The following is a 230,686-nucleotide window of genomic DNA, read 5'->3' as shown; positions in this document are numbered from 1 at the left end:
CTATCAGGATATTATGGACGAATTCGGAACGATCGCCGATTGGGAAATGCTGCTTCAAGGCCTGCACGACCGGGGGATGAAGCTGATTATGGACCTTGTCGTGAACCATTCCTCCGACGAGCATGCCTGGTTCGCAGAATCCCGCAAATCGAAGGACAATCCGTACCGCGATTATTACATCTGGCGTCCGGGCAGCGATGGCCGGGAGCCCAACAACTGGGGCTCTTTCTTCAGCGGCTCGGCCTGGCAGTATGATGAAGCGACTGACGAATACTTCCTCCACCTGTTCTCCAAGAAACAGCCCGACCTGAACTGGGAGAACGAGAAGGTGCGCCGGGAAGTCTATGACATGATGACCTGGTGGCTGGATAAAGGCATCGACGGCTTCCGGATGGATGTCATCAATCTGATTTCCAAAGTTCCCGGGCTTCCAAGCGTGCCGGTTGAAGACGGCGAGAGCCGGCCGTATCACTTCGGCGGCGACTATTTCGTTAACGGTCCGCGCGTGCACGAATATTTGCAGGAGATGAACCGTGAGGTTTTGTCCAAGTACGACATTATGACCGTCGGAGAAGCGGTCGACGTTACGCCGGAGGACGCGGCTTTATATGTCGGCGAAGACCGGGACGAGCTGAGCATGGTTTTCCATTTCGAGCTGATGGGCGTCGATTCCGGCCCGGGCGGCAAATGGGACTGCAAGCCATGGGTGTTGAAAGACATTAAAGACATCATCACCAAATGGCAGACCTTGCTCAGCGGCAAGGGCTGGAACAGCCTCTATTTGAACAATCACGACCAGCCGCGGATGCTCTCCAGATTCGGCAATGATACGGACTATCATAAAGAATCGGGCAAAATGCTCGCCACCCTGCTCCATACGCTTCAAGGTACGCCTTACATTTATCAGGGTGAAGAAATCGGCATGACGAACGTGAAGTTCGATTCGATCAGCCATTATAAAGATATTGAAATCATCAATATGCATAAGGAATACCTGGAAGCGGGCCATAAGGAAGAAGACATCATGAACTCGATATACATCAAGGGCCGCGACAACGGCCGCACGCCGATGCAGTGGAGCAGCGAGCCGCAGGCCGGGTTCACCACCAGCACGCCTTGGCTGGCGGTAAATCCGAACTATACGGAAATTAATGTAGAGAACGCTCTGGCCGATCCGGACTCCATCTTCCATTATTACAAGCGACTCATTGAGCTGCGCAAAGAGCATGACATTATCGTGTACGGAGACTACAAGATTGTGGCGGAAGAGAATGAGCGGGTATATGCCTACCAGCGCGCACTCGGCAGCGAAAGGCTGCTCGTGATCCTGAATTTCTTCGGCGAGTCCGCAAGCTTCGAGCTTCCGGCGGAGGTCGGCATCAGCGAACCGGAGTTGCTCATCGGCAACTATGATGTGGGCCAGGCTGAGGATGTCCGCAGTCTGGAGCTTCGCCCCTATGAAGCCAGAGTTTATAAATTTTCGGTTTAAGCCGCTGCAAGCGGAAGGGGGCTGTCCCTGGAGTCAAACATGACTCGGGACAGCCCCCTTTTTATTCAATCCATTGTTCATTCAGCCGTTTCGAAATCAAAGCTGCGGTCTTTCGAAAGAAAAATCCCCTGCCGGCTGCTTAGTTGCTGCTCCAGGCTACCGGCTCAATAAAGCCGTCATACTTGTCCTGGGATTTGATGTAATCCTCGAATTCCTTCGATTCATAGGCCGCTTTCAGATCCTTCGCCCACTGCGCATTCTCATCCGCTTTATTAATCGATACGATAATGCGGTGCTGCTCCGGCGTATCCTCGATTTTGAGCGCCTCGGTAATTTTGCGTTTGGCATTGGCGATATAATTGCCGTTGACCACACCGAAGTCCACATCCTTCAAGGATACGAGAATCTGCGCCGAATCCAGCGCCTCCAACTTAAGCGTGAATTTGCCCGGTTCCACACTTTCGAGGTTAAAATCGGTCGTCCCGGCATTCGGTTTAACTTTTACCCATCCCAGACCTTCAAGAATACGGACGGCGCGCTCCTGATTGACCGGATCATTGGGCACGGCGATAACGGAACCGTCTTTCACTTCGTCCAGCGAAGTATGCTTCACCGAATACAGACCTTGCGGAGCGCTCGGCGCGAAGGTAAGAGCAGTCATTTCCGTGCTCAGCTCCTTGTTGATTCCTTCCATGTAAGCCGTGCTTTGGAACACGCTGGCATCAATAGAGCCTTCCTTCATCGCCGGGTTGACCTGCATGTTCTGGGAGAACGTCTTGATGTCCACCTTATAGCCCTTCTTTTCCAGAATCGGCAGAACGCCATTGCGGAACTGATCTTCATAGGTGCCTACGCCGAAACCCACGACAATATCCTTCTTGTCCGCATCGGACGCCGTTTTGTTTCCGCAAGCTCCCAGTGTCAAAGACATCCCGATTAATACCACAGCCGCGATTTTTTTAAGTTTCATGTTCCAATAATCCCCTTTTCTCTGTGTAAAATAAATTGAATTACGCAATGCCTACAGTGGCCGAGATTGCCCTCGGCATATGTATCCCAGCTGATGCCTTCAACCGGAAATCGGTTTCTCCCCCTTCTCTCTCTGCTGCATCCATCAATAATCATTAACGAGCTAAATAAAAGTTAACTCATCGGATTAATGCATTATCGACTCGAGTTGTATGATAGCATGGGCAAATTTGATTGGTCAATGAAAAAAACATTAAATTTCAAACATAGATTAGCTATTGACATTGCCTCCCCATATGCCTTAACATCCATTTATTATTTCAAATCGGAAAACTATGATTTAATATTAAAAGATTCTATATACGATGAACTTTAAAAAATGACATCAGGGTAGGAGTAACGAAGAGGAAGTTTGGAACTGTAGGAGCGATAGCGATCGCCTTTGTCTTCGGATTTCATCCGCGAAGAGCGGGTTAAATCGAGAAATCTGAAGACAACAGCGGCCGGAAGTCCAAACGTTCCTCGTAGTTACGACTGATATCTGATGAGAAGATCTTAAGTTCAGCTTATATAGCCCAAGGGAGAGATAACAATGACAGAACCATTTGCCATAGAATCGAATAAGGAGCTCACCGAGAAGCTGGTACAGGCCAGAAGGGAGCTTCATCGTCATCCCGAGTTGGCAGAGGAAGAATATGAAACAACCGGAAAGCTCAGACAATGGCTGACCGGGGCCGGGATCTCCATTCTGGATCTTCCGCTTAAGACCGGGCTGATTGCCGAGATCGGCTCCGGCGAGCCGAAGGTGGCGCTTCGCGCGGATATCGACGCTCTGCCGATCGCGGAAGAGACCGGACTGCCCTTCTCCTCCGCCATTCCCGGTAAAATGCACGCCTGCGGACATGATTTCCATACGGCGGTCATTCTGGGGGCGGCTTACTTGCTTAAATCCCGTGAGCGGGAACTGCAAGGCACCGTCCGCATCCTGTTCCAGCCGGCGGAGGAGACCGGCGCAGGCGCTCCAGCCGTTCTGGCGTCCGGCGGCCTGTCCGGCGTGTCCGCCATCTTCGGGCTTCATAGCAATCCCGATTTGCCGTCAGGCTCATTCGGCACTAGAACCGGCGCGCTGACCGCAGGAGTCGACTGCTTTGTCATTGCCATCCGCGGGACCGGGGCGCACGCCGCCCAGCCCGAACGCGGAGAAGACTCGATTCTCGCTGCGGCCCATATCGTCACCGCTTTGCAATCGATAGCCAGCCGGCTGACGCCCGCCGGAGAATCGGTCGTTGTCAGCGTAACGCAGATTAACGGCGGAACGACCTGGAACGTCCTTCCTGAGCTCGTAGAGCTGAAAGGTACGGTAAGAACACACAACGAACAAATCCGCAGCCGGATTCCCGGGCAAATCCGGCAAATTATCAACGGCATCGCGGCAGCTTCGGGCACCTCTGCAGAGCTGAAGTGGATTCCGGGACCTCCGGCGACAGTCAATAGCGGGCGCTGGGCGGATTTCGCCAAGCAGCAGGCGGCGGAGTTCGGCTATAGCGTTCACGATCTTGCTCCGCAAATGATCGGAGAGGATTTCGCCTACTACTTGCGGGAGATTTCCGGCGCTTTCGTAAATATCGGCACGGGAGGAACGTATAGCCAACATCACCCGAAGTTCGATACCGACGAATCCGCCCTGCTTCCAGCCGCGCAGTATTTCGCCGGGCTCGCCGAGGCCGCGCTGAAGGAATTGGTCCATTTCCCCGGCATAACGCCGCTGCGGCCGAGAGCATGAAATGAAATTTTTTACTTTCCGCTTATTCTCCCGAATCAAAGTTGATCTATAATATAAGGCAGATATCAGGAGACGGAGGAATGAGCGGTGGCAAAAATACTGAATTTCGCGCACCGGGGCGCTTCGGCGGTATGCCCGGAAAATACAATGTCGGCCTTTCGGCGCAGCCTTGAGCTTGGCGCGACGGGCATCGAAACGGATGTGCAGATGTCCCGGGACGGGCAGCTGGTGCTAATTCACGATGAGACTCTCAACCGGACGACTGACGGCAGCGGTTATGTGAAGGACAAGACGCTGGAAGAGCTGCGGTCGCTCGACGCAGGCGCCTGGTTCGGCAGCGGCAGCTTCGCCGGAGAGAAAATTCCGCGGCTGGAGGAACTGCTCGACCTGCTGCATGACAGGGATACGGTGCTCAACATCGAGCTTAAGAACGGGATTTTTCCGTATACTGGAATGGAGGAAAAGGTCATTGCAGCCGTCCGGGCATACGGCATGAGCAGCCGGGTCATCATCTCGAGCTTCAATCATTATTCGCTCGCTTACTTCAAGACGCTGGCTCCGGACATCAAGACAGGCATTCTGTATATGGAAGGCCTGTACCGCCCCTGGGATTACGCCGCTACCGTGAAGGCGGAAGCGCTGCACGCGTATCATCTGGCAGTGCTGCCGGAATTCGTGCGGGACGCCGAACGTAACGGCGTCGTCTATCATCCGTTCACGGTGAATGATCCGAAGCGGATGGAATTTCTGATCGACGCAGGCGTGGCCGGCATCATCACGGACGTCCCCGATGTCCTTGCCGGGCTGCTTGCTTTCAAAGGCAAATAACTTGGAAAGAAGGTCCGGTTCCCGAAATGGGCACTCGGACTTTTTGCATATTTACGGCCTCTTCCAGAGCCAGAATAAGGAATCTCCTTCCGGGCATAATACAGCAGAATAGTCAAAAGCTGCGCCCAAGGAGGGAAGAGTTGCCATGAAACTGAAATTCCTGTCAAATCATAAAGTAGCCGCAGCTGGGCCGGAAACCGCTACAGCTTCATCCCGGCCGCTGGATTCCTCACTGGATGCCAATGTAGCGGAAATTAAACGGCGGATCGGGAACAGCTCTGACGTGGTATTCCGCTCGTTATCTAACCCGGCCTCCACCTCCCCCTCCCTGACTTTCATCTATATCGACGGACTGGTTAACGCCGATCTGATCACCCAAGCCGTCATTCAGCCCCTAACGGATAGCAAAGATTTACAGGAACCGGGCCTGGATAACGAGAAAGCCCTTCTTCTGATCAAAGAGCATATCCTGACCGTCAGCGGAATCAAAGAATGCAAAACGGTGGAAAGCCTGCTTCGCATGCTGTTTGAAGGAAATACGATTATCCTGCTTGACGGAGCCAAGACGGCGCTGGCTGCCGGTACCTCCGGCTGGGAGACGCGGAGCATCAATGAACCGACCTCGCAGGGCGTTATCCGTGGTCCCAAGGAAGGCTTTACCGAAAGCCTGCGGATCGGCACCTCCATGATACGCCGGAGACTCAAGAACGCCGATCTGCGGGTCGAAGAATATAAAATCGGCCGTCGGACCCAAACTGGCATCGCCCTGGTCTACCTTCACGGCATCGCGAGTGAGCAGGTGCTTGCGGAAATTCGAAAAAGGCTGGATGCCATCGACACGGACAGTATTCTGGAGAGCAATTACATCGAGGAACTGATTGAGGACGGCGGAATGACACCATTTCCGACCATTCAGAATACGGAGCGTCCTGATGCCATGGCTGGAGGCATTCTGGAGGGACAGGTCGGCATCCTTATCGACGGAACCCCTTTCGCCCTTCTCGCTCCGGCGACTTTCTTCAGTTTTTTTCAATCCAGCGAGGACTATTACCAGCGGTTTGATATTTCCTCTTTCCTGCGGATCATTCGCTTTACCGCCTTTTTCGTGTCCCTGCTGCTTCCCGCGCTCTATATCGCCGTCACCACCTTCCATCAGGAGATGCTGCCGACGACGCTGCTGATCAGCTTGGCCGCCCAGCGTGAAGGGATTCCCTTTCCCGCGCTCATTGAGGCGCTGATCATGGAGCTGACTTTCGACGTTCTGCGCGAAGCCGGGGTGCGGATGCCGCGGGCGATCGGACCGGCGATCTCCATTGTGGGTGCGCTCGTGCTGGGACAGGCCGCCGTTCAGGCGGGCCTTGTATCCGCCGCCATGGTTATCGTAGTGTCCTTCACGGCCATTTCCAATTTCGTCATCCCGTCACTGGCCATCGCCAACTCCATCCGGCTCATCCGGTTTCTGATGATGCTGATCGCCGGCTCCATGGGCCTGTTCGGCATTATGTCCTTTTTAATGGTGCTTCTCATCCACATGGCAGGGCTAGAGTCGTTCGGCATTCCGTATTTATCTCCTGTGGCTCCGATGAAGCCGTCTTATCTGAAAGATATTTTTCTTCGCATGCCGATGTGGAAAATGAAGATGCGACCAAGCACGTACGGAAGCCAGGAAGCGCCGAGACAGAACCTGCCTGCGGAGCAGCCGCAGGCTTCCGGCAACCCATTCGAACCCCAGGGAAGTGAGAACTCTTGAAAGGAACAATCGGCACCTTCCAGGCAGTCCTACTCGTTGTCAGCGCCATTTTCCCCACGGCTATCGTGGTACTTCCAATCATTATAGGGAAATACCTCGAACAGGATTCGCCGCTTGCGGTTATATTTTCGGGGTTGATTGGACTTGGCATAGCCTGGCTTATCGGAACCATAATCAAGGCCACGGGCGGTGAGCCTTTTTTGGGATGGGCAGGCCGTAAAATCTCGCCCATCTTCGCTGTCGTGATCGGCATCCTTCTGCTTCAGTATTATATGGACCTGACGACGAATGTCTTGCGCGTATATGTAAACTTCATCAAGGATAACATGCTGCTGAACACACCTACAGCTATAACGGCCGTTATTATTATGCTTGTCACTCTGTATATGATCAACCGGGGCATTGAAGCTATTTCCCGGATAAACAGCATTGTCAACCTTATGCTTCTCATGGTCATTCCGCTATATCTCTGGGGATTAACGAAGCATATCGACCTGCACCGGCTGCTGCCTATATTCGATCATTCGGCGGCTTCTTTAACGCTTGCCTCCCTTACGCCGATCGGATGGATGTCGGAAGTCTCCGTGCTGCTTTTTATCGCCCCTTATTTTAAGTTTCCGCAAAAAGGCACATTTATCGGCGTCATCGGCATAGGCCTCGTGACGCTGGGTATGTTTGTGGAGATTTTGATGACTTTGGCAGTTTTTGGGCCCCAGTACATGAAGAACATCGCTTATCCGATATTTTCAACGATCAGTATCATTCAGGTCGGCCGGTTTATCGAGAATCTGGATGTTTTGTTCATTTCTTACTGGACGATGTCCGTCTATATGAAGCTCGCCATTTTTATGTTTGCTACCGTTCAGTGCTTTAAGCAGACCTTCCACATCCGGAACGACAGACCGTATATCGTGGCGCTTTCGATAGTTATCATCACGGAATGCCTGTACACCTGGCGGGAACCGGAGAAGCTGAATATTTTTAACGAAGAAGGCCGAATCATCATTTTTCTACTCTTCAATATTCTGCTGCCGCTGGGAATTCTGATATGGACCCGGATTAAAGAACCCGTCATCAAAAGAAAGGAGTATAAGACATGAGCGAGAAGAAACGAATACGTTGTAAAATGCGCCATAACGGGCGAAGCCTTCTGCTGGTTCTTTCCCTCTTGTCGCTCCTGGCCGGCGGCTGCTGGGATGACAGGGAGCTGAATGAGCTGGGTATCGTTTCGGGTTCCGCCTATGACTGGGAAGATAACGAGTGGAAAGGGACCTATCAGGTAATCAACCCTTCGTCCGGTTCCAGCAGCATGGGGGGCAGCGGCGGAGGCAGTACAAGTTCCCCTCCCTTTTTAACCTATACGGTAAAGGGGAATACCATTATGCAAGCCATCGAGCGTACCAATCTCACCAGCACGCGCGAGATGTTCTTCTCCCACTCCCGGATTACAGTCATCGGCGAATCGCTGGCGAAACGAGGAATCAGTCAGCTCATCGATCTGTTTCTGCGAAAACCCGACGCCCGTGAGACGGTCTACGTATTCTTAGCCGAAGGAGAAGCGGGCCGGATTCTGGATCAGCTGATGCAGCTTACCAAGAATCAGGGCGCGGGCATCCAGCTTATGATTGAACAGGAAGCCAGATTGACCTCCTATTTTCCCGGAATACGGTTGTTTGAGATGGCAATGCAGCTGAGCTCCGACTCGGAAAGTTCGACGGTACCAGAAATCAAGCTGACCGGCAATCGGGTGATGGACCGGACGGACGACACAGCCCAAACCGATCTTCCTTCCCGGATCGCCTTCGGGAGACTGGGCGTGCTCAAAGTAGACCGTTTCGTCGGATGGCTGTCCCAGCGGGAAGCGTTCGGATTATCGTTCTTGACGGACAAGGTTAAGAAAGCGAACATTTCTTTTCCCTCCACCCCCGGAAAAAGCGACAGGGACGATGCTTCCGTAACGCTGCTTCATTCATCGACCTCCGTCCATCCGATCTGGGAGAAGGATCATTTCGTCATGGATATCGACATTAAAGCAGGCGGTATATTAACCGAAATCGGCAGCGAACTGGATTTGGAGAAAGCATCCTCCATGCGTCAAATGGAGCACGCTATCGAAAATAATATTGCAGAAACCATAGATACTTCCTGGCATGCAGTCAAAAAACTGAATGCCGATGTGACCGGCTTTGCCGTCTCCATTCACCGCAATCATCCGAAGCGGTGGAAGCGGATTAAGCAGGAAGACAGCTGGGATACCGTATTTCAGAATATTGAAATACGACCGCATGTGAAAATGAAAATCGAGCGGATCGGCCTTATCGGCAGCGCCTATAAATCACTCGAACCGAAATGAGGCTGATATGATGCAAATGGCTGCGGCCACTGCGTTCTACGCCGCCGTCTTCATCTGGGGATGGCGGCAGTTGAAGGGAAAAGGAAGCGTTCTGCACCGGCTGCTATTCGTCGGGATACTCGGATGGGCCGCTTACGTGGGCCTTGCGGGTTTAGCCATGGTCCCCCATCTCAGCATATCTTCGGCATACATTGTGTTTTTTCAGCCAATCGGAAAAGCGTTTATCGGATGGTTAGGAGGTTAGAGCATTGTCACGGATAAAAAAGCGGATCACGGGCCTGCAAATCTCGTTCATGGTGATCCTGTTTGAAATCGGCAGCACCCCCCTGTTTCTTCTGGGGGCCGACGCCAGGCAGGATTCCTGGCTAGCGATGAGCGTCGGTGCGGTTGCCGGGTTTGCGCTTCTCTCCCTCTTCCTGTGGATTCAGCGGCTCATGCCTGAAATGGAGCTGGCCGAAATGCTCCATTTCGGCTTTGGCCGTATCACCGGAACCTTCTTCGGCGGGATATATGCCTGCTATTTTGCCTACCAATCCATGCGTAATTTGCGCGACTTCGGCGAGCTGACCTCACTAACTTTGCTCGAATCAACACCTATGTCCATCACGATGCTGGTATTCATTCTTGTTGCGGTTTATGCGATTTGGAAGGGAGGAGAGATCATCTTTCGTCTTCCGGAGATTTTGCTTCCGGGCCTGCTGTTGTGTTACTTCCTGCTGATCATCTTGTTCATTCTGATGCGGCATGTCAGTTTCGCGCGGCTGGCACCTGTCGCCGAGAACGGATTCCGTCCGATTCTGCAGGCGGCGCTGCCGGAAATTCTCTCTTTTCCCTTCGGTCAGATGATCGTCTTTCTGCTGCTGTGGCGGCTCTGGGAGAAGCCCGGCGTTCCCGTAAAACAGACTGTCTGGGCGTACATCGGGGTCAGTGTGTTTCTAATTTTCATGAATGCGCTGAACATCGCCATTCTGGGTCCGGTTCTGGCCGGCAGTTTCTATCTCCCTTTTCTCCAATCGGTCCGTATACTGTCCAGCTTGCGGTTTATCGAACGGCTCGATATCCTCGTCACCATCATGATTTATATCGGGTTGTTTATCAAAATGCTGATTTGGTATTTCTGTGCGGTGGAGACTGCGGCCAGCCTGACCGGCACCTCCTCAAAACGGTGGGTTTTACCGATTGGGGCACTTATTTATGGGGCATCCTTTATCGAAAGAAACTTTACTCAGCACATGGCCATCGGCCTTGGGCCCAGCACCCAGATCGACACCGTCTTTCAAATATTCATTCCGCTGCTCCTTGGTTTGGCAGCCGCAATAAGAGGGCGTTCTCGAAGTGCCCCGAAGTAAAGCCGGCTGCTGTTAGGGAATGAGCTGAAGGTTCTCGTTAATCTGTGAACTTTCCGGAGGACTACAAACCGTTTTGTCGATGAGCTATGATAAAAGCGGTGAGCCTCCCACAAGCAGATTAGACGAAGGAGAATGTCATGGAAACCATTTTGATCATAGAGGATGATGCCAAGCTGGCTGGGCTGCTCGAAGCCTATCTCTCGAAATACGGCTTCCGCACAGTTACTGTGGAGGATTTTAGTTCGGTGCTGGATGCCTTTCTGGACAGTGGAGCGGATCTCGTTCTGCTGGATGTAAACCTCCCGAAATACGACGGATATTACTGGTGCCGCCAAATTCGCAGCCGGTCGCTCTGCCCGATCCTCTTCATCTCTGCCAGAGACAGCGGAATGGATCAGGTGATGGCGCTGGAGAACGGAGCCGACGATTACATTACGAAGCCGTTTCATTATGAAGTCGTTCTCGCCAAGATCCGCAGTCAGCTCCGCAGGGTCTACGGTTCTTACGCGCAGCAGCCGGAAGAACGGACGGTACGCTTGGGCCCGCTGACTCTCTATCCCGAACGCTTCGCCATTCAGCACGGAGAGCGGACGTCGGAACTGACTCAGAAAGAGTCCGTCCTGCTGGAAGCCCTGATGCTGAAGGAAGGCCGCGTCGTCAGCCGCGAGCGGCTGCTCGACCTCATGTGGGAGGACCAGCATTTCATCGATGACAACACACTGAATGTCTACATAACGAGGGTACGCAAAAAGCTTAAGGAACTGGGAGCACAGGATGCCGTGGAAACGGTAAGGGGAGCGGGGTACCGGCTGAACATTGCCGGAGCATCATGAAGCTGTTCCTTAAGGTGCAGATTCCGCTGCTGCTGTTCTATGCGGTCCAGATGCTGCTTGTCCCGCTCCTTTACTGGCTCACAGGCGAAGGGCGCCCCTTCTCCATTATGCTGTACGGCGCAGCGATCAGCGGGTCGGTGCTCGCCGTCTATCTCGCATTCCGCTACCTCAGCCACCGCCGCCTCTATGCCAAGCTTTCCGAGCCAGAAGCTTACATCGACAGCGCCTTCGAGCCGCTGGGCGACGCTCCCCTTCCGGAAGCTTTCGAGAAGCTTCTGGAATCGTACGGCCGCCGTTACCGGGATCGCCTTGGCGAGGAGGCCAGCCGCGTGGACAGCCAGATCACGTTCATGAACCGCTGGGTTCATCAAATGAAGACGCCCCTATCCATTATTCAGCTTACCGCCGAGGAAATGGACGATGCGGCGGCGGACAGTATCCGGGAGGAAGTCGACCGGCTGCGCAAAGGGCTGGAAATGGTGCTGTACACTTCCCGGCTGGACCGGTTCGAGGATGATTTCAGCATCGTGCCCGTCTCTTTGCGGAAGGCGGTCAGCGAGACGGTGGCCGAGAACCGGCGGCTCTTTATCCGCCGGGGCGTGCAGGCGGAAATCCGGGTTGCCGAGGAGCTTCAGGTCTATACCGACGCCAAATGGCTGAGGTTTATGCTGACCCAGATTCTGACCAACGCCGTGAATTATTCGGGCGGCTCCGGGAAAACCGTCACCGCCGCAGCTTTCCAGCGAGGCCGTGAGGCCATTCTGGAAATTCGCGACGAAGGCATCGGAATCGCCCCTGAGGATCTGAAACGGGTCTTTAATCCTTATTTCACGGGCGAACGCGGGCGGGAGTACCGTGAATCGACCGGTATGGGTCTGTATCTTGTCCGCGAAATATGCAAGCGGCTCGGACACCGGGTGGAGCTTTCCTCGCAGCCCGGCGAAGGCACGACAATCCGGCTAATTTTTGATTCGGGGATATTATGACTCGGGGATTTTTCGACTCGGGGATTCCTGCAGATACGAACATAACCTTAACTGGACTGTAAGGAAACCGTAAGGTAAATCCATAGCAGCCATCGGGCGCTGTACGGTACATTGGGAGTGTAACAGGATACTCTGCGGGCATCATGCAAAAGCCCCAAACCTGGAAAGGAAGGTCTCTCATGAATGTATTGGAAGTCACCGCCCTCAGCAAAGTCTACCCGGGCAAAATCAGCACCCGCGCCCTTACCGATATCCATCTCGGCATCGAGAGCGGAGAATTTGTCGGCATAATGGGCCCGTCGGGCAGCGGCAAAACGACACTGCTCAACATGGTCTCCACGATTGACAGACCCAGCTCGGGCGAAGTGAAGATCAACGGCAGCAACCCTTTTCTCATGAACAAAAAGGAGCTGGCCCTGTTCCGCCGCAGGCAGCTTGGCTTCGTCTTTCAGGATTTCAATCTGCTCGAAACGCTCACCGTCGGCGAGAATATCGTGCTTCCGCTGACACTGGACAAGCGCAGGCTCTCCGAGATGCAGACACTGCTGAAGCAGGCTGCGGACCGTCTTGGCATCACGGATATTCTGGACAAGCGAATCTATGAAATTTCCGGCGGACAGCGTCAACGAACGGCGATCGCGAGGGCGATTATTTCATCGCCTTCCCTGATCCTGGCCGACGAGCCGACGGGTTCCCTGGACTCCAATTCCTCCCGGCTCGTGATGGAATCGCTGGAGAGTATCAACCGCAGTACGGGAGCCACATTGATGCTAGTCACGCATGATCCGCTGGCCGCCAGCTACTGCAGCCGGATTATTTTTATCAAGGACGGCAAGCTCGCGGCCGAGATCCGCCGGGGCGAGAGCCGCCAGGCTTTTTTCCAAAAAATCATCGACACGCTGTCGTTCTGGGGAGGGAACACGCATGAGCTTTCCTCAGTTCGCGTTTAACAACATCCGCCGGAACGCCCGGTCTTATATCGCATTTTTTCTAAGCAGCGCCTTTATGGTCATGGTCTTCTTCGCTTACGCCGTATTCATGTTCCATCCCGATGTGACCTCAATTGAGCTCGGAAGGAACTCCGCAGCGGGTATGAAGATCGCCTCTTACATCGTGTTCATCTTCGCCTTCTTCTTCGTGCTGTACTCCATAAGCGCTTTTCTGAAATCCCGTAATCTCGAGTTCGGTATCCTGACAATTCTCGGGGCGCGGCCGGGACAGATCAACAGGCTCATTTTCATGGAAAATATGCTCATCGGGCTGTTCTCCATCGTGACGGGTATGGCAGGCGGCCTGCTACTGTCCAAGATGTTCCTGCTGCTCAGCACCAAGATGATCGGCATCAGCGATCTCCCTTTTTACTGGCCATTAAAGGCAATATTGGTAACGGCAGCCGCGTTCCTCGCCCTGTTCATCGTCATCTCGGCGTTCACCCTGCTGTTTATCCGGAAAAACCGGGTGCTGGAGCTGCTGAAGGGCACGAGCAAACCGAAAAAGGAACCGAAGGCCTCCCTGCTACTGTCCGTGCTGTGCATCGCGCTGCTTGCCGCCGGATATTGGGCGATCCGCCAGCCGCTGGACCCTAAATGGCTGCTTGTCGCGGCGGTAACAGGCATTGCCGGCACTTACTTTTTCTACACCCAGCTGTCCGTGCTTACGGTCCGCCTCCTTAAGCTCAGCCGCAGACGGCTGTGGCGGGGAACCAACCTGCTGTGGATCTCGGAGATGGCATACAAGCTGAAGGACAATGCCCGCATGCTGTTTCTTGTGACTGTGGTTACGTCGCTCGCCTGTATGGCTTCGAGCTTTCTGCTCTCGATAAACAATGCGAATGAGGACGCGTATTTGAGCAGTCCGTTCGCTCTGGATTACATCTCTTATCATTCGGCAACCGAGCAGAAAGATACTCAAATGATCCGTAGCCGTCTTCAGGCGGAAGGACTGGAGTTTAAGGAGTATAAAGTAGATCAGCTGAGCGGTTCCGTCCGAGATGGCGTCCGATCGCAAATGCTTGAACTCCTGCCTTTGAGCCGGTACAACGAACTGGCGCCGCAAATGGGAAGTGAAACTGAAGCAGCACTTTCCGCGGGCGAAGCGGTTCTGGTGATTTCAGGCCAGCTTGACAGCGAGAAATACGTAAAGAACAACCGTTTGATTGCGGAATTCCCGGACCGGACATTTAGCGTAAGAAGAACGCTGAAACCTGTAATTCCTCCCTTCGGACAGTACGCCTCCCCTTTGCTGGTTGTCGGAGACGATATCTATAACCTGCTGGATAAGAATCCAGATAAGCGTAACCGGCCCAAGCCATTTACAAGATATTTGTACAAAATACCCGCTTGGGATGGTCAGCTCCCGGCCTCAGACAGCCGAAATGTTACCTTGTCATCCGAACTGGCCGATTCGATTAATAAGCAGCAGTCGGCTAACTTCTTGGGAGCTAGATCCAACAATTATATAAGGACGAAACAGGGAATGTCGATGCTCGGCTTTATCGGAATATTCATCGCCCTGATTTTCTCCGTCTCGTCGGCGAGCTTTCTCTACTTCCGCCTGCACTCCGAACTGGCCGCCGACCAAAGAATGTACCGTGCGCTGTCGAAGATCGGACTCAGTCCCGGCGAGATGTCAGGCTCAGCCACGAAGCAGATTGCCCTGCTCTTTTACATTCCGATTCTGGTCGCCTGGATTCAGACCCTGGTTGTCATCCGGCCCGTTCTGAACCAGATTCAGGTCTACGAAATCACAGTCCCGGTTCTTATGACGATCGGCGCTTTCCTGGCGGTGCAGACGCTGTATTTCGCCGTTGTAAGATCACGTTATGTTCACAGTCTGAAGAGAACGATGGTTTAGAACCAGGGTACCCCCGTGCTGAAGAAGCTTTTTCTTTATCGCGGGGGATTTTATTAAAATTTAAGTTTCCTTAGGGAAACTTTTTTGTTGCTGGGACAAATTTGTTCGCGTATACTAATATCATGGAACAGCTCAACAGTCGGATGTTTTGACATAAAAAGAAAGGGTGACCGTTATGGCCGTAACCGGTATTCCGTTATCCGAAGCCGCCAAAGGCAGTGTCCTTGAAATCAGCGGCATGAATGTACAGGGCGTTATGAGAAGAAGACTGCTGGACCTGGGTTTTGTTCCCGGCAATACGGTTGAAGTGCTCCGGAGCAGCCCTCTCGGGGACCCGACCGCTTTTCGTGTAAGCAATACGACGATTGCACTGCGCAGAGAAGAAAGTTCGCTTATTTTTGGAAATCCGATTGGAGGGAATGCGCGATGAAGACTTACACCGTGGCCTTTGCAGGCAACCCGAATACGGGAAAAAGCACGCTGTTCAATCTGCTGACCGGCATGCGGCAGCACACCGGCAACTGGGCAGGTAAGACGGTCGTAACCGCCGAGGGAACGTTCACGCATAATGGCAAGGAATACCGTGCCGTCGATCTTCCGGGCACCTATTCCCTGTACTCCAACTCGGCCGACGAAGAGGCGGCGCGCGATTATATCATTTTTGAGAAGCCGGATGTGACGTTAGTCGTACTGGACGCAACCTCGCTGGAGCGGAACCTGAACCTCGCTCTGCAGGTGCTGGAAATTACCGGACGGACCGTAATCTGCATCAATCTGATGGACGAAGCGCGGAGGCTGGGCATCGATATCGACCTGAAGGCCATGTCGAAGCGCCTTGGCGTACCGGTCATCGCCATCTCAGCCCGAAACCGAACCGGAATCAAGGAGCTGCTGAATCAGGTGGAGCGGGTTGCGGACGGAACCTTCGCCGCAGAGCCCCTGCGGATTCCGTACAGCGAGGAAATCGAGCGCGGCATCGCTGAGCTCCTCCCGCTCGTGGAGCAGTCCCTTGGAGCCGATTACCCGGCCCGCTGGATCGCGCTGCGGCTGCTGGACGGCGACGAAAGCCTGCTCGCCTCCCTGCGCAGGGAGAGCCTGGGGATCAAGAGCACGATATCGAAGGAGGTGTCCGGCCATGGAGCAACAGCCTGCCATTAAAGCAAGCAGCGCGCTGGATTCGCTGATTGCCTCCGCCGAGAAGCTGACCAGCGGCGGCATCCGCGACGATATTGTCGGCGGCATCTATGGCGTCACCGCAAGCATCTGCCGCGAGGCGGTCGCCTACCGCGACCGCGGCAAGCTGAAGAGCACGCATAAGCTAGACCGGATCGTAACCTCCAAAATCTGGGGATTCCCGATCATGCTATCCATCCTTGGCGCCGTCTTCTGGATTACGATCGCCGGAGCGAACTACCCTTCGGGCTGGCTGGCCTCCCTCTTCGGCTACATCGAGGGCTATCTGACCGCCGGCTTCCAGGCGGTGGGCGCTCCCGAATGGCTGCATGGCGTGCTCGTGCTCGGCTTATACCGGGGGACGTCCTGGGTCATCAGCGTCATGCTGCCGCCGATGGCCATCTTCTTCCCCGTCTTCGCCCTGCTCGAGAACTTCGGCTATCTCCCGCGCGTCGCCTTCAATATGGACCGCCTGTTCAAGAAATCGGGCGGGCACGGCAAGCAGGCCCTGACCATGTCGATGGGCTTCGGGTGCAATGCCGCCGCCATCCTCTCCACGCGGATCATCGAGTCGCCGCGCGAGCGGATGCTGGCGATTCTGACGAATAACTTCGTCCCCTGCAACGGCCGGTGGCCGACGCTCATCCTGCTGGCCTCCCTGTTCATGGCGGGAGCCGCGACGACCGGAGTGCTGAAATCGCTGACCACCGCAGGCATCCTGATGGGCCTCGTGCTTCTGGGGATCGTCGTCACCCTGACCGTCTCCTGGGTCATGTCCAAGACGGCGCTGCGCGGCGTGCCGACGCATTATACTTTGGAGCTGCCGCCGTACCGGAGACCGCAGATCTGGAAGACCATCCTGGTTTCTTCCAAGGAGAAGTCCCTGAACGTGCTGACGCGGGCCATCGTCATCGCAGCCCCGGCCGGAATCGCCACCTGGGTGCTGGGCAATATTGTCGTCGGTGGAGACAGCGTTTTGAACCATATGGCGGCTTTCTTCGATCCTTTCGCGCATCTCATCGGACTGGACGGCTACATCATCATGGCGTTCCTCCTCGGCCTGCCCGCGAACGAGATTGTGCTGCCGATCCTGATGATGGGCTACCTGTCTTCGGGAGCGATGGTCGATGTCGACAGCCTTGGCAATATCAAGGATATCTTTCTCCAGCACGGCTGGACGTGGCTGACGGCGCTGAACATGATGCTATTCTCGCTGCTGCATTATCCGTGCGGCACGACGCTGGTCAACATCTACAAGGAAACGAAAAGCGTAAAATGGGCCGTCCTGTCGGCCGTTATCCCGCTCGGCATCGCCATCGCCGTTACCTTTCTGGTAGCGCAGGCGGCATATGCCTTCGGCTGGGTGTAGGAATCGAAGGAAGAACGGAATCCCGTGTTCGAGAAAAAAGCACTTCAAAAGTCTCCATACGCCAAGGGCCGTCTCCCCTGCGCATCATCCGCAGCCGGGAAACGGCCCTTGGTCCGTTGTTATTCGTTATTATTCGTTGCTATTCGTTCTATCGTATGAAGTCGATAATCAAACCCGCGGTCTCCTCGATGGATTTATCGGACACGTCGATCACCTTGCAGCCGATCCGCCTCATCAGTTCCTCGGCGTAAGTGAACTCCTCCACTACGCGGTGGGCCGCAGCGTAGTCCGCGTCCGCCTGCAGCCCAAGCGATCTCAGCCGTTCGGTACGGATCTTGAGAATGGACTCAAGCTCCATCGTCAGCCCGAAAATGCGGCGGCTCGGAATCTGAAACAGCTCCGGCGGGGCCTGAACCTCGGGCGTCAAGGGATAGTTCGCCACCTTGTAGCCCTTATGGGCCAAGTAAATGCTGAGCGGGGTCTTCGAGGTGCGGGAGACACCGATCAGCACGATCTCGGCCAGGCCGATCCCCCGCGAATCCCGGCCGTCGTCATATTTGACGGCAAACTCCATGGCCTCGACCCGGCGGAAATACGCTTCATTCAATCGGCCTTCCAGCCCGGACCGCGCAAGGGGCGGGTTGTGGAAGGTACCCGAGATCGCCGAAATGACGGGCCCCATGATGTCCACGGCACTCACGCCGTGAGCGGCGGCTTCGCCGATCATCATTTCGGTCAGCTCCGGCTGCGCAAAGGTATAGGCAACAAACGTCCGCCGCTCGGCAGCTTCCCGCACCGCCTCGCGGATTTCCCTCCCGCCGGCAATATGGCTAAAGCGTTTGATCCGGGCAGGCCGCGCCTCAAACTGCCGCAAGGCCGCGCTCACAACGGCTTCGGCCGTTTCCCCTACGGCGTCCGAGCAGATGACGATCCAGCGGCCGTGTTCCGCCTCTTCCCATTCGGTATCTGTCATGCTCCTGCTGCTTCGATTGTCCATTGTGATCCCCCTCTACGAACGCCTCTTCACCTCGCTTAGACGACCTGCTTCTCGGCCGGACTGTGCGGGCTCTCCGATCTGTCAAGGAGCGCGGCCTGCGCCGCCGCTATGCGGGCGAACGGAATGCGGTACGGGGAGCAGCTGACGTATTCGAGCCCCGTACGGTGGCAGAAAGAAATCGACTCCCGGTCGCCGCCATGCTCGCCGCATATTCCCGTCTTCAGGAACGACTTCACTGCCTTGCCCCGGGTAACGGCCCACTCTATCAGCTGGCCGACGCCGTCCTGGTCCAGAACCTGGAACGGATTGGCCTTGAGGATATTCCCGTCCAGATAGGAATTCAGGAATTTCCCTTCCGCATCGTCGCGGCTGTATCCGAAGGTCATCTGGGTCAAATCGTTCGTGCCGAAGGAGAAGAAATCGGCATGCTGCGCAATGGTATCCGCCAGAAGCGCGGCTCTGGGCACTTCAATCATCGTCCCCACCCGGTATTTGAGCCCTCTGAACTCCTCGCTGAGCACCTGGCCCCCGATGTCGTCGACCAGCGCTCTCATGCGTTTCAGCTCATCCGGATGCCCGACAAGCGGAATCATTATTTCCGGGTGCACATCCACTCCCCGGCGGAGCGCCGATTGAGCGGCCTTAAAGATCGCCTCGATCTGCATTTCGTAAATTTCCGGAAACAAAATGCCCAGTCTAACGCCTCTAAGGCCGAGCATCGGATTGACCTCCCGCAGTTCATTCACTTTGGAGATCATAGCTTTCAGCTTCCGGACTTCTTCACCGGTCTCCCCGGCCTCCTCAAGCTTGCGGCACTCTTCCCGAAGCTGATCCGGGTTCGGCAAGAACTCATGCAGCGGCGGGTCCAGCAGCCGGATCGTCACCGGGAGACCGTCCATCGCCCCGAACATCTCTTCAAAGTCAGCCTGCTGCATCGGCAGCAGCCGGTCCAGATAGAGCATCCGCTCCTCTCTGCCGCCTGCAAGAATCATCGACTGGACGATAGGAAGGCGGCTGCCCGAGAAAAACATATGCTCCGTCCGGCACAGCCCGATCCCCTCCGCGCCGAAATCCCGCGCCTTTCGGGCATCATTCGGTGTATCTGCGTTCGCATAGATGCGAAGCTTGCGGATCCCGTCCGCGTAGTCCAAGAGCGCAAGCAGCTCAGGCGTAATTTCCGGATCGCTGAGCGACAGACCTCCCCGGAACACCAGCCCACCGGAAGCGTCCAGCGATATTTCCTCGCCTTCCGCCAGGGTAAGCTCTCCAATGCGTACGCTGCGGCCCGCATGGTCGATGCTCAGCGCTTCGCAGCCGCACACGCATGGCTTGCCCATGCCTCTCGCCACAACCGCCGCATGGCTGGTCATGCCGCCCCGGCTCGTCAGCACGCCTTCCGCGGCCAATATGCCGTGAATATCGTCCGGAGAGGTCTCCGTGCTGACCAGCACAACCTTGCGTCCGTCCTTGGCCCACTGCTCGGCGGTATCTGCATCCAGCGCGATCAAGCCGACAGCCGCTCCTGGGGAGGCCGGCAGACCTTTGGCAATCGGCGCAAGCTCCGGCGGGATGGCGATGGAGCGATGCAGGAGCTGATCCAGATGTCCCGGCTCAATCCGGCTGACAGCTTCCTCTTTCGAGAGGATTCCCTCCTTCGTCAAATCCACGGCGATCTTGATCGAGGCCTGGGCCGTCCGTTTGCCGCTCCGGGTCTGCAGCAGGTACAGGCTGCCGTTCTCGACGGTGAACTCGATATCCTGCATATCCCGGTAATGAATTTCCAGAAGCCCGGCGGCAGCCGAGAGCTGTTCATACACGAGCGGCAGTTCCTCACGCAGCTCGCTGACAGGCCTTGGCGTGCGCACTCCGGCTACCACGTCTTCGCCTTGAGCATCCGCCAAATATTCACCGTACAGTTCCCGTTCTCCCGTAGAGGGATTGCGGGTAAACAACACGCCGGTTCCGCTGCCGGTTCCAAGATTGCCGAATACCATCGCCTGGATATTGACCGCCGTTCCCTGCTCATCCGGGATGCCATACGCTTTCCGGTATACCTTGGCTCGCATATTGTTCCAGCTTCGGAAGACGGCTTCCACCGCCAGCTTCAGTTGAACGCGCACATCCTGCGGAAACGGCTGCCCGGTCCGGTCCTCGACAATCCATTTGTATTTCCCGATGAGCTCCTTCCACTCACCTGCGCTGATCTCCTGATCGCAGGATCGCCCATTTTCCTTCCTGGCTTGTTCAATCAGCCGTTCGAAATAAATCGAGTGAATGCCAAGCACCACATCTCCGAACATCTGGATAAATCTCCGGTAGCAATCATAGGCGAATCTTTCGTTGCCCGTCTGCTCCGCAAGTCCCTTGACCGTTTCGTCATTGAGACCGAGATTCAGAATCGTGTCCATCATGCCCGGCATGGATGTTACCGATCCTGAACGCACGGATACGAGCAGCGGCCGGTTCACACCTCCGAATTCGGCAGATTTTGCCGTTTCCAGACCGCGCAGCGCCTCATGAATCTCCTGCATCAGCCCTTCCGGCATCATTCCTCCAGCCGCGTAATAGGCCTGGCAAGCTTCCGTAGTTACCGTAAATCCCGGGGGAATCGGAAGGCCGAGAGCCGTCATTTCCGCGAGATTCGCTCCTTTTCCACCCAGCAGATTCTTCATCTCCGCATTTCCTTCTTCAAACCGGTACACGCGTTTCAGCATTTGATCAATCCCTCCGTAATTGAAAGTAGGATACAAAACTGCCCGCCAGACTGTGAAATAGGAGTAGCGCTTACTTAAGGTTGTAGCATGAATACCGCTATTTGGCAATATATATGACGTACTATTTAATGATTTTATTTATATATGTCTCATTTATTTTTCCTTAATAAAATAAAAACAGGCATCCCGCGAGAAAAATATCTCCGGAATGCCTGCCGTATACGAGGGCATACATATATGGCCTATGATTGCTCAAAGGCTCCGCATCAATTCCGCAAGCTTGCCCATCCCTTCCCGCAGGACGTCTTCGGCGGCGAACGAGTAGCTGAGGCGAATCCAAGACTTCATAACTCCGTGCGGATCGCAGATTTCACCGGGCACGAACGAGATGGACTGCTCCTTGCTTTTGCGGAACAGCGTTTCTGGCGGTATATGCTCCGGCAGCTTCACCCACAGGTTCAGCCCTCCCTCCGGAGGGGTCCAGACGCATCCGGTTCCCGCGAGCTCCCGTTCCGCGATTTCCTTGTGCACCTGCAGCGCGATGCGGAGCTTGGCCAGATGTCCCTGCAGGCGCGGCGACGTAAAGTAGTGCAGGAAGATCTTCTGATTCAGCAGCGGCGTTCCGTTATCCGCCATGAACTTCGCCGCGATCAGCTTATGCATGAGCGGATACCGGCAGATGACGGCGCAAATGCGCAGACCCGGCGCCACATATTTGCTGAAGCTGCCGAGATAAACAACCCATCCCTCCGTATCATAGGAAAAAATCGGCGGCGGCGGCTCGGCGGCAAAATACATATCGCGAAATGGATCGTCCTCGACGATCAGGCAGCGGTAACGCTCGGCCAGCTCGACAAGCCGCTTGCGCTGCCACACCGGAACGGTATACCCGGTCGGATTATGGTGCGTGGGATTGATATAGAACAGCCGGGGCCGGTACTGCTCCATCAGCCGCCGGATTTCGTCCAGATCATAGCCTCCTGGCGTAATGTCGATAGAAAGCAGACGCGCCCCCCGCTGGCGAAAAATATCCAGCGACGCACCGTAGGTCGGCCGCTCCACCATTACGCAGTCCATCGGCATGAGCATGATGGTGGCGATCAGATTGATCGCCTGCTGGGCGCCCGAAGTAATCAACAGTTCCTCCGGTTCGGCCTGAAGCAGTCTGCTCACGCGGAAATGTCCGCTTAAGAACTCACGCAGCTCGTTATCGCCCTCCACACTGGAATAGGTGCCCATCACCTTTGGGTACCGGTCGAACACCTCTTTGACATAATCGGACAAATAGAGATTCGGCAGCAGATTGGGATCGATCAGCGCCTGAGAGAACTGGTATTTGACCGGCATGCGCTGAATGTCCGAGAGAGCCGGCGCAGGCCCTAGGCAGCCGCTTGCAGGCTCTGCTTTCAAGCTCGCCTCGAGTAATGGCGCCTCCTCGGACGCAGCCCCGGGCGCCACATAATAGCCGGATTTATCCTTCACGTACACCCGGCCGTCCTCTTTCAGCCGGCAGTAGGCTTTAAACACGGTCAGCCGGTGAAGCCGCAGCTCCTCCGCCAGCAGCCGGACCGACGGCAGCTTGTCATGCGCCCGCCACTCGCCCCTGTCGATCCGGACGGCTAAATATTCATATACCTGCCGGAACAGCGGATGCCGCCCGTTGCCGGATAACTCTTTCATTACGAAGCCCCTTTTTACGCACGTTATTGCCATCTATTGTACCTTATTTTAAGCCCATCTGTTCTGTTCATTTTCATCTGTTCTATTCCGGGGCGGATATGATGGATTGAAAAGAAAACGCACATACGCAAAGGAGCAATGAACATGATTATTTTGGCTTATAGCCTCGTCTGCCTGATCTTCGGCACCACCTTTTTGGCGATTAAAATCGGCGTTGACGCCGGAGCCCCTCCCTTTTTCACCGCCGGACTGCGGTTTTTCACTGCCGGAGCGCTGCTGCTGCTGTGGATGTGCCTGAGACGCAAAGCTTCCTTCTCTCTGCTGCTGCGGAAGGAGACTCTGCTTACCGGACTTGGGCTGACCTTCGGCACATTCGCCGCGCTGTATTGGTCGGAGCAGTACGTTTCCTCGGGCCTTGCCGCTGTCCTCTCCGCAACCGGACCGATGATGATCCTGCTGCTGCAGACGTTCCTGCTTCGGCAAAAAGCCTCTTCCCTGTCTCTGGCCGGCTGTCTCATCGGCTTTACGGGCGTGCTGCTGCTTGTCCTGCCCAATCTGTCGCTTCAGGTTTCCCCGCTCTGGTTCGCCGGCTGCGCCGTCGTACTGATCGGGGAATGCGCCTACGCCTCCGGCACGCTGTATACCCGGACCGTAATCGCCCGCCTTCCGGACGTTCATCCCATCGCGCTGAATGCGGCGCAAATGATTTACGGCGGAGCGCTGATGCTCCTTCTCTCCGTCTTTACGGAGCGTCCGAGCGCCGGCTTCATGCTCTCCTGGCCGGTTGCAGGCTCCTTTCTTTATCTCACCGTCGTCGGCTCCATGATCGGCCACAGCCTGTATTACTGGCTGGTCGCCAAGACGGACCCGATCTTCCCGTCTACCTGGCTCTACATTTCGCCGCCAATCGCGGTTGGCGCGGGCATCCTTTTTTACGGAGAGATGGTTTCATGGCTGACGCTGCTGGGTGTAATAACAATTATCTTCGGAACGATGCTGGTCAATGCGGGAGCCTTGAAGCAGCTATTAGCGAAGCTCGCGGCCGGTAAGGCAGCGGAGAGACATTTTGCCGGGGCTGCCTCTTGGAGACAAGGTTTCAGGCTGCACCAAAAGGCCAATAATGAGGATTAATGAGCGCTATATCAATCATTTTTCAAAAAAATCATAAATAGTACGTACTAATTGTTGCATTAATGATGAATATTGCGTATTATATAAGCAACGAAAGGGATTATTCCTCCAAGCATGTTGCATTAAAGGAAGGGGGAGTCAATTATGGCGGCCCCGTTCTAATGGAGGATCGCTTTCTTGCATCAGGAAAGTGGAGGGATTTGCAATCGAACTTACGTCCCGGCAACTACAAATTATCGACATTGTAAAAAAGAACGCTCCAATCACAGGCGAACAGATTGCCGAAACCCTGCGGCTTACCCGCCCGACCATTCGGGCCGACCTCTCGCTGCTGGTTATGCTCGACTATATCGACGCCAAGCCGAAGGTTGGATATTTCCCCGGCGGGAAATCCTCCCGGAACCTTGGCAGCGGCTATCTGCTTCAGGAGACGAAGGTTAAGGACATTCAAAGCGTGCCCATCATTATCCGGGAGACAACGACGATCCACGATGCGGTTGTGACGCTGTTCCTTCAGGATGTAGGCACACTCATCATTTGCGACGAGGAAGGCAAACTGACCGGAGTCGCCTCGCGCAAAGACTTCTTGAAAGTCACTCTCGGCAATCCCGGTGCCGCATCCATGCCGGTCAGCATGGTCATGACGCGCCAGCCCAAGGTGATTACGATCGGGCCTGACGACCCGGTGCTTGACGCCGCGCATAAAATGATTTTTCACGAGGTAGACAGTTTGCCGGTGGTTGTCCCCTGCGAAGGAGAAGGGGCCGTCGGAAAGCTGGACGTTGTAGGGCGGCTGACCAAAACTTCCATCGTAAAACTTCTCCTCGATACCGAAGCCAATGGATAAGGGGAGGAATCGAGAGAGCATGGATGAGCCTTCACATTTCATTACGATATGCTCGGATTCTTTAGGGGATACGGCGGAAGCAGTCGTTCAGGCCGTCTTACACCAATTCGAGAATCAGCGTGTCACGATCAAACGGTACGGCAATGTAAGGCATGAGGACGAGCTGCGCAAAGTGATGGAGGAAGCCGCGAAGAATAACGGCTTTGTCGCCTATACACTGGTACAGCCCGAGCTGAGGGAGACGATCCGCGAGGAAGCCGTCCGGTTGGATTTGCGGATCGTGGACATTATGGGGCCGATGATGCAGGCGTTCATCGATACGTTCGACGATGCGCCACGGCAAAGACCCGGCCTGCTGCATCAGTTGGACGAAAATTATTTCCGGCGGATCGAGGCGATCGAATTCACCGTCGCCTGCGACGATGGACGAGATCTCGGGGCCATGCTGAAAGCGGACATCGTGCTGCTGGGTATGTCGCGCACGTCGAAGACGCCGCTCAGCATCTTTCTTGCCCACCGCGGCAAGAAGGTCGTCAATTATCCGATCGTGCCGGAGATCAGCCCGCCGGGCCAGCTGTTCAAGCTGCCGCCCCAGCGGATGATCGGACTCACGATGGAGCCGGAGCATATGCTGAAGATCCGTTCGGAGCGCCTGAAAGTGCTGGGACTTCCCGTCGATTCCCAGTATTCGAGCCTCGAACGGATCAATGAAGAGATCCGGTACGCCGAAGCGCTGTTCAAGCGGCTGGGCTGCCCGGTGATCGACATTACCGACAAGGCGATTGAAGAGACAGCCGGACTTATTATGGGCTACATCTAAAATTACCCCATAAAGTGAAGCTTAGGCTTCGGTGTCAATTCCGAGTACTTTATGGGGGCCCCGGAGCTTATACGCCCCACAAAGTGAAGCTTTGGCTTCGATGTGAATTCCGATATACAGATATTCAAAAAAAGGACTGGAGGGAATTAACTATGGAACGCGAATTGGCTCTTGAGATTGTACGGGTGACGGAATTGGGTGCATTGGCTTCGGCTAGCTGGATCGGCCGGGGTGATAAGGACGCTGCGGATGATGCGGCGACCACAGCCATTCGTTCCATGTTCGATTCTGTCTCCATCGACGGGACCGTCGTAATTGGCGAAGGCGAAATGGACGACGCCCCCATGCTGTATATCGGCGAGAAAGTCGGCAACAAAAGCGGCCCGCTCGTTGATGTGGCTGTCGATCCGCTGGAGGGAACAGAGGTCGTCGCCGCCGGGCTGCAGAACGCCCAATCGGTCATTGCCATCGCCGAGAAAGGCAGCCTGCTGCACGCGCCGGACATCTACATGCAGAAGCTCGCCTGCGGTCCCGAGCTTGCCGGCAAGCTCAGCCTGGAGGACCCGGTAGAAATCACGCTGACCAAAGCTTCCCACCATCTTGGCAAACCGCTGTCCGAGTTGACTGTTATGGTACTGGACCGCGACCGGCACAAGGACCTGATCCAAACCCTCCGCCAGGCGGGAGTACGCATCAAGCTGCTCAGCCACGGCGACGTGGCCGGAGCGATCGCGGCCGCTCTGCCGGACAGCGAGGTGGACCTGTACCTCGGCTCCGGAGGCGCTCCGGAGGGCGTGCTGGCTGCAGCGGCGCTGAAATGCCTCGGCGGCGAAATGCAGGGTCAACTGCTGCCGCAAGGGCCGTTCGAGCTGCAGCGCTGCATGCGGATGGGCATTGCCAATCCGACGCGTGTGCTGTACATGGACGATATGGTCGGCACGGGCGACGTTATTTTTGCCGCCACCGGCGTAACCTCCGGCGAATTTTTGAACGGCGTCCGCTTAATCGGGAAAGAACGCGCCGAGACGCATTCCGTCATCATGCGGGCGCAAAGCCGGACAATCCGCTATATCCGAAGCATCCATTTTCTTCCGGGCAAGGATATTCCGCAAGTTTCGCCGGGAAGAAAAGTTGCTTCATTATAAACGCTTTTCCGCATCCACCAAGACCGCCCGCCGGCATGAGGGGCAGGTCTTGTTGGATTTTTTTGCATGCACCAATCCCTCCGTCAGTCTTCCTACCCGCACCATAGCCAAAGGACGGAAATCCCAAGGCTACACGTTTAAATCGTATTTGTAGCCATACGGCGGATTCGACCTACTCGAACCCCTCCTGGAGGAACAAGGCCTTCGCCCGTTCCTTTTCCGTATTACATAGCGGAGCGCGATTGAAAAATTCGCCAGCCGCAGCAAAGAGCGGCCTCCGAGCCCTTTCGGGCTTGAGAGGCCGCTCTTCGCTTGTAAATGCCTATCTATCTCCGCTCTTATTGCCGCATACGTTTATTTAACGCTTGTTATACATGGATTCGTCTTCTTCCATCCGGCTCTTCACATCGGCGGTTTTGTTGCCGGTGACCTTCGCTTCGCCTGTCTTATCCACCCGGGCTTCCTCCCGGCGGACCGTGTCCTGAACCCGCTCGGTTCCTTGAACTTCCCGCTTGCCGATCCCTACTTCGCCGGTGACAACCGTGTTCTTGTTCACTTCCACACGCTCTTCGCTGACCGGGATGCGGATCGTTTCATCCTTGCCGATCGGTTCGGTTGTCGAGCCGTCATGCACGGCGCGCCGTTCAATCACGACTTCCTCATGCGTTACCGGCACATTGATTGTTTTTTGCTCCTCGACGACTTCTTTATGAATCGAAACTTCGCCGGTCTGCACCTTATCCTTGGAGACATTGAGCTGCTCCTCGCGCAGACGCAGCTTGCGGTCCTCTTCCATATCGCTATCGGCCGATAGCGTATCGGAAACATCCTGCGTATAGTCCGGCGTAGTCACGTTGTCAGGATCGGAAAGCGTGCCCGGCGAATTGTAAGCCATATCGGCCGAAGTCGGGCTCACCGGATTCGAATTGATCGTATCCAGTCCGGTGTCATGCTTGCCTTTCAGGCCAGAACCATTGAATACAGCATCCACCGAATCCCCGACCGATCTGTCGGCTCTGTCGTCCGTCGGATCAACGGCTGACGGATCATCGCTCATTGAGGCGTCAGTCACCGTTTCGCCGGGCAGCGTATCATTCGCCCCATAATAGTGGCTGCTCAGCGAATTGTGCGTCCGGAACGTTTCATACACATCACTTACCTGCGATGTGTCCGCATCGACCATGACCAGAATACGGCCTTGATCGACATAACGGTCATACGTTTCCGCTTCGTCTTCCGGTATGCCGAGGCCGATCAGACCTCCGACAAGACCTCCGGTTCCGGCGCCCACCGCCGCTCCGGCCAATGTCGCCGCAATAGGACCGGCCGCAATGATCGGCCCAATACCCGGGATCGCCAGCGCTCCAATGCCGGCAAGCAGTCCGGTTACTCCGCCGAGCAGGCCGCCCGTCGCCGCTCCGGAAGCCATTCCTTCGGGAGCCTTCGTCCCCGTCTCGTCACTGATTGCATTCATATCGTCTTTATTTCTCGCAATAACGGAGATATCCTCTGTCCGAAAACCATGACTCTTTAAATCGCCGATCGCTTGAGATGCCTCGTGCTCGTTCGTAAAGACGCCCACAATCCTCTTATTCATATCGATTACCTCCTAATTTAATTTAAAAATTTAGGTTCTGTGTTCATTGCATACTTAACCAATTCAATCCGGCATAAACTGAGAATTGCAGTTCCGGACAGCGAATCCTCAGATAAAAATCTCAAACAGGAAATACACGGTGATTCCAATAAAAAATTGTCACAAAATCTGCCGCGAGTCATAGTCATGTCGCTATATCTGACGCGAAAAGTTATGTAATTTATGATTTATTAAATCTTTCGGAACACTCCTCTCTTTCTCCTTACAAACGCGAGCAAAAGGACTATACTTCATGCTAAAGATGTTAATATAAGCAACGCAAACCAAGGAGGAAGTACAAATATGAACATGCGGCTCAAGGTTCTGAAGAAGCATTTGCTGTTTTGCTGCAGCGAGCACTGCAATAACCAGGATGTAGAAGAAGTTATGCAGGCTTTCAAGGAAGAGCTTGTCGAACAAGGGATCAATAAGACGGTCAAGATCAACAAGACCAGCTGTCTCGGCCTTTGCGGCAACGGCCCGTTCCTCATTGTCTATCCGGACGGAGTATGGTACTACAACGTGACCACTGATGATGTTCAGCGTATCGTCAAGGAGCATCTGGTTGAAGGCAATCCTGTGGACGAGCTGGTTATGCTGAAAATGGAAGCCTAAGCTTCCCGCACCCGAATACAAGAATAGGCTTCATCAATGGTTCGCCGGCTCCTTCTTGGAATGCCGGTTTTATTTTTGCGTGTGCAGATCTGCGGGTTCTCTTGAAGTATAATAAAAAAGCGCTTGGCGCTATTTCTTCAACCTTTGGAAAAGGGGGCCGGAGAACTTGGCTGTTTTTCATTACAACGCGGAGCCGCCATTCGGGGTCTCACCGGACCTGCATCTCCTCTTTTGGGGCCGGGAGCAATGCGCTCCCGGACATACCTTCGGTCCCGGCTTCCGGGACTACTATAAAATCCATTTCGTCCATAAAGGCACCGGCAAGGTGGTCGTGGGCGGACAAACCCATATCCTGCACCCGGGACAGGCCTTTTTGACTTATCCCCGGGTTGTTGTCTCCTACGCCGCAGATGAGAACGATCCGTGGAACTATTCCTGGATCGCTTTTACGGGAGAACGGGTGAAGCCGCTGTTGTCCAGAACCACGCTGTCGCCCGAATATCCCGTTTTTCCCATGGAAGGCGAGGCAATGAACGGACTCTATGACAGGCTGACCGAAGCCGCTTCGGCCAGCGGCGCACTCGACCTGCCGCTAACGGCGATCCTGTACGAATTCATGGCCGCTCTTCTTCGTACCGTTCCTGAGGCTGCTTCGGATTCCGCTTGGCAAGGACGCAAGAATGAGCATGTCGAGAAGTGCCTGCATTTTATAGAGTCTCATTACTGCGAGAATATTACGATGGAAATGCTGTCCGAAATGCTGCAGCTTAACCGGAAATATGTATCCGCGCTCTTCAAACAGGTTGTCGGCATGCCTCCCAGTCAGTACCTGCTCGGGTACCGCATGGCCAAAGCCTGCGAGCTGCTCACCCGAACCGGCTGCACCATCGGAGAAATCGCCCGCTCCATCGGTTATGAGGATGCGCTCCTGTTCTCCCGGATGTTCAAGAAGGTTCATGGCTGCTCTCCCCGTACGTACCGGGAAAGACATGTATCAATCTGACATTATGACATAAATTCCTCCCTTGCTGACATTCGTTCGGCCCTTTCTTTCCGCTACAATGAAATCGCAGCCAACTCGCTCGTCCGCTAGGGACGGACGCCAATTTCATTGCAGGAGGATCGATTATTATGTACACCGCACAAACGGACAGATACGACAGCATGGTTTACAATCGCTGCGGACGCAGCGGCCTGCGCCTGCCGGCGATTTCGCTCGGTCTTTGGCATAACTTCGGGGGAATCAACGTGCTGGAGAACGGCAGGGCCATGATCCGCAAAGCGTTCGATCTGGGCATTACGCATTTTGATCTCGCCAATAATTACGGCCCGCCCCCAGGCTCCGCAGAGGAGAATTTCGGAACAATTTTGAAAAAGGACTTTCTCCCTTACCGGGATGAGCTGATCATCTCAAGCAAGGCCGGATTCTACATGTGGCCGGGACCTTACGGAGAATGGGGCTCGAAGAAATATCTCGTCGCAAGTCTCGATCAGAGCCTGAAGCGGATGGGTCTGGATTATGTCGATATTTTCTATCACCACCGTCCTGATCCCGGTACACCGTTTGAAGAAACGATGGGCGCGCTGGACCTGATCGTCCGCCAAGGCAAGGCGCTCTACGTCGGCATTTCCAATTACCGCGCCGAAGAGGCCAGGGAAGCGATCCGCATTCTTCGGCAGCTCGGCACCCCTTGCCTGATTCACCAGCCGAACTACTCCATGCTGTCCCGCTGGATCGAGGATGGGCTTCAGGATGTGCTCGAAGAAGAAGGCGTGGGCACGATCGCGTTCTCGCCGCTTCAGAAGGGCATCCTGACGGACCGTTACCTAAGCGGCATCGCTGCGGATTCCCGCGCAGCCGGACCGAGCGCATTCCTGTCCGAGAATGATCTGACGGAAGAGGTGCTTGGCAAGGTCCGCCGCCTGAACGAATTAGCCGCGGCTCGCGGACAGAAGATGTCCCAGCTTGCCCTATCCTGGGTGCTGCGCGGCGGCAGGGTAACGTCCGCGCTGATCGGCGCAAGCAAGGTCAGCCAGATTGAGGACGCCGTCGCCGCCGTGCAGGCGCCTGAGCTCAGCGCGGAAGAGCTGGCGAAGATCGAGGATATCCTGCGCGGATAGCTTGCCCCAAGCAGCGGGCAGCAGCAGAACGGCCATGCACCTGCGGCAGCCTTCGGGCTATCGGGTACATGGCCGTAAGATTATTTTTCACCAATCATGAAAAATCGCTGGACTTGTTGATTCTCTGTAGAAAAAGGCTGTCCCTCGTAATCGACAAATCGGATATTTGTAAACCCGGCCGCCTCCAGAATTTGAATGCTGCAATGGCTGTTTATATTTTTGGCCGCCAATCCTGTTTTATGGATCATCGTGTCATTGGGAACATCAAATATAATTTCTTCATGTTCGGAAACACAGGTTGCTCTATTATATTTGTGCCGAACGAGGCGGTAAACTCCATCTTTACATGTCCAGGTTTGACAATCATTATGCCGGTCATCCGCGTGATATTTGTAATAGTTGTCATTCCACATTTCATAGATGAATACGCCGCCTGGCTTCAGCGCTTTGAAAATCCTGTTCGCCGACAACCCGGTTAATTCAACCGGATCGGTCCAAACCGCAATATCATACTGATGATCCAAATCCAAATGATTGCAATCGCATACAAAATAATGGGACTTCTCAAAAGACCGGTTATAGTCTCGGGAGTATTCTATGAAAGTTTCGGACAGATCGATCCCCGTCACCGCATAACCCGATTTCAGCCAGACTTGATGATATCTTGAGATTCCGCAAGCGATATCCAGGATGGCCCTGGCGCCGGAAGGAAACAGCTTCTGCATTTTCTCTGCCATCATGGTTTGAGTTTGGAGATCATCAAATCCCCAATCGATATAGCTGGTATCGTAATCCTTCTCACCATAGCGGTTGTATTTTTCCTCAATTATTTTCATCAAAATCCCCCTTCCGGTATTCCCGCGGCGTCAGTCCCGTTGCTTTCTTGAACACGCGGCTGAAATACTTCTCGTCTTCGTAACCGATCAGCTCGGAAATCCGCGACAGACGCATATCGGAATTTTGCAGCAGCTCCTTGGCTTTATCGATCCGTAAATTCGTCAAATAATCAGACAGATTCTCGCCTGTAACCTGCTTGAACTTGCGCGAGACGTTCTCCCGGCTGAGGAAGAAGCGGTCCGCAATGTGCTGAAGTGTAATCTCCTGCTGATAATTCCGGTCGAGGTAATCCCTGATTTCACGCACAATCCGGCTGTCCGAGGAACGGGAAAGCTTGCTTTCGCCAAACATTCCCATAATATAGGATTTCAGACTATCTTTCCAGCGTTCAAAAGAGAAATCTCCGCCAGCCTCAATTGCGGACGGGAAAGGGGCTTCCGCCTTTGAGACTTCCTCGGCGCCGACCCATTCCAGTCTCCACTTGGTCAGCACATTCCGCAGCCGATCCTCCCACTCCCTAAGCCCGCTAATAGTCAGCACGCCCGTCCCGGCGAGAAAATCGGCCCAATCATCAAAGCTGCGGACGATTTTGTCACTATCGCAGGACAACAGCGAAAGCCCGAGCTTCTCCAGCAGATCATCGGCCATCGTACCGCCTGCCCGTCCTGCTTCCGAAGAGCCTTCCAGGTATTCATGTATACGTTTACCCTTTAGCAGCAGATTGCGCTCCGCAAGGCTTTGCCTTGCCTGTATGAACGCATCGCTGATCCCCCCCGGAAAAGGGAGAATCCGGCTCAGCCCGATATCAAGTGATATGCCGTACGCCTGCTTTAGCGATTCATTAATTTCCAGCAGCCGCTCTTCCGCCTCTTCCGCTCTGTTCCAGAACAGAACGGCCACATCCGCGCCTTCCTGCCAGTAACGAAAGGCAAAGCCCTGTTTCCGCAAGCTGACCATTTCATTGCAGACATTAACGAGAACGAAAGAAGTAAGCTGGATATCGCCTCGGAACTTCTTCAGCAGCAGGCCGCCCGAAGACTGGAGGGAAAGGACGGCCATCCGGCAGTGCTTCGCGTTCCTCGGAAGCCCCAGCTCCTCGACCAGCGCTTCCTCCAGCTCCTGAAAGGAAACCGTGCCGCCCACCAGCTCCGACAGCTTCTTGTCCCAATACAGCGGACGCAGCACGTTTAATTGAATATTTTGCCGGAAGGCCCGTTCCCGTTCCCGCTTCTCCTCCTCCCACTTCTGAAAAGCGCGTTCGGCGGCGGAAATCAGCTGCTTACTGTTCAGCGGCTTAAGCAGATAGTCGATCCCCCCGTATACGATTGCGGGCTTCACATAGCTGAAATCCTGGTAACCGCTGATGACGATCGTCTTGGTATATGGGGAGTACCGGTGAATCCATTCCAGCAGCTCAGCCCCGTCCATGAGCGGCATGCGCATATCCGTAAACACGACCGCCGGCTGCTGCTCCAGAATGATCTCCATCGCTTCCTGGCCATTCGTGGCTTCGAATATCTCGGCAACGTCATATTTTTCCCAAGGAACAAAATAGCGGATGGCTTCTCGCACATGTTTTTCATCGTCTACAATTAGTACTTTCATTCCGTTCCTTTCTCCTTCCTGCTGCCTTCATCTTCTAGTGGAATAATCAGAACAACCTCCGCTCCGCCTTCTCCGCCTTGCAGCAGAAGCTGCGACCTCTCGCTGATCTGCAGCCGGAGCCTTGACAGCACATTGCGGAGTCCAATGCCGTCGTACTCGCCGGGCTCCATCCGTTCCAGGCTGCTTCTTACTTCGTTCAAGCGTTCGCCCGTAATACCCCTGCCGTTATCCCGGACCGTGATGACCAGACACTCTTCCTCCAGCTTGCCGGTGATGGAAATGACGCCGTCCTTGATGCCGTCCTGGAAGCCGTGCTTAAAGATGTTCTCGACGAGCGGCTGCAGGATCATTTTAGGCACGATTACGGCGCGGGCGCATTCATCGACATCGACATCCATCCGCAAATTCTCCTCGCCGAAGCGTTCCCTTTGCAGAATGACATAATTCTCCATATGCTCGATCTCGCTCTGAAGCGTCGCCTGAGTCTCGCCCATCGTCATGGAATAGCGCATCATACTGCCCAGGGAATAAATGAGATCGTAGATTTTGGGAGCGTTGTACCGCAGGGACAGGGTGGCGATGGACTGCAGCGCGTTATACAAAAAATGCGGGTTGACCTGGGCCTGCAGCACCTTTAATTGATTGGTCTTGTTGGCAATTTCCAGCCGGTACTCCTGCAAGATCAAGTCGTTGATCGTCCGGGTCATATCGGTAATTTTGCGGGCCAGGAGCCCGAACTCATCCTCGCTCACCGAATCGACGGAAGCGTCCAGCTGTCCGATTTGCACCTTCTGCGTGTAGGAAATCAGCTGCTTAATCGGTCTTGTAAATCCGATGGAAATCAACACGCCGGCAATGCCCGCGATAATCAGAAACAGCACGCCGATGCCGGTATTGATGCGGCTGATCGTCCTTGCGTCACTGTACAGGTCTTCATAAGGTACCAGCTTGATAATATTACCTTTAAAAATCTTCGAGTCCATATGTTTATACATAATAATACCCTTAAACTCCTTATTATTCCATGAAAAGTGGCCTCTCTCCTTGCCCTGCGGAAGCTTGCTCCAGCCCGCTTCAATCGGCTTGCCGATCCAGTCGCCACCCGAAGCGTATAGAACATTTCCCCGCTCATCCGCAATATAGAGCCGCTCAATGTCGGAATTGTACATGGATTTAGCAATATCCTCCAGTTCGGTCAGCCTGAAGTCAATCGACAGATCGGCGATGACTTCGTCGCTGGGCGTCCGGAAGATGGGATAATGGGCGCTGAACACCGGCGTCGCTCCCGCTTTGTAGTTCGGAAAACCCGACTTTATACCGTATTGATGATCCATGTGCGTCGCTTCCACAAAAGGCCGGACCGAGCCGCTTGGATTAGGAAGAGGCGTATACCGGGGATTGTACTCCCTGCGGAACTGCCCCTGCAGCAGCGTGTTGGACTGTTTGTTAGCCCTTACATAAAGATGGATCTGAAAAATATTCCGGTCTGCCAGAAAAAGATTGTACAGCTGCGTGGACACGATATTCCGGTTGTCCGGCTGAACAGTCCCTTTTGGAAGCGTATTCGGATTCTTGACTGACAGAATGGAGGTATAGAACGAGCTCTGTACATTAATCCCGCTGTATACGCTAAGCGCCCGTTGGTTGATTCCCTGAAAATAATTGTCCAGATTGGCCGCTCCCAGCGTCAATAGCTTGCGGTTCTGTTCCACGGCCTGCTCGGTTACCGATTGCTTCGTATACAGGTACGAGAACATGACCGAGACTCCAGCCGGAATAACGGCAGCCAGCAGAATAAGAGCCATTAGCCGATTGCGGATACTGTGTTTGAACAAGAGTCTATTCCTCCTTGGCTCTTTGTGCGACCTTTAGCAGCAGCAATATAATCCACCTTAAATGTCATCAAATTGAGTGTTGACCGCTCTCCGGCCTCCCTATAATGAGAGTATAAAGCAATGATACTACGTACAAAGGAGATCCGCCATGAGAAAAGCGCTCGGCATTCAAGAGGGCTGGGAACAGTCCGTAAATAGGAGATCAGCTGTGAAAAGAGCTCTCGTCGCACGCAAAGGCTGGAGCCAGCAAATCGTATTTTTGGGACCCTGCCTGCTGTTTTTTCTGACCATTGTGATAACCCCTTTTATTCTAGGCTTCTATTATTCTTCCACCGATTGGAACGGACTGGATCTGAATAAAGCGGTATGGACAGGCTCGGCCAACTGGAGCCGCATACTGCATGACGACAATTTCTGGCATTCGCTTAATTTTACACTTAGATTCACTGTCATTTCCGTAGTGATCGCCAATATTTTGGCGCTGGTGCTGGCTTTCCTGCTGATGGGTGCGCTCAAGACCAAGAATGTGCTCCGGACCGTCTTCTTCATGCCCAATGTTATCGGCGGCATTCTGCTCGGCTACATTTGGCAGTTCATCTTCACTAAAGGCTTCGCCACCATCGGCGACCTGACGCATATTTCTTTCTTCGAGCTTCCGTGGCTTGGAACGCCGAACACCGGCTTCTGGGGCCTCGTCATCGTATTTGTCTGGCAGACCGCGGGTTATATGATGATTATCTATATCGCTTCGCTCGCCGGCATCCCGAAGGATCTGATCGAAGCCGCCAAAATTGACGGTGCGCGACCCCATCAGCTTTTTACAAGCGTTTACGTGCCGCTGATCATGCCAGCCATTACAATCTGCCTGTTCCTGACGATCTCCAACGCGTTCAAAATGTTCGACCTCAACCTGTCGCTGACAAAGGGCGGACCGGGAACCTCGACGCAGTCGCTGGCGTATAACATCTACTCCGAGGCCCTGATCAACAACCGCTACGGTCTGGGCACTGCCAAGGCACTGCTCTTCTTCGCCGCCGTATCGATCATTACGATTACCCAGGTACTGATTACGAAGCGCAAGGAGGTATCCGCATAATGAACGTCAGCCAGTACAAGACCAAAACCTTTGTTCTCGAAGTCTTTGCCATCCTGCTTGCCTTGCTGTTTCTGGCGCCCTTCTACCTGGTACTGTCGAACTCGGTTAAGACGTTAAAGGAAATTCTGCTCGACGCCGCCTCGTTTCCCCAGATTTTTCATTGGAGCAACTACAGCAGCGTTTGGAAAATGATCGATTTCCCGCAGGCGTTCTGGAACTCTCTGCAAATTACTCTGCTTAGCGTCCTACTCATTGTACTGTTCAGCTCAATGGCGGCTTACCAGATTGTTCGCAGACCTACGAAATTCAACTCTTTTGTGTTCCTGCTGCTCGTCTCGGCCATGATCATTCCTTTTCAATCGCTGATGCTTCAGCTTGTAAGGGTTACCAGTCTGCTGGAGCTGCGCGGTGAGCTGTACGGAATCGTCGCCTGCTATCTCGGCTTCGGCATGCCGCTGTCAGTCTTCCTGTTCCACGGCTTCATCAAGACCGTTCCGTTAGAGCTCGAAGAAGCGGCCCGGGTGGACGGCTCCAATCCGTACGGCGTCTTTTTCCGGATTGTCTTTCCGCTGCTGATGCCGATCATGGTCACGGTTGTCATTCTGAACACCCTCTGGATCTGGAACGACTACCTTCTGCCAGTTCTGATTATCGGGGGCAACAAGGATTTGACGACGCTGCCGCTTGCGGTCACCAAGTTTTTCGGGCAATATACTAAGAAGTGGGACCTCGCCCTGGCAGGTCTGGTTATGGCCATCGTTCCGATCCTGTTGTTCTTCCTTAGTCTGCAAAGGTATATCGTCGAGGGAGTTACCGCCGGTTCCGTTAAAGGCTGACATGCCGACAACAATATCCACCTTTTCGGACAAAATATTAAGTGTTGAATACGGTTACATTGATTTACGATCATAATGTAAACACTTACAAAACACAGGGAGGCAGTAAAATGAAGAGACGATTCGCATTTCTGATCGCAATCGTTTGCATCCTGATTATTGCAGGCTGCGGCAACGGCGGAAATAACAATTCTGCTCAGAGCACCAACAGCGGCACCTCAGAGACCGCGGCTCCGGCTGCATCGGAAGCACCCAAAAAAGACGTAACGATTAAAGTCTTCCAGTTCAAGGTTGAAATTGCCGAACAGCTCAATGCGCTTGCTGAAGAGTATGAGAAAGAAACCGGAGTGAAAGTCCAGGTTGAAACTCACGGCGGCGGCGAAGACTACGGCGCGCTGCTGAAAGCTGAAATCGCTTCCGGTTCTGAACCCGAAATCTTCAATAACGGCGGTTTCGCCGCTCTCGTCCCTTATATGGACCGTGCAACCGATCTGTCGGATCAGCCTTGGGTCAGCAACCTGATCCCTACCTCCAAAATCCCGACAACAGTGGATGGCAAGCTGTACGGCCTTCCGATGAACGTTGAAGGCTATGGCCTGATCTACAACAAGGACCTGTTCGCCAAAGCCGGCATTACCGAAGAGCCGAAGACACTGCCTCAGCTGAAAGATGCGGTAGCCAAGCTGAAAGCCGCAGGCATCACGCCTTTTGAAGCAACCAATGAATGGTGGTCCATGGGTATTCACATGGTGAATGTGGCCATGGCCAACCAACCCGATCCTGCTCAATACATCGAGGACCTGAAAGCAGGCAAACAAACGATCAAAGACAATGCTATTTTCAAACAATGGCTCGATTTCGTGGACGTTGTCTTCAATAACGCACAGGACAATAAAGTAACCACCGACTATGCTACACAAGTCGCTGACTTCGCTTCCGGCAAGGCTGCCATGATGCAGCAGGGCAACTGGACGCAAGGCGACATCGACAAGATTGATCCGAACCTGAAGCTCGGCCTGCTGCCGATTCCGATTAACGACAAGGAAGGTCATATCTTCGTCGGCGTGCCGAACAACTGGATCGTGAACAGCAAATCAGCTCATCCGGAAGAAGCCAAAGCGTTCCTTAACTGGATGGTCAGCTCGGAAACCGGCAAGAAATTCCTGACAAAAGATTTTAAATTCATCCCGGCTCTGTCCAACATCTCCACCACTGCCGAAGACATCGGCCAAGTCGCTGTAGCCGTTCAAGAGCAATCTTCAACAGCTCTGAGCTGGAACTGGGACAGATTCCCGGATGGCGTAACACAAGGCTTCGGCGCAGCTATGCAGGAATACCTGGGCGGCCAAGTCAACCGCGACCAGCTGCTTGAGAAGCTGGATAAAGCCGTACAGGATATCGTGAAACAATAAGAAAAGCACCGATTGGTGCCCGAAATAGCCCCATAACATGGCGAGCCTCCAAAGCAGCTGTTCAGGTCAATTCCCTGAACAGCCGGCTAAGGAGGCTCGCTTTAGGTTATGATGGCTTATCCGGTTACGCTTGCGGCGCAGCCCATTTTCCTTCAATGATGCTATCACTTAAGCTGCGGCGGGCATTGGGTTTCTCAAGCTCGCGATAGTTCTCATGCACGCTGCCTGCATCTCCCTTATAACCGAGCGCAATAATCAAGTGCACCTCATAATCATCCGGGACGTTCAGAGCAGTGCGGGCTTTCTCTTGATCGAAGCTGGCAATTGCCCGTGTGGACAGGCCCAGCAGAGAAGCCTGAAGGGCAAGCGCCTGCCAAGCCGCTGCGGTATCGAACGCATGGAATCGGTTGGGCTGGCCATCATCCCACAACTTGTAGGAAGCAAGGGCAATAAGGACGGGAGCCTGATCCGCCCACAGCCGGTTGCTCGGCAACACCAGCTCGCGGAAGGTCTGCAGCTGCTCCTCCGTCTTGGCCAGGACAAAACGCCAAGGCTGTCCGTTTCTCGCCGACGGTGCCCAGCGCGCAGCTTCCAGTACGGTGAGCAAATCCTCTTCACTAACGACACGGTCAGCGTACGAGCGCGGCGACCACCGGTTCAAAAATAAAGGGTTAATCGGATGATCGGCTTTGCGATTGGCTTCTACTTCTTCAGAAAGCTCCTGGGTCGGATTAAACGTTTGTTGACTCATTTGGGCATCCACCTCTCCAATATAATAGCCGGTCAAACAGAAAGAGACATTCTCCAAGGAAAATGCCTCCATCTGCATGGTCGGTCGTTCTTTAGAACATACTTTAAACCTACAAAACCTACTAGTCAACTGCGATTTTGAGTTTTCTATATATATTAAGCACGTTAATGCATACCTTTCACAAATGTTTAACTTTTGGCAGGGTTATAACCATTCCTCCTCAATTTTCGGAAGTTCCGGCGGCAGTTTGTTAAGAATCGCTCTATATCTTCCGTAGGAAATCGTGCAGTACTTGGTATCCGTCTTCAGCGGGTAATCGAAGTACGCAACCTTCAAGGAGGTATTAATGCATCTGATCTTATCCAGATTGGTCAGTACGCCGCGATCCAACCGGAAAAAATTCAGCTCCGTCTGTTCAAACGCGCTCTCCCAAAATTTTAGTGATCCCACAACGTAATACTGTTTGTTTTTGGTATGGACATCAATAAAAGCGTTAGCATTAGATTGCAGAAACAAAATCTCATTGATAGGCAGTTGCTGCATGCCCGCCCCTTGCTCGTCCTCAGTAACTGTCAGGTTAAGCATCCAATCCCTCACCTTTTATTTATGTATTGTTCGGCCAATACTACGTTCTTGATCTTTTGGGATAGTTTAACATTATTTCTTCCAAATAACTTGTCGAAAAAAATCGGAAATTTATCTGATTTCCTAGTATAGATTTTCCTTGACTTTTTATCCAAAATATGACAATGACCCTCACTCGCAAGGAGTAGAGGGTCATTGTTCAATAATAGATTTAAGATACTTCACTTTACTTCGGGCAATGCCTGTCTTGTGTTCGGAATCTTTAAACAGGAGGGTGTCTCCATACATTTTTTCTTCGATACGATCGATCCAGTCAATGTTAACCAGGCTTCCGTTATACGCGGGGAAAAAGTGAGGAAAGGCTTCCTTGCAGCTCTGGAAGGTCAATCCGGCCGTAAAGCAGCCCTCTTCCGTGTAAAACCGGGGAACGTGATAATTACGTTTAGGCTCCCAAGTGTCGATATAGAAGATGTCACTGGCCTTGATGAATTGGCCTTGATCCAGCCTGCCGGAACACTCGATCCGGCTAACCAGAATCTCTCTGTCATCCTTCTCCGCCTCTTTCGCCTTGGAAACGAGATCGCTCCACATCCCAATGCTCTTGAGATTCACTCCAGTATAGATCGATGAATTTTGAAAATAGAGTCTTCCCCCGTAGCTACCAGTCTCTAGGCGCTCCCCTTTTTTCAAATTCACAAGATTCCATGTGTCCAAAAGAACGAAAGCCGAAAAAACGCTGCTGCACTCCTCCAGAGTCGTCAACACGGTAAAGCTGCCGCTTCTGGTGTGAAAAATCGGAATACTGTAATTTTTTTTCGGCTTCCACATTTCAATGCTCATTATCTCGTTCTCGCGGAACTCCGTTTTCAAAGTCCCGTATCCCGAATTTGAGACTTGAACACCGACGATGCTTCGCTGATCTGCATCCATGAAACTATTTTACCTTTTTTAATTCTTGGGGAACTGGCAGGGAACCAGCAATCATCTTACGGCTTCTGGCAGATTTAGCTGCAGATTTCACGATTCTTTCAGCCATATAACGAGCAAGAGTCTTTTTCATGTGTTAACACCTCCTTTTCTGGGGTATATGGGCAGCAATAACAGGGATTGAATGATGAACGAAACCGCCACAACCGCTGATTGAAAATAAAGATTAGACAGGATGATCAGGACGGAGATCCCTTTGGACCAGGAATCAAACTCGACATTATATAACTCTTCATAGTTGTTAGGTGCAAATATAAGCGTGATCATTAGCGAAATCATCGTGAGATAGGCTGTTGTCTGTTGGTCTATTTGAACTAACGGAATTAAGGAAGCCACCAGTCCTGTAACAAAGGAACATATGGTAATGGGCAAATGGAATCCGCCAGAAAATTTTCGCAAAACCATAAAAGATACAAGCGCTAATATCGAGTGAAGCACACTGCTAAATAGTAAGCCGAACAGGACCGTCAGAAGGATCCCGGAGAACAGATTCAGCTTGAGTCCGATGCCATAGCTCAATACTTCCAGCGAACCGGGGCCCTCCGGGTCATGCTCTTTTATCTTTATTGCGATATGCCTCGATAGCCTTTCTAATATCATCCCGATCACTCCAGCCCGAAAAATAAAAAGATAATCCAAAAGCTATAGCTGCGGCCAACAACAAGCCAAATGGATTTGCGCTATATAGGAACAGGATCGTCACGGAAGCTGTCGCCAGCGAAGCCAGACTGCCGATAACAAGAAGCAGATTTCGGTTAGTGAAGTAGTTCTCTTTAATCAAAAAATCATGCGGAGGCAGAATGATAAAGGAGAATCCAAGATTAAATCTGTTTAGCACCCAAGATAATCCAAAGGCAGCAAAAATGGTCGAAACTTGAAGCAGACTAATATGGAATCCGCTATTTTCTTTTAAAACACTGACATTCATCAAGCTAGTCCAAGAATAAAAATAGTAGAAGCCTATTTGAATCAAAGCATATGCGCAAATACCCGCTCCGGCTATAAAAGATGCCAAATGCACCTTAATCTTTAACCCCAATCTCAAAAAAAAGATAAAAAGTAAATATTGAAAGGGAATATCCAATTCAGGTGCCTTAAGAACAATACGCATCATATACGAAAATATAGCGATAAATAAAGCAAATAGAAAAATTCTACCAAAATACTCCCTTACAGGGAGCATATAAAGCTTAAGGATTATAGTTAAGGTGGCGCTTGCTTCACACAGACCCAACAATATAAAAATCAAATCATGCAAATCTCCCAACACCGCCTCCAAAAAGTTAGGGCCGACAGACTAAAATCCATTTCTTAACCGCAAACTCATTCTACCATCAACAGAACAGAAATTTTGTCGAATTATGGTAGTAAATAGATTTTTATTCCTAAAAAATTAAAAAGAAAGAGGCTTCCCAAAGGTTCATTGACCTTATGGAAAGCCTCTAATAATCAAATATTAAGCGAAGACATATTCTCCTTCACCAATCCGAAGGGTTTCCCCTTTCAGCTTTACAGAATCCGTTTCAAAAATCACTTGTTTGAACTGATTCTCGTCCCCTTTTACGAAGTCAAAAAATTGATTGCCAATCTTAAGGCTGACGGATTTATCATCTGACTCCAAGGCGGTCAGGTCAAACAATCTTCCCCAATGCTCGGCGGCGGCTGCCGGATCGGAGACATGAAATACCGCTCTTTTCATTTCGGCATGACCGGCGGGATGAGGCTGAATAATGCCGGATGCCGTTAAGCGCTCCAATCTCTCCGCGTCCGTCCCCTTCCATTGAATGATAAACGGATAGACCAGTCCTTCAAAATCGCCGTCGATGGTCATCATCCGCCACTCGATTAATCTGCCCTTGTTATCCAGACGCTTGCCATCCATTATGGGAGAAAGCTTTAAGCCTGCCGCTCCCAAAGAAGCGGCCATTTCTTCAATATCATCGGTCCGAATAACGACTCTGCTCAAAGCTTCATGCTCTGGCAATGTGTCAACCGCATCTTTCACCACACGGTTATGCTCCGTCGACTTCGCCAATTCAAGATTTTCAATACCCAGAAACTCGATGTAGGTTAACCCGAAATAGCTTAAGCTGTTATAGGTTCCCCACTCCGTATGCGATCCTCCCTTGAAGGCGACCAAACCATGATCCAGGAAGAGCTTAACCGGCTGGTCCAAATCATTGACATAATGAACAAGATGATCCCAATTTTTCGATGCCATTGTTATTTCTCCCCTAACTCGGTCGTCCGCTTTACAGCCGCCAAAACGCTTCTTTGCAGGCCGGCCGCGAAATCGCTGTTGTTCAGCTCATATAAGCCATGAATGCCTACACCGCCGGGGGAGTTATTAATGTCAAGCAGTTGTCTTGGATGTAGTCCGGTGTGCTTCAGCATGGCAACAGCTCCAACGCAATTTTCCAGCGCAACGTTCCACGCTTGTTCCCGCGGCAATCCGGCGAGCACACCAGCATCCGCAAGCGATTCAATGAAATAATAAATGTAATTCGGTCCGGCAACACCATATCCGGTAAAGATATCAATCAACGCCTCGTCCAAATATTGGACTTTTCCGAATCCGTGCAGGAAGCCGTCTACCTGATCCTTATTGGCGTAGGCGTTTAAGGCAACCCCGCTATAGCCGTAACCCGTATCGGTCAACGTATTAGGAATAACCCGGATAATGGGGCGTTCGGCTCCAAAAAATCCGGCCAGCTTCTCCATCGTTACACCCGCCACAATCGAAACGATTGCGGTGGTAGGTGTTGCGAACTTCTGTACAGCTTGTCCTAATGCAGCCAAATTGTCCTGCGGCCGGACAGCAATCACAATCAAGTCTGCTTCGCCCAGATATTTCTCCTGAGAGCTGTCCGTGTTCACTCCGTAAGTCTTATTAAGGAACTGAAGACGCGCCTCATTGATATCCGTTACGCTCATTCGATCCGCAGATATGGTTTGATTGTTTATAACGGCGCGGATAATGGCCTCAGCCATTTGTCCGCCGCCGATAAAGTGAATCTGTTTTCCGATCAACTCGTCCACTTCCTTGCTTAATTGTTTTTCCACGCTTCAGGCAGGATGAACCCGTCGTATTTCTCTATCCCCTTGATATACGCTTCAAACTCCGGAGACTCATAGGCGGCCTTCAGGTCTTTGGCCCATTGGGTATTTTCATCCTTCTTGTTGATGGATACGATGATTCTGTGCTGCATTGGCGTATTTTCGATTTTCAATGCGTCTGTAATTTTTTGGCCGGCGTTCGCAATGTAGTTTCCGTTGACGACTCCATAATCGACATCTTTGAGCGATACCAGAATTTGCGCAGGGTCCAGAATTTTAATATCAATTTTATACTTGTCCGGCTCCATGCTGTTAATGTTAAAGTCCTCTACACCTGCTCCTTCTTTAATCTTAACCCATCCAAGCTCCTCCAGAATGCGAAGAGCGCGTTCCTGGTTAACCGGATCATTGGGGACAGCAACGGTAGTGCCGTCTTTTACATCATCGAGTGTGGTGTGCTTGACGGAGTACAGACCTTGCGGCGCTCCCGGCACATAGGCGATACCAACCATGTCCGCGCCAATTTCTTTATTGATCGCTTCCATGTACGCCGTACTTTGGAAGATGCTTGCGTCAATGGAGCCTTCCTTCATGGCCGGGTTTACCTGCATGTTTTGAGAGAAGGTCTTGATGTTAACCTTGTAGCCCTTTTTCTCCAGAATCGGCAGAATCGACTGGCGGAATTGTTCTTCATAGGTACCAACGCCAAATCCAACGGTAATCTCTTTCTTTTCTTCCGGCGCAGCTCCTGAATTCGAGCCCTTATTCGAGCCGCAAGCCGACAACAATGCTACAACCCCAACTAAAAGAACGAGCAATAACTTTTTCATACTCTTGTCTCCTTTTCAAAAACGGATTTTTTTAGCTGCTTTAATGCTTCATCGGTTACGTTAAGCGGGATTGCGCAATTGGGAGCGAGAATAAAAGGCTGGTCACTCATCTTGTTCAAGGCTTCCTCGGCCTGCTGCTGAATTTGAGCAATGTCATTTGCCGCAAACAAAGCATGGTCGACGCCGCCTACCTTGGTAGCCGTTAAAGCCGCATCCAGGTCCGGATTTCCTTCTGCCTTCGTGTCCCAGCTGATGCCGTCGATCCGGTAGTCGTTAAACCTTTCAGGCTGGGAGTAGGTTCCGCAAGTATGCAGAACATTTTTCCCGTAGCTCGCCGCCTCGAGTACAATCGAATCATAAGGTCTGGAAAACTCATTAAACCTCGCTTCATCGAACATGCCCGGATGAGCTGTACCCGTCACCGCATAGAACAGTCCGTCCGACCCCGCTTGCTTCAGCTCTGTTACATAATCGGCCAAGGTTAACGAAATCACATGCAGCGCATGATGCGCCGCGGCCCGGTGCTCGGTAAACAACGATTCCAGGGTAACGGGATTCTCAATGCCAAACACCGTTTTGGTTACATAAGCAGACCGGCCTACAATAAAGAGCAGTACGGTAAGTGGCGAAAAAACGGTTTGAATCAGAGGGGTATCCGGCAGTCCTTGGCGAATCTTCCGCACCGCGTCCAATTGCTCCAATAACGGGGCTGATTCCGCGGCTTTCTTCACCTCAAGATCCCAAAGATTGGCTGCTGCCGGAACGGCGGTCGTTTCCTGTCTCGGAAATACGGTTTGATAGTCCTGAAAATCATACTTGTTTCCCCAGGATTCAGCCAGATAAGTAGCTCTCGGATTAATTTTGACCCAATCCCAATCATATTTTTTGGTAAACGAAATCGTTGTTTCCGCCAAATCATCCGCATTTTGTTCCTTGTCGATGAAATGACGCCAGCCGCTGACAATCGGGCGATCCGCTCTTTCACCGGATAAAATGGCGTTAAACCGGTCTTGTTTGCTCCATTCACTCACCTGTCGTTTTCCTCCCCTTAAAGTTATTCTTTAGTAACGGCGAATCTTTCTCGCCAAAATGTTGCCAAATGACTGAATTCCTTGAACGAAAATAATAAGGACAACAACAGTGGCAATTACGACAACGGTGTCAAATCGCTGGTATCCATATACGATCGCCAAGTCTCCGACTCCGCCGCCGCCAACCGTTCCCGCCATCGCGGTCGCGCCAATCAAGCCGATCGTCGCCGTCGTCAGGGACAGAATTAACGATCCGAAAGCCTCGGGTAGTAAAAAATGCCAGATGACTTGAAAAGGTGTAGCCCCCATCGCCTCTGCCGCTTCCATAATTCCCGGATTGACTTCAAGCAGAGAATTCTCTACCAAGCGTCCGATGTAGGGCGCGATATAAATGATCAGGGGTACGATCGCTGCGCTTGTCCCAATTGAAGTCTGAACAATCAACCGGGTAAACGGAATAATGGCAACGAGCAGTATAATAAAAGGCAGGGAGCGGACAATGTTGATCACCGGATTTATCATGGTGTACAGGATTTTGTTCTCCAAAATCCCGCCCGGACGGGTAATCACAAGTAAAATCCCGATAGGTATTCCAATTAAAGACCCTACAAACAGGGACATCCCCACCATATAAATGGTATCAACAATCGCCTGCATAAACTGATCAGTTGTAACTGTAGTTGACATCATGCTTTTCCACCTCCTCTACACCGACTCCACTGCTTTTTATGAAAGACAAGGCTTTATCCACCTCGGCAGTCTCCCCTTTTAACTGAACAATCACTTTCCCAAGTGTCGTTTCTTCAATCTCGGTCATATTGGCAAACAGAATATTGACCTGCACATCATAGGAACGAATCATTTTATACAGGATGGGCTCCGAAGCGCATTGTCCGATAAATTCCAATTTGTAAATGCCGCTGCCCGGTTCCCTTTTTATGGATTTCTGCACGCTGTCTGTGATGCTGTTCTGAATGACGGTCTTCACAAAATTTTGCGTGGTCGGATGCTGCGGATGTCCGAATACCTCCAGAACGCTTCCCTGCTCGATAATCCGTCCTTGTTCCATGACCGCCACCTTGTTGCAAATCTCCTGAATGACTGACATTTCGTGGGTGATGATCATAACCGTGATGTTGTATTCCGCATTGATTTTCTTCAAAAGCTGTAAAATGGAGCGTGTCGTCTGCGGGTCGAGCGCTGATGTCGCTTCATCGCAAAGGAGAATGGAGGGGTTTGAGGCAAGCGCTCTGGCAATCCCGACGCGCTGCTTCTGTCCGCCTGACAATTCGCTCGGATAGCTGCCCGCTTTGTCGGCTAATCCAACAAACTCCAGCAGCTCCAGCACCCGCTGGCGAATTTCGTCTTTATTCTTTTTCAATAAAATGAGGGGAATGGCCACGTTATCATATACCTTTTTCGATTCGAGCAGGTTGAAATGCTGAAAGATCATGCCGATGTTTTTTTTGGCGGCACGCAGCTCTTTAACGCTGTATTTACCTAAATCATGCCCGTCCACAAAAACCTGGCCTTTCGTCGGTCTTTCCAAATAATTGACCAAACGAATCAATGTGCTCTTTCCCGCGCCGCTATAGCCGATCACCCCAAAAATATCGCCTTTTTCCACCTTTAAATTGATTTCCTTCAAGGCTTCGATCGATATCCCTTTGCGGGTGTACGTCTTATAAACATTCTTTAATTCAATCATAAACTTTCCTCCTTCAGCCTCAGGAGCGCTTGCTCCGCCAATAAAGCAAAATACTCAGAAGCCGGCAATAATGCAGTCTCGTCTACATCAAAACGCGGATGATGAAGCGCATAAGCGGGACCGGTTCCGATATTTACAAACGCGCCCGGGATCTTCTGCAAGTACAAGGAGAAGTCTTCACCTCCCATTTGCGGCGGGATATCATGTACCTCATACCCTGCCTGTTCGGCGATCTCTTTGGTAAAATCTGCCCAGTATCCGTCATTTATCGTTGCCGGCGGCCCCGAATACCAATGGAGCTTGGCCTCCGCCCCGGCTGCCGCAGCAATTCCTTCGATGATTTGCGTCATTTTCACCGGGATTATGCGGCGAATCTCTTCATTATGCGTTCGAACGGTGCCTTCCAGTTCAACCATCTCCGGCAGCACATTCCAGGTATACCCTCCCTGGATTCGGGTAACGCTCAGCACAACCGGCTCGCTTGCGCTGTTCTGGCGGCTGACAATCGTCTGAAGCGCCGTAATGATTTGAGCCGCCGTTACGATGGAATCCACACCATTCTCCGGAGTTGCGGCGTGAGCCCCGATGCCTTTTACCGTAATTTCAAACCGGTCAACACCCGCGGTTAAAGCTCCGGTTCTCGTTCCGAATGATCCTGTGGGCAGTTCTGGAGAGTTATGAAGACCAAATATGGCAGCTACACCTTCAAGCCCTCCCGATGCCAAGACGCTTTCAGCCCCATGACCGGTTTCCTCAGCCGGCTGAAACAATACTCTAACCCTTCCGGGCAGCTCGTCTTCACGGGCTTTTAACAAGTATGCGGCCCCTAAAATGACAGCTGTATGAAAATCATGACCGCATGCATGCATTTTCCCCGGAATCTCGGACGCGAAGGGCAATCCGGTCTGCTCTTCAATCGGGAGTGCGTCGATATCACAGCGAATGGCTACGATTGGCCCATCTCCGCTTCCGATTTCTGCGATGAGTCCCGTCTCTAAAGGGAGGTTCAATATGCGAATATTGGCGTCCGTCAGCCAATTCCGCAGTTTCTCTGTCGTTTTAAATTCTTCATACGATAATTCAGGCTCACGGTGAAGATTTCTGCGAACTTCAATCAATTGACTGCCTAAAGCTTGTTCAATCTGATCCGGCTGTTTAGTAGACATGGACTTCCCCCTTTTATTTCGTTATGATTTTGGTTTCAGAAGCAGAAAACAGGGCACTCAGAGCTTGATCGAAATCGCCTATAATATCATCAGCATCCTCGAGCCCAACCGACACGCGGATTAATCCATCCGTAATCCCAAATTTCATTCGCTCCTCCTGTGGAATGGATGCATGCGTCATTGAAGCCGGATGTTGAACCAGGGTTTCCGGATCTCCCAAGCTGAATGAAATCATCGCTAATTGCAGCGAGTTTATTAATTTTTTTCCTTCAATTAAGCCGCCTTTTACTTCGAAAGAAACAATCCCACCCATACCCTTCATTTGCGTTTTAGCCAGCTCGTGTTGAGGATGAGACTTTAAGCCTGGATAAAACACTTTATCAATAAAAGGATGAGACTCCAGGTACTCGGCAATTTTCTGGGCGTTGCTGCAATGTCTTTCTACCCTCAAGGCCATGGTCTTCATTCCCCTTAAGATCAGGAATGCGTCCCAGGCATTTAAATTTTGCCCCAAATCGCCCATCAGTTTCTTTCTCATGAACTGGATGGTGTCTTTTTTTCCTACAATAAATCCTGCCAGGACATCCCCGTGACCATTAATATATTTAGTAGCGCTGTGTACCACAACATCGGCCCCCAGCTCCAAAGGCTTCTGCAAGCAAGGACTCATAAAGGTGTTATCGACAATAACGGGGAGCTGGTAGGCTTTGCAGGCTTCCGAGATTTGTCCGATATCCAGAATGGTCAATCTGGGATTAGAGGGAGTTTCGATGTAGACGGCTCTGGTATTCGGCCTGATCGCCTTAATCATTGAATCGATATCCGTACAATCGACAAAATCAAATTCTATGCCGAACCTTGGCGCCAGAGAAGTCAGAAAGCTGTAGGTGCCTCCATATACATCCTTGGTCACCAGGACATGATCGCCATGCTTCAAGAAGCCGAGAAGAGCAATGGAGATGGCCGCCATTCCGCTGGATACGCCTAAAGCGTCTTCCCCGCCTTCCAGTGCGGCTATCTTTTTCTCCAGTGTGCGGGATGTAGGGTTTCCGTATCTGCCGTAATAAACGCCTTCTTCCTCTCCAGCAACAACTGCGGCCGCTGTTTCCGCATCAGGGAACGCATAAGCGACTGCAGGTACGAGCGTTTGAGAGATGGCGCCCGTTTGCGGGTCCGGAAACTGGCTCTCATGAATAATCTTCGTGTCCATACTCCATTCTGTCTTCATATCAAACTCAATCCTCTCTGTTTGCTTGAATGCCTTGTATTCTCTCCAATGCGGCGGACAGACTGCTTAATATATGATCTTGCATCGCTTTTTCAGCTCCGTCTTCGTTTCTGTCAGCAATCATTTGCAAGATATAGCTATGTTCTTCATCCGCCTGTGTGTTCCAATCGCCATGAAGAGAAACAAACCGGCAATAGCGAAGCGCGTGATCTCTCAGATGATTCAAGATTTTCACAAAGGTCTTAAGATCACTCATTTCAGATAAATAATCATGGAATTCAAAGCCGTAGGAAACAAAATCCTGACTCTGTCCTGCCTGAAAGGACTGCTTCATATTTTCAATCATGACTGTTAAATTTTGAATATCTTTATCCGTGGCGTTTTTGGCGGCACTCTTGGCGATATAACCCTCCAGCATGCTGCGGATCAGAAAGATTTGTTTAACCTCTTCGACGGTTACTGGTGCTACTCTAAGCCTTCCATTCGGCTGCCGGACGAGAAACTCCTCATTCTCCAACCTTTGAATAGCCTCTCTTAAAGGAGTGCGGCTTACACCAAGCAAAGCGGCCAAACTTTCTTCATGTACATTTTCGTCAGGCTTGAGCTCGCTATCGATAATTTTTTGTTTTAACGCAAAATAAGTATTATCTTTGGATAACCTGCGCGTTCGCATAACAGAACTGTTCATATATCCATCTCCTAGTCAAAAATCAGCTAATTCCGGCTCTAAAAGTATAACTGTATAATTGTATACAATTATTATAATTAGTTTCCCCCGGTCCACTTTCTTTCAGCTTGCGACTAAAATTGAAACCTTACATCTGTCTGCTCATCTCGTAGAAGTTAGCCTTATAATACATACGGAAAACAAAATTGTCTACAATTTTATGTTATTTTTAATCACATTTTTATATAAAAACTCGAAGAAAGTCGAAATAATGAGGTGTTTTGTTATAAACATTCCCTATTCGCGTTATATTAAATGACATGTAATTTACATGCAAACTTCATCACAGATGTGATTAATTGAGTGGCTTATCTATATTAAACCATAACACTCGGAATAGTTCAATTTTATTATCAAAATAAAGAGGCCTCCCAGGGTAACCTGGAAGGCCTCGAAAATATACATATGGTGTCAAACGGTGTTTCTGTTACAAAAACCCTTGATGCATAAGGGCTTAGAGCCCTATTACATCATGCCGCCCATACCGCCCATGCCGCCCATGTCAGGCGCGCCGCCTTTTTCAGGCTCCGGCTTGTCGGCGATAACAGCTTCGGTGGTCAGGAACAGGCCGGCTACGGATGCAGCGTGCTGCAGCGCGGAGCGGGTTACCTTCGCAGGGTCGACGATACCGGCTTCGATCATGTTGACCCACTCGTCGGTAGCGGCGTTGTAACCTACGCCGATTTCTTCCTTCTTCAGGCGCTCAACGATAACGGAGCCTTCCTGGCCAGCGTTCGCAGCGATCGTGCGGATCGGCTCTTCCAGGGAGCGGAGCACGATGTTCACGCCGGTCTTCTCGTCGCCTGTCGCTTCAACAGCGGCTACGGCGCCATATACATTAACCAGCGCGGTGCCGCCGCCGGATACGATACCTTCTTCTACCGCAGCGCGGGTAGCGTTCAGGGCGTCTTCAATGCGCAGTTTGCGCTCTTTCAGTTCGGTTTCGGTAGCAGCGCCGACTTTGACAACGGCTACGCCACCGGACAGCTTCGCCAGACGCTCTTGCAGCTTCTCCTTGTCGAACTCGGAAGTTGTTTCTTCCAGTTGGGCACGGATTTGGCTGACGCGTGCTTGAATGTCTTCTTTCGCGCCGCTTCCGTCAACAATGGTTGTGTTCTCTTTCGTTACGCGCACTTGACGGGCGTTACCGAGCTGATCGACAGTCGCGCTCTTCAGGTCAAGACCGAGCTTCTCGGTGATGACTTGGCCGCCGGTCAGAGCGGCAATGTCCTGCAGCATCGCTTCGCGGCGGTCGCCAAAGCCAGGAGCTTTAACGGCAACAGCGTTGAATGTTCCGCGCAGTTTGTTCACGATCAGCATCGCTTGAGCTTCGCCTTCGATGTCTTCGGCGATGATAACAAGCGGTCTGGCTTGTTGTACGATTTTTTCAAGCAGCGGCAGGATTTCTTGCGTGCTGCTGATTTTTTTATCGGTGATCAGGATGTAAGGGTTATCCAGCACAGCTTCCATTTTGTCCGTATCGGTAATCATGTACGGGGAGATGTAGCCGCGGTCGAACTGCATACCTTCCACCACTTCAAGCTCGGTCAGGAAGCCGCGGGATTCTTCAACGGTGATTACGCCGTCTTTGCCCACTTTTTCCATAGCTTCGGCGATCAGTTGACCTACTTCTTCGTCGGCTGCGGAGATAGCCGCAACTTGAGCGATGGATTGTTTGTTTTCGATCGGTTTGGAGATCTTTTGCAGTTCGGCTACAGCCGCTTTAACCGCTTTGTCGATACCTTTGCGCAGACCGATTGGGCTGGCGCCGGCCGTTACGTTCTTCAGACCTTCACGGATCAGCGCTTGAGCGAGAACAGTTGCAGTCGTCGTACCGTCACCGGCTACGTCGTTTGTCTTGGTAGCAACTTCTTTAACCAGTTGAGCGCCCATGTTCTCGAAGGCGTCTTCCAGTTCGATTTCTTTGGCGATGGTAACGCCGTCGTTCGTGATCAGCGGGCTGCCGAATTTCTTCTCCAGTACCACGTTGCGGCCTTTTGGTCCGAGCGTTACTTTAACCGCGTTTGCCAAAGCGTCTACCCCACGCAGCATTGCGCGGCGGGCGTCTTCACTGAACTTGATATCTTTTGCCATTATCAAAATACCTCCCTATGAATTGTAAGTATCGGTATTAAAGTCTTATGAACGCCTTCGGGAATTAACCCAGAATAGCGTGAATGTCGCTTTCTTTCATAATCAAATATTCTTTGCCTTCATACTTGATCTCGGTTCCGGCATACTTCGAGAAAATGACGCGGTCGCCTTCCTTCACTTCCAGCGGTACGCGAACTCCGTCTTTCAGAGCGCCGCTGCCTACGGCAATGATTTTGCCTTCCTGCGGCTTCTCCTTCGCCGAGTCCGGAAGCACGATTCCGAACGAAGTCGTTTCCTCCTGCTCGATCGGTTCCACCAATACGCGTTCACCTAAAGGTTTGATCATGAAAAATAGCCTCCTTTGAAAATTATGTTGTTATGCTTGAACACAGGGTTAGAAAGAATGATGCTCCGGAAAAAGCATGCTCCGGGTCATTCATGAGATATGAGAGTCGGCAGTCCGGCTGGCATATCTTTCGGGCCTGTTAGCACTCGACAGTCAGTAGTGCTAACAACAATTTTTATATTACTCAACTTGACTGCGGATTTCAAGTCCTTTTGCTCTTTTTTTCTACTCGAATTTGGAAAAAAAGATACGGCAGGTTGTCCAAGCCGCACTCTCTTTCATTCTATCCATAGCCCGTCAAAATATGCCTGCCGCTTTCGGGAATCCGTAGGGCCCAGCCTTCGTTCAAGCATGGTCTCCCGCGGCGTATCTTGCCTCCAGCGCCGCGTCGGCGATCAGCTGCTTGCGGTAAACAGCCGCGGACAGAAATACGCTGAATTCATAAAGAACAATCAGAGGAACAGTGACCAGAAAATCCGAGATGAAATCCGGCGGCGTAATGACGACGGCGATAAAGACCAGCGCAAAATAGGCATAGCGGCGCATTTTACGCAGACGGAGCGGGTTCAGCAGCCGAATCTTGGTGAGAAACATGACGATCAGCGGCAGCTCGAACAGCAGCGCCATCGGCAGCACCAGGCTGAACATAAAATTGAAATACTGCGCGATGCCGTACGTCTCCTCCAGTCCCAGATCGCGCGTCACCGAGACGGTGAAGGAGAGTGCCATCGGAAACACGATGTAATAAGCGAAGAGAAGACCGGCCACAAACAAAATTAGCGCATACGGCACATACCGCAGGGCTGCGCTCCGTTCCTCCGGCCGCAGAGCGGGACTGACGAAGGCCCAAAGCTGAAAGACGATGAAAGGGATGGATACCATCAGCGACACGGCCATGGCAATCTTCATATACATGCCGATGCCGTCCCAGAAGGCGAAAGCATGCAGCACGAAGCCCTGAGCCAGGTCGGCATGGATCAGATATTCATAGACCGGCTTCGCGCAGAACAGCCCGCCCGCCAGACCGATGGTAAAGACGACCAGCACGGCTATGATTCTTCTGCGCAGCTCCGTGAGATGCTCGACAATCGTCATTTTTCCGGGTTCCAAGCGATTAGCCCCTCTTCTTCCGGCCGCCAGCCTTATTTTATTTCAAAAAAATAGAGGCACCCCGTAAAGTCCGGGGACTTAGAGGGCGCCTCCGCATTGGTTCTACCTATAAAAATTCCGGACCTGCTTATTCCGGCAAACGCTTCTCAAGGGAGGCGGGCGCATTCTGCGCCTGATCCGGCGCGGGCGGCTCGCTCTTGACCGCCGGCTCGGAGTCGGCCATTATATCGCGGGTTCCTTCCTTGAACTCACGGAAGGTCCTTCCGACTGCGCGGCCCAGTTCGGGCAGCTTGTTAGGACCAAAGAGCAGCAGCGCCAGAATGACAAGCAGTATGATGCCCGGAGCCCCAATACCGTTAAACATGTTCATTCCTCCTTGTTCCCTGTTCCGTTCGTGACACCGTTTTCGACAACTATATCATACCATAACTTAAATCACACTTGCATCTGTAATGTATGTCGAAATCCAAACGGAAGCAGTTGTTTGGAGAATTGGAGCCGCAAGCTCCCGATGAACGCAGTTCCTACTGCCGATATTGGCCGGTTACCATCAGCAGCGCCTCCGGCAGCTGATCCATAATGGCGGCCAAATGCTCATGCACGCCCTTGGGAGTGCCCGGCAGATTGACGATCAGCGTCCGGCCGCGGATGCCGCAGATCCCCCGGAACAGCATGGCGGCGCGGTTCTTCTGCATTACCGTACTCCGCATCGCCTCAGACATGCCCGGCACTTCCCGTTCGATCACCCGGCGCGTCGCTTCCGGCGTCACATCCCGGATGGCAAGCTCGGTACCGCCTGTGGTCAGAACCAGATCGGCCTGAAAGTAATCGGTCAATTCGATGAGCGCCGCAATAATTTCATCCGGCTCGTCGGGGACAATCCGGTACTCTACGATCTCCCCTCCAAGCTCCTCCTCCACCAGCTCGCGGATCACTTGAGCGCTCGTATCCTCCCTCTCGCCCCGAGCCCCCTTGTCGCTGGCCGTCAGGATTGCTGTCTTCCACGCCATAGGTTCTCCTTCCTCTCTGTTTTCATTATGTACTGATAGGACTACACTTCTTCCCGTGCATAATCGCCGTTCTTGCCGCCCGTCTTGGACGCAAGCAGCGTCGGCCCGATGACCATGTCTTTCTGCAGCGCCTTGCACATGTCGTATACCGTCAGCGCTGCGGCGGAGACGGCTGTCAGGGCTTCCATTTCAACGCCCGTTCTGCCGGTGGTCTTGACAGTCGCTTCTATATATAGTTCATCTTTGGTGTTGTCTGAGAAACGGATATCGATGCCCGTCAAAGGCAGCGGATGGCACATCGGTATCCAGTCGGCCGTTTTCTTGGCGGCCATAATGCCGGCGACTTGGGCGACGGCAAGCACATCGCCTTTGCCTATGGCTCCGGCTTTGATGGCGTCAAGCGTTTCCGGCGCCATCGTTACCCTGCTCTTCGCAGTAGCTTCGCGCTTGGTCACTTCCTTATCGCTGACATCAACCATGCGCGCTCTGCCCTGACCGTTGAAATGCGTTAACTTCATCTTGCGTCAATCCCCTTTCCTTCGGCAGTGCAATGCAGTATTCCTTTCTCGGTAATCAGCATGTCCATAAAAGCGTCATGGGCTTCCATGGGCACCTCATTCAAGATCTGCGCGCCGTAAGCGAGACCGACCCACACCGATTTCCACTCCGCACCTGATGCGGAGGCTCCGTACAGACGGGCCCGCAGCCGGTCGTAGTAGCCCCGGCCGTAGCCAAGCCGGCCTCCCCTGGCATCAAAGGCCAGGCCCGGAACGAAAACGACGGGCGGCTCGCTTCCCTTCTCAACTGCAGAAAGGCTCTCCGCAGGCTCTGGAATGCCGTACGTTCCCGGCTCAAGCTCGCTCCATGATTCTACGGCGTGCAGGGTCATCTCCCCGGAACTGGCATGGACGCGGGGCAGAACGACCCTGCGGCCCGCCTTCCAGCACCGCTCAATCAGTGGGCGCGTATCCAGCTCTGAACGGAAGGGAACGTACACCATAACCGAGTCCGCACCGGTCTCCTCCAGCCACTGCCATGCATGATGGCATACAAGCGAGGATAACTCCTCCCTCCGTACCGGAGGGATTCCGTCACGGACGGAGACGGCGCTTCGGCGCAGCTCGCGCTTGTAGGCGGCAAGCTGCAAGTCCGCGTGTGTCACCCTTTTGCCTCCTTACATTCGCCCAAGCCTTTATCCTTGGTTCACCATAATATTATAGATTCCCGCTTCAAGTGTAACTCATAGCTCACAGCCGGCAGCGGAATAATGTCTTACATTTCAGGGTAAATCCTTATCTCCAGTTTACCACTGTTATTCCGAATTCGCCAAGACGCCCCCGGAACCCTTTGACCTCGCGCAAAAAAGTCTTTTCATGTACACTATGATTAGGAATAAAGGTCCATGAGCGATACAGCGGCGTTGATCGCTGCCGCAAGCGAAGTCTTATAAGGTGGAGGTTTCATTTGTCATGCTTCTTCAAGCGACAGGTATCACGAAATTATACGGCATCCAGCCCGTGCTGGAAGGCATCAACCTGCAGGTAAATGAGAAAGAGCGGGTCGGACTCGTCGGCGTCAACGGAGCCGGAAAGTCGACCCTGCTTAAGATATTGGCCGGTGAGCTGTCCTATGATTCCGGTCAAATTTATAAATCCAAGGAAACAACCGTCGGTTATTTAGCGCAGAACAGCGGTCTGCAGTCTGACCGCACCATTCAGGAGGAAATACTCGCCGTGTTCGCCCCCTTGATCGAGGCGGAGGCCGAGCTGCGGCAGTTGGAGGAGCAAATTGCCGACCCGGCTGCGGCTGAGAACGAGAAGCGGTATGAAGAGCTGCTGGAACGGTATTCCACCCGTTCGGACTGGTTCAAGGACAACGGCGGCTACGAAATGAATACGCGCATCCGCAGCGTACTCCACGGAATGGGCTTCGGGGATTTCCCTCCCGACACGCCGATTTCGACCTTGAGCGGCGGGCAGAAGACCCGCCTCGCGCTCGCCCGCATTCTGCTTCAGGCTCCTGACCTGCTGATGCTGGACGAACCGACCAACCATCTGGACATCGAAACGCTGACCTGGCTGGAGGACTATCTGCGCGGGTATTCCGGCGGCATCCTCGTCGTATCCCATGACCGCTATTTTCTTGACCGGCTGGTGACGGCCATTGTGGAAATCGAACGCCATGAGTCCCGCCGGTATACAGGCAATTACAGCCGCTATGTGGATCTCAAGGCCGCGGAGTATGAGAGCAGGCTCAAACAGTACGAGAAGCAGCAGGACGAGATCGCCAAGATGGAGGAATTCGTGCAGCGCAACATCGTGCGGGCCTCCACAACCAAACGGGCGCAGAGCCGGCGCAAGGCGCTGGAGAAGATGGATCGGATCGAACGGCCGCTCGGCGATCTGAAAAAAGCGAACTTCTCCTTCGAGCCCTCGTTCCATTCCGGCAAGGAAGTGCTGCAGGTCAGGGAAGTCGCCGTAGCCTTCGCAGAGGGCGATCCTCTGTTCAAAAACGCATCCTTCGAGCTTCGCCGGGGCGAGACGGCCGCTCTGGTCGGTCCGAACGGTATCGGCAAGTCGACGCTGCTGCAATGCCTGATCGGCTCCCGCGAGCCTTCCGCCGGAAGCGTGACCTGGGGAACCAAGGTCAAAATCGGCTATTACGACCAGGAACAGACCCGGCTGAACCCGAAAAATACGGTGCTGGAGGAACTCTGGAGCGAATATCCGATGCTGGAGGAGGCGCGAATCCGGACGATACTCGGCAACTTCCTGTTCAGCGGCGAGGATGTTCAGAAGAGAATAGCCGCCCTCAGCGGCGGTGAAAAAGCCCGGGTTGCGCTCTCGAAGCTGATGCTGCGGGGCGCCAATATGCTCATTCTCGACGAACCGACCAACCATCTCGACCTTGTCAGCCGCGAGGTGCTCGAATCGGCGCTGATCGACTTTGAAGGAACCCTGCTCTTTATATCACATGACCGTTACTTCCTGAACAAAATGGCTGAGCGCGTGCTCGAGCTTCATCCGGGCGGAATCGACCCGTATCTCGGAAATTACGACGACTATGTTGCCAAAAAAGGAGAGCTGGAGGATCTCGCCAGCGAGGATGCCGTCAGTGTTGCAACCACTCCTGTGGGCGGCACCGATAAAGGTCCGGCCCCCGCTTCCGACAAAGGAGGCGCCGCTTCATATGAAACGGATAAGCAGGCCAAACGTGAGGAGCGGAACCGTCAGCGCCGGCTGGCCGAACTGGAGGAATCCATCGCCAAGCTGGAGGAAGAGATCGCGGTTGTCGAAACAGAGATGACCAAGCCGGAAATCTATCAGGATTACGTGGCGCTGCAGGAGCATGAACGGGATTTGAATGAAAAAAAACAGCGGCTCGCTGAGTTTTTTGGCGAATGGGAAATTCTCGCGGACGCTACAAATTAGGATCAGATCCTAATAGATTGTCCACAGGGTTGTCCCCAAATATCGTGTATAACTATTACCAAAAAAAGGGCCTTTGGGCCCTTTTTTTTGCGTCAAATCGCTGTTCGCGCTGTCAAGGACTTTTTTATCCACCGCATTATCCACATTATCCACATTTTTTATATCTTTCTGTTGAAAACTTATGCCCTGTTCCGGGGATTAAAAAAAGATGCTTGATTGCTGATCTTACACAGTTTTTACACAGATTCGGCGGAATATGTGGATAACCTTGTCCACAGCTTGACAAATTACATCCCTCTTGAACTATAACTCGATTTATGCCAAAAAAAGAACCCGCCGACCTGTGAAGGGCAGCGGGTCGAAACACTTGCGGCGGCTTTGCCCCAATCGCTTCCCTCCCAGCGAACGCAGCTCCAGCCACGCAAAACATCGGCTTTATTGTTCATTCCCTGGGAAATAGCCACGGTCATTTCTTCAGCTGGCCGCCACCTCCCTTGTACAGCACGTGTGCGCTTCGCTTCAAGCCGATCCCCTGCAAGATAACCTTGCCTGATCGGAGCCTGGCGCCGATCCCCTTTGCTAACGCCTTGAACCTCGCCCCGATTATACCTCTTGGCCCTGGTGTCCGGTGGTCTGTTTGACCAGCTCCAGCAGCTCTTCATCACTGACCGTCTTTTGGCGGTCTGCCGCCGCCTTGAACAATTCGTACACCTTCTCCAGTTCGGCCGGCTCCAGGGTGATGCCGTATTGAGCAGCCCGGTCCTTGAGCGCGTGCCGTCCCGAATGCTTGCCAAGGACGATCATGCTGCGGGGGATGCCGAGGCGTTCCGGGTCCATGATCTCATAGGTGCTGCGGTCTTTGAGCAGCCCGTCCTGATGAATGCCCGATTCATGCTGGAAGGCGTTCCGGCCGATAACCGGCTTGTTGTAGGCAACTGGAAAATGCATCGTCTCGCTGACCAGGCGCGAAGTTTCGTACAGCTTGTTCAAGGCCAGCCCCGAAGCTGCGTTCAGCGCCTCTCCCCGGGTTTCCAGCGCCATCGCCAGCTCTTCCAGTGCGCAGTTTCCCGTCCGCTCGCCGATCCCATTTACGGTGACTTCAATCTGCGTCGCGCCTCCGGCAATCGCAGCAAGGCTGTTGGCGACGGCCAGGCCTAGATCGTTATGGCAGTGGGCGCTGTAGCTGACCTTATCGCCGCCTCTGGCTCCCAGCCGCACCCGGCGGAACATCTCGCCGTATTCCTGCGGCAGCGCGTAGCCGACGGTATCCGGCAGATTGATAATGGTCGCGCCTTCCTCAATGACAGCCTCGACCATTTCAATCAGGTCGTCGATACCTGTCCGCGCGGCGTCCATGGCCGTAAACTCCACGGTATCGCAGAACTGCCGGGCGTAGGCTGTCATTTCCCTCGCCGTCGCCACGACTTCTCCCCGGCTCTTGCGCAGCTGGTGGCGCAGATGAATGTCGGACGACGAGATAAACAGATGGATGCGCCGTCTCTCCGCGTCCTGCGTCGCCTTGACGGCGGCATCAATATCGCCTCTGACGGCCCTGGCAAAGCCGCAAATCTCGACGTTCCGGATTTGGCGGGAAATCTCCTGCACCGCCGCAAAATCACCTGGGCTGGATACCGGAAATCCCGGCTCCATTACATCTACCCCAAGCTCGGCGAGCTTGCCTGCGAGCATGATTTTTTGCTCCGGGGTCAAGCTTGCTCCCGGCGCCTGCTCTCCGTCTCTGAGCGTCGTATCAAAGATGTGAATCTTCTTTCGGTTCTGTATGGTCATTATAAATTCCTCCCGATTGTTAGATTAAAACGCAAAAACCCGCCGTCTCCTCCAAAGAGACGGCGGGTTTCCCCTCCGCGGTACCACTCTTCTTGACGCGCCTGTACGGGAATCTGTTCAGTCCCCGGCTGCGTCCAGCTCATCTTCTCTTATAGCGCCCTCCATTGGAGAGCGCGTCTTATCAGAGAAGGTCCGGTAACGGGGACGATCCGTAAGCTGCGTACGCGCCGCCGCCTGGCCTGCCTCCCGGATATCCGGATGGCCAATCCGGGATTCCAATGGGCAGGGCTGCAAGCCGCGGTTTCCGCCGCTCCGCTCCCGGGCGAGATTCAAAGGAGATGGCCGCTGCGTCGCACCGACCCGCAGCTCTCTGCCTGCCATCTTCCTTCTACTGCTCCCGTTCATCGCGTTATACACTTTCAGCTATTATTTAAAACAAAAAAAGCCCGCCGTCTCTTCAAGAGACGACAGGCTGTGCCTTCGCGGTACCACTCTTGTTGATATTTCGGCTCGGCGCGCTTAAGGCGGCTTCATCGAAATATCCCCTTTGCCGTCATCCGAGGTCCGGTTAAGCCTGAGGGCTTACCCCATTCGAATGACCGTTCTATCACGGGAACGCCCCGTAACGGCGTACTGCCCACCGGCCGTGCACTGCCGGTTAACGTAAGTCAGCTGATCAGCTTAAGCCTGACATACGTGATTCCGCCGCTCCGCTCCCGGACGAGTTCAGGTCTCCTTCGGCTGCGTCGCACCTACCCGCAGCTCTCTTCATCCCCGGAATTAACCTTACTGTTTCCGATCATCGCGTTTATCGTTATGATTGCCAAAATTATACGCGCCGGACTTCCCTGCTGTCAAGAGGTTTGTACCGACCAATGTTCGAGAGAGAAGCCGGGATCGGCTACCATATCCAGCGGCGTTCCTCCGTCATGCAGCCACTTCGTATAGGCCGCGGCGCCGATCATGGCGGCGTTATCGGTGCAGAAGACGGCGGGAGGAATAATCAGCTCGATGCCCTCTTTCCCGCAGCGTGCGGTCAGCGCTTCGCGGAGGCCCCGGTTCGCAGCGACGCCGCCGCAGAGCAGCAGCTGCCGGGCGCCCGTGGCACGGACGGCACGAACCGCTTTTTCGACCAGCACTTCAACGACGGACTCCTGAAACCCCCGGGCGATAGCCGCCGCATCGGGCTCCTGCCCCTTCATCCGGCTCTGGTTCACCAGATTCAGCACGGCCGACTTCAGGCCGCTGAGGCTGAAATCATAGGAGTCCGGCTCGAGCCACACCCGGGGAAGCGCAGCCGCTTCCGCCGCTTCATGGGCCAGCTTGTCCACATGCGGACCACCGGGATAAGGGAACCCGAGCGCACGGGCCACCTTGTCGTAAGCCTCGCCGACGGCGTCATCCCGTGTGCGGCCGATGATCTTGAATCGCCCTTCCGATTCCAGGCTGACCAGCTCCGTATGCCCTCCGGAAGCGACCAGCGCCAGCGCCGGATATTCCAGCTCCTTCACCAGACGCGCCGCGTAAATATGCCCGGCGATATGATGCGTTCCGATCAGCGGCTTGTTCCAGGCCAGCGCCAGCGCCTTGGCCGCCACTACCCCGACCAGCAGCGCGCCGACCAGTCCCGGCCCCTGTGTGACCGCCACCGCGTCAAGCTTATCCGGCGTTATTTCCGCCTGGGCAAGCGCCTCTTCAACGATAAGGGTAATAACTTCCACATGCTTGCGGGAGGCCACTTCGGGCACTACCCCGCCGAACGCGCGGTGGGTCTCGATCTGGCTGGAGATGATGTTCGACAGCACCTCCCAGCCGTCTTTTACAACAGCCGCCGACGTCTCGTCGCAGCTCGTCTCGATCGCCAATATATAGACAGGCTTCTGAGCGCCCGTTTCGTCCTTCATTTTAATTCCACTCTTCCTTCCATGAACCTGTTCACTCTTATATCTCCAGGTAAGACGGCAGATCCGCCCACATGATCATTGCATCCTCGCGGTTGTCGGAGTAATATCCTTTGCGGAGTCCGGCAGGGCGAAAGCCCTTTTTGCGGTACAAATTCTGGGCGATGTCGTTTGATACCCGCACTTCCAGCGTGATTGACTTCATCCCGAGATAGGAGGCGGTTCTCATCAGCTCATCCAGCAGCCTTTCGCCCCATTTGCGACCCCGGTATTCCTCAAGCAGGGCAATGTTCGTCACATGCGCTTCGTCCACAATCGCCCACATTCCCGCGTAACCGATAATGCGTCCTTCATATTCCATCACCATATATTTGGCAAAATGATTATGCGTCAGCTCATTGCGGAAGGCTTCCTCCGTCCAGGGCATTGTAAAGGCTTCCCGTTCGATCACCAGAATATCGGGGATATCCTCCACTTTCATGAGCCGAAAAACAAGGCCTTCTTCCCGCCCTTTTGCCGGTTCAGCTTCCATCATCTCGATTTCACGCCCCCTTTGCCGGCTTTAAGCAAATTCGCTTCCGCTTCCGCAAGCTGCGTATAATTCGGGATCAGGCTGTGCACGTCGTCGGTGTCCCCCGACGCATGCCGAGCTTCCCCGAGAAATCCGATCCAGCGCCCTTCCAGCTCATAAGGCTGAGCGTGCAGCTCGGCGGCTCCCTCCAGCGGCTTCAGTGATTCCTCGCCGCCATGTACCGCCGTCTCGCCGACAAACCACAGGCGGCGGGGAGACTCCCCCTGCGCCTTGGCAGCCTCCAGACGCTCGGCAAGTGACCGCACCCAATCCGCCATGAGGCGGATCGAGTCCGGCGCCAGACGCCGAGGCGCGTCTCCGCCTTGCGCGGCGAACAGCGCCGTATAAGCCTGTCCGCGCCGGGCGTCGAGCAGCGGAACAATCCAGTCCGGCCCGAAGCCCTCTCCGGGCCGGACGCCTGAGGCGGCGTCCTCCGGGCTTCCCGTACCGGCATTCCAGCCGCCCCAGGCCAGCGCCTGAAGGGTGGACACGCCGGCGACGGGAAGCTTCCAGCTCCACGCCAGCGACTTGGCCGCCGTCACGGCAATCCGGGTTCCCGTATAGGAGCCCGGGCCTACGCCGACAGTGATGCCTTGCAGCATTTCGGCGCCGCCCGAGGCTCGCAATGCCTCCCCGATGATCGGCAGAAGATGCACGGAATGGTTGCGTTCTCCCGACGCATTGATTTCATGCACCACGCTGCCGCTTTCTGTTACCGCTACGCCGAGCGTTGCCGTCGCCGTATCCAACGCCAAAAACCGCTTGCGCGGCTGTTCTTTTGCACTCGTCATTCTTTCTTAACCCCACTTCTGTATCAGTCCGCGGCAGACGCCCGCATAAGGCTCTCCGGTTCCGGCTACTGTAATCACGCGTTCCTCCGGCCCGGTCGTCTCCAGGCGGATATGCATATGCCGCTCAGGCATAATCTCCGCGATAATGCTGCTCCATTCCACCAAACAAATTCCTTGTCCGAAAAAATATTCGTCCAGACCCAGCTCATCCGCTTCCTCAAGCGAGAGCCGGTACACATCCATATGATACAGCGGGACTCGGCCCGCATATTCCTTGATAATCGTAAACGTAGGACTGCTGACAATGCCCTGAACGCCCAAATGCCGGGCAAAGCTCTGCGAGAACGCCGTCTTGCCCGCACCCAAATCGCCGTCGAGGCCGATGACCCAGCCCGGCTCGGCTGCGGAGGCCAGCTCCTGCGCCAGCGCTTCCGTCTCCCGCAGGCTGCGGGAGCGAAAGGTAAATACCGCTTCCGGATTATTTTCCAACTGCAACAACCATCCTTTGACAGAGCGGCGTATCCGCAGCTATCGTCCGAAATTTTGAATACTTTTAATTATATCGGTCCCACAGCCTTCCCGCAACACGCCCCCAGGACACCAGGTTGTCACTGCGCCGCGGAAATGCTCTCCACTTCGCCCCGCTTCCCCTTGCGTTCCTTCTTCGGCTTGGAGTGGGAGAATAAGCTGTGCAAGACCATGCCAATAATAATAACGGCAATTCCGGCCCAGGAAATAGCAGCCGGAGCGGGAGCGGACAGGATGACCATCTCCCCAAGCAGGGCAAACAGCACCTCAAGCGACTGCGTGGCCTCAACCGCAGCCAGTCCCGTCATGCTGTGTCTGACCATATCAGTGGCCCGGAAGAACAGAACCGTCGCCACAACGCCCGATGAAAGCGCGACAATCGCAGACTGAACGAGCTGTCCTTCCGAAGGAAGGCCCGCCTCCTTCCAGCCGAGCAGCGCGACCAGCGCCCAGAAAGGCATGCTGGCCAGCGTCATTCCAAGAATGCGCTGGAAGACGTCCAGCCGGCCGCCGCACAGCTCCATCGTCTTGCGGTTGCCGAGCGGATAGGCGAAGGAAGCGATGAGAACGGGTACGATGCCAAGCAGCACCTGTGAGGCCGACAGCCTCTGCGCATGTTCCAGCTGAAGCAGCGCAACGCCAGCGAGAATAATCAGGGAGAGGCCAAGTCCGCGAAGCGGGATTTTGCCCCTTGTGACCATCAATCCTTGAGATCCTTGTATCCGGGTAACGAACAGCGGCGCCAGCAGGGAGCCGGAAATAATCGTAATTTGCCATGTTCCGGCCGTAAGCCAGCCGGGGGCGTATGCTGCCGCGAAGGTAATCGGGGCGTAGAACAGCCCGAAGCCAACTGTTCCCCACAGCAGCCAGTGCCAAGGCTTGTCCGCCATTTCCCTAAGGAGCGGCTTCAATCTCCGGCGTCCGGCTACAAGGGCCAGCAGAAAGGGCAGCGTGAAAAAATACCGCAGCGAGGAGCTCCACGCCCAGCTTCCCCCGGACAGCTCCATACGGCGGTTCAGAACGAAAGTGATGGCAAAGAACAGCGCCGAGCAGACGCCGTAAAGCAGAGGCTTCAAGTTCAAGTGAATCAGCTCATTTCTATGTGTAATCCGGTTTTTCAGTTCCGTCAAAACGGTTAACAAGATTATAACAGCATTTGAGTAAGGAGAATGAAATTTTTCAATATTCGTTTCAAAGATAATGCTGAATACTGCTGAAAAGGAGATGAGCATTTGAGCCAACTGGCGATTACTGTAAAGAAACTCGATGCTCCCCCTGTCTATCGCTGGTACGTATTATTCGTCCATGTCATTGTTTTTGCCCATTTTTTTATGAGCCTGCAATTGATTTCCGTATTCGGAATTACCATTCAAAGGGGATGGAAAATTTCGGCGACGGAGGTTACCCTTCTGATCACCTCGTCCATGATCGCGTATACCCTCTTTCCCCTCATCGGAGGGGCTTGGGGAGCCAAATGGGGCCCACGTAGAACCGTCACAGCCGGTATTCTGATCGATACGGTCGCTACTCTGCTATTTCCGGTTGCGGGAGACAGCTACTTCGGCATACTGGCGCTGCGCTTCATTCAGGGCATCTCGGGCGGGCTGATCATCGGCGCGATCGTCGGCGGGACTTCCGTATGGTTCCCTACCCGGCAAAGAGGGATCGCTTCAGGCATTTTGTTCGGCTTTCAAGGCGTGGGGTTTGCCGTTCCCTCCATTGTTGGCCCGATGTTGACGGACTCAGGAATATCCTGGCAGACGGCCAGCGCGATTATGGTCTGCGTGCCTGGAGTGATCCTTGCGGCCGTGGTGTTCTTCACGGTAAAAGGCTTGAATGAGGTCTATCCCGGCGTGTCCTCGATTGACCAGCTGCTGGGGGGCAGCGGCGCCTCCGGGCAGAATCCCGGAACGGCCACAGGAAATTCAAAGTATATCAAGCCCAAAACAATGAAAGAAGCGCTGCGCCGGTCAAGAGTCTGGGCCGCCGCTGTCTATGTATTTGTCAACGGCTGGCTGATTTACGGCCTGAGCTCCTTCCTGCCGCGCCTGCTGTCCATCGATCTGAACATTCCGGATAAGACAGCGGCCGCGATCCTTGGAGCCACTTTTTTCGTCTCGTTCGTAACCGCACCTCTTGGCGGGATTGTTTCGGACTTTGTATTTAAAGGACGGCGGTATCCTGTCCTGCTAATCGGCGCTTTGCTCTCGGTAATCACGATTGCCGCCGTGCCGTATACTTCCATCAAATGGCTCGGTTTCATGCTGATTCTGGCGTACGCTTCAACATCCATTGTCAGCGGTCCGTTCTGGTCGCTGCCTTCCGAACTGGTCGATTCCAAAGCGGCGATCCGGTCCAGCTCCATGTATACGATTTTCGGCAACGGCGGCGGCGCTGTCGCAGCCCCTATCCTTGCCTATTTCAGCGAAGCCGCCGGCAGCGGTATCGCAGCGCTCTATATCTGTGTGGGCATGGCGGCGGCAGGGGTTGTCAGCGCCTGGTTCATCAGGCAGTAACATGGCAGAACATTTCGGCAAGCAAAAAGCCCGCGCGTTCTCGGCGCGGGCTTTTTGCTTGAACCGCCAAGGTTACATAGACGGCTAACGCTTCTGCTCTTCCAGCCGGTCGACGCCGACCGTCTGTACATCGGTTGGACGCGAACCGACCTGGACGGTCGCCATGCCATTGGCCGCATCCACACGCTCGATCCATACCGGTTCTCCGTCCAGATGTACGGCAATGTTGTCCTTAGAAGCAAAAATATCCTGCGCACGCTGTATATCCATCGTCATCTTCCTCCCTTTTGTCAGAATGCTGAATGCCTAGCCCTATTGTCCGCTATCATTACAGTGTTTTTATTCAGAGCCTTATTTCAGCTCATCCCGCTCTTCCGGCGCCAGACCGCCAATCGTCCGGTCAGCATCCAGATTATCCGTTCCGGGAACAATCTCGTCCTCGGAGCGCGGCGCGGTAAGCTCTTCCCAGTTCACGGCCGTCCCGCTGATCTCGGGATCCCCTTCCTGATCCTGCCATCCGCTTTCAGGAAACATCGATTTTCCCGCCTCCATTCCCCTTCGCGCCATGCCATCCATTTGCGTAAACCATGGCAGGGTTATTTTCCCCGGCAGCGATTCGATCTATTCCAGCCAAGACGGGCGGCATAACCGAATTTCTTCAAGGTGTAAAAAGACGGCTGGCGTTCATACTAAGCCAAAGCAGAATTTTTCAGATCATTCATACCGAGGGAACTTCATCTTCAAAGCGTGGCAGGGCTTCCCGAAAGAGCCCGAATACTACACAAAATGAGGTGTTATGCGATGCATACCGTTTGGAAAGGCGCCATCAGCTTCGGACTTGTGCATGTGCCGGTCAAAATGTTCTCGGCCACCGAGGATAAGGATGTCTCCCTGCGTTACATTCATAAAGCTTGCGGCAGCCCTCTGTCCTATGTGCGCAAATGCCCGGTGTGCGACAAGGAGGTCGCCTGGGAGGAAATCGGCAAAGGCTATGAGTATGAGAAGGGCAAATTCGTTATTTTCGAGAAAGACGAGCTGGACGCGCTCACGGAAGAGAGCACCAAGAATATTACGATCCTCGACTTTGTAGATTTGAAGGAAATTGACCCGATTTATTTTCAAAAAACGTATTATTTGTCACCCGATCAGGCCGGGGCGGGCGCTTACCGGCTGTTGATGGAGGCGATGCGCCAAACCGGGAAAATCGGCGTCGCCAAAATATCGATCCGCTCCAAAAGCAGCCTGGCCGCGATCCGCGTTCTGGAGAACTGCTTATCGATCGAGACGATGTTCTACCCGGATGAGATCCGGCCGGTATCCCAGGTGCCGAGTCTGCCGGAAGCCGGCGCGGTGAACGATAAGGAGCTGGATATGGCCAAGCTGCTCATCTCTCAGCTGTCGACGCCGTTTGAGCCGGGTAAATACACGGATGATTACCGCAAGCGGATGCTTGACCTGATCTCCAGCAAAGTGGCCGGCGAGGAAATCCGCATTGCTCCGGCTAGGCAGGAGACGAATGTCATCGATCTGATGGCCGCGCTCCAAGCGAGCATTGAGGCCGTTCAGCACATTCCGTCCGATCCGGGCAGCCCGGCGACCACCCCTGCCGCCAAACCCCGTAAAGCGGCGGGCGGGCGGAAGAAATCCGCTGGGAAAGCTGCCGGGGCCACGGCCGCAGACAAAAGCGGAGCCGGCGCGGGAGAACCAGCTGCGGGAATCGCCGGGCCTGCGGCGAAGGCCGCCGGAGCTAAGGACGCTCCGGCAGCCGGAAGCGCTGTGCCGGCAGGCGGAGCAGCTGAGGCTTCTTCCCCGGCGCCTGTCATTGCGCCCAAGCCGAAGCGCCGCAGCGCGAAGAACAAGCAAACGGTATCCTAGGGCGGGGCGGCGATGAAACTGACGCCCATCGTTCCGTTTGAGCCGGTCATCGCAGACCGGCCGCCTGCCGGAGACCAGTGGATCGCCCAGATTAAATGGGACGGCGTCCGCATGCTTTCCTATTACGACGGAAGCTCCACCGAGCTGATTAACCGGCGCCAAAATTATCGGACCAAGCAATACCCGGAAATCGCCGCAGCGGAGAGCTACTGTAAAGCGGGTTCCGCCATCCTGGACGGCGAGGTTATCGCGCTTTGCGAAGGAAAGCCCTCTTTTCACGAAGTGATGCGCCGCGACAGCCTAAGGAAAGAATCGGCCATCGCTGCGACGGTCCGGCAAATTCCCATTTTGTATATGGTATTTGATATTTTATACTGCAACGGGGTGTGGACACTGGATCGGCCGTTCTTGGAGCGCCGGAACCTACTTGAGGAAATGCTTCGGCCCCATCCGCATGTGCAGGCCGTGCCGAGCTACAACGATCCCACCGCGCTGCTCGCGGCCGCTCGCGCACAAGGGCTTGAAGGCATTGTTTGCAAGGATGTGAACAGCGTCTACTCGCCGGGCGGGAAAGACAAGCGCTGGCTCAAATGCAAAATCATTTCCGATCTCAATGCCGTCGCGGGAGGCGTCACCTTCCGGGACGGCACGGTCAATGCCGTGCTGCTTGGGCTATATGGCGATGACGGGCGTCTGCATTATATCGGACATGCAGGCACAGGGAAAATGACGGTAAGGGACTGGCGGGAGTTAACCGCACTGTCACACCGTCTCGCTGCAGAGGACATGCCGTTCGCTTCGCTTCCGCAGCGGGTCAAAGGAGCCTTCTGGATTCGTCCGGAGCTGGTATTCAAGATCCATTTTCTGGAGTGGACCGATTCCGGCACGCTGCGCCACCCCAGCATTCAAGCCAGGCTTAATCTCTCTCCATCGGAGTGCCGGCTCCCGAAGCGCTAATTATTCATTTTTGGAGGAATGCCGAATGCCAGCCGCCATCAAAGGCTCCATTACGATCGAAGGACAATCGGTCACCATTACCAATCCCGACAAGCCGCTGTGGCCGGAACAGAGTATCACCAAGCGCATCTATTTGGAGAAGCTTGCCGCCCTTTCGCCCTATCTGCTCCGCTATTTGAGGAACCGGCTCCTGACAGTGATCCGCTACCCTCATGGAGTGGAGGGCAAGTCCTTTTATCAAAAGAACGCGCCTGAACCGCTGCCGCCCTTTATCCGCACCGTTATACACGAAGACATTAACTATATTTCACTGGACGGGCTTCCGGGGCTGCTCTGGCTCGGCAATCTGGCCGCGCTGGAGTTCCATCCTTCGCTTCATTACGCCGGAAGCAGCCTTCCTTGCGAATGGATGATCGACCTTGATCCATCCCGCGAGGTGGAGCCCCGGATTATGGAAGCGACGGCGATTGTCGGTGAGGTGCTGAAATCCCTCGGGCTCTCCTCGGTTCCGAAGACGTCGGGAGCGACCGGAGTGCAGATTATTGTGCCGATCAAGCAGGGAGTTACGTTTGACGAGCTTCGGAAGGTCGGGCATCTGGTCGGCCGTTATGTTACCGAGAAGCATCCCGGGCTGTTCACACTGGAGCGGCTGAAGAAACAGCGTGGCGACAAAATCTACTTCGATTACCTCCAGCATTACCGCGGCAAAACGCTGGCCGCCCCCTATACCCCCCGTGCCCGCCCGCTGGCGACCGTATCGACGCCGCTTACTTGGGACGAGGTTATCAGGAACGTCTCCCCTGAGGAATTCCATCTACTGAATATTGAAGAACGTCTGCGCGTCATGGGGGATCTGATCGAGCAATTGCCCCCGCAGCCGATTGAGCTTGTCATCGCCGGCCTTCGGTAGCGAATCGTTGTTCAGGGCCGTTAAAGGCAAAACCTCCGTCTTTCGCAGCTGCGAAGCGGAGGTTTTGGAATGTGGTTTTTGTTATATTAAAAGTTCTAGTGGATGGATTTCTTTTTAAAGCGTCCGCCCTTGACATCATGGATATTGCCGACCGCGACAAACGCATCGGAATCCCAATCTTCAACGATTGCCTTCATTTTGGCCTCTTCAAGCCGGGTAATCACGACGAATATCACTTTCTTGTCCTCGCCCGAAAATCCGCCCTCTCCCTGCAGGTAAGTGACACCCCGGCCTAGCCGCTCCGTCAGCGCTTCGCCGATATCGCGGTACTTGTCGCTTATAATCCAGACCGACTTCGATTGGTCCAGACCTTCGAGGGTAACATCGATCATTTTGAAAGCAATGTAGTAGGCAATCAGCGAGAACATGGCGTTATTCCAACCGAATACAAAGCCCGCTCCCGTCAAAATAAACAGATTAAAGAACATCACGACTTCGCCTACGGAAAAAGGCAGCTTCTTGGCAACCAGAATCGCCACAATTTCCGTACCGTCCAGCGATCCGCCGTAACGTACCACAAGACCAACGCCGACCCCGAGAATCACGCCGCCAAATACCGCCGCAAGCAGCGGCTCGACCGTAATCGGCTGCACGGGATGCAGCAGCTGTGTACCAATCGACATTACGACGACCGCAAACAATGTGGACAACGCGAATGTCTTGCCGATTTGCTTATAGCCGACGATAAGAAAAGGAAGGTTGAGAAGGGTTAGCAAAATGCCGAGGGGAATATCAAAAATATGCGACAGCATAATCGAAATGCCGGTTATGCCGCCATCGACCATCTGATTCGGAACGAGGAAAATTTCAAGCGCTACGGCCATCATGCCTGCTCCGATCACCATCATCACGGTACGCTGAGCCAGTCTGGCTGTCTTGGCTGTCCCGGATTTCTGGGGCTTATTCGGTTCCTCTTTAACTAGAATTTGTGGACTCGTGCCCATAGAACTCCCCCTGTCTTTGCCGTATTTTTTAGGTAGTCCTTATATTATATCACATTGGGATACCCGATAATGAATGGACAGGCCAAATAACCCCCGTTATCAGGGATCTCCTGTCAGTTTTTCTTTCACAGAAGCGGAGAAAGCAGGCGGCAAACTTCTTCCTTGGCCCGGGCGGCTTTTCCCCTTTTGCCAAAGCCATTCATATCCATCGCTTCGCTCTCTTCCAGATCGCGCTGAAACTGGCCAGCCAGCTCTTCGATTCGTTTCGGATGAAGCAGCACGGCGGACAGCTCGAAATTGGAATAGAAGCTCCGCATATCCTGATTAACGCTCCCGACCGAGGCCATCAGGCCATCGGCGATCCATATCTTCGCATGCATGAAACCCTTGTGGTAGCGGTAAAACTTCACGCCCGCATCCAGCAAATCCTCCACATACGAAAGAGAGGCGTTGTAAACAAACGGGTGGTCGGGTTTATCCGGAATGATAATCCGCACATCCGCCCCCCTTAGAACAGCTGTTTTTAACGCCCGCAAAATGGCCGGGTCCGGGATAAAATAAGGGGTCTCGATCCAAATCCGCTTCTCTGCGGCGCTTAGTGCTCCAAAAATCATAGCCTCTGAGGCGTCAATAGCTGCGCCCGGACTGCTGCCGATGATTTGAACCGCCTCCTTGCCTTCGCAGGCATGGACAGGGAACAGGCGCGGATGGCTCAAACGCTCACCGGAGGCGAGCCGCCAGTCTTTCAGGAAAATATGCTGAATAAAGTAGACGGCGTCGCCCTCCAGCCTCAGATGGGTGTCACGCCAAAATCCCATTTTCGGGTCTTTGCCCAGATATTCATCGCCGATATTGATTCCGCCGGTAAAGCCAACCAGACCATCGACGATAAGGATTTTACGGTGGTTACGGTAATTGAAGCGTCCGGCGGGCAGCGACGCGAGCGGCGGCAGAAACCGGTGCACCTCGACCCCGGCTGCAGATAACGACCGCACAAAGCGGCGGCTCAGCTTGCGGCAGCCCAGTCCATCGAGCAGCAAGCGCACTTTTACGCCCTGCCGGGCTTTGCGGATCATGACATCTTGGAATTTCTCCCCGGTTTCGTCATCTTGATAAATATAAACCTCCAGATGGATGTGCTCGGACGCGGCCTCCATCGCTTCAAGCATCGAATCGTACGTTTCATCCGCGTTAACCAGAATCCGGGTCATGTTTCTGCCGGTAACCGGACTTTCAGTCAGTCCCGACAGCAGACGCAGCAGCTCCGAGCGCCCGGTCAGCTCCGGGTTTCCTGTATCCTCCGCGCTGGTTACGGCCTGGCTCCGATCTTCAGCGTGCCTGTGGAGTCCGCGGCGTGTTTCGGCTTCCCGGCCTTTAAGCTTCCGGTTCATTCTATAGTCCCGGCCCATAGCCCAATAAATCAGCAGCCCGAGCGGCGGACAGCAAAAGAGCAGAGCAAGCCAGGCGACTGCTCTCTGGGGACGGCGATATTCAAGTAACAGAATCCCAATGATTTGGACAATAAACAAGCACAGCAGTGCAGCGAATATTTTCATACCGTCCAAGCCTCCTTTGCTGTCGTTCGCGACAGAGCGTTTGAGCTGCATCAGTACAGGTTTTGCCAAAAATCCCCGCATTATTCAATCATTCGCATGTCATGAACCCGTCCAGACCGGAATACATAGAGTTATATGGACAACTTGAACAGCCAAGCTTCCGGATGCAAGCGTTATTCGTCCGGGCGCAGGAAGGAGATGTTATGAAAAGCCGATCGGATAAGATTACCCTTCTCGTCGTCCGGGATGCCGGGCGTCCGGTCAGACAGCTTCAGCTATCCAGGCCGATGGCGATGGCCTTGCCGGCCGCCGCCGTTCTGTCTCTGTCCAGTCTGATCAGTTCCATGCATTACCATGCCTCCCGCTCCGTACAGGAGCTTGAAGCGGAAGCCGCCGCCCTGTCCTCGCAAAATGTTCGTCTGGAAGCCAAGATCGCGGATAAGGATCAAACGCTGCGACAAGTTCAAAGCGAAGCCGCCGCTCTCTCGAAAGAAGCCCAAGCAATCAAGGAGCAGCTCAAAAGCGTAGATGCGCTGGAACAGGAGCTGCAGGACCTCATAGACCGGCAAAAGGAAGGAGCTTCAGACAAAGAACCGGCCGCGAAGAAAACGGGGGCTAAAGCGGTTCCTGATCCGGACAAACGCGAAGCGGCCCTGGATACGGCTGCCTTATCGGCTGATGGCGCCGTATCCGGAATGAAAACCGGTTTTGACGTCATTTCGGACAGCTCTGATAAACGAATCGCGCTCGCTACTGACGGAGGTACCGTAAAAAAGCCTCCATTCGCGGCGTCTGTTAGCTCTGCTTCTCCTTCGGCGATCACCATCCGAATTGGAGCTTTTACAGCCGCCATCCTGGATACCCCCTCCTTACGGGTTGGCGGAGAATATGTAGCTTCCTACGGGCAGATCGGTACCATCCGGGAGACCAAAGACGAGCTTACGGAGATCGGCGGCATGCTCGAAGAGATGATCCACAGCCTTTCCCAAACGGTTCTGGACGCCCAGCAAGCGGAGGCCGATCTCCAGCGTCAGACGCTTCGTGATAGCGCGAACCTGACGAAGGCTTTCCTGTGGCCCACCTCCTCCCGGGTCGTCTCCTCCAGCTTTGGCTACCGCTCCGATCCCTTTAAAGGAAGTTCTTCTTTTCATGCCGGGATCGACATTGCGGCCGAGACCGGCGATTTCGTGTTTGCCGCTCAGGGCGGAACCGTGATGGCCGCCGAACGGTCTCCTGCCCGCGGCAATTACATCGTGATTGACCATGAGAACGGGCTAAAGACCTCTTACATGCATCTCAGCAGCTTGGCGGTATCCGCCGGAGACAAGGTCGTCAAAGGCCAACGAATCGGACAGGTCGGCAGCACCGGAAGAAGCACCGGCCCGCATCTGCATTTCCAAGTCAGCAAGCAGAACAAGACCGTGAACCCTTTGTCCTATGTCCATCCGAAATGAACATCAACCGCAAAGAGGAAATGGAGGAATGAAGCATGTGGAATAAAAAAGGAAAAGGACGGCCAGCCCTGCAGACAGATTCGCTGTTTGGCCATGGAGGAAACCTGGAAGGAAAGGTTCAATGCGACACCAATCTGCGCATCGACGGCGGGTTTACGGGAGAAATCCGCTGCGGGGGCACCTTGACGATCGGCGAGCAGGGACGTGTCCATGCTAGCATTACGGCCGCTGAGGTGATTATCGCCGGCAAAGTATTCGGGGATGTCACTGCGAAGCACGGTTTGACTCTGACCTCGACAGGCAGTCTGCACGGCAGCGCGGCCGCCGGCAAGCTGTCCATTATGGAAGGCGGCGTCCTGAACGGGCTGGTCGAAATGGAAGAACCGCCCGCTCCCGAAGGAGCGAACGGTTCGATATGGACCTCAGAATGCGCCGCGAATGCGGAACATGATTATGAACAGGACGGGCACGCATCCTAGCCATACCTCAAAGGTGGCGGGGCAGGCCTGTGGTTTCTTGTTTATTTTTCCGGTCACCCGGCGACGTCTCTGCGGCTGAACACGACCCAGGACAACAGCAGAAATACGGCATAATAAATAGCTAGCACCGCAATGGAGAAGCCAAGGGTCACGCCTCCAGGTCCTTGGTCGGAAACCAGATATGAGCTCAGGTTCATGTGGGTAAACAGCAGGTACTTCGCCCATTCATAACGCTCGGGACTGAAAATGGCGGTAAATACATCCTTGGCGAACATAATAAACAGCGACAAGCCGATCGCCAGCCCGCTTGCGCGGAACACGCTGGAAACCATGAAGGCAATCGCCGCGGTCAGGAACAACTCGATATACCGGCAGCCGATATCCAGCAAACTGTAGGTTCCCTGACTCCAGCTGCCGACCAGCGTGGACGCTCCTTCAGTCGGGAACAGGATGCGGGATGCACCGAACGCACAAACCGCTAGCAGTACCGTCGTGAGAATGCTGAACAGCACCATCGCCACATATTTTGACAGCAGGATCTTCGATCTGCTCCAGGGCCGGATCAGCAGCAGCTTGATCGTCCCCCATGAGAATTCGCCCGCGACGGCATCCGAAGCGATAACAACGGTAAAAATCGTATTCAAGAAAAACATGGCGCTGAGCGTCATTTGAAAGCTGTTCCACATGCCCGGCCGGTACTGCGGTTCGCTGGTAACGTATATGAGCACCGGCATCAGGATGCTCAAGACAACGAGCAGAAACAGCATGATCCAGGTACGGATGCGTCTGTATATTTTAATATTCTCGTTATGTACAAGCGACGAAAAACTACTCAATGCCTTCACCTCCCGTCATCTTCAGGAATTGGTCTTCAAGCGAAACGACCACTTCTTTTATGCCGAATACTTGAATTCCACCGCCAACCAGTCGCTCGTTCAATCCGGGGATATCGCTCCGGAGAGCTCTTACGACAAGGCCTTCAGCCTCCACGGTTCCGCCGATAAGCGCATGTGCCGCTCCCGGGTCGTTCACTTCGAACAAAATCTCCCTGCTCAGCGGCCCTGCTTCAGCTTCTCCCACAGATTTGAGCTGACGCACATCCACCAGTTTGCCGTTCTGAATGACCGCCACGCTGTCGCACATCAGTTCCATTTCGGAGAGCAAGTGACTGGAGACAAAGACGCTGGTCCCTTCTTCCCGGCACAGTCTTCGCAGGTAGTCGCGCAGCTCGCGGATACCTTGCGGATCAAGCCCGTTGGTCGGTTCGTCCAGAATCAGCAGTTTGGGGCGGTGAAGCAAGGCCTGGGCCACTCCAAGACGCTGGCGCATGCCAAGCGAATAGCTCTTCACTTTGTCATGAATCCGATTGTTCAGTCCAACAAGCCGTACGACCTCATCAATGCGCTGCTTGGTAACTCCGCTGACCATACGCGCATACTGGCGTAAATTCTGGTACCCGGTCAAAAATTTGTACATTTCCGGATTTTCCACAATCGCGCCGACCTGCGCTACCGCCTCTTCAAAATTCGTCCTTATGCTTCTTCCGCCAATCGTAATGTCTCCCTTGCTGATCGAGATCAGCCCGACCATCATTCGGATCGTCGTTGTCTTGCCCGCGCCGTTCGGACCGAGAAAGCCGAAGATCTGTCCCGCCGGGATATCGAGCGTCAAATCGTTGACCAGCGTTTTGCTGCCGATCTGTTTGGTTACACCGAGAAGCCGGGCGACCGGCTGCTGAACCGCTCTATTTTCCGTCATTCGATTGCACACATCCTTTCCTTATGATTTTGCAAAAATTCCCTATATTAGGTTAGACGACGCAGGACGCAAAAATACTGCAATTTTTTTTGAACCTCTTATTGGTAAACAAAAAGCGGCAGCTCGGAGACTCGCTCCGAACTGCCGCCTGCAATGCGTTATTTCAAAAATATTAGCTTTATTATTAACCGCCAACCCGTGCCAATTCTCGCATGTTCGCTTCAAAAGCGGCCATCATTGCGGCTTCGCCGGTAAGGCCGGTTTCCTCAACCTTGCGGATTTGGTCCATCATCCGTTTGTAATCCTTCGGAATAACGCGGGCGAATTTCGGCAGGTTATCCTGCCAATTGTCCAGCACACGCTGGCCGAGCGCACTGCCCGTCAGCTCCGTATGGCGGACGATCATGCCGTGCAGATCTTCGATCTCTTCGCTCTCCTCCACGCGCTCCAGCAGAACCATTTCCAGGTTGCAGCGGTTGATGAACGAATTATCGGGATCGAATACATAGGCGATACCGCCCGACATCCCCGCCGCGAAGTTGCGTCCGGTTTCGCCAAGGACAACGACGCGTCCGCCGGTCATGTATTCACAGCCGTGGTCGCCCACGCCTTCAACGACAACCTTGGCACCGGAGTTGCGGACTGCGAAGCGTTCGCCGGCAATACCGCTGATGTAAGCTTCACCGCTTGTCGCTCCGTAGAATCCCGTGTTGCCGACAATGATGTTCTCCTCGGCGACAAACGTCGCTTTCGGAGACGGCTTGACGATCAGCTTGCCTCCGGAGAGGCCTTTACCGATGTAGTCGTTCGTGTCGCCCTCAACCGTAATGGTGATACCCTTCGGCATGAATGCCCCAAGGCTTTGTCCGGCAGATCCTGTGAAGTGCAGGCGAATCGTGTCATCCGGCAAGCCGGCTGCGCCGTATTTGCGCGTCAATTCGCTGCCGAGAATCGTACCGACGGCGCGGTTAACGTTCGTAATCGGCAGGGATGCCTCCACAACCGTTCCGTTCTCGAGCGCCGGAGCTGCAAGAGAGAGCAGCTTGGATACGTCCAGCGTCTCTTCCAGGCCATGGTTCTGCTTCTTGGTGTTGTAACGCGTGCTGCCTTCAGGCAGCTCTGGCGTATGCAGCAATCCGCTGAGGTCGACGCCCTTCTTCTTCCAATGATACGAAGCCTGAACCGCATCCAGGCAGTCCGTGCGTCCGACCATTTCTTCAATGGTGCGGAAGCCGAGGCTCGCCATAATTTCGCGCAGATCCTGGGCGACGAATGTCATAAAGTTAACGACATGCTGCGGATCGCCTGCAAAGTTCTTGCGCAGATCCGGATTCTGCGTTGCGACGCCGACCGGACAAGTGTCCATTTGGCAGACACGCATCATAATGCAGCCCACAGCCACCAGCGGAGCGGTGGCAAATCCGAACTCTTCGGCGCCCAGCAGCGCAGCCACCGCCAAGTCGCGGCCGCTTAGCATTTTGCCGTCGGCTTCCAGCACGATCCGGTCGCGCAGATTGTTCAGCATCAGCGTCTGATGCGTCTCGGCAAGACCCAGTTCCCACGGAAGACCCGCATGGCGGATGGAGTTCATCGGCGACGCGCCGGTGCCTCCGTCGTAACCGCTGATCAGGATGACGTCGGCGCGGCCTTTCGCTACACCAGCAGCGATCGTTCCGACACCAACCTCGGATACGAGCTTCACGTTGATGCTTGCGCGCGGATTGGCGTTCTTCAGGTCGTAAATCAGCTCCGCCAAATCCTCGATCGAGTAAATATCATGGTGAGGAGGCGGAGAGATCAGACCCACGCCCGCCGTGGAACCGCGAACCTCGGCAACCCAAGGATACACCTTGCGTCCCGGAAGCTGTCCGCCTTCGCCCGGCTTCGCGCCCTGCGCCATCTTGATTTGAATCTCGTCGGCGTTCACCAGGTAGTTCGACGTTACGCCGAACCGGCCGGATGCGACCTGCTTGATCGCACTGCGGCGGGAATCGCCATTGGCGTCCGGAGTAAAGCGCGCCGGATCTTCCCCGCCTTCGCCGGTATTACTCTTGCCGCCGATGCGGTTCATCGCAATCGCCAGCGTCTCGTGCGCTTCCTTACTGATCGAGCCGAAGGACATGGCGCCGGTCTTGAAGCGTTTCATGATCGATTCGATCGGTTCCACTTCTTCCAGCGGAATAGCCTCTCCTACCGGCTTGAATTCAAGCAGGGAACGAAGCGTCTGATGCTTCTTGCTCTCGCCCTGAACCAGAGCGGAGTATTTCTTGTACATATCGTAATCGCCGCTGCGGACGGAATGCTGAAGCAGATGAATCGTCTGCGGGTTGAACAGATGATCCTCTCCGTCGCTGCGCCATTGGTATTCGCCGCCGGAATCCAGCACTTTATCCGTGCCATCCTTATCGGAGAAGGCGCGGTTATGATGCACCAGCGCTTCCGCGGCCACTTCTTCCAGACCGATGCCGCCGATGCGGGACGGCGTCCAGGTGAAGTAGCGGTCCACGAACTCGGAATTCAGGCCGACCGCCTCGAAGATTTGGGCGCCACGGTAGGACTGAATTGTGGAAATCCCCATCTTGGATAGGATTTTGACCACGCTCTTAGTCGCGGCTTTAATGTAGTTCTTCACGGCTTTTTCATGCGAAACGCCTCTCAGCAGACCTTGGGCGATCATGTCGTCCAGGCTCTCGAACGCCAGGTACGGATTGACCGCGCTCACGCCGTAGCCAAGCAGAAGCGCATAGTGATGCACTTCGCGCGGCTCGCCGGATTCAAGCAGAATCGTTACTTTGGTCCGCGTGCCTTGACGGATCAGATGGTGATGCAGGCTCGATACGGCCAACAGAGCCGGAATAGCCGCATTCTCGCGGTCTACGCCGCGGTCGGACAGAATAAGAATATTGTGCCCCTTGTCGATTACCCGGTCGGCGGCTTCGCTCAGACGGTCAAGCGCGGTGCGCAGTCCTTCGGCTCCCAGCTCGGCCGGGAACAGAATCGGAATGGTCATCGACTTGAAGCCGGCGCGGCGCACGTGACGGATCTTGGCAAAGTCTTCATTGGACAGGATCGGTGTATCCAGCGCGATCTGTCTACAGCTTTCCGGTTCTGGATTAAGCAGATTGCGCTCCGGTCCGATTGTCGTTGTCGTCGAAGTAACCAGCTCTTCGCGAATCGCGTCGATCGGCGGGTTGGTTACCTGGGCGAACATTTGTTTAAAGTAGTTATACAGCCGCTGCGGACGGTCGGACAGCACCGCCAGCGGAGCGTCGTAGCCCATGGAGCCGACCGCTTCGGCGCCGCTTGACGCCATCGGCTCAAGCACCTTGCGCAGATCCTCGAACGTGTAGCCGAAAGACTGCTGCAGCTGCTGGACGTTGTCATGCTTCGGATTCGGCAGCTCCGGAGCGTCCGGAAGCTCGCTCAGGCCGATCAGATGCTCGTCAAGCCATTCACGGTACGGACGCTCGGAAGCGATCGCCGCCTTCACTTCTTCGTCGGAAATAATCCGGCCTTCCTTCGTGTCGACCAGCAGCATCCGGCCCGGTCTCAGGCGGTCCTTGTACAGCACGTTCTCCGGAGCGATATCCAGTACGCCCGCTTCGGAGGACAGAATAATCAAATCGTCCTTCGTTACATAGTAGCGTGAAGGCCGCAGCCCGTTGCGGTCAAGAATGGCGCCGATTTGCACACCGTCGGTGAAGCCCATGGCGGCCGGACCGTCCCACGGCTCCATCAGGGTGCTGTGGTATTCGTAGAATGCCTTCTTCTTCTCGTCCATGCTGTCGTGGTTGCTCCACGGCTCCGGAACCATCATCATGGCCACATGAGGCAGGGAACGTCCGCTCAGGTACAGGAACTCGAACGTGTTGTCGAACATCGCGGTGTCGGAACCGTCCGGGTTGATAACCGGCTTGATCTTCTCCAGATCGCCGCCGAACACTTCGCTCTTGAACAGGGATTGCCGTGCATGCATCCAGTTCACGTTGCCGCGCAGCGTGTTGATTTCGCCGTTGTGGATCATGAAGCGGTACGGATGCGCGCGCTCCCAGCTTGGGAACGTATTCGTGCTGAAACGCGAGTGGACAAGCGCGATCGCCGATTCCAGCTTTTCGTTCTGAAGATCAAGATAGAACTGCCCCACCTGCTCGGTGGTCAGCATTCCTTTATAAACGATTTTGCGGCAGGACAAGCTCGGAATATAGAAGGAGTCTCCTTCTTCCAATCCGCCGTAGCGGATTGTGAGCTCCGCCCGTTTGCGGATTACGTACAGTTTGCGTTCAAAGGCAAGATCGTCCTGAATATCAGCGGACCGGCCGATAAATACTTGACGGACATAAGGCTTGGCGGCCTTGGCCGTCTTGCCCAGCATGTCGTCGCGTGTCGGAACTTCACGGAAGCCGAGCACGGTCTGCCCTTCTTCGGCGATAATGTTGCTCAGGATGCGCTCATGCTCGGTGCGGATGCTTTCGTTATGAGACACAAAAAGCATACCGACACCGTAACGGCCCGCCTCCGGCAGTTCAAACCCGAGCGCTTTCGCTTCTTCGGAGAAGAACCGGTGCGGAATTTGCAGCATAATGCCCGCGCCGTCGCCGGAATTCGGCTCGCTTCCCTGGCCTCCGCGATGCTCCATATTGGCGAGCATGGTTAAGGCGTTGCTGACAATCTCATGAGAGGGCTTTCCTTTAATATGGGCAACAAAGCCCATACCGCAGGCATCTTTCTCGAACTGGGGATCGTAAAGGCCCTGTTTAGGGGGCAGTTCTGTGTGTCTCATCTTACGCAACCTTTCTATAATAAAGTGGGGCATTATTAATAATTATTCAACGCAGATTGGTTATATTATTTTATCATCGACCTTACATGAGCGCAATTTAAACTTTTTTATTATACCGATTAAGATTAGCTTTTGCGTCACAGCTTTAGAGAAATAAAGCTTAAATAATCTGCTGCATGAATAATTATACATTAAGAATGAATAAGTGCTTATAAAATGAAAACGTTTTACTCATGTAATCCTTTTGTAACATAAGGTGGAAAGCGTTTTCTTTTCCTGTATGCACCAAAAAGCGCCCCAAAAGGGCGCTCCGGTGAAAACCGCCGGCGGCGATTTCATTAAATGTTATACAGACAAAACTTGTTCACTATTTAATTCGGTTTGCGAGTCGCGTCCGCGGGTTATAAAGTAGAAAAATGTCAGAATGAGGAAGATGACGCCATAAACGGCCAGCGTACCCGCATCGCTCCACATTTTGCCGAAATCGCCCGTAGAGATGACCGATCTGAAGCCTTGCACGCTGTAGCTCATCGGGAGCAGCGGATGAATCGACTGCATCCATTTCGGAATCACCTCAAGCGGGAATGTGCCGGCGCTTGTCGTGAGCTGGAAGATCAGCAGCACGATGACAACGAATCGGCCCGGCTGATCCAGCCAGGTAACGAGAGCCTGGATCACCCACATGAACGAAAGGCTCGCGATGAACGTAAATGCGTAAAATCTCGGCACACTCTGCACTTCGAGTCCTATACCGTAGAGCAGGATCGAAGCGGCCACCAGAGACTGCAGCAGGCTCATGGCGGAGAAAATCAGCGTGCGGCTGACAAACCGGTTAAACCCGGTCGCCTCCTCCACGGTAACATTGCGGAGAGAGATGATGATCGTACAGATCAGCGCACCCACGAACAGGCCCAGGGACAGGAAGTAGGGAGCAAGCCCGGTACCGTAGTTCGGCACTTTGCTCAAGGTTTCCTGATTCAGCTCGACCGGCTCCGCGAACATGCTTGCGGTCCCGTCTGTCCGATTGACGTCCGTCTTAACCGCTGCATCGCCGAGCTTGCCCGCAAGCTCCGCTGATCCGGACTTCAGGCCCTCTGTGCCGTCCTTCAGGTCTCCGGCGCCATCAGCCAGTTTCTGCGATCCTTCCGCTACGGAGCCGATGCCGCCGCCAAGCTTGGCGACTCCGGCCGCAAACGCCGACGCGCCCGATTCCAGCTTGGCGCTGCCTTCCGCAAGCTTACTGCCGCCTTGCGCCGCCTCGCCGAGCTTCGCCCCGAACTGCTGCATGCCGGCCGACAGCTTGCTTCCGCCGTCGGCAAGCGCCGACGCGCCCCCCGCAAGCTTCTGCTGCCCCGCAGCCAGCTGCTGCGCACCGGCGTTCAGCTGCTGCGCTCCGCCGTTCAGCTCGCCAGCGCCGGCCGCGACCCGCTGCGCTCCGTCATGCACCTGCGCAGCGCCCGCCGCCAGCTGCTCCTGGCCGCTGTGCAAGTCGCTTGCGCCCTGGGCGAGCTGCGCCTGGCTCTGCTGAAGCTGCGCGCTGCCGTCGGCCACCGCCTTGCTTGCGGCGATCAGCTTCTGCACATCGGCGCTCGCCGCAAGCGTAGGATTGGCGGCCGCCAGCTGCTGGAGGCCATCCGAGACGCTCTTGGCCCCGGCGCTAACCTTCGCACTGCCGTCGGCCGAGGCCTTCAGTCCGTCCGCCAGCTTCGCGCTGCCGTCGACGGAAGCAGCCAGCCCGGCTTGCAGCTTGCCGCTGCCGTCCGCGACGGACATCGCTCCGCTCTTAAGCTTCGCTCCGCCGTCCGCAACAGCTTCCGCTCCGGTCTGAAGCTTCGCCGCCCCCTGGGCTGCCTGCTGCAGCCCGCCGCTCAATTGCTTGGCGCCCGCCGCCGACTTCGCCGCGCCGTCCGCAAGCTGCTTATGGGCGGCGGACAGCCGGTTCAGCCCGCTGGCCAGAGAGCTCCCGCCCGCCTGAAGCTGGGCGGCGCCGGTCTTGAGCGCGGCGGCCCCCTGCTTCAGCGGCTGTACGCCGCTTAGCAGCTTGCCCGCGCCATCGCTGAGGACAACCAGATTATCCTTCAGCTTGGACGCGCCGTCGTCCAGCTTGACGGCCCCGTCGGCGATTTTGGTGGCGCCGTCGCTGGCTTCGCCAAGCCCGCTGGAGATGTCGGCGATTTTGTCAAAGACGGAATTCGCATACGCCTCCGTAATCTTCGCGGATACTTTGGCTTTAAGCTCCTTGGCCGCCGAATTCGCAATGGTGCTTGCCGTGAAATTCTCGCCCTGCTTCGGCTCGTAAATGAGCTGCGCAGGCGTCGGGTGGTCATCCAGCAGTGTCGTCGCATTGGCCGAGAAGTTCTCCGGCACAATGATCGCCACATAATACTCGTCTTTCTCCAGTCCCGCCGCCGCCTGCTCGCGGCTCACAAAGCTCCAGTCGAAGTCTTTGCTCTTCTTGAGCTCCTCCACCAGATCATGCCCGGCATTCAGCCGGGTTCCCTCGTAATCGGCGCCCTTATCTTCATTAACGATAGCAATGGGCATCTTATCCAGATTGCCGTACGGGTCCCAGAACGCCTTCAGATACACTCCGCTGTACAGTATCGGAATGAACAGGACGACCAGAACGGTAATCAGCGTCATCGGCTTCTTGAATACCGCGCCCACGTCTTTGGTAAAGACAGATAATGATTTCAATCCGGTCCTCTCCTTATGCATTTTCTTTATACTCTGTTGTGTTGCTGAAATAACAACTGACTATTTTCCCCGATTGGTCAATCAAAGGGATAAGAAAAACTCCTATCGGAGCCTCTCGAAGATGTTGCCGAATCCCTCTTTAGCTGTTGTTTTTCCTATCTTCTTCCCTCATAAATGAATTCCGCAGCAAAAAAGCGTCTTAATCGGGAACGGCCTTCCGCCTCCTCCTTACACCTGCTTCAGTTCCAGCCCCTCGGCCAGAAACAGCCGGAAATACGCTTTGATCTGCTCCTTGTCCAGAGGCTCACGCAGTTTGCCCATCTCCGAAGTCAGCACAACATACAGCTTCAGCATAACCGCCGATACTACCTTGGGATCGCACGGCTTCACTTGACCCTGCCCGATGGCGTACTCCACCTCCCGTTCGATATACCCGAGGATGACACTCTCGATCTTGTCGAGGCCTTCCTGCGCCTGCGGCGTGCCGAATTCGCGCTTTTCCTGGGAAAGCTTGATGAACAGCTCGTGCTCACTTCGGAATTCCAGCAGGGCGTCCAGCACCCGCTGCAGATTATCGAAGAACGGCTTGTCGCGCCTGATCTCCCGTTCGGCGATATGTTTCAAATCAAGAATGACTCCGCGCAGAATTTCGTCAAAGAGCTGTTCCTTGTTCGAAAAAAAAGTATAAATGGTGCCCTTGCCGACATTCGCGATTTTCGCCACCTGATCCATCGTTGTCGCCTTGTAGCCGAATAATGAAAAAGATTTCGCCGCCGCCTTGATCACCTGCTGCCTTCGGTCCACCGCTGCCACTGGTTAAGCACGTCCTTTCCACCGCTTTGCGCAATGCTGTTCAATCGATACTGACCATTTTACGAATTTAGTCATTCAGTCATTAATAAATTTACCACCATGACCGCCGGATTGCAATACCTTCCAGAATGTTTTATTTTTAGTTTTTGCAGTGTTTTAACTTTCTATTTACGTCTTATTTGTATAATGTGATTATGAGGCAGAATTTCTGAGCAAAAATAGCGTATAGTGAATGTAACAAACTTTGCAATTCTATCGATACGGAAAGTAGCGGGTGACATTATGCGAAAGAAAAGAGTACTGCTGTTTTCGGAAGGGTTTGGCACGGGCCATACAGGGGCAGCCTATGCTCTGGCTGAAGGGATCAAGCGCCTTAATCCTGCAGTCCAGTGCCGGGTCATCGAGCTGGGCAAATTTCTGAACCCGACGGTGGCTCCATGGATTCTTTCCGCCTACCGCAAGACGGTCAGCAGCCAGCCGAAGCTGGTCGGCATGCTGTACAAGACCCAATACCACAGATCACTGAACCGGTTCACCAAGCTTGCGCTGCACCGGGTTTTCTATACACATGCCCGGCAAGTCATCGAGCAGCTTAAGCCCGATCTTATTATATGCACGCATCCCCTTCCCGCCGCCGTCGTATCCCGGCTGAAGCATCTGGGGCTGAATGTGCCGCTTTACACTTTGATTACAGATTATGACGCGCACGGAAGCTGGGTTAACGCAGAGGCGAATCGCTATCTCGTCTCCACTTCCAGGGTCAAGTCGATTTTGACGGGACGCGGCATTCCCGCCGACCAGGTGACGGTAACGGGCATCCCCGTCCACCCCAAGTTCTGGGAACGTTCCAGCAAAGAGACGCTAAGACAGGAGCTTGGACTGGCAAATATGCCTACCGTGCTTATTATGGGCGGGGGCTGGGGCCTGATGTTCGGCGAAGAGATCATGAACGCGCTGACGGCGAAGATCGATCAGATTCAGCTCGTCTTCTGTATGGGCAGCAATAATAAACTGGTGGAAAAATTGCGCAGCGACCCCCGGCTCCGCCATCCGAACGTTACTATTATCGGATACAGCAGCGATGTCAATAAGCTGATGGACGCCGCGGATCTGCTGATTACGAAGCCGGGCGGCATGACCTGCACGGAGGCGCTGGCCAAAGGCATTCCGATGCTGTTCTATCAGGCCATACCCGGGCAGGAAGAGAAGAACAGCCAATACTTCGTTGAACTCGGACTTGCCGAGATGCTTGATTCCGAGAAGGTCGTCGATAAATGGTTCCGGCTGCTGCGCCGCGAATACGCGGAGCTGGAGGAACAGCGCCGCCGCCGCCTCTCGCCCGACCGTTACCAGCCGGGGAACTGCGCGGCAACGGTGCTGGAGATGCTAGGGAACCCGAAGGATCTGTCCGGGAGCCTCAGCGCCCAATCCCAACCTTGCCCCGATGAAGCGATATATCTGACGCCTTAACCTTGGCTTAACACGAAACTGCAAAAAGGATGACCGGATTTTACACCGGTCATCCTTTTTTGATGTCAGATGGGACTGAAATCGCCGTTACAGATAGATACGGCGAGCTCATCTTTTCAACTAAATCTCCAGACTTTCCCCGGCTTTCAGCGGATAGCCGTCAATGCCCTCCTGCTTCAGCCTGTCGCAGAACTGAACTCCGTCCTGCTCGATACCCGGAAACGTGTTGTAATGCAGCGGAATGACTTTGGCTGCCCGCAGCCACCGCGCCGCCAGCAGCGCATCGTCCGGCCCCATCGTCAGCATATCCCCGATCGGCAGCGCAGCAAGATCGATGGCATTGCGTTCCCCGATCAGCCTCATATCGCCGAACAGCGCGGTGTCCCCGGCATGGAACAGCGTTTTACCGTCAAGGTTCAGCAGGATTCCCGCAGGCTGGCCAAGATAAATCCAGTAGTCTCCCTCCTGTATGGACGAGGAGTGGAAGGCGGGGGTATATTTTACGGTGAATCCGGAATAGGTAAGCCCGCCGCCAATATTCAAGTGCTTGACTTTTGCGCCTTTAATCCGGCAGTATTCCGCAAGCTCGTAGACCGCGAAGATCGGGCAATCGTTGTTCTTGGCAATCTCCACCGCATCCCCGAGGTGATCGGAGTGCCCGTGGGTCAGCAGTACGGCGTCCACCCGGATATCTCCCGGCGCGATTCCCGAATGAGGATTCCCCGACAAGAACGGATCAATGATAATGCTGGCGCCAGTCCCTTCAACCAGCAGCGCGGAATGGCCGTAGTAAGTAATTTTCATAATTTTTCCCCTCCTCTGTACATATAGTTAGATTACCCTGTACGAGGAAGATCAACTATCTATAAAAGCTGTGATTTCCAATTTTTTTGGAAAAAGTTCGGGAATGATGCACGCTAAGATCCTGGGCCAGCGTAAGCGAAAGAAAATAATAGGTATCGTCGGTGACGGCCTTCACTCCGGAAAGCGCATCAGCCACCGCCCGGACCGATTCACGGTTAGGCTTGACCCGATTCAGCCGCCCGTTGGCTACGGGGCTGAACTGATATTTCTGGTAGATCACTTCTTTGATCGTATCGGGAAAATTGGCTGACCGCAGCCGGTTTAGGACAACGTTGGCGACTGCCACCTTGCCCTTGTACGGTTCGCCTTCTGCCTCTGCCATGACGATTCGCTCCAGCAGAAGCACATCTTCTACGGATACCGCGTAGCTCCGGGTCGCCTGATGACGCTCTTCCCGGCTTAACAGCCTGTTCCGTGAGAAGTAGAGTATTGCAGGGGGATGTAGCTTGGATGCGGCAGCCTTATTGACCGCGGACTGGCCCGCCTTCACCCCGATAGCTGCCTTACGCCTTGCTTCCCGCACGCTTTGCGGGATGCTTACGGCGGCGGCCTTGAAGGTCCCGCCCCTTGGCGCTTCGAGCGAGGTGGCTTGAGCCGTCCGGCGCCACGCTTTGGCGCTCAGCCATTCGGCGGCGAGCATGGGCTCCCAGGCGTGCCGGGGTGACCGGTATACATCGGACAGCTTGGGCTGGACCTGCCGGACGATGGCGATTCGCGCCGTCCGGCCCGATTTCGCCGCCGGCTTAGTCCTGTCAGCCGTTTGCACGGCTGTCTCGCCCGAGTCCGCCGCAGACGAAAGACGCGGAGACTGCCATCGGCCCAGGTGGACCTTGTCCCGCTCTTCGCTCCGGCCCAGTCCGGGCACAAGCAAAATTATCGCAGAGAAACACACCAGAATAACGCCGAACAGCGGCATCACCCAGCGGTTCAATTTGAATACAGACATTTCATTCCTCCTAATTTCACGGCACATTCCTAACTATATGTAACCGAAAATGAGAGGTTTGAACAGGTTTAACCTTCTTTTTTTATTAAATTTTTATTTTTTCGACAATTTCATACATCGGTTTGTTATGCATCCGCGTTGCAAAAAGAACCCACTCATCCACTCTCCAGGGTGCCTGCAGAACGCTCTCTTCCCGTGTGAGCGCATCAAGATATTGGGAGTCAAACCCCCGCTCCCCCCTGTATTTGCGGGCCAGCGTCACATGGGGCTTGTACGCACGCTCCTCGGCGCGAAATCCCAGCGGTTCCGTAGCTGACACAATCCGGCTGTGCAATTCCCTTAGCCGGTCCGTTTCTCCGTCCAATCCCGCCCACAGAACGCGCGGTGCCGACGGAGGGCCGAAGACGCCCGTGCCGCGCAGCGACAAGGTGAATGGCCCGAAGTCCGCCGCGGACTTCTTCAGCGCCGACACTAGCTCGGGAATGCTCCTCGGGTCGGTATCGCCCAGAAACTGGAGTGTAATGTGGTAGTCCTCCTCATGCGTCCATTTTGCAAAGGGCAGCTCCCGGGAGAGCCTGCGGCACATGTCTGAAGCGGCTCCGCGAAGTTCGGGGGACAATCTTACAGCCGTAAACAATCTCTCGGGAGTCATGTCCCTCTTGCCGTTCTTTATTCCGTCATCCATGTTCATTTCACCTTTCTTCGCGGATTTGCTATGCTTATGGAATATTAAGCTTCTAATTAATAAAGTTTACTGTCGGGAGGGACGATTGTGGCAAAATCGATTGTATGTCTGCAGCCTTTGACAAAAGAACAAGTGGAAGCGATCCGCAAGGCCGCTCCCGGCTATACCTTTGTGCAGTGCGACGCCAAACAGCCGGATCTTGAAGCGCTTGCCGAGGCGGAAATCGTGATCAGCTGGGCGAAAGGAATTTCAGGCCTCCTGCTTCGCGAAGGCACTCCGCTCCGCTGGGTTCAGGCCTGGTCTGCCGGAGTCGACAAGCTGCCGCTTGACCGGCTGGAGCAGCGGGGAATTGTGCTGACCAACGCCAGCGGCGTGCACGCCGAACCGATCTCCCAGGTTATCTTCGGATATATGCTGATGTTCGTTCGCAACCTGCATACAGCCATCCGCAATCAGGACCGCCGTATCTGGAATTCGGATGAAACCGAGACCGAGCTGACGGGCAAGACAGTTGTCATCGCCGGCACCGGCGAAATCGGAGCCGCAACGGCCAGAATCGCCAAAGCTTTCGGAATGAGAACCATAGGCGTGCGCCGGATTGATGATCCGCTGCCCGGCTTTGACGCCATGTACACGACCAGCCGGCTTAAGGATGCCGTGGCCGAGGGCGATTTTGTCATTAACACGCTCCCGCTTACAGGCGAGACCCGCGGTCTGTTCGATGCCTCCGTGTTCTCCTCATTTAAGGAGGGCTCCTATTACATCAATATCGGCCGCGGAGGCACCACCGATACGGAGGCGTTGATCGAAGCGCTGGAGAACGGAAGGCTTCGCGGCGCGGGGCTGGATGTGTTCGAAGCGGAACCGCTGCCCGAAGATCATCCCTTATGGGACATGAAGCAGGTGATCATCACTCCCCACGTCGCCGGCTTGACCGATCATTACAGCAACCGCCTCGTCGGTATTTTTACCGAAAATATGAAATCTTATTTGGCTCATGGCGCTCCCACGGTCAATGTGGTTGACTACCTCCGCCAATATTAAAGGCAGAGCCAGAGCGACCGTCTGAAGGTTCCCTTGAACACCGTGCAGCCGCCTTTGATTTCAAAGCCGGCCGCGACAATACTCTCCTGAACCGGCTGCGTGGAAATAATGACCGCGCGGCCGGTTAACCGGCGGAGAGCTTCGAGCATTTCTCTTGTGTCCGCCGGCGAGAGAACGGAGCACAGGTTATAAGGCATGTCCAGCACAGCCGCGTCATAACGGCCGAACAGATTTCTCATGTCCCCGAGCGTCACGATATGCTCCGGGTAGCCGAAATGGCGAAGATTCCCCTTCGCCCCCCGCACGGCGAGCGGATTGAGATCGCAGCCGGTCATGTCCATCCCCATGAACAGCCCTTCAATCAGAACGCTCCCCATCCCGCAGCACGGATCGAGAACCCGCAGGCCTTCCGGACGCGGGGCCGCGATGTTGACGGCCGACCTGGCCAGCGCCACACTGAGCCCCGTGGAATAGTTATGCGGCTTAAGCTTCCGCTCCTGCCAGCTTCTGTCGCTCTCATGGTACTCGCCAAGCATAATAATGCCATTATGCTTGACCAGTCCGAATACGCGGTCCGGCGACCGCAAATCGGCCATGCCGGTCATCCGCCTGCCGACGGTTCTCTCCAGCTCTTTGCGTTCTTCAAAGGTTCCGCCCCCTTCCTTCGGACAGATCAGCTTAAAGGTCTCTCCCGCTTCAAACCCGATTCCGGCAGCAAACTCCCCTATGGCTTCCAGCGATTCCGATGCGCATTGAATATCAATTCTGCCTAATATAAACGGACTTCGGCAAGGATCAATCTTTTCCCGGGCAATAACGAGTCCCGGAGACAGGACATCCCCTTGCAATAATACCTCCAGCTCCAAAGAGCACAGTCCGCTTTCGTTCTCGTGACTTCGAAATATATATAAGTAAGGCATCTCTATGTAGTCCATCCTCATCCCTCCTTTCGTTTCTATTACAGCCGTCCACAACAAACGCCCTCTCTGCATTTCGCAAAGCCGGGCGTCAAGAGCAAAGCAGTATTGAGTATCTCTTTAATCCAAATCGTAGATCGAGCCGACTTTAAGCCCGAACAGCTCATTGTAGATTTTCTCGGCAAAAGCATCCGTCATTCCCGCAATATAGTCGATTACCATATGCTCCCAGGTCCAGATCGGTTTTGGCCGGCGCTGGTCCTTTTCAAAACGCTGCAGCCAATCGGTCGGGATAATCGCCTTCGACGTATCCGGGTCAACAAAAGCGCCCCACAGCTTCCGCACAATCCATTCGCTGCGCTTCTGCAGCCGCTGTACACGGAGATCGCGGATCATCGTCACCCAGGCAAAGCTTTTCAGGACGCTTACCGTGCGCAGCAGGTCTTCGTCTTCTTTTCCTTCCTTAATAAAGGTAACCTTCTTCCAGTCGCCGTCCGGGATGACACCGAGGCTGCCGACAAAAGTGCTGACCCAATAGGCTTTGACTTCGCGGCGGGTCCGGGAGTAATCATTTTCACAGGTCGGCATTTTCTCCTTCCAGACGCGCAGGAACGAATCCAGCACCTCTTCCACCTTCGGCCGTATCGCTTCCTCCGTCCATCCGTGCCAGAAAGAATCCTCCAGCGTCATGATCTTCTCGACAATCAGCCTGATAATATACGGATCGCGCATAAAAAACTCATGAACCTCGATTTTTCCGGCCTTGATGCCGTCTTCCAGGTCGTGGGCGGAGTAAGCGATATCGTCGCACAAATCCATCAACTGGGCTTCAAGCGTCTTCTTGCCTTCCGGAATGCCCCATTCGGAGCGGACATGCGAGATATATTCCCACTCATGCTGGTACATCCCTTTTTTGAGCACCGTTCCGGGAAAAGGGTACTTGTTGATACCAAGCAGTACGGCATCCGACAGATTCAGTCCGTCGATATTTTCGCGCTTTTCCAGAAACATGATCAGCCGGAAGTTGTGCGCGTTCCCTTCAAAATGCTCATATTTGGTTCGCATCTCATTAAAGATTTCGAGCTTGCGGACCGGGTCCGCCGCCGCGCCCGTCACCAGCGCCTTCTGCGTCGTCTTCTCCTCAATCATACGGTCCAATATGTTGTCTAGCACTTCTTCCCCTTTATGTCCGAACGGCGGATGGCCGAAATCATGGGCGATCGATGCACATTCGACGACCTCGGGATCAATGACCAGGCCCGGATTTTCGGCTTGTCCCGTTTCGACTTCGGGATACGAGCGCAGCAGGCTCTTGGCCGCTTCGCGGGCAATTTGCGCCACTTCGAGCGAATGCGTCAGGCGCGTCCGGTAATAATCGCCGGTGCCTGCGCCGAATACTTGGGATTTCCCTTGAAGCCTGCGGAAGGTAGGCGAATGGATAAGCCGGGAATAATCGCGTTCGTATACGGCCCGCGACGTCTCCTGCCGGGTGATCTCCGGATATTGGCGGTGTTCTCTTTGTTCAATCAGTGTCATATCCCCCACCCCTTTATATAGCATTCTGTCTTTAATACTTCATTATAGTTCATTTTCGGCAAAAGTTTCATTAATCCGCTTATATTTTTCATATTCGCACTTGAATCCCGTTTTCCGCTCTTTTCGCTCTTTTTCAGGAAAAATTCCGCTTTTCCTCGGTAAAGTGATGCATTTTCACGGAATATATCATAAATACTCAGAATATCTTGTTTTTCCCAACATTATGTAGTATAATTTCGTTATATCAAATATGTTTTGGTTTTGTTTTGATATAACTGATTATAACTGGACATCAAGAATCACTTAACTATACATCTCTTTATTACCCAAAAATGAGAGGAGAGTTCTCAAATGAAACTTAGCGCTAGAAACCAATTGGAAGGTACCGTAACGCTGGTCAAAGCAGGTCCGATCAATGCAGAGGTTGTTATTGATGCCGGCGGACAGAAGATTACTTCCATTATCTCTTTGGATGCCCTTGAAGAACTTGGTATTAAAGAAGGCTCTACCGTAACCGCTCTTTTCAAAGCTTCCTCGGTTTTGCTCATGGCTTAAGGGCGGCTGCCCGCTTCATGGTAATCCGACGCAAAGAGAACCGGATACACATCCAAGGAGATGTGCGTCCGGTTCTTTTGTATTCTCCGCCCGCAATAATTGCGCCCGGGCCAAAAATAAGGTAGTCTTGTGTTAATGCACTAGCAGTGCGACGGCTGCCGGGCGCAGCCCAATTTTTAGGAGGCTTTATTTTATGTCCGACAATACATCCTATACAACCGAAGAGGTTGCCCAGCTGCTTAAGATATCAAAGCTTAAGGTCTATGATCTTATTAAAAAAGGCGAGCTTTCTTCTTATCGGGTCGGCAAACAAATGCGCGTGGACTCTTCGGATCTTGAACTGTACAAGCAGCAGTCCAGAGGAATCGGACGTCAGGCTCCCATGCTTGCTCCGGTACAGCCCCCGGTTCAGAGCACAGGCCTCGCCCATAATGCCGCTATTCCAGGGGGGTTCCGATCATCGGCGCGAGATATCGTTATTACCGGACAGGATATCAGTCTGGATATTCTGGCGCAGCATTTGGAAAAGTTCTCGCCCTCGCTGCGCCCGCTGCGTTCCTATGCGGGCAGCTTGGACAGTCTGATTTCCATGTACCGCGGGGAATCGGATATCGTCAGCACGCATCTGCTTGACGGCGATTCGGGCGAATATAATATTCCTTACATCCGCAAGCTCCTCGTAGGCTCCAGCTTCATTGTCGTCCGCCTGTTGGGTAGAGCGGCGGGCCTCTATGTACAGAAGGGGAATCCCAAGGGGCTGCAAAGCTGGAAAGATCTAGGACAACCGGGTCTGCGGCTCGTTAACCGGGAAAGAGGATCGGGGGCCCGGGTGCTGCTTGATGAGCAGCTGCGCCTAAACGGTGTAGACGGAACGAAGATCGACGGTTATTTAACGGAAGAAATCAACCACCTGACGGTTGCCGGGAAGATTGCCCGGGGCGAAGCCGATGTCGGCGTCGGAAACGAAAAAGCCGCCCGCATGGTTGAAGGCGTGGATTTCATTCCGCTAATCCAGGAAAAGTACGACCTCGTGATGCTGAAACGTCCCGAGAACCGGGAGTGGATCTCGGCTGTACTCGAGTTATGCCGCTCCAAGGCGCTGCATAATGAATTGGGCTCGATCTACGGATATGACTTGTCCGAAACCGGGAATATCATTTACGAAACGTAAGCCCTTACGCTGGAACGAAATAGCTTTCCCACTCTTCAAACGCTGAACACTTAAAAATAAACCCTCCCCTATCCATTAAGCCTCTACGCTGCCGGATGAAGGAGGGTTTATCTGCGTTATACGTCCCTTTTCAGGAATACCGGTTGACAAACATCAGCATGATCGCCGAGATGGCGATAATGGAAATGACCCACAGCCATGCAAGCGTCATGTCTCCGCCGTCTACGGCCACATAAATGGCTGTCGGAATCGTCTGGGTACGATTGGGAATATTCCCGGCCACCATGATCGTCGCTCCGAACTCGCCGAGTCCGCGGGCGAAGCCAAGAACATAACCTGCTGCAAGTGTCCGGATGGCGAGCGGAAGCGTAACATAGCGGAGCACTTGAAACTCTCCCGCCCCCTGCGCGCGCGCCGCATCTTCCAAATCTCGGTCGACGCCCTCGAAACCGGCTTTCAGCGTGCGGTAAACGAGCGGAAAAGCGACCACGACGGACGCAATTACCGCCGATCCCCAGGTGAACAGAATCGTTCCACCGGTTAAATTTTCGTACCATTCGCCAAGCCAGCTTCTTCTTCCCAACACGACCAGAAGTACAAAACCCACAACCGTAGGCGGAAGAACCAAGGGCAGCAAGAGCACGGTTTCGATCAGGCTGTGGCCCGGAAACTTCCGGTTCGCCATCGCTTTGGCAATCGCCGCCGCCAGGATGAATACAACCAAGCTGGTTATTACTGCTATTTTAATCGATAGCCACACCGGGGCCATAAAGTCGGTCCAATTGATGTCCATGTCCTCAACCCGCAGTCTTTAATAATTAGTAGAGCAAAAATCCAAAGGATTTAAATACGCTGGTTGCCGCGCTTGTTTGAAGATAAGCGTAGAACGCTTCGGCTTCGGCCTTATGCTCTGTGCTCTTTACGATGCCGAGCGGATAGTTAATTGGTTTATGGGCGAAAGAGGCTACTTTCAGAGCTATTTTAACTTTACTGGAGGTCAGAGCATCGGTTTTGTAGACAAAGCCAGCGTCCGCATTACCTGTTTCAACATAGGAGAGCACAGTGCGCACGTCTTTGCCAAAGACCAGTTTGCTTTGCAGCGGGTCCCAGATTTTCTTGAAAGTCAGCGATTGCTGCGCATATTGTCCGGCCGGTACCGATTCCGGTTGGCCTACGGCCACCTTCTTGAACGAAGAGCCTGTAAGCTGCGAAATCGTAGTGAGCTTTGTCTTCGAACTTGCTGGAACTACAACCACCAGTTGATTTTTCAGCAGTTCTTTGTGGGTGGAGATGAGCCCACCATCAACGAGAGCTTTCATTTGCTTGTCGCCTGCCGAGAAGAAGAGGTCTGCCGGAGCGCCCTGCTCGATTTGCTTCTGCAATGTGCCGGATGCAGCATAGTTAAAGACGAGATCGATATTCGGATGGGCCTTTTCGTATTGAACGGCGATTTTATCCAGGCTGTCCTGCAAACTCGCTGCTGCCGATACGATAATTTGGGTCTTGCCCGCAGCCTCTGCCTTACCTGTAAATGCTGCTGGCAGAGCAGCGAATAATGCCACCGCCATGACTACCATTGCTAGCTTTTTTAACATTCTCCCAATCCTCCAATGTATGTATTCATATGATTTAGGAGCTATTCTAGCACACATTTCGATAACCGACTATATATTTTGTTATAATATATGTGCTTTTGTTAAGTTTAAAAATAATTTATGAATTCTTGTCGAAATAACATGAGATAATTCAAGGCAATTAACCTCACACACCTTTCTCACGGCTCTCCCTCACTTCTCTCCCTCACTTCTCGCAAGATTCAAAGCCGGGATTATCTTTCCGCAAAAAAATACCCTCCAGCCCTTGGCGCTTGGCTTAAAGCCGCACTCAAGAATCTGAAGGGTATGGGAAACTATGAAACTGTTAATTTTTCGTCCGGGGATCAAGCACATCGCGCAGACCGTCGCCCATCAGATTGAAACCGAGCACGGTCAGCATAATAGACAGGCCTGGGAAGACGACCGTCCAGGGCGCCTTCTGGATAAACTGGCGGGAATCCGACAGCATCTTGCCCCACTCAGGTTCCGGCGGCTGGGCGCCGAGACCAAGAAAGCCGAGCGCAGCCGCTTCAATAATCGCGGTGGCGATGCCGAGCGTTCCCTGCACGATAATCGGCGTCAGGCTGTTCGGCAGAATATGCGTGAGCAGAATGCGGGTGTTCTTCATGCCGATGGCCCGCGCCGCCGTAATATACTCCTCCGACTTCAGGCTGAGCACCTTCGCGCGCACAAGCCGGCCGTAGGTCGGAATGTTGACGATGGCGATGGCGTAGAGTGCGTTCTGCAGCGACGGCCCGAGAATGGCCACGATGGCGATCGCCAGCAGAATGCTCGGAAACGCGAGCAGGATATCGAACAGACGCGAAATGAGCATGTCAATCCATTTGCCGTAGAACCCGGCCAGAACGCCGAGCACGGTGCCAACGATAATGGAGCCGATGACGGAGAAGAAGCCCACCCAAAGCGAAATGCGCGCGCCATAGATAATACGGGTGAACATATCCCGGCCAAGGTCGTCCGTTCCGAACCAATGATCCGCGGACGGCGCCTTCAGCCGGTCCATCAGCACCTGCTCCTTGTAATCGTATGGGGCAATGAACGGCGCCAGCACCGCGATCAGGATGAAGAACACGATGATGCCGAGTCCGAGCATCGCCGTTTTATTTTTGCGGAATGCCTTCCACGCGTCGCGCCAAGGGCCGGAGACCTTTTCGGCAGCAGCCGTTTCCGGATTCATATTCAATGATGCCTGTGACAAAAGGTTCCCTCCTTACTTGTATTGAATGCGCGGATCGATGACGGCATACAGCAGATCCACAAGCAGATTGATAATAACGAAAATAAAAGCGATGATCAGAATTCCGGATTGGATAACCGGATAATCGCGCGAGCTGATCGCTTCAAATATATACCGTCCCACGCCCGGCCAGGCGAAGATCGTCTCTGTCAGCACCGCCCCGCCGAGCAGGGCTCCCGTCTGCAGACCAACGACGGTCAGCACGGGAATCAGCGAATTTTTCAAAGCGTGCTTGTACACAACGACAAACTGTGACAATCCTTTGGCTTTGGCCGTGCGGATATAGTCCGAATTCATGACCTCCAGCATGCTGGAGCGGGTCATCCGGGCGATAATCGCCATCGGAATCGTTCCGAGCGCAATGCTCGGGAGAATCAAATGCTTGATGACGGTCCAAAGCTGATCCCAGCGTCCCGCCAAAATACTGTCGATGACATACAGGTTCGTAATGCTCTCCACCGGGTCCCGCTGATCCATCCTTCCGATCGAGGGCAGCCAGTGCAGCTTTAACGCAAACACGAGTTGTTCCATGAGGCCAAGCCAGAATATCGGCATGGACACGCCGATCAGCGCGATAATCATCGCGGTATAGTCAAACCATGAATTCTGCTTCCAAGCGCTCAAAATGCCGGCATTTACGCCGACAAAGGTGGCGAACAGCATTGCGGCCACCGTAAGCTCCAGCGTTGCCGCCAGGTAAGGAACGATTTCTTTGGCAATCGGCGTCTTGGTGCGAATAGAGGAACCCAAATCGCCTTTTAGCAGATCGCCCATATAATCAAAGTACTGCGATATCCAGGGCTTGTCGAGGCCGAGCTGTTCCCGCAGCGCCTGCTTGGACTGCTCTGTCGCCTTTTGGCCCAGAATCGTCTCCGCCGGATCTCCCGGAATGGCATGAATGATGGAGAATACGATTATCGTCATCCCGATCAGCACGGGAATCAGCACCATGACACGTTTTAATAAGTAGGAACTCAAGAACGGATCACCTTCCTTACACGGGCTTGCCGCCGCTCTTTAGCGACGGCAAGATCGTGTGCTATGAAGCTATTCGAAGTAAACTTCGCTGTAATATTCCGTACCTGTCGGTCCAGGAACAAAGCCTTTCAGGTTTGCTTTGGCCGCAAGCAGCGGAGTGGTATGCACGAGCGGAATCCAAGGAGCGTCTTCTTTGATGATGACTTGAGCCTGTTTGTACAGGTCGGCACGCTTCGCTTGGTCCGTCTCCTTCTGCGCATTGATCAGCAGCTTGTGAAGATCTTCATTCACGTAGAAGGTGCGGTTGTTGCCCGGGATGGCATCCTTGTCCAGCAGCGTGTACAGGAAGTTGTCAGGGTCGCCGTTGTCGCCCGTCCAGCCGAGCATGTAGATGTCGTCCTTCTCACCGGCTTTGGTGTCATCCAGATAAGTCGCCCATTCCGGAGACTCGATCACGGTCTTCACGCCGATTTTCTCCCAGTCCGCCTGAATCGCTTCGGCGACCTTCTTGCCGTCCGGCATGTAAGGACGGGATACCGGCATGGCGTACAGGGTTACCGTATCCGGCAGGCCGTTCGGGTAACCGGCTTCGGCCAGCAATTGCTTCGCTTTGTCCAGGTTGTACTCATAGTCCTTCACCTGGTCGTTATAGCCCCACAGGGACGGCGGCATCGGGTTGACGGCCGGCTGCGCCTGTCCGGCGAAGAATGCGTCGATGATGGCTTGTTTGTTCACTGCATAGTTCAGCGCCTGTCTTACTTTTACGTTGTCGAAAGGCTTCTTCTTGAAGTTGAAGCCCAGATAGGCCACGTTAAACGGAGGACGTTCGATCTTTTGCAGATCGGTGTTGCCTTCCAGTGTGGACAGATCGTCAGGGCTCAAATCTTCCATCAGGTCGATTTCGCCGTTTTGCAGCGCGTTGAAGCGTGCGGAGTTGTCCGGAATGGAACGGACGATCACCTTGTTCAGCTTCGGAAGGCCTGCTTTCCAGTAGTTTGCGTTCTTGTCGAGCGTAATGGAATCGTTATGCTTCCATTCCTTGAAGACGAATGGGCCTGTGCCGACCGGCTCGTTCTTGAAGTTCGCTTTCTTTTCTTTGATCGCTGCCGGGCTTCCGATGCCGAAGGAAGTCATCGCCAGGTTTTGCAGGAACGGAGCCTGCGGCTGATTCAGCGTAAATTGTACAGTCAGGTCGTCGACCGCCTTCACTTCCTTAATTACACGCGCGCCGTCCGGCCCGAACATGGAATCATAGTAATCGAAGGAATCGCCTTCGAATTTGAACTCGCTCTTCGGATCGCTCCAGCGCTGGAAGTTGAATACAACCGCCTCAGCGTTGAAATCTGTACCGTCATGGAACTTAACGCCCGGATGCAGCTTGAACGTATAAGTCAGGCCGTCCGGCGATACTTCCCAGCTATCCGCCAGGGAAGGCTGAACTTCGGAGGTTCCCGGCTTGTACTCGAGCAGGGAATCAAATACCTGGTGCGCGATCTTCAAAGATTCGCCGTCGGTAACAATCGCCGGATCGAGCGAAGCGGAGTCGCCGCCACGTCCCACCACCAACGTATCCTGCGTTGATGCGCCGGCAGTTGCCGTGCTTGCCGGCGAACTGGTTGCCGCCGCGCCGTTATTCGAGCTTGCGTCGTTGCCGCCGCAGCCGCTCAGCACGAGACCCGCGCCAAGCATCAAAGTTAAAGCCAGACTGCCCCATTTCTTCATTTTCGTTAAAACCCCTTTCTCCCCACAATTGTTTATGATGCGTTTATATAGAGCCGCATTGAGAGAGCGGCCATAAACCGTGTCTTGTGCATATGGCAGAATCTCCGGTCAGAGCCTGCCGCCTTCCTGTCTTTAGGCCAGCTGCGTCTTGGCTTCCCCGTCGTACAAATAACAGGCCGTCAGGTGCCCCTCTTCCGTCTCCGTAAGCTGCGGACGCGTATTCCGGCAGATGTCCATCACATGCGGACATCTCGTACTGAAGGCGCAGCCGACCGGGGCGTTCGCCGGGCTCGGCACCTCGCCCTGGAGAATGATGCGCTCCTTCCGCAAATCCGGATCGGGCTCGGGAACCGCCGACAGCAGCGCCTGCGTATAAGGATGCTGGGGATGGGAATACAGCTTCTCCTTGTCGGTAATCTCGACGATTCGCCCCAGATACATCACCGCGACCCGGTCGCAAATATGCTTCACAACGCTGAGATCATGCGCGATAAATATGTAGGTTAATCCGAATTCGCGCTGCAAATCCTGCATGAGGTTAATCACCTGCGACTGTATCGATACGTCCAGCGCCGAGACGGGCTCGTCCGCCACAATCAGCTTCGGCTGAAGGGCAAGCGCCCGGGCGATGCCGATCCGCTGCCGCTGGCCTCCGGAGAATTGATGCGGGAACCGCTGAAGATGTGCCTTCGACAGGCCGACGACATCGGCCAGCCGCTGAACGGCGGCCTTGCGCTCTCTGGCGTCGCCAACGCCGTGCACGATCATCGGCTCCTCCAGAATCCGCTCCACGGTATTGCGCGGGTCGAGCGAGGAGAACGGGTCCTGGAAGACAATCTGCATATCCCGGCGCCGCTTGCGCAGTTCTTCCATGGACAGCTTGCGGATGTCCTGCCCCTCGAACAGAATCTCCCCGGCCGTCGGCTCGATCAGCCGAAGCAGCGAGCGTCCGGTCGTCGATTTGCCGCAGCCGCTTTCTCCCACCAGGCCGAATGTCTCGCCTCTGCGGACCGCGAACGAAATATCGTCCACGGCTTTGACGAAGCCTTGTGTTTTATTAAGAAACCCTTTATTAATCGGATAGTATTTCTTGAGTCCTTTCACTTCCAGCAAATGTTCGCTCATACCGCATCCTCCTGACTACCGTCATGCAGCCAGCATCTGCAGCTGTGCCGGTTCTCCTGAAGGGTTAGCTCCGGCAGAGACTGGTGGCAGATGTCCATCACATGGGAACAGCGCGGCGCAAACCGGCAGCCCTGCATATTTTTGCTCAAAATAGGCACGTTGCCCGGAATCGAATACAGGCGCTCGCGAGTCTCGTCCATTCTCGGCACGGAAGCGATGAGCCCCTGGGTGTAAGGATGCAGCGGATTTTTGAAAATATCATGCACCGAGCCTTCCTCCACCACCTTGCCGGCGTACATGACCGCTACCCGGTCGCACATTTCCGCAACGACGCCCAGATCATGGGTGATCATCATGACGGCTGTGCCCTGCTCCTCGTTGAGACGGCGGATCAGATCCAGAATTTGCGCCTGAATCGTCACATCCAGCGCCGTGGTCGGCTCGTCCGCGATCAGCAGCTCGGGACTACAGGAGATCGACATCGCGATCATTACCCGCTGGCGCATGCCTCCCGACAATTGATGAGGATATTCATCAATAATCGCTTCCGGTCTTGGAATGCCGACCTTGCGCAGCATTTCGACCGCATGCTCCCGGGCTTCCTTTTTGGACAGCCCCCGGTGCAGGCGCACCGTTTCAATAATTTGCTGCCCTACAGTGAACAGCGGATTGAGCGAGGTCATCGGCTCCTGAAAAATCATGGAGACAGCGTTGCCGCGGATTTTGCGCATTTCCTTCTCTTTAAGCGGCACGATATCCGTCCCCTTGAAGACGATGCGGCCGTCCACAATGCGGCCAGGCGGACTCGGCACAAGCTTCAGCACGGAAAGGGAGGTGACGCTTTTTCCGCAGCCCGATTCTCCCACCACGCCCAGCACCTCGCCGGGATTGATATAGAGATCGACGCCGTCGACCGCAGGCACTTCCCCTTTTTCCGTAAAGAAATGCGTATGCAGATTCTCGATTTTCAATATAGGCTGAACCAAAGAAGCTTACCTCTTTTCCCGTATAAATTGAACATAGGTCAAATTTGAATAAAATAAAAACTCTCCAAAAGTCTGTAGAGAGCACCGAACCTGACATTGCATGAAAGTATTAACCTGACATCACATGAAAGAGATACCGCTTTAAACCAACACAGTTGTTATATTTATTGACTTTACTATATATAATCTGCTCCGACAAGAATAAATTTTGGAAACTCGGGTTCTCTTTTTTTACAACTTGCATGAACATACATGTGATTACATAAAAAAACACTCAAAAAAATGACTGCGCTATTTATACAGCGACAGCCACTTCTCAATACGATAGCGGAAAGCCTCCCGGTAATGGGTGGGCTCGATGATTTCCGCTTCCTCTTTAAAATTAGCCACCCATTCCATGAACTCCCTGTCCCGCTCAAGCGAAACTTCAAAGCAGGCATATTTGCCCTGGGGTTTCATTTCTACAGGCGCGATTTCCGGTTTCCTCCGCTTGATCTCTTCCAGCGCGTTGTCCGAAAACCTGACTTTGAACATCACCCGTAGGCTGTCTTCTTCAACGGACCATTTCTGCTTCGTAAATGCCTGCAAATTGAAAGATTGTTTGGAAAAAGGCCTATCCAGCAGCTTTATATTCGTCAGGTCATGGGTGTGAAAGCTGCGAAAGGCCTTGAAGCTGTGGCAGTAGCCAATGAGATGAAAACGATTGTCCAGCGGGACCAGATAATACGGGTCGATTTCGATTCCGCTCTCCTCCTGCGAATTATCGCAGTAATCGACTCGAATGCTTTTTTGTTTCAGCACAGCGTTCAGAATGCGAATCAGATGGGACTGCTCCGTCCCGGAATCATACCTGTCGAGAAAGAGAGAGCCGGCTTCCTTCTTGGCGCTTTCCATATTCTCTTCCCGATCCGCCCTGAATTTGTAATCAGCCGCCAACACCTTCTCGTAGGCGCTCTCGAACCCTTCGGGCAGCCAAGGCTTTATCTTATCTATATTGACGCGAAGCTGCGAAAATGCGGCCGCTTCTTTCGATGACCAGTCCAGGGGATACAGCGCAAAATTACCAATAAAAGCATAACCCTTCCCGTGGCCCAAATGGGTAATTGGAATATGCATGGCGCTCAAGGCATCCATATCCCGATAAATCGTTCTCTCACTGGTGCCGCAGCGCTCGGCCAATTCGCGCGCCAGGATGCCGGGCTTGGCCTGAACGAGCGTAATTACACGCATCAGACGAATTAATCGGTCTGTCATATTAACTACTCCTTGCCAACATTAGTAAAATAAATTCGTCTTTAAGCTGCATTCGGAAATGTGCGTCTATATCAATCCTAAATAATTCCACATAATGGGATATGTAATAGAACTATTTTACTATTTTAACACAATTAACAGTGCGATTATAAACTACTCCTTAAAAAAGTAAGCATAAAGTCTCATATGATTGTTTAGGTATTAATTCCTATATTATCTTTTTTAAAAATTTACCCGCTTGCGTATCGGGGTTCCCCGTTTTCGTCAAGGAGAGATCCTTCCTTCCTTTCGCTCTGCTTATAGAGCAGCTCGGCTTGACGCAGCAGCACGCTGTCTTCGGAGCGCACGGCCAGCAGCAGAAGCTTGTCGGCATGACGCCGCAGCATCTCCCGGGCGTCAGCCTGCCGCCCGCAGGCGTATAAAGACAGCGCCTCCGTAATGGTCTTCTCCGCTATCAGGAGCTCCCGGTGCTTCTCGACGTAAAAAGAGCAGACCTCATCCATGCATCCGGTGTGGCGGCTGTATTCCAGCGTCAGCTTCTGCACAGGCAGTTCCCGTTCCCGTTCGCCTGTCCGCTGCCGGTATCCCCACTGAAGCCAGAGCATCTCGTAGCGGCCGGACGCACGGGGCTCCAAATCAAAATCCAACGCGATATATTTCGTCTGCCCCGCGCGGATCGTCCCCAGTGAGAGAATGATCGCCCGGTCTTCGCTGTCCGCCTTGTGGCAGCCATGCAGGCCGGTCAGGCTTACATGGGGCTCAAGCCATATACGCAGCTCAATATCGCGCGCAGCAATTGGATAGGATTTCTTCCGCCCTGTAATCGGCTGTACGAATCCGCGCCATTCAATGAGCAGGATGGCTTTTTGGGGTTTTCCGGAAAAAATGCAATCGCGGCTCCATGTATAAACCGGTTGAATACTGGCATGCATGATTTCCACCTCTTTCTTTTTTTGGGTCTTCTATATAATGTACCAATATTGGCGGACAACTCCTTGTCATGGAATGTATGTTCGGTTTGATATTATCGACAAAAAAAGAGCATATTCACCCGAAAGTAAACCGCTCCTATAGCAGCACCCGCTATAATTTGCATATTGCAATGATTTATTTCATTATACCGAATTATACCGAAAGTTTTCTCTTTCTCCTCCCGGGACGCGCGGATTTAAAAAAAAAGACCAGACCCTACAATAAAACGCGGATCGGGCGGCGTCTTTTGCCGCAATCTGCCCGGATGCTGACATGCTATAATCAGTATAGTAGTATGAAAGAAACCCAACTTCATGTCTGGCGGTGATCAACCTATGAAATCAAAATTTCTTCCTGCACTCCCGCGTCTGCTTGGCGCCATTGTGTTAATGGCTTCCCTGGTTTACAGTCTGCCGGCTTCAGCCGCCCAGGCGAATGTATTCGGCGATTTGTACCGCGGGCTGGAGCAGTTCTCTGAGCTGCCGGATCAGGTAAATGAACTGCAGGAAAGCTATCAACAGACCGTAAGCGAGCTGGAGCAGACGAAGGATCAGCTTGGCCAGACGATAGATCAGCTGGACCAGACCCAGCATCAACTGGAAACCTACCGCAGCGAAAATACCTCTCTGCAGGAACAAAACCGGATGCTTACCGCGATGGTCGATGAGCTGAGGGACGAGCGAGCCGCCCGGGAAGGCTATGTCCACCGGCTGAAGGTGACTATATTTACAGGACTCGGACTGATTGCGGGCTATTTTGTGCTGACCAGGGTTATCCGCCTCGGCATGCGCAGCCGCTCAAGCAAAGGAGACAGATTTCGTTAATACACAGTACGGCGCAGAATACCTGGGACTATCGGGAAGAGGTGAGGGCGGTGAACGTGGAAGTCCAGGATCAAGAACATTCTTCAAGCGGCCAGGCCTTGACCTTCACGCTGGAGGAGAATGAGGAAATTCATGTGCTGCATCCGCAGCAGATCATAGCGTATCAGGGACCTTCTTCGGGACGGGCCGACCGGCTGATGGATGTTAAGGGAATGTACCGCAAGCGCAAGCTGATCCGGGCAGATATGTCCGGTCCCTGCAGGTTCACGGCGGCGCTGCCGCCGGGCTACCGGATCAAAACGGTCCGGCTGGAAGGCAAAGACGACCTGCTCTATGACTTCAGGCATTTGTTCTATTACAGCAAAGGCATTGAAATGCAGACCCGTATTCTGAGCGTGAAAAATATGATTGTGACCCGTGATCTCATCAAGGTCAGGTTCTCCGGCAGCGGAAGCATCGGTATTCTGACCGAAGGAACCGTGTGCGAGGCGGCTCTGGACCCGGTCGAGCCTCTGTATGTCGATGCTGGCAGCATGATCGCCTATCCCGAGAATGCCCGGCTGGAACTGACGGTCTACGGGAACCATCTGGCCAGCCAGCATATGAGCTATCACTGGAAAATGACCGGCTGCGGCCCGGTCCTCTTTCAGGCCGGCCGGCAGAACCGCCGTTTTGAAAGGGAGAACCGGGAGGACGGCATTCTCAAACGATTCCTAAGGGAAGTGCTGCCCTTCGGAGGCGTCTTCATCAAGTAATCCAACATCCCCCGCTGGTTAATATACGGATGCCAAAATCAAAATGGCCGGTTCCAGTCATAATCCGACTGGAACCGGCCATTTGGCGCTGCTTAAGCTGCCGCCGTTCGTTTGCCGCCTGTGTGCAGCCGGCAGGCATCCCCTTCTTAGCCGAGGTAAGCGTTCAGCATCCATACATGCTTCTCGACATTTGTCCGGATTCCGATGAACAGATCGCCTGTCGGCTGATCGCCGGATGCCTCGGCCAGGTTGATGCCGGCGCTCAGTTCTTCCGCAAGAAGCGCGTAATCCTTGGCCAAAGCGGCCACCATTTCCTTGGCGCTCTCGCCGCCGGTTGCTTCCTGCAGGCTGGACAGAGCGAGGTATTCTTTCATTGTCGAAGCGGGCTTGCCGCCGATGGCCAGCAGACGCTCAGCCAGCTCATCCACATAGCCCGCAGCTTCGTTATAGTATTCTTCGAATTGGCTGTGAAGCGTAAAGAAGTCCGTACCGGTAACAAACCAGTGATAATGATGAAGCTTAATTCCCAGCAGTGTCCAGTTGGCAGTTTGACGATTCAATACGGCATGCAGTTCGGTTTGAGTTTTCAGATCAGTGCTCATTGATTCATTCCTCCGGTCTTAAATTTTTTAATATTTAGACTTAATCTAAATCTATATTTAATTTAGCACAAATCTAGCTGCTTTGCAATCCATTGACTGTATTTAATTGGTGCATATTTTACCATGTCCCTCTTGGAAAGAACTGTTATCTCCGTCACACCCACTCGGTTGGCCTGACAAGAGGCTGCATAGGAAAAAGGGGGCTCCGAAGAGCCCCCGCTAACGTTCAACTATATTTCATTCCCGCGATCAATGTAAGGTCGTCAGCGGGAGCCGCCCGCTTGTGAGCCAATCAGCTTAAGCTTCATCGCGAGCGGGGAGATGGTTGTTCCCTGAATGACGGCCGAGGTCAGGACGACGAAAAAGACAACATTAAAGAACATCCTGCCGTGCTCCAGCCCGGCCAGGAGCGGGTACATGGCGAGAACGATCGGAATGGCGCCCCGGAGTCCCGCCCAGGAGATGAGTGTTTTTTCGTGAATGGAGTATTTAAAAAAGAGCAGGCTTAAAAAGACGCCGATCGGCCGGGCCACCAGCATTAATATGAAAGACAGAAGCAGCCCCTCCCAGGCGATATTCACCAGTTCCTGGGGGAAGACCAGCAGACCGAGCAAAATGAACATGAAGATCTGCATCATCCAGCCGAATCCGTGATTGAAGCTCATAATGGTGCGGTAGTAGGTGAGCTCGGAATTGCCGAGAACAAGCCCCATCGTATAGACCGCAAGCAGACCGCTGCTGTGCAGCAGAGCGGCCGAGCCGTAGGTCAGCACGGCAAATCCGAAGGCCATAACGGAATAAAGGCCGGTGGAATCCAGGTTGATCCGGTTGATCACCTGAACAGTAGTTTTGCCCATTGCCAGGCCTATGAGCAGGCCAATTCCCATCTCCCAGATGAAAGACAGCAGCAGACGCCATACCGCGGTATCCGGATCGTGTATCCATTCGATCAACGACACGGTAAGAAAGACCGCCATCGGGTCGTTGCTGCCCGACTCCGCCTCCAGCGTGGAAGTCAGGCGTTTATTGATATTCTTGCCGCCCAGTACAGAGAAAACCGCCGCGGCATCCGTCGATCCGACGATGGCTCCGAACAGCAGCCCTTCCGCCCAGGAAACATCTAGAACCCATGTGGCGAACAGCCCCACTACGGCAGTCGTAACCAGCACCCCCAGGGTGGAAAGCGCCAGCGAAGGGCCGATCACCGGCCGGATATCCTTGAAACGGGTCTGCATGCCGCCCTCAAACAAAATGACGACAAGAGCAAACAGGCCCGCAAATTGAGTGAGCGGCACATTATTGTAATAAACAAAGCGGCTGAGAATCATGCCCGCGGCGATAAACAGGACCAGCGACGGCAGCCCAAACCGCGAAGAAAATTTGGTGGACAGTACCCCTACCAGCATAAGAGCGGCCAGCAGCATAAGGATGGAATCGGCTTGATGGGTCATCTTGTCGATCACGCCCTTTCTCAAGTTATCGGGACCGCCAGGTTAAGCTTCCGCAACTTCGCCTACTCTCTTGAGTAAATTTGCAATTCGTGGATGGACCAGAAATTTCCGCCGGTTCCGGTCTGGACGATTCGGACATACCTGCCCCTTGTCTGGGCAAAAGGATACATGCTGACGTCCTTCCTTCCCCTGCCCGACGTGATCTGCTGCCAGTTCTGCCCGTCCTCCGATACATAAATGTTGTAGATCCTCGGATAATCGTATGGAGATTTGGAGGTGTCCATCTCTATGGCCTCCAGGGAATGCGAGCTTCCCATGTCGATCTGAACCATTTCGCCGGAGGTCATATTTTTACCGCTATCCCACCGGGTGCTCAGATCTCCGTCGATCATATAAGAAAGCTTTTTTTCGCTCATATTCAAATTGTCCGAGACCTTCCAGCCGGTCCGATCCAGCGGCACCAGGCCGGTAGCCGTAATCTGCGTCTTGGCCGACAGCAGCGTTTTGCCCGTTACCCGAACCCCGTAAGTGTACAGAACTCCCTCTTTAAGCGCACGGTCGGTGTACGACGTAGCTTGAACTTTAGAAGCGATCTGCCTCAGTTGGTTATCCGCGCCCTCCGCGCGGAACACATCATAGCCGGTCCCGGGAGATTCGAGCCAATTCAGCTGTACGGAGGTCCCTCTGACGGCGGTGGCCGTCAGGCTCTTTGGCGCCTCATCCGCTACTTCCGAGGAAGGCTGCAAAATATATTGTACAGCCTCTCCCGGAGCCAGCGTTTCCGTAAAGGTAAGCTCAGGCTTCGCCTGCAGGCCGGTCACGTAACGGCGCGCTTCTTCATACGTATTGCCGTCACCGAAACGCTCTCCCTCATAGATCGTTTGCTTGGGCATGGTGACTTTGACGCTTACGGTCTGCGGTGTGTTCTCGAAATTGACGAAGTTCACCAGCACCTTGTTCGATGTCGCATCGCTTCCCGCCAGCGGAGCCAGCTTGGAGGTATCCACGGCCCGGACGTATACCAGTTTGTCGGCAAGCGCGCTTTTGTTCAGCAGATTATAGGTGAGCGGGGCGCCGTGGGTCGCATAGGCCAAGCTCAGTCTGCGCATGATTCTGACGCGGGAATCCTCGCCTTCCTTGGTATAGTAAATCTCCGTCTTGGCCGGATCATGCGTCTTCAGATTAACGTTTTTGAACTGAAACAGACTGAAATTGTAGAAAAAGGCAGCGTGCTGCACGAACATATCCGCATAGCCGATATGAGCTCTCATAATCCGGTCGAACGCGGCCGACGTCCGCTCCTTCGCCCCGTAATGATAATCGTCCACATGAGTGTCGGAGGTGCCGAACTCGGAAACCAGCATTTTTTTGGGAAGCCCGTCATTCGAGCCTTGGAAAGTCTTCAGGTTCTCGGTAAAGCTGCCGCCGTTCTTGGCGACGTAAGAATCCCCGTATGAATGGCCGTTCGTAAGATCTGTGATCTTCTCCAGCTCCAGCCGCTGCGCGGGATCGCGTTCCCAGCCGTCCGGGTCGCCGCATTGCTTGACGTCCCCTCTCTGGTTCCCGCAGGAATCCTCCTTGTATGCCGGCCAATACGCCCAGCCCGGAGCAACCGTCTTAAGATGAGGCGCGATTTGTTTACCCTCCTTGTTCAGCCAGTCGGCAATCGCCAGGTTGACCGCCTTGGAGCGGTTAAACAAGCCGGGTTCGTTATCTACCTCGTAATACTGAAAATATGAGCCGTACTGCCGGAAATAATCGGTCAGCTTCTTCTTCGCGCTATCCGGCAGGGAGCCGTCCGCATTCAGCTTGATATTCCCGGTGTACAAATACAGCGCGACCGACTGCATATTGTAATCCTTAAGCACCTTGTAGTAATTCTCCAGGTCGGAACGGGAAAAGCCTACATCGCTGGCGCCGCCCGTCCGCATAATATTGCCGCTGTAGGCCAAACCGAGCCATTTGATAATGTACGGCAGATGAGCGGTGGCGCCTGTATCAAAATAAAACTGCTTGTTGGCAACCATGGTGCCCGTAAGCACATAGCTGCCATGAATCGGCTCGCTGATCGGCGAATTCAGCGAACGCAGGCTGAGATCGTCCCAGGTCCACCATGAATATTGGTCCTCCGCGCTCGACGCATACATGGAACGGACCACTTTCAGCTTGAGCTCGTTTGTGCCAATTTTCAGCTGTTCCTTTGGAATATACAAATCGTATGTTTTACGGAAATCGTACCCGCTGCCTGTTCCCGCAACGCCCGCGATTTGAATAATCCCCGACAGCTGGCTGTTGGAGAAGGCCGCCATCTGAGGGACGGATTTATAGGCATCGAGAATGCTAACCTGAAACAATACCCCGTTGTCGGGAATATGGGTCAAGCTGTACGAGATTCGCAGTTCGGGCAAGCTCTTGCCATTCAGACCGGAAGGCACTTTTTTGAGATCTCCCGTGTCAAGTTCAGATGTATCCATACTTACTGCGCTCCCCGCGGATGATGAATCCCTGGGCGCGAACTCGCCGGACGATTCATTCCGTGTGCCCAGCTGCCAGATGATTTTCCCCGGCGGGGATACGGGCGCTGTCTTATACGCGGTGGAAAAGTTGGAATTCCCGGGTTCTTCCGCTCCTTCATTCCCTAAAAAAGAGACAGACAGCAAAAATAAGACGATAAATCCTGCAAGCTTCAAAAGTACGGTTAAAGATAGGGCTTTTCGTGGTATACTCATTTCCTGTCCTCGCTTTCTCAAGGAATCCGACCTCCCGGTCTATTGTTTAGTCGGGTAGAAAAAGCTCTTTGGGGGGAATGACCTCTTCCGGCCGCCCCGGACCTTGCCAGAGCAGCTTGATGTCGGCTTTACCTTTATTTTCGAAGTACTCCACTCTAATGTCGTAAAAAGTATTCTCTTTCAATTTAATCGTTCCTGTCCGGGCTGTATCGTTCTGGAGCGCCCAGCTGTCGATGACAAGCTTGCCGCCGATCCATACCCGTACACCGTCGTCGGCTACAGCTTTGATCGTATAGGTTCCGGTGCCGGAAGCTTTAAGGCGGCCCTGCCACCTCACGGAGAAGAAGTTGCTGTTCACGGCTTCCCCGGGCGTCCCCTCCTGCCAGCTTAAGTCCAAATTCGCGTCAGTCTTGCTGAAAGCCGGCTTGCCTTCCAGTTCCCTGTTGGCGAAATAATCTCCCCGTAGCCCGTTGCCGGCGGCTACCGCCTCCTTATCCACCAATTGGATATAATCGTCTCTGGATAACGTGTAATCGGCGTTCATGAAGCTATTGATTGTGCGCTGGCTGTTGTTCTCGGTCAGCATTTTCCCCCAGGTCATCACATAGACCCATTTGCTCTGGCTCTTGGCCAGCAGCCGGGGATTTGGCAGCTCGCCGCTCTCGCCGATGGCGATCGGCTTGCCGTCTGCAAGCTTCAGCAGACTATCGTAATACCATTGCTGAAAATCATTGTTGTATATATCCGCTGCCAGGATATCAACTTTGTCCGCTCCCGGGTAATAGGTCGCATAGGCGTCGGCATACCCGTTGGGCGCATTCGGATTCCATACCCAGAGCAGATTGTTTAATTTATGTTTACCCACAAAACGTTCATACATAATATCCCAGAGAGCTGAAAAATTATTTTTCTTGCCCCACCAGAACCAGCCCCCATTCATTTCATGGTAGGGTCTCCACAGAACGGGCACTCCTGCGCTCTGCAGCTGCTTCAAATACCCGGCGATCTGATCAAGGTCGGCAATCAGATGGTTGTACTGGTCCGTACCTGGAGTGACGTAGGCGTCAAACTCGCTTTGGCTCAGACTCATGGAGACATTGGACCATATGGGAGCAGTGCCGGGCAGGTTCTCATGAAAAGTCATGGCCACGATCCCGCCGCTTCTATACCAGTTGATGGCGCTATGTACAACGGCATTCCGCTGGCGGTCGATCGTGTCCGGCGACTGGCCGTTAATGGCTCCAAGCTCGTAACCGTGAAGTGCGGCATATTTGCCTGTAGCCTTTTCGAGCTTATTATTAAATTCATCCGGACTTTCCAGATAATCATGCTGGCCGGATATCAGGCTCTTGCCGCTTAAGCCTGCCAGGAACCCGAGCAGTTCTCCCGCCTCAGGCGAGGCCGACGGATTAACCGGAGCGGGCGGTGTCTGGATTACGGACTTGGGCGGAGTTTCCGAATGCATCCACGGCAGCAGGGACATGATCAGAATCAAAGGTAAAACCGTAGTGAACAACCGATACTTGGAGGATTTGTTCAATTTCATCTTCCTTTCTTAAGCCAGGAATCCTTTAAGAGAATGCCGGCCTCCCGTATGCCGGGAAAACAGTCTTCCCCATGAGGGGCTTATAGTTTAGAAGCCCTGCTGTATTAAGCAGGGCCTCGCAAGGCTCAAATGAACTGAATGAATTATAAGTATCGGCGGCCACCCTCAGGGGCAGCCGTAAAAGCTATATCAAAGCGAATCGGAAAGATAAAACGCGCTGGCTGGAACGGTTTCCTTGAGCTGGCTACTGCTCTCCCACATCAGACGCGCTTTGGCGCTCCCCGTATTATCGTAATATTCAACTTTAATGTCATACAGTTTCCCGGCTTCAAGGTCGATTCTTCCCTTTCGCTCTAAACCGTATTGGGTAGACCAGCTGGTAATAACGGCAACGCCGTTGACCCATAATTTAATACCGTCATCCGAACTGGTATAGAAGGAATAGTTCTCGCTGTACAGAGGCTTGATTTTGCCGCTCCAGCGGGCGGAGAACTTATCGGGGCCGATGGAGGTGTCCGGCGATCCGAGTCCCCAGTTGAAATCGACGGCCGATTCTTCCCGCACCAGTGCGGGCGTCCCGGTTAACTGCATGTTGGTAAAATATTCGCCCAGCAGGCCATGGCGTGGCTCCGCAGGCGTGGCCGAAGGCAGCAGCGCGGTCAAGGATGAGCTATCGGTTGAAGAATCCGCAGCGGACTGCTGATTGTTCGGCGTATATGTTGGTGTTGGTGTTGGTGTCGGGCTTGGCGATGGTACCGGCGTCGGTGTCGGACTTGGCGTAGGTGTCGGTGTTGGACTCGGTGACGGCGATGGTGTTGGGCTCGGCGTCGGTGTCGGCGATGGTGTCGGCGACGGACTTGGCGTCGGGCTTTCCGACAGCATTGGCACCGTATACGAAGCCAGAGCCGTACTAATTTCATCGCGGGTTAACGTAAATCCGTTGTTTAGAAAACTCTTGATTGTAGTCGTGGTGTTGTTTTCATAGAGCATTTTGCCCCAGGTCATCATAAAGACCCATTTGCTCTGATATTTGGGCAGCATCGCAGGATCGGGCATTTCACCATTCTCGCCAATGGCAATCGGCTTGCCTGCGGCCAAACTCAACAGATCGTCATAATAGCTCTGTCTGAAGTCCTTGTTGTAAATGTCCGCCGCCAGAATATCCACTTTATCCGCACCGGGATAAGTCTTCGCGTAAGGATCGGCCCAGTCGTTCGGAGCATTCGGGCTCCACACCCAAATCAGGTTGTTCAATTTATGAACATTGACAAAACGGTCATACATAATATTCCAGAGAGCAGTAAAATTCGTCTTCTTGCCCCACCAGAACCAGCCCCCGTTCATTTCGTGATAGGGCCGCCACAGAACGGGCACTCCGGCATCGCGCAGGGTTTTCAGCGAAACCGCCACCTTGTCCAGCTCAGTGATCAGATTTTGGTACTCCGGGGTTCCGGGTGTAACATACTTGTCGAAGTCGGCCTGGGACAACGACATCTGCACATTGGACCAGCTGTATGATGTTCCCGGCAGATTCTCGTGGAACGTCATCGCGACGATGCCTCCGGACTTATACCATTTGATGGCGCTGTTCACCACATTTTGCCGGAGCCATGTTACGGCGCCGTCCGTTTGGCCGTTGATCGCGCCAAGCTCATATCCATGGAGAGCTGCATATCTACTGCTCGTTACTTGAAGCTTGTTGTTGAACTCGTCCGGACTTTCCAGATAGTCATGCTGACCGGTGATAATTCGGGTTCCGGAAATGGAATACAGGTAACTCAGCAGCTTGACCGCTTCGGGTGAAGCGTCCGGGGTCACCGGCGCTGTGGACGCAGCCGCCGCGGAAACGGTCGATGCGCTTCCTCCGCCCATGAACGGAACAAATGACAGGAGCAGAGACAGAGTTACCAGCATGCAGAACAATCGATACGTACGGTGAACTTTCAATTTCATCTTCCTTTCGGTAGCCAGGCTGCCTCTCTGAAATGGAGAGGCCCTATGGCTTTGCGTCCCTACCTCGCGATAGGTTTGCCTTTGTCGTATTGGAAGGCTTAACCTTCTACCGTAAATATCGACGGTGTACAATTAATGATGAAGACTGATTTTCATCATTCTTCAATAAATGAGCCAAAAGACCCGTTTAATAGCCTTGTTATATGGTTAATAAGTAGGTTATCCCTCATTCAGGCATTATTACGAGATAAATTGCTGCAGTTCAATATCCTTCCAATCCAGCGTTATGCGGATATTATCCTCTTCCACCAGCTCCGATCCGGTCTGAACCTCGATGAATTCCACATCGGTCAACGCGAGAATGCTGTGCTTCGTTCCTTCCGGTATGCGCACAACATCTCCGGCTTTCACCGTGTGCAATTTCTCGTTAAGAATGATGCTGGCTTCCCCGCTGATAAAGGTCCAGATTTCGCTGCGCTTAAGATGATACTGGTAGCTGATATTTTTTCCCTCTGCGATAAAAATCCGCTTGGTCAGGACTTCATTGCTTTCCTGGTATTTGACGTAATCGATCACCTTATAGTGGCCCCACCGGCGTTCCTCGTACATCGGTCTTTGCTCCGCGCCCTTCAGCACCTCTTTGATGCGCGGGCTTTCCGATTTGTGGGTGACGAGGATGCCATCCGGGCTCGCGGCGATGATCAGGTCCTGGGCGCCAATTACCGTGATCGGAATATCAAGCTCGTTGACCAGGCAGCTTGTAGAGGAATCCTCAGTCAGCACGCCCTTGCCTAATTGGTTGCTCGCCATTTCCTCGGTCAGGGTATTCCAGGTGCCTAAGTCCTTCCAGAATCCGTCATACGGCTGGACAACGATCTTGTCTTCCTTCTCAACCACTTCGTAATCGAAGCTGATGGAAGAGAGCAGCTTATACTGCTTCTGCAGCTCCTCGTAAGTCAAAGGCAGCCCTTTTTGCTGTAAAATATTAAGCAGATATCCCAGCCGGAAGGCGAACACCCCGCAGTTCCACAAGGCGCCCTGTCCGATCAGCTCTTCGGCCCGCAGGCGATCCGGCTTCTCCAGGAAACCGCTAACCGGTCTTACCTCTTTCTCCGTCGCGCCGCCCGAAGGAATAATGTAGCCGTATTTCTCCGAGGGATGCTCCGGCACGACGCCGATCAGCGCCAGATTTGCGCCGGTATCGTCAAGCGCCTGCTCCAGCTGTGAAATCGAGCCGAAGAAGGAGCCTTCCACATAAGGATCGACCGGGAGGATCGCGACGGTCTCATCCGGGCGAACGCCTTCTACCGAATACAGGTAGACGGCCGTCAGCGCAATGGCCGGAAACGTATCGCGGCGCTCGGGCTCGACGATGATCTTGACATCCCCGCCCAGCTGGCTTTGGATCATCTCCACCTGCCCGCGCCCTGTCGCCAAATACGACGATTCCGCAAGTCCCGCTTCTCCCAGCTGCCGCCATACCCGCTGGACCATCGATTCCGGCTCGCCGAGCGGGCTTTCCAGCACCTTCAGAAACTGTTTCGACCGAGAGTCGTTGGACAGAGGCCACAGCCGTTTTCCCGAACCGCCAGACAATAATACCAGTTTCATAATGATACCCTCCCTCATAATGGTCATGATACAGCCGTGAACAGCCTGCTTCTTAACGGAATATCCTAAGGTAGCGGCGCCGCCGCGGCGAACCTGCTTCGCCTGAGTCTGCGGCGCCTGACCCGGTTCGTCACTTATCCATATATACCGCTTATACCGCTCCTGCCACGCTTGGAGACAAGCCGCTGAGTCCGCCCATCCGCGGGCGTCCCACCGAATAATATTCCAGCCCGGTTCCTTCGATTTGTTCCTTGGAGTAGACGTTGCGCCCGTCGATCAGGATCGGCTTGCGCATTCCTGCTGCCAGAAGGTGCAGATCGATATCCTTGAACACGGCCCAATCTGTGAGCAGGCAGACCGCGTCGCTGCCGGTTCCCGCTTCCTCCGGCACGGCGCACCAGTGAATCAGCGGGTGGTCGTATTGCTTCCGGAAATTGTCCGCGGCAATCGGATCGTACACCTTCACATGCGCGCCTTCCTTAACAAGCGCCTCGATGATTTCCCTTGCAGGCGATTCGCGCACATCGTCGGTGTTCGGCTTGAAGGCCAGTCCCCAGATTCCGATTGTCGCACCCTGCAGACTGCCTATCGACTCGTGGAGCTTCGCAAGAATCATGAACCGCTGGCCCTGATTGACTTCGACCACCGATTTCAGCAGCTTGAATTCGTAGTCGACGTTCCCTGCGATCTGGATCAGCGCCTTCGTATCTTTCGGGAAGCAGGAGCCGCCGTAGCCGATTCCCGCCTGGAGGAAGGAAGAGCCGATCCGCCGGTCGAGGCCCATTCCCTCGGCCACCTCGGTCACATCCGCGCCTACCTTTTCGCAGATATTGGCGATTTCGTTGATGAACGAAATTTTGGTTGCCAGAAATGCGTTCGAGGCGTACTTGATCATTTCCGCGCTGCGGATGTCGGTGACGACAATATTTTCGGTGAAGCCCTGATGAAGCTCCCGCATAACGGGCTCAAGGGCCGGGTTGTCGAGACCGATGATCACCCGGTCGGGATGCAGCGTATCCTGGATGGCCGAGCCTTCCCGGAGGAATTCCGGCGCCGATACGATATCGAACGGATAGCCGGTGTGGGCAGCGATAATCTGGCGGATTTTCTCGTTCGTTCCTACGGGAACGGTAGACTTCGTCATGATGATCTTATAGCCTTCCATGGCTCGGCCGATGTCCGCAGCCGCGCTTTCGATGTACTGCAGATCCGCTTCCCCGTTCGGGAGAGAAGGCGTGCCTACAGCAAGGATAACGATATCCGAGAGGCGAACCGACTCCCGGAGATCGGAGGAGAACTTCAGTCTTCCCTCTTTCAGGTTCATTTCGATCAGCGCCTCGATACCCGGTTCGTAGATGGGCGACTTCATCTGGCCCAGCCGGGCGATCTTCTCCTCATCCTTATCGACGCAAATAACATGGTTACCCCCAAGTGTAAAGCATACGCCCGATACGAGGCCGACATAGCCAGTGCCGATTACCGCCAGATTCATATCTTCATCCTCCTTTTAGAAAGTTCACATACGCCTGTTCAACATACTGCTTGAACTGCACCATAAACGTTCGTTCATCGAATTTCTGCGCGTGCTTCATAATTTTCCCGACGTCCCATGCATACGATTCCACTTCGGCAATAGCCCCTAGCAAATCGTCGACTTCCTGCTTCTTGAAAAATACGCCGTTTACATAGGGCACTATCGTGTCCAGCGCTCCGCCCGCCTGATAGGCGATAACCGGTCTTCCCGCAGCGTTCGCCTCCAGCGGCGTTATGCCGAAATCCTCTTCCCCGGGAAAAATATAAGCCCGGCACTGCGACATCAGTCCGTTGACCTCATCGTCTTCGAGACGGCCGAGGAATTTAACATTGCTCTTGGCCATTCCTTCCAGCCGCTTCCGGTCGGGACCGTCGCCGACGATGAGCAGCTTCAGACCGTTGCGGTTGAAGGCTTCGACCGCCAGATCGATCCGCTTGTAGGAAACCAGTCTGGAGACGATCAGATAATAATCGCCGATGGAGCTTGAGCTTTTGAACCGGGAGGTATTGATGGGCGGGAAGATGACATCAGCATCCCGATGGTAGTAGTTCCGTATCCGGCTCTTGACAACGGATGAGTTGGCAACGAACTGGTTCACGTTTTTGGAGGTCCGCTGATCCCACATTTTGAGCTGCTGGATGTAGAGCTTCAGCACTCTTTTGAATAAACCGGAATTCGACTGCCGTTCCATATAGGTGTCATAATCCCAGGCAAATCTCATCGGGGTGTGGCAGTAGCAGAGATGAAATGTACGCTTGGGAACCTGGATGCTCTTCATGAACGCGCTGCTGGAACTCAGTACGATGTCGAACCCGCTGAAGTCCAGATCGCGGATAGCCATGGGATAAAGCGGCAGCACCCCTTTAAAATTGTCCTTCACTCCCGGAATTTTTTGCAGCCAGGAGGCCCGGATATCCGCGTCCTTGAGATTCTCGGTCAGGCGGTTTCCGTTAAAAACCGTCGTGAAGATTGGAGCCTCCGGATACATATGGTGAAAAACCTCCACCACCCTTTCCGCTCCGCCCATTTGGATTAAGTAATCATGCGCTATCGCTATTTTCATGTGAATCATCCTCAACGTTTGATGGAGCTATGTGTGTCAAGAAGCGGCTGCTTAAGAGACAGCTGCTTGCTTCACAGGTGATATCCGCTCTCCTTTTGTTCGTCAGGTGCCCGCCACCAGGCCTTTATAATAGGCGACAATCTCTTTGACCGTGTTCTCGATCACAAAATGTTCCTTTACCCGCTTGATCCCGGCTTCCGCCATTCTTTCCCGCTCTTCGGGATGCTCCAGCATCCAGTTGATCGATTCCGCAAGAATAGCCGGGTCTCCAGGCTGAATGAGCAGTCCTGTCTCACCCGGCACGACGATTTCAACCGGTCCTCCCTCATTGGACGCGATTACCGGCAGACCCGCCGCCATCCCTTCGACGATCACCTGGCCGAACGGCTCCGGTGTGATCGAAGTATGGACGAGCAGATCCGCTTGTTGCATCAATCCCTGAATGTCCTCCACATGTCCCAGGAGGCTTACATTGTCAAGCCCCTCGCGCTCGATCGTCGCAAGCAGCTTCTTCTTGTATTCGTCTTCGCCGAAGAGGGCGTCGCCCGCCAGCCAGAACTTGATTCGGCCGTTACCCTGAAGCTTCTTGGCCGCATCCAGCAGAATATGCTGACCCTTCCATTCGGCCAGCCGCCCGACCAGCAGAACGTTGAAGTCCTTCTGGTCCCCGCGTCCGGCTACGCCGCCGATCGCTTTGGCGAAAGCGGAATAGACGACCAGCGTCTTCTTCGACTTCGGCAGCTCCAGCGCGCTGAGCGTGGACTTCGAATTGGCGATGACGCCGTTCGGCAATAGACGCGAGAGCAGCCGGATGGCTTTGGCGACAACCGGCTTCAGATAAGGCGCGCCAATATGGTCGCGAATATGCCAAATCAGCGGTACGCCTGCCATCTTGGCGGCAACCGTTCCGTACAGGGCAGACTTAAGGGAGTTGGTATGCACGCAGGCTACCCGCTCCTTCTTCAGCAGCGGAGCGATTTTACGGCCGTAGGCCAGCAGCTTCATGGCAGCAGCCGGCGCGCCCAGGTTGACGGTGTTGCGGCCGCGGCTTCGGACGCTCTCGTCCATCGGCACGATCCGGACGTCGATTCCTCTATCGCGCAAGCGGTCGGCCAGCGCGCCTTCCTCCGCCAGGATCACAAGCGGGTCAACCTGTTCTCCGATATGGGTCAGAATGTTGAACAACGCTACCTCGCCGCCGCTCCATCTAGCCGTGTGATCGATATATGCCACTCTCAACATTCAGCGTCTCTCCTTTCCCCATAACCTCTCTGAATACGGCTTCCACCTGATCCGCGACATGCTCCCAGGTGTACCTTTCCAGCACATGCTCCCGGCATTCCTCCCGGCTCGGAAGAAGCCTTCGGTTGCCGAGCATGTGGGAAATCCCCTCGGCCATATCCGCGGCGGACGAGCTCTTGAAGAGCAGCTCCGGCCGGAAATTCTGCAGGATTTCCCGGTTGCCGCCGATCGGCGTTGCCATGACCGGCAGTCCGCTAGCCAGCGCTTCGGCTGTGATCAGGCCGAAGCCCTCCAGAGCCTGCGACGGAACGACGAACAGGTCAGCCGCCTGATAATACGAGGCCAGCTCATGGTCGGGGATATAGCCGAGCAGCCTGACCTTGCTTGTCAGCCCGTAATCGGCGATCCGCTCTTCGAGCTCCGCCCGCAAGGGGCCTTTGCCGCCGATCAGCAGGATAGCGTTCGGGAAGCGCTCAGACACGGACCGCCAGGCTTCCAGCAGCTGCAGGAGGCCCATCCGGTTCACGAGCCTGCGAACCGTCAGCACCGTGGTGGCCCCTTCCGGCAGATTCAGCATTCGACGGACCGCAAGCCGGTTGCTTGAAGGAATGAACCGGTCGATGTTGGCCGCTCCGGGAATGATGACGATCTTGTCAAGCGGAATACCGTGCAGCGAATGGAGAATGTCGCGGAAGGTCTCGCTGAGGACGATGAACTTATCCGCGAGCCGGTAAGCCTTCCGTTCAATCGACTTGGCAATCGCGGTCTTCACCTGATGCTTGATTCCCTGGCCTTCGATCTTCATCTCTTCATTCCAGGGGCCGTGGAACGTCATGACAACCGGAATGCCGCGCTTCTTCGCCTCGATGGCCGGGCCGACCCCGTAGGGAGCGAAATGGGAGTACAGGATGTCGATCCTTTCCTTCCCGCTGTTAAACATGTCCGCCGCCTTTCTCTGAAAGGCGTCCTTCCGCTTCCAGATCGACTCTTTCGGATCGCCGGCGTTATGGATAATCAGTTCCTCGGGAGTTGCCGGCATCTCCTTGGTGCAAATCAGCGCCTGCACCCGGTTGCGGGAGGAGAGCTGCTCGCAGACGGATTTGAAATACGTGTTGAGCCCGCCAGGCTGCACGGAAGGCCAGCTAAGGCCCGTTGACATAATGTTCAATCCGTCAGGATAAGACATAGCTTCTTCCTCCCTTCTTCTGTTCTTTCTCCGCCTGGCTTGCCCTTAAAGCCTTTAAAGCCCTCAGGGTTTGAAGCCGACTATGAATTCTCACATGATCAGGGACGCCAGGGGTGTCCGCGAGCTCAATCGCCCCATCCCCGCTTCCCTCACCCAATACAATCTCTTCGGCGAACGGCCGGCACCCTAACCGGATTTCGTCATTTGGGATAGCATTGTCCCCGGTCATCGGGTCAACGCCGGCAAACACGCTTGAAACTGAATTCATGCAGGTTTCCTCCTTTATCTAACCGTTCGCATCCGTTGTTTTCTTGCCCATATAGGAATTCATTGTCGTCTTCGCCTTAAGCCGGGAGCGGTTCTTAAGAAATCACCGGCTGTCCGTAGCCACTTGGCCTTTAGCTTCGGCCAGTACGCTTTCGGTCTCCGGCTCGATCACCGCCGGGTCGGCTTCTTTCCTGCCGGTCTCGATCAGCTCTCTTACGCCGAGGCCAAGACCGATCAGCATCCAGATCAGGTAGGCTTTCAGCCCTGAGAATCCGTTGTCCGACACCAGCCCTACCACCGCGCCTACCCACGCCGCAAGAGCCAGCCTGCCATACAGCTGGAGCCGGATCATGCCGACCACTCTGCCGTAAATCTGCTTGGCTACCGCTCCGAGTGCGATAAAGAACAGCAGGCCGCCCGGAGCGCCGAAGGTGAGCATCAGGGCAATGAACCCGTTGTCCATAATGCCGTATTCGCCGAGCTCGCCGCTGTTGCCAATCTTCGTGCTCTGTCCGACGCTGCCGATTCCCTGGCCTACCGGATTGGATTTAATCGCAGGGATCATCGTTCCGAGGAGGTTGAGCCGGTCGTTATAGGAGCGGTCCTCTTGGATAGACGAGAGGGTCTCCATCCGTGCCGTCAGCCCCTCCGCTCCCGGAAGCTTCGGAACGATCCAGAACAGCGCAAGCGCTACAAAGACCACCTGAATCAGAGTCTTCCATTTGCCTTTAGAAGAAGAAGATGCGATATAGACGAGAAGCATGACCAGCATCAGTAGCCAGGAGGCGCGTACGAGCGTGGTCAGCAGGCAGACGACCACAAGCAGAACGCCGATCCAGCTGAAGGCTCCCCGCCAGCGCTTCTCAAGGATCATCGGCACCAGCGCGAACACGAGGAAGGTTGCGGCGGGTCCCGGCGAGTTGAGGGTGGAGAAGACCCTGACCTCCAGCGGATGCGGCGTACCGATGGAATTCATACCCGAATTCTGCATCCAGAAAGCGTCCCATGCCGGAACCGTCAAATACTGTATGATCCCGTACACGGCTACCAAAACCGCGATATTGGCATAGGTGCCAAGCAGCCTGTCGATATCGCGGGCCGTAAACGGCGTTACTGCAAAATACAGCAGAAGAAGAAGCGGAACCAGGTAGTTCAGCAGATCGTATACCGAGCCTACGCCATTCTTCGCCAGCCCGATCAGGGTGGCGTATCCGAGCGGAATCGCGAACAGCAGCATCAGCCGCATATGAGGCCGCTTGAGGGTATGAATTTCGCGCAGGACCGGTATGGCGACCGTCGCTCCTGCGAGCAGCGGAGCCAAGCTGAGCAACGAGACGGAGTGATAGGTGCCTTCACTCCAGTCGGCAAGCCGGCGAAGCTCGGGAGCGACAGCCCAGACCAGCAGCGTGTACGAAACGAGCAGCCGGGGCTTCAGCAGCGAGAGCAGGAAGGCCGGGAACAGCAGCGCCGACACAATAGCCAGCTGCAGGCTGCTCGATGAGCTGAGCTTTGCGCTGACAAAGCCGATCATCAGCGGCACGACCGCGCAAACCGCTGCAAAAATGCCCGCAGTCACCACAGTGCGAAGATTTCCCGGCAGCGGAAGGCCGGTACTGCCCGAATGGCGGCTAGTCATCGTCTCATACACCTCCTGTTCCTTGCGGACACGCTTTTATTCGAAGCTCTGTCCGTTCGCTTTTTCCCGTTTGCGCAGTTCCTTCAGCAGAAGAACCAGAAACTGGGCATCGTCGACCAAATACCGTTTCCACAGCCTTCCCGGCTCCTGGCTTAGCCTCCAGAACCATTCCAGCCCCGTTTTTTGCATGAAATCCGGTGCCCGCTTGACCGAACCGGACAGAAAATCGAAGGTGGCTCCGACGCCGATCGAGATAGGCGCCCGGTAGGACAGATAATGACGGTAGATCCATTTCTCCTGCTTGGGAGCTCCGACGCCCACGAACACGATGTCCGGCCGGGTTTCATTCAGCATGCTGATAATCCGCTTGTTCTCTTCCTCGTTGTTCTCGAACCCGTAGGATGGAGAGTAGCAGCCGACGATGTTGATATCCGGATAGGACGCTTTGAGGTTCTTCGTCGCCCGTTCCGGCACGCCTTCGGCGGAGCCCAGGAAGAACAGCCGATATTTCCGCTGCTGGAACGCATGCCCCAATCTGCTGAACAGATCGGCTCCGGACACCTTCTGCTTGAGCGGCTTGCCCAGCATCTTGGAAGCCCAGATGAGAGGCATCCCGTCCGCGACGACAGCACCGGCTTCAGAGTAGACCGTACGGAATTCCTTATCCTTGCGCAGCTTGATCACATGATCCACATTGCAGGTCAGAATGTAGGAATGGTTCCTTTCCCGGATCGTAGTATCGATATACTCCAGCAGATCCATGAAATCATAATTGTTAAAGTTGACATCGAACATGTTTACTTGATTCATCGTATCACTTCTTTTTGTGGGGAATCGGTTGGCTGCGAAGCCCGATACAGGCAGTTCAGGTACCAACAGAACGGAATAATAAATTGGACCGTCGACAGCGTATTATCAGAAAAGGAATAAATCAGAAACGCTGCTATCAAGAGCAGGTAATACATTTTTACCGGCGGCGCCAAAGCTCTGTAAACCAGAAGGAACACAGCCATTAACGACAGCCACAGCAGAGTCGAGCCGATGTACCCCCCGTCGAAGTAAAACCGGATATATTCATTGTGGGGAACGACAAAGCCTATAAACAATGTACCGTCATTGGCTACCGTAACGGCGCCCAGGCCTCTTCCCGATAAAGGGGAGCCCGACGCTTTATCCAAAAAGTATGTCCATGCTTCCGAGCGTCCCGACAAGTCGATTCCATCGCTGGTCTGCCTTTCGAAGGACCGTTTCTTGATATTGTCCCACTGCATGAATACGGCTCCGGCAATGACGGCCACCGAGCACAGCAGCGGAATCAGATAACGGGTCTTGCCTTTCAGGTAGCGCCGGAAGATGTCGAAGAAGTAATAGAGGGCCATAGGGATCAGCGCGAGCAACGGCCCCCGCGTTCCCGTAGCGATCAGCGTCATGAAATTCACGGCCAGCATGGTGTAAAAGAACCGCTCATGGCCCGGATTCCGCTTCAGCTCAATGAACGGAATCACCGTTCCAAGGAAGGCGAGCATCGCCAGATGCGACGGAATGTTCGCTCCTTGAATCCTCACCGCGCCGGTGAATTCAACATTCAGCATCGGGTGAAGATGCGCCGCCTGCAGCAGCGCTCCGACCACAAGGCTTACCACCGGGAGCAGACAGATCAGCCGGATCTGCCGCTCTGCCACCTCTTTCTTCCAATTGATCAGCAGGAACATGAACGGCAGAGACAGTCCGATAAATGCCTTAACCGCAATCTGTGATGTCATCTCGGGGAGCCATATGGAGGCCGTAAAGGTCATGAACACCATCGCCGCCAAGGCCCACAGCGGATAGCTGAGCTTGAAGCGCAGGCCGTTGACGAGGATGCAGGGCACGAGCAGCGCCAGCATGGCCAGCTTATACAGCGACAGGATTTCCATCCCGAAAAGGCTGCCGCCGTATAAAAAATTGATAGATATCGCCGTCGTCAGAAGGACGAAATAGCTGATATAATCCGGCCGGGTCAGGGATACGACGAGCAGCAGGAGAAAACCTACAGCGGCAACCGCGACAGCCGGCATGTATATCACTGTCGTGCCTAGAAACAGGGCCGATAGGAGAAAGAGCATTCCATACGGCAGAGCATACAATTTGGAAGCCCGGTGTCCGCTTATCATCATCCATTCACCCCGTCGCCGATTCCCGATTTCGATTCCGCAGCATATGGAGCGTTCCGCGGACGCTCTCCAGCCTGCATTTGTTCAGCAGCTTTCTTCCCTGGCTTCCGGATACCGCCGACAAAACCGAATCCACGGCGATATACAGAATTTTGGCTCCCGTCTTCCCCCAAAGAAGCAGATTGCCCACCGGGCCTTCGCTTCCGAGGGCGTTGGACAGCCCCTGGCTGTAATACCGCTTCATGATCCAGGCCTGCGTCAGGCGGCTTGCCGGAACGAAATGGTCCACCGCCATCTGCGGATGATAAAGGATGGATTGTCCTTCTTTCCGGATTCTCCCGAACAGCCAGGTCTCCTCGCCCGACAAGAGCGATTCCCCTTTGCGGCCAAGCTCCAGCGGGAACAGGCTTAGATTGAAGACTTCGCGTCTCATCGCCATATTGGCGCCGCAGGGGTGGAACTTGCCCGGATATTCCTTGATCCGATTCCCCAGATCCATGATCGTGTAGGGGAACTCGAACGGCTTGATGAGCCACTCCGGCCTCCCGTTCTCAAAGATGGGAGCTACCTTCCCGCCCATGGCCATCACGGCCGGTTTGCTTTCCATTGTGTTCACAATGGTCGAAATCCAATTCCGGACCGGCAGCGCATCGTCGTCGAGAAAGGCGATCAGCTTGGCTTTGGCCGCCAGTATCCCCGAGTTGCGGGCCGCCGACAGTCCTTGTACCGGCTCCAGCAAATATTTCATTTGAATCTGCTGCTCATACTTGTCCATGAACCGCTTCACGACGGATGCGGTATCGTCGGTCGACCGGTTATCGACTACAATGACCTCCGCCTCATCCAGCATATCGAGCCCGAGCAGGGAATCCAGCGTTTTGGATAACAGCCCGGCACGGTTGTAGGTGCAGATGATGATGGACAGCCGGGGTACGTCTCCGTGCTCTAACATGGGCATTCACCTAATTTCTGAATTAATAAGCGTTTTTCGATCCTAACAGCATGAGACCGGTTTTAATAATAATCTTGAGATCGAGCGCCGTGCTCCGCATCCGGATATACGTCAGGTCCAGTTGGACCATCTCTTCGAATCCGACGCTGTTCCGCGCGTGCACCTGCCAGTAGCCTGTGCAACCCGGGGTAACGGTGAGCCGCTGCTTGTCGTACTCCGTATACTGCGCCACTTCATCGGGGAGAGGCGGCCGGGGTCCGACCAGGCTCATGTTGCCGGTCAGCACGTTCCACAGCTGGGGCAGCTCATCGATGCTGGTTTTGCGCAAAAACTTGCCGATCCGCGTGATGCGGGGGTCGTTCTTCATTTTGAACATTGCTCCGCTGACCTCGTTGTAGGCCATCAGGTTCTTTTTTAATTCCTCCGCGTTCGAGATCATCGATCTGAACTTGTACATCTCGAACGGCTTCTCGTCCTTGCCTATCCGGGTCTGCCGGAAGAACACTTTCCCTTTCGGGTCGTCAAGCTTGATCAGTATTGCGACTACGGCAAACAGGGGCAGCAGCAAGAAGAGACACAGAGCGGAAAAAAGGATGTCGATGACCCGTTTCATAACCAGGTAAGAATTGCTTTCCTGCGCTTCTTCAGCATGGAGCACGTAAAGGCTCGATAGAATCCGCTCAGCGTCATCCGGCATTTTATGCATGCTCATTTCCCTCTCAATCCTCCTTGAAAGAATGGCCCTTATAATACATGTAATATCTAGTCATTAACCTGCAGTTTGCTCCGCCTTGCTTAACCATTCGGCCATAGCGTCCATAACGGGATACCGGAGATCCTTGCTTTGCAGGGCAAATTCCAGCGTCGTCAAAATGTAGCCGAGGCGCTCGCCCACATCGTATCTCGTGCCATCGAAATTGTAGGCGTAAACCCGTTCGCTTTGGTTCAGCTTCTGGATCGCGTCCGTCAGCTGGATTTCGCCGCCGGCGCCTTTCTCCTGCAGATCGAGATATTTAAAGATTTTCGGCGTGAACACGTAGCGGCCCATAATGGCCAGATTGGAAGGAGCGGTTCCGAGCTTCGGCTTCTCGACGAAGTTATGGACGCGGTACAGACGGCCTTCCTGCAAATCCGGCTCGATAATACCGTACCGGTTGGTGAACTCGTCGGGAATTTCCTGCACGCCGATGACCGAGTTCTGCGTTTCTTCGTACTGGTCGATCAGCTGTTTCAAGCATGGCGTCTTGCCGGTAACGATATCGTCGCCGAGCATTACGCCGAACGGCTCGTCGCCGATAAACCGTCTGGCGCACCATACCGCATGTCCCAGGCCTTTGGGTTCTTTTTGCCGGATATAGTGAATCTCAACCTTGGAAGAACGCTGTACCTCCTGCAGCAGCTCCAGCTTGCCGTCCTCAAGCAGCCGCGATTCCAGCTCGAAGGCGTTGTCGAAGTGATCTTCGATCGCCCGTTTGCCTTTACCGGTTACGATAATGATGTCCTCGATGCCGGAAGCGATCGCTTCCTCCACAATGTACTGAATAGTAGGCTTGTTGATGATGGGAAGCATTTCCTTAGGCATTGCCTTCGTTGCAGGAAGAAAACGGGTTCCTAAGCCGGCTGCGGGAATAATCACTTTTTTCACTTTTTTCATCATCCATGCCTCCTAAAAGTTTTGTTAGCATAAGCATCCTTGAGCAACTTCGCAAAACTAGCTTCGAAAGCAAATCCGCCGTATACTCCTCGAACAACCTCGCACTTACCGGCTACGATCTTACTTGGCCTGATTTATGGCAATGCCGAGAATTGCAGTCCCGGCTTGTTCCATCAAAGTCTTGACCCGGCGGATCGAATCCCGCTTGGATTTGCCGTAACGGGCGACGATGACGACGCCGTCGGTAAGCGGCGCGAGCACGCGGGCATCGCTGTATTCCACCGCCGGTGGCGAGTCAAGGAGAACCAGGTCATGGGTTCTTTTCAGCTCCTCCAGCAGCTCCGCCATTGCCGTGTTGCCCAGCAAGTCGGGCGGACTAACGGAGGATGAGCCTGCCGTAACGATGGTCAGATTGGCGAGATTTCCGTATACGCCGATCTTACCCAGCTCCTTCTGGCCGCTCAGACCGTCGGCCAATCCTATTCCGTTGTCTAGCCCGAACACCGTATGAATGCCGGGGCTGCGCAGGTTGCCGTCCACAACCGCCACTTTCTTGCCGTCCTGAACGAAGGAAACCGCGAGGTTGGCCAGAACCGTCGTCTTTCCTTCTCCCGCTTCGCCTGAGGTGAACAGCAGCGCTCTTCCTCCTCCGCCCTGCAGCAGCCCGAGCTGCCGGATGTAGGTGCGAAGCGAGCGGAACGATTCGGACACATGCGACTGCGGATTGCGCTCGGCAATGAGACTGTTACTTAACCGCAGCATACGCTCCCTCCCCTACCCTTGCTTTGTTGTCGCCGTCCTTGCCAAGATCGCGATTGCGGATTACCGGTATGGTGCCGATGACCGGAAGGCCGAACTCGTGCTCCGCTTCCTTCTCGGAGCGAAGAGCTCCGCTCAGCGTCTCCATCAGGAGGATAATCCCAAGCGCCGCCATCAGCGAGACGACGAAGCTGATAACCAAATTCATCGTGTAGCCGCCGTTTGCGGGTCCAGGTACATCCTTCGGGTCCGCCGGCGTAAGGAAGGTGACGTTGCTTAGATTCATCAGCTCCGGCAAGGAACGAATGAAAGTCTGGGATACCGCATTGACGATTCCTGCGGCCTTGACATAACTTTCGTCGTTTACGCTGAGATTGATGACCTGGCTTCCTTCCGATGATTTGAGGCTAACCTTGGAGCTTAGCTGATCACCGGTCAGTCCGAACTCCGGATGCGCCGCGGCCACGCGGTCCATAATGGCCGGCGATTTGATGACATCCTTGTAACTCCCGATCAGATTGAGACTGAAATTCAGATTGTTAAGGTTATTGCCTTCCGACAGATCTGCGGCGTTGTTCACCAGCAGCTGCGCTGTTGCGGAATAGACGGGGACCACGTAATTCTTGCTGACGTAATAGGTGGTAGTGCAGGAGATCAGCACGAACAGTACGATGAGCCATAGCCTTTTCTTGATGAGATTCAGGTAATCCAAAATCGTCTTTTCCACAGCGATCCTCCCTCCGTAGGATTTTGAAAGACTTCTGAAAATTTCAGATAACTTGCTTTTATTCTAACAATCCTCATTTTTCGCGGCATGGTCCCTGCCATTACTTTCGATTTCACTTTTGAATAAAGAAAATTACCGCTTTAGGACAAAGTATGGTATACTTTGGTACCATAGAATATGGTACAAATTAGTCTGTTTCGCTCAGGAACAATTGCCGATAAAATTAATAACCAAAAATTAAAGAATTAGCCCGAAAGCATAATCCGGTATCCGGGGCTCCCAGAATATATGAATTTGCCAAGAAGAAACGGCTGAAATATAAGGCCAAACGATAGAGGCGAAGCTTATACAGTCTTATATTTACAAAAAAAACACGGACATTTTGTCCGTGTTCCTGAAAACATATGATTCCGGCCGAGTTTATTCGACAGACATCTCGTATTTGGTCAATCCGACGGCGTTGGCATAAAGAGCCGCCTGTGTGCGGTCCGCAACCTGAAGCTTGGCCAAAATTTGGCTGACATGCTTCTTGACCGTGAACTCGCTGATGAACAGCCTTGACGCGATTTCCCGGTTGCAGGCGCCCTGGCCGAGCTCGATCAATACTTCGCGCTCTTTGGGCGTCAATTCGTCGGTAGGGCTCTTGCCGCTCATTCTCATCTTGTCTTCCATTAGGCCGGGGTCGTAATATTTTCTGCCCTTGTGGACCAGTTGAATAGCGAACAGAAGCTCTTCAGGCAGCGCCTCCTTCAGCACATAACCATCGACGAGCACCTCCTCTGCCTTGAGGAAATCTTCACGGCTCGCCGATGAGGTCAAAAGGATAAACTTGCTCTCAATTCCGCGGCTCCGCGCCGCTTTGATAACGTCAAGACCTGATTCGTCAGCAAGCTTCAAATCGATCAGCACCATATCGGGACGAAGTTCTTCCAGTACGCGCAGAGCTTCTTCGCCGTTTGTCGCTTCGCCAGCGAATTTCACATTGGGCTGCATGGAAATGACCGCTGCCAAACCTCTTCTCACAAGGGGGTGATCATCCACTATGACGATGTCCATATGCAAAGACCTCCTGTTATCTTTTATGCGTTCTTTAGTTCAATTACGCCTACCGGAATGGAAATTAGAATTTGGGTACCTGAATTTTCACTGCTCGACAACTGAAAATCCCCGCCAAGAGTCCGGGTCAAATGCTGCATATTTTTCATTCCCAATCCGCCGGTGTTTTCCTCTGAACGGGTCCATAGCAGATCGGTATCAAAGCCTACCCCGTCATCGCGGACGGCAAGTCCAACCCATCGCGGCTTCAAGGTCAGCTCAACCTCGATTTTACGGGCAGCCCCGTGGCGGATCGCATTGCCGGTCGCTTCGGAGATGATCCGAAAGAGGGCCTTGTGATACGTGTATGGCAGACTGAAATCGTCGCCCTTTACCTTGAAATCAATCTCAACATCGTTCAGCCTCGACAAGCTCTGCAGATGCGACCTTACCATGCCAAGCCAGGTCGGGCCTCCGCTTTTCTTGGAGCTCAGGCTGTAGATTGTAATCCGCAGCTCTTTGGCTGCCTTGGTCGCCGAATCATGGATCAGCTCGATCTGCTCCTCCAACTGGGAGGGCGTCATTTTTCGGCAGGACTGCTTGAGTGAATGGGCCGCATAAACAATGCCGAACAGACTCTGAGAGACGCTGTCGTGCATTTCGTCCGCAATCCGGTTCTGTTCATTCGTGACAATGAGCCGGTTCTCGGTAACGCTCAGTTCATGGCGTTCCAGCGTGATGGCGCTGAGCTCGGCCAGAAACATAAGCTGCTGAATGTACCATCTCCGGTTCTCCAGCCCCTCGTGCGCTTCCAGCTTAACTCCGATCACACCCACAAAGCGGGTGCTCATCCTAACCGGCATTAACAGCAGATCCCCAGAACCCGGAAAGCTCTTGAATATCGGTTCCTTCTGGCGCCGCCACTCCGGCTCGTGAACTTTAAGCTCCCCGAATAAATTGACTTCCTCCTCGGGCAGCCAGCCGGTCTGACGGCTTACGGGAGACGGCCCCCCGGGATAGCTCGCAAACCAGAACAACGCCTTGTTCAGCTTCGTCAGCTTGACGGCATATTCGGTAATGACCTGACCGATATTCATAAAATCATGCTCGCTTGAGGTTTCCACAATGTGATACAGCGACTTGATATGCTCGAGCATCTCGTTCGTTCGGGCGTTCGCCTCCTCCCGCTGCCGCCTGAACCTCGACAGCAGCTGCATAAAGGTCACTGTTAAAGCAAGCGCCAGAAACAGATTCCCGTTCTCCAGCAAAACCGAGACCAACGTACTTTCCGCCGATTTATAAAAAAAATAGCTGAATCCAAAGAAAATCGCAAAATAGCCGACCAGCAGACTCCAGCAAAAATAAAAGGACAAAGAACCCGCGGCAATCAAAATGGGATTAAGCGAATACAGCTTGAATGGGCTGTTATAACCGCCTGTACAAATCGCCAGCAGAAGAATCAGCGACATCTCGATGCTCACCGACGCCATAACGGCATGCGGTTTGTGCCGCAAACTCCGATAGGCAATCGTAAACGCGGGGGCAAGCAAGGCCAGAATCATGATGATCGGAATTTTATAAAACAGTGAAGGACCCGTTCGCGTAATTAAGAACATCAGTGAAGTAAGAAAAAGTGAAAAATAACGGAAAAATGTAATCATTCGATCTTCCGCAGATAACTTGATATTCATCCCACCACCCTATTCTCCAAATTTGTGGAAAATGCGAGCTTTTTACCTTCATGGGAACTGCTGTGTTAAATGCATCATACAAAAGAAAAATGACAATAACAAGTTACCTTTTTCAATGTGAACGGTTACACGATTAAAATTTTAGTATATTTTTTTTATTTTTCCCTGTTTATTCCGTACCAAAACGGGGTATAGTGAACCGTTTTTTTTCTAAATTTTTCTATTTTGGTGTCTTGGGGCGTCAAAGTAATGTCAGCTAAATTTCCGTTTATTTTCCGTCGGTGCAGCGCATTCAACTTTTATACGTTACACCGGCATTCCACAGAAGAGACTCCCATATATTTCTTAAACAGCCTCGAGAAGTAAAAAGGGGCGTTGTACCGGAGCATACCGGAAATTTCCTGAACCTGAAGCGAGGTGTTGAGCTGGAGCTTCTTGGCTTCGCCCATCTTCAGCCGGTGATTGTAATCATGCAGAGGGTACCCGCTGTTCCTCCGGACGAAATACAGCCCCTTCCGTCAAAAGTCCCGTCACTCGTTCACCCGGCTGCCTGTAAAGTTGATGTAATACTCGTCCCAGCTGCCGCCCGGCAGGGGACCGAAATCATAGATTTGTCCCGGAGCCGGAAGCAATGTACACGAACGCCCAATGCGCAAACGTGACGCCCATGCGGAACAGCGTTCTCCCGGGCAGATGGCCCACCTGGCCTACCCGGATGGATTTCAGTCTCAGCTTGGAGGACTCCATCTTCGGATCTATTATTCTGATCGGATACAGACTGATCATACAATCCATGCGTATGGACATAATTTGCATTCCTCCGCTCTCAACCCGTTCCAATCTTTAAACCTGGTCCCCGTCCCCAAAAAATTGACCTTTCGTCCCGGTTCGCTTCCGGGTATCCCGAGGCGACAAAGTTCTACTGAGCGGACCCGAAGACAAGCCGGCTCTCCCGGCGGCCCGGTCCGTACAGGATGCCATGTCAGGCATCTGGGTCTCAATCTCCACTTATCCGTCGGTGCGCGTTCCGGTTCTTAATGCGCTTTCCTGTTTGCCCATGGCCCTGACTTGGGCGATCAGGCCTATGAAGTGTCCGTCACTGAGACCGGGGCTGTGCTCGATATCAGCCGCAGCAATATTTCGAAGATGAAGACGCAGCGGCGGATTGTGGACCTGATGGCCAGCCTAAAGCTGAACCAGTTACAGCTTTATATAGAAGGAGTTGCGGCTCCTTATGCTTCCGATCCTTCTCTCCATTGAACAAGGGCCCCGTAGTCCAAATTCAAAAATAAAGCCCCCTGTCCCGCATAACCGGAGATGGTTTATGCAGACCAGAGCGCTTTTTGGTTTCGTTATGATCCATCCGCTGACAAGCTTAACCGTTGCCTCGCGACAAAGCCTTCGCCCAGGGCTGGGTCTCTGTAACGATAGGAACGCCGTCCGCCGCGGCCCGCTGCATCTCCAGGGCCAGATAATGATCCTGGCAGCCTTCGGCCAGGCTATAAAAGGACGGGCCGCCCCGGACGTAATCTCCCATCCGGGCCAAGGTTTCAGCGACGGCGATTTCATCGTCGGACAGCCGGGCGGGAGCGTGGGGATTCTCATACAGCCATTCCCCGCAGCCCATAATTCCCTGCAGGTGGAAGCCCTCCAGGTTCCCGCCATGTCCGGTATCGATCCGGCGCAGCCTGTCGTAAAGCGGACGGTCGAAGGACGGAAGCCAGGACACTTCATCGTTCACGATCTCCCCGCGTTCGCCGCGAACCAGAATCCGCTTATCCCGAATCCATGAAAAATACTGGTCCCCAGTGAAATCAAGCACGCCTAGTTTATTCCCAAAATCGAGCGTGGCGATAATCTGCTGCGACTCCGTCAGCTCTTCCGAGAGCGGAGGACCGCTTCGGTCCGGGCTCTTCACAATAGGCGAGGTGAATGTCTGGGCCCGGATGACGGCATTCTCGAAGCCGATTCCAAGCAGTCTGCGGATGAGGCTGATGCCGTGGTAATCATGCGCCGCGGACACCTGGGCCTGACTGACTTCGCCCAGCCTGCCGGAACGTGCAAGCCGGATCCGTGCCGCGTGCATCGGCTGGAACGCATACTGCTCCGCGATCTGGACTTTGGCCGCAGGTCCCACCCGTTCCCATAGACGGAGCAGGCCTTCCACACCGTCGGCGGGAGGCGTTTCAACCAGTGCCGGAATGCCGGCTTCCGCCAGTCTTTCGATGAATTCGGGGTTTGCCAGCCGTTTTACGCTGACGACTGCGAAGGAACAGCCGTTCCGGCATGCGACGGCAAACTCGCCAAATGAAGTGTAGGTCTTAACGCCCCATTGTTCCTGCAGTTTGTCCGCTTTCCCCCGGTCCCTGACTAGGACGGCCTTTACGGCAAAACGTTCCGGCAGCGCCTTGGCGATCCGCAGAAAGAACTCCGCTCTCCAGCCTCCACCGATTAATCCGAACGCGATTGCTTCCATTTCGTCATGCTCCTTCCCGATTCTTCGCTTCTTACGGTTTGACAGCCGGCAGTTTGACGATCGCTTCCGTTCCTTTTCCCTTAACGCTCTTGAACTCGATGGTGCCGTTCATTGCCTCAATGATCCGGAAGGTGACCATAAGACCTAGACCGGTGCCTTTCGTTTTGTTGGAGAAATACGGCTCCCCCAGTCTGGCCAGCTCCCCGGCCGTCATGCCCTCTCCCGAATCCCGGATGCTGATGACGACATGGCTGCCGGATTTCCAGGCCGAAATGCTCACCAGTCCGTTCTCCTGAAGGGCTTCGATGCCGTTCTTGATCAGATTGATCAAGGCCTGCTTGAATTTGGAGGAGCTGAACTTCACATACAGCCCATCCTCAAGCTGGATTTCAATGGTGCTTTCCTGCATTTTGGCCAGCGGAAGCAGAATTCCCGCGACATGCCTGAGCTCTCCCCCGACATCGAGACATTCCACCGTATCCGTTTGTGGCTTGGCGAACGTGAGAAAATCGTTGATAATATGCGCCGCCCGGTCCAGCTCCGAAATGGCCAGCTGCAAATATTCCTTCTCCTTGCTGTCAGAGCCTTCGCCGATAATCTGCAAGAAGCCTCTGGTGACCTGAAGCGGATTACGGACCTCATGCGCGACGGAAGCGGCCAGCTCGCTGATGATCTCCATTTTTTCCGAACGCTGAAGATCGTTGTTGAACTTCTCCAGCTCCTTCGAATATTCGACCACCTGCTCATGATTCTTGGCGAACTTCCTTCCTACGATCACAATCAGGGACACAAGGAAAATAACGATGCCCCATTTCCACCAGTACAGGTGGTAATTCTCGCCCGACATATAGAACAGGCACAGCTCACTGAGCGCCGTCAGCGCAAACACGGCGAAGCCCGAGGTGAAGATAATCGCCTCCACATTGCCGCGAAGGGCGTAACGGAGCGCATGTCCCAGCAGAAACAGAAACTGAATGATCATCAGAACGCCCGCAATATCCACCGTGAACATCCGGTACAGACCGTCAATCCGGTAAGACCAGGCAATGTTGAGCACGCTGAGTCCCACGCAGAACAGCGAATACACCAGTTGGAATTTCCTCAGCCGGGAAACGCCGCCATACATGCCGGAACCGAATAATTTCTCGAAAAAATAGGTGAACGACGGCAGAAGCGTAAATAGCGAAATATCAAAAAATAATTCCATCCATTTCGATTTGCTGCCCAGCACAAGCGAAAAATAAGGAGAGTAGTAGATCATCAGCACGCCGGACGACAGCATGATCAGCAAGAGCAAAAATCCGCTGAGAAACAGTTCTTTTTTTAAAAAGATCGAGCAAACGCCAAGGACGACGGCCAAAAAAATGAGCGCCCCGCCGATGATGACGTCCATCAAATCTTGCTTCAAGTACAGGTTCAGCAGATTTTCGTAGCTGCCAATCCTGATCTCTCCCTCTATGCCGGGGTGGCCGTCAAGCCCTTCGCTGTATATGTATAATTCGCTGCCAGCCTTGGGCGCGTTCAGCGGAATCAGAATCTTGCTGCCATTCAGTCCTTCGCTGCCTGTTGTGCTATAGACAAGCGTATCGTCAAGATAGGCCCGGATTTTGCTGCCGTATACTTTATTCACCAGCGCAGCCGAATGGCTGCCCAGCGGGGGCAATGAAGCGCGGAACCATACCGCCGCTATCTTCCCAGGCGCCCCGGTCTTGAGATCGGAGGACGAGACGTCAATCCATCCTTGATCCCCGAGGGGAGGGCTTGTCCCTTGGTCTGCTCCCGCTTCGGTCACCCATTTCAGCTTCCACCGGGAAAGCTCCGTGCTCTCCTGTTTCCCCCGCTCCATAGAAATTCCGATTTCAATCATGGAAGCCAGCAGCAATATGACAAACGCTACCGCCGCTATTTTGTATAGTGGCAATTTCATAACAGTGGCACCTCGGCTATCGTAAAAAGATATGTCGCTATTCATTTCGGCAATTTTCAATTCTTCCCTTTAAGCGGATTAAAACAACCTTCTCACGAAAGAATACACTTGAAGATCTGGAAACAGCTGCCCCGAACGGATTCGCAAGCCTCTATCGGGGTATACAATTAATATATACCGTTTGTTAGACCAGACTTTCGATAACCAAGAAGGAGGGCTGCCCATTGAAAGAATACCGGAACAATAAGCGCAGCGGCTCGGAAGAAGACGAAGATTTGGTAACCGAGCGGGATATTGACCAAGAGTTCGGCCTGTTTCAGGAAGGAACTTTTCCGGATGCCCTGCCTAACCGGAATCAGATAGAAGCTGTTCGGGACGCGCTTCCCAAGGAAGCGGGCACCCAAGATAATACACCCAAAAGGAGCTGAATAAAATGGCTGATTTCAATAAAACGGAGGCCGATTTTGAATACGAACGCTACGCCAAAATGAGAGGCATCTCTCCGGAGCAGGATATCCCTGTGGACGACCTCCGGCCGGTAGGAACCGAAACGGCGCAAAGCATAAGCGAAAAAGCTGCCGGCAGTGTGCGCGTTCCCATCGAATCTCCCTTTACCCGCCATGAACCGGTCGGCGCCGTTTCCGCGGAAGCGGGCGGATTCGCCTATTCCGCAGATTATGACGAGCTGGCCCGGGACCCGGAGCTTGCGGCGGATGTCGGGCTGTACGCTCCCAGATCTGGGCCAGGCGGTCCTCCCGATCTGGAGGAGAGCATCCTCTCGGAACCCGCTTTCAGGCGGGACGAGCTCCTGTATTCCGATGCGGCCAAGGCATCCTTCACCGCCGGACTCAGTGAAGGCGCCATCGATTACGCCGATGATGAAGTGACGGGCGAGGATTGGGACGATCCGCTGGAGGATGTTCCCGACGCCGATGAGATCCAGGCCGGCAGCCCGGTCGATCCCGCTTCCCCTTCCCTTGACGCCGTGCCGGGCACGGATGTGCTGAACGGATCAACGGGCGAGGACGAGTAAAGAACCCTTAAACGCCGCCGGATCATAACCTAAGCGTCCGGCGGCGCTTTGATCTGACAGGCTCGCCCGATTGGTTTTTGGCCGCTAAAGACTACTCCGCTTTGAGGGCGGAAACCTGTGCCTCGATCCTCCGCGTCTTTACCGTCAGGGCCGCGGCCAGCAGCATCAGTCCATTGACTACGAACACCCACCGGATCGGAAGAATGGCTCCAAGGAGGCCGCCAAGAATAGGTCCGGCCATGGTCGCAAGCTGGGAGACCGACTGATTCAGGCCAAAAGCGCGCCCTCGGAAGCCCGGATCCGTGACCTGCACAATCAGCGCATTAATGGAAGGAAGCACTGCGGCGTAGAACAACCCGTAGACAAACCGCACAATCGCGAACTGGACATAGCCAGTCACGAAGAACTGCAACATATTGCCGATTCCCCCGCCCAGAAGGCCGATAAACAGAATCGTTCCATAGCCCTTGCGTCCCCCGATTTTCCCCCACCGGGGAGCCATGAGCACTGTAGCGATCCCCACCGCCGAGAAGACGACTCCCGAAGTAAGCGATGCGCTGTCCTTTGAAATCCCCATATCGAGCATATATATCGGAATAAGGGGTTCCAGAAGCATGACGGAGAAATAGCTGATTCCCGTCATGATCATCAGGGAAACGAAAGCTCCGTTGCCTCCGGCTTCCCGAATATCGTCACGAACCCGGGATCTTGGAACTGACCGGTCCACCTTCCGCTCTTTGACGAACAAGGTGGCGATCAGCGCCGACAACAGCACGATCGCGGAAGAGAACAGAAAGGCGCTGCGGTTACCGTAATAATAGCTGATGACGCCGCCGATAAGCGGGCCAATTATGCTGCCGGCAGCCCCCGAGGTCGACATGACGCTAAGCGCCCAGCCGGTCTTCTCTTCCGGGGTATTCGTCGCTACCAGCGCGATGGAGGACGGCACGAACCCGGCCAGCAGTCCCTGAAGCACCCGAACGACAAGAAATACATAAGGGTCATGGACAAAATAATTGATCAAATACAGAGCGGCCAGGCTGAAGCCCGAGCGGATCAGCATCGGTTTGCGCCCGTATTTGTCGGCCAGAGAGCCCCAGAAGGGAGAAATCAGCGCGCTGGCCAAAAACGAGATGCCGAAGGCGAACCCGGACCAAGCCTCCAGATGGCTGGTTACCCCCAGATCATCGCTTAGGAAAATGGACATAAACGGAATCGAGATCGAGTACGAGGTGCTGCACAGAAATACGCCCAACCAAAGAACGGCAAGGTTTCGCTTCCATGAGAAGTTCATCATGCTGTACATCCTTTCAAGCTTCTTGGAAGCATCCTATTATTGTAAACCGGTTTGACTCCGGTGCCAATCCCGGATAGCTGTGTGAATTTTGCAAAGCGGATCGGCTCCGGGTTATGATGGCAGGGTGTTGCGGATTTATTAAAGTAAAGGAGCGACTAACCAGTGAGAGCTGCAAGCAAATCTTCCTTCGCCATTTGGGCTCTGCTTGGCCTTGTGATGCTGATGCTGGCATCCGGCTGCGGCAGCAAACCCGGCGGCGAGGCCCCGTCCCCATCCCCCTCCACGGGATCGCAGACCAGCGGAGCGCCCGGGGCCGGAACGCCCCAAGGCAGCGCCAGCCACCCCCTCGTTACCATCGAGATGGAGGACGGCGGGGTCATCAAGGCCGAGCTGTATCCTGAGATTGCCCCGAATACAGTGAACAATTTCATTTCGCTTATTCACAAAGGGTTCTACAACGGGACGATCTTTCACCGTGTCATTCCCGGATTCATGATTCAGGGCGGAGATCCGGAAGGCACGGGCATGGGAGGGCCCGGGTACAGCATTGCCGGAGAGTTCTCCGGGAACGGCTTCCCCAACAAGCTTCTGCATACGAAGGGCGTGCTGTCGATGGCCCGGACGAATGCCCCCGATTCGGCGGGCTCGCAATTTTTCATTATGGCAGCGGACGCTCCGAGTCTGGACGGACAGTATGCGGCCTTTGGTAAGGTCACCGAAGGGCTGAACGTCGTGGATGCTATTGTCAATCTTCCGAGAGACGCGAACGACCGTCCCGATCATCCGCCCGTAATCAAGCAGATAACGGTGGATACCTTGGGCGTCAACTACCCCGAACCGGACAAAATGACCTAACCTTATATGCTGATCCGCCAGAAAAAGAGCCTCTTGGCCGTTACCGATCACAAGATCGGTACCTGAGCTTGGAGGCTTTTTTTGCACGGAATCCGCACACCTGGTCTTATTTTCCTATAAGTGGATATTTGTTTCCAGATCATTTATCACTTTTGTCAAGAAAATCTGCCCGGTTGCAAGCCCGGGTATTCCGGGCTGGAGAAATGTCAGTTACAGCCGCTTTCTGCTCAGGTTATGATGGCCGTCGCGGAGAAAGGTACTCCGGCTGTTCTTGAGCAGAGCGATCCGTTCCTCCGCCAAATGGTCGGCTGCCGCGTAGGTCGGTATGCCCTTTTCGCGCGAAATTTCAAGAACACGGGTGATGCTGTCGTAAATCTTCGACACCTGCTTGAGTGCCCGCTCCTTGTTATAGCCATTCAGCTCATCGGCAATATTGATCACGCCGCCCGCGTTAATCACATAATCCGGCGCGTAGACGATGCCCCTCGCATGCAGCGCGTCGCCGTGGCGGGACTCCTTCAGCTGATTGTTGGCCGCGCCCGCGACGACTTTGGCCTTGAGCAGCGGCAGCGTCTGATCATTGATGGTCGCACCAAGTGCGCACGGCGCGTAAATATCGCAGTCAACGCCAATGATCTCGTCAGGATTGACCGCTTGGGCGCCGTATGCGTCCACGGCCCGGCGAACGGCCTCCTTGTTGATATCGGTGACGATAAGACGGGCGCCCTCCTCATGAAGATGTCCGCATAAGGCAAAGGCCACGTGGCCGACGCCCTGAATGGCAACCGTCCGGCCCTCCAGCGAATCCGTGCCGAATGCCGCCTTCGCCGCCGCCTTCATCCCGCGGTATACGCCGAAAGCCGTAACCGGCGAAGGATTACCCGAAGAGCCGTAGGATTGGGAAATCCCGGTCACATAATCGGTCTCCTGGTGAATAATGTCCATATCGTCCTCGGTCGTTCCTACGTCCTCGGCAGTGATGTAGCGTCCGTTCAGCCCCTGGATATACCGTCCGAAGGCGCGGAACATCGCTTCGTTCTTATCTTTTTTCGGATCGCCGATGATTACGGTCTTGCCCCCGCCCAGATTGAGTCCGGAGACGGCGTTTTTGTAGGTCATGCCTTTTGCCAGGCGAAGCGCGTCGACGATGGCTTCCTCCTCGGAAGCATAGGTCCACATGCGGGTTCCCCCCAGGGCTGGTCCAAGCGTCGTGTCGTGAATCGCAATGATTGCCTTCAGCCCGGACGCTTTGTCCTGACAAAACAGCAGCTGTTCGTAATCGTCCCGTTCCAATGCCGAGAATAATTCCATGTTCTTCTTATCTCCTGTTCTGTTGTATTGCCAATGTTAGTTTTCATAACAAAACTAGTATAGAATTAACCAGTTGTCAATTCCTTTAGCGGAAAAACCGGCGATTAACCCGTTTTACCTTGCAGCAAAGGGGAGCTGCTGACTCCCCCTGTTATTTTCACGTTAATTCGGAGGCCGTCACGCCTTACTCCCAATAATGATCGGGCCGGTATTCGATTTCCGACTGGACGGTGATAACCAGGCAGCCGGAAGCTTCGTCGTAATCAACCGGATGGTCGCCGACATAATACCAGTGTTTGACGACAGGTCCGCCCCCGGGCTCCTCGAAGCGAAAGACGTTCAGCTCCGCCTTCAGCGCCATAACCTCCTGCCCCTTGCCGGCCGGCACACCGTAGACGCTAATCCGCGTCAGTTCGCCCTCCCGGCTGAAGGCGTAAGTCAATCCTTCCGTGCTGCTCAGCAGCAGACGTCCGGTTACGGCATGCTTGACTAATAGTCTTTCCCGCTCCCTCATTATAAAGACCTCCTTGAATTAAGGGTACGCCGCTTACGGCAGATCGATCAGCATCACAAAAGCGGGCTCCGATGTCGCAAGCCGGACCGATTCCTCTTCTTCGATGCGCGCCGAATCGCCGGAATTCAGCTTGCTGCCGCTGACCTCAAGACTTCCTTCGATAACATATACAAAAATGCGGCGCCCCGCCTCCTGATGAAACGCAAGGGACTGGCCGCCGAAGAGACGCCCCAGATAAATCGTCATGTCCTGGCCGATCTCTACGATTTCATCCGAGCCTTCGGTGGAAACGACCGGCACCAAAGCGCCATCGAGCTTCTCTGTCCGGTATTTTCCCGCCCGGTACGAAGGCTTGGAACCGCGGACGGCGGGCATGAACCAGAGCTGGAGCAGCCGCACCGGCTCATCCTTCGACGGATTATGCTCGGTATGGATGACCCCGGTCCCGGCGGACATCCGCTGGATACCGCCAAATGAACTCTCCGCGACATTGCCCAGATTATCTTCATGGCGGAGCACGCCGGAGAGAATGATGGAGACAATCTCCATATCGCTATGCGGGTGGGCTCCGAAGCCCTTTCCCGGAGCGATGATGTCGTCATTGCATACACGCATCGGCCCGAAAGCCGTATTGGCCGGGTCATAATATTCCCCGAACGAAAAAATATGGCTTCCCTTCAGCCAGCCGTGATCGAAGCGGTGGACCAATTCCTCCGTATATACCTTAATCACTCGCGCTTTCGCCTCCTTTGTTCGAATGCTTTCCGCCAAAACTGCATATTCCAAACGGCCTTTGCCGTCTCACCAAAATTGTAGCAAAAAGAAGCGGTAATAGCGAAACATCCCCGGACGCTAACGAACCCCCGCCGGGATGGCGGGGGTTCGCAATTAACCGCCGCCTTCCGGAAGACAGCGGGGATTAGCGTTAGGTTTGGATTCAGCCCTTGAATCCGTTAAATTGAACCACATCTTCGAGCGGCAGGCGCGTGGTCTGGCGCCCTTCGGCCGCGGCATGGCCTACGGCAATCAGCATAACAGTCGCATAGCGCTGCGGAATCTGGAACATCTCGCGGAACCGATCGGCATTGTAGCCGCCCATAGGCACCGTGTCGTAGCCTTTCGCCTTGGCCGCCAGCATCAGCTGCATGGAGATCAGGCCGCCATCGACGAGCGCGATTTCCTTCTGCTTCTCCCGGCTAAGCGCGGAGTAGGTGTTCCAGCTGTTCTCCACCATCGTATTCCGTACTTCCGGTGTCGCATAACCGGCTTCTACCGCCGAGTCCCAAATGCTATCCACGTTCCGGTAGGCTTCGAGGTCCCCAAGCACGGCAATAATGGCGGATGCCTCCACAACCTGCTGCTGGTTATAGGCGATCGGCAGCAGCTGCTCCTTAAGCGACTGGTCCGTAATGACGATAAACCGCCAAGGCTGAAGATTCGAAGAGGACGGGGCCAGGATGGCATCGCTTAGCAGGTCCTGGATCTCTTCATCGGACATTGTCCGGGAAGGGTCGTATTTTCTTACTGAGTGGCGATCCCGTATAACTTGGCTGAAAGACAGGCTGTTCTTTACTTGGGTTTCCATAGAGGTTCCTCCTGAATAATCATTCGACCGGCCGGGCCGTGCGGTTGCTGCTCCTACCCTATTTCTGTGTGTATAACAGCACAGTTAAAACCAAAAAAAATAGCACTTCCGGCAATCCGTCTTAACATTTAACTGTTGTTTAATAAGCACAGTATAAAGCAACAAAAAGCAAACTGTCAATATCCCGCTTTTCGGACAACATCGGCAACCGTATAATTTTTCAGCACGTCGGTAACGCTGCGGTCGACCTCTTCCAAAATACCGCAGAACGCCTTCTTCATCTGAGTCCCGAAATCGTTCACGCACATCGTGCCGCTGACCGCTTCATGCCGGGCTTCCCCTACTTCCAGCGCGCGGTACACTTCATCCAGCGTCAGCTGATCGGGCGCCTTGTTCAGCGTGTATCCCCCATCCCGACCTTCCCGGGTGACCAGGATGGATGCCTTCGCCAGCTTGGCCAGTATGCGGCGCAGCAGCGTAGGCTCGGACGACATCATCTTGGCGATCTCGCAGCTGGGACAGGTCCCCCCGTCCTTGGCAAGCAGGACCAGCGCCTGAAGGGCCAGACCGAATGATTTATATTGCAGGGAGCCTATATTGCGTTTGGTCATCCCCTTCTCCTCCCTTCGCCTTAGTCCCTCTAATTGTATCAATGGCACACCCAACAAGCAATCGGTTTTAAAACGGCTTTCATCAAGAGCATATCCGGCAAAAAAAAAGAGAACCCCTTGCCGCTAGCGGCTTTAGGGATTCCCTGCGCCTATCTTTCCCGCTGACCGGAGAACCGGCCTCAAGGCCTGTCCGGCAGCTCCGCGGGTTCTAAATCATAAATTCCGCTCTTTAACCTACAGCTTGGAGATCGTTTCGGTAAGCACCGGCACGATTTGCGATTTGCGGGAAACGACGCCTTTAAGCAGGGCCTTGTTGCCGTCCAGCTTCACATTGTAAGCCTTCTCTACGGCGCCTGCCGCACTGCCCAGTGCTACGCCGATGGAATCGCTATTCAGGATGTCCGTAACGACGAACAGGAACAGGTCCAGCCCTTTCTCGTCGATAATGCCCTGCAGGGCGGCTTCAAGCTCGGCCTGGCGGGACAGCACATCGTTCGTATCAATGGCGTTGACCTGAGCGATAACGACTTTCTTGTCGCCCATTGAGAATTCCTTCGCGTCCAGATTCAGCAGCGTATCGATGCTCTTGTCGCTCAGGTCCGCTCCGGCCTTCAGCATGCTCAGACCGTAGCTATCCGCGTCCACGCCGGCGATTTGCGCCAGTTCCTTGGCGGCGGCCACATCTTCTTCAGTACAGGTCGGGGATTTGAACAGCAGGGAGTCGGACACGATGGCGGACAGCATAAGTCCGGCTACCGGCTTCGAAATCTCCACTCCGTTCTCCTTGTAGAGCTTCTTCAGGATTGTTGCCGTGCAGCCTACCGGCTCGGCGCGGTAATACAGCGGGTGAGCCGTTTCGAAGTTGGCGATCCGGTGATGGTCGATAACTTCGACGACGCGCACCTGGTCGATGTCATTCGCGCTCTGCTGACGCTCGTTATGGTCGACGAGAATAACCTGTTTCGCTTCGCCGGCCACATTCTCTACCAGACGCGGCGCTTCCACTCCAAAATGGTCCAGGGCGTATTGCGTTTCGGAGCCGACTTCGCCGAGGCGGATGGCTTCAGCGTTCCAGCCCAGCTCTTTTTTGAGCGCGGCGTAGGCGATGGCGGAGCAAATCGTATCAGTGTCGGGATTCTTGTGTCCAAAGATTAATGTTTTTTCCATTTCCAAGCTCCTTACTTTGGTTTTGTTCCATTAATATACCACAGATTGATAGGAAGCCGCCAGAAGCGGAAGGCGCTAGTCCAGAATGGAACCCCCGTTTTTTAGCCTCCCGCCGGTCTCTCCGCCCCAGACAACTGCAGAGCTTGTGAGAGTGCTTCTGTTTCCTTTTCCAGGCATACGACTCTCCGGAATTTAACTTTCTTAAAATAAGCAGTTGAAATTTTCTTAGTTAACTATTAAAATTAAAGCAACTAAATTTTTAACGAATGAATTAACAATATTATATAGGAGGTATTTCACATGGAACTCAAAGGACTTCACCATGTATCCGCCATTACGGCCAATGCGCAGGAGAACTTCAAGTTTTACACCGAGGTTCTGGGCCTGCGGCTGGTCAAAAAAACGGTCAATCAGGACGATATCTCCGTCTACCACTTATTCTACGGCGATGAAAAAGGAAGCCCCGGCACCGAGGTCACCTTCTTCGAAATACCAATGGCGGGACGCAACCGGGACGGGAATAACAGCATCTCCGCACTGTCGCTGCGGGTTCCCACCGACGCCGCTTTGGACTATTGGCAGGTGCGGCTCGGACAATACGGGATCAAGCACGGAGAGATTACGGACCGCGGCGGGCGGCTAACGCTGTTCTTCCGCGACCCCGAAGGACAGCGGCTCATCCTCGTCTCGGATGAGAACAATCAAGGCGTCGCAGGCGGCCGCCCGTGGACCAAAGGCCCCGTTCCGGCCGAATACGCCATCGCCGGACTTGGGCCGGCGCATCTGACGGTGGAGAACGCCGGACCGACCGCAGCCGTGCTGGAGCAGCTCCTCGGATTCCGGCGCAGGGGTGCCTATCCTTCGGCTGTCCCGGGCCAGCCGGACGTCATCGTGTTTGAGACCGGCGAAGGCGGCTCGGGCGCCGAGGTGCATGTCGAGGAGCGGAATGATCTGCCGCCCGAGCATCTGGGCCGGGGCGGCGTGCATCATGTCGCCTTCCGGGTGGACAACGAAGAGGAGCTCAAGCAGTGGATTGAGCAGCTCCGTTCCGCGAATCTCCCCAATTCCGGCTTTGTCGACCGCTTCTACTTCCGTTCCCTGTACTTCCGGGAGCCTGGCGGCATTTTGTTCGAGCTGGCTACGGACGGGCCGGGCTTCGATACGGACGAGCCGGCCGACCGTCTTGGCGAATCGCTGGCGCTGCCTCCGTTCCTGGAGCCAAAGCGCAGCCAGATCGAGGAAATGCTGAAGCCGCTGGATACGCGGCAGTAACTTGAGACTGTTCAAAAAAGAGGATGCCCGGGGCGCGCGGCCCGAGGTCATCCTCTTTTTTTCGCGAAAAATACGGTTGCTCAAGATATCGGCTCTTCCCTGCCCGGTCCACCTTCGACGCCTAGAAGTCCTCCCGGCTCTCTGCCTTCGATAATAAGCCGCAGCTCCGATAACGCCCGTATTTCATAGGTCGGAACAATTTCCGGGTCCTTGGGCTTTCCCAGGGGGTTGAACCAGCAGGTGTCGATGCCGTAGGAAATGCCGCCCTGAATGTCCGAGGTTAGCGTATCGCCGACGATCAGCACTTTGCGCTTGTCCTCGGTGGTGAGTCCCAGTCTGGCGAAAGCGTGGTCGAAGATGCCCCGCTCCGGCTTCTGGCTTCCGACTTCCTCGGAGATGATAATCTGCGCGAACGCACCGCGAAGCGACGAGCCTTGAATGCGTGAGTACTGAACCTCCTTGATCCCGTTGGTAATCACCGCGAGACGGCAATCCGCAAGCTCATTGCACAGCTCCGCCGCCCCCTCGACCAGGAAAATCCCCTCTCCCAGATGGAGCAAGTAAGCGGCGCTGAACGACTCCGGGTCCAGTTCAAGGCCATGCGCGGCAAACAGCCGGGTAAACCGTTCCACACGCAGCGCGGCGGAGGAAATCAGCCCCAGTTCCAGATCCCGCCACAGCGCTTTATTGATTTCTTTGTAGGCAGGGGCGCAAACCTCGTAGCTGGAATGCATGCCGAACTGCTTAAAAGCTTCCCGCAGCGCATAGCTCTCCGCTTGATCGTAGTCGAACAGCGTATCGTCCGCGTCAAACAGAATGACTTCATATTTCACTTGCAGTCTAACCTCCCGACTTCATGCATGGAAATGACGTATACTTGGATGGTATCGTTCTTCAAGGTGAACTTCCTTAAGGTAAGTTCAACCTCCGACCCGTGCATTCCTGCTGCGCCCCGCCTCATCAGGGAGAAGGTTTTATGAACTACAGATCCGTACGTTCCCGCACCGCCTCGCTTAGCCTGCGGTAAATGCCGACAATTTCATCCATAGGCATACGCACCAGCCCGCTGGAGGACGGCGCGACGAACTCGCGCACGCCATCGACCACCGGCTCCAGCGCCTCCTGGAAGCCCCAATCGGCCTTCGCCCTGCGGCTGAATTCCGTGTACACGCCCTTGCCGACAAAGCAGGCGATTTGCGGCCGGTACTTCATCAGCTTGGCGCGAAGCATTTCCCGCCCCTGATCATATTCCTCGCGGGTAATGTCCTCCGCTCCCCGCGTGGGGCGGGCGACGATATTGGTGAAGCCGTAGCCGAGCTTCAGCAGTTCGCCGTCCTCGGAAGCTTCGTACAGCCGGGGTGTAAGTCCGCTGCGGTACAGAATTCTCCAGAAGTTATTGCGCGGGTTCGCATAATGATGTCCGACTTCTCCGGAGCGCAAGCTCGGGTTGAAGCCGATGAATACAATTTGCAGCCCGAAATCAAGATGATCCTCCACCGGATTCATGACCGTCACCTCCGTTCATAAGTCATCGCCTGCGCATTCAATCTTCTCTGTTCCCCGGCACACTAGGGCAGCAGCGCTTTTAGTTCGGGCGTCAGATCGGAAGCATTTAGCCTGTTAAAGTCGCTGTTTCCGTTCCTGAATTTCAGCAGAACGATATACGATCCCTTCTGGATTGAATACTCCCGCCGTATTTTTAAGATCTCGTCAACCCGCGCCTTGTCTTTGACAATGACAGACCTTCCCGCTTTCCTTGCAGCCCCAAGATGCGCCCACGGATCATAATTCATTTCTTTGGAAAGGACATCCTCGCCGCTCTGCTTCGCCACCTCGACGGATACGAGATCTTGGGGTTTGATCCGGACCTTTTCCGCATAGCCTTTCTGTTCAAGCCAAGCCCCCAGCTCGTGGAAAGAAGGTTTCCATTTATAGCCTTCGAACAAGTATCCCGAATAAGGATGGTTCATCGACTCTTCCGTCGCGATACGGATGTTGGCCAGCGTGACCGCATCGTCCGTCTGATCTTCAAGGGACATATTCAGAATCTCTTTCTTCAGAAGCTCTTTAAATGTAGCGATATCCGCAGCATCCGTGATGTTTACGTATCTGATGCCTGAGCTTACCTGAATGCTCGCGGCCTCCTTGTCGAGCAGCGGCAGGAGATATTCGGTCCGTTTGAATGCAGGGGACTCCATCACCGCTTTAAGTTCGGGCTCGAAGCCTTCTATCGGCACATTGTACTGTCTGGTAATCTTGTGTCCGTCCTTTAGCTCATAAACCAAGGTATAGCTGAATAATTTTCGTCCCGAGTAAACTTTGTACCGGTCCTCTCCGTCCCCCGGCCGAACCTGAACAAGCGCTTCATGGAGCTTGCGGACGGACGTTATATAAGCAGGGTCTGAGGAAAACGGGTCTACTCCCTTGTAAGGACTGCCGATCGAATTGTAATCAACGTCACTTAGAGGCACCGGTTCCGAATACGTATAAGCCTGATAATTGCTTCCGGCGTATACCCCGGCAACCTTGTCTGCAGCGGGTAATCTCGTCTCAAAGCCGGTAAGGGGCGATACGGGAAGGTACAGCAGCAGTCCAAGAACAACCACGTAACCCGCAAAACGCAGGGGCAGCTTCCGGTTCAGGATTTGCCACGATTTCCGGATGACCATTTCCGCTCCGGCATAGCCGATAACGGCCCCGATCGCGAAGCCGGCGACGGCCCACCCGATGCCTCCCGGACGCATTTGGGCAAAATAGGTTCCGGAGATCAGCATGGCGCACAGCATGACTCCGCCTTTAAACAGCGGATTGAAGTAGGTGAATGCGATCGCCTGTCCCGCCGTCTCCACCTGACGCTTGCGGTACAGCACATACGACAGCAGGACGAACAGAACGATTAATGCCGCGTAGATGCCGAGTTCTCCCCAGGAATAAGGCACCGCGTTAATATTTATCATGTGGAGTAGCGGGGACCAGTAGTCTATCCCTCGCAAATTATTGTACGGAAACCCGTACAGGTACATAGATAAATGGAAAAGAGCCATTTGCGAGAGCACAGCAGGCAGAATCAGCAAAATATAAACCACAATGCCCTGCAGCACGGTAATACCGAGGCATATGCCGGCGAAAGCAGTCAAGGTGAACAGGAACAGCGAGAGCAGGCTGACTATGGCTCCCCAGGCCCATACATCCGCTCCGCCGTACAGAAACCTGTTCCCGTCCCAGGTCCGCACCACGCCGGCGGCCAGCGCCGTAAGCCACACCGGAACGAGCAGCAGAATGAAACCGCTAAGCAGTTGGACCGTCAGCAGATGCTTCCGTCGGAGCGGAAGGCTGTGCGCCATGTCCGCCGCCCCTTTATGCTGAAGGTAGCGGAACAGCAGCAGACCGGCTGCCACAGGCAGCGACAGCGTGAACAGCATGGTCAGTGAGCCGCTGATGTAGAACAGATCCTTCACCTTCTGCGGCGGCGAGTCAGGATTTCCGCCAAGAAACATTTGCAGCGGAAGAGCGAACAGCAGACCGAGCAGGTACACGACGGCGATCCAGGAGTGCTGCCTTAGGTTTTGCCGGAGCATCCCCCGGTTAAAGTAGAATCGGCGCGATGTCATAGCCCGCTCCCTCCATTTCGTAAATAAAGATTTCTTCCAGGGTCAGCGGCAGAAGATCCAGAACGTACGGGTTATAGACCCGGAAGGTGTCCGCGATCCGCTCGCGGTCTCCTTTTACGATAAAGAGGGAGACGCTCCCCCGCCGCTCGTGGTGCAGAATGTTCAGCTTGCCAGACAGCGCCGATTCATGCCGTTCATCCCGGAAAGCGACCTGCACTTTATGCGTGTCGGATTTGAGCTCGTCAAGCTCCTTGTCGATCAGCAGCGCCCCTTCGTGCATAATGCCGACATGGTCGCAGAGGTCTTCAATCTCGCGCAAATTATGCGAGGAGATGACGGCGGTAAGGCCGCGCTCGGCCACCTCCTGGAACAGCACATTTTTAATCAGCCGCCGCATTACCGGATCGAGCCCGTCGAGCGGCTCATCCATGATCAGCACATCCGGCATGCAGCTGAGCGCCAGCCAAAAAGCGGCCTGCTGCCGCATCCCCTTGGACAGCCGGTTCAGCTTGCGCTTCGGGTCCAGCGAGAACAATCCGCCAAGCTCCTCAAAGCGTTCCCGGCTCCAGTGCGGGTAGACGGAGCTGTAGAAATCGGCCATCTGCCGGATGGAAGCCTGAGGGAAGAAATAAGGAAAATCCGGCATAAATACGATTCTCCCCTTGGTTTCAGGGTTCTCAAACACCGGCTTGCCGTCAATCCGTACGCTTCCCCCATCGGGAATGTAGATCCCCGCAAGCGTCTTAAGCAGCGTCGTCTTGCCCGCCCCGTTGGAGCCGAGCAGACCGAATATGTTCCCTTTATGTATGGTCAAGGACATTCCCTGAACCGCCTTCCGGTCCTGAAAAATTTTGCTGACCTCCCGTATCTCGATCATGGCTGATCCTCCTCCCCTTTTTTCTCCGACGTCTGTTTAAATAATTCGCCGATTTCCGCTTCGGTAAAGCCGAGGTATACGGCCTCTGCCATCAGTCGCAGCAGCTCCTCGCGCACTTCAGCCTTCTTGGCTGCGTTCGTCCCCTGCTGCGCAGGCGAAACGAAGCTGCCCTTTCCCGGCCGGGAATAAATATAGCCTTCCCGCTCCAGTTCACGGTAAGCCTTCTGAATGGTATTCGGATTCACGGTAAGCTGCGCCGACAGCGTCCGTACGGACGGAAGCTGCTCATCGGACCGTAAAATGCCGTACAAAATCAATTCCTTGATTTTATCCGTTAACTGCTCGTAAATCGGTCTGCGGCTGCGAACGTCCAGCTCGAACACATGCGACTCCCCCTTCCCCCGCTCACGGGCTCATAGCTCCCTTTGAATGAGCAAGTGTGTTAACTGTACTATTATTAATAATACAGTTAGCAATCATTGTCAATACACTTTCACCCAAATGGAACAAGCCGTCCCCCGGGAGATTTCCTCATCTCCTTGGGGACGGCAGAATCAGCGGAGGCGAAAGGGATACCGCCTATTCGTCTATTTGATTTATTTAGAGCAGCGTTCCTTTCTCCGCAGCCGGAATTCCTCCTTCGCTGCGCCGCCGGGCCCGGTCGCTGATCAGGGCGAAGGGAATCCCGGGGAGCAGCAGAAGCCCGGCCAGCGCAAAGGTGCGGCTGAACCCCTTCACCGCCGCCTCCTTCATTTCGCGGCCGATCCGATCTACGACGGCTTCCGTCTCGCGCATCTGGCCTTGCGCCGACTGCTCAAGCACCGCCCGTTCTTCCGGCGCAAGCTTCGAAGCGGCCGCCCGAAGCTGCGAGCCGACTGCCGCCGCCGCGCTCTCCGGCGAAGGAAGCGAAGCCGCTTCGGCCGAACCCCCGGAACCGGCGCCTTGCAGCGACGCCATCAGGGCTTCCTTCACGGGCGGCAGCAGCTTTGCGTCGTTCCGGACCACCTGCACGGCGCTGCTGCGTGCGGCTCCGACCTTATCGTCAAGATTCTGCTGGAGTGCAGTGACGATGATGGCTACGCCAAGAACACTGCCAAGCGCCTTTGTCATATTGATGACACCCGAGGAAATGCCGACCTTCTCCTCGGGTACATTCCGGACCGCCGCCGACATGACCGGAGCCATCGTAAGGCCAATTCCGATGCCGGCCAATGCCAGGCGCAGCAGAATGCCGCTCACCGGCGAGGCGGAGGTCAACCCGCCAAGGGAATAGGTGGCGCCTGCCATCACCACGACTCCTCCTGCGGCGAACCACCGGCTTCCGAACTTCCCGGACAGCGGTCCGGAAACCGCCGAGGTCAAGGTCGAACCGATTGCCAGCATCGACAGAATCAACCCCGCCTTAAGTTCGGTCATTCCCATAATACGCGTCATAAAAAAGGTGGTCAGCAGCGAAATATTCATCAGCCCGGCACCGACAATCAGCAAAGTCAGAGCCGCTCCGTTAAAGGCTTTGATCTTCATCAGCTCCAGCGGAAGCATCGGTTCAGCACCCTTACGCTCCGCATACAGAAAAAGAAGCAGGGAAAGCAAACCGGCAGCGAAGAGCAGCAGAACGGCCGAAGAGGTCCAGCCCCAATCATCGACCCGGATCAGGCCATAAACGAAACAGAACATACTCCCGGTAATGAACAGCGTACCCGCCAAATCCACTCTCCGTCCGGCAGAGACATCTTTCGATTCTCTGATGAATATCGGCGTCAGAATCAAGCTCAGCACACCAAGCGGCACATTGACAAAAAAGATCCACTTCCAGTCCAGATTCTCCGTCAGCACTCCCCCGAGCGCCGGTCCGCTGGCCGCAGCAAGGCCCGAGACGGCCCCCCATATCCCGATAATTATGCCATGCATCTCCTTCGGAAACGTCGTGGTTGTCAGCGGAATCGTTACCGGCACGATGATCGCTCCAGCCAGACCCTGTATAACCCGCAGTCCGATTAAGACTTCCAGACTCGGCGCAAATCCGGCGAGCAGCGAGGAGACGGTGAATAAGGTGATGCCGATGAGAAACACCTTTCTGCGCCCGAACTGGTCTGCCAGCCGGGAAGCCGTCAAAATAAAGACGGCAAAAGCCAAATTGTAACCGTTCATGACCCACGAAATTTCCGCGACGCCTCCCCCAAAATACGTTCTCATTTCCGGCAGGGCGATGTTAACGATCGTCGTATCCAGCAGCGCCATAAAAAATCCCAGAATGATGGCTGTGAACGCAAATGCCCTCTTCATCTTTTCACTCATCTACAAACTCTCCCCTCGTTAAAACATGAACTATAGTTCGCGTTCAAGATTATATGAACTTTAGTTCATGTTTGTCAATGAAAAAAATGAACTATAGTTCAACTTTTGTTTGACACTCGATTCCACCTTCCTTACAATTTTGATTGAGGAGGGTTTTCGCGTGAACGAAACTGAAGAACAGCTGGCAGACAAAACAAGAAAGCCCCGGCAGGACCGGAGCATCAAGACCAAGGAAGCGATTGTTCAGGCGGCAGCCGAACTCTTTTCCGAAAAAGGCTATCACCGAACGAACACCAAGCAGATCGCCGCCGCTGCGGGCGTCTCCACAGGAAGCTTCTATTCCTATTTCACGGACAAGCGCGATGTGTTTCTTGATGTTCTTAAAATTCACAGTAAAGTAATGCAGGACCATATCGATGCCAAGGTAGCGCAGCTAAGCGACGGGCAGTCTGACAAACGTACGGTCATCTCCCATATGATCGACAGCCTTATCCAATCCCACGCTCCATACATCACCTTTCATCGGGAGCTTTCCGCTATGCGGCTGGCCGACGAGGGGATCAAGGAGATGCTTGAAAGCCAATACGACGCAGGCCGGCGCAAAACAGTGGAGCTTCTGAAGCTGAGCGAGCAGGAGCTGCGTGTGGGCGATCTGGAAGCTGCGGCCGTTGTTGTCTTCGAGTCGGTCAGCAGCGTCGTGGACCGGATTGTCTTCTTCGGCGGAAGCGTTTCAGCAGACCGCATTAAAGCGGAGCTGGCCGACATGCTGTGCCTTTACCTATTCGGCGAAAAATAGCAAAAAAAGCGTCACCGAAAGCCTATAGAGCTCTTCGGGACGCTTTTTAAGTTTGAAATTCTATCTGGGAGCCCGCACAAGTTCAACGCGTATCATGCCAGAAATTCACCGGCCTCATTCCGGAGGTGATGATTTCGTATCGGTATCCTTTCTTTTGGAGATACTCCAAAATACGGGGCAGCACCTTGAGCGTCGCCTTTTGATCATGCATCAGAATGATCGGGGCGGCGCCGCCCTTCTCCAGCTTGTTCACCTGGCTGACCACATTGGCATAGACGGAATCACCCTCGCTCCCATACTTCCAGTCCAGCGAATCGACGTTCCAGTCCCAGAGACGGTAACCGCTGCCCAGCACCTCATCTCTGAAGGCTTTCGTAAAATACGGCTTGCTGCCGTAAGGCGTGCGGATCAGCTTGGTGAATTCTCCGGAGACTGCCTTAAGCAAGGCATTGTCCCGGTTCATTTCGGCAAGCGCCGCTGACGGCGAGGCGTAAAATTTGCTCTTCATATGGGTCATGCCATGCAGGCCGAGGCCCTGCTCCGATTGGACCATGCGCTTCACTTGATTCGGGAAACGCTCGATGCGCGGTCCCAGCATGAAAAAGGTCGCCTTCGCGCCATGCTCATCCAAAATATCGAGCAGCTGCCCGGTCGTCGCCGACGGTCCGTCGTCGAAGGTCAAATAGACGATTTTCCCCTGGGCTACTGGCTTGGAAGAATCCTGTGGAGGCGCGGAAGATCCCGGAGATTCAGACGCGGCCGGAGACGGGTCCGGGGCAGGCTCGGCCGGCTCCTCCGGCGCAAGCTCGTTCTTGAACTTCGCGGCAAAAGCATCGTCGTCCAGCGTCTGCGTCCCGTCCGTAATCCGCAGCAAATGCAGATCGGGCCGGTAGGACACGGCATATCCCAGCAGCGAAGCGATTTTCACGGGAACCATCAGGTTGTCTCCGCGTTTAAAGACAGTCAGGCTTATCTCCGTCCCGTCCCCCGTGATTCCTTTGCCCTCTTGCAAGATTCTGAGACTTCCAGCATCTCCAGCTAGACTCAGATCCTCCGGCGTGCCCGTAAGGCTGAGCTTCAGCTTCTCCGCAAGCTCGCGAACCGGCACATAGAACGAATACTCCACGGACACAGCGCGTATATCCGTAACACTATCATTGATTGCCAGCTTGATACCGCCGCTTTCCGCAGCAATCGCTCCCGGCCCCCATGCGATGATGATGATAAAGAGAATGGCGCATAACAACAGATTTTTAATTGACAAAGCGGCAAGTCTCCCATCCTGTGTAGTTCGGATTCTCTCTAAACCTTACCACAAATAGACTTGTACGAATTTGAGAGAATGTAACCACCAGGCAAAAAACTTGTTACCGCCGTCGAAACACCGTACGGAACAGCCATTTAATTGTGACAAACTTAGCAACATTAATGAATTCATGAACAAAATATGAACAATTAAAAAAGGGCACAAAACAGCGTAGTGACAGTGATTTATATCACATCATCTCGAGTTTTGTAACAGTTTCTACACAGAAAGTTAAATAAACCGCCACTTTATAGGATTTATATGGTATTACGACTATATTGTGTATTTTGCATTCCCTTTAAGGAATTTCTAATATAGATAGAGGTTAATGTTTTCCGGTTAATGAAAACCAGTATTTAAGGAAAGGAGTTTATCATGAACAAAAAAGGGCCTTTATACGCATTGTTTATCAGCCTTTTCCTGCTGCTGCCCGGATGCAGTTCGATTACCGTTCTGAATCCGAAGGGACCCGCCGCAAAAACGCTGTCCGACACGATCATCCTGTCCATTCTGACGATGCTCGGCGTCCTGGCCGTGGTTTACATCCTCTACATTATCATGCTCGTGAAGTACCGTGCAAAAAAAAGCAACGAAGGGTACATTCCTCCGCATGAAGAAGGAAATATATGGCTGGAGACCACCTGGATCGCCATTCCGATCATCATCGTCGCCTTCCTCTCGGTTGTCACGGTGAAGACGACAAATGCCGTGGAGAATGTTCCCGAGGGCTACAAGGATCAGAAACCGATGGTCATTTATGCTTCGTCCTCCAACTGGAAATGGCATTTCAGCTATCCGGAGGAAGGCATTGAAACCGTTAACTATGTGAACTTCCCCGTCAATCGTCCGGTCGAGTTCAGGCTCTATTCCTTCGGGCCGATTTCAAGCTTCTGGATTCCGCAGCTCGGCGGACAGAAATACGCGATGAGCGATATGACGACCTATCTGAATCTTGTCTCGGAAACCCAGGGCGATTTCCTTGGAAGAAATACGAACTTCAGCGGCAAGGGCTATGCCCAAATGGAGTTCACGGCTAGATCGATGAGCGCCGAAGAATATGACCAATGGATAAAAGACGTCAAGGCTACCGCTCCGAAGCTGACCGAAGACAAGTTCAAATCGCTGCTGGCTACGGCTCATGTCGGACAGGAAACGTTCTCGTCCACGCATCTGTCGTTCAGCCCTCCTCCGGGAGAGCATAGCGAGCATATGGACATGGACCACAGCAACATGGAGATGGACAACGGCAACATGGAGCACCAGGAGAACAAGGACATTCATCCGTCTCCCGCTCCGGAGAAGCAGAGCGAATTCGACAGTCAGCCGAATCCTGAACTGAACTCTCCTCTGCCCAGCTCGCCTGCGGCTGAAGCTACGCACCAGAGCCATTAATTGTAGACTTACTCGAACAATCTGAAAGGAGTCCTCCCAATGAATTTTGACTTGGAGAAATTCAAGGTTCACGGCGAACCCCTGATCTACGGGGCGATGATCAGCATCGCGCTCGTCTCGATCGGGATTGTCGTCGGTTTAACCGTTTTTAAAAAATGGGGCTGGCTGTGGCGGGAATGGCTCACGACCGTCGACCACAAGCGGATCGGCGTCATGTACATCCTGGCCGCCCTGCTTATGCTGTTCCGCGGAGGCATCGACGCTTTGATGATGCGCCTGCAGACGGCGGCGCCGGAGATGAAATTTCTCGACGCGCAGCACTACAACGAGGTCTTTACGACCCACGGCCTGATTATGATTCTCTTCATGGCGATGCCGTTTATTATCGGCTTGATGAACGTCGTCGTGCCGCTGCAGATCGGCGCGCGCGACGTTGCCTTCCCGCGCCTTAACGCGGTCAGCTTCTGGCTCTTCTTCTTCGGGGCCATGCTGCTGAACATTTCCTTCGTCGTCGGCGGATCGCCTGACGCAGGCTGGTCCGCTTACTTCCCGCTGGCCAGTAACCAGTTCAGCCCGACCGTGGGCAACAACTACTACTCGCTGGCACTGCAAATTTCGGGTATCGGCACACTGATGACAGGCGTCAACTTCATCGTGACGATTCTGAAAATGCGCGCTCCGGGCATGAAGCTGATGCGCATGCCGATGTTCACCTGGTCCGTGCTGATCACGAACGTTATCATCGTCTTCGCCTTCCCGGTTCTGACCGTGGCCCTGGCGCTGATGATGTTCGACCGCCTGTTCGGCTCCCAGTTCTTCACCATGGCCAATGGAGGCATGGATATGCTCTGGGCCAACCTGTTCTGGGTATGGGGCCATCCGGAGGTTTATATCGTTATTTTGCCGGCCTTCGGTATTTACAGTGAAATTATCGCAACCTTTTCCAAGAAAAATCTGTACGGGTACACCTCGATGGTGGCCAGTATGCTGATTATTTCCCTACTGTCCTTTATCGTATGGGCGCATCACTTCTATACGATGGGTCAAGGCGTTATGGTCAACGGCTTCTTCTCGATTTCGACGATGGCCATTGCCGTTCCGACAGGGGTCAAAATCTTCAACTGGCTGTTCACCCTGCGAAAAGGGCGGATCAGCTTTACGACGCCGATGCTCTATTCACTCGCTTTTATTCCGATCTTCACGATCGGCGGCGTGACCGGCGTCATGCTGGCAATGGCCAGCGCCGACTATCAGTACCATAACACGATGTTCCTTGTCGCGCATTTCCACTACGTTCTCATTCCGGGCGCCGTATTCGCCGTTATCGCGGGCTTCCATTACTGGTTCCCGAAAGTATTCGGCTTCCGCCTGAACGAGCGGATCGGCAAGCACGCCTTCTGGTGGATTATTATTTCCTTTAACGTGGCGTTCTTCCCGCTGTTCATTCTCGGCCTCATGGGCATGACGCGCCGGATGTACACCTATTCTGCGGAAACAGGCTTCGGCCCGCTCAACATGATTTCGTTCGCCGGCGCGCTTGGACTTGCGATCGGCTTCGTTATTCTCGTATACAACATTTACTGGAGCACGCGCTATATGCCGCGCGACGAGAACGGCGATCCTTGGGATGCACGCACGCTGGAGTGGGCGACCCATAGCCCGATCCCGGAATACAACTTCGCGGTTGTTCCAAAAGTTAAATCCCGCGATGCTTTTTGGGCCATGAAGCACGACAAGCAACCGCTGTTCGAAGAGCCGATCACGAAGATTCATATGCCGAGCAACACCGGCAAGCCGTTTGTCCTTGGCGTTGTTTTCTTCTTCCTCGGGTTCTTCCTGGTCTTCAGCATGTGGATTCCGGCGATTGTTGCTGGCGTCGGCGTTCTGATCGTCCTGGCAGCGATGTCCTTCGAACGCGATCACGGCTTCTATATTCCGGCTGACAAAGTGATCAAGACAGAAAAGAAATTGGGGGGTGGAACGGTATGAAAGTAGATACCTCCAAACCGCTTGAATATAGCACGCACGAGAATAGCAACCGCATCTTCGGCTTCTGGGTCTTCCTGGGAGCGGAGATCGCGCTGTTCGCCACACTCTTTACCGTATTCTTCGTTCTGGTGAACCGTTTCGCCGAAGGTCCCAGCGGAAGCGAGCTGTTCGAGATCGGCCCGGTGCTGATTGAGACCTTCCTGCTGCTCACCAGCTCCTTCACGATCGGTCTGGCCGTTCACGCCATGCGCCATCAATACAAGCGGGCCACGCTCGTCTTCTTCGGCATCACGCTGCTGATGGGCCTCGGGTTCCTTGGCATCGAGATTTCGGAGTTTGTAACCTATGTGCATGAAGGCGCGACGCTTCAGACCAGCGCGTTCCTGTCCAGTCTGTTCGTACTGCTTGGCACTCACGGCGCCCACGTAACCTTCGGTTTCCTGTGGGGCTCCGCGATTATGATCCAGCTCATGCGGGAAGGGATTAACCCGGCTACAGCCAATAAATCGTTCATCTTCTCGCTGTACTGGCACTTCCTGGACGTTGTCTGGATTTTCATCTTCAGCTTCGTCTACCTGAAAGGACTGATGTGACATGATGAAGAAGCTGTTTCCCATTCGCCATGTAATCGGCTATATTGCCTCTCTGGTCCTTTCCGCGGCGGCGCTGGCGGTCATTTACGGAGATTTCTCCCATACCGCGAATATCATTATTTTGAGCATCACCGCTGTGATTCAGGCTTCCCTGCAGCTGTTCCTGTTCATGCACATCGGGGAATCGGCCGATACGAAAAAAGAGCTGTACATCAACATCGCCTACGCGCTGTTCGTCGGTCTGGTCACCATCTTCGGCACACTTTACATCTTCGTTTGGGGCTGGTACAGCTAAGACCCGGTTTATGAAAAAAACGCCTTCGGCCGCTGCGGCGGACTAAGGCGTTTTTTATTCGCTTCCGCATATTTTGCCACCCTCCGGCAAAGCAAAGCGGAGCGGAGCAAGACCAAAAAAAGCGGCGATCATAGCCCTGTGTGGGCCTGATCGCCGCCTTTTCATTTGAGGCTGCAAAGCTTCTGCTAGCCTTACAGCTTGAACCCGGCAAGATTCTTCTGCAGCTCCTCCGCGAGCGTGGCCAGATAGCGGGCCGAGCCCGACATTTCTTCCATCGCCGACATCTGCTCCTCGCTGGACGCGCTGACATCCTCGACGCCCGCCCCGCCTTTTTGCGAAATTTCGTTCACCATTTCCATAACGGCGACCAAATCCCCGGATTCTTCGGCCACATGCTTCACCGATTTACGGATCGATTCGGTCTGCCGAATGGCATCCTGTATGGATGTGACGATTTCGGAGAACGCCTCGGAAATTTCGCCGCTTCCGGCCATGCCCTCTGTCGCAAGCTTGGCCCCTTGAGCCATGGATTCGACAGCTTCGCCGGTCTGCTGCTGAATTTGTGTAATAATATCGGTAATGTGAAGCGAGCTCTTGGCCGTCTCCTCGGACAGCTTGCGGATCTCGCCCGCCACGACAGCGAAGCCACGTCCCACCTCACCGGCTCTGGCGGCCTCAATGGAGGCATTCAGAGACAGGAGATTCGTCTGCCCTGCAATTCCGTTAATCGTCGTAATAATATCGCTGATTCTCCCGGACAGTTCGGCCAAGGAAACGATAATCCGCTGTGTTTCCGTCACGTTTGCGTTGATTTGTGTCATTTGCTCCGCAATACGGTTGACCTTGTCGGCTCCGTGGTCGGCGGAATCCGCTGCTTTGGCCATCAGGACCGACATCTGCTCGCTCCCGCTCTCCACCGACGAGATATCCTCGGCCATCGCCTGGATGGAGGCGTTCGTCTCGGCGATACTGTATATCTGTGTTTCAAACCCTGTCGCAAGCTCCGAAGCGGTGGACGCAATCATATTGGAGGCCAGCGAAGTCTGCTCGGCGCTTGCGCTCATTTCCTCGGAAGAAGCGGACAAGGTCTCCGCGCTCTCCGACACGCCCTGCAGCATACGGCGCAGGCTTGCCAGCATGCTGTTAAACGAGCCGCTGATCTGACCGATTTCGTCCTTGGAGCTGTACGCCGCTTCAGACGTCAAGTCTCCCTGCTCTGCTTTCCCCATGCTCTCGCGCAGGATGGCCAGAGGCATCGTAATCATGCGAACGATAAAGAAAGCGGCCAGCAGGGAAAGAAGGGTAAAGACAAGAATCAGGATGATATTCAGGTGCCGCGTGTTCTCTGCTTTGGCCATAGCGTCCTTGTACTGCTTCTCTGCATCCTGTTGAAGATGACTTCCGGCATTTTCAAGGAGATTAACCATCTTGATGCGCAGTGTGCTGAACTCTCCGGAAAAAAGGGCATAGGCCTCCGCATTGCGGTTAGCCTTGGCCAGCGTAATGATCCGCTCTCGTTGGCTCCGGTAATCCGCAAGCAGCAATTCGTATTCTTTCAGCTTGGCTGCCGCTTCGGGCTTGCCGCTGGAAGCTTGAACCAGCTTCTTGGACAGGGCGTCGTTGCTCGCCTTCTTCGATTCGACATCCTCGGCGAGTTCCGCATTTTGGGCTGCGTCAGTCGTCATCATAAGCTCCAGCAAATCGGATTCGATCGATCCGTTGTTGATCCGGATTTGGGAGGACCACAGAACAGGCAGCAGATTCTCGTTGTACATGACTTTGGAACGGTCCGCCAGCTGCTGCCCGGTAACGATCCCCACGACTCCCACGCTGATCAGCGCAAACAGGACGATAAGCACAATTAGTCCCATTTTAAACTTTAATTTCAAATCTTTCATTGCAATCCTCACTCTCCGGGTGACTTTTTACATATACAAGTTGTTTATCGGCAAAACTCCTTTGTGAATTGAATGATTTGATTGAAAAAGTCGACAAAATACAACAAAAAGCCGTGCGGATTGTTATCCGCCGGCTTTCATGGACAGATCTGCTTGCGTTCTACCGCAGCAGCCCGTATTTTTTGCGAAACCGTTCGAGCACCTTAATCCAGCCTCCCGCCAAAATGGACAGAAAGACGACGTTGGACAGCGCATGCGCCAAATCGAAATAAAAGCTTTGCCCATAAACTACGGCCACCAGTCCCCAGCTGAAAGCGTCGGGCAGGCCGATAAGGTGCCAAATATTCATGATCCAGCCAAACAGAAACCCCCAAATAAAGCCGAATACCAGCAGTCCGGGTCTTGTCCTCATCCAGCGCGTGTTTCGCAGCCAGCCGGCGGTCAGGCCGACCATCCCCCAGGCGAACATCTGCCACGGCGTCCACGGCCCCTGGCCGAAATACAGATTCGAGACGAGCGCCGCAACCGCTCCGATCAGGAAGCCTGCCTCCGCCCCGAATACATACGCGGACAAAATAACTATGGCCGACACCGGCTTGACGCTAGGCAACGCGGCGAACGGAATCCGGCTGACGGCGGCAAGCGCGGCCAGAACGGCAAGCAGGACCAGCTCTCTTGGCTCAAGCTTCCGGCGTTCCAGCCTCAGAAACAGCGGAAGGAGCGCGGCGCAGAGCAGCACCAGGCTCAGCAGCAGGTAATGCCGGTCCTTGAGCGCGGAAGACAGCGCCAGCGCGCCGATAAACAGGCCCAGTGCGATCAGGAGCGGGAAACGAAGTTTTGCCAATCCGCTATCACATCCTCTACGGTCAATGCTTGCGGCAGCCGGTCGCGGACCATCCGGTTCACGGCTGTCGTATAGAAATAATTCGCGCCGAAAAAAGCATCTGGCGTCCCTTCCGCCGCGATGCTTCCGTCAAACAGCAAGGCGCAGCGGGAAGCGTACCGGGCCGCAAACTCGACGTCGTGCGTAACGAATGTCACGCTTTTTCCGTCCTCCGTCAAGGCTTGCAGCAGCTCCGCCAAATGCTCCTTGGCGCCGGGGTCAAGCCCCTTGGTCGGCTCATCCAACAGCAGAATATCCGGCCGCAGCAGCAGCACCATCGCCAGCGCCGTCTTCTGCTGCTCGCCTCCGCTGATGTCATGCGGGTGGCTGCCGAGCACGCCTTCAAGCCCGAAGGCGCGCGTGAGCGAAGCAACCTCCCGCTCGCCCTCCGAAGCGGACAACCCGGCGTGCTTCGCCATGTGCCGCAGCTCTTCCGACACCGTGTCATGGCTGAAATACAGCAAGGGATTTTGCGCCAGATAACCGGCGGTAACGCCCTTCGGCATCGCCGCCCGGCCCCGCTGCGGCTTCAGCAGCCCGGCCATCAGCTGCAGCAGGGTGGACTTGCCCGCGCCGTTGCCGCCAAGGATGGCGGTCAGCTCCCCCCGGTGCAGCGAGAAATCCAGCTTCTTCAATATCTCCGGCCCGTCCTTCTCGTAACGGAAGCTTGCCTCTCGGCATTCCAGCAGCGTCTCCCGGGCGCGGGAAGGCTTGTGCGCCCGCGGGGAAGCGCCGGGACCGGGCCAGTAGGATAAAGCTCCGGCCGCCGACTCCAGCCAGCGTTTGCCCTCCCGCACAGTCAGCGGAATCGTACCGTGAGGCCCTGCGGCTGCGGCTGACAGCGCCAGAAACAGGCGCGAAGCGGCGGGCAAATAGGCTTGGTGTTCTTCTCCAAGCCCGCTCCCCGCGGCGCGCACGATGCCGCGCGGGCTGCCGTCCGCCGCAATTCTGCCCTTCTCCATGAGCAGGACGCGGTCCGCCAGCGGCAGCGCTTCTTCCAGCCGGTGCTCGCTTAAGATAACCGTCATCGACAGCTCCTCGTTCAGACGGCGGAGCAGGTACATGAACTCGCGCGCCGCTACGGGGTCCAGCTGGGAGGTCGGCTCGTCCAGCAGCAGCAGCCGGGGATGCAGCAGCAGGACGGACGCCAGATTGACGAGCTGCTTCTGCCCGCCGGACAGCTCATGCACCGGCTTGTACAGCAGCGGCTCCAGCCCGAACAGCCCGGCCATCTCGGCCAGCCTTCCGCGCATGACGGACGGGGAAAGGCCCAGATTTTCCATGGAAAAGGCAAGCTCCTGCCATACCGTCTCCATTACGATCTGCGCCTCGGGATTCTGGAAGACCATCCCGATTTCCCCGGCGGCGGTCTCCGGCGGCAGCAGCGGCAGCTCTGTGCCTTTGTAATAGATCGTGCCGCTTCCTTCCCCAACCGGCGTCAGCTCCCGCTTCAAATGCCGGAGGAGCGTCGTTTTGCCGCTGCCCGAAGGACCGCAGAGGACGACGAATTCGCCCTCTTTTATTGTGAATGATAGCCCGTCCAGTGAAGGCCTTTCTTCCCCCGGATAGAGGAAGGACAGCTCATGCGCGCGGACGATCTCCATAACCATTTCTCCTTTCCTTCTACCCAGAGAGGAAGCGCCGCGAACAGGCAAAAGGCGGCGTACATCGCCGCTTCCTGCCAGGTAAACATCGGCGGCTTCAGCCGGGGATACAGCATCAGCATGCCATATCCCTGAGACCAGCCCCACAGGGTGCCCAGCGCGCCCGCTCCAAGCCCGGCCAAGACGCGGATATCGCGCCGCTCCAGCCGGTACACTGCATATGAGGTTCGGCGGTGAATGCCGTATCCCCGGGCCTTCATGGAGTCGGCGGTCTGCAGCGCTTCCTCCAGCGACCAGGTAAGCAGCGTCTTCAGCAGCGTCATGCCGTCCGACATGCGGGAGCGCAGGCTGCCTTCGCGGACCGACACGCCGCGCGCGGCCTGAATCTGCGCAATCCGGCGAAGCCGCCGCTGAAACAGCGGAACGAAGCGGAGCGTCATGAGCGTAATCAGGGCGCTCTTGGGAGCGGCCGACGCGAACAGGTACATGAATTTGTCCGGCGTTACCGTATAGTTGTACGAAAGAAAAAGAACAAACACCGCAATCAGCACGACCATCATCATCAGCCCGTACAGCACAGCTTCCAGGGTGATCGGCTGATCCAGAAAATAAAACAGGATAACGGCTCCCCTGTGCGAAAACAGCGGGTTCAGCAGCGCCGCCGGAACGGCGACGATCAGGCCAAATCCCAGGCTTCCCGCGATCCGCCGCCCCTGTCCCTGAAGCAGCATCAGGCCGAGCAGGGCCAGGATTTCGGTCAGCAGGAACACCGGATGGAACAGCAGCAGCGTGAACAGCAGCAGACCGGCGTAATAGACGACGGCCACCGACGGATGCATGGACCGGAAGCCGCTCACCTTGAGGCTCCCAGGTCCTTGCCCATATCGAGCGTATACAGCCATTCCACCGTATCACCGGGCTTCAGCTTGTAAGCCCCGGCGCTCTCGCTCGGGAACTTGCCGTTCACCCGGTACATCCAGCCGCTCTCGGCGCCCCGGTCCATCTCGTACAGGTTGGCGATGCCTTCCACGTAACCGGCGGCTTTGGCGCCCCGGTACTCCATCTGGATTTTGTGCTGGCGGGTGATCCGCTTCAGCACATCCAGCGCGCTGTCGCCCTCCTCCACCGTGGCTGTGGTCGGCGGCAGAATGGTCCCCAGCTCATCGTCACCGACAATGGACATGGTGACGGCGGCCTGCTCGGCGGCGGGTCGATCGCCGCCGGATGAAGGCGACGGGCTGGCCGCCGTCGCCGCGGGCTTCGGCTGCGCCGGGGCGGCCGATTTCGCGGCCGCACTTGGCTTCGGCGCAGCCGAAGCGGGCGTAGCAGCCGCTTGGCCCGGCGGCTGCGCGCCCGTGGACGCCGGGGCGGGCGCAGCGGCCCCGGCGGTCTTGGCCGCCGCCCGACGGCGCGGCGGCGTGATCTCCCGGCGGCTGCGAAGCGCCGGGAGCCTGTGGCCGGGCCGTGCCGGCGAGCCCGGCCGTGCTTGGCCCAGCGGCGGATGCAGTCGCCGCTGCTGCCGTGCCCGGCGCGGGACTTGCGCCGGGCGTGCCCTTGGCGGCTTCGGGCGAAGCCGAAGCCGGGGCTGCGCCGCCTCCGGCGGTGCTTGGCGGCGGGGACACCGCCGCCTCGTCTGTGCCCGGCTCGCAGCCGGGCAGCAGCAGCGCGGCTGCGAGCAGAAGGGGCGCCAAGGAACCGGCGCCCGCTGTTCGGATGAACTTCAAGATGGGAACACCTCCGTCTAAAGGGAAAGAACGAGGGCAGCAGAGCGCCCCCGTTCATTGTATTAAAGCTTCTATGATTCCATTCGGAATGGGCAAAGCGGAAATTCTCCCGCTTATCCATCCGTATAAGGGCCGCCGGCAAGATCAAACGGGAAAATCTCCATCTAAATCAGGGGGATTGGCCTGAAACAAAGGAAAACCGGCCGATTAACCGGAGTTTTTCCAGTTCGATTAACCGTAAACATCCTTTTAGCAAAAATAAAGGGGACGTTTTCCTGCTTGTACCATCGGGTTACCTGAGATCGGGCCCTTTTCTTACGCTGCCGATCGAGCGACGCTGCGGATCGAGCGCAAGGTACTGCTCCCGCAGACAATTGGAGCGTCCTGCCGCTTAAAGCGAACGCTCCAGCAGACTAAGGCTAAGGCAGCCGGACGGCCACAACAGCCGCCATTTCCCGCGTTACGGCACCAGACGGATCAAACGAGCCGCCAAATCCGGTCATGTACCCCTTCTCGGTTACCGCGTTCACAGCGTCAATCGCGTAGCTGCCGATTGCGGCGCCGTCATTGAAGAAGGCTTTGGACGAAGGCGACAGCTTATAGGCTCTCGCAATCATCACCGCCATATCCTGACGGTTGACCGGCTGGTTCGGCTTGAACGAGGTTGCCGTTACCCCGCCGATGATGCCAAGCTCTTTCGCTTTCATAACATATCCATAATACCATGATTCGGCTTTGACGTCGCCAAAGCCGGAAACGGCGGATGCGGCACCAGGCGCGTTGCCTGTCAGCCTTACAAGCAGAGCTGCAAGCTGAGCTCGGGTAATCGCCGCTTTCGGAGCGAACGCGGGCTTCGAGCCGCCGACGCCTTCCATCAGCTTTTGGTCAAAGGCTTGATGCACCGACGACAGCGCCCATGCCGAGATTTGCTTCTCGTCAGCGAATACGACTGGAGCCACAGCCGGGGCATCGGCCAGACGGTAGAGCTTGCCTTGTCCGTTCAGATACAGATCGTATGCCGTCAGAGCCAGCAGCGCCTGCTCGGTCGCCAGTCCGCTGCTGCCGCCACTCACCGTATGCGCATACCCGCCGTCGCTGCGCTTGAACGTTGCCAGATTGCTCAGCAGACTTCCCTTCGCTTTGACAAACCGGGCATCCCCCGGTCCGATATCCGCTGCGGAAAGGGCGATGATGACCTGCGACACGCTCTCGCTGTTCTCTTCGCCGGACAGCTTATAGCCGCCGTCTTCGAGCTGCTGCGCCGACAGCCAGGCGACCGCTTTGTCAATGGCTGCCTGCACTCCGGCTTCTTCCTTATGCGCGGACAGCGCGGCGACCGCCATCGCGGTCAGATCCACGTTACTCTCCCCGTTGTCCGTAAGCGGGAATCCACCATCCGTGTTCTGGATATCCGTAATCCATTTCACCAGCTTGGCTCTGGTCCAGACCACGCTCGCCGGAACGGAATAGTTTCCGCTGTCCAGCGCAAGAAGCGCAAAGATCGGTCCGTTGCTGCCCTGGTTCGTGAGATTTCCGTTATTGTAAATCTTGGCGGTCAGGTCATAGCCCGCCGCATTTCTCGGGTCTCCGCCTGCGGCAGCAATGGACAGCGCCAGCCGTTCGTAATCGGTCACTTTGCGGAATTCGCCCTTGCTCTCCGCAATTTGCTTCAGCACACTTGCCAGATAACCTGCCGGAAGCGCGTTGCCGGAGCGGACCAGGCCGAAGGCCTGCCAGTCGCTAAGCTCTCCTGTCGACAGAATCCATTTGGCCGCCGCCGAAATGTCGGCTTTCACTTCATTTCCGGAAGCCTCCCATTTGCTGCGGTCGACTACGGCATATTTGGTAAAATGGCTTACTTTGCCGGTAATCGTTCCCGTCGACAGATCCAGAGCGGCTGGAACCGGAATCCATTGATTCGTCTTTTCATCCAGCCAGGCCAGCGCCAGATTTTGCGGGTTGCGTGTACCTACAGGAAACTGGATGGACAAATCCGTAGGCTTGGCAAATTTCGTTCCGTTTGGCGTGAACTCGTACATGCCCGATACCAGCTCCGGCCGGGACGAAGGCTGCTCCTGCACGCCGATGGTAATCGCGATGCCTTCCACCGCTCCCGCCGGAATTTGCAGCTGCACCTCTCCGGCCGCATCCTTCAAGGCAGCTCCCGCCGATGTAGCCAGCTGCGCAAAGGATACACTGTTCGCCGTCAGTGTCTTGGCGAGCTCGGCGGACTTCTCAGAAGTCATCGGCGTGCCGCTGACCGCTGTTGTCGCGCCAACCTGATTCAGCGGCAGAGTATTGGCGGAAGTGATCGACACACCCGAAGCTGCCGGATCTTTTGTACCCGAAGGGCCGCCGGAAGATGTTTCCGTCACAGAGGTCACATACTTCCACAGCACATCGTCTCCGTCCTTCAGCACATACTTATCCGCGCCGAACGGCGGTTCGTTTCCATTGACAAAATATTTCCATCCGCTCTCACCGCCCCGGTCAAATTCGGCCAGACCGTCGATCGAATAGACATATTCGCTTCCCGAAATTGGCCGCGATTCTACTTTGCCGCCCAGTGCGCGGACAAGAAGACTGTAAGGACTGTCCCCGGCGCTTAAAGCAAAGGAGGTGCTTGGCAGAATCGTTCCTTTTACGCTGTCGCCGACAACGGAAAGAGTTGCCCTGGAAACCGCCGGAGGGGCGGCAATGGCTGCCGGCTGTTTATACCGCACCACGCTTGGCGCTGCGCCCGCCTGATAACCGGTCACTTCGATTGTATAGCTGCCGGCGGACAGGCCGCCGAAGGAAGCGACGCCCTGGTCATTCGTTATCGCCGTCTGTCCTCCGATGCTTACTTTCACACCGGCAGCCAATGAAATATCAGGTTCGGAGCTGAAGGTTTTTTCACTCCATACCCATTGAACCCGATTGACTTTAACCGTAAAAGCCTGCCCCGGCTGCAGCTGCGAAGGTGACAGCTCCACAGAGTGGACAACCTGGGTGGAGTAGCCTCCATAATAGACCAGCACCTTATCCGAAGCCTGAAGCTCAAAGTCGCCTAATCCGACGCTCGGATAAATCCATTCGCCCCCGCGTTGAACGACAAATGACCACCAGTTGTTCATGTCGCCGGTGATTCCGCCGATACCGCTGATAAAGCTTCCAAATGAAGATTGCGTGATATCGAGCGCGGTATGAGTCGCATCGGCCAGTCTTTGAAGAGCCTCAAGCGCTACTGACCCGTTTATGGAGCCTTCCATAATCGTTCCCTGTGGTCCTTCTACTGCCAAAGACACCGGCACTTCCTTCGGCAGAACCGTAACCGTCCCGGTGTAACGCACGACTGTCGGCGCGGCATTGTCCTGGTAGCCGGTAATTTGGAGCGCCTGCGTTCCAGGCGTCAGATCCGTTCCGAACGAGGCGACTCCCTGATCGTTCGTAGCGGCTGTTTTGCCGCCGATGGAGACGGTAACTCCGGAAGCCGCCGCGATGATGGGATTTCCGTTAAAGTCCCAGGATTTTTTATGAACCGTTACTTCAAGAGCTTTGCCTTCTTTCGGCGTAACCGGCGATAGCGTTACGGAATCCACCAGCTGTGTGACACCGTAGTCTCCATAATAGACATAGAGCCGGTCTCCGTCCTGAAGCGCAAAGTCATTAATCGCGGTATAACCGCTGACCCACTGGCCGCCGCGCTGAACGATGTACATCCAGCCGTCATAGCCACCATACTTTTTCTCCTTGACGCCAGCTATTTCGCTGATATACGCGCCATACGCGGTCATTTTGCTGACAACCGCAATCCCTTTGGTATCCGCCAGCTTGTTCAGCGCATCCAGTGCGCTGCTTCCGTACACGCTGCCCTCGCCCAAGGATGCCGTTGGCCCCTCGATCGCTACGGACACCCGGACAAGCGGGTGTGCCGCCGGAGGGTTCGCGATAAAATTATACAGATTGCTGTCGCCGCCGGCCGTGAACAGGTTGTAGGCGGTCAGCGCCTGCAGTGCCTGCTCCGTGGCAAAAGCGTCGCCGCCGCCGGACAACAGGTGGGTAAAGGCCCCATCTGCCGTACGGAAGCTCATCAGACGGCTGATCAGATTGCTGCCGTTCTTGGTGAAGTCTGCGCCGGCCGGATTGATACCGTACGCGGTCAGGCCGATAATGGCCTGCGAGACGCTCTCGCTGCTCTCTCCATAGCCTCCGTGAGCCGTATTCTGCTGAGCGGACAGCCACTGCACCGCTCTTTGCCCGGCTGTCGCAACAGCCGGATCACTCTTGTAAGGGGCCAGGGCAACCAGAGCCATTCCCGTAAGGTCGGGCTCGCTCAGACCTCCGCCGGTAAGGGCAAAGCCTCCGTCACCGTTTTGACTGGAAAGAATGTGCTGAACCAGCTTGTCGCGGGTCCAATTCGCATCGGACGGCACCGTATAGCTGCCGGAATCCAGCGCGATCAAGCCATAGACAGCGTTGTTTAGACTTTGTCCGGTGATGCCGCTGCTGCTGTAGATCGGCTCGATCAGATTATAACCTGCAATATTTGCAGGATCTTCTCCGACCGCTTTAGCCGCCAAAGCGTATCTGGCATAGTCGGTAACGGCGGAAAAGACTCCTTTCTCCTTTTCTACCTTTTGTTTAAGTGCGGCAGTGTAGGAATCCGGCACTTTGTAACCGGCTTGAGCCAAGCCGATCGCCTGCCATTCCGAGACTACCCCCTGCTTCAAAATGGACTCTGCCGCGGAATACACGGCATCGGTTACGCCGATCGACTGGGCCACGGCCGCACCCGCTGCTGCTCCGGTATCTGCAGTCCCCGCCCCCTGGGAATCCGCTGCCTCGGCAAGCGCATGCCCCGCCGGTGCAAAGGACACGCCCAGCAAGGAAAAAATCATCAATAATGCCATTCCCAGCGCCAGAATTCTGGAAGAAATCCTGCTCTTCATTCTTCAACCTCTTTCTCTCTTGAGTATTATGGGAGTCTTCCGAAACCATAAAAAAAGACCGCCCCGGAGGGACGGTCTTTCGGAAAAACGAGCCGGGAATCCATGCTGTATAAGCCACTCCCGGCATCGGCCGCGCGTAAATGCCAGATGCCCTCACCCCCCGAAGGACACTGAACCTTGACTGAAAAAAGGCAGGTCTCCTGGCTTATGCCTCATCGCCTCCCCTCCGGCCTTCCCGTTCGCCTTGAACAGTGGCTTGTTTCAGAGGAGCGCTCCGCATATACAGTGGCGGGACCGCGCCGGATTCCAACCGGCTTCCCTTTTAAGCAGGCTTGTAATCGGCCTGCACCTTTTTTAAGACTATATTAAATTTTGACAATCTTTATCATATCGGTTATCACAAGGGTTGTCCATACATGAAAAGCCATTAAGCCATGAAATTGAACGCGTAAATTCTCCGCTATTCCGCCGGAGAACTCGCGCTTGCCGAAGGGGATGGAGCCGCCTGCGGAGCTTCCATAAGGACCAGCGTATAGTCTTCGGCTTTCACCGTGCTGCCGGCCGTCAGCTTAGGGGCGGAAACGAGCGTTACCTTCACCTGGTTAGGTGCGACAGCGGAAGATCCTCCGCTCCCGCCGGATGAACCCGGTGCCGGGGAGTCCGCAATGCTTGACCCGGCGGCTGGCTCTCCAGGCGGCGACGGCGAGCTTGCAGGAACGGTCCCGCCGGTAGCTGCCGATGGGCCGGCCGAGGCCGAGAGCGAATCCCCGGCGGCCTTGCTCTCATCGGCGGACACCGTGTCCGCCTGGCCTTGGCCGCTGCCGGCGTTTCCAGCTGTTCCCCCACCGGAGGCCGCCGCTCCCGAACCGGCAGCGCCGGCGGAACCCGCTGCTCCACCGGCATTCGAAGGGCTTGCCGATCCCGGCAGCCCGCAGTCATGGACCAGGCTGTCCACTTTATACACTTCAGCCTGGCCGGTACCGGCATCCACCTCAATCTCCGCCGGATTAAACTCGCGGCAGGCGTCCGGGGAGGCGAAGGCGAACAGCAGCGAGCCTCCGCCCCCGCCGCGCTCAAGATAGGCGGCGGCTTCGAGATAGCCCGCGCCAGCCGCAGACTGCGTCGGCGAAGGCTGCGGCGAGGCGGCCGGAGTCGCTTCGTCTCCGCCGCCCTTCAATAGGCGGGCCGCAAGGGCGCCTGCAACCAGCAGAACGATAACGGCCGCGCCGAAGATCATCAGCTGAAACCGGCGGCGGCGCACCCACTTGGCCAGCGGCGAGGCCGCTTGCCCCCGGGCCTCTCCATATACGTTTTGCAGCGCGGGTCCCGCCGGGGCCATATATGTTTTTCGGAATTCGCGGCTCTTGAACGCTTCACGGTCATGGCTGGCGAAATACTTTAAAATCGCCCGCCGGTAGCCCGGCTGGAGCTTCCTTGAGGAAATGGTGAACAGCGGATTGTCCTGCGACCAGGCCAGAAAACGGTAGACCGCTTCCTTGCCGCCTTCCTCCTTCCTCCGGACATGCTCCAGCAGCGCATCATACTCGAGCGGCCCTCCCTCGCGGGCGCTGCTGTGGTAGAAGGCCAGCGGCAGGCGGGCAAAAGGCTCGGCTCCGGGGCTCTCTTTCATCCAGCGTCGTCCCAGAAGCTGCACATCGTCCAGTTCCTGCGGAGACAGGCCGTCAAAAATATGCTCGTCCGGGTTCTCCTCCCCGAACCAGCGGTACGCCGTGCGCAGTACATTCGCCTTCCGCCTGCTGTGCAGGTCAAGCGGCGGGTCCCATTCGCCCATATCGAGGGCGTAGCGGACAAATGACAGCTCCAGCAGCTGCTCCTGCGTAATATCTTCAATCGACAGCCGCTCCAGCAAATACCGGTCGGCCGCGGCGGCCAGCTCCTTCTGGAGCGCCAGCGCTTCGGGGCGGATGCCTGCTCTCCGGCGGCGGTCCTTCTCTGCTTGTTCAATGCGGCTATGGATCGCCGCCACGGCTCCCACCGGATCACGCTCCCGCTCCAGCTTCTCCGGCAAATAATCGAGCAGCGCGTCATGGACAGCCGGTTGACGCAGCGCTTCAGGCATGAACCGGTCCCAATGCCCTATCCACTCCAGCAGCCCCGCGGCGTTCGCGGCCGACGCCAGCCGGGATTCCACATAGGGCTGGAACAGAAGACGCGCAAAGACCGGGGTCGTCAGCAGCTTGCGGAAAAAGGCGGCAGCCAGCTCCCCGCCGCTCTCAACTACGCCAAACGCTTCCTCCAGAGAATCCGTGCGGCCGGCATTTTGCGCGTTCAGCATCCCGTTAATAAAGTAATCGACGATCCGCGTCCGGTAATTATGGCCCTTCAGCGAAAAATAATCCCGGAAGCTCTCCAGAACGGCCGTCTCCGGTATCGCCTTCTGCCGGACGGCGTCGAATTCGCGGTCGAAGCGCTCCAGAAACAGGTCGTTCAGCCGGATTTTCGACTCCAGCGCCCCTTCTCCGCCCAGATAGCTGAGCAGCCCGTTCAGGACGGCGCTTTTGTTCTCCCGGTATAACGCCTCGTCTCCCTGCTCGATCCGGTAAAAAACCGCCAGCTCGTTATAAGCCGCCAGTGACAGCTTCCGTTCCGCAGGCTCGCCTCCCAGCATCATGTCAGCGAACCCGGCAAAATCGTCCGCAGCCCCTTTCCCGCGCAGCAGCAGCTCCCAAGCGAGCTCAAGGAACGGCTGGGACGAGGCCGGGAAATCGGCGTTCATTATCCGTCCGGCGGCAAGATCAAAAATAAAGTCCTTCTCGATCGCCCGGTCACCGGGACGCAGCGAGCCGTTCTCCACAAACGTCAGGTGGATGTATTTACGGCTCTGGGGCTCTTTTGCATACGTGATGACACCGAGTCTGCGGCGGAATTCGAGGGGGAGACAGCCGAGGAGCACCTCGGTCAGATCGGCCGCCCGCGCCGACAGTTCACTCACGGGGACGTTCAGCGATATATACATTTTCTTTTTGCCGGACACCGACTGCATGATCGCCTGCAGCAGATTGTTAAAGATTGCTCTGTCGACGCCAAGCGATTTCAGAACGTCCGCCGGGCGGGGACGGTTTCGCCGTGACACCGGGATGCCGCCTAGCTCCGGCAGGGGTTCTCCCGGTTCTCCGCTGAATCCCTCGGCAAAATCCGCATGCAGATAGTCACCGTAATCCCGCACGATTTCTTCGGCCCGGGAGGCGGGAAGCACATAATTATGGGTGAAAAAGGCGCTGCGCAGCCCCGTGAAATCCGCCGCCTGGAAGACGCTTTGTCCAAGCACGGTCTCCCCGCTGTCCGGATGAAACAGATGAAGTGCGGGCGGATACTGCGACTCGTCCTTCTCGCCTCTGGCCGCCAGCTCCGCCGGAGCGTCGTACAGGCAGAACGGGTGAAGGATTTTTTTGACGAAATTATTGTCCAGACTCTCTGACTTCGCCACCGTGTCAAAGCCCTCCGTGGAGCGGAAAACGCCGCGCCGCTGCCGCGTATACATCTGCTGGGCGACGCCGGCTTCCGAATGAATGCTCACCGTTTAATCGCTCCCTTCGATGAACTTCAGCTTGTGCAGCAGCCACAGGAACGGCTCATCCACCCGGATGGGGCTGACGACGCCTTCGATTTTCTGATCGACGGGATTGCTGCCAAGCGCCGAAACCGCGAAATAGGCGGTATTGGAGAAATAGACATCCATCGTATCCTTGAACGGACGGTCCACTTTTCCGATAAAACGGCTGATTTCGCCGTCGATATTGCCGACCTCGTCCAGATTCAGCGTCCCGCGGTGCACGTAATTGTTGAATACATTGCTGTTGGCCTTGATGTAATCCCCGTCCTCGTCCTTCAGCGAGTGCAGCATGTCGCTCTTGGCCAGCACAACGGCGGTCGGAATGTCGGTCTTGCTCTTCTCCTGATAGGCGATAAAATCGCCGAAAAGCGTCAGCACCACATCGCGCGGCTCATCGTACTGCGAGACCCATTCGCCGGGGCGGTCGCCGATATTGATGCGGATTTTTTCGCGGATGGAGCGGATTTGCAGCGGATCGACCATGAACAGGATGCCCGCCGAATTTTTGATATGCTGGCCGTGCAGCCCGAGGTAGTCCTGATCGACCATGCCCTCGCCCGCGACATCGAAGAAGACGAGCGTCAGCGGCGGCTTGTCCTCATTTTTGAACACGAATTGAAAAATAAACGGCTCCTGCATCTTCTCTTTCTGGGTCGAAGACAGCAAATCACCTCGCTCGAACAGCGGGTCCTCGTACAGACTGCGGAATTTGCGGCTGATTTCGGCGTTCAGCGGCATGCAGGCGGCCTCGAAGTGGCCGGCGGTCGTATGCTGCAGCGTGTGGATGAGCGAGGTCATGTAGACCGATTTGCCGACCTGGGAAGCGCCGATAATGGAGATGATATTGCTTGGCACCTTTCCCGCCGTGACCGGCAGCTCGTTGTGGCAGTGAGGGCAGAGACGTCTCCGCGTAAGCACCCCGTAGCGGTCGGTCAGCCCAGTCAGCACATGATCCGTATAATGATGATGCTCCTCCGGAATGTCGGACGGCCGAATAATCGCTTCAAGATCGTCCACCGAATCGAGCCCGAACCGCTCGCGGTATTTATTGAGCTCATCATCCTCGCCCAGCGCGTAATCCTCGTCGTCCTCCCGGCTGTGCATGGCCCGGAAGAGCACTTCCGACGGGTCGAATTTGCTGAAGCAGTACGGACATACGATATCGTAAAAAAGCGGCCGCGGCTGCGGCTGGTTCTTCTTCAAAAAGCGGCTGAAAAAAGACATATGCTCATCCTCCCAAGAAGAAACTCCTGACGGCGTCTTTTTAAGACGCAGGTACGTTTCTCGTAGAAATAGAAGTCAAAATAATAAACGCCGTTAAAAATAGCAGAACAGGTAATCGGGCTTAGCTTGCACCCGGGCGATTCGGTTCTAAACCTTCCTCCGTGTACCTCACCTGAAGCTCTCTGCTGTATCAATTGTGCAGGCCTTCGCGCCCGGTCTCATTCCGGCACCAGTTCATAGTAGCGGCCGTACTTCGGCCCATCGGTAAAAAAGATGCGGATCCGGTCGTCCCTGCCGATCTCAATCGGCGGAAGGGCGTTGCGGCCCGGCGCGAAATCCTGCACGAACGGAAAAAGAATGCCATCCTCTTTGTCGGCCGGATAACCGCCGTGCTTCTTGACATAGCACAGCACTTCCCGGCCGACGGGAACTTCCGCCGTAATCGTCATATGTACGGTCTGCTCCTTGCGGAACAAGCCCCGTTTGGCGTGAATCGCGTATCGGATGAGCGCCTTGCCCGCGCTGACGGTCGCAAGGTTCGCGCCGTCACGCTGCCGGACCAGCAGCGTCTCTCCGTTCTCCGTCACGCGGGCAAGCACGGTGTAGACCACCAGACCGATCTCCTCCAGCCGGTCGTGATAGCCGCCATTCGCCTTGTATTCTTCACGCGTGTACAGCTTCAGGCCTCCGGGCGGGCAGCTGTCCTCTTCCAGGTGATCTCCGCCCCCCGGGCCTTTATGGATATAGACGGCCTGCAGGCCTTCGGGCCAGCGCCACCGGAGCGTGCAGGTCCGCTCCTCCACGCGCGAGATGATATCCGTGATGCCCGGCAGGTCCGGTGAATGCTCGATATATCTCATAGGCCGCAGCCCCTTTCCTAGTGATCTTTGTCAGCGGTACGGAAGCCTTTGCTGCTCCGGTTCCCGCGGGGTGAATAACCCTGTGACGGACGCCGGGACGGCTGCTTCGCTCCGTGTCCCCGGCGGGTCAGCCGACCTTCTCCCACCGGAACGACCGCGGTGAACAGCGCGATCACTCCGGCCAGCAGCAGCACGGCCAGCAGCCGCACCATCGCGTTTACGAAGGCGTGTCCGCCGAGGCCGAATTCCAGCGTGAGCCCGGCCAGCAGGCCGGACACGATGCCGCCGAGGCCAAAGCTTTTGGCCAGATGGCGGTTGTCGAAGACAATGCCGAGCCCGAGTCCGAGCGCAGCCCCGATCAATACCAGCGACAGAACGCGCAGTGCCGCGTAATAAGGGCTGTTCTGCGTGTTATCCGTCCGCTCTGTAAGCAGCGTCCGGTCGCCGAGACGGTCGTAAATCTGGCGGAAGATATCGGCCAGACGGTTCGCGTCAGCGACATCGTAATATTGCCCGCCGGTCGTCCCGGCGATGGCCTTCAGCAGGGCTGGGCCGGAAGGATCGCTGATACTGAGGCCGATCGTGTTAACCGCAATCCCGCGGTCCACGTAATCGCGGAGCTCCGTAGAGGTGTCCAGCCGGCTTACCCCGTCCGACAGCAGAATGACCATCGCTCCCCGTCCGGAGGAACTGTCGCCGTTAATGACGTTCAGCGCCTCCGACAGCGCCCCGCTAAGATTCGTTCCGCCCTGGGTCGTCCGCAGAGTGTTAATCGCAGTCGTCACCTGCTCCCGGTTCCCAGCCTTCCCAAGCGAAGTCAGCGGCTGAACGACCGCCGCCTGGTCGCTGAATGTCAGCACCGCGACCCTGTTATCCCCGTCCATCCGCATCACTAGGTCCCGCGCAGCCGTATAGCGGCTGTTGCCTGGGTCGCTCTGCTCCATGCTGCCGGAATCATCGATGACCATCACGATATCCTTAACTGGCCTCAGGCCGCCGAAATTGAGTTCGTATACGAACTCCATCAACGTCCCCGCGCCCAGCAGCAGGGCGACGGACAGCGGAAGCAGCTTCCAAGACAAGCCAAGGTACCGCCGACGCCACGACCAGCCGTTCAGGCTGGGCGAAATCATCTCGGCCAGCAGACAGCCGAGCCCCGCACCAAGCGCCACAACGCCAAAGTACAGACCGACGACCAGAATGGACGGCCAGTCTCCAAGCAGGCGGCCGAGCATCAGCTCGCCAATCACAAAAGCGACCGCTCCGCCGATCAGACTGAACAAGAGGAGAAGCAGATTCAATTTGCGCTGCATCGATTCATCATCCTTTCGGAAAGCCTCTAGCGCAGAGCGGGAAGCGACTCCTCATCCACGCCGTGCAGCTCGTAACCGTTCTTCATATAAGTCTCATAATAAATCCGGCCATTGCGGTAGTACAGCAGATCCTCCAGATGGAATCCGCCCATCAGATTCAGCTTCTCTACGCCGCTGCGCCGCCGCTCATGCACAACGCCCAACCGGTAAATGCGCGTCGTCTCGTCAGCCGAAAGCGCGTAACGCAGAAATTCCGAGCCGCTGTCGCCGAAGAAATATTTTTCCTCATGCCGGTGCTCCTGCGTGTACTCGAAGAGACGGACATGGATGGCCGCTTCCTCTTCCAGCGTCCGGTACAGGCGCCGGAACAGCTCTTCCTTCGATAATACCTCCCGGTTGTCGTACGCCGCCGCGACATTTGCCCGCCGCAGAAGCTCCTCCTCGAACGAAAGGGCGAAAGGCTCAGCCGTCAGAATCTCCCGCACGCACACTCCGATCAGCCGCTCCAGCAGCGCCTCGGCGCCCCGGTCCAGCAGATCAGGAACACTTCCCATATACCGCTCGCTCAGCAGGGCGCCGGGGCCGCGCCGGGACTCGATCTCGCCGATCACTTCATCCGTCACGGCGCGGTAATACTCCATAATATTCCGGCCGATATCGCCCTCCGCCCGGCCGATGCTGTCCAGCGCTGCCGCTTTAAGCTCCTCCTCCAGCCGCTCCATCGCCTTCACCCGCTTGACGCTTGCCGAATGCAGCGACTCCAGCGCGGCTTCGAGCCGGAGGCACAGCGCAAGCTCGTTCTCCAGCAGCAGCAGTTCATACTTGGCGCCGTACACCTCTGCGAACAGATAGTGAATAAAGTTCCGGACCGTCCGCTTGTCCATAAGCGGCACCTTGGAGAAGGGCAGCCGGTCCACGCTATCCCCGTACAGCAGCTCCAGCTCCTCACGCGATAAGGCAATCGCGGCTCTGAGCCCGGCCATATGCTGGCGGAGCCCATAAAGCAGACTGCCGGCATCGTCCCGGTCGGCGGTCCACTCCGCCAGCTGGAAGAACGTGACTCCCTCGCTTCCCCCTTCCGGAGCGGCGAGCAGCGGTTTCCACTCCCGCAGCGGGTCGGCGGCTTCCAGCCGCTTCGCCGCGGGCGAAGCGAAATTACTGCTGAAGTAAGCCTCGCCGCCTCTGCCAAACAGCCGTTCCTCCGCTTCGCGCAGTGACAGCCGTTTCAGCTCACTATAGGATGGGCGCCCATGACTCATCAGGCCGGTCATTTCGAGAATGCCCTCCTTGTCCGGAAGCAGCTTCTTGGCCCGCTCCCGCAGGCTGCCTTGGCTTAAGCCGAGCCGTTCGAGACGTTCGCGCGGGCCGAGACGGCTCTCGCCGGACATCTCCTCCGTGATCCGGCGGAACGTATGGTACAGCACGGCCAGGGCGATCTGCCGGTTCGGCCGCTTGACGCCGGAGAAGCCGGCGGAAGCGTATCCCTGCCGGCCCGTGCTGCCCCTGATCCCGCTTTTGAACGCCATATTGTTATAACCGGCCTGGTCCCGGCTGTCGCCGGAGGGCCGCATCACGTTCTTCAGCAGACTGATGTGGGAAATGATTTCGTAATTGTCGTCCATTCCGCCCGCCGGCGACGTGCCGCGCTCATTCTTGTCCGACAGGACGTAGACAAGGTCAAACAGCGGCGCCGGACCGTGGCTGACCGGAATGGACAGTCCGTCCTCGGTCACGAGCAGCGGAGCGGTACGTTCGTAATCCGGCGACTGCATGCCCTCCAGCTCGCGCAGGAAGGCCATTCCCGCCGAGCTGGAAAGCCCGAAGCTCTCAGCCTGTTCCCGCTCACTGATCAGCGTGAACAGATCGGTCTGCACCGATTTGAACGACTGGCCGAGCACGGCACGGGTCAGCAGCGTGATTTCCGGCAGCAGCACATTAAGCGGGTCGTCGACCCGAGTGATGATGGAGAGATGGATGACGTCAAAGGAAGAATACAGCCTGCCGTAATCCGCCATGCTGTCCGTCAAGCGCCGCAGCGCGGTGTTCATCTCCGCGAGATAACGCTGTTCCCCTTGGAACTCAAGGAACAGGTCCCGGCGGACCGTGCGGGGATCGCGCCCTTCGGTCCGGGGAAGGGTCATCGTCCGGAGCCGGTCAGTCGGCCCGCCGGACAAGAGCGGTGCCGAAGCCCCGCTTCGGGAGGAAATCCCGGAAGCAGGGCTCTCGGATGCGAAGCCGCCGGACGCCGGTTCACCTTGCGGGACGGCGGATTGCTCCGCCTTCCCGCCTTCGGGAACGGCGTGCAGCGCCATAACGCCGCCGGCGTTGTCCCATTTGCGGCGGCAGCTGTCTAGCACGGGGCCTATAGCGGGCGCGGCCTTCTCGCCTACGAACAGAAACAGGGCGGGGTAATGGATGCTGCTGCGCCCGTCCCCCTGATCCTGCAGCCGGTCCTCACGGGCGGCGTACTCCGCCGCATAACGCATTGCCAGCGATCTGATCATAGGCCTATTTCAACTTTCTGCGGATGCTGCCAAGCTTTCCGGTCATGCCTTTGTAGAAGGCGTACATCTCGTCGCCATCGGCATGCTCCACCCGCTCGTATTCGAGGCTGTCCCGCGCCTCCAGGACGCTCACATACAGGCTATCCAGCTTGTAGAGCAGCGGAGACACATCCTCGGACGCGGTCAATTCCGCGGCGCGGCGCGCGCTTTTGCGCAGCAGCACGCTGCGGCTCTTCTCGTCCAGCGCCCGGAAATGGCGGTAGACCGCGTATTCCACATAGCTGCGTTCCTTCATCAGGTTGGCGAACGGCTCCCAGCTCTCCTCTTCCTCGTCCTTGTCGTACACGAACAGCGCGCCCTTCTTCACGATCGTATCCGTGTACAGAGCCTCCAGGAACTGATCCATCCATTTTTCTTCGTCCAGATACTGGCGGAGCACCGCGTTCAGCTCTTCCGCTTTGGCGGTGAGCGCTTCGTATTTTACCAGCTCCTCGCGCAACCTTGCTGTAAGCTGCGGCGTACGGATCAGATTCTCCTGCGCCAGCTCCCGGTTGATGCTGCCGAAAATATCCTTCACGCCCTCGCGCTCCAGCCCGTTCTCACGGAGCCTCCCCAGCTCGTCGGCGGCTTTCTTCACCTCGCCCAGATTCGGGCGCGGCGCTTCCAGTTGAAGATCGTATCCGCGCAGGAACGCGTCAATATCGAAGGGCTTTGTGAACACGACCGAATAGCGGTTGCTGGTGTTCTCGTCCAGACCTTTTTCCGTAATGACTCCGGCCTCCAGCGCCTTGGCAAATTCTCCGCGCACCCTTGCGTTGTACTCCTTGACTCTGGCGTTGCTGTACGTGTCGCCCCAGGACTGCTCCGGAATCGGCGACGGCAGATACGTCCAGTTATTCTTTTCGGTCTGCACCAGATGGCGACCGATGCCTTCCTTGTCCAGAATGGTCCGCTCATAGTTTTCTTCATACACCCGCAGCGGCGTATAGACGAACAGCGGCACCCCGTTGCGCGTATTCAGCCAGAAAATCCGGTTCTTGACCTCGCTCTCCTTAACCGTGAACTGCGATTTGCCGAGCGCGTTATTCTGGTAGTTGCGGATGCCCTTCAGGATGCCCGGCGCCTTCACCGGCACCGACACGAAGCCCCACGAAGGGAAGTGCAGGCTGCCCGAGCTGTTGCTCAGGTGGAAGACCGGCACGGCTTCCTCGTCAAGCTTTCCGGCGATCGTACGTTCCACAAGCTTGTCGAGCGGCTCTTCGCTGCCGTATTTCATCACGAGAAAATCCTCCATCGACCGGGTGATCAAATCCCCGAACTTGTCGCTGAGGAATTCGGAAATGGAGCGGACGACGTCAATCTCCTGTTCTCTGACCCAGCGGCTGGAATTCCGCAGCATTTCCCGGGAAAAGTCGCGGATCAGGTCGTCGCCGTCTTTTTGATCCATAATCTTCGAGATCGTCTGCGAAATGTCCGGCACGCTTACAATGTTCCAGTAATACGTCTTGTTGCCCCTGTGATCCGTCTGTTCTTCGCCGCTTGTGAGAATATGCCCGTTCTTGGCGAAGATTGAGCTCAGCGCGTTCAAAATTTCCGTAAACACGCCGTAAATCCGGCTGTTCTCGTCGTTCAGCAGCTCGAACAGATCCTCATAGAACTCAATCATCCGCTCCGTCCGGTCTACATCGGCATGCAGCCAGTATTCGTTGATTTTCGCGTCGATATAGGCGTTCTTCTTCTTTTCCTTCGAGACAAAAGCGCTTCGCGCATCGCCCAGCTTATCCTCCGCCGCTTCCCGGGCCGTCTCGATATCGCGCGGCAGACGCAGCAGATTCTCCCGCAGCGCTTCAATGTAGGACTGGATCAGCTTCAGGAGGCAGAAGCCTTTTTCCGTAAAGATCAGCCGCGACACATAGAACGGCCCCTGCTCGGGATGCAGGAACGTCCGCTCCATCTCTTCGCCAAACCGTCCGACGATTTCGCCCGGGAGCTGCTTTCTTACCTTGATGTACTCTTCTCTTGCGCGCGACAGGAAGCTCTGCTCAAGCTCGGTGTCCATATCGACGACCTGATGTTTGATGACGTTGGAATGGCTCAGACGCTCGCTGTTCTCAAAGCCTGGCAGCGGCTCCGGCACACGTGCTTCAAAAGCTTTGATCATGCTCTCCAGATCGATCCCGAGCTTGCGGGCTATTTTCTCGACATCCTCCTGGCCCGGCGCCTGATGGAACATTTTCTCCATTTTGTCGAAGAGGCGGTATGCCAGGTAAGTCGTCATTTCTTCAATCGGCAGCACCGCCGAAGACGCTCCGATAATGTTGTATTCATAGTTGGCGGGATAGCTCTTGTGCATCTGCGCGATGTTCGTGCGGATGTTGCTGATGTAGTCGTGGATGGCGAATTCCTCGCCCGACTGCTTCTCCTCGCTCGCCATAAAGTTCGTAATGTTCTCCGCCGTCACGTTCATGCAGTAGTCATATGCATTCTCCAGCAGCTTGCCCTCGGTGTTCGTCGCCGAAATGAGGTGGCACAGATTGAACGGAGGAAGCGGCGAATTGACGGTCAAAATATTGCCGTACTGCTGGCGGAACCGCTCGCCCCGGCTGTCCACGTTCATCCAGTAGTCCAGCTCCTTGAGCGCGGCGTATCCGTTCTTGCGGATGTATTCGCGGGTGTGCTCGCTGAGGCTCTTGTTCGACAGGTTCACGTCGGGCGTAAACAGATACCCGAGTGTATTGACCCGGTCGATTCCGGCTGAGCCGTAATCTCGCTCGATAATGCCACGCACAATATAGGCGATGTCGAGAAAAGCGCCGCTTCCCGTGCCGCCGGACAATCCGGTCAGCAGGAAGACCATGAGCTTTTTGTTCGTGCCGACAGACAGCGTCTTGATCTTCTTGTCGATCGCGCCCACGACCTGATTGATCTTCGTGAACAGCAGCAGCCTTCCCGCCTGACGTACCCCGGCGGCGCCGTTCATGCCATCTGTAATGCTGAGCTCGGGCGACAGCCATTCCGTAATGTATGGGTCGAGAATGCTGCGGTTCTGCAGCAGCCCGCCGATCTCGGCGTTGGCCAGCAGCACGAATTCGTTCTGCGGGTCAAGGCCGATGCCTTTGTACTTCTTGCCGCGGTCCTGTTCGTTCGTCTCGAAAGCGAGGAACTCGACATTGTCCGGCTTATCCCGCTTCTTCTTGGAAATCGGGTCCTCCGGCAGCTTGAAGCGGCGGTTGATCTGGTATTTCAGCCGAAGCAGGGCATCGATGCCCGTGCCGCCGAGACCGATAATAAGAATCGGATTGTCGATCGTGTCGACTCTGATTTTGTCGCTGACGATGCCTCCGCCAAGCGATACGTCCAGCTGCTGAATATGTTCTCTTACGACCGGTTTCATGGTTATCCCCCTAATCTTATACCAAATACTCCAGCATTATCGTCTTGTCTACGCTGCTGAGCGGAACCGAGACGCGGTCTCCGCTCTTCAACTCCAGCCCCCGGGTGGCGTCGACCGCACGGCCCGATTTCTCGACCGAAATCCCTTCGCCGCCGCGAAGCTGCAGCCGGTCATTGCTGCCCGGCGTGAAGACCAGCTTCTCGCTTTCTTTAAGCTCAGGGGCAAGCTGCAGCAGCTGATGCAGGTTGAACTTGCCTCTGAAGCCCGTCAGCTTCTTGTACTGCGGATACGTCTTCTCGCCGGTATTTCCGTCAATCACCTCGATCACGAGCTGTCCGACGAAACCGCGGCTTGCTTTCTTCCACAGCATCCAGATGACGAAGGCGGCGGCCAGAACCAGCAGCGCTCCGGCAATAACCAGAATCAGCGTCCATGGAGTGCCTTTATCCTGCGCTTCACTTCCGGCTCCGGCGGGCGCCTGGGCAGCAGACCCTCCCGCATTGATCTGTACAGCATTGCTCTCGCGGTAGAAGCTTCTCTCTTCGGCCCGGATTTTCAGCTCATAGTTATGGCTGTCCTTCACCTCAAAGCTGCCCTTGAACTCGCCGCTTGAATTGTCCAGCGGAAGCTCCGCAGTCTTTCCGGAGTCCAGGTCGGTCGCAAGCAGCGTCGCCTTCATGTTCTTGTACAGCTCCGCTTCCTGTACCTGCGCGCCGCCCGTATACAGGCGGGCGGAGATGCCGATCTTGTCGCCTTTCTTGTATGTCTTGGACGCCGGAACGTCCATTTTAAGCTCCAGGTCATAATTGAAAATCAGATTGATGTCGATTTTATCCTTCGGCACACCCTTGATCTGAAGCTTCCAGTCCCCTTCCTTCGGGGACAGCAGCTTCAGCAGGCTGTACGTCGAAGACTTGGATAGCAGCACATTGCTCGATGGAATCGCCACGCTCGCCCCCGACGGGTCGGTTAGCTTCGCCGTTACCGGCTCCCGGGACATAATGGAAATGTTCGCTTCCAGGACGCTGGCGTTCGGAACGTTCACCGTCACCTCCTGATAGCTGCCGTTCGCCGTAATCGACTGCACCGGAACGACCTTCAGCTTCAGATGGTCGGCAAAAATTTCACTCAAAATATCGGGCAAATCGTCTGCGGTATCGGTAGCGAACGCCTTGCCGCCCGTCTGGTCGGACAGCTTCGCGAGACTGGCCTTGTTCAGCTTGCCGTCCGCGTTCAGGCCGATCGTGTAAATCGGATATCCGTTCTTCTTGGCCGTCTCCACTGCCGTGCCGAGCATTTTGTCCGACTCGCTCTGCGTCCGGCCGGACGCTTCGTTCAGATCGTTGTTGCCGTCGGCAAGGAGCACGATCATCGGCTCGTGGGCAGGGTCGCTGCCGTTCTGCAGCACCTTGACCGCTTCATCGACGCCCACGGCAATATCGGTGTATGCGCCTTTATCCAGGCCATCGATAAAAGCCTTCAAATCCTGTTTGTCCGAGGCCGAGTTAATGGTCAGCAGCGCCTTCTCCCGCTGCACCTCATCGGTATAAGCGACGACTCCAACCTTGTCTCCCTTCGCAGACAGCATATCTATGAACATCTTCATCGCCTCGCCGGCGATGTTGCTCTTATCGCTCGTCTTCATGGAATTGCTGACATCGAGCACCAGAACGGCGTCGATCTGCGAAGACGCTCCCGGAGAAGAGGACGGAGCTGCGGATACCGGAACCGCCGCGAACGGTCCGGCCGCGAGGCTCAGCGCCAGCAGCAGCGCGGGAAGACACCGGGCAAAAAACGATAAAACCCTTCTATTTTGAACATCGTTACGAAGCATGACTATAACTCCTCTTATGATTTGATAGGGCGGCGGGAAAGACCGATCAGTACAGCTAAATTCTGTCAATAGCCTGCCATTATGATATAATTAAACCCTGTAAACTTCAACTTAAGGAACGCTGAGCGAGCGGCAACGGGCGGCGTCCGTCAGCCTTTTTCGAACAATGTTCGAAGACAACCGTTCTCCAGGAAAGGACAGCTCCATGATTTCATACGTTATACTTGGAATTACGTTTCTTTATACCGTTATTCGAGTTCTCGGCTACTTCCTCCGGGGACGCAGGCCGGTTAGCCGGGAAGAGATCGACGAGCGGCTGCTGGCCGCGCTGAACGGAGGCGACCGCACCCATGGCTAAGAAAAAACCGGTCGTCCTCCGCCCCTTCAAAGCCCCGCGATATTCCTTCGACAAGCTGCGCGTCTGCAAGCGCTGCGGCACGTTCACCGCTTTGCCCGGAGAACGCTGCAAGCACTGCGGCAGGACCGCCCTGGTCACCGTGGAAGGCCGGGCGGCTTCGCTTGCCGGACGCCGCATGGCGGCCGCACTACTGGCCGTCGTCCTGCTGACGCTTATCTCGGCCTATTTCGCAGCCAGCGGCGCGCAGCTTGCGCTGTGCCTGGCCGGCGGGCTCGTCCTGCTGCTTGCGCTCGTCGCCGCCCAGCGCAAGGCGCGTGCGGCCGAGAACCTGCGCGCGCTGGACGAGCTGCTTGGCCGGCATATCGGCGCGATCAGGCAAGGCCTTGAGATCAACCGGCAGGAGGCCGTGTCCGTGCTGCGGGAGAACGATACGCTCGCTTACGAGAAGCTGCGCGAAATCGCCGTGCTGCTTCGCGGCGACCGCATCGCGAGGCAGCGCGTCGCCCTGCTGCACGGCTTCCGGCTGCGCAAGGACATGGATCTGGAAATGGAGCAGCTGCTGCTGAAGGATTTCGAGCCGCTGCTCGCGGAGTACATCGGCGAGGTTGCGAGACTGCGGCGGGATCTGATTAAGGACCGCACCCTGCGCTATGTCCAGCGGTATGAAGCGCAAATTCTTGAAATGAAGGACGGCGCCTCGCTTCTCGCCGCGGTGGCCGGATCGGCGGTGCGCATGAAGCGCTACGCCCTGCTCTACTCCGCCTTCATCGGCCGATACGCCCATCTGCTGCCCCGCGACCGTTTCCTGCGGCTGCATCAATTGATTTGCGCTTATCCGCATGAGGCCTGGAACGGCCTCGATGTCCGGGCGAAGGAAATCCGAGCGGCCAAGTACCGCTGGGACCCCGATTTTGGGCAGGTTTAGCATTGGAAACGCCAGGTACAGAAGAAGCTACTTTATTTGACGATCGATATTCGGCGAAACCTGCGAGAATATATGAATTTTTGAAGAAAAGTGCGGAGTTGTGTTTTTGCGAAAGGTGAATTTATGCGGGCAATCTCTTGAACTTGACTGTAAAAGTCGTGCCGGCGGGTCCCGTAACGACGTCGATTTTGGCGCCATGCTTGTCGGCAACATTGAAGCAGACGGCCAAGCCAAGGCCTGAGCCGCTTTCTTTGGTCGTGAAGAACGGTTTCCAGATATGCTCAATCTGATCGGAAGGAATTCCTTTACCGTTATCCTCCACAGACAGTACGATGCTGTCATCCTCCGTATAGGTTCTGATGGTTAAATACCCTTCCGGAGGCATGGCCTCCAGCCCGTTCCGGACCATATTCAAAATGAGCTGACGGATCAGCTTTTCGTCCATAAGCATGAGCGGGACCGGACCAAGCTCGGCGGTTACCGTCTTGCCCGCAACTGTCGCGTCCGCTTGAATCAGAGGAAGGATTTTTTCAATCAGCGCGTTCAGCCCGTTAGATTTCATATCGATTCTTTGATTTTTGGCCAGCCCGAGAAATTCGGAGATAATGGAATTCGCCCGGTCCAGTTCCTCGATCATGACGTCGAGATAGGGTGATTTTTCGACTGCCGTCTTCCTCATAAGCTGAAGGAACCCGCGTACCGTAGTCAACGGATTTCTCACCTCATGGCCGATTCCCGCCGCCATTTCGCCGATCAGATGAAGCTGGTCGAGCCTCACCAATTCCTTCTCGTACTCCTTGTGCTCCGTAAGGTCGCTGAAGACGGCCAGCATGCCGGGGGTTTGGTTGATATCGACGGAAACCGCATTGCATAGACAAATCTTCATTTGGCCGGAGGCATCGGAAAAAGACACTTCCATATGGCTCTTATGTAAAGCCTTCATGGAGGCGTCCAAAATCGGTTTGATCAGCGAATCCGGACGCTGCCGCTCGGGCCAATACCGGTTAAACAGCTCTTCCCGGCTGATGTCCAGCAAAGCTAACAGCGCGTCATTGCACGCAATGATCTGCTGCGTCTCCAGGGAAAGGACAAGCACAGGACTTGGAATGACGGAGAAAATGGTGGCCAATTGCTCCTCGGAATGTTTGAGCTCCTTGTTTTTTTGGGCCAGCTCCCGGTTCTTCCGCTTCAGCTCCGAAATCAGCAGAACGCGATCCAGCACGATGGACGCCTGACTGCAAACCGTCTGCAAAATATCCAATTCCAGATCGGAAAAAAATAAACGTTTACGTGAACCAAAGGACAGCGTGCCCACAAATTTCCCATAGGAAATCAGCGGATGGCTGACGTATGATTTCAGGCCGAACCCCTTGATCAGCCAGGCTCTCGGATCACTTGAACGCTGAACGTCCTCAATGAGGATCCGGGAACGCCGCGTGGCCGCTTCTCCGCAGACCGAGTCATCCAGGCTTAGCCACTCGATCGGCACATGTTCACCCGGGCCAATGCCGTGATAATTCATCAAATGGAGCCGCTGCGTCTCTTCGTCAAAAATATAATTAAAATAAACATCCAGATCCAAATGGACGGACAGTCTATTGAATACATTATCCAGAAGCTTCTTGGGGTCTTCATTCAAGATGAATTCCCTCCCCGCTTCCGACAAGACAATGAGCTTAAAATTTTGTTCGTCCGTAGTCATCTTGAGTCCCCTCCCAAACCGGTCTATTTCCTTCTCCGTTTCCGAAAAAAAGAACCGATCGCATTCCCAGCCAGCGAGATCACGCCGTAGGCCGCCGAATAGACAAAACCGGTGACTTGGCCTTCAAACACCGTCAGCACCGAAAGCGTAAACAAAAGAACCGGCAGAAGCGCCGCCAGCGGGAGAAACCCTGCCCGATAACCAAGCTCTCCCGATAAAATAAAGATCGCCGCCGGACAGATCATCACCAACAGCATGACAATCCTGCCCAGATCCTCCATCGTCCCCGGATGGCTCCGATAATACAGAGGCAGCACAAAAAACAAAACAGCATATATGGCGATGTGGAACAGCATTCTATAGCCTGTCTTCTGCAAATTCCCACTCCTTATTGGTATTCTTCCCTATATCTATCATACCGTCTGCGGACGGTAAATTATATAACAAAAAGAACATTCTTACAGGCTTTCATCGTCCACCGGGTTCCAGACCCAGCTTCCGCACAAACGGAAGATCGGCGGGGGCAAAATGAAACCGGTCCAGCTCCCCCGGATGCTCCCAGCGGCAGTCGTCATGATCCGTCAGGACGATCTCGCCTCCCCAGTATTCTGCTTTCCAGGCGATCAGCCGGATAATCAAGCTTTTGCCGTAGCGGTGCTCGTTAACGCCAAAATAGGCATATGGCATAATGTCAATGCCCATCTCTTCCCTCAATTCCCGCCGCAGGCAGGCACAGGCGTCTTCGCCTTCTTCGATCTTGCCGCCGGGAAATTCCCACAGTCCCGCCTGGGACTTGCCTTCCCTGCGGCGCGCAATCAGCACTTTGCCTTCCGAGTTATAAATGATGGCCGCCGCCACTGGAATCAATATAGCCACCTCCGTCATGTTATAAATGGAATATAACGCCGCATCCTGTTATTTACCAGTGGATGATTTCTCTAATTCAAATCTATTTTTCCACATTATCCACATTTTACACTACGGATATGGGGATAAAGCTCCCCAGGCGGCGCGAAACCCCGGGTCATGCTATAATCAGAAAGCGAAAGCCGGGGATAAATGCTACTGCCAAGTCCCGGCCGAACCGATTCGATCAACGGAGGCTGACCGCATGCTTACTTTTCAACAAAAAATCGAGATTCTAGACTCCTACCCGCAGCTTCAGCGCAAAGACGTGTCTCTGGGAAGGGTTAACTACCATTATGAAGAAAGCCAGCACGACAAAAAAACGGTCGCGTTTCATCTCCACCCGAACGGCAACGGTTATGTATACGCGGGCCTGCTCAAGGGGTACCCCACCGACGACAAGGGCCTTGTCAACATCCGCGATTTCACGGAGGACGAACTGCGGCGCCTGCTGGACGCCTCCATCGCTTCGCTTTCCGAGCCTTTGCCCGAAGCGGTGCCGTCAGCCAAGAAGCGCAAGCGGCTTGCGGCCGAGACGAACTGGGTGAACGGGAAAGGCGAGAAGCTTACACTTAAAGCCGAGGACGACCTGTGGTATCTCTATTCGGGCCTGAGTTTAGAAATGGCCTTTGAAACGCCGGACGAAGCGAGAGAATATTTGGCGGAAGAAGGCTTTACGCAGCTGCAGGATTAGCTTCTCTTGTCCGGGGCTTTACGTCTTGAAAAAGCGGAAACGAGTTTGGCCTCGAATATAGCCGGACCGCTTCCGCTTTATTTTTTTTGCCGAGCGCTGCTTCCTCAGCAATAAAATCGAAGTCAGACTATGAAGCCAAGCCAAACTGGCTTATATTAAATTTGAAGGCGATTACATCACAGGAAGAAGCGTGCGAAGGATGGCATTTGAAATTGTGGAGACGACGATTACGAAGATTCAGGCAGCGCTGGACTCCGGCGAAATTACATCCAGACAGCTCGTTCTGATGTACCTTGAACGCATCGCGGATCATGACAAGAACGGGCTGACGGTAAACTCCGTGATTGAGATGAATCCGGACGCTCTGTTTATCGCGGATGCCATGGATACGGAGCGCGCAAGGCTCGGCGCCCGGGGGCCGCTCCATGGCGTTCCCGTGATGCTCAAGGACAACATCAACACGGGGGATAAAATGCATACGAGCGCCGGGTCGCTTGCGCTTGCGGATTCTTTTGCCGGGGAAGACGCCTTTATTGTGTCCCGGCTGCGGAAAGCGGGAGCGGTGATCCTTGGCAAGACGAACATGACCGAGTTTGCCAACTTCATGACCATGGGCATGCCGTCCGGATACAGCTCGCGCGGCGGGCAGACGCTGAACCCATACAATATTTCGAAGCCGACGGGAGGCTCAAGCTCAGGCTCCGCCGTGGCCGTCGCCTGCAATTTCTGCACGGTCTCCGTCGGAACGGAAACCTCCGGCTCGATCCTCAACCCCGCCAGTCTCGGCTCCATTGTCGGGATCAAGCCTACGGTCGGGCTGCTCAGCCGCTCCGGCATCCTGCCGCTGTCGAACTCGCAGGATACGGCCGGACCGATGGCAAGAACAGTTCGCGACGCGGTGCTGCTGCTGAATGCCATGCTTGGCGAGGACGAAACGGATGCCGCCATGGGTGCATCGCTCGGGAGAACCCACGGGGATTACACCGAATTTTTGGACGGGAACGGCCTTCAGGGCGCAAGAATCGGCATTCCGCGCGATTACTATTTCGAGGAAGTCGGCGAAGACCGGATTGCGCTGTATGAGGCGGCCGTCCAGCTGATGAAGGACCACGGGGCGGTGATCGTCGATCCCGCAAATGTTCCGACAGCGCGTGAGGTCCGCTATTCCACGGTTCTACTGAACGAGTTCAAAAATTCGCTGAACGCCTACCTGGCGAAGCTCGGTCCGGGCGCGCCTATGCGCACGCTGAAAGACATCATCGCTTTCAACCACGCCCATCCGATGGAAACGCTCCGCTATGGCCAATCGACGCTGCTTGACGCTGAGTACAGAACCTCCGGCGCTTTGACGGAGCCGCAGTATCTCCGCGACAGGGCGGCCGATCTCAGGCTGTGCAAGGAAGAGGGCATCGACGCCGTCATGCGGGAGCACCGCTTGGACGCCCTGCTGTTCCCCGCCGATTTCGGCTCAAGAATTATGGCCCGGGCCGGCTACCCGTCGATCGTCGTGCCCGCCGGGTATACGCCGGACGGCGAGCCCTTCGGCGTGACGTTTGCGGGCATGGCTTACGCCGAGCCGACGCTGATCAGGCTGGCTTACGCGTTCGAGCGGCACTCCAAAGCCCGCAAGCCGCCGTCGCTGCGCAGCTTTATCTAATTATAGGCGATGAGGGAGACACAGGTCCGATAGGCCTGCATCTCCCTCTCTTTTCGTTGAAAAAAAATTTTCCCAAACGGCGAAACATGTGACAATTTCCCTAACCTTTGACTATATAATAGCCAACAGGTTGACATTTCCATCTGTTGATGGGGGGAGTAGGGAATGTACATTTATGTGCTGTTTGTCCACATTGCCGCCGCAGTTATGGGGCTGGGTGCGGCCTTTGCTTTTCCTCTTATCGCCAAAAGCGCAAGAACGGTCAGTCAGGCCAAGTTTGTCCTGTCCATGCTGAAAAGGCTGGAAATCCTCCCGAAGATCGGCAGCATCCTGCTGCTGCTAACGGGCATTGGCATGGCGATTCTGGAACCCTCGTTGTTTAAAGCAGGCTGGTATATCGCCTCCATCGCCATCTACCTCGCCGTTCAGGTGATCGTTGCGGGCATTCTCCCGAGGCAGATGAACAAGCAGCTCCAAATCCTCCATACAGAGAACGGGGAGCGCCTGCCGGAATCGTATAAGCGGCTGTCGAAGCTCTCGGCGAGATGGGAAAAGGTCACCCATGCCGCCGCGTTTATTCTTATTGTGCTGATGGTATTCAAGCCTTTCTGACGGGGTTGCTGGGCGCTGGCTACAGGACCAATCCAGTCAAGGGGGAGCTGCTTGGGCGGCTCCTTTTTGTATGGCTTTCAGGTGACAGCCGCCATATGGCGAAACCGGATTCAATCGTACTGCGACTGATTGTCCTCATCCGCCATGCTTTGGATCTCGTCCATCGAAATCGTGAGCAGCGGGTATCCCGTCTCTTCCTCCAGCTTTGCCGCTTTTTCTTTAAGATACTTCGGGCTCCCCTCCGCCGCCTCTTCATCATATACCAGCAGCAGGCCGTCGCTTTTGCGCATCAGCAGCTCGTCCCTCGCCCGGAACTGCCAGCTTCCTTTATAAGGACGGTTGCTGACCGCTCCGTAATAATCCGCCGCCGCCGCAATCCGGCGAAATTCCTCCTGCTTCTCTTCCTTCCACCTTTCCTCCGGGGCGGCATGGGCCGCGATAATGCCCAGCTTCAGGCCGGGGTATTCTGCTTTAAGCTCAAGCGCAGTTTCGCATGCCCAGAGGTCGACGCCGTACTGTCCCGGGGTGATGATCCATTCCAGGCCCTCTTCCAGCAGCGGGAGCATACGGGATGCGAGCGCTTTTTTGATATAGGGAATACCGGGGTGCTTATTGTCAAAAATACCGAGCTCATGCGCACGGTAGCCGGTAACGAGCAGTGTCTTCATGTCGTTCCTCTTTCCTGTTTCCATAGGTCTTTCCATTATACCAGCCGCCACCACACTCTGCCTGTCTTCGGGGATAAAGGAACCGTCCCGCCGTACTCTCCCATCCCACACAAAAAAGCGGAGTGTCCGCAAGGTTCCACGAACCCTGCGGACATGCTCCGCTCAAGCGCTAGGCGCCAGTTCAGTCAATCCAGCCGTTTGCCTGAAGCACGCGGTGAATCAAGGCGGCCGCTTCCGCTCTTGTCAGCGTATCCTTCGGTCTTAGCTCACTGGTGCCGTCTCCCTGGACTATGCCGCTTTCAATAAGATAGGCTGCGGCAGCCGAAGCCCATGGAGACAGCTCGCCGCGGTCCCGGTAAGCAGACAGGCTATCCACCTTCTTAGCGGAGTCAGCCTGAGAATGGCCGCCCTTAATCAAGGAGATGGCATTGTAGACGATCACCATAGCCTGCTCCCTGCTCACCTCGCTGCCGCCGTCAAAGACGCCGCCGGGAAAGCCGGTGATGAGCCCGTATTGATGAGCAAGCTCCGCCGGGCCGTATGCCCACGAGGACGCTGGGATGTCGCTGAAGGCGGGGGAAGCGATCTCCCTGCCCATGAGCCCCAGACTCCGGACGGAGAGCGCCGCCAGTTCCGAACGAGTAACCTTGCGATCCGGTGCAAACTGGCCGCTGCCGTCGCCCGCGAGCATCAGGCGGTCCGCCAGGTCTTGCGCGATGCCCTGAACCCAGTGCCCCGGGGTGTCGGAGAAGGACGTTCTGCCGCCGAGCAGCGCGTACGTCCGGTAACCGGCCGCCTCGTGGATCACGGCGTACCGGGTGTTATCCACGGTCCTAAGCGCAGCCGGGACCGCGAACAGCTGTCCACCATCCTGAACCGAAACGGCGGCAATTCCGCCCTTCGTTCCGGCCTGTTCCGCCGGAAGCGGCAGGAGCAGCTCCGTCGGAGCATTCAAGGGCGCCGACACATTTTTGTCCTTGTAACTTAGCGTCAGCTTCACCGTCAGCGGATCGGCCAGCAGCCGATAGCCCTGACCGGCGGCGGTCTTCTCCGTGCTTGCGGCGTCTCCGCTCCGCTGAATGGACAGGCGCACTCCGATGTCCTCCGCCTTTACATCGCCGCCCAGCTCCTTGATCGCATCGCCCAGCGATACCGGCGGCAGCGTCAGGGTAAGCTCCGGCGTGCCGACAGTGAGGCGGCTGCCGCCTTGAAGCAGCCCGTTCCACTCGGCGGCCGACAAGCCGCTTACTACAACGTCCTGCTTCACGCCGACTTTGATCTGAAGATCGGCCGCCTTGCCGGCGGCCAGCTGTTTCAGCGCGCCGCCGGCAAGCGTGATCGCCAGCGCCGATCCGCCCCCCTGCTCCGTCTTGGACGCGGTGAAGAAGTTGGCCGGAGCCTGATCGGCCGTGCCGGTCACGGCGCTCTCCGGCTGCGGAGACGCTGCGGGCGTCTGGGCCGGAGCGGGCGCCGGCTCTGGCGCCGGGGTCGGCTGTGCCGGTGACGCCGACGGCTTCTCAGAAGCCGATGCCGACGGTTCGGCTGACGGCGCGGCCGACGGAGCAGCCGATGGTGCCGCCGACGGAGCAGCCGACGGAGCAGCCGACGGTTGCGGCTCTGGCTCGCCGCCTCCGGCCTCCACTTTCACGGCGCGCCATTTCTGCCGGTCGGAGCCGTCGGCGGCGCCAAGCGCCACCGTTCCATCCTCCCGGGCTTCCAGCGCCCGGTCCGGCTGGAATTTGGACAGAATCGTCAGCGTTCCGTCCGGGTTAGCGTTCACCAGCCAACGCTGATTGTCATAGCCGAGATAAGCGTACAATTGAACCTTGTTAGCCCCCGTATCCCAGTCGAGCGATTTGCCGCTTCCTCCCGTCCGGATCGTGAAGGCGTTATTTTTGATCGGGTAATAGCTCCAGTATTGATTGACCGATTCCTCTCCTGGCGCCGTTCTGAGCATGGCGAGGGAACTTTGGCTGTCGGCAGCGAGCGCCGCTTTGGTACCCTCGTTTATGAAACGGTATAGCGTATCGTCCGCCGGCGTTGCCCCGGTTACATTGACATTCTGGTAATAGGCATCCCCGCCGAATACATTTACGCCGAATGCGCCCTGGAGATAGGTATCGTCGTCCACGTCGATGATCTGCCGTCCGTCCAGCTCGATGGTAATTCGCGTGCCTGCGGCGGTGATTTTGACATGATGCTTCACTCCCGTAGTCACGGCCATCGGCACTTTCGCCAGCACCTGCCGGTCCTGGAATTGGCCATCCGCCATATAGAACAGCCGGGCCGACTTCATATTGGGATCAAGGTTGAAGTAATAGGCGCTTGTACCGTCGGCGTTCGACCGGAACAGCATCGATCCGGCTCCCCCGGTGTCCGGGAGCATCATATCGGCTTCATAGGTGAAGTCCGCCGCCCGATCCCCCGACATATAGTTGGAGTCGCTGTCAAAGGTGCCCCGGATGCCCTCGGAGGTCACCGCCCAGCTCGAATTCGGCTTCCAGTTGTTCAGATTCGTATGGAAAATGCCCACGGTCACTTGAATGACGGACGACAAGCTTCCATCAGACGTCTGCACGGTAACGGCCGCCGTCCCCGGCGCCACAGCCTTCAGCTCGGCGCTGCCGGTACCGGTCGGCTCGGCCTTAACAACCGACTCGTCGCTGGAGGTCCAGGTCAGCTCCTGGGCAAGTTCATGCGGCATCACATTCGCGTAGATCTCCTTGGATTCCCCGGAGCCCAGCTCCAGCAGGCTGCTGTCCAGAATGATCCGGCCGGCCGAATCGCCAGGCTGAAACTCGCTGTTCCAAATATTTTTTAGCGGATAAACCTTGATGGACTTCACCTTAACTGCGCCGCCCTTGGCATAAAAGCTCATGCCGCTCCGCGCCGCACCCGGGAAAATCACATCGGAGAAGACCGCCGTGCCGTCCGCCGCGAACACCTCGATGGAGGATTGGTCCACAAGAATACGCAGCTTCAGCTTGGAGTTCACCGCCGGCACATGGGCCTCATGCAGGGTGGAGAATTTGGATGAGAAATCGGTCCGTCCGGAAGCTGTGCGGTCGATGAACAATGTGCCGTCCCCGGTCCGGTAACCGACAGCGGTCCGCTGGCTGCCCCCTTCCCGCAGGTTGAACCCGAATTCCGAAGCGGCCCCCGTGTCAGGCAGCTCAAGCTGGGCCTCGATTTCATAAGCATTGCCGAAGGACGAGGCCAGAATATTGCCCGTATTCCCGGAGACGACCGTATCAGCAACCGAGAACGGCGCGCCCCGCAGGGTTTCAAGCTCCTCAATCGGTGTCTGCGCCAGACGAAGGCCGTCCGCTGTCGTCTTCAGCGACAATTCGCGCGGCACCGTCAGTTCTCCCTTCCAAGGCGAGGTCGGGAAGCTGAACGGATAGTCCCAGTTGGTCATCCAGGCCAAAGCGATCCGCCGTCCGTTCGGCACGTTAGCGAAGGAAGTCGATGCGTACATCTCTTTGCCGTAGTCGGTTCGCAGCACCGTTCCTGCCGGGTTATCGTTGACGAATTTCCCCTCGGGAGTCAGATCGCCGATGAAATACTCCGCATCCGAGCCGTTCGTCTTCGGATTGGCGCCCGTGCTGAGCATCAGCACCCACTTCATGTTCGAGGCGTCGCCGTCCACCGGAAGAGGGAACAGATCGGGACATTCCCACACTCCGCCTCTGATATAACTGCCGTAGCCAAAATTGTCGGTCAGCGTCCAGTCGATCAAATTCTCCGAGGTGAAGAATCGGATGTGATCGCCGCCGGAAACGACCATGACCCAGCGGTTATTCGCCTCGTCCCGGACGACCTTCGGATCGCGGAAATCCCAGTTCCCCGGTTCATTGGGGCTTACATAGCCCGGATTTTGGATAACCGCGCCGTCCCCGTAATACTGCCAGTTGCGCCCCTTATCCTTGCTGTAAGCCAGCCCGATTTTCTGGTTGCCGCCGGTCTTGTCGGGATTGAAGGATGTATAGTAGGCGATAAGGCCTTTGCCCCCGGAGTCGCCGAACAGCCCTGAAGCATTCGTCTCGTCCGCAATCGCCGATCCAGACCAGATATGGCCCATGTCATTCCATTTCAGCGCAAGCGGCAGTCGCCGCCAGTGAACCAAGTCGGTGCTGACCGCATGGGCCCACTGTCCGCGGTCCTGATGAAACAGATGGTATTCTCCTTCAAAATACACCAGTCCGTTCGGATCGCTAGCCGAGCCGCGGGCTGGAGTGTAATGATAGGCCGGTCGGTAGCTTTCGCTGTAATACCCGCTTGACGGCGTCAGATAGACATTCTGGAAGTAGGCGCTGCCGCCTTTTACGGCCAGGCCGGTCAGACCTGAAGCATAGCTTGCGTCCTCGGCACTTGCTGCCGGTTGGGCGTAGCCGTCCACATAAACCGAGATGTTCGGTCCCGCGGCATGAATTTCAACATGATGCTGCTTCCCGGCTGCCAGAGGAATATCCGATGCGCTTGCCAGCACCTCCTGCCCTCCCGCTCCGGACTTGATCAGCTGTACCGTGCCGTCATCCGCGTTCAATTCAAGAAAGTAGCCCTCCGAGCCGTCGGCGCTTGCCCTAAACAGCAGCCCCGCTTCGGCGGAAGGAGTATCCGGGGCGATGGTAACGTCACCCTCCAGCACGAAATCGTTCGCCTGCGCCTGGGAAAGATGCCTGGACCACTGCTTGCCCTGCGCCGTTCCCTTCAGACCCCGAAGATCCTTCGTCCAGGACGCCTCCGCGACCGTCAGACCTTCTATATTCGTAAGCAGATCACTCACTTCAATATTCTGAAACACTGTCGTTCCCGCCGCGCGAAGACCAAGGCCCCCACTTACGGAATACAGCTCCGTTTCAGCGCTGATTATCGGATCGTATTTGCCGTTCCAATAGACATTTATGCGGGTACCTTCTGCTTTAACCTTTACATGGTAGCTGACGTCCGGGAGGACCGCGATGCTCTTCTCGATCCACAGGCGGTCCGCCTGTCCGCTGCCCGCATCGGCCAGCCGGATTTTGCCGGCTTTGCCATCGACCTGAACCAGCAGCGCCTTCCGCCCTTCTGCATCCGAGCGCAGAAGAAGGGAACCAGACGAATCGGCGGATTTCAGCGTAATGTCGCTCTCATAAGTGAAGTCGCTGGCGTATGTGTCCGACATGACCGTTGCAGCTCCCGCACCGGACAGCTGAAGGCCTTCCGGGCTTGAGGAAACGCTTCCAAATCCTCGCTGCGTCCATCCCGTCAGATTGCTGCTGACGCCAGACATGTCAATCGGCTGCGGGTCGCCGATCGGGCCGGCATAGATATTCTGGAACACGGCTGCGCTGTTCCAGACATGCATACCGAAATACCCGCCGGTGTAAGCGGAATCGCTCACCTGAACCAGCGGCTCGCTTTCGCCGTTCCAGTACACCTTCAGCGAAGCGCCGTCAGCCGTTACCTTGAGGTGGTTCGTCTGCCCGGCTTCCAGCGGCACGCTCTCCGCTTTCAGCACCCGGTCGCCGTCCGCGTCCTTCAGCTTCAGGATATCCGCGCCCGGATCAAGCTGCGCCATATACGAGCCCCAGCCGCTGTCGTTCGAGCGGAAGACGAGCGACACGACCCCGCTGTTCTGGAGCAGCGTTACGTCCGCTTCGTAACTGAAGCTTTCTCCCTGCTCGGCGGACAGCGCGAAGCCGTTCTCGGAAGATGACAGCCTCAGGCCATCCGCCGTCTCCTCAATGTTCCCTTTGTCCTTCGCCGCCCAGCCGCTCAGGTTGCTGTTCACCGTTCCCGGCCTCGTCTCTGTGTTGATGACCTGCATATCAATATTCTGGAACACCGCCGAGCTGTTCCACACATGCATGCCGAAATACCCGCCGGTGTAAGCAGAATCGCTTACCTGAATCAACGGCTCGCTTCCCCCGTTCCAGTACACCTTTAGCGACGCGCCCTCCGCCGTCACCTTTAGATGGTACGTCTGCCCGGCTTCCAGCGGCACGCTCTCCGCTTTCAGCAGCCGGTCGCCGTTCGCATCCTTCAGTCTGAGGATGTCAGCGCCCGGATCAAGCTGCGCCATATACGAGCCCCAGCCGCTGTCGTTCGAGCGAAAGACGAGCGACACGACCCCGCTGTCCTGGAGCAGCGTTACGTCCGCTTCGTAGCTAAAGCTTTCTCCCTGCTCCGCAGACAGTACAAAGCCGTTCTCCGAGGACGACAGCTTCAGGCCATCCGCCGTCTCCTCAATGCTCCCTTTGTCTCTTGTCGTCCACCCGCTTAAGTTGCTGTTAAGACCACTTGTTGAAGCGCTCTCAGAAATGTTTTCCCCATACGTAACGTCTGTTACCGACGCCGCCGACGCCACCGAATAGGAACCCGGAAATATGACCGTTCCCAGCAGCAGTACGGCAACCCAAGCGTTTAACCATACTTTCCCCCGAAGCTTCTTCCCTCTTCCCAACGCATTCACTCCCATTCTTGATATAATGTAAGCGCTGTCCATTACTGCTGAAGAAAAGCGACCCAAGTTTCAGGCCGCCTTTTTCCTCTAGCTCATTCTGTCTTGCTTAAGGTATTCGATTTCTTCCCTAGCCACAGCAGGCATACCCCGGGGTCCAATTATTCTCCTGCTCCTGCCGTTTGCCCAGGCTCCAACTGCCAGATATTCAGCGTTTCAAGCAGGGTATCTCCGCCTCTTGAGAACAGCTTGAGGCCGAGGCTGCTTTCCAGCGGATAAATCCGGTTCGTAATCGTCCGGCGTCCGTCATTGGCGAACAGCTCTACCGAAGAGCTGTCAAGGAATACGCGCAGCTTGATCCGTCCGTCCTCCGCCTGAGCGAGCGTCGCTTCACTGACGCCGCCTTCGCCCGCTCCGGCATGGTCGCGGTTCATCCGCAATACGCCTTCGGAGGCTTTATAGGAAATTTCCGTATACTGCGAGCCGTCTTCCGAGCAGCGCACGCGCAGGCCGAACTCGGCATCGGACGAAGAATCGGCCGCAAAAACGGCTTCAATCTCCAGCGCGCTTCCTGCCGCTCCACCCGGAATGAAATCTTCACTGTCCTTCAGCAGGACGTTGGCCGCGTCCACATGGCTGCCCCGCAGCGCCTTCAATTCCTCGGCAGGGTTAGCCAGCAGGCTGCCGTCTTCCGCGAGTGTAAGCACACGCGGCAGAGTGAAGGCGCCCATCCAGCCGTCTTCCTTCTCCGGCATCTCCGCTCCCCAAATATTCATCCAGCCGAACATAATCCGGCGGCCCGACGCATCCTCGAAGGTCTGCGGCGCGTAGAAGTCGAAGCCGTAGTCCACCCGGTCCTTATGCTGATTGCTGAATTTCCCCGTATCATAGTCGAACTGTCCGGACAAATACAGTGTCTTGACGGGCGCAATATTCATCGGAGAGAAGATGAGCACATGACTGTCCGCCGCTTCTCCAAGCGGGAACAGATCCGGGCATTCCCACATATCGCCCATCGTTCCGTCACTCTCGGCCGCAATCCCTTCGTAGGCCCATTCATCCAGATCGGCTGAGGTATAGTGAAGCGCCTTGCCTTTGCCGTCCTTGCCGTAACCGACAACCAGATGCCATTTGTCGCCGCGCTTCCACACTTTCGGATCGCGGAAGCCGAAGCACTCCGCATCCGGGGGGCCATCAATGACGCTAACCGGCCCTTTTTCAAAATGAATGCCGTCCGTACTGCGCGCAATGCACTGCACCTCAACCGGATTGTTGCTTTCCACATGCCCCGTATAGATCAGCGTCAGCACGCCGCCATCGTCCACCCCGCTGCCCGACCAGCAGCCGTACACCGTATTTTCACCGCTGTCGTATGGCATCGAGGGTGTCAGCGCGATCGGGAGATGCTCCCAATGCACGAGATCCTTGCTCTTCGCATGTCCCCAGTGCATCGGTCCCTGATAAGGGCCGTAAGGGTAGTGCTGGTAGAACGCGTGATATTCGCCTTTATAATAAATGAGTCCGTTCGGATCGTTCATCCAGCCGACAGGCGGCATTAAATGATATTGAAGCCTGTAGCGGTTATTGGTGATTGGCACCGTTTCATTTTGCAGCGTATTGCTCACAGAAGGTCACCATCCTGTTCCAAAATATTTTTTTCTATAATGTGCTTATGTCCAAACCGATTTCAGAGGATAAACCGTAAAATGGCTGAATGTGGCGTTTCCGCCACGGGCGAACAATTCCAGTCCTCCGCTCTCCAGGCGGGGATAGACAAGCGATGTGAACACTTCCTCACCGTCTCCGACGAACCACTCGATGACCGAATCATCGACAAAGCCCCGCAAGAACAACCTGCCGTCTTCACCGCTTCTCGGCGCCCGGAATACCTTGGCAAAATTCGCCGTTCCACCCGTGCGCTTCGGCAGTTCGCTGAAGCCCGACTTGCGGCGGTCGAGAAACAGCTCTTCGCGTTCCGGGCTGAATCCGAGAACAGTATGCTGCTCCCCGTCATCCGAGACCCTGACGCGTATTCCCCACTCCGCCGTGCGGTCCCAGCTTACTTCCGCCTCGAACTCGTACGAAAGCCCCGAGAAGGGCAGGCGAAGAATCTCATCCTTCACCTCCAGCGGACCGAAGCGGACCGGCTCTTCGCGCAAATTCTCAAGCTCCTGAACCGGCTGCTGCGCCAGATGAAGCTCGCCGGCGCCGTTTCTTGCAAGCACCAGCGTCCTTGGAATCGACATGCCGCCTTTCCAAGGCTCGGTGGGTGAATGAAACGGATACTGCCAATTGGAGGTCCAGCCGAGCCAGATCGTCCGGCCGTCTTCCCAGGGAATATCCGAATAGGAAACAGCGGCATAGAAGTCCTGCCCGTAATCGGTCCACCGGGGAGCGCTGCCCTCATGCTCACAGACAAAGCGGCGGCCGTCGAAGTGTCCGACGAAATACTGGGCGGTGGAGCCATCCGTCACCTCGTTGTCCCCGATGCTGACATGCAGCACCCAGCGGCTCTGGCCCGGCTCTCCCAGAACGGGAAGCTGGAACAGATCGGGGCACTCCCATACCGCATCCTGGCAGCCGGTACCTTCAAACACGCTTTCAAACTGCCAATCGCGCAAATTGGGCGAGCTGTAGAAGTGAATGGCCCGGTCCACACTAACCGCCATCGCCCAGCGGCCCGTCTGCTCATGCCAGAGTACCTTCGGGTCGCGAAAATCATTCAGGCCGGGATTGGGAATGACCGGATTGCCCGAATACTTCACCCAGGTCCGGCCTTTGTCCGGGCTGTAAGCGATGCTCTGGGACTGTAAGCCATCCTTGAAGTGGGTGAAGATGGCAACCAGACCGCTGCCGCCGCCGAAGAAACCGCTGCTGTCGTTCCAGTCCACCACGGCGCTGCCGGACCAGATGTCGCCCAGATCATCGGTTACAAGCGCCAGCGGCAGATGCTCCCAATGCAGCAAATCGCGGCTTACCGCATGCCCCCATCGACCCGTAAATTGATAAAACTGATGATACTCTCCTTCATAGAACACCATACCGTTCGGATCGCTCATTGGCCCCTCCGGCGGTGTCAAATGATATTGCGGGCGGTAAAGCTCATGGTACGTTTCAGTCATCGTTAACCTCCATTGACCCGACTTCCGGCTCTCTCCACAAGCACGTTTAATAGACATCTCTAATCTCAATTTATTTACATTATTCATTACAAATGTAAAGAACTTTGACGCAATTGAAGTATAGCGCTTCCAATTCCAAGTGTCAATCACTTTTAAAGCGCTTTTTCACAAAAAAATTTTCTCTTGATCCGTTCAAAACCTTGCCTGTCTGAAAGAAAGTCCGGCCATCAGAGTTATCTTCAGGAAAACGCCTCCCAAGCCGATTCCTTGGGCAAGTATATCCTATGCAACCACTGAAAAAGGTTATATAATAAGATGTTAAAACGAGTAAATTCGTCAATACTAGATAGAAATCTGCTGCTTGTGCTTTTTATTCTCTTGTTTTGGGCATTTTTGTTTACATTCCTCTATCACATTTATCCTTTACATTTTTATTTGCACTCGCACACAAAAATGATAAGAAGATTGTAATTTGTTAAGCGCTCTGAGCTTATACATTCTTATATTTTGAAAAAAACATGAGTCAAAAAGGAGCATGCTGTCTATGGCTGAAAGAGTGACCATTCAAGATATCGCCGATGCTTTGGGCTTGTCACGCAACACTGTTTCCAAAGCGCTGAACAATCATCCGCAAATCCCCGAGGGAACCCGGGAGAGGATTCTCCAAAAGGCAGCCGAGCTGAAATACAAAAATTTCTCCAGCATAAACATGGGGAACATCGCGCTGCTCACCCGCGGCGACATTAACGTCATCAGCTTCTACGCCGAGACGATCAAAGGCATGGAAACAGCGCTGAGCGCCCGGGGTTTCAATCTGATTCTGACCTTGGTCAAGCCTGAAGATATCCGAAACAACGCGCTGCCGGCCAACATCAATCCGTTTAACATCGACGGGATCGTGTGCATTGAGATTTTTCATAAGCCTTACATTGAAACGATCCTCGGCGCCGGAATTCCCACCGTATTCATCGACTCCCTGCCCAACACCGTCTTTGACAGCCACAAGTATGACATCCTAATGGTCGAGAACGAGTTCGCCACCTATACCCTTACCAAAACGCTGATCGATGAGGGGCATGAGCATATCGGCTTTATCGGGGATCTGTATCACTGCCGCAGCTTTTACGAGAGATGGCTCGGGTTCGAGCGCGCGATGAGGGCATCCGGATATGAGCCGGACCCCGCCTTCAGCATCACGCCGGACGACACGCAGCCTTACCTGTCCGTCGAGTGGATGACGGCGCAGCTGAAAGGCCTGGCCAAGCTTCCTACCGCATTCATATGCGCCAATGATGATATCGGCATCTCTGCGGTCCGTGCGCTCAGGGAAATGAAGGTTCAGGTGCCCGAACAAATTGAAGTGACAGGATTTGACGACATTGCCAACGCCAAAATCATTGACCCGCCGCTGACCACCGTTCATACCTATCCATACGAGCTCGGCACCCGCGTCGTCGAGACGCTGCTGAACCGGATTGAACAGCCGGACCGCCATAAGGAAACCATCTATCTGGATACCAGCGTCGTTCTGCGGGGATCGACCCGGCGGCGGAATGAGGTGGGCGAAGCCGCACAATTGCCGCAGTAGCCGGGGTGCCGCTTTAGTCACGGAACTTATTCTTGGCGGTATCTTGAGCGAGTTCCATTTCCCGGCCTTTCACAAGTCCCAACTAAATCATCTTCACAAAAGAAAAGGACGGCTCCGTCGCATAAAGCGATGAGCTGTCCTTTGATGTATCTTCCTGCTGGAGCAGCGCCTTATTTTTTGCATTCCCCAACAGCCGATATTCCGTTTGAGGCGATTCGCCTCTTTCTTCTCAATGTCACTACAGAGCTGATTCTTCTTACCGCACACGGCCTACACCGCGCTGCAATCCGACGCCGCGTCCGTCAGACGGTCCCGAATATCGGAAGCATACCGGTGATCCGTCAAAATCACAAGATAATCGCCGCCCTGAAGCCGCGCTTCTCCGCCGGGAATCAGTTCCAGCTCTCCCCGGCGGATCGAGACGATCAGGCAGTGCGGCGGCCAGGAGAACTCCTTGATGCGCAGCCCGTCCAGCGAAGACCCCGGATGAACGGGGATTTCCATTACCGATTTTCCGGCGGGCGCCTCCGGCTCCGCCGCCGCTCCCCTGCTTGTGATGCGCTCTAGCAACACCTCGTATACCGGCCGCGAACGGAAAATCTCCGCCACCGTATAAGCGGTAAGACAGACAATGCCGGTGGACAGAAGGCTTGTGAACGAGCCGGTCATTTCGGTGATCAGAATGATGCCCGTAATCGGGGCTTTCACGCTGGCTGTTAAATAGCCGGCCATAGCCAGAATGAGAAAGCGGCCGGTTTCCAGTGCTGGATAGCCCGCCAGCCCGTTCACAATCTGGGTGTACAGACCGCCGGAAATGCTTCCAAGCACCAGCATCGGCAGAAAAATGCCGCCCGGCGCGGAGGAGCCAAAGCTCAGTAGTGTAAAAAAGAACTTGACCGCCAGGAGAATAAACAGTGCCGTGATCGTAAAGTGGCCGGACATCAGCTCATTAACCAGATCATTGCCTCCGCCCAGCACCCGGGGCATGACAAGACCCAGCAGACCGGCTAGCAAGAACGGCAGCACCGGCTTGAATTCCTGCCGTACCGGCAGACGGCGGTATAGATTCTGGAACTTATACAGCGCTCCGTTGAAGCCGATACCCATGCAGCCGACAACGGCTCCAAGCCCAAGGAGATGGGCGTATTGACTTAAGGGCACCGCGCCCAAACCGGTAAAATGAAAGATCGGGCCCAAGCCGAAAAATTCCTTAGACACAAAATCCGCCGCGAGGGATGCGGCCAGAGCCGACATCATGATGAACGGCGAGAAACTGGAATGCAGTTCCTCCAGGGCAAAAATGACACCCGCGATCGGAGCGTTAAAAGCAGCGGCCAGCCCCGCACTGGCTCCGCATGTTATCAGAAAATTTTCTTCCGTTTTCATTTTTCCAAGCACCTTGCTAAATCCCTGGGCTATACTTGCTCCAATCTGGATGGAAGGGCCTTCCCTTCCCAGAGACAGCCCCGCCCCGATGCTCAGTGTGCCCCCGGCGAATTTGGCAAGGAATACCCGCCACCAGTTCATCTCGAGCTTCCCCTTCAGCACCCCCTTCACTTGAGGGATGCCGCTCCCCGCAATCATCGGATGCTTCTTCACCAGCAGACCGGTTACCCAGCCCCCAAGAATAAGAACAATGAACCACAGCGGAATCAGCCAGACGTGGGTTCGCTCGAACGAATAGACCGAATGCGCTGCAGAAAGCGCGGTTTCCAGCGAGTACCGGTACAGCACGACTGCGGCTCCGGACAATAGTCCGACCGTAACTCCTCCGGCCAGCAGCCTGAATTTGAAATTGAACCATGACGCAAGTAGGCTTCCGGTATGGCTTTCTTGATGTTTCTTCATTTTGTGCAAAACCTTCTTTAACTTCTGGTAGTCACTCCTTAACCCATTATACCGCAAATCAGCAGTTGGGCGACCCGCAAAACCCGGTTCATTGCCTCAACGATTTTCGCTCCCGGATTCGCGCTATCCCTTCAATATCCTAACGCCCTTCGCCAGCCCCATCCGCAAGCTGCCCGAACGAGCGAAAGAATCTCTCGGCCCGAAGCGCAAAAAAAGCAGCCCCCCCTATAACGGGACGGCCGTGGCCGCACCCCGTTCACCGGGAGGAGCTGCTTTTATATTTTTGAAGACGCAAATGCGAAATAAACGCCGAATGCCAGACACAGCATTCCGATAAAGCCATAGCCCCCGAACACATCCCAGCGGGATGAAAAATAGCCGAACCCGAGGCCGGCGGCGATAAGCGCCACATTAAGGCCCAGCGACTGAAACGAATCCAGCGTCGCTCTCATGGACGAGCCGATCCGGTGATGCAGATATCCGGCCGCAAGTGGTTCGATCAAGCCGCCGGCCAGACAGATCAGGAAGATCGACGCCAGTCCGCTGGCGTTCCGCGCCATGGACAGATACAGGAAGCCCGCAGCAAGGACGGCGGTAACCGCCGTCAGCAGCAGCCTGCTCCCTAGGCGGCTCTTCAGCTTGTAGGCAAGTATATTGCCCGGGAGCCTGAGCAGAAATATCGACGCCGAGAACAAGCCGAAGGCCGCTGCCGGAATCCCGACCCGGTCCAGATAAAGCTGCCAGAATTCATCGATGAAGTTCAGCGACGCCCCCGTCACCATTCCGGACAGCATGACTGGCAGGACGCCCCGGTTGCTTCTGAAAAAGCGCACGGAGCCCGCAATAGAGGCCGAGGCAGGCATCCCCTTCTCCCTCTCCGCCTCGCCGCTTGCGGCGGGTTCAACCAGCATGAATGTGAAGAAGAGCGCGGCAATGGAACTGGCCAGCGAAATCCAGTAGTTCAACCCATAGCCGAAGCGGCCGGCCAGAACGCTTCCGCACATGGCGGCGAGCATTGTGGAGGCGATGTCGACGGCATTCAGGCGGCCCAGCACCTGCTCAAAGGACTCCTCCCGTCCGGCCGCCTTCAGCGAATCGTAGAGCAGCGCATTCTCCGCGCCGCTTCCCGCCGAACGGCCCACTGCCGCGAGAAATACGGCCAGCGCGAAGTGCCGGAACGAATCCGCATAGAGCAGAATCAGAAACTCGAAGCAGCCGAGCAGCGAGGCCAGAACCAACATCCGCTTGCGGCTCCATCTGTCCGCAATAATGCCGGTCGGAAGCTCCAGCAGCACAACCGTCACCGCAAAAATCATCTCCGTATATACAACCATCTGGATACTCATGCCCCGTTCTTCCCAATACAGCCTCTCGATCACATAAGCCGGAATGAGACTGCCAAAAAAACGCATCGCATACAGCACCCGTAAATTGCGCAAACCCGTCATGCGCGTATCTCCTCCCGATTCGGATTGGACGGTTCCAACCGGAATCTTGGGCGGAGCGCGCTCTAGGCCCGATTTTAGAGATTAACAGGGAGGTCTTGCTTTCGACATGTCCATCGTCTCCTTCCAGCGCAAGGCGGAATATTCCACATGACTAGCTACTCCAATTATATAGGCAATGTCACAAAATAGACACAACCCTAAAGCCTTGCCCCGGGTATTTTTTCGCTGAAATTCGGGTTATATCTCATCCCTACCCAGCGCTTCAATCACCCTGTCGCACCATTCTATATAGCTCTCCTCATTCCGGATGCCCATCTCAATGACTGCAATCGAGGAGAACAGCGGGTCCCTGCCGGGAAAGACGGCTTGCTGCTCGCGAAAGCCCGCGATTTTGGCGCGGTAAATCCTCAGACGTTCTTCATGCTCTGTTCGTTTCGCCCGCAAAACACCGATCATCGCCTCCGGCTCCACCAGCCAGGAATTGTACTGCTTCAGCATAAAATCGTCCAACGCTCGCGGTTCATCCGCCTCCAGCACCCAATCTTTAAGGAATTCAACTCCTTTGTCCGTGATGCTGTACACCTTGCGCGCCGGACGGTAGGACTCACGCTCATGCGATTCCAGCCTGACCAAACCTTCCGCCTCAAGCTTCGCCAGGGTCGGATAAAGCTGGTTGTTGTTGATTTTGTAAAAAAAACTGACCCGCCCGTTCATCTGCTGCTTCATGTCATATCCGCTCAGCGGTTCTCTGGCCAGCAGACTGAGCAGGGCGTATTTAATCGAACTCATTCTTTTCACTCCAACTATAAGTTAAATTTAACATAAGTTATTATTGACATGTAGCCAATTATGTTATAGGTTAATATTAACCTATTATTCAGTCACACACAATTCCATGATCCATGAAGGAGCGAAAAAATTATGAAATTCATTTTCAATGATGAAGCCTATTCTTTTGAACTGCTGCGGACGGTAAGCTATGCGCCATACGGTGGAGCGGATATCGGCGAATGCCTGGTGACCGCCTCCCGCATTGTTGAGGGCGATTTCGAGAGCTGGCACAAGGAATGGTTCCGGGTCGCCGAACGCGCGCATGCACTGGCGGATGAAGCACTGGCCGCCGGCCAGCGTATCGGCGCACGGGAGGCGTATCTCCGCGCTTCCAACTATTACCGCACCTCGGAGTTCTTCCTGCACGGGAGCCCAGAAGATCCGTGCATGCTCTCCACCTGGAAGCTGAGCCGCGACACCTTCAGACAAGCGGCGAAGCTGATGGATACCAAAGTGGAGCAGGTCAGCATTCCGTACGAAGGAACGACGCTTTCCGGTTACTTCTATACAGCGGCAGACGCCACGGAGCCCCGTCCGATCCTGATTATTCACGGCGGCTATGACTCCACGGGCGAAGAACTGTATTTCGGCGGAGCCGCCGCCGCTCTCCAGCGGGGCTACCACTGCCTTACCTTCGAGGGTCCCGGTCAAGGCTCCGTGATCCGCGAGCAGCGGATTCCTTTCCGTCATGACTGGGAGAAGGTTATTACGCCGGTTGTCGATTATGTAGTCAGCCGTCCCGAGGTGGACCCCGGCCGCATCGCGCTGATGGGCATCAGCTTCGGCGGCTATCTCGCGCCCCGGGCGGCGGCCTTCGAGCATCGCCTTGCTGCCTGCATCGCCAACGACGGCGTGCACACGTTCCGCTTCCGGGAAATGGGCCAGAAATTCATGGCGGGCCGAACGGACTATACCTTCGAGGAGTACGAAGCAACCGTAGCCAAGATCATGGAGCATCACAGCGGCGTCCGTTGGGCGGTAGACAACGGAATGTTCACCTTCCAGGCGAACTCTCTCCGCGAGCTGGTCGAGAAGACGGAGCCCTGCACCATGGAAGGTATCGCGGACCAGGTGCTCTGCCCGACGCTCGTCTGCGAGGCGGAAGAGGATCATTTCTTCGCCGGGCAGCCTGAGAGACTGTACGATGCACTGTCCTGCCCGAAGACCTATCTGAAGCTCACCAAGGAGGACGGCGGGGAAGAACACTGCCATTTCGGCGCCCTGCTGCTGTTCAATCACCGCGTCTTCTCCTGGCTGGATGAGACGCTGAAGATCAGCGCCGAACCGACAGGCGTACTGCATTAATATTAAAGCCTCCGGCTAACACGGCGGATCGGGAGCGACCCCTGTCTCACTAACAGGGGCACTCCCGTCCTGAACCGCGTTATTGCTGGAGGCTTTTTGTTGTCCTCAAAGTGGCCTTAGGCCAGCGTCAGGCAGCAGAGCTCGAGTTCCCGCGCCCGAGGCAATGACGACACTGGTTTTGACGGCCTGCTCAGCCTGTGGTTACATATCAATCATTGCATAGCATTTGGCTTTATGTTATATTGCGATTATTCTGTAGTTCGATTGTCATCAAACTTAAGAATGAAATGACATTCTGGATTTCATGTACTGGGGGTACAATTAATGAACAAGGGGATCCTTTATGCGGTCCTGTCCTATCTGGCATGGGGGTTTTTGCCTTTATACTGGCGCCTGTTTACCGCGATACCCGCATGGGAAATACTGGCGCATCGTATTGCCTGGTCCTTTGTATTTGTGGCTGTTCTCGTTACCGTCTCGAAGCAGTGGAAGCGGCTAAAGAGCGTGGGCTCCAGCCGAAGAGGTCTCATCGCCGTAGTTCTCTGCTCCATTCTAATCAGCTCGAACTGGTTTCTGTTCATTTGGGCCGTCAACAATAATCATGTGATCGAAACGAGCCTCGGGTATTATATGAATCCCTTGATCAGCGTTTTGTTCGCAGTGGTCTTCCTGAAAGAACGGCTGTCGCCGGGACAGTGGCTGTCCATCGTTCTGGCCGGCGTCGGCGTTCTGATTATGGCCCTGCAATACGGACAGATTCCGTGGGTGGCCATTTCTTTGGCCGTTACTTTTTCCTTATACGGACTTGCCAAAAAAATAGCCAACCTGGATGTCCTGCTGGGTCTGACCGGAGAAACGATTATCGCGCTTCCCGCCGCAGCTGCCTACCTGATCTACGTTCAGTCCCACGGAGCGGGGATCTTCGCTTCTCTGGCGCCTGTCTCGGTTGTGCTGCTCCTGCTCGCGGGCGTAGCGACAGCAACGCCTTTATTCTTGTTCGCCAAAGCCATGCAGCTGCTCCCGTATTCACTCGTCGGGTTTATTCAGTATATCGCTCCGACGACAAGCCTGCTGCTTGCTATTTTCCTGTTTAACGAACCGTTCTCGCAGATCGAATTGCTCAGCTTTTCCTTCATTTGGCTGGCTTTGATCATCTATTCCTTCGTGACGTTCCGGAAATCGAAAGCGGGGGTTATCCCCGTCAGGCAGATGGACGTACAGAAGAACGCAATCGCTTGTAACAAATAACGATAGGAGGCTAATGCGATGAAAGTGCTGAATCATCCTGACCGCCAGGATATTCAATTATCCTCGGTCCTGTATGCGCTCAGCGATCCTATCCGGTTGTATCTTGTGGATGTGATCCATAAATCGGGCGAACGGAGATGCGGCGATATTGCCGTTCCCGTCGTTAAATCGACGCTTTCCCACCATTACCGGACACTTCGGGAGGCCGGCATCCTTCACGTTCGGGTGCAGGGCACCCTGCGCATCTCCAGCGTCCGCACAGAGGATCTGGAATCCCGATTCCCCGGCCTGCTGGCCTCGGTGTTGAACGCCTATCACGCCTCCGGGGAGGCGGAGCGGTTAACGGCGTCGACCGAAGCCTCCGGCAGAGAAGCGACGCAGAGCTGAAACATCCGGCGGGTTACAGCGTTACCGGGTAATCGTTGAAGGCCCGGGAATACTCATAACCGGGAATCGGTTCCTAATCGAGTGGACCGTTTCCTAATCGAGTGAGCCGTATCCTAATCGAGCGGACCGTTTCCTGATCAAGTGGACCGTTTCCCAACCAAGTGAACGTATCCTAATCGAGTGACTGTTTCCTAATCAAGTAACCATACCCTAACCGGATGACTGTTTCCTATCGGGTGACCGTTTCCTATCGGGTGACCGTTTCCTAATCAATTGAGCATTTCCTACCCAAGTGAACGTTTCCTATTCAAGTGGACCGTTTCCCACCCGGACGAGCCAAGAACGACATCCTTTCTTCAGTCGAACGGGAAAAGCTCCCTTTTATTATCGCAATTTGAGCCTAAACCGGACCATGAGCGGGAAAAACTCCAGCTTATTTGCCGGTTTTTATTCAATTTCGGGAAAATCGCCTGATTAAGCGGGAGAAATTCCAGTTTATGCTTGGCATAAGTACTCCAGGGAAAAATAAACGGGAGAAATTCTGTTCCACTCTCCCATTCAAGCATCCACGCAAAAAAAACCTCTCCTGGTTAGAATGGAAGGTTCGCCAACCCATTTCAACCTAACGGAGAGGTTCTTTTTATATCAATCCTATCGCTGGGCCCAATCATTTAGATACAGCCGCAGCAAACCCGGCGAGTCGCCTCGTTCATAAGCCAAACGCCCCAGCAAGCCGCTGGCCGGCCCCTGCGATCATAGTCGCCGCCCTGCCCGGTTCACCCGAACCGCTGCCGGTACCCGCACCGACGGCACAGCTCCTCCACCGCTTCCCTGCGGGAGAAGCCGTAGAACAACCGATTCGCCCGTTCTCCCTCCACGATGTCAGAGAACGGCGTCTCATTGACGTTGCCCAGGTTAATGACGCCTTCACCGTCCAGGCAGCAGGGCACCACCGTCCCGTCGACCAATATGGCGGCCTGGCTGCGAAGGGCGTGACAGAAGCCTTGGCCATCGTCCTCAGGCGCGGTAAGACTGGGCCACTGAAACTCGTGGTCCTGGTTCAGAAAGATTCGATCGGCGATCTTCACGCTGCTGCCGGGAACGATCTTTTCCTCGATCCGGTAGTCCAGGCCGAATGCCGATTCCAGCACGGACAGCGTCTCGCGGTTGCGGTTTCTCTGCAGATTCGTCAGATTGTCCGGCGTGAGATTCCACAGCCGGAAGGAGATGAAGACGCCCTGCGCAGCAGCCTCCTTGGCAAATGAAATAATTTGCCCAAGATAGCCATCGCGGTCCTCGGATCCCTCATGCCCGTCGAAGCTGTGCAGCGAGAAGTTCATCTGCCGCAGCGCCGGCTTCCCGAGCAGCTTGGGCCCCGCCTTGCGGATCAGCGTGCCGTTGGTCGTAATGTTGACCTTGAAGCCTTTGTCATGCGCGGCATCCAGCAGTTCGTGAATTCGCGGATGCAGCAGCGGCTCGCCTTTGACATGAAGATAGATATGCGATGTATGCGGCTTGATCTCGTCCAAAATGGCGCTGAACGTTTCCGTATTCATAAACTTCGCCTGCCTTGCCGTTTGCGGGCAAAAGCTGCAAGCCAGATTGCAGACGCTTGTAATCTCGATGTATACCTTCTTAAATGTCTTCAAGCTCCGCTCTCCGTTTCATTTACCATTGATCCGAGGCGTACCGGAGTCCAAGCTGCCTCCGCGCATCTTCCATAATTTCCGCAGTCGCCAGCGAGTTGGCATGCGAATTGACGGAGCTCTCGTGTTCCCCCGCCTTCACCAGGCGGATAAACTCCTCAGCTTCATAGTACATCGACTCATAGGTCTGCGGCACAGTCAGTTCCTCGACAATTCCGTCTCTGTAGCGAATCTTGACCTCGTACGGCTGACTGATCTTGTCAATGATCATCGTGCCGTTCTCGCCTTGAATTTCCGCCGGCAGATAGGATTCGGTAATCTTGGCGTACATCACGACGGCATCCATATCACCGTAACGCATAACAATGCTGCCCTCGCCGTCGACGCCGGAGGAGAGCATTACGCCTGTCGCCTTCACCGTATCCGGCTTCCCGAACAGGACGACCATGGGATAAAGACAATAAACGCCGAGATCCATCAGGGCTCCATTGGAATATGCCGGATTGAAGGCATTCAGCACCGTCCCCTGAAGAAATGCGTCATACCGCGAGGAATACTGGCAGTAGCTGGCGAAGTACCGCCGAACCCGGCCGATTTTATACAGGTTCTCTTTGATGATATTGAAGCCCGGAACGAGCGTCGATTTCATCGCTTCCATGAACAGCACATTATTGCGCCGCGCCGCTTCGATGACGCTTCTCAGCTCCGCCGCGTTGGACGCGGCAGGTTTCTCACACAGCACATGCTTGCCGTGATTGATGCAGATAAGGGCGTGCTCCGCATGCAGTGAATTGGGACTGGCGATATAGACAGCGTCGATTTCGTCGCTTGCCGCCATCGCCTCAAGATCGGTGTATACGGAGGCTCCGGCGTATTTCGCGGCGAATGCTTTCCCCTTCTCTTCGCTGCGGGAATACACGGCGGTCAGCAGAAAATCTTCATTTTCCAGTCCCGACTCCAAAAAGCGGTCTGTAATCCAGTTGGTTCCGACTACGCCAAAACGAATGGTCATGCAGCTATCTCTCCCTTGAATGGCATTCTTTTATTCCTTATCCGATCTCGGCGGATAGCGTATAGAACACCTCGAGCTGTCTCGCGATCTCGGCCTTGTCATGCTCCACCACGGTCATATGCTGCGGCAGCGCCGACAGACCGGCGATCTGCGCCGGGAATTCCTGGCTGATATTCAGCAGGGAGATGGCTTCGTCGAACTTGGCAGGATGCGCGGTCGCGAATGTAATACCGATCTCGCCCGGCCCGTTATACGCTTCGTAAGCGGCAATGCCGCAGGCGGTATGAGGGTCAAGCAAATAGCCGGAATCCTGCTTGTACTTGCCAATGACGTTCAGACACTCGTCGTTCTTCACGCCAAGCGCGGCAAATTCGGTCTGTACCTTGTCGAGCAGCGCCGAATCAACCGTAATGGCTCCTTCGCGCTGAAGCTTCGCCATATAATCGGACACCTTCGCGGAGTCCTCGCCAAGCAAATAGTACAGGTAGCGTTCGAAGTTGCTGGCCACCTGGATGTCCATCGAAGGGCTGTGCGTGCTTTTGAAATCGCCGGGCTTGTATTCTCCGGTCTTCACGAACCGCTCCAGAATATTGTTCTCGTTCGTCGCGATGATCAGCTTGCCGATCGGCAAACCCATCTTCTTGGCGAGATAGCCGGAGAAAATGTTGCCGAAGTTGCCGGACGGCACACTGATATTGACCGTCTTGCCCTGCGCACTCTGCGGCAGATGCAGATAAGCGTAGAAGTAATAGACGGTCTGGGCCAAAATCCGTACAAAGTTGATCGAGTTGATCGCCCGAAGATGGTACCGGCTCTTGAAGTCCAGATCGCCGAACAGTTCCTTGATGACTTGTTGACAGTCGTCGAAATTGCCTTTGACCGACAGGTTCAGCACATTGGCATCGTCCACTGTCGTCATTTGCAGCTCCTGCACCTTGCTGACCTTGTTATGGGGATGCAGAATGCAGATCTTGATGCCTTCCTTGCCGCGAACGCCCGCAATGGCCGCCGCTCCGGTATCGCCGGAGGTTGCGCCGAGGATATGAATAATTTCGCCCCGCACTCTGGAAATATAAGAGTACAGCTCGCCCATGAACTGCAGCGCGACATCCTTAAAGGCAAAGGTCGGCCCGTGGAACAGCTCCAGCACATACAGCGAATCATTGATTTCCTTAAGCGGTGTCACTTCCGGATGGCGGAAGGAAGCGTAGCTCCGCTTGACCATATCCTTCAGGTCGCCGTCCGGAATTTCGCCGTTCGTATAATAGGAGAAAATCTTCAGGAACAGCTCCTGAAAGCTTAAGGAGCGCCACTCCTCCAGCGTCTGTGCGGACACGGAAGGAATCACGTCCGGAATCATCAATCCGCCGTCATCGGCCAGGCCCATCAAGACCGTATCGATAAAACCTTTCGGTTCGACCTTGCCTCTAGTGCTAATATATTGCATTTTTCTACTCAGCCCCCTGAATTTCGCGCTTTCGAATTTACCTTATATATTAACACGTTTATGTGTTAAAGTCCGGTGTATATTGCACGATTTCGCCTGTTTTGCGCTTTTTAACATTTCGCCGCCGTTACAGGTCCGTTTTCTGAAGCTCTTTCCAGACAGTCTTGTTGCTGTACTGCTTCTCTTCACTGACGTCCTGCCCGAACCAATCCGGCGCTTCGAAGCTCTGAGCCTCCTCCAGGGAATGAAATTCGACCTCGACGACGGACAGCTTCAATTGATCGTAGATATCAATTTCCACCGTTACGCCGTTCCATTCGCCGGTAATTCGCTCCTTGATCAGCGGCACCGCCCGGACGGCCCGAATCATTTGCTCGTACAGGCCCTGCGAGATTTCGTATTCGATTTCCTCCCGGCTGATGCCCAGCCCGTTCTTGAAGGTATGCGTGTAATGCACCTCGCCGGAAGCGAGATCTTCGATTTTGCGCACGCGCAGCTCCTGCGGCCCGTCAATCGCCAAATAGGTCTGCTCAATGCGCTGCCGGCTGTGAACAGTCAGCTTCCCCTCCTGAACGAGCTGCTGCGGAAACTCCGGAAGCAGGAACTTGCGCTCGATTTCCATTGCCATCACTATTTCTCTCCTTTTCACGTGGTCAGGTTAATAAATTGTAAAATGGCGCTCAAAGGAAGTCAATCCGGGAACAATTTGCTAAAATAGAAGAATCGGTGCGTCAAAATCGCGCCAGTCCAACATATACGGAGGCAACTTTTGTGGATTATATCATACTGGACATTGAATTTAACGGCCGTAAGTTTGCCAGCGAGCATCCGATGGAGGTTATCGAGATCGGCGCCGTGCGGCTTGACGCTTCCCTTCGTCCTGTCGACGAGTTCACTTCGCTGATCAAACCCGTGTATTTCGCTACGCTGAACTCTTTCATCAAGAAAAAAACGGGGATTCCTCAGGAAGAAATCGATATCGCCCCCCGTTTTCCCAAGGTAATCTCCGCCTTCCTGCGCTGGCTCGACCAAAGTCCGGATGGCGTGCTGCTGCTGACCTGGGGCGGTGAAGATATGAAGCGCATTATCCAGGATACCCGCATGCATAAGCTGGACGACACCTACTGGCTGAAGACCCCATACTACGATCTGCTCAAAGGACTTCTTCGCGCACGAGGCCTGAAGAACGATATCAGCGTGGAAAGCGCCATGGAGCTTCTGGGCCTCGAATCCGCCGGCTCCGCGCACCGGGCGCTGGGCGACGCGCGCATGACAGCCGATATTTTTCGTGGGATTTACGGCGAGCTGGACCTGGATCAGGTGAAATACTACAAAGACACCTTCTCCAACGCCCGTGAGCGCAAGACGGTCAAGATCGCGATCAAAGCAATTCTGGCGCAAAAGATCATCCCCACCTGGGAGCTAGTTGAGGAGCATTATTTTACAGGTAAAATTCCGCTGGACGACCCGCGCAAGGCTGAGGAGCTTCAGCGATTCTTTGCCGCGGAGCTTGAGAAAGCCACCTCCCGTTCCGCAATCTCTCCTTCCCCGTCTCCGGCCAACCGGCTGAGTCAAAGCTAAAGAATAGCCGCCCTTCCTTTTCGGCAGAGCCCATGCTTCGGCACCCTCGAAAAAGCACCCATCGGTGCTTTTTTTATGCTGAAAAAAGGTTTGACATTAACGCAGCGTAAAGGTGTACATTGAGCTTGTGAGGAGGTGCCATCACGGAATACACAGTGCAAAAACTCGCGAAACTTGCGGGAATCAGCGCGCGTACGCTGCGTTATTACGATGAATTCGGGATTTTGAAACCGGCCCGGATCAACTCCTCCGGATACCGCATCTATGGCCGGCCCGAGGTCGATCTGCTGCAGCAGATTTTATTTTACCGCGAGCTGGGTCTAAGTCTGGAGAACATTAAGGCTATCGTAACCTCGCCCTCGTTCGACGGGACGAAAGCGCTGAGGACACATCATGGCAGGCTGCTGGCCAAAAGAGAACAACTCGACCGGCTGATCTCAAATGTGGAGAAGACACTGGCCGAAAGGGAAGGAAGGATTACAATGAGCGACACCGAGAAATTTGAAGGCTTTAAACAAAAAATGATTGAAGACAACGAGCAGGCCTACGGCAAGGAAGCGCGCGGGAAGTACGGCGACGAAGCCGTCAACCGGTCCAATAAACAGCTGATGAACATGACCGAGGAGCAGTATTCGGCCGTTCAAAAAATAGAAGAGGACATGTTCGCTTCGCTGGCGGAAGGCATGAAGACTGGTGACTCCGCCGGCGAAGCCGCGCAGCGAGCCGCCGATCTCCATCGGCAATGGCTCACATTCTTCTGGGGCAGCTACTCCCCGGAGGCCCATGCGGGGGTCGCGCAGATGTACGTGGACGACGAACGCTTTACCGCTTACTATGACAAGCGCGGAGCGGGGCTTGCCCGCTTCCTTAGAGACGCCGTACACGCCTACACGGCCAAATCGAACTAAAGCGTTTATCGAGTTTCACTAGGCTAAGCCAGGGCAAAATGCTTTTTGCCTTGGCTTTTTTTATCTGCATATTCATTTACCGCGTCGCACCAGTCCCCCCATTACGGCAGTTCTTCTTCGGTCAGGCAGGCCCAAAAATTTAGATCGAATAAATGGGACTTTTGTTGTATGATGGGTGGGATTGTATAATTATTCCTGGGCAATTAAGCCCTGGTAGGTTGGTCTTAAGTCAATCTGTAGAATAAGAAACGGCAAATCCGTACGAAAGTCGGAGACGCAAAGCCACGGGTCTAAGCAAGGTCACTCCTTGTATGACAGCCGGGTTGCCTATATCTCTTCATGGGTTGGCTTATTTTTGTTGCCATTAATTAAGTTATGAAAGGGAGATTGTATGTTGGGAAGGTTATTAGGTAGAGTCGCATTTATCATTATGTTTTTTGCAGTGCAAGTCTTATCTTTCTCAGGGCCCTCGTATGCAGAAAACCAAACTTCATTAAATGACATTAGCCGTCATTGGGCCGAGGAAGAAATAAAAGTATGGATTGGCAATGGATTGATCTCGGGCTACGCCGATCGAACCTTTCAACCCGATAAAGTCATTACCCGAGCGGAATTCATATCGCTGGCGAACAAAGCGTTTGGTTTTTCCCATAAGGCTGACCAGACTTTTAAAGATGTCCCGCAGGGAAAATGGTTTTACAACGATGTATCCAAAGCGAAATTTACCGGCTACATCTCGGGGTTCGGAGACGGCACCTTCAGGCCTGATCAACCGATAACGAGAGAAGAGTCTGCCAAAATCATTTACCAGCTTATGCAGTTGGAAGAGGGGACAATAACGAGAGATACTGAAGCCTTTCAGGATGAACAGCAAATGTCTGCCTGGAGTAAACCATACATAAAAGTGGTTGCTTCCAAGGGTTATCTGAAGGGATATCCGGATAAAAGCTTCCGTCCTCAGAAACCCATCACAAGAGCTGAAGCTGTAGTGGTGCTAGATCAAGCTGTAGGTCAATTGATACACCAGCCTGGAACCTATGATCTGAAAAATACGGTTGGCGGGAACTTGACGATCAACAGCGGCGGCGTCACCCTAAAGAATGCTGTCATTAAAGGCGACCTCATTCTGGCAGCGGGAATCGGCGAGGGCGAGGTGCTGCTTGATCACGTAACCGTTGAAGGAAGAACCATTGTGAACGGCGGCGGGGAACACAGTATCGTCATTCAAGACTCTTCGATGAACCAGGTAGTGGTTCAAAAGGATCTCGGACGAGTCAGACTTTTTACGAAGGGCGATACAAGCATCAGCAGCACTGTCGTCAAATCGGGAGCAAAGCTGGAAGAAGAACAGGGAAACGAAGCCTTTAAATCGGTTTCCGTTGAAAGTACGTCAGTAAATGATCTCGTACAATTTGAGGGCACTTTTGCAAAAGTCGCAGTAAAAACGACGGTAACGATCGAAATTTACGATCAATCCACCATAGCTCTGCTTGAAACTTACACAGGTTCAGAAGGGGCTGCTATCAAGCTGCAGGACAATGCCGTATTGAAGGAGATCATTCTGCAGGCAGCCGCGAAGATCACAGGAGAAGGAACCATCCTTAAAGCTGAGATTAATGCGGAAGGTGTTAGCTTCGAGCAAATTATAAAGGAGTACATTCTCTCGGAGACGGTGAAGGTCGTGGTAATTGGCGGGAAGGAAGTTGGAAGCAGCAGTCCGGTTCCAACGGTTCCTTCGCCAGGAGAAGTGAGTAATCCTACGGGACCCGTATCTCCCGCACCCACGCCCGCACCCGCATCTCCCGCACCCGAATCTCCGGCACCCGGACAGCTGCCTGTAGAGCAGCCTGCCCCCGAACCGGGTAAGGTGCTGGATATAAAAGCCGCTTTTATTGTACAGGACAAGCTATACACCCTGTACCCGGCAACCTATGATTATTCGGCCGTAAAATGGAATGTTGCCAATTCGGTTACACAGGATACGTACCAGACCGAATATGACAAAACGGTACAAGACGTAGGGGTTTACAGCATCTCGGGCGGAGCGCTTCCTCCGGCATCGTATGACGTTACCAATCCGAACTCGTCTCAGCATTTTTCAGGAGTTATGTTATCCAGCGTTACGGTTAACGACAGCGTGTATGCTAAAGTTTATTATAGCGGCACCGAGACCATCTCTTATCAAATCAATGACAGCTATACCGTCCATGATCTTGACAACCAGATGCCGGCACAAGCGGTTCCGCTCGCTGATGGGGATACCTTGGCAATGGTTTATGGAGATCAGTTTGAGGTCTTTGCAACCTGGAACGGTAGCGGCTGGGAGCTTGACGCGATTAACGATCAATTAGAGGCGCCAACCCATCTAATGGCATCGACGGTATCGAATAAGGCGATCGCTCTGCAATGGGATCCGGTTGCAAATGCGGATCAATACCACATTTATTACAGCGCAACACCTACGGGCGAGTTTGTTTCCTTGAAGGACCCGAACGGCCAGCCTGTTACCGTAACGGGCACGACTTATGTTGACAGTTCAAATCTTCCGCATACGACAAGATATTATGTGGTTACTGCAGCGAAAGCCGGAATCGGTATGGAATCGGGACCAAGCAATGTTACTTTTGCTACAACCTATTATAATGCGCATATAAGCTTGGATTTTCAGATAACGGATACGATAAGACACCCGTCGGAGCCGATCCTTTATATCACGGATAAATCGAGTAAGAAGCTGTATCGCATCAATTACGAAACGGGCACCAAAGACTCCATTTCCTTTTCCTTTGCGCCGGAGAGTCTGACGTATGCAGACGGTAAAATCTATGTATCCTTGCTGAAAGCGGAGCATTCTTCCTATACAGATATCGCGCAGCAGCAAGGCGCAATTGCGGTAGTAGACGCAGCGACCTTTACGCTTGAAGGTACGCACAATATTGCGATTGACCCGTTCGATATCGCTGCCGATCGTTCCGGCCATCTCTACGTGGCTTCGGGTTCAGGACAGTGGACCGAGATCAAATCGTATGATTTAAACACCTTTGCGGAAATAGCCTCCAGTGGTATTAGGCAAGCTAGCTATATCCAGATGCATCCTGTATGGAATAAGCTCTATACGATTACAACGGACTCGTCGCCGAGAGACCTTAGTGCCTATAATGTAACGAACGGGCAATACGTTGAGCCCTCATATCCCGGCGGGTATGATTCTCCGTATCATGGCGAATACAATATGGCGCCGAACTTTACGATATCTCCGGATGGAGCTTATATCTTTAACGGAGTCGGCAGCGTATTTATGGCTACAAACAAGATGTACGACGATATGAAGTATGTATATGGACTTGGACAAACGTATGCCGATATCGCCTTTGATCTGCCAAGCCACAAATTTTATACGGTAAAGAACAATGCAGTACAAGTATATGATTACAGCAACTTTAAGCAATCCGGTCTATATCATTTGGACGGTACCGCAAAATACGTGTTTAACGATACCGATAAGCTATTAACTATATCTGCATTTGCAGGAAAGAATGTAATTGAAATCGTAGAAAAGAATACATTCGAAGCGGCCCCGCCCGCTCCGGTGTCCGGTATCCAGCTGGATGGCAGGGTGGCAGACATTGCATACGACCCCGCCAATCAGAAAGCTTATGCCATCGATGAAGCGTTCAACAATCTGTATGTGGTGGATCTTCAAACACAGACTGTAGCTAACACGGTCAAGCTTCCGTATCGTCCGGCTGGATTGACTTTATCGGAAGACGGTTCCAGCCTCTTTATCGTGAATGACGATCTGAATCAGCTCGTAACGGAAGTTCGTCTATCTGATCTCAAAGTTGTAAGACATCTGCCATACACGTCAGTTAAGGATTCCGGTGATTTCTCGGACAGACATATCTATCATAAATCGGGATTGCTGTATATTGTTATGGGCAATTGGGAGCCGACGCTGCTCGTGTTCAATTCGGCAACCTTTGCATCCGTAAACTACGGAACTGGTTACAGGAGTTGGAGAACTGGCTTTCTCCGGCGATAAGAGCAAATTCTATTACTGGTATCAGTCTGGCTGGAATGCTGGAAATGCGGGCTCCAATGTATATGCGTATTCTGTGAGCGGCAATAGCTTAACGAAATTCGGCCAATCCAATCTGGGTTACCCTAATTTCTTAAGAGATCCATTGGATACTCCTGTTCTACTGCTGGAGGGTCAAGGAAAGCTGGTCGTAAAGAATAAGGTCTTTGATCTGAGTGATGTTTCAAAGGTCATCGGAACATTACCGGAACCGATCTATGCAGTGAATTCTACCGGTGACCTGTTGGTTGGTAAAAATGGGATATACGATGCGGCTACGTATCAGAAGGTAGAAGCATTGTCGCTAGGCGAGGCAACGGAAATCTTCTTCGACCCGAACGGGAAGCTGTATTATTACGTAAATGGCGAGTTAAAGTCTATACAGAAGTAAAAAGAGTATGACAAAAAAAGGCACAGGGAGGCATCCCCGTGCCTTTTTTCATGCGCCTTCCAGCTGCGCAGCCTGAATAGCCATCCCTGCCCGCGCCGCTTATTCCGTTCCTCCCGCCCTTCCCTTGGAAGCGTGGCCGGATTTTTCACATCTCGCATAAGAACCCGTTGTCCAGCGCAGCCTGGTCAACGGGTTCGTTCTTTTCATTATAGGCTGCGGTGCAGCAAGGACAGCACTTGGCGAAGCTCGCTCACTGCAATCTGGCCCGGGGCCGATGCCTTCTTCGCCGCGCCGAACGTCAGGGCGGACCCGAACACTTCTCCGCTGAGACGGCTGATCACGCCGATTCCCGACATGGACATCGTAATCACCGGGCGGTCGGCATATTTTTCCTTCATGATGTGGGTCGCTTCAAGCAGGGTCAGCACGTCGAGCGGATGATTCGGCATCACCGCAATCTTGGGAATGTCCCCGCCAAGCTCCTGGGCCTTCCGCAAACGGGAGATAATCTCCTCTTTATCCGGTGTCTTGTCGAAATCATGGTTGGAAACAATGACAAAGACGCCCTGCTTGTGCGCCTCGCTGATCAGCGCCTTGACCGTCTCCTCGCCCGTGAACAGTTCAACATCGATCAGATCGACCAGCCCCGTCCCGGCAATCGCCTGATTAAGCGCAGCGTACTGCTCCGGGCTGATCTCCTTCTCCCCGCCTTCTCTGGCGCTGCGGAACGTGAACAACAGCGGAAGATCGGGAATAACGGAACGAATGCCGGCGAGCGCCGCTTTTACCGCTTCGATATCCTCGGCCTGTTCAAAAAAATCCACCCGCCATTCCACCACATCGCAATCCAGCGATTTCAGCGCTTCCGCCTCTTCCTTCAGCTCGTCGGCAGTTAAGCCAACCAGCGGAACGCATATTTTCGGCTCGTCTTCGCCGATGATGACTTGTTTTACAGTTACTGTGCCGCTCATTCTTCCAACTCCTTCGTCTTTCGGTACCCGGGCCTGAACGTTCTTCAGGCTTTGTTACATTACTCCTTAAGGTAACGCATATTTACGATTATAGCCAGCCTAACGGAGAAACAAATGAAACCTTACCGCTAAACGGTCTTAACCAACTTCCAAGTGAAAATGTTCACATGATCTCTATATCGGACATGTTATGCTAAATTAAAGCTTTAAATGGAAAGGAGCGGCCACATGAACTTGCGGCATTTGCAGTACTTTCAGGTGATCGCCGAAATGGAGCATATTACACAGGCAGCTGTGAAGCTGTCCATTACTCAACCCAGCCTCAGCCATGCCATCTCCGAACTGGAAAAAGAACTGGGAACCTGTCTGTTTGAGAAACAGGGCCGGAATATCCGGCTCACCAAATATGGCAGGCTTTTTCTAGGCTATGTCAACCGCGCTCTGGACGAATTGGAAAAAGGCGAGAAGCGGCTGCGCGAGCTGACCAGCCCCTCCGCAGGGGTGGTTGATCTTGCCTTCATCGGCACACTGGGCACGCATTTCGTACCGGCGTTGGTGCAATCTTTTTCCGTTATGGAGGAACATCGTCAAATCTCCTTCACTTTCCATCAGGGATCAACGAGAAAGATGATTCAGGGCCTCAAGGATGATCTGTACGATATCGCCTTTTGTGCTTATGCTGAGCGGGATCCCGAGCTGGAGTTTGTTCCCCTGGCGGAGCAGGAGCTGGTCGTTGTCATCCCGAAAAATCATCCGCTGACCGGATCGGGCAGCGTCGAGCTTAAGGAAATCGCTGCTTATCCTCTGGTATACTTCGCTGAATCGAACGAGCTGCGGCCGATTCTCGACGGTCTGTTCGCCAAAGCAGGCGCAAGGCCGAATATTGTCTGCGAAGTGGAAGAGGAAGGCGCAATGGCCGGTCTGGTATCGGTGGGTTACGGCATTGCGGTGATGCCCCGTTGTCCCGCCCTGGCTCATTACGATGTCGACGTTCTAAGCGTTGCTTATCCGGCTTACGATCGCTTTATTTATGCAGTGAGCGTGCGCAGCCGCTATCTGTCGCCCGCGGCTTCGGAATTCCGCAATTTCGCCATTCGCTACGGACGAGAGTTTTTTGCTGCGCACAAACCGGTCTGAACCTGTCCACAAGTCCTTTTGGAGAAAACGGTCATGACCGTTTCGGCCGCACCCGGATACGGCTATTGCTTCCCGTGGCTCTGCACCGACTCCTCCAGAAACCGTTCAACTTCTTCAAGATAAGGCAGGGAAGCGACCGCTCCGGCTTTACCTACGGCGAGCGCGCCGACCGCGTTGGCGAAGACGACCGCTTCTTCCAGCGTTCGGCCCTTGGCCAACTGAACGGCAAGCGCCCCGTTGAACGAATCCCCTGCCGCAACGGTGTCCACCGGCTGAACGGGAAATCCGGGAACATGGACCGCGCCGTTCTTGTTGACGATCAGAGCCCCCTTTGGACCGAGTGTCATAATCACATGCTGAACGCCTTTTTGCAGCAGAATCTCCGCCGCTTCCCGGGCGCTGTCGACACTGTCCACCGTGATGCCTGACAGTATCCCCGCCTCCGTCTCGTTGGGCGTAAGAATGGTAACGAGCGACAGCAGCCCGGCGCCAAGCTCCCTGGCCGGAGCCGGATTCAGGATGACCGGAACGCCGTGCCGGTGCGCGATTTCTGCTGCATGCTCCACCATGTTCAGATCCATTTCCAGCTGCAGCACCAGAACCTCGGCTTCGCTGATGACTGGCTCCATGCCGGCGATATCTTCCGCCGAGAGCACAAGGTTGGCCCCCGGCACAACAATGATCCGGTTCTCACCGTCTTCTTCAACAACGATGGAGGCCACCCCTGTCGACTGTTCGGCAAGCTCGGCGATGTGCCGGGTATCTATGTGTTCCCCTCTCATAACCTCAAGCATCTCGCGGCCGAAGGCATCCTGCCCTACACAGCCGATCATCGTGACTTCTCCTCCCAGCCGGGCCGCCGCTACGGCCTGATTGCCCCCTTTTCCCCCGGGAGACAGCATAAAGCTCTTGCCAAGCAGGGTTTCTCCGGGACCCGGAGCGCGTCCGGTGCGAACCGTCATATCCATATTCAAGCTGCCAACCACTACGATCATACGCGATCCTCCGTCCACCTGATTTTTAAGTTTTACTCTATATTAGAGCCTGCCGCGCCTTTTATCAAACCAGGCTTTTCCAAGGCCGGCCGCTCCGGAAAACATTAACAAAAACGTAGTTACGCAGGCGTCCGATTTATGCTAGAATAGTTATGCAATCGTTTTCAAAAGGCGGTCTACATTGTTCGGCACAAACGTTTGCATCCACGATAAAGCCAGGAGAATTCGTTGCAATTCAATCTAATCCGAAGATTAGGGAGGCTTATCAGCTTGAGTGAGAAGAACTTACCGACAGTCGCTTATTTCAGCATGGAGTACGGCCTGCATTCCGATTTTAAAATGTACGCCGGAGGGCTCGGCATTCTGGCCGGCGATTACATCAAGGGCGCCAAGGACATCCAGGCCCCGATCATTCCCATCGGCCTGAAATGGAAGCAGGGCTATACCGACCAAAGAATCGACGCGAACGGCAATCCGTATGATTCCTTTCACAACTATGTCTACGATTTTCTCGAAGATACCGGTGTGAAGGTCACCGTCAAAATCCGCGGCCTCGACGTAATATGCAAGGTATGGAAAACAGAGCATTTCGGCAACAACCCACTCTATCTGCTGGATACGGACATTCCGGAGAATGCCGACGCCTGGATCACCGGCCAGCTGTACGGATGGTTCGGAGAAGAGCGGATCGCCCAGGAAATCGTGCTCGGCATCGGCGGAGTAAAGGCCCTGCGTGCGCTGGAAATCCCGGTGGATGTGTATCATTTTAACGAAGGGCATGCCGCGCTGGCGGCGGTAGAACTGATCCGCGAAAAAATGGCCGGCGGCGACACCTTCGAAGAAGCCTGGAAAGCGACCCGGCAGGAGGTTGTGTTCACCACGCATACCCCAATCAAAGAAGGCAACGAGTCGCATCCGCTCAGCCGTCTGGAATATATGGGCGCCTTCAACGGGCTGACCCGCAGCCAGATGGAGCGCATCGGCGGGGAGCCGTTCAATATGACCGTCGCCGGTCTGCGCCTCTCCCGTATCTCCAACGGGGTAGCCAAGCTCCACGGCGAGACGGCGAACAAAATGTGGAAGGAAGTTCCCGGACGTTCACCGATCATTGCCATCACCAATGCCATTCATACGCCCACTTGGGTCGATGAACGCATCACCCGAGCCTACGAAGAGAATGGAGACCTTTGGAGCGTTCATGCCGAGATCAAGAGCGAGCTGATCGGCTTTATCCAGGAGCGCTCAGGCATCCGGCTGAATGAGGACAATCTGCTGATCGGCTTCTCGCGCAGGGCCGCCCCATACAAGCGAAGCGATCTCCTCTTCTCACGTCCCGACATTATCGAGCCTTACCTCGAATCGGGCAAAGTGCAGATCGTCTTCTCCGGCAAGGCGCATCCGCTTGACGACACCGGCAAAAAAATCGTCAGCAACCTCGTAGCCATGATGAAAAAGTATCCGAAAAGCGTCGTATTCCTGGAGAACTACGATATGACGATCGGGGCGATGCTGACGCGAGGCTCCGACGTGTGGCTCAACAACCCGCGCAGACCGCTGGAAGCGAGCGGCACCTCCGGCATGAAGGCCGCCATGAACGGCGTACTTAACTGCTCCATCCTCGACGGCTGGTGGCCGGAAGCCTGTATCGACGGCGAGAACGGCTGGCAGATCGGTGACGGCTTCGAGACGACCGATTTTGAGCTGCTGGACCGGCATGACAGCGAAGCGCTGTACGATACGCTTTTGAACCGCGTCCTGCCGACTTATTACGAGGACCGCGACAAATGGACGCAGATGATGCGCCGAAGCATCGAGACGACCCGAACCGAATTTGCGACCAAGCGCATGCTGGAGGAATACTACAGCAAAATGTACATTCCCTCCTGACCGCCTGTGTCCACTCAAATATGTAACTTTACTTTCCCCACCGTCCGCGCCAGCGGGCGGTTTTTTGCTGTGTCCGCCTCCCTCGTTCTTCCGTTGCAGATTCCGATGTCCTTGCTGTGTCCGCCTCCCTCGTTCTCCCGCTGCAGATTCCGATGTCCTTGCTGTGTCCGCCTCCCTCGTTCTCCCGCTGCAGATTCCGATGTCCTTGCTATGTCCGCCTCCCTCGCTCTCCCGTTGCAGATTCCGGCCCCCTTAATTTGTTTAAAGTTATTATAAATAAAGATTGATTTTTATCAAATTAAAGTTATTATAATACTTATACTAAATCTAAATTATATGAGGTGATGTTTCCATGAGTTCAAACGATAACCACTTAACGACCAGCTGGGGCGCTCCCGTAGGAGACAACCAGAATTCGCAGACCGCCGGCACGCGGGGCCCGACGCTGATCCAGGACGTTCACCTGCTGGAAAAGCTGGCCCATTTCAACAGGGAGCGCATCCCGGAACGCGTCGTGCATGCCAAAGGCGCCGGTGCTCATGGTTATTTTGAAGTGACCAGGGACGTCTCTCAATATACAAAAGCAGCCTTCCTGTCACACATCGGCAAACGCACGCCCATGTTCATTCGCTTCTCTACCGTTGCCGGTGAACTGGGCTCCGCCGATACCGTCCGCGATCCGCGCGGCTTCGCCGTCAAATTCTATACCGAGGAAGGCAACTATGATCTCGTCGGCAATAATACCCCCGTCTTTTTTATTCGCGACGCCATTAAATTCCCGGACTTTATCCATACACAGAAGCGCCACCCGCAGACCCATCTGAAAAATCCGACCGCCGTCTGGGATTTCTGGTCCCTTTCCCCCGAGTCGCTGCATCAGGTAACCATTCTAATGTCCGACCGCGGCATTCCCGCAACACTGCGCCATATGCACGGGTTCGGCAGCCATACCTTTAAGTGGGTCAATGCGGAAGGACAGGCCATTTGGGTAAAATACCATTTCAAAACCGAGCAGGGCGTCCAGAACATGGATGTGGAAACGGCAGCCCGGATCGCCGGCGAGCATCCCGATTACCATACCGAGGATCTGTTCAACGCGATTGCAAATGGGGATTTCCCTGCCTGGAAGCTGTACGTGCAGATCATGCCGATCGAAGACGCGGATACGTACCACTTCGATCCGTTCGACGTAACCAAAGTCTGGTCTCAAAAAGACTATCCGCTGATCGAAGTTGGCCGCATGGTTCTGGACCGCAATCCGGAGAACTATTTTGCCGAGGTGGAGCAGGCCACCTTCTCCCCGGGCTCCTTCGTTCCGGGCATCGAGGCTTCTCCCGACAAAATGCTCCAGGGCCGTCTGTTCGCCTATGCCGACGCTCACCGCTACCGCGTAGGCCCGAACCACAACCAGCTCCCGATCAACCGTCCGCAGTGTCCGGTGCACAACCACCAACGCGACGGCGCGATGGCCTACGGCGACAACGGCGGCGCCTCCGTCTACTATGAGCCGAACAGCTTCGGTGGACCGAAGGAGTCGCCCGAGCATAAGATTTCCCCGTTCGACGTCTCCGGGCAGGCCGCCAGTGTCGCTTACGATCATGACGACCACTATACCCAGCCCGGCGATTTGTACCGCTTGCTGAGCGAAGACGAGCGCGCCCGCCTTGTGCGTAACATCGTCGACTCGATGCAACCTGTCGAGCTTGTGGATATCAAGCTGCGTCAAATCGGCCATTTCTACAAAGCTGACCCGGAATTCGGAACCCGAATTGCCGAAGAACTGGGATTATCCGTCCCAGCCGCACTCTAATATCCCCAAGTTACCCCCATTACGGGGATAACAGCCGGGTTATCCCCGAATTCCCTGGGAATACAACAAGCGCAGGATCTGCCGATCCTGCGCTTGTTTATTCTTCTAGGATTCCAAAGCCGTTGCTCCGCACGTCACTGCTTCCGGCAGATGCTCCTTTAGCTCATCAATAAATTTATGAAAAGCGCTCGTCATGTACAGATCGCGCCGCCGTATAAAAACCGTCGGAATTTCCCGATACCTGTCCGGGAAGGGGTAGCAGCGGATGCCATCCTTGACATTCAGCCTATTGTAATAAGATACAGGCAGTACGGCAAAGCCGATGCCCGCTTTTACACAGCCGAGCAGCCCTTCCATTGTGCCGAATTGCATCACTTTGGCCAGGCGGTAGCCCTCGTCCCGGAGCCATTCCTCAAGCTGCAGCCGATACATGCACTCCGAGTTCAAGATCAGCAGTGTCTTATCCTGTATCGTTCGGAGCCCTTGAAAATCCATCGTTTCCGGCAGGATCAGTCCCAAACGCTCGTTAATGACAAGCTCCTGAACAATGTCCGGATGCTCAACCGGCCCATCCACAAAGGCTCCGTTAACCGCATACTGCAGGACCGCATTGATGAGCTGATCCGTTAATCCGATTTCCAAATGGACCTCAACCTCAGGAAATTTGCCGCGATACGCGGATAAAATAGAGGGCAGGCGTATGGCAGCCGTCGTATCGGAGCCAATCGTAATGGAGCCTTTGGGAATGGGCGAATCCAGTACCGCTTTTTCCGCCTCCTCCAGCAGGTTCAGAATCTTCTCCGTATACGTCAAAAGGGTCTGACCCGCCGAAGTCAGCGTAATCCCCCGGCTGTGCCGGTAAAAGAGCGGAGTCTTCAGCTCCTGCTCCAGCTGCTGAATTCTTGCCGTCACGTTCGATTGCACATAGTTAAGACTTTGGGCCGCTTTTGAAATGCTCCCTTCCTCGGCGACCGCCCTAAACACTTTCAGAAGTCCAATATCCATCCCGGTACGCTCCCCTCTTCCTAGCTATCAGCCACGGTGATGTCGTCCATCATTTCCCTTCATTATACATGATTCCCCTCTCCGATTATGATGGAATTACAAAAGAAATCCACCAAAGAGGAGCGGTAAGCGATGGAAAATAAACGTTGGCGTTTTAAAGTGCCCGGAGCATCGGACAGCAAAGAGATCATCATGGATACCAGGGAAATCACGAGTGTGTATGACATTTTGAAAAAGCTGAGAAGCGCGGAAGAAGCAGTTCACCTTGAAAGAGTAACGGAGCCCCTCAGGAAACAAATCCAGAATCCCCTGACAAATCTGAAGCCGTATAAGAACAACTGTGGATGAAAAGTGAATAAAAAAAAGACCTCTGCAGCGCAGAAGTCTTTATGACGCAGTAAGCGGGTGATGGGAATCGAACCCACGCTATCAGCTTGGAAGGCTGAAGTTCTACCATTGAACTACACCCGCAAAGGTGAAAATCGGGATGACACGATTCGAACATGCGACCCCCTGGTCCCAAACCAGGTGCTCTACCAAGCTGAGCTACATCCCGTTATTAAGAAATTAGGTATTGAATGGCGCGCCCTGAGAGATTCGAACTCCCGACCTTTTGATTCGTAGTCAAACGCTCTATCCAGCTGAGCTAAGGGCGCATATATGGAGCGGACGACGGGAATCGAACCCGCGACCCTCGCCTTGGCAAGGCGATGCTCTACCGCTGAGCCACGTCCGCAAAATATGGTGCGGTCGAGAGGACTCGAACCTCCACGGGGGGTTAGCCCACACGGACCTGAACCGTGCGCGTCTGCCAATTCCGCCACGACCGCAAAGAATGAAACATGGTGAGCCATGAAGGACTCGAACCTTCGACACCCTGATTAAAAGTCAGGTGCTCTACCAACTGAGCTAATGGCTCGTATAAGTGGCTGGGGATATAGGATTCGAACCTATGCATGACGGAGTCAAAGTCCGTTGCCTTACCGCTTGGCTAATCCCCAACAAGAATACGAAACATTTTAGTTAAAATGGGGCGATCGATGGGACTTGAACCCACGAATGCCGGAGCCACAATCCGGTGCGTTAACCCCTTCGCCACGACCGCCATAGTCAAATGAATCGGTGTAATGGTGAATCAACAACTGGTAAATCAATGGCGGAACCGACGGGATACTCTCCA

General features: G+C 54.8%; 193 protein-coding genes, 8 tRNA genes, 2 pseudogenes, 3 riboswitches and 1 other annotated feature (1 of these 207 running past the window's edge). Of the genes and pseudogenes, 66 read left to right on the top strand and 137 right to left on the bottom strand.

Annotated elements, in window-relative coordinates:
* Positions 1–1,489: the 3' portion of a glycoside hydrolase family 13 protein gene (locus PSAB_RS05415; RefSeq protein ID WP_025333561.1), read on the top strand. It extends 200 nt beyond the left edge of the window; only the last 1,489 of its 1,689 coding nucleotides appear in the window; its start codon lies beyond the left edge, outside the window; its stop codon occupies positions 1,487–1,489.
* 139 nt (positions 1,490–1,628) lie between these two features.
* On the opposite strand, the gene PSAB_RS05410 is transcribed toward PSAB_RS05415, so the two are convergent.
* Entirely contained in the window at positions 1,629–2,459 is an 831-nt protein-coding gene (locus PSAB_RS05410; protein WP_025333560.1) for a MetQ/NlpA family ABC transporter substrate-binding protein, read from the bottom strand.
* A gap of 591 nt (positions 2,460–3,050) precedes the next feature.
* On the opposite strand from PSAB_RS05410, the gene PSAB_RS05405 reads away from it, so the two are divergent.
* The 14 genes from PSAB_RS05405 to PSAB_RS05340 all read left to right on the top strand — a co-directional run bounded on the left by PSAB_RS05405 (position 3,051) and on the right by PSAB_RS05340 (position 17,735).
* Positions 3,051–4,241, top strand: coding sequence for an amidohydrolase (locus PSAB_RS05405; protein WP_051529723.1), 1,191 nt, complete (start codon positions 3,051–3,053; stop codon positions 4,239–4,241).
* 87 nt (positions 4,242–4,328) lie between these two features.
* The gene (locus PSAB_RS05400; RefSeq protein WP_025333558.1) at positions 4,329–5,069 is read left to right on the top strand and encodes a glycerophosphodiester phosphodiesterase; all 741 of its coding nucleotides are present in this window, start codon (positions 4,329–4,331) and stop codon (positions 5,067–5,069) included.
* 145 nt (positions 5,070–5,214) lie between these two features.
* The gene (locus PSAB_RS05395) at positions 5,215–6,819 is read left to right on the top strand and encodes a spore germination protein (RefSeq protein ID WP_025333557.1); all 1,605 of its coding nucleotides are present in this window, start codon (positions 5,215–5,217) and stop codon (positions 6,817–6,819) included.
* Positions 6,816–7,919, top strand: a complete 1,104-nt coding sequence (locus PSAB_RS05390) for a GerAB/ArcD/ProY family transporter (RefSeq protein ID WP_025333556.1) — start codon at positions 6,816–6,818, stop codon at positions 7,917–7,919. Before PSAB_RS05395 ends, PSAB_RS05390 begins: the two co-directional genes overlap by 4 nt.
* Positions 7,916–9,172, top strand: coding sequence for a Ger(x)C family spore germination protein (locus PSAB_RS05385; protein ID WP_025333555.1), 1,257 nt, complete (start codon positions 7,916–7,918; stop codon positions 9,170–9,172). The genes PSAB_RS05390 and PSAB_RS05385 overlap by 4 nt, the downstream gene beginning before the upstream one ends.
* Positions 9,173–9,179: 7 nt before the next feature.
* Positions 9,180–9,416 (top strand): hypothetical protein, encoded by a 237-nt coding sequence (locus PSAB_RS05380; RefSeq protein ID WP_144240478.1) that lies wholly within the window; start codon positions 9,180–9,182, stop codon positions 9,414–9,416.
* A gap of 4 nt (positions 9,417–9,420) precedes the next feature.
* Positions 9,421–10,521, top strand: coding sequence for a GerAB/ArcD/ProY family transporter (locus PSAB_RS05375; RefSeq protein ID WP_025333553.1), 1,101 nt, complete (start codon positions 9,421–9,423; stop codon positions 10,519–10,521).
* 137 nt (positions 10,522–10,658) lie between these two features.
* The gene (locus PSAB_RS05370) at positions 10,659–11,354 is read left to right on the top strand and encodes a response regulator transcription factor (protein WP_025333552.1); all 696 of its coding nucleotides are present in this window, start codon (positions 10,659–10,661) and stop codon (positions 11,352–11,354) included.
* On the top strand, positions 11,351–12,340 hold the full coding sequence (locus tag PSAB_RS05365; RefSeq protein WP_025333551.1) for a sensor histidine kinase: 990 nt from the start codon (positions 11,351–11,353) through the stop codon (positions 12,338–12,340). The genes PSAB_RS05370 and PSAB_RS05365 overlap by 4 nt, the downstream gene beginning before the upstream one ends.
* A 179-nt stretch (positions 12,341–12,519) precedes the next feature.
* A complete protein-coding gene (locus PSAB_RS05360; RefSeq protein WP_025333550.1) occupies positions 12,520–13,290 on the top strand; it encodes an ABC transporter ATP-binding protein in 771 nt (256 codons plus the stop codon).
* A complete protein-coding gene (locus PSAB_RS05355) occupies positions 13,265–15,193 on the top strand; it encodes an FtsX-like permease family protein (protein WP_025333549.1) in 1,929 nt (642 codons plus the stop codon). Before PSAB_RS05360 ends, PSAB_RS05355 begins: the two co-directional genes overlap by 26 nt.
* Before the next feature lie 175 nt (positions 15,194–15,368).
* A complete protein-coding gene (locus PSAB_RS05350; protein ID WP_025333548.1) occupies positions 15,369–15,623 on the top strand; it encodes a FeoA family protein in 255 nt (84 codons plus the stop codon).
* Positions 15,620–16,351, top strand: a complete 732-nt coding sequence (locus tag PSAB_RS05345; RefSeq protein ID WP_025333547.1) for a FeoB small GTPase domain-containing protein — start codon at positions 15,620–15,622, stop codon at positions 16,349–16,351. Before PSAB_RS05350 ends, PSAB_RS05345 begins: the two co-directional genes overlap by 4 nt.
* Positions 16,329–17,735 carry a nucleoside recognition domain-containing protein gene (locus PSAB_RS05340; RefSeq protein ID WP_025333546.1) on the top strand — a complete coding sequence of 469 codons (1,407 nt, stop codon included), beginning with the start codon at positions 16,329–16,331 and terminating at the stop codon, positions 17,733–17,735. Before PSAB_RS05345 ends, PSAB_RS05340 begins: the two co-directional genes overlap by 23 nt.
* Positions 17,736–17,883: 148 nt before the next feature.
* Here the strand turns inward: PSAB_RS05340 and PSAB_RS05335 are convergent, their stop codons facing one another.
* The 3 genes from PSAB_RS05335 to PSAB_RS05325 all read right to left on the bottom strand — a co-directional run bounded on the left by PSAB_RS05335 (position 17,884) and on the right by PSAB_RS05325 (position 23,126).
* Positions 17,884–18,708, bottom strand: coding sequence for a pyruvate, water dikinase regulatory protein (locus PSAB_RS05335; RefSeq protein WP_025333545.1), 825 nt, complete (start codon positions 18,706–18,708; stop codon positions 17,884–17,886).
* 59 nt (positions 18,709–18,767) lie between these two features.
* Positions 18,768–21,446, bottom strand: coding sequence for a pyruvate, phosphate dikinase (gene ppdK / locus PSAB_RS05330; RefSeq protein WP_025333544.1), 2,679 nt, complete (start codon positions 21,444–21,446; stop codon positions 18,768–18,770).
* A gap of 252 nt (positions 21,447–21,698) precedes the next feature.
* Positions 21,699–23,126 (bottom strand): aminotransferase-like domain-containing protein, encoded by a 1,428-nt coding sequence (locus PSAB_RS05325; protein WP_025333543.1) that lies wholly within the window; start codon positions 23,124–23,126, stop codon positions 21,699–21,701.
* 144 nt (positions 23,127–23,270) lie between these two features.
* Between PSAB_RS05325 and PSAB_RS05320 the strand changes: the two genes are divergently transcribed.
* From PSAB_RS05320 to glpX, 4 genes are all read left to right on the top strand, one after another.
* Positions 23,271–24,257 carry a DMT family transporter gene (locus tag PSAB_RS05320; RefSeq protein WP_025333542.1) on the top strand — a complete coding sequence of 329 codons (987 nt, stop codon included), beginning with the start codon at positions 23,271–23,273 and terminating at the stop codon, positions 24,255–24,257.
* Between the two features lie 190 nt (positions 24,258–24,447).
* Positions 24,448–25,104 (top strand): helix-turn-helix transcriptional regulator, encoded by a 657-nt coding sequence (locus tag PSAB_RS05315; RefSeq protein ID WP_051529722.1) that lies wholly within the window; start codon positions 24,448–24,450, stop codon positions 25,102–25,104.
* Between the two features lie 19 nt (positions 25,105–25,123).
* Positions 25,124–25,924, top strand: coding sequence for a pyruvate, water dikinase regulatory protein (locus PSAB_RS05310; RefSeq protein WP_025333540.1), 801 nt, complete (start codon positions 25,124–25,126; stop codon positions 25,922–25,924).
* 152 nt (positions 25,925–26,076) lie between these two features.
* Positions 26,077–27,069, top strand: a complete 993-nt coding sequence (glpX, locus tag PSAB_RS05305) for a class II fructose-bisphosphatase (RefSeq protein WP_025333539.1) — start codon at positions 26,077–26,079, stop codon at positions 27,067–27,069.
* 358 nt (positions 27,070–27,427) lie between these two features.
* Here glpX and PSAB_RS26530 read toward each other — a convergent pair whose 3' ends face one another.
* Positions 27,428–28,666, bottom strand: a complete 1,239-nt coding sequence (locus PSAB_RS26530) for a YsnF/AvaK domain-containing protein (protein ID WP_025333538.1) — start codon at positions 28,664–28,666, stop codon at positions 27,428–27,430.
* A 342-nt stretch (positions 28,667–29,008) separates the two neighbouring features.
* Here PSAB_RS26530 and PSAB_RS05295 point away from each other — a divergent pair, with 342 nt between their 5' ends.
* From PSAB_RS05295 to mgrA, 3 genes are all read left to right on the top strand, one after another.
* The gene (locus tag PSAB_RS05295) at positions 29,009–29,320 is read left to right on the top strand and encodes a (2Fe-2S) ferredoxin domain-containing protein (RefSeq protein ID WP_025333537.1); all 312 of its coding nucleotides are present in this window, start codon (positions 29,009–29,011) and stop codon (positions 29,318–29,320) included.
* Positions 29,321–29,486: 166 nt separating this feature from the next.
* The gene (locus PSAB_RS05290; protein WP_025333536.1) at positions 29,487–30,323 is read left to right on the top strand and encodes an AraC family transcriptional regulator; all 837 of its coding nucleotides are present in this window, start codon (positions 29,487–29,489) and stop codon (positions 30,321–30,323) included.
* 128 nt (positions 30,324–30,451) lie between these two features.
* Entirely contained in the window at positions 30,452–31,441 is a 990-nt protein-coding gene (mgrA, locus tag PSAB_RS05285; protein WP_420835623.1) for an L-glyceraldehyde 3-phosphate reductase, read from the top strand.
* 80 nt (positions 31,442–31,521) lie between these two features.
* Here the strand turns inward: mgrA and PSAB_RS05280 are convergent, their stop codons facing one another.
* Genes PSAB_RS05280 through PSAB_RS05270 form a run of 3 tightly spaced genes read right to left on the bottom strand, consistent with a single transcriptional unit; the run spans position 31,522 to position 35,718 of the window.
* Entirely contained in the window at positions 31,522–32,277 is a 756-nt protein-coding gene (locus PSAB_RS05280; RefSeq protein WP_025333534.1) for a class I SAM-dependent methyltransferase, read from the bottom strand.
* Positions 32,264–33,883: a response regulator gene (locus PSAB_RS05275; protein ID WP_025333533.1), complete on the bottom strand. Its 1,620-nt coding sequence runs from the start codon at positions 33,881–33,883 to the stop codon at positions 32,264–32,266. The genes PSAB_RS05280 and PSAB_RS05275 overlap by 14 nt, the downstream gene beginning before the upstream one ends.
* A complete protein-coding gene (locus tag PSAB_RS05270; RefSeq protein ID WP_025333532.1) occupies positions 33,880–35,718 on the bottom strand; it encodes a cache domain-containing sensor histidine kinase in 1,839 nt (612 codons plus the stop codon). Before PSAB_RS05270 ends, PSAB_RS05275 begins: the two co-directional genes overlap by 4 nt.
* Before the next feature lie 208 nt (positions 35,719–35,926).
* On the opposite strand from PSAB_RS05270, the gene PSAB_RS05265 reads away from it, so the two are divergent.
* From PSAB_RS05265 to PSAB_RS05255, 3 genes are all read left to right on the top strand, one after another.
* Positions 35,927–36,814 (top strand): carbohydrate ABC transporter permease, encoded by an 888-nt coding sequence (locus PSAB_RS05265; protein ID WP_025333531.1) that lies wholly within the window; start codon positions 35,927–35,929, stop codon positions 36,812–36,814.
* Positions 36,814–37,650: a carbohydrate ABC transporter permease gene (locus PSAB_RS05260; RefSeq protein WP_025333530.1), complete on the top strand. Its 837-nt coding sequence runs from the start codon at positions 36,814–36,816 to the stop codon at positions 37,648–37,650. Before PSAB_RS05265 ends, PSAB_RS05260 begins: the two co-directional genes overlap by 1 nt.
* 110 nt (positions 37,651–37,760) lie before the next feature.
* On the top strand, positions 37,761–39,062 hold the full coding sequence (locus tag PSAB_RS05255; protein WP_025333529.1) for an ABC transporter substrate-binding protein: 1,302 nt from the start codon (positions 37,761–37,763) through the stop codon (positions 39,060–39,062).
* Between the two features lie 124 nt (positions 39,063–39,186).
* On the opposite strand, the gene PSAB_RS05250 is transcribed toward PSAB_RS05255, so the two are convergent.
* From PSAB_RS05250 to PSAB_RS05150, 22 genes are all read right to left on the bottom strand, one after another.
* A complete protein-coding gene (locus tag PSAB_RS05250) occupies positions 39,187–39,813 on the bottom strand; it encodes a nitroreductase family protein (RefSeq protein WP_038596578.1) in 627 nt (208 codons plus the stop codon).
* A gap of 204 nt (positions 39,814–40,017) precedes the next feature.
* Positions 40,018–40,398, bottom strand: a complete 381-nt coding sequence (locus tag PSAB_RS05245) for a LytTR family DNA-binding domain-containing protein (RefSeq protein ID WP_025333527.1) — start codon at positions 40,396–40,398, stop codon at positions 40,018–40,020.
* A gap of 192 nt (positions 40,399–40,590) precedes the next feature.
* Positions 40,591–41,328 (bottom strand): LytTR family transcriptional regulator DNA-binding domain-containing protein, encoded by a 738-nt coding sequence (locus PSAB_RS05240; RefSeq protein ID WP_025333526.1) that lies wholly within the window; start codon positions 41,326–41,328, stop codon positions 40,591–40,593.
* Positions 41,329–41,332: 4 nt separating this feature from the next.
* Positions 41,333–41,458 carry a hypothetical protein gene (locus tag PSAB_RS26340; RefSeq protein ID WP_264370892.1) on the bottom strand — a complete coding sequence of 42 codons (126 nt, stop codon included), beginning with the start codon at positions 41,456–41,458 and terminating at the stop codon, positions 41,333–41,335.
* Positions 41,455–41,985 carry an accessory gene regulator B family protein gene (locus tag PSAB_RS26525; RefSeq protein WP_025333525.1) on the bottom strand — a complete coding sequence of 177 codons (531 nt, stop codon included), beginning with the start codon at positions 41,983–41,985 and terminating at the stop codon, positions 41,455–41,457. Before PSAB_RS26525 ends, PSAB_RS26340 begins: the two co-directional genes overlap by 4 nt.
* Complete coding sequence (locus PSAB_RS05230; protein WP_051529721.1) at positions 41,933–42,652, bottom strand: hypothetical protein; 720 nt, start codon at positions 42,650–42,652, stop codon at positions 41,933–41,935. Before PSAB_RS05230 ends, PSAB_RS26525 begins: the two co-directional genes overlap by 53 nt.
* A 189-nt stretch (positions 42,653–42,841) precedes the next feature.
* On the bottom strand, positions 42,842–43,606 hold the full coding sequence (locus tag PSAB_RS05225) for a VOC family protein (RefSeq protein ID WP_025333523.1): 765 nt from the start codon (positions 43,604–43,606) through the stop codon (positions 42,842–42,844).
* 2 nt (positions 43,607–43,608) lie between these two features.
* The gene (gene proC / locus PSAB_RS05220) at positions 43,609–44,415 is read right to left on the bottom strand and encodes a pyrroline-5-carboxylate reductase (protein WP_338045073.1); all 807 of its coding nucleotides are present in this window, start codon (positions 44,413–44,415) and stop codon (positions 43,609–43,611) included.
* Positions 44,416–44,432: 17 nt separating this feature from the next.
* Positions 44,433–45,272 carry a MetQ/NlpA family ABC transporter substrate-binding protein gene (locus PSAB_RS05215; RefSeq protein ID WP_025333521.1) on the bottom strand — a complete coding sequence of 280 codons (840 nt, stop codon included), beginning with the start codon at positions 45,270–45,272 and terminating at the stop codon, positions 44,433–44,435.
* A complete protein-coding gene (locus PSAB_RS05210) occupies positions 45,269–46,303 on the bottom strand; it encodes a uroporphyrinogen decarboxylase family protein (protein ID WP_025333520.1) in 1,035 nt (344 codons plus the stop codon). Before PSAB_RS05210 ends, PSAB_RS05215 begins: the two co-directional genes overlap by 4 nt.
* A 30-nt stretch (positions 46,304–46,333) precedes the next feature.
* The gene (locus tag PSAB_RS05205) at positions 46,334–46,993 is read right to left on the bottom strand and encodes a methionine ABC transporter permease (RefSeq protein ID WP_025333519.1); all 660 of its coding nucleotides are present in this window, start codon (positions 46,991–46,993) and stop codon (positions 46,334–46,336) included.
* Positions 46,968–48,011 (bottom strand): methionine ABC transporter ATP-binding protein, encoded by a 1,044-nt coding sequence (locus tag PSAB_RS05200; protein ID WP_025333518.1) that lies wholly within the window; start codon positions 48,009–48,011, stop codon positions 46,968–46,970. Before PSAB_RS05200 ends, PSAB_RS05205 begins: the two co-directional genes overlap by 26 nt.
* On the bottom strand, positions 48,008–49,177 hold the full coding sequence (locus PSAB_RS05195; protein ID WP_025333517.1) for an amidohydrolase: 1,170 nt from the start codon (positions 49,175–49,177) through the stop codon (positions 48,008–48,010). The genes PSAB_RS05200 and PSAB_RS05195 overlap by 4 nt, the downstream gene beginning before the upstream one ends.
* Positions 49,178–49,190: 13 nt before the next feature.
* Complete coding sequence (locus PSAB_RS05190) at positions 49,191–50,405, bottom strand: trans-sulfuration enzyme family protein (RefSeq protein ID WP_025333516.1); 1,215 nt, start codon at positions 50,403–50,405, stop codon at positions 49,191–49,193.
* A gap of 7 nt (positions 50,406–50,412) precedes the next feature.
* A complete protein-coding gene (locus PSAB_RS05185) occupies positions 50,413–51,093 on the bottom strand; it encodes a GntR family transcriptional regulator (RefSeq protein WP_025333515.1) in 681 nt (226 codons plus the stop codon).
* 504 nt (positions 51,094–51,597) lie between these two features.
* Positions 51,598–53,226 carry a chaperonin GroEL gene (gene groL / locus PSAB_RS05180; protein ID WP_025333514.1) on the bottom strand — a complete coding sequence of 543 codons (1,629 nt, stop codon included), beginning with the start codon at positions 53,224–53,226 and terminating at the stop codon, positions 51,598–51,600.
* 64 nt (positions 53,227–53,290) lie between these two features.
* The gene (groES, locus tag PSAB_RS05175) at positions 53,291–53,572 is read right to left on the bottom strand and encodes a co-chaperone GroES (protein WP_025333513.1); all 282 of its coding nucleotides are present in this window, start codon (positions 53,570–53,572) and stop codon (positions 53,291–53,293) included.
* Positions 53,573–53,917: 345 nt separating this feature from the next.
* The gene (gene tatC, locus PSAB_RS05170; RefSeq protein WP_038596572.1) at positions 53,918–54,667 is read right to left on the bottom strand and encodes a twin-arginine translocase subunit TatC; all 750 of its coding nucleotides are present in this window, start codon (positions 54,665–54,667) and stop codon (positions 53,918–53,920) included.
* A gap of 142 nt (positions 54,668–54,809) precedes the next feature.
* Positions 54,810–55,046 (bottom strand): twin-arginine translocase TatA/TatE family subunit, encoded by a 237-nt coding sequence (tatA, locus tag PSAB_RS05165; protein WP_025333511.1) that lies wholly within the window; start codon positions 55,044–55,046, stop codon positions 54,810–54,812.
* Positions 55,047–55,206: 160 nt separating this feature from the next.
* On the bottom strand, positions 55,207–55,692 hold the full coding sequence (locus tag PSAB_RS05160; protein ID WP_025333510.1) for a MogA/MoaB family molybdenum cofactor biosynthesis protein: 486 nt from the start codon (positions 55,690–55,692) through the stop codon (positions 55,207–55,209).
* Between the two features lie 41 nt (positions 55,693–55,733).
* Positions 55,734–56,210 (bottom strand): cyclic pyranopterin monophosphate synthase MoaC, encoded by a 477-nt coding sequence (gene moaC, locus PSAB_RS05155; protein WP_025333509.1) that lies wholly within the window; start codon positions 56,208–56,210, stop codon positions 55,734–55,736.
* Positions 56,207–56,854, bottom strand: coding sequence for a 5-formyltetrahydrofolate cyclo-ligase (locus tag PSAB_RS05150; RefSeq protein WP_025333508.1), 648 nt, complete (start codon positions 56,852–56,854; stop codon positions 56,207–56,209). The genes moaC and PSAB_RS05150 overlap by 4 nt, the downstream gene beginning before the upstream one ends.
* Before the next feature lie 307 nt (positions 56,855–57,161).
* Here PSAB_RS05150 and PSAB_RS05145 point away from each other — a divergent pair, with 307 nt between their 5' ends.
* Positions 57,162–59,123 carry an ABC-F family ATP-binding cassette domain-containing protein gene (locus tag PSAB_RS05145; protein WP_025333507.1) on the top strand — a complete coding sequence of 654 codons (1,962 nt, stop codon included), beginning with the start codon at positions 57,162–57,164 and terminating at the stop codon, positions 59,121–59,123.
* Positions 59,124–59,741: 618 nt separating this feature from the next.
* Here PSAB_RS05145 and PSAB_RS05140 read toward each other — a convergent pair.
* The 7 genes and pseudogenes from PSAB_RS05140 to PSAB_RS05110 all read right to left on the bottom strand — a co-directional run.
* Positions 59,742–60,911: pseudogene (locus PSAB_RS05140) on the bottom strand (2-isopropylmalate synthase); the annotation flags it as partial.
* A 117-nt stretch (positions 60,912–61,028) separates the two neighbouring features.
* Entirely contained in the window at positions 61,029–61,292 is a 264-nt protein-coding gene (locus PSAB_RS05135; protein ID WP_025333506.1) for a hypothetical protein, read from the bottom strand.
* A 76-nt stretch (positions 61,293–61,368) separates the two neighbouring features.
* Positions 61,369–61,723, bottom strand: a binding site (T-box leader).
* 42 nt (positions 61,724–61,765) lie between these two features.
* Positions 61,766–62,815 carry a tRNA (adenosine(37)-N6)-threonylcarbamoyltransferase complex transferase subunit TsaD gene (tsaD, locus tag PSAB_RS05130; protein WP_025333505.1) on the bottom strand — a complete coding sequence of 350 codons (1,050 nt, stop codon included), beginning with the start codon at positions 62,813–62,815 and terminating at the stop codon, positions 61,766–61,768.
* A gap of 37 nt (positions 62,816–62,852) precedes the next feature.
* Positions 62,853–63,347 carry a ribosomal protein S18-alanine N-acetyltransferase gene (gene rimI, locus PSAB_RS05125; protein ID WP_038595577.1) on the bottom strand — a complete coding sequence of 165 codons (495 nt, stop codon included), beginning with the start codon at positions 63,345–63,347 and terminating at the stop codon, positions 62,853–62,855.
* Positions 63,344–64,174, bottom strand: a complete 831-nt coding sequence (gene tsaB / locus PSAB_RS05120) for a tRNA (adenosine(37)-N6)-threonylcarbamoyltransferase complex dimerization subunit type 1 TsaB (RefSeq protein ID WP_025333504.1) — start codon at positions 64,172–64,174, stop codon at positions 63,344–63,346. The genes rimI and tsaB overlap by 4 nt, the downstream gene beginning before the upstream one ends.
* A gap of 6 nt (positions 64,175–64,180) precedes the next feature.
* Complete coding sequence (gene tsaE, locus PSAB_RS05115; protein WP_025333503.1) at positions 64,181–64,663, bottom strand: tRNA (adenosine(37)-N6)-threonylcarbamoyltransferase complex ATPase subunit type 1 TsaE; 483 nt, start codon at positions 64,661–64,663, stop codon at positions 64,181–64,183.
* A gap of 119 nt (positions 64,664–64,782) precedes the next feature.
* A complete protein-coding gene (locus PSAB_RS05110) occupies positions 64,783–65,778 on the bottom strand; it encodes a DMT family transporter (protein WP_025333502.1) in 996 nt (331 codons plus the stop codon).
* A gap of 156 nt (positions 65,779–65,934) precedes the next feature.
* Here PSAB_RS05110 and PSAB_RS05105 point away from each other — a divergent pair, with 156 nt between their 5' ends.
* On the top strand, positions 65,935–67,218 hold the full coding sequence (locus PSAB_RS05105) for an MFS transporter (RefSeq protein ID WP_025333501.1): 1,284 nt from the start codon (positions 65,935–65,937) through the stop codon (positions 67,216–67,218).
* An 84-nt stretch (positions 67,219–67,302) separates the two neighbouring features.
* On the opposite strand, the gene PSAB_RS05100 is transcribed toward PSAB_RS05105, so the two are convergent.
* Both PSAB_RS05100 and PSAB_RS05095 read right to left on the bottom strand, forming a co-directional pair.
* On the bottom strand, positions 67,303–67,488 hold the full coding sequence (locus tag PSAB_RS05100; protein WP_025333500.1) for an H-type small acid-soluble spore protein: 186 nt from the start codon (positions 67,486–67,488) through the stop codon (positions 67,303–67,305).
* A gap of 81 nt (positions 67,489–67,569) precedes the next feature.
* Positions 67,570–67,752 carry a hypothetical protein gene (locus PSAB_RS05095; RefSeq protein ID WP_025333499.1) on the bottom strand — a complete coding sequence of 61 codons (183 nt, stop codon included), beginning with the start codon at positions 67,750–67,752 and terminating at the stop codon, positions 67,570–67,572.
* A 267-nt stretch (positions 67,753–68,019) separates the two neighbouring features.
* Here PSAB_RS05095 and ku point away from each other — a divergent pair, with 267 nt between their 5' ends.
* From ku to ligD, 3 genes are read left to right on the top strand one after another with little or no spacing between them, the layout of a single operon-like run.
* Positions 68,020–69,093 (top strand): non-homologous end joining protein Ku, encoded by a 1,074-nt coding sequence (ku, locus tag PSAB_RS05090; protein WP_025333498.1) that lies wholly within the window; start codon positions 68,020–68,022, stop codon positions 69,091–69,093.
* A gap of 12 nt (positions 69,094–69,105) precedes the next feature.
* Entirely contained in the window at positions 69,106–70,050 is a 945-nt protein-coding gene (locus PSAB_RS05085) for an ATP-dependent DNA ligase (protein ID WP_025333497.1), read from the top strand.
* A 25-nt stretch (positions 70,051–70,075) separates the two neighbouring features.
* Positions 70,076–70,960 carry a non-homologous end-joining DNA ligase gene (gene ligD, locus PSAB_RS05080; protein ID WP_025333496.1) on the top strand — a complete coding sequence of 295 codons (885 nt, stop codon included), beginning with the start codon at positions 70,076–70,078 and terminating at the stop codon, positions 70,958–70,960.
* A 95-nt stretch (positions 70,961–71,055) separates the two neighbouring features.
* On the opposite strand, the gene PSAB_RS05075 is transcribed toward ligD, so the two are convergent.
* Positions 71,056–71,964 carry a YitT family protein gene (locus PSAB_RS05075; RefSeq protein ID WP_025333495.1) on the bottom strand — a complete coding sequence of 303 codons (909 nt, stop codon included), beginning with the start codon at positions 71,962–71,964 and terminating at the stop codon, positions 71,056–71,058.
* 125 nt (positions 71,965–72,089) lie between these two features.
* On the bottom strand, positions 72,090–73,520 hold the full coding sequence (gene cls, locus PSAB_RS05070) for a cardiolipin synthase (RefSeq protein ID WP_025333494.1): 1,431 nt from the start codon (positions 73,518–73,520) through the stop codon (positions 72,090–72,092).
* 203 nt (positions 73,521–73,723) lie between these two features.
* Here cls and PSAB_RS26060 point away from each other — a divergent pair, with 203 nt between their 5' ends.
* Together PSAB_RS26060 and PSAB_RS05060 are read left to right on the top strand one after the other, a co-directional pair.
* Positions 73,724–74,974 (top strand): peptidoglycan DD-metalloendopeptidase family protein, encoded by a 1,251-nt coding sequence (locus PSAB_RS26060; protein ID WP_025333493.1) that lies wholly within the window; start codon positions 73,724–73,726, stop codon positions 74,972–74,974.
* Between the two features lie 35 nt (positions 74,975–75,009).
* Positions 75,010–75,453, top strand: a complete 444-nt coding sequence (locus PSAB_RS05060) for a bactofilin family protein (protein ID WP_025333492.1) — start codon at positions 75,010–75,012, stop codon at positions 75,451–75,453.
* A 53-nt stretch (positions 75,454–75,506) separates the two neighbouring features.
* On the opposite strand, the gene PSAB_RS05055 is transcribed toward PSAB_RS05060, so the two are convergent.
* The 5 genes from PSAB_RS05055 to PSAB_RS05035 all read right to left on the bottom strand — a co-directional run bounded on the left by PSAB_RS05055 (position 75,507) and on the right by PSAB_RS05035 (position 85,501).
* The gene (locus PSAB_RS05055) at positions 75,507–76,220 is read right to left on the bottom strand and encodes an ABC transporter permease (RefSeq protein ID WP_420835630.1); all 714 of its coding nucleotides are present in this window, start codon (positions 76,218–76,220) and stop codon (positions 75,507–75,509) included.
* A 61-nt stretch (positions 76,221–76,281) separates the two neighbouring features.
* Positions 76,282–77,211 (bottom strand): ABC transporter ATP-binding protein, encoded by a 930-nt coding sequence (locus PSAB_RS05050; protein ID WP_025333490.1) that lies wholly within the window; start codon positions 77,209–77,211, stop codon positions 76,282–76,284.
* Positions 77,212–77,395: 184 nt separating this feature from the next.
* Complete coding sequence (gene gltB / locus PSAB_RS05045) at positions 77,396–81,991, bottom strand: glutamate synthase large subunit (protein ID WP_025333489.1); 4,596 nt, start codon at positions 81,989–81,991, stop codon at positions 77,396–77,398.
* A 345-nt stretch (positions 81,992–82,336) separates the two neighbouring features.
* On the bottom strand, positions 82,337–84,688 hold the full coding sequence (locus tag PSAB_RS05040) for a YhgE/Pip family protein (protein WP_025333488.1): 2,352 nt from the start codon (positions 84,686–84,688) through the stop codon (positions 82,337–82,339).
* Positions 84,689–84,916: 228 nt separating this feature from the next.
* Positions 84,917–85,501: a TetR/AcrR family transcriptional regulator gene (locus tag PSAB_RS05035; protein WP_025333487.1), complete on the bottom strand. Its 585-nt coding sequence runs from the start codon at positions 85,499–85,501 to the stop codon at positions 84,917–84,919.
* Positions 85,502–85,783: 282 nt separating this feature from the next.
* Here PSAB_RS05035 and PSAB_RS05030 point away from each other — a divergent pair, with 282 nt between their 5' ends.
* Positions 85,784–86,971 (top strand): MGDG synthase family glycosyltransferase, encoded by a 1,188-nt coding sequence (locus PSAB_RS05030; protein WP_025333486.1) that lies wholly within the window; start codon positions 85,784–85,786, stop codon positions 86,969–86,971.
* Between the two features lie 120 nt (positions 86,972–87,091).
* On the opposite strand, the gene PSAB_RS05025 is transcribed toward PSAB_RS05030, so the two are convergent.
* The 3 genes from PSAB_RS05025 to thpR form a co-directional block, all read right to left on the bottom strand.
* Positions 87,092–87,775, bottom strand: a complete 684-nt coding sequence (locus PSAB_RS05025; protein WP_025333485.1) for a metal-dependent hydrolase — start codon at positions 87,773–87,775, stop codon at positions 87,092–87,094.
* A 55-nt stretch (positions 87,776–87,830) separates the two neighbouring features.
* Positions 87,831–88,781: a cell wall hydrolase gene (locus PSAB_RS05020; RefSeq protein WP_025333484.1), complete on the bottom strand. Its 951-nt coding sequence runs from the start codon at positions 88,779–88,781 to the stop codon at positions 87,831–87,833.
* Between the two features lie 85 nt (positions 88,782–88,866).
* Positions 88,867–89,466, bottom strand: coding sequence for an RNA 2',3'-cyclic phosphodiesterase (gene thpR, locus PSAB_RS05015; protein WP_025333483.1), 600 nt, complete (start codon positions 89,464–89,466; stop codon positions 88,867–88,869).
* 87 nt (positions 89,467–89,553) lie between these two features.
* Between thpR and PSAB_RS05010 the strand changes: the two genes are divergently transcribed.
* Positions 89,554–90,510, top strand: a complete 957-nt coding sequence (locus PSAB_RS05010) for a D-2-hydroxyacid dehydrogenase (protein ID WP_025333482.1) — start codon at positions 89,554–89,556, stop codon at positions 90,508–90,510.
* On the opposite strand, the gene PSAB_RS05005 is transcribed toward PSAB_RS05010, so the two are convergent.
* Both PSAB_RS05005 and PSAB_RS05000 read right to left on the bottom strand, forming a co-directional pair.
* Positions 90,507–91,445 carry a TRM11 family SAM-dependent methyltransferase gene (locus PSAB_RS05005; RefSeq protein WP_025333481.1) on the bottom strand — a complete coding sequence of 313 codons (939 nt, stop codon included), beginning with the start codon at positions 91,443–91,445 and terminating at the stop codon, positions 90,507–90,509. The two genes, PSAB_RS05010 and PSAB_RS05005, sit on opposite strands and share 4 nt — an antisense overlap.
* Positions 91,446–91,547: 102 nt before the next feature.
* Entirely contained in the window at positions 91,548–92,963 is a 1,416-nt protein-coding gene (locus PSAB_RS05000; protein ID WP_025333480.1) for a deoxyguanosinetriphosphate triphosphohydrolase family protein, read from the bottom strand.
* A gap of 351 nt (positions 92,964–93,314) precedes the next feature.
* Here PSAB_RS05000 and PSAB_RS04995 point away from each other — a divergent pair, with 351 nt between their 5' ends.
* Positions 93,315–93,518 (top strand): TOBE domain-containing protein, encoded by a 204-nt coding sequence (locus PSAB_RS04995; RefSeq protein WP_025333479.1) that lies wholly within the window; start codon positions 93,315–93,317, stop codon positions 93,516–93,518.
* A gap of 193 nt (positions 93,519–93,711) precedes the next feature.
* Positions 93,712–94,689 carry a helix-turn-helix transcriptional regulator gene (locus PSAB_RS04990; RefSeq protein ID WP_025333478.1) on the top strand — a complete coding sequence of 326 codons (978 nt, stop codon included), beginning with the start codon at positions 93,712–93,714 and terminating at the stop codon, positions 94,687–94,689.
* Between the two features lie 130 nt (positions 94,690–94,819).
* Here PSAB_RS04990 and modB read toward each other — a convergent pair whose 3' ends face one another.
* The 9 genes from modB to PSAB_RS04945 form a co-directional block, all read right to left on the bottom strand.
* On the bottom strand, positions 94,820–95,482 hold the full coding sequence (modB, locus tag PSAB_RS04985; RefSeq protein WP_038595568.1) for a molybdate ABC transporter permease subunit: 663 nt from the start codon (positions 95,480–95,482) through the stop codon (positions 94,820–94,822).
* Between the two features lie 25 nt (positions 95,483–95,507).
* Positions 95,508–96,284 carry a molybdate ABC transporter substrate-binding protein gene (gene modA, locus PSAB_RS04980; protein WP_025333476.1) on the bottom strand — a complete coding sequence of 259 codons (777 nt, stop codon included), beginning with the start codon at positions 96,282–96,284 and terminating at the stop codon, positions 95,508–95,510.
* Between the two features lie 325 nt (positions 96,285–96,609).
* The gene (gene nikC / locus PSAB_RS04975; RefSeq protein ID WP_051529720.1) at positions 96,610–97,482 is read right to left on the bottom strand and encodes a nickel transporter permease; all 873 of its coding nucleotides are present in this window, start codon (positions 97,480–97,482) and stop codon (positions 96,610–96,612) included.
* A gap of 33 nt (positions 97,483–97,515) precedes the next feature.
* The gene (locus PSAB_RS04970) at positions 97,516–98,520 is read right to left on the bottom strand and encodes an ABC transporter permease (protein WP_025333474.1); all 1,005 of its coding nucleotides are present in this window, start codon (positions 98,518–98,520) and stop codon (positions 97,516–97,518) included.
* Positions 98,521–98,589: 69 nt separating this feature from the next.
* Positions 98,590–100,242 (bottom strand): ABC transporter substrate-binding protein, encoded by a 1,653-nt coding sequence (locus tag PSAB_RS04965; protein WP_025333473.1) that lies wholly within the window; start codon positions 100,240–100,242, stop codon positions 98,590–98,592.
* A gap of 132 nt (positions 100,243–100,374) precedes the next feature.
* A complete protein-coding gene (locus PSAB_RS04960) occupies positions 100,375–101,367 on the bottom strand; it encodes an ABC transporter ATP-binding protein (protein ID WP_025333472.1) in 993 nt (330 codons plus the stop codon).
* Complete coding sequence (locus tag PSAB_RS04955) at positions 101,364–102,353, bottom strand: ABC transporter ATP-binding protein (RefSeq protein WP_025333471.1); 990 nt, start codon at positions 102,351–102,353, stop codon at positions 101,364–101,366. The genes PSAB_RS04960 and PSAB_RS04955 overlap by 4 nt, the downstream gene beginning before the upstream one ends.
* Positions 102,354–102,644: 291 nt before the next feature.
* Complete coding sequence (locus PSAB_RS04950) at positions 102,645–103,607, bottom strand: helix-turn-helix transcriptional regulator (RefSeq protein ID WP_025333470.1); 963 nt, start codon at positions 103,605–103,607, stop codon at positions 102,645–102,647.
* A gap of 230 nt (positions 103,608–103,837) precedes the next feature.
* Positions 103,838–104,539 carry a hypothetical protein gene (locus tag PSAB_RS04945; protein WP_025333469.1) on the bottom strand — a complete coding sequence of 234 codons (702 nt, stop codon included), beginning with the start codon at positions 104,537–104,539 and terminating at the stop codon, positions 103,838–103,840.
* A gap of 375 nt (positions 104,540–104,914) precedes the next feature.
* Between PSAB_RS04945 and PSAB_RS04935 the strand changes: the two genes are divergently transcribed.
* Both PSAB_RS04935 and PSAB_RS04930 read left to right on the top strand, forming a co-directional pair.
* The gene (locus PSAB_RS04935; RefSeq protein WP_025333467.1) at positions 104,915–105,403 is read left to right on the top strand and encodes a hypothetical protein; all 489 of its coding nucleotides are present in this window, start codon (positions 104,915–104,917) and stop codon (positions 105,401–105,403) included.
* A gap of 56 nt (positions 105,404–105,459) precedes the next feature.
* Entirely contained in the window at positions 105,460–106,158 is a 699-nt protein-coding gene (locus PSAB_RS04930; protein WP_025333466.1) for an AIM24 family protein, read from the top strand.
* A 146-nt stretch (positions 106,159–106,304) separates the two neighbouring features.
* Here PSAB_RS04930 and PSAB_RS04925 read toward each other — a convergent pair whose 3' ends face one another.
* The 23 genes and pseudogenes from PSAB_RS04925 to PSAB_RS04820 all read right to left on the bottom strand — a co-directional run bounded on the left by PSAB_RS04925 (position 106,305) and on the right by PSAB_RS04820 (position 132,756).
* On the bottom strand, positions 106,305–106,760 hold the full coding sequence (locus PSAB_RS04925; RefSeq protein WP_051529719.1) for a Dps family protein: 456 nt from the start codon (positions 106,758–106,760) through the stop codon (positions 106,305–106,307).
* A gap of 290 nt (positions 106,761–107,050) precedes the next feature.
* Positions 107,051–108,211, bottom strand: a pseudogene (locus PSAB_RS04920) (potassium/proton antiporter); the annotation flags it as partial.
* 62 nt (positions 108,212–108,273) lie between these two features.
* Positions 108,274–110,685: a discoidin domain-containing protein gene (locus tag PSAB_RS04915; RefSeq protein WP_226991768.1), complete on the bottom strand. Its 2,412-nt coding sequence runs from the start codon at positions 110,683–110,685 to the stop codon at positions 108,274–108,276.
* Between the two features lie 301 nt (positions 110,686–110,986).
* The gene (locus PSAB_RS04910) at positions 110,987–112,486 is read right to left on the bottom strand and encodes a glycosyl hydrolase (protein ID WP_025333463.1); all 1,500 of its coding nucleotides are present in this window, start codon (positions 112,484–112,486) and stop codon (positions 110,987–110,989) included.
* A gap of 189 nt (positions 112,487–112,675) precedes the next feature.
* Entirely contained in the window at positions 112,676–114,433 is a 1,758-nt protein-coding gene (locus tag PSAB_RS25885) for a glycosyl hydrolase (protein ID WP_226991767.1), read from the bottom strand.
* A 12-nt stretch (positions 114,434–114,445) separates the two neighbouring features.
* Positions 114,446–114,529, bottom strand: a riboswitch (cyclic di-GMP riboswitch).
* Positions 114,530–114,679: 150 nt separating this feature from the next.
* Positions 114,680–116,050: a sugar phosphate nucleotidyltransferase gene (locus PSAB_RS04900; protein ID WP_025333461.1), complete on the bottom strand. Its 1,371-nt coding sequence runs from the start codon at positions 116,048–116,050 to the stop codon at positions 114,680–114,682.
* Positions 116,051–116,201: 151 nt separating this feature from the next.
* Positions 116,202–117,542 carry a UDP-glucose dehydrogenase family protein gene (locus PSAB_RS04895; RefSeq protein WP_025333460.1) on the bottom strand — a complete coding sequence of 447 codons (1,341 nt, stop codon included), beginning with the start codon at positions 117,540–117,542 and terminating at the stop codon, positions 116,202–116,204.
* A 4-nt stretch (positions 117,543–117,546) separates the two neighbouring features.
* Positions 117,547–118,647, bottom strand: a complete 1,101-nt coding sequence (locus tag PSAB_RS04890) for a glycosyltransferase (protein WP_025333459.1) — start codon at positions 118,645–118,647, stop codon at positions 117,547–117,549.
* Positions 118,648–118,749: 102 nt separating this feature from the next.
* Complete coding sequence (locus PSAB_RS04885) at positions 118,750–119,889, bottom strand: glycosyltransferase family 4 protein (RefSeq protein ID WP_025333458.1); 1,140 nt, start codon at positions 119,887–119,889, stop codon at positions 118,750–118,752.
* Positions 119,855–121,075, bottom strand: coding sequence for a glycosyltransferase family 4 protein (locus PSAB_RS04880; RefSeq protein WP_051529840.1), 1,221 nt, complete (start codon positions 121,073–121,075; stop codon positions 119,855–119,857). Before PSAB_RS04880 ends, PSAB_RS04885 begins: the two co-directional genes overlap by 35 nt.
* The gene (locus tag PSAB_RS04875; RefSeq protein ID WP_025333457.1) at positions 121,062–121,343 is read right to left on the bottom strand and encodes a hypothetical protein; all 282 of its coding nucleotides are present in this window, start codon (positions 121,341–121,343) and stop codon (positions 121,062–121,064) included. Before PSAB_RS04875 ends, PSAB_RS04880 begins: the two co-directional genes overlap by 14 nt.
* Positions 121,344–121,445: 102 nt before the next feature.
* Positions 121,446–122,978, bottom strand: coding sequence for an O-antigen ligase family protein (locus PSAB_RS04870; protein ID WP_025333456.1), 1,533 nt, complete (start codon positions 122,976–122,978; stop codon positions 121,446–121,448).
* A gap of 36 nt (positions 122,979–123,014) precedes the next feature.
* Entirely contained in the window at positions 123,015–123,788 is a 774-nt protein-coding gene (locus tag PSAB_RS04865; protein WP_025333455.1) for a WecB/TagA/CpsF family glycosyltransferase, read from the bottom strand.
* Complete coding sequence (locus PSAB_RS04860; RefSeq protein ID WP_226991766.1) at positions 123,785–125,134, bottom strand: O-antigen ligase family protein; 1,350 nt, start codon at positions 125,132–125,134, stop codon at positions 123,785–123,787. The genes PSAB_RS04865 and PSAB_RS04860 overlap by 4 nt, the downstream gene beginning before the upstream one ends.
* Before the next feature lie 4 nt (positions 125,135–125,138).
* The gene (locus tag PSAB_RS04855) at positions 125,139–126,083 is read right to left on the bottom strand and encodes a glycosyltransferase (protein WP_025333453.1); all 945 of its coding nucleotides are present in this window, start codon (positions 126,081–126,083) and stop codon (positions 125,139–125,141) included.
* Positions 126,084–126,105: 22 nt separating this feature from the next.
* On the bottom strand, positions 126,106–126,795 hold the full coding sequence (locus tag PSAB_RS04850) for a sugar transferase (RefSeq protein ID WP_025333452.1): 690 nt from the start codon (positions 126,793–126,795) through the stop codon (positions 126,106–126,108).
* A gap of 57 nt (positions 126,796–126,852) precedes the next feature.
* Positions 126,853–127,737, bottom strand: a complete 885-nt coding sequence (gene galU, locus PSAB_RS04845) for a UTP--glucose-1-phosphate uridylyltransferase GalU (protein WP_025333451.1) — start codon at positions 127,735–127,737, stop codon at positions 126,853–126,855.
* 120 nt (positions 127,738–127,857) lie between these two features.
* Entirely contained in the window at positions 127,858–128,499 is a 642-nt protein-coding gene (locus PSAB_RS04840) for a CpsD/CapB family tyrosine-protein kinase (RefSeq protein WP_025333450.1), read from the bottom strand.
* Entirely contained in the window at positions 128,483–129,223 is a 741-nt protein-coding gene (locus tag PSAB_RS04835; RefSeq protein WP_025333449.1) for a YveK family protein, read from the bottom strand. The genes PSAB_RS04840 and PSAB_RS04835 overlap by 17 nt, the downstream gene beginning before the upstream one ends.
* 420 nt (positions 129,224–129,643) lie before the next feature.
* Entirely contained in the window at positions 129,644–130,279 is a 636-nt protein-coding gene (locus PSAB_RS04830; protein WP_025333448.1) for a response regulator, read from the bottom strand.
* Between the two features lie 23 nt (positions 130,280–130,302).
* A complete protein-coding gene (locus tag PSAB_RS04825; RefSeq protein WP_025333447.1) occupies positions 130,303–131,949 on the bottom strand; it encodes a sensor histidine kinase in 1,647 nt (548 codons plus the stop codon).
* A 299-nt stretch (positions 131,950–132,248) separates the two neighbouring features.
* The gene (locus PSAB_RS26520; protein WP_144240590.1) at positions 132,249–132,458 is read right to left on the bottom strand and encodes a helix-turn-helix domain-containing protein; all 210 of its coding nucleotides are present in this window, start codon (positions 132,456–132,458) and stop codon (positions 132,249–132,251) included.
* A 94-nt stretch (positions 132,459–132,552) separates the two neighbouring features.
* The gene (locus tag PSAB_RS04820) at positions 132,553–132,756 is read right to left on the bottom strand and encodes a hypothetical protein (RefSeq protein WP_025333446.1); all 204 of its coding nucleotides are present in this window, start codon (positions 132,754–132,756) and stop codon (positions 132,553–132,555) included.
* 282 nt (positions 132,757–133,038) lie between these two features.
* Here PSAB_RS04820 and PSAB_RS25685 point away from each other — a divergent pair, with 282 nt between their 5' ends.
* Positions 133,039–133,209 (top strand): hypothetical protein, encoded by a 171-nt coding sequence (locus tag PSAB_RS25685; RefSeq protein WP_158442556.1) that lies wholly within the window; start codon positions 133,039–133,041, stop codon positions 133,207–133,209.
* Positions 133,210–133,324: 115 nt separating this feature from the next.
* On the opposite strand, the gene PSAB_RS04815 is transcribed toward PSAB_RS25685, so the two are convergent.
* A complete protein-coding gene (locus tag PSAB_RS04815) occupies positions 133,325–134,425 on the bottom strand; it encodes a Gfo/Idh/MocA family protein (RefSeq protein ID WP_025333445.1) in 1,101 nt (366 codons plus the stop codon).
* Between the two features lie 31 nt (positions 134,426–134,456).
* Positions 134,457–136,352 (bottom strand): sensor histidine kinase, encoded by a 1,896-nt coding sequence (locus PSAB_RS04810; RefSeq protein WP_025333444.1) that lies wholly within the window; start codon positions 136,350–136,352, stop codon positions 134,457–134,459.
* A 224-nt stretch (positions 136,353–136,576) separates the two neighbouring features.
* On the opposite strand from PSAB_RS04810, the gene PSAB_RS04805 reads away from it, so the two are divergent.
* A complete protein-coding gene (locus PSAB_RS04805) occupies positions 136,577–136,780 on the top strand; it encodes a hypothetical protein (RefSeq protein ID WP_025333443.1) in 204 nt (67 codons plus the stop codon).
* A gap of 5 nt (positions 136,781–136,785) precedes the next feature.
* Positions 136,786–137,385 carry a hypothetical protein gene (locus tag PSAB_RS04800; RefSeq protein ID WP_025333442.1) on the top strand — a complete coding sequence of 200 codons (600 nt, stop codon included), beginning with the start codon at positions 136,786–136,788 and terminating at the stop codon, positions 137,383–137,385.
* 91 nt (positions 137,386–137,476) lie between these two features.
* Here PSAB_RS04800 and PSAB_RS04795 read toward each other — a convergent pair whose 3' ends face one another.
* Positions 137,477–138,679 (bottom strand): MFS transporter, encoded by a 1,203-nt coding sequence (locus PSAB_RS04795; RefSeq protein WP_038596551.1) that lies wholly within the window; start codon positions 138,677–138,679, stop codon positions 137,477–137,479.
* Positions 138,680–138,898: 219 nt separating this feature from the next.
* Between PSAB_RS04795 and PSAB_RS04790 the strand changes: the two genes are divergently transcribed.
* Entirely contained in the window at positions 138,899–139,537 is a 639-nt protein-coding gene (locus PSAB_RS04790) for a peptidylprolyl isomerase (RefSeq protein WP_051529839.1), read from the top strand.
* Positions 139,538–139,747: 210 nt separating this feature from the next.
* Here the strand turns inward: PSAB_RS04790 and PSAB_RS04785 are convergent, their stop codons facing one another.
* The 6 genes from PSAB_RS04785 to PSAB_RS04760 all read right to left on the bottom strand — a co-directional run bounded on the left by PSAB_RS04785 (position 139,748) and on the right by PSAB_RS04760 (position 144,725).
* Positions 139,748–140,848: a Glu/Leu/Phe/Val family dehydrogenase gene (locus PSAB_RS04785; RefSeq protein WP_025333440.1), complete on the bottom strand. Its 1,101-nt coding sequence runs from the start codon at positions 140,846–140,848 to the stop codon at positions 139,748–139,750.
* A gap of 184 nt (positions 140,849–141,032) precedes the next feature.
* Positions 141,033–141,362 carry a hypothetical protein gene (locus PSAB_RS04780; protein ID WP_025333439.1) on the bottom strand — a complete coding sequence of 110 codons (330 nt, stop codon included), beginning with the start codon at positions 141,360–141,362 and terminating at the stop codon, positions 141,033–141,035.
* 33 nt (positions 141,363–141,395) lie between these two features.
* Positions 141,396–142,094: a pirin family protein gene (locus PSAB_RS04775; protein WP_025333438.1), complete on the bottom strand. Its 699-nt coding sequence runs from the start codon at positions 142,092–142,094 to the stop codon at positions 141,396–141,398.
* A 205-nt stretch (positions 142,095–142,299) separates the two neighbouring features.
* Positions 142,300–142,947 carry a nitroreductase family protein gene (locus tag PSAB_RS04770; RefSeq protein WP_025333437.1) on the bottom strand — a complete coding sequence of 216 codons (648 nt, stop codon included), beginning with the start codon at positions 142,945–142,947 and terminating at the stop codon, positions 142,300–142,302.
* A 176-nt stretch (positions 142,948–143,123) separates the two neighbouring features.
* Entirely contained in the window at positions 143,124–143,558 is a 435-nt protein-coding gene (locus tag PSAB_RS04765; protein ID WP_025333436.1) for an RrF2 family transcriptional regulator, read from the bottom strand.
* A 234-nt stretch (positions 143,559–143,792) separates the two neighbouring features.
* On the bottom strand, positions 143,793–144,725 hold the full coding sequence (locus PSAB_RS04760; RefSeq protein ID WP_025333435.1) for a manganese-dependent inorganic pyrophosphatase: 933 nt from the start codon (positions 144,723–144,725) through the stop codon (positions 143,793–143,795).
* A 300-nt stretch (positions 144,726–145,025) separates the two neighbouring features.
* Between PSAB_RS04760 and PSAB_RS04755 the strand changes: the two genes are divergently transcribed.
* Entirely contained in the window at positions 145,026–145,997 is a 972-nt protein-coding gene (locus PSAB_RS04755) for a ring-cleaving dioxygenase (protein ID WP_025333434.1), read from the top strand.
* A gap of 80 nt (positions 145,998–146,077) precedes the next feature.
* On the opposite strand, the gene PSAB_RS04750 is transcribed toward PSAB_RS04755, so the two are convergent.
* The 6 genes from PSAB_RS04750 to PSAB_RS04725 form a co-directional block, all read right to left on the bottom strand.
* Positions 146,078–146,830 carry a YjjG family noncanonical pyrimidine nucleotidase gene (locus PSAB_RS04750; protein ID WP_025333433.1) on the bottom strand — a complete coding sequence of 251 codons (753 nt, stop codon included), beginning with the start codon at positions 146,828–146,830 and terminating at the stop codon, positions 146,078–146,080.
* A gap of 148 nt (positions 146,831–146,978) precedes the next feature.
* Positions 146,979–147,503: a mismatch-specific DNA-glycosylase gene (locus tag PSAB_RS04745; protein WP_025333432.1), complete on the bottom strand. Its 525-nt coding sequence runs from the start codon at positions 147,501–147,503 to the stop codon at positions 146,979–146,981.
* Positions 147,504–147,565: 62 nt separating this feature from the next.
* Positions 147,566–149,608 (bottom strand): DUF6449 domain-containing protein, encoded by a 2,043-nt coding sequence (locus PSAB_RS04740; RefSeq protein ID WP_025333431.1) that lies wholly within the window; start codon positions 149,606–149,608, stop codon positions 147,566–147,568.
* Entirely contained in the window at positions 149,583–150,485 is a 903-nt protein-coding gene (locus PSAB_RS04735) for an ABC transporter ATP-binding protein (protein WP_025333430.1), read from the bottom strand. Before PSAB_RS04735 ends, PSAB_RS04740 begins: the two co-directional genes overlap by 26 nt.
* A complete protein-coding gene (locus PSAB_RS04730; protein WP_025333429.1) occupies positions 150,482–150,868 on the bottom strand; it encodes a GntR family transcriptional regulator in 387 nt (128 codons plus the stop codon). Before PSAB_RS04730 ends, PSAB_RS04735 begins: the two co-directional genes overlap by 4 nt.
* Positions 150,869–151,085: 217 nt before the next feature.
* On the bottom strand, positions 151,086–152,783 hold the full coding sequence (locus tag PSAB_RS04725; RefSeq protein ID WP_025333428.1) for an MFS transporter: 1,698 nt from the start codon (positions 152,781–152,783) through the stop codon (positions 151,086–151,088).
* Positions 152,784–152,943: 160 nt separating this feature from the next.
* Here PSAB_RS04725 and PSAB_RS04720 point away from each other — a divergent pair, with 160 nt between their 5' ends.
* Positions 152,944–153,579, top strand: a complete 636-nt coding sequence (locus PSAB_RS04720; RefSeq protein ID WP_025333427.1) for a TetR/AcrR family transcriptional regulator — start codon at positions 152,944–152,946, stop codon at positions 153,577–153,579.
* A gap of 82 nt (positions 153,580–153,661) precedes the next feature.
* Here PSAB_RS04720 and PSAB_RS04715 read toward each other — a convergent pair whose 3' ends face one another.
* A complete protein-coding gene (locus PSAB_RS04715; RefSeq protein WP_025333426.1) occupies positions 153,662–154,843 on the bottom strand; it encodes a polysaccharide deacetylase family protein in 1,182 nt (393 codons plus the stop codon).
* A 417-nt stretch (positions 154,844–155,260) separates the two neighbouring features.
* Here PSAB_RS04715 and qoxA point away from each other — a divergent pair, with 417 nt between their 5' ends.
* Genes qoxA through qoxD form a run of 4 tightly spaced genes read left to right on the top strand, consistent with a single transcriptional unit; the run spans position 155,261 to position 159,154 of the window.
* Positions 155,261–156,277 (top strand): cytochrome aa3 quinol oxidase subunit II, encoded by a 1,017-nt coding sequence (qoxA, locus tag PSAB_RS04710; protein ID WP_025333425.1) that lies wholly within the window; start codon positions 155,261–155,263, stop codon positions 156,275–156,277.
* A gap of 39 nt (positions 156,278–156,316) precedes the next feature.
* Complete coding sequence (qoxB, locus tag PSAB_RS04705; protein WP_025333424.1) at positions 156,317–158,266, top strand: cytochrome aa3 quinol oxidase subunit I; 1,950 nt, start codon at positions 156,317–156,319, stop codon at positions 158,264–158,266.
* Positions 158,263–158,859 carry a cytochrome aa3 quinol oxidase subunit III gene (gene qoxC, locus PSAB_RS04700; protein ID WP_025333423.1) on the top strand — a complete coding sequence of 199 codons (597 nt, stop codon included), beginning with the start codon at positions 158,263–158,265 and terminating at the stop codon, positions 158,857–158,859. The genes qoxB and qoxC overlap by 4 nt, the downstream gene beginning before the upstream one ends.
* A 1-nt stretch (position 158,860) precedes the next feature.
* Entirely contained in the window at positions 158,861–159,154 is a 294-nt protein-coding gene (qoxD, locus tag PSAB_RS04695) for a cytochrome aa3 quinol oxidase subunit IV (RefSeq protein WP_025333422.1), read from the top strand.
* A gap of 191 nt (positions 159,155–159,345) precedes the next feature.
* Here qoxD and PSAB_RS04690 read toward each other — a convergent pair whose 3' ends face one another.
* From PSAB_RS04690 to PSAB_RS04670, 5 genes are all read right to left on the bottom strand, one after another.
* Positions 159,346–161,052 (bottom strand): methyl-accepting chemotaxis protein, encoded by a 1,707-nt coding sequence (locus PSAB_RS04690; protein WP_025333421.1) that lies wholly within the window; start codon positions 161,050–161,052, stop codon positions 159,346–159,348.
* Between the two features lie 160 nt (positions 161,053–161,212).
* The gene (locus tag PSAB_RS04685) at positions 161,213–161,896 is read right to left on the bottom strand and encodes an ECF transporter S component (protein ID WP_051529716.1); all 684 of its coding nucleotides are present in this window, start codon (positions 161,894–161,896) and stop codon (positions 161,213–161,215) included.
* Positions 161,869–163,539 (bottom strand): ABC transporter ATP-binding protein, encoded by a 1,671-nt coding sequence (locus PSAB_RS04680; protein ID WP_025333420.1) that lies wholly within the window; start codon positions 163,537–163,539, stop codon positions 161,869–161,871. The genes PSAB_RS04685 and PSAB_RS04680 overlap by 28 nt, the downstream gene beginning before the upstream one ends.
* Positions 163,455–164,396, bottom strand: coding sequence for an energy-coupling factor transporter transmembrane component T (locus PSAB_RS04675; protein WP_025333419.1), 942 nt, complete (start codon positions 164,394–164,396; stop codon positions 163,455–163,457). The genes PSAB_RS04680 and PSAB_RS04675 overlap by 85 nt, the downstream gene beginning before the upstream one ends.
* On the bottom strand, positions 164,393–164,722 hold the full coding sequence (locus tag PSAB_RS04670) for a DUF4430 domain-containing protein (RefSeq protein WP_025333418.1): 330 nt from the start codon (positions 164,720–164,722) through the stop codon (positions 164,393–164,395). The genes PSAB_RS04675 and PSAB_RS04670 overlap by 4 nt, the downstream gene beginning before the upstream one ends.
* Before the next feature lie 281 nt (positions 164,723–165,003).
* Here PSAB_RS04670 and PSAB_RS25360 point away from each other — a divergent pair, with 281 nt between their 5' ends.
* Complete coding sequence (locus PSAB_RS25360; RefSeq protein ID WP_038595559.1) at positions 165,004–165,450, top strand: hypothetical protein; 447 nt, start codon at positions 165,004–165,006, stop codon at positions 165,448–165,450.
* 232 nt (positions 165,451–165,682) lie between these two features.
* Here PSAB_RS25360 and PSAB_RS24445 read toward each other — a convergent pair whose 3' ends face one another.
* From PSAB_RS24445 to PSAB_RS04625, 8 genes are all read right to left on the bottom strand, one after another.
* Complete coding sequence (locus PSAB_RS24445; RefSeq protein WP_025333416.1) at positions 165,683–170,194, bottom strand: S-layer homology domain-containing protein; 4,512 nt, start codon at positions 170,192–170,194, stop codon at positions 165,683–165,685.
* A 173-nt stretch (positions 170,195–170,367) separates the two neighbouring features.
* A riboswitch (cobalamin riboswitch) is annotated at positions 170,368–170,562 on the bottom strand.
* A gap of 92 nt (positions 170,563–170,654) precedes the next feature.
* Positions 170,655–173,732, bottom strand: coding sequence for a GAP1-N2 domain-containing protein (locus tag PSAB_RS04655; RefSeq protein ID WP_025333415.1), 3,078 nt, complete (start codon positions 173,730–173,732; stop codon positions 170,655–170,657).
* Positions 173,733–173,735: 3 nt separating this feature from the next.
* A complete protein-coding gene (locus PSAB_RS04650; protein ID WP_025333414.1) occupies positions 173,736–174,992 on the bottom strand; it encodes a hypothetical protein in 1,257 nt (418 codons plus the stop codon).
* A gap of 218 nt (positions 174,993–175,210) precedes the next feature.
* Positions 175,211–175,852, bottom strand: a complete 642-nt coding sequence (locus tag PSAB_RS04645; RefSeq protein WP_025333413.1) for a hypothetical protein — start codon at positions 175,850–175,852, stop codon at positions 175,211–175,213.
* A 17-nt stretch (positions 175,853–175,869) separates the two neighbouring features.
* On the bottom strand, positions 175,870–177,165 hold the full coding sequence (locus tag PSAB_RS04640) for a vWA domain-containing protein (RefSeq protein WP_025333412.1): 1,296 nt from the start codon (positions 177,163–177,165) through the stop codon (positions 175,870–175,872).
* A gap of 26 nt (positions 177,166–177,191) precedes the next feature.
* On the bottom strand, positions 177,192–179,669 hold the full coding sequence (locus PSAB_RS04635; RefSeq protein ID WP_051529715.1) for a hypothetical protein: 2,478 nt from the start codon (positions 179,667–179,669) through the stop codon (positions 177,192–177,194).
* A 4-nt stretch (positions 179,670–179,673) separates the two neighbouring features.
* Positions 179,674–183,063, bottom strand: a complete 3,390-nt coding sequence (locus tag PSAB_RS04630; RefSeq protein ID WP_025333410.1) for a tubulin-like doman-containing protein — start codon at positions 183,061–183,063, stop codon at positions 179,674–179,676.
* 16 nt (positions 183,064–183,079) lie between these two features.
* Positions 183,080–184,897, bottom strand: a complete 1,818-nt coding sequence (locus tag PSAB_RS04625; protein WP_025333409.1) for a vWA domain-containing protein — start codon at positions 184,895–184,897, stop codon at positions 183,080–183,082.
* A gap of 205 nt (positions 184,898–185,102) precedes the next feature.
* Between PSAB_RS04625 and PSAB_RS25355 the strand changes: the two genes are divergently transcribed.
* Positions 185,103–185,255, top strand: a complete 153-nt coding sequence (locus tag PSAB_RS25355) for a hypothetical protein (protein ID WP_158442555.1) — start codon at positions 185,103–185,105, stop codon at positions 185,253–185,255.
* Complete coding sequence (locus PSAB_RS04620; RefSeq protein ID WP_025333408.1) at positions 185,248–186,180, top strand: hypothetical protein; 933 nt, start codon at positions 185,248–185,250, stop codon at positions 186,178–186,180. The genes PSAB_RS25355 and PSAB_RS04620 overlap by 8 nt, the downstream gene beginning before the upstream one ends.
* Positions 186,181–186,301: 121 nt before the next feature.
* Here the strand turns inward: PSAB_RS04620 and PSAB_RS04615 are convergent, their stop codons facing one another.
* The 3 genes from PSAB_RS04615 to PSAB_RS04605 all read right to left on the bottom strand — a co-directional run bounded on the left by PSAB_RS04615 (position 186,302) and on the right by PSAB_RS04605 (position 188,740).
* Positions 186,302–187,882: an ATP-binding protein gene (locus PSAB_RS04615; protein WP_025333407.1), complete on the bottom strand. Its 1,581-nt coding sequence runs from the start codon at positions 187,880–187,882 to the stop codon at positions 186,302–186,304.
* Positions 187,883–187,905: 23 nt separating this feature from the next.
* Positions 187,906–188,259 carry a hypothetical protein gene (locus PSAB_RS04610; RefSeq protein ID WP_025333406.1) on the bottom strand — a complete coding sequence of 118 codons (354 nt, stop codon included), beginning with the start codon at positions 188,257–188,259 and terminating at the stop codon, positions 187,906–187,908.
* Between the two features lie 91 nt (positions 188,260–188,350).
* Entirely contained in the window at positions 188,351–188,740 is a 390-nt protein-coding gene (locus PSAB_RS04605; protein WP_338045086.1) for a (deoxy)nucleoside triphosphate pyrophosphohydrolase, read from the bottom strand.
* Between the two features lie 253 nt (positions 188,741–188,993).
* On the opposite strand from PSAB_RS04605, the gene PSAB_RS04600 reads away from it, so the two are divergent.
* The 3 genes from PSAB_RS04600 (at position 188,994) to PSAB_RS04590 (ending at position 191,751) form a co-directional block, all read left to right on the top strand.
* Positions 188,994–189,482 carry a hypothetical protein gene (locus tag PSAB_RS04600; protein ID WP_025333404.1) on the top strand — a complete coding sequence of 163 codons (489 nt, stop codon included), beginning with the start codon at positions 188,994–188,996 and terminating at the stop codon, positions 189,480–189,482.
* Positions 189,483–189,681: 199 nt separating this feature from the next.
* Entirely contained in the window at positions 189,682–191,139 is a 1,458-nt protein-coding gene (locus tag PSAB_RS04595) for an amidase family protein (RefSeq protein WP_025333403.1), read from the top strand.
* A 165-nt stretch (positions 191,140–191,304) separates the two neighbouring features.
* Complete coding sequence (locus PSAB_RS04590) at positions 191,305–191,751, top strand: DUF2269 family protein (RefSeq protein ID WP_025333402.1); 447 nt, start codon at positions 191,305–191,307, stop codon at positions 191,749–191,751.
* Positions 191,752–191,861: 110 nt separating this feature from the next.
* On the opposite strand, the gene PSAB_RS04585 is transcribed toward PSAB_RS04590, so the two are convergent.
* The 4 genes from PSAB_RS04585 to PSAB_RS04570 all read right to left on the bottom strand — a co-directional run bounded on the left by PSAB_RS04585 (position 191,862) and on the right by PSAB_RS04570 (position 201,983).
* Positions 191,862–192,419, bottom strand: a complete 558-nt coding sequence (locus tag PSAB_RS04585) for an SLOG family protein (protein WP_025333401.1) — start codon at positions 192,417–192,419, stop codon at positions 191,862–191,864.
* Positions 192,420–192,600: 181 nt separating this feature from the next.
* Positions 192,601–198,864, bottom strand: a complete 6,264-nt coding sequence (locus PSAB_RS25680; RefSeq protein ID WP_025333400.1) for a 3-keto-alpha-glucoside-1,2-lyase-like domain-containing protein — start codon at positions 198,862–198,864, stop codon at positions 192,601–192,603.
* Positions 198,865–199,022: 158 nt separating this feature from the next.
* On the bottom strand, positions 199,023–200,486 hold the full coding sequence (locus PSAB_RS04575; protein WP_025333399.1) for a glycoside hydrolase family 32 protein: 1,464 nt from the start codon (positions 200,484–200,486) through the stop codon (positions 199,023–199,025).
* A 45-nt stretch (positions 200,487–200,531) separates the two neighbouring features.
* Positions 200,532–201,983: a glycoside hydrolase family 32 protein gene (locus PSAB_RS04570; RefSeq protein ID WP_051529714.1), complete on the bottom strand. Its 1,452-nt coding sequence runs from the start codon at positions 201,981–201,983 to the stop codon at positions 200,532–200,534.
* Between the two features lie 544 nt (positions 201,984–202,527).
* On the opposite strand from PSAB_RS04570, the gene PSAB_RS04565 reads away from it, so the two are divergent.
* Positions 202,528–203,571, top strand: a complete 1,044-nt coding sequence (locus tag PSAB_RS04565) for a LacI family DNA-binding transcriptional regulator (protein ID WP_038595556.1) — start codon at positions 202,528–202,530, stop codon at positions 203,569–203,571.
* Positions 203,572–203,841: 270 nt separating this feature from the next.
* On the opposite strand, the gene PSAB_RS04560 is transcribed toward PSAB_RS04565, so the two are convergent.
* The 3 genes from PSAB_RS04560 to PSAB_RS04550 form a co-directional block, all read right to left on the bottom strand.
* The gene (locus tag PSAB_RS04560; RefSeq protein ID WP_025333397.1) at positions 203,842–205,419 is read right to left on the bottom strand and encodes a ClC family H(+)/Cl(-) exchange transporter; all 1,578 of its coding nucleotides are present in this window, start codon (positions 205,417–205,419) and stop codon (positions 203,842–203,844) included.
* Positions 205,420–205,694: 275 nt separating this feature from the next.
* Positions 205,695–206,867, bottom strand: coding sequence for an MFS transporter (locus PSAB_RS04555; RefSeq protein ID WP_025333396.1), 1,173 nt, complete (start codon positions 206,865–206,867; stop codon positions 205,695–205,697).
* 237 nt (positions 206,868–207,104) lie between these two features.
* Positions 207,105–207,656, bottom strand: a complete 552-nt coding sequence (locus PSAB_RS04550) for a PadR family transcriptional regulator (RefSeq protein ID WP_025333395.1) — start codon at positions 207,654–207,656, stop codon at positions 207,105–207,107.
* 132 nt (positions 207,657–207,788) lie between these two features.
* Between PSAB_RS04550 and PSAB_RS04545 the strand changes: the two genes are divergently transcribed.
* The 3 genes from PSAB_RS04545 (at position 207,789) to PSAB_RS04535 (ending at position 210,638) form a co-directional block, all read left to right on the top strand.
* The gene (locus PSAB_RS04545; RefSeq protein WP_025333394.1) at positions 207,789–209,003 is read left to right on the top strand and encodes an alpha/beta hydrolase family protein; all 1,215 of its coding nucleotides are present in this window, start codon (positions 207,789–207,791) and stop codon (positions 209,001–209,003) included.
* A 324-nt stretch (positions 209,004–209,327) separates the two neighbouring features.
* Positions 209,328–210,251, top strand: a complete 924-nt coding sequence (gene rarD / locus PSAB_RS04540) for an EamA family transporter RarD (protein WP_025333393.1) — start codon at positions 209,328–209,330, stop codon at positions 210,249–210,251.
* Positions 210,252–210,269: 18 nt separating this feature from the next.
* The gene (locus PSAB_RS04535; protein ID WP_025333392.1) at positions 210,270–210,638 is read left to right on the top strand and encodes an ArsR/SmtB family transcription factor; all 369 of its coding nucleotides are present in this window, start codon (positions 210,270–210,272) and stop codon (positions 210,636–210,638) included.
* Positions 210,639–211,414: 776 nt separating this feature from the next.
* Here the strand turns inward: PSAB_RS04535 and PSAB_RS04525 are convergent.
* From PSAB_RS04525 to PSAB_RS04510, 4 genes are all read right to left on the bottom strand, one after another.
* Positions 211,415–212,287: a radical SAM/SPASM domain-containing protein gene (locus PSAB_RS04525; RefSeq protein WP_025333390.1), complete on the bottom strand. Its 873-nt coding sequence runs from the start codon at positions 212,285–212,287 to the stop codon at positions 211,415–211,417.
* 19 nt (positions 212,288–212,306) lie between these two features.
* Positions 212,307–213,296, bottom strand: a complete 990-nt coding sequence (locus PSAB_RS04520) for a Gfo/Idh/MocA family protein (RefSeq protein ID WP_038595552.1) — start codon at positions 213,294–213,296, stop codon at positions 212,307–212,309.
* A 37-nt stretch (positions 213,297–213,333) separates the two neighbouring features.
* Entirely contained in the window at positions 213,334–214,743 is a 1,410-nt protein-coding gene (gene thrC, locus PSAB_RS04515) for a threonine synthase (RefSeq protein WP_025333388.1), read from the bottom strand.
* A gap of 127 nt (positions 214,744–214,870) precedes the next feature.
* On the bottom strand, positions 214,871–215,371 hold the full coding sequence (locus tag PSAB_RS04510) for a CYTH domain-containing protein (protein WP_025333387.1): 501 nt from the start codon (positions 215,369–215,371) through the stop codon (positions 214,871–214,873).
* A 143-nt stretch (positions 215,372–215,514) separates the two neighbouring features.
* Here PSAB_RS04510 and PSAB_RS04505 point away from each other — a divergent pair, with 143 nt between their 5' ends.
* From PSAB_RS04505 to PSAB_RS04490, 4 genes are all read left to right on the top strand, one after another.
* Positions 215,515–216,324, top strand: coding sequence for a 3'-5' exonuclease (locus tag PSAB_RS04505; protein WP_025333386.1), 810 nt, complete (start codon positions 215,515–215,517; stop codon positions 216,322–216,324).
* Between the two features lie 155 nt (positions 216,325–216,479).
* Positions 216,480–217,232, top strand: a complete 753-nt coding sequence (locus PSAB_RS04500; RefSeq protein WP_025333385.1) for a MerR family transcriptional regulator — start codon at positions 216,480–216,482, stop codon at positions 217,230–217,232.
* 240 nt (positions 217,233–217,472) lie between these two features.
* Positions 217,473–217,563: riboswitch (cyclic di-GMP riboswitch) on the top strand.
* Positions 217,564–217,623: 60 nt separating this feature from the next.
* Positions 217,624–221,274: an S-layer homology domain-containing protein gene (locus tag PSAB_RS24440; protein ID WP_084266430.1), complete on the top strand. Its 3,651-nt coding sequence runs from the start codon at positions 217,624–217,626 to the stop codon at positions 221,272–221,274.
* 142 nt (positions 221,275–221,416) lie between these two features.
* On the top strand, positions 221,417–221,701 hold the full coding sequence (locus tag PSAB_RS04490; RefSeq protein WP_025333383.1) for a hypothetical protein: 285 nt from the start codon (positions 221,417–221,419) through the stop codon (positions 221,699–221,701).
* A gap of 206 nt (positions 221,702–221,907) precedes the next feature.
* Here PSAB_RS04490 and aroD read toward each other — a convergent pair whose 3' ends face one another.
* Positions 221,908–222,672 carry a type I 3-dehydroquinate dehydratase gene (aroD, locus tag PSAB_RS04485; RefSeq protein ID WP_025333382.1) on the bottom strand — a complete coding sequence of 255 codons (765 nt, stop codon included), beginning with the start codon at positions 222,670–222,672 and terminating at the stop codon, positions 221,908–221,910.
* 228 nt (positions 222,673–222,900) lie between these two features.
* Here aroD and PSAB_RS04480 point away from each other — a divergent pair, with 228 nt between their 5' ends.
* Complete coding sequence (locus PSAB_RS04480) at positions 222,901–223,809, top strand: LysR family transcriptional regulator (protein ID WP_025333381.1); 909 nt, start codon at positions 222,901–222,903, stop codon at positions 223,807–223,809.
* A 62-nt stretch (positions 223,810–223,871) separates the two neighbouring features.
* Here PSAB_RS04480 and rbsK read toward each other — a convergent pair whose 3' ends face one another.
* Complete coding sequence (rbsK, locus tag PSAB_RS04475) at positions 223,872–224,804, bottom strand: ribokinase (RefSeq protein ID WP_038595545.1); 933 nt, start codon at positions 224,802–224,804, stop codon at positions 223,872–223,874.
* A 270-nt stretch (positions 224,805–225,074) separates the two neighbouring features.
* On the opposite strand from rbsK, the gene glgP reads away from it, so the two are divergent.
* Both glgP and katA read left to right on the top strand, forming a co-directional pair.
* Positions 225,075–226,691 carry an alpha-glucan family phosphorylase gene (glgP, locus tag PSAB_RS04470; RefSeq protein ID WP_025333379.1) on the top strand — a complete coding sequence of 539 codons (1,617 nt, stop codon included), beginning with the start codon at positions 225,075–225,077 and terminating at the stop codon, positions 226,689–226,691.
* A 352-nt stretch (positions 226,692–227,043) separates the two neighbouring features.
* The gene (gene katA / locus PSAB_RS04465; RefSeq protein WP_025333378.1) at positions 227,044–228,501 is read left to right on the top strand and encodes a catalase KatA; all 1,458 of its coding nucleotides are present in this window, start codon (positions 227,044–227,046) and stop codon (positions 228,499–228,501) included.
* Between the two features lie 105 nt (positions 228,502–228,606).
* On the opposite strand, the gene PSAB_RS04460 is transcribed toward katA, so the two are convergent.
* Entirely contained in the window at positions 228,607–229,506 is a 900-nt protein-coding gene (locus PSAB_RS04460; RefSeq protein ID WP_025333377.1) for a LysR family transcriptional regulator, read from the bottom strand.
* 132 nt (positions 229,507–229,638) lie between these two features.
* Here PSAB_RS04460 and PSAB_RS04455 point away from each other — a divergent pair, with 132 nt between their 5' ends.
* Positions 229,639–229,854: a hypothetical protein gene (locus PSAB_RS04455; protein ID WP_025333376.1), complete on the top strand. Its 216-nt coding sequence runs from the start codon at positions 229,639–229,641 to the stop codon at positions 229,852–229,854.
* 52 nt (positions 229,855–229,906) lie between these two features.
* Here PSAB_RS04455 and PSAB_RS04450 read toward each other — a convergent pair.
* From PSAB_RS04450 to PSAB_RS04415, 8 genes are all read right to left on the bottom strand, one after another.
* A tRNA-Gly gene (locus PSAB_RS04450) sits at positions 229,907–229,977 on the bottom strand.
* 11 nt (positions 229,978–229,988) lie between these two features.
* A tRNA-Pro gene (locus PSAB_RS04445) sits at positions 229,989–230,062 on the bottom strand.
* A 23-nt stretch (positions 230,063–230,085) separates the two neighbouring features.
* A tRNA-Arg gene (locus PSAB_RS04440) sits at positions 230,086–230,162 on the bottom strand.
* 5 nt (positions 230,163–230,167) lie between these two features.
* Positions 230,168–230,242: transfer RNA gene (locus PSAB_RS04435), tRNA-Gly, on the bottom strand.
* A gap of 6 nt (positions 230,243–230,248) precedes the next feature.
* Positions 230,249–230,336 (bottom strand) — tRNA-Leu (locus PSAB_RS04430).
* Positions 230,337–230,349: 13 nt separating this feature from the next.
* A tRNA-Lys gene (locus PSAB_RS04425) sits at positions 230,350–230,425 on the bottom strand.
* Between the two features lie 7 nt (positions 230,426–230,432).
* Positions 230,433–230,507, bottom strand: a tRNA-Gln gene (locus tag PSAB_RS04420).
* A gap of 28 nt (positions 230,508–230,535) precedes the next feature.
* Positions 230,536–230,611, bottom strand: a tRNA-His gene (locus PSAB_RS04415).
* Positions 230,612–230,686: the final 75 nt, after the last annotated feature.

The organism is Paenibacillus sabinae T27, assembly GCF_000612505.1.
GTDB classification, from domain to species: Bacteria; Bacillota; Bacilli; order Paenibacillales; family Paenibacillaceae; genus Paenibacillus_AQ; species Paenibacillus_AQ sabinae.
Note: the sequence above shows the minus strand (reverse complement) of the source record. Positions and strands in the feature narration are given on the sequence as shown.

Bases quoted from the DNA above. Each gene is read 5' to 3' on its own strand.
- PSAB_RS05410 (WP_025333560.1), bottom strand. From the start codon at position 2,459: ATGAAACTTAAAAAAATCGCGGCTGTGGTATTAATCGGGATGTCTTTG.
- PSAB_RS05405 (WP_051529723.1), top strand. From the start codon at position 3,051: ATGACAGAACCATTTGCCATAGAATCGAATAAGGAGCTCACCGAGAAG.
- PSAB_RS05395 (WP_025333557.1), top strand. From the start codon at position 5,215: ATGAAACTGAAATTCCTGTCAAATCATAAAGTAGCCGCAGCTGGGCCG.
- PSAB_RS05385 (WP_025333555.1), top strand. From the start codon at position 7,916: ATGAGCGAGAAGAAACGAATACGTTGTAAAATGCGCCATAACGGGCGA.
- PSAB_RS05380 (WP_144240478.1), top strand. From the start codon at position 9,180: ATGATGCAAATGGCTGCGGCCACTGCGTTCTACGCCGCCGTCTTCATC.
- PSAB_RS05370 (WP_025333552.1), top strand. From the start codon at position 10,659: ATGGAAACCATTTTGATCATAGAGGATGATGCCAAGCTGGCTGGGCTG.
- PSAB_RS05365 (WP_025333551.1), top strand. From the start codon at position 11,351: ATGAAGCTGTTCCTTAAGGTGCAGATTCCGCTGCTGCTGTTCTATGCG.
- PSAB_RS05360 (WP_025333550.1), top strand. From the start codon at position 12,520: ATGAATGTATTGGAAGTCACCGCCCTCAGCAAAGTCTACCCGGGCAAA.
- PSAB_RS05355 (WP_025333549.1), top strand. From the start codon at position 13,265: ATGAGCTTTCCTCAGTTCGCGTTTAACAACATCCGCCGGAACGCCCGG.
- PSAB_RS05350 (WP_025333548.1), top strand. From the start codon at position 15,369: ATGGCCGTAACCGGTATTCCGTTATCCGAAGCCGCCAAAGGCAGTGTC.
- PSAB_RS05345 (WP_025333547.1), top strand. From the start codon at position 15,620: ATGAAGACTTACACCGTGGCCTTTGCAGGCAACCCGAATACGGGAAAA.
- PSAB_RS05340 (WP_025333546.1), top strand. From the start codon at position 16,329: ATGGAGCAACAGCCTGCCATTAAAGCAAGCAGCGCGCTGGATTCGCTG.
- PSAB_RS05335 (WP_025333545.1), bottom strand. From the start codon at position 18,708: ATGACAGATACCGAATGGGAAGAGGCGGAACACGGCCGCTGGATCGTC.
- ppdK (WP_025333544.1), bottom strand. From the start codon at position 21,446: ATGCTGAAACGCGTGTACCGGTTTGAAGAAGGAAATGCGGAGATGAAG.
- PSAB_RS05325 (WP_025333543.1), bottom strand. From the start codon at position 23,126: ATGAAAGAGTTATCCGGCAACGGGCGGCATCCGCTGTTCCGGCAGGTA.
- PSAB_RS05320 (WP_025333542.1), top strand. From the start codon at position 23,271: ATGATTATTTTGGCTTATAGCCTCGTCTGCCTGATCTTCGGCACCACC.
- PSAB_RS05310 (WP_025333540.1), top strand. From the start codon at position 25,124: ATGGATGAGCCTTCACATTTCATTACGATATGCTCGGATTCTTTAGGG.
- glpX (WP_025333539.1), top strand. From the start codon at position 26,077: ATGGAACGCGAATTGGCTCTTGAGATTGTACGGGTGACGGAATTGGGT.
- PSAB_RS26530 (WP_025333538.1), bottom strand. From the start codon at position 28,666: ATGAATAAGAGGATTGTGGGCGTCTTTACGAACGAGCACGAGGCATCT.
- PSAB_RS05295 (WP_025333537.1), top strand. From the start codon at position 29,009: ATGAACATGCGGCTCAAGGTTCTGAAGAAGCATTTGCTGTTTTGCTGC.
- mgrA (WP_420835623.1), top strand. From the start codon at position 30,452: ATGTACACCGCACAAACGGACAGATACGACAGCATGGTTTACAATCGC.
- PSAB_RS05280 (WP_025333534.1), bottom strand. From the start codon at position 32,277: ATGAAAATAATTGAGGAAAAATACAACCGCTATGGTGAGAAGGATTAC.
- PSAB_RS05275 (WP_025333533.1), bottom strand. From the start codon at position 33,883: ATGAAAGTACTAATTGTAGACGATGAAAAACATGTGCGAGAAGCCATC.
- PSAB_RS05260 (WP_025333530.1), top strand. From the start codon at position 36,814: ATGAACGTCAGCCAGTACAAGACCAAAACCTTTGTTCTCGAAGTCTTT.
- PSAB_RS05255 (WP_025333529.1), top strand. From the start codon at position 37,761: ATGAAGAGACGATTCGCATTTCTGATCGCAATCGTTTGCATCCTGATT.
- PSAB_RS05250 (WP_038596578.1), bottom strand. From the start codon at position 39,813: ATGAGTCAACAAACGTTTAATCCGACCCAGGAGCTTTCTGAAGAAGTA.
- PSAB_RS05245 (WP_025333527.1), bottom strand. From the start codon at position 40,398: ATGCTTAACCTGACAGTTACTGAGGACGAGCAAGGGGCGGGCATGCAG.
- PSAB_RS05240 (WP_025333526.1), bottom strand. From the start codon at position 41,328: ATGGATGCAGATCAGCGAAGCATCGTCGGTGTTCAAGTCTCAAATTCG.
- PSAB_RS26340 (WP_264370892.1), bottom strand. From the start codon at position 41,458: ATGAAAAAGACTCTTGCTCGTTATATGGCTGAAAGAATCGTGAAATCT.
- PSAB_RS26525 (WP_025333525.1), bottom strand. From the start codon at position 41,985: ATGATATTAGAAAGGCTATCGAGGCATATCGCAATAAAGATAAAAGAG.
- PSAB_RS05225 (WP_025333523.1), bottom strand. From the start codon at position 43,606: ATGGCATCGAAAAATTGGGATCATCTTGTTCATTATGTCAATGATTTG.
- PSAB_RS05215 (WP_025333521.1), bottom strand. From the start codon at position 45,272: ATGAAAAAGTTATTGCTCGTTCTTTTAGTTGGGGTTGTAGCATTGTTG.
- PSAB_RS05205 (WP_025333519.1), bottom strand. From the start codon at position 46,993: ATGATGTCAACTACAGTTACAACTGATCAGTTTATGCAGGCGATTGTT.
- PSAB_RS05200 (WP_025333518.1), bottom strand. From the start codon at position 48,011: ATGATTGAATTAAAGAATGTTTATAAGACGTACACCCGCAAAGGGATA.
- PSAB_RS05195 (WP_025333517.1), bottom strand. From the start codon at position 49,177: ATGTCTACTAAACAGCCGGATCAGATTGAACAAGCTTTAGGCAGTCAA.
- PSAB_RS05190 (WP_025333516.1), bottom strand. From the start codon at position 50,405: ATGAAGACAGAATGGAGTATGGACACGAAGATTATTCATGAGAGCCAG.
- PSAB_RS05185 (WP_025333515.1), bottom strand. From the start codon at position 51,093: ATGAACAGTTCTGTTATGCGAACGCGCAGGTTATCCAAAGATAATACT.
- groL (WP_025333514.1), bottom strand. From the start codon at position 53,226: ATGGCAAAAGATATCAAGTTCAGTGAAGACGCCCGCCGCGCAATGCTG.
- groES (WP_025333513.1), bottom strand. From the start codon at position 53,572: ATGATCAAACCTTTAGGTGAACGCGTATTGGTGGAACCGATCGAGCAG.
- tatC (WP_038596572.1), bottom strand. From the start codon at position 54,667: ATGACGATTGTCGAGCATCTCACGGAGCTGCGCAGAAGAATCATAGCC.
- tatA (WP_025333511.1), bottom strand. From the start codon at position 55,046: ATGTTTAACGGTATTGGGGCTCCGGGCATCATACTGCTTGTCATTCTG.
- PSAB_RS05160 (WP_025333510.1), bottom strand. From the start codon at position 55,692: ATGGCGTGGAAGACAGCAATCCTGACGGCCAGCGACAAGGGGGCTCGG.
- moaC (WP_025333509.1), bottom strand. From the start codon at position 56,210: ATGAAGTTAACGCATTTCAACGGTCAGGGCAGAGCGCGCATGGTTGAT.
- PSAB_RS05145 (WP_025333507.1), top strand. From the start codon at position 57,162: ATGCTTCTTCAAGCGACAGGTATCACGAAATTATACGGCATCCAGCCC.
- PSAB_RS05135 (WP_025333506.1), bottom strand. From the start codon at position 61,292: ATGGCAGGCAGAGAGCTGCGGGTCGGTGCGACGCAGCGGCCATCTCCT.
- tsaD (WP_025333505.1), bottom strand. From the start codon at position 62,815: ATGAAGGACGAAACGGGCGCTCAGAAGCCTGTCTATATATTGGCGATC.
- rimI (WP_038595577.1), bottom strand. From the start codon at position 63,347: ATGATGGAAGCTGAACCGGCAAAAGGGCGGGAAGAAGGCCTTGTTTTT.
- tsaB (WP_025333504.1), bottom strand. From the start codon at position 64,174: ATGACGAGTGCAAAAGAACAGCCGCGCAAGCGGTTTTTGGCGTTGGAT.
- PSAB_RS05100 (WP_025333500.1), bottom strand. From the start codon at position 67,488: ATGGATATACAGCGTGCGCAGGATATTTTTGCTTCTAAGGACAACATT.
- PSAB_RS05095 (WP_025333499.1), bottom strand. From the start codon at position 67,752: ATGTTTCCTGAAAGCGGATGGCAGGATCAGGAAGGGGATCCCGAGATC.
- ku (WP_025333498.1), top strand. From the start codon at position 68,020: ATGCATACCGTTTGGAAAGGCGCCATCAGCTTCGGACTTGTGCATGTG.
- PSAB_RS05085 (WP_025333497.1), top strand. From the start codon at position 69,106: ATGAAACTGACGCCCATCGTTCCGTTTGAGCCGGTCATCGCAGACCGG.
- ligD (WP_025333496.1), top strand. From the start codon at position 70,076: ATGCCAGCCGCCATCAAAGGCTCCATTACGATCGAAGGACAATCGGTC.
- PSAB_RS05075 (WP_025333495.1), bottom strand. From the start codon at position 71,964: ATGGGCACGAGTCCACAAATTCTAGTTAAAGAGGAACCGAATAAGCCC.
- cls (WP_025333494.1), bottom strand. From the start codon at position 73,520: ATGAAAATATTCGCTGCACTGCTGTGCTTGTTTATTGTCCAAATCATT.
- PSAB_RS26060 (WP_025333493.1), top strand. From the start codon at position 73,724: ATGAAAAGCCGATCGGATAAGATTACCCTTCTCGTCGTCCGGGATGCC.
- PSAB_RS05060 (WP_025333492.1), top strand. From the start codon at position 75,010: ATGTGGAATAAAAAAGGAAAAGGACGGCCAGCCCTGCAGACAGATTCG.
- PSAB_RS05055 (WP_420835630.1), bottom strand. From the start codon at position 76,220: ATGCTGTTTCTGCTCGTTGTCTTGAGCATCCTGATGCCGGTGCTCATA.
- PSAB_RS05050 (WP_025333490.1), bottom strand. From the start codon at position 77,211: ATGACGGAAAATAGAGCGGTTCAGCAGCCGGTCGCCCGGCTTCTCGGT.
- gltB (WP_025333489.1), bottom strand. From the start codon at position 81,991: ATGAGACACACAGAACTGCCCCCTAAACAGGGCCTTTACGATCCCCAG.
- PSAB_RS05030 (WP_025333486.1), top strand. From the start codon at position 85,784: ATGCGAAAGAAAAGAGTACTGCTGTTTTCGGAAGGGTTTGGCACGGGC.
- PSAB_RS05025 (WP_025333485.1), bottom strand. From the start codon at position 87,775: ATGAAAATTACTTACTACGGCCATTCCGCGCTGCTGGTTGAAGGGACT.
- PSAB_RS05020 (WP_025333484.1), bottom strand. From the start codon at position 88,781: ATGTCTGTATTCAAATTGAACCGCTGGGTGATGCCGCTGTTCGGCGTT.
- thpR (WP_025333483.1), bottom strand. From the start codon at position 89,466: ATGGATGACGGAATAAAGAACGGCAAGAGGGACATGACTCCCGAGAGA.
- PSAB_RS05005 (WP_025333481.1), bottom strand. From the start codon at position 91,445: ATGGACTACATAGAGATGCCTTACTTATATATATTTCGAAGTCACGAG.
- PSAB_RS05000 (WP_025333480.1), bottom strand. From the start codon at position 92,963: ATGACACTGATTGAACAAAGAGAACACCGCCAATATCCGGAGATCACC.
- PSAB_RS04995 (WP_025333479.1), top strand. From the start codon at position 93,315: ATGAAACTTAGCGCTAGAAACCAATTGGAAGGTACCGTAACGCTGGTC.
- PSAB_RS04990 (WP_025333478.1), top strand. From the start codon at position 93,712: ATGTCCGACAATACATCCTATACAACCGAAGAGGTTGCCCAGCTGCTT.
- modB (WP_038595568.1), bottom strand. From the start codon at position 95,482: ATGGACATCAATTGGACCGACTTTATGGCCCCGGTGTGGCTATCGATT.
- modA (WP_025333476.1), bottom strand. From the start codon at position 96,284: ATGTTAAAAAAGCTAGCAATGGTAGTCATGGCGGTGGCATTATTCGCT.
- nikC (WP_051529720.1), bottom strand. From the start codon at position 97,482: ATGAATCCGGAAACGGCTGCTGCCGAAAAGGTCTCCGGCCCTTGGCGC.
- PSAB_RS04965 (WP_025333473.1), bottom strand. From the start codon at position 100,242: ATGAAGAAATGGGGCAGTCTGGCTTTAACTTTGATGCTTGGCGCGGGT.
- PSAB_RS04960 (WP_025333472.1), bottom strand. From the start codon at position 101,367: ATGAGCGAACATTTGCTGGAAGTGAAAGGACTCAAGAAATACTATCCG.
- PSAB_RS04950 (WP_025333470.1), bottom strand. From the start codon at position 103,607: ATGACAGACCGATTAATTCGTCTGATGCGTGTAATTACGCTCGTTCAG.
- PSAB_RS04945 (WP_025333469.1), bottom strand. From the start codon at position 104,539: ATGCATGCCAGTATTCAACCGGTTTATACATGGAGCCGCGATTGCATT.
- PSAB_RS04935 (WP_025333467.1), top strand. From the start codon at position 104,915: ATGAAATCAAAATTTCTTCCTGCACTCCCGCGTCTGCTTGGCGCCATT.
- PSAB_RS04925 (WP_051529719.1), bottom strand. From the start codon at position 106,760: ATGAGCACTGATCTGAAAACTCAAACCGAACTGCATGCCGTATTGAAT.
- PSAB_RS04915 (WP_226991768.1), bottom strand. From the start codon at position 110,685: ATGGATACATCTGAACTTGACACGGGAGATCTCAAAAAAGTGCCTTCC.
- PSAB_RS04910 (WP_025333463.1), bottom strand. From the start codon at position 112,486: ATGAAATTGAACAAATCCTCCAAGTATCGGTTGTTCACTACGGTTTTA.
- PSAB_RS04900 (WP_025333461.1), bottom strand. From the start codon at position 116,050: ATGAAACTGGTATTATTGTCTGGCGGTTCGGGAAAACGGCTGTGGCCT.
- PSAB_RS04895 (WP_025333460.1), bottom strand. From the start codon at position 117,542: ATGAATCTGGCGGTAATCGGCACTGGCTATGTCGGCCTCGTATCGGGC.
- PSAB_RS04890 (WP_025333459.1), bottom strand. From the start codon at position 118,647: ATGAAAATAGCGATAGCGCATGATTACTTAATCCAAATGGGCGGAGCG.
- PSAB_RS04885 (WP_025333458.1), bottom strand. From the start codon at position 119,889: ATGTTGAGAGTGGCATATATCGATCACACGGCTAGATGGAGCGGCGGC.
- PSAB_RS04880 (WP_051529840.1), bottom strand. From the start codon at position 121,075: ATGTCTTATCCTGACGGATTGAACATTATGTCAACGGGCCTTAGCTGG.
- PSAB_RS04875 (WP_025333457.1), bottom strand. From the start codon at position 121,343: ATGAATTCAGTTTCAAGCGTGTTTGCCGGCGTTGACCCGATGACCGGG.
- PSAB_RS04870 (WP_025333456.1), bottom strand. From the start codon at position 122,978: ATGACTAGCCGCCATTCGGGCAGTACCGGCCTTCCGCTGCCGGGAAAT.
- PSAB_RS04865 (WP_025333455.1), bottom strand. From the start codon at position 123,788: ATGAATCAAGTAAACATGTTCGATGTCAACTTTAACAATTATGATTTC.
- PSAB_RS04860 (WP_226991766.1), bottom strand. From the start codon at position 125,134: ATGATGATAAGCGGACACCGGGCTTCCAAATTGTATGCTCTGCCGTAT.
- PSAB_RS04855 (WP_025333453.1), bottom strand. From the start codon at position 126,083: ATGTTAGAGCACGGAGACGTACCCCGGCTGTCCATCATCATCTGCACC.
- PSAB_RS04850 (WP_025333452.1), bottom strand. From the start codon at position 126,795: ATGAGCATGCATAAAATGCCGGATGACGCTGAGCGGATTCTATCGAGC.
- galU (WP_025333451.1), bottom strand. From the start codon at position 127,737: ATGAAAAAAGTGAAAAAAGTGATTATTCCCGCAGCCGGCTTAGGAACC.
- PSAB_RS04840 (WP_025333450.1), bottom strand. From the start codon at position 128,499: ATGCTGCGGTTAAGTAACAGTCTCATTGCCGAGCGCAATCCGCAGTCG.
- PSAB_RS04830 (WP_025333448.1), bottom strand. From the start codon at position 130,279: ATGGACATCGTCATAGTGGATGATCACCCCCTTGTGAGAAGAGGTTTG.
- PSAB_RS04825 (WP_025333447.1), bottom strand. From the start codon at position 131,949: ATGAATATCAAGTTATCTGCGGAAGATCGAATGATTACATTTTTCCGT.
- PSAB_RS04820 (WP_025333446.1), bottom strand. From the start codon at position 132,756: ATGTCCATACGCATGGATTGTATGATCAGTCTGTATCCGATCAGAATA.
- PSAB_RS04815 (WP_025333445.1), bottom strand. From the start codon at position 134,425: ATGGAAGCAATCGCGTTCGGATTAATCGGTGGAGGCTGGAGAGCGGAG.
- PSAB_RS04810 (WP_025333444.1), bottom strand. From the start codon at position 136,352: ATGAAATTGCCACTATACAAAATAGCGGCGGTAGCGTTTGTCATATTG.
- PSAB_RS04800 (WP_025333442.1), top strand. From the start codon at position 136,786: ATGGCTGATTTCAATAAAACGGAGGCCGATTTTGAATACGAACGCTAC.
- PSAB_RS04795 (WP_038596551.1), bottom strand. From the start codon at position 138,679: ATGAACTTCTCATGGAAGCGAAACCTTGCCGTTCTTTGGTTGGGCGTA.
- PSAB_RS04790 (WP_051529839.1), top strand. From the start codon at position 138,899: ATGCTGATGCTGGCATCCGGCTGCGGCAGCAAACCCGGCGGCGAGGCC.
- PSAB_RS04785 (WP_025333440.1), bottom strand. From the start codon at position 140,848: ATGGAATTATTCTCGGCATTGGAACGGGACGATTACGAACAGCTGCTG.
- PSAB_RS04780 (WP_025333439.1), bottom strand. From the start codon at position 141,362: ATGAGGGAGCGGGAAAGACTATTAGTCAAGCATGCCGTAACCGGACGT.
- PSAB_RS04770 (WP_025333437.1), bottom strand. From the start codon at position 142,947: ATGGAAACCCAAGTAAAGAACAGCCTGTCTTTCAGCCAAGTTATACGG.
- PSAB_RS04765 (WP_025333436.1), bottom strand. From the start codon at position 143,558: ATGACCAAACGCAATATAGGCTCCCTGCAATATAAATCATTCGGTCTG.
- PSAB_RS04760 (WP_025333435.1), bottom strand. From the start codon at position 144,725: ATGGAAAAAACATTAATCTTTGGACACAAGAATCCCGACACTGATACG.
- PSAB_RS04755 (WP_025333434.1), top strand. From the start codon at position 145,026: ATGGAACTCAAAGGACTTCACCATGTATCCGCCATTACGGCCAATGCG.
- PSAB_RS04745 (WP_025333432.1), bottom strand. From the start codon at position 147,503: ATGAATCCGGTGGAGGATCATCTTGATTTCGGGCTGCAAATTGTATTC.
- PSAB_RS04740 (WP_025333431.1), bottom strand. From the start codon at position 149,608: ATGACATCGCGCCGATTCTACTTTAACCGGGGGATGCTCCGGCAAAAC.
- PSAB_RS04735 (WP_025333430.1), bottom strand. From the start codon at position 150,485: ATGATCGAGATACGGGAGGTCAGCAAAATTTTTCAGGACCGGAAGGCG.
- PSAB_RS04725 (WP_025333428.1), bottom strand. From the start codon at position 152,783: ATGAGTGAAAAGATGAAGAGGGCATTTGCGTTCACAGCCATCATTCTG.
- qoxA (WP_025333425.1), top strand. From the start codon at position 155,261: ATGAACAAAAAAGGGCCTTTATACGCATTGTTTATCAGCCTTTTCCTG.
- qoxB (WP_025333424.1), top strand. From the start codon at position 156,317: ATGAATTTTGACTTGGAGAAATTCAAGGTTCACGGCGAACCCCTGATC.
- qoxC (WP_025333423.1), top strand. From the start codon at position 158,263: ATGAAAGTAGATACCTCCAAACCGCTTGAATATAGCACGCACGAGAAT.
- qoxD (WP_025333422.1), top strand. From the start codon at position 158,861: ATGATGAAGAAGCTGTTTCCCATTCGCCATGTAATCGGCTATATTGCC.
- PSAB_RS04690 (WP_025333421.1), bottom strand. From the start codon at position 161,052: ATGAAAGATTTGAAATTAAAGTTTAAAATGGGACTAATTGTGCTTATC.
- PSAB_RS04680 (WP_025333420.1), bottom strand. From the start codon at position 163,539: ATGGAGATCGTCCGCGCGCATGAGCTGTCCTTCCTCTATCCGGGGGAA.
- PSAB_RS04670 (WP_025333418.1), bottom strand. From the start codon at position 164,722: ATGTCCATTGTCGGTGACGATGAGCTGGGGACCATTCTGCCGCCGACC.
- PSAB_RS24445 (WP_025333416.1), bottom strand. From the start codon at position 170,194: ATGAAGAGCAGGATTTCTTCCAGAATTCTGGCGCTGGGAATGGCATTA.
- PSAB_RS04650 (WP_025333414.1), bottom strand. From the start codon at position 174,992: ATGTCTTTTTTCAGCCGCTTTTTGAAGAAGAACCAGCCGCAGCCGCGG.
- PSAB_RS04645 (WP_025333413.1), bottom strand. From the start codon at position 175,852: ATGAGATATATCGAGCATTCACCGGACCTGCCGGGCATCACGGATATC.
- PSAB_RS04640 (WP_025333412.1), bottom strand. From the start codon at position 177,165: ATGCAGCGCAAATTGAATCTGCTTCTCCTCTTGTTCAGTCTGATCGGC.
- PSAB_RS04635 (WP_051529715.1), bottom strand. From the start codon at position 179,669: ATGATCAGATCGCTGGCAATGCGTTATGCGGCGGAGTACGCCGCCCGT.
- PSAB_RS04630 (WP_025333410.1), bottom strand. From the start codon at position 183,063: ATGAAACCGGTCGTAAGAGAACATATTCAGCAGCTGGACGTATCGCTT.
- PSAB_RS04625 (WP_025333409.1), bottom strand. From the start codon at position 184,897: ATGCTTCGTAACGATGTTCAAAATAGAAGGGTTTTATCGTTTTTTGCC.
- PSAB_RS25355 (WP_158442555.1), top strand. From the start codon at position 185,103: ATGATTTCATACGTTATACTTGGAATTACGTTTCTTTATACCGTTATT.
- PSAB_RS04620 (WP_025333408.1), top strand. From the start codon at position 185,248: ATGGCTAAGAAAAAACCGGTCGTCCTCCGCCCCTTCAAAGCCCCGCGA.
- PSAB_RS04615 (WP_025333407.1), bottom strand. From the start codon at position 187,882: ATGACTACGGACGAACAAAATTTTAAGCTCATTGTCTTGTCGGAAGCG.
- PSAB_RS04600 (WP_025333404.1), top strand. From the start codon at position 188,994: ATGCTTACTTTTCAACAAAAAATCGAGATTCTAGACTCCTACCCGCAG.
- PSAB_RS04595 (WP_025333403.1), top strand. From the start codon at position 189,682: ATGGCATTTGAAATTGTGGAGACGACGATTACGAAGATTCAGGCAGCG.
- PSAB_RS04590 (WP_025333402.1), top strand. From the start codon at position 191,305: ATGTACATTTATGTGCTGTTTGTCCACATTGCCGCCGCAGTTATGGGG.
- PSAB_RS04585 (WP_025333401.1), bottom strand. From the start codon at position 192,419: ATGAAGACACTGCTCGTTACCGGCTACCGTGCGCATGAGCTCGGTATT.
- PSAB_RS04570 (WP_051529714.1), bottom strand. From the start codon at position 201,983: ATGACTGAAACGTACCATGAGCTTTACCGCCCGCAATATCATTTGACA.
- PSAB_RS04565 (WP_038595556.1), top strand. From the start codon at position 202,528: ATGGCTGAAAGAGTGACCATTCAAGATATCGCCGATGCTTTGGGCTTG.
- PSAB_RS04560 (WP_025333397.1), bottom strand. From the start codon at position 205,419: ATGAAGAAACATCAAGAAAGCCATACCGGAAGCCTACTTGCGTCATGG.
- PSAB_RS04555 (WP_025333396.1), bottom strand. From the start codon at position 206,867: ATGACGGGTTTGCGCAATTTACGGGTGCTGTATGCGATGCGTTTTTTT.
- PSAB_RS04550 (WP_025333395.1), bottom strand. From the start codon at position 207,656: ATGAGTTCGATTAAATACGCCCTGCTCAGTCTGCTGGCCAGAGAACCG.
- PSAB_RS04545 (WP_025333394.1), top strand. From the start codon at position 207,789: ATGAAATTCATTTTCAATGATGAAGCCTATTCTTTTGAACTGCTGCGG.
- rarD (WP_025333393.1), top strand. From the start codon at position 209,328: ATGAACAAGGGGATCCTTTATGCGGTCCTGTCCTATCTGGCATGGGGG.
- PSAB_RS04535 (WP_025333392.1), top strand. From the start codon at position 210,270: ATGAAAGTGCTGAATCATCCTGACCGCCAGGATATTCAATTATCCTCG.
- PSAB_RS04520 (WP_038595552.1), bottom strand. From the start codon at position 213,296: ATGACCATTCGTTTTGGCGTAGTCGGAACCAACTGGATTACAGACCGC.
- thrC (WP_025333388.1), bottom strand. From the start codon at position 214,743: ATGCAATATATTAGCACTAGAGGCAAGGTCGAACCGAAAGGTTTTATC.
- PSAB_RS04510 (WP_025333387.1), bottom strand. From the start codon at position 215,371: ATGGCAATGGAAATCGAGCGCAAGTTCCTGCTTCCGGAGTTTCCGCAG.
- PSAB_RS24440 (WP_084266430.1), top strand. From the start codon at position 217,624: ATGTTGGGAAGGTTATTAGGTAGAGTCGCATTTATCATTATGTTTTTT.
- aroD (WP_025333382.1), bottom strand. From the start codon at position 222,672: ATGAGCGGCACAGTAACTGTAAAACAAGTCATCATCGGCGAAGACGAG.
- PSAB_RS04480 (WP_025333381.1), top strand. From the start codon at position 222,901: ATGAACTTGCGGCATTTGCAGTACTTTCAGGTGATCGCCGAAATGGAG.
- rbsK (WP_038595545.1), bottom strand. From the start codon at position 224,804: ATGATCGTAGTGGTTGGCAGCTTGAATATGGATATGACGGTTCGCACC.
- katA (WP_025333378.1), top strand. From the start codon at position 227,044: ATGAGTTCAAACGATAACCACTTAACGACCAGCTGGGGCGCTCCCGTA.
- PSAB_RS04460 (WP_025333377.1), bottom strand. From the start codon at position 229,506: ATGGATATTGGACTTCTGAAAGTGTTTAGGGCGGTCGCCGAGGAAGGG.
- PSAB_RS04455 (WP_025333376.1), top strand. From the start codon at position 229,639: ATGGAAAATAAACGTTGGCGTTTTAAAGTGCCCGGAGCATCGGACAGC.